Origin of the sequence: Thalassoglobus sp. JC818 (assembly GCF_040717535.1) — a bacterium.
GTDB lineage: Bacteria > Planctomycetota > Planctomycetia > Planctomycetales > Planctomycetaceae > Thalassoglobus.
Genome location: NZ_JBFEFI010000006.1, coordinates 173,015 through 403,700, shown reverse-complemented (window position 1 = coordinate 403,700; position 230,686 = coordinate 173,015). Strand labels below are relative to the sequence as shown.

The following is a 230,686-nucleotide window of genomic DNA, read 5'->3' as shown; positions in this document are numbered from 1 at the left end:
AGGTTCAGGTCCAGTCGACACGGCGGAGACCACGACTTCTGAAGCTCTTTCCCAGTCCAGAATGTGGATGAACGGAATCGAGACTGCTCCGCGATCTCAATCGCCGCACGGTCTGTGCATTCAAAGTGCTGAGCATCGCAGGACGACGATGTCACGAACAACAACAGCACGCCGATGATGATCTCGATGGTGGATTGCTTCATGTTCTTACTCCAGCCAGAAAGCATCTTCGTCCTCAGTTTGCTGCGACTCACACCAGCAAACTCAACCCGGATAGACAGAACCGAATGCAGGAAAGACGAAAGAGAGAAGACGCTTTCAGGAAATCGCAGTCCGCGAGCCATTAACGGTGAGATTCGTGATCAAATCGCGTGTGCCATTCGTATTTCCCGAGTCGGACGAGAGTGCGAAGCAGTCGTCCAGGGTTGTATCGCGCGGGAATCGCGTGATTCATTCGATTCAACCGCATCGTCACGGCAGAAACGAGTTCCGAGCAGAACAACTCGTTGAGTCCTGTTTTCGGAAAGATGCCCGTCAGCTGAAGAAATCGGGTTCCGGAAAGAAGTGCTCCGGAGAGATCGTACTCGATCGACTTTTTGAGAAACTGTTCGACCAGGATCTCCGACATCAATCGACTCTCATCGGGAGTCAATCGATTCATCGCGGTCAGACGGTACACATCGACGTGCCCACCTTCTTCGATGTAATTTCGGATGCGATCAGCCGGGCGATGAGCTTGAGTGCCATTGAGTTGTCGTCCCTGAATCAAACAGGGAGTCGGGCACATCGTCGTACTTTCAACCCAGATGTTGGTGCCGTGATGGTGGCACATCACAGCGACGTGAGAAGGACCGAGCCGAAGTCGTTGCGGCGCGACGAGAGAAGCGGTCCCGTAAGTGATGATCTTGCTCGTCCAATCGCCTCCGTAGCAGGCAGCGATGTCTCCGGGTAGCCAGTCAAAGTCATCCATGTCAGTCTCTGATCGGTTGAAGGCGAAGTCTCTCCACCTCTACTGACCAGGTCGCGCAATGACGATGCATTCACTGACGCCAAAAGCACTAAAATACCGCAGGTGCTCTCGGTTGCGCAATCAACTCCTAAACTGCAGCGAACCTACTGAAACAGCCCGTATCGAACGATGCAATACAAAGCTTTGAATCCGTCACGAACACCGATTTTCTTGCCCTGTTCGTAAGTTCGACCGCTATAGCTGACGGACATTTCGTAGATCCGACAATTCATGCGGGCGACTTTGGCGGTGATCTCCGGCTCTATTCCAAAGCGTTGTTGCTGCAACGTCGGCCACAATTTCTCCATGACATCTTTGGAGAACAGCTTGTAGCAAGTCTCCATATCTGTCAGGTTCAAATTGGTGAATGCGTTGGAGAGTGTTGTGAGAAACTTATTCCCCAGATAGTGCCAGTAGTAAAGCACTCGGTGTGGCTGATCTCCCAGAAACCGGCTTCCGAAAACAACATCCGCTCGACCATCGACGATCGGTTGCAGCAGTCGCGGAATTTCGGCGGGGTCGTATTCCAGATCGGCGTCCTGAATGATGATCACATCGCCCGTGGCTTTCGAGAATCCCGTCGTGACAGCAGCTCCTTTTCCACGATTCTTCTCATGGAAATGAACCTGAATCTGGTTCATCTCATCGCTCAGGTCTCGATCCCGGTACGACTCGAGCAGGTCTCGCGTTCCGTCCTGGCTGTAGTCATCGACCAGAACGATCTCTTTCGGAATCGGGACAGCCCGGACTCTTTCGAGAAGAACGGGAAGCGTTTCGCGTTCGTTGTAGACCGGGATGACGACAGACAATCGAAAGTCATCAGGAATCGCATACAACCCGAGTTGTCGACAGGCTGCTTCACCGAGGACAGACTTGCGCCCCTGGTACCATTCCTGAGAATAAGGGGGAGCTTCGGACGAAGTCGGGGCATCTTGATCGGTATTCGGCATGCCAGATACTTGGATTCTCAGGATGTGACGAGTGCGATGGGTGATTTTCGAAAGAACGGAACGCTTGTTGAACCTGACCCACCGAGATAATTGAGAGTATGCTCGTGACGAATTGTAGCCTGTTTCGCTCTGGAGTGAATGCTTGAGTGACCCTCCGCAGGGCTTTGTCAAGATTGCAGAAGTCCAGTTCGGTTTTTGTCGTTTCCGGAAGAGATCTCGGAGGCGTGCAGCCCGCATATTCGTTAACTTCAGTGAATCCAAACTGCGAGCCGTTTTCTCCATCGCTCAGGCGGGACATCACTCCCCGGTGTCGATAGATTGAAATCTCCTTGCCTGAGAAATGTTGGTCCAGAGAGTTTAAGGAATTTGTCGATGTCCGCTGATTTGAGATCTGACTCTGTCTGCCTCGGTGGAAGTGCCCCCGGAGCTGACTTACCGTGGGAAGTTCTGCAGACTCGGATGACTGATGGGCTCTCTGCGGGTGTCGAAGTAATCGAAGTTCGCAATGGAGTCTTCAGCTTCAATGTCCTCCCGACACGGGGAATGGGGATTTGGACCGCACACTTCGGTGAAACCCGATTCGGCTGGGACTCGCCTGTCAAAGCACCAGTCAATCCAGCTTTTGTTAACCTGAAGAGCCGCCATGGATTGGGATGGCTCGATGGTTTTAACGAGTTGCTGTGCCGATGTGGGCTGTCGTTCAATGGACCACCCGGAATCGATGAGGGGAATCCAAGTCCGATCGAGTCCGATCTGACTCTCCACGGAAAGATTGCCAACCTCCCAGCCCACTCTGTCGAACTGATTTCGAACGAGAATGAGATTGGAGTCCGCGGGATCGTTGATGAATCCACACTGTTCGGTCCGCAACTTAGACTGGAGTCGTCAATCACTTCTCCGCTGGGGTCGACGGAGATTCGAGTCCGCGATGTCGTGACCAACCTGGGCTCCGCGCCGACAGAATTGCAATTGTTGTATCACGTCAATCTGGGCTCCCCGATCCTTGAAGAAGGAGCACGGTTCGCGTGTCCCGCTCGAAAAGTCATCCCTCGCGATGCAAGAGCAGCCGAAGATACCACCGGATATCGTGAATACCTGGCTCCGACTTCTGGCTACAGCGAGCAGGTTTACTTCCACGAGACATTAACGAATTCTTCCGGAGAGTCGCTCGCGATGATTCAGAATGCTTCTGGCGATTGCGGGTTAAGCTTGCGGTTTAAGAAGGAGCAACTTCCATGTTTCTCTCAATGGAAGTGCACGCAAGCGATGAGCGATGGCTATGTCACCGGAATTGAACCCGCCACGAATTATCCAAACTTCAAATCATTCGAAAGAGAGCAAGGTCGCGTTGTCCAACTTAACGCCGGTGAAAGTTACACGGTCGACTTGATTCTGAAAGCGCTGGTTGATCAGAAGCATGTGGCCGAGGCACGTAGTGAAATTGAAGCAATTCAGGGCGAAGAGAGCTGCGAAGTCATCTCCTCGCCGCAAAAGCCATATTGCTCAACTGAATAAACGGTCACGTTTCCACATGATTGATGCGAATACTTCCCAGTTGATTCTTGATTCGGACATTGAACTCTCCGAACAGCTCATTGAGCAAATTGAGCCGGTTGGGTTCGAACGGATCGATGTCGCAATCGACCGCTTGCGATCCGTTCCCGAATCCGACGTTCAACGGAATTTGCTCGCTGAGATTCTGCCCGGGCTTCTTTTCTCACTTTCTGAGACCCCCGATCCCGATCGGTCGGTCTTGAACTTCCAAAGATTTCTGAAGTCGGTCGATGATCGTGAGGCTCTTCTGAATACGCTGTCTCGAGAGCCGCGGGCAGTCGAGATTTTGCTCAGACTCTTTGTCGGCAGTCAATTTCTGACGGAGATTCTGGTCCGGCAACCCGATGCTCTTCAACGATTGACTGAGCACAAGCGGATGGCCGAATTTAAGAGTCGTGAAGAGTTCATCGAGCAGGGCCGAACGGCTTGTTTAAGTGCTCGCGATGTAAATGAACTTAAGTTATGGCTTAGAAGCTTTCAGCAATGGGAACTTCTCCGAATCGCTGCTTGCGACACGTTCGGGCTGATGGATCTCAGAACCGTCACGCGGCAGCTTTCTCTTCTCGCCGATGCGATCGTCCAGGTTTCTCTGGAAGGGCTCTCACAACTCGAAGGATACGATGTTGAACATATCGCGGTGATCGCATTCGGGAAGCTTGGAGGTGCCGAACTGAATTACAGTTCGGACATCGATCTAGTCTTCGTTTGTGATCGTCAGGCGGAGAAGTATTGGACACTCGGACAAAAGCTCATCAATGTTCTTTCAGAGTTCACCGATTTAGGGTTTCTCTACCGTGTCGATATGAGGCTTCGACCATGGGGAAGCTCCGGGCCGCTGGTCACGACGATTGACTCATACGTCGATTATTTTGAGCGGCACAGCCAGCTTTGGGAGCGCCAGGCTCTCCTTAAAGCTCGGACAATTGCTGGTCGCTATGCGCTTGGCGATGAACTTCTTGAGCGGCTGCAATTCACGTCTTTCGATGTCGACGCAGAAGCTGTCCGCCATTCCATTACCTCGGCGAAATCGAAAATCGAAAGCAAGATCAGCCAGCACGGCCGAAAGTTTGGTGAAGTAAAAAGTGGCCCGGGCGGAATACGCGATATCGAATTTCTCGTTCAGTCGCTGCAGCTCATTCATGGCAAATCAAAGCCGTTCATCCGCACTGGAGGAACGATTGAAGGTCTAATTCGGTTGTCTGAAGCGGATCTCATTCACGCTCAAGAGTATCGCACTTTGAGCACTGCTTACATGATGTTGCGCACCATCGAGCATTCGCTGCAGCTCATGCACAATCAGGCGGAACGATTTTTACCTGAATCCGGACGTGAGCTTTCCTACCTCGCCAGACGGCTCGATTTTCCGAACGAAGAGCTATTCCTGGAACAGTTTCGGCAACACACACAAGCAGTCTCACGCATCTTCCGCAAACATCTTTCCAACGGCCAGACTGAAGGAGATGTTGCCGGGATCACTGAAGATGTACATACAAAATCCGAAGCTGTCAGTTCAGGCAGCGATCGTTTCGATAATGTTCCTCCGTTGTCGACAATTCGCAGCTTGATACACGAGTTTCAGGACAGCGGAACAGTCGCGATTGAAATTCAACAGCAAGACTCAACGGGCTACGACATCTATCTATTGGCGAGCGACTTGCAGGTCAATCTGCCGACAATCTGTGGAATGCTCTTCTCCGAAGAATTCGATATCACTTCGGCCGATGTTGTCCCGCTCAACGAAGCACTTTCGAAGTCCGAGTTAAAAGACTTAAAGCTGAAGTCGGATGTGCAGTCAGGTTTGTTTGTTGCATCGTTCCGAATTGCCAGCACGCAGCTGCAAAGAACCGATGACGCGCAGCGTTTAAAAAACTTTCCCTCGCAGCTGAAGGAGTTAATTGAAGAAGGCCGCAACGATGACGGTCGGTCTGTTCAGAGTCTCCTCATTCGCAGGCTCGCGAAAACCATTCGCCAGCGACAAAGAGCGATGGATCCGATCCTCCCGGTTGAAGTGATCTTCGATCAGGATGAGAAGTCTAAGTCGACGATCCTCCAGATTCGCGCAGAGGATGTTCCTGGCTTCCTCTACGAATTAACGAGTGCAATTCACGCGAGTGGACTTCACATCGAAAGGATGGAAGTTCGCACACGAGGTCATCGAGTCTTTGATACGTTTTATGTCAGAGACGGGGCTGGTGGAAACCTGCTCGACGAAGAACGTCGCATGCAGCTTCGAGCGGCGGTTGTTCTCATCAAACATTTCACGCATCTGTTGCCACAAGCTCCACACCCGGCAGCTGCGCTGACTCACTTTCGGCAGTTGCTCGACAATCTCTTTCAGCAGCAAGATTGGTTGAATCAACTAAAGACACTCGAGAATCCGGAAGTCCTGTCGGCGATTACGCAACTTCTTGGAGTCAGTGATTTTCTTTGGGAGGACTTTCTCCGGATTCAACATGAAAATTTATTCCCGGTTGTGACTGACATTTCCGGATTGCAAGTTTCTTATCAGAAGAAAGATCTCGTCAACGAGTTAAATTATTTTCTATTGGCCGGTGACGATTCGCGGCGAATTGACATTCTGAATGAGTTCAAAGACCGGGCGATGATGCGCGTTGATATGCGGCACATTCTTGGGCTGCAAGATCGTTTCGGAATGTTTTCGCTCGAGCTGACAGCTGTCGCGGAGACTGTTGTCGCGTCGGCACTGGCCATGTGTGAAGAGGACTTGCAGCAAAGCTACGGATATCCTGTCGACGAAGCAGGAGTTCCGACTCGTCTCACCGTCTGTGCTTTGGGCAAGTGTGGCGGTCAGGAGTTAGGGTATGCTTCTGATATTGAATTAATGTTCATCTACGATTCGGAAGGACTCACGAACGGTCCCGATCAGATTTCGGCGATCGACTATTATCAACGCCTGATCCAAAAGTTTCAGAAGTCGATCTACTCACGCCAGAAGCGGATTTTTGAGATCGATCTGCGATTACGCCCTTACGGAAACGCTGGCAGCCTCGCTGTCTCTCGTGAAGCATTTGAAAAGTATTTCGGCCAGCATGGCCCCGCGTGGCCCTACGAACGTCAGGCGTTGGTCAAGCTGCGACCGATTGCCGGTAACGATGCTTTTGGAGAAGAGGTTGTTCATCTTCGTGACGAGCTCATTTATGACGGCGAACCTTTTGACATCGCCTCGATGCGGGCCATGCGCGAGAAGCAGATTCGACAACTCGTCCAGCCGGGAACGTTTCATGCAAAGCTGAGTCCCGGCGGTCTTGTCGATTGTGAATACTTCGTCCAGGGAATGCAGATGACATTCGGTCATCGACATCCAGCGATTCGACTTCCCAACACGCGTGAAGCGATGAAGGGCCTCGAACAAGTTGGCATTCTGACGTTCGAAGAACGGGTCAGCCTGCGGGATGCGTACCGATTTCTCAGACGACTCATTGATGCCATGAGAATCGTGCGTGGCGACGCCAGCGATCTCGCGATTCCGGCATTCGGAACCGATCAGTTCGAATTCCTGGCCCGTCGTTTAAATATGGAGAATCTGCAGCTTCACGAAGAGATTGAACGGCATACCTGTCAAGTTGTTGACATGGTGATCTCATTTGAAGACTTCATCGCCCGGTGACGGAAGTTACCTGTCGCGGGTTGTAGAGAGCAGTTTCGCGGCGGTCTGATCACTGCTGAACTCAGTGGGATTTCGTGAACTATCAGAAAACGCCGGCCAGGGAGTGACTCTGTCTGTCGATTCAACACTATTCGCGTTTTTTGCGTTAGCGAGCAATTCGTCCGGATACTGAGCCTGGAGGAAATCACGTCGTCCCCAGATTTCAGCGAGTTCGTCCTGATAAATCCGTACCCAGTCTTCTGAGTGTTTTTTCATCGTCGAAATTGTTGGGTGCTGGAGCCGACTGATGACGAACAATTCAGGATCGTGAAATGAGAGCGCGCGATCCGGAGAAATCGGTTCTGAATTCTTACTGCGATGACGTTTCCCTGGATAGTTCTCACCAAAAAAGAAGTCGAAGTAAACGTCGATCACTTCTTGTGGATAACACGTGCGGAATCGGCCATCAATTCCAACAGTCGAATTCAACTTTTCATGTGCAAAGAAGCCAATGGCGTATTGAGCCCAGTTGAAGGTCACAACTGTCCGACCTTCGAGGCGATGTTCAGAGAGAAATTGAAACGCCTGCACTGGGTATCGTGAATGGGGCACATTCAGAGTCCGAATTTTCGGCCAGAGCAAGCAACTCACCGCGATCAGCCACGTTGTTAAAACGACACTTGTGAGAGCGTTGGGGAATTTTGGATTCCAGCTCTCTTTCGGTCCACTCGGTTGGTTTTTAGCTGCTGCCAGTCGCTGTCGAATATCATTACGAAAGCTTTCCCCAATGGTATTCAGATCCGTTGAAAACCAGCTTGCCCAAGTGATCGCCAGAAGCGGTAAGTGGCGAATGTGTGTTGCCGATTGCCAGATGACCAGTGCGAGAACGATCCGCTTCGCCCAGTCCTTCAATGACGTTTTCGAAACGACAAACAGCATCGAAACGATCACCACCCAAAAGCCGACGACTTCAGGAGCGGCACTGAAAAGAGGTGTCGCTTCCCAGTCTTCGATCTCGGGGCGGGGGACTTCGAGGGCGTTCAACAACCAGAGGTGCAGATTCATTCCGTACGGGTTGAAGAGTGTTGCCATCCACACTGAAGACGCGACTCCAAGCAGACCTCCGACTGTTTTCCAGGGAAGATCTCGAAAGTTCGCCGCTGAACGCCAATTGGAAGCGAGTACGACGATCGCTTCGATTCCGAGAAATGCTGCGGAAACGCAAATGCCAGCGACAAAGCTGCCATGTGTATTCGCCCAAATTGCAGCGAGTGGAATTAATGCCAGCAGCCACCCGAATTGGATCGGTTGTCCCTCCTTTGGACGCATTGATTGATTCAGGCAGACAGCCATGACGGCGTACATGAGGTAGCCGAAAATCTGCGGTCGATAATGCCAATGAAATTTCAGCATGCACGCGACGGTAAGGCAGATCAATGCTGTGACGAATGGATGAACTCCCTGTGATCGCGCGTTCCACCAAAGTGTGCCGATTAGAGCCCAGCCGATGAGCAGTTTGCCGAATGTCAGTCCCAGGATTCCGATGCTGTCGTAAGCACCAGCCATTGCGAGTTCAGCGAGGTTTTCGTGGTTGATCCACCTTGTTCCGACTGAAGTGAAAGTCCAAGTCGCGGTTCGCGGAATTGTTCCAGTCGCGAGAATCTCCCGGCCGTATTGGACGTGTCCCCACAAATCCGGGTCAGCGAAGTCCATCGCCATGATCAGGCTGCACGAACCGAGAATCGCAAGCCCAAACAGCCAGCTCACAAGTGCATGCGGAGCGTCACTTGTTCGTACTTCGGGTGCTGATGAAGACGGCTGCATCGATTGAAGGGATGAGTTGGTTCGTTTTTGAGAGAGTCATGACTGGTCGTGTCAAAGTTAGCTCATGATTCTCAACGATGTTTCGACGTGTTGAAAAAAAACAACAGGCACACTCGCCAAAGCCATTCCGATCTGTCTCGCGCGGTCAGCGTCAGAACACGGCAAGAACTCCGGAGTGAAGCATGCAGCCCAGTTGACTTGCCCGTCGACTTGTATGGCATGCTCGCTTGAATGATGCTCGAAGGTGTCATCGACAGAGACGATCGATATACTTTCGTCCATTGGCATGGTGTCGCACTTCCGTATTGGCACGAAAAGATTTGAAGATTCAGGAGAGAATTCGAGATGGCAGTTGCTTCTATTGTACCGGGCGAAACACGGATTGGCTGGATTGGCACTGGAGTCATGGGCTCAAGCATGTGCGGCCATTTGATGGCCAAAGGGTTCTCAGCAACGGTCTACACTCGCTCGCGAGAGAAGGCGAAAGACCTGTTGGATCAAGGAGCGACCTGGGCTGATTCTCCGAAAGCTGTGGCTGAGAATTCCGACGTCATTTTTGCCATCGTGGGCTTCCCGTCAGATGTCCGCGAAGTCTTTCTCGGCGAAGACGGAGCACTCGCGGGTTCCAAGTCAGGCAATATTCTCGTCGATATGACAACCAGCGAGCCGTCGCTCGCTGTTGAAATCGCAGAACAGGCCAAAGAAAAAGGTGTTCACTCCGTCGATGCTCCAGTTTCTGGAGGAGATGTCGGAGCGAAGGAAGCGCGACTCTCGATCATGATCGGCGGAGAAGAAGACGTGGTGAACGCACTTCAGCCCGCTTGGGAAGCGATGGGGAAAACGATCGTCCATCAAGGACCAGCGGGAGCTGGTCAGCATACGAAGATGGTCAACCAGACACTCATCTCTTCGATGATGATTGGAGTTTGCGAGGCGCTACTCTATGGATACAAAGCCGGCCTCGATCTGGAAACCGTGATGAAATCAGTCTCGACCGGGGCTGCGGGAAGCTGGTCTCTTTCGAATCTTGGCCCACGCATTATGGCCAACAACTTCGATCCCGGATTCTTCGTTGAGCACTTCATCAAAGACATGGGGATCGCCCTGGCCGAAAGCCGTCGCATGGGGCTGTCGATGCCAGGTTTGGCGTTGGCGGAACAACTCTATCAATCGGTCAAAGCGAATGGCTGGGGCAAGAATGGAACTCACGCCCTGATGCTTGCTCTGGCGGATATGTCAGGCGTTGACTGGATCAATCGCAAGTAAGAGTTGGCAATCGGTTCTTCCCGGCGAAATCGATGTGACTTCGCCGGGAGCGACGCCCTGGCGTTCTGAAACAGGCAGAGACAATGGCTGGAAGACTTGCTTTTGCGCGAGTGATGAATTGGTTTGGACTCGTTTTTCTATTCGGGCCAACGCTCGCCTGGGGGCAAATCGGAGAGGTTTCGAACAAGGACGATGTGCATTTGTTTCTGCTGATTGGGCAGTCGAACATGGCTGGCCGCGGCAGAGTGATGCCATCCGATCAAGTCCCGCATCCTCGAGTCTTCATGTTCAACCAAGACAAGAAGTGGGTTCCAGCCATCGATCCCCTTCACTTCGACAAACCCAAGATTGCCGGAGTGGGGCTTGGGAAAACATTCGGGATCGAAATCGCCAAAGACAATCCGGAAATCACTGTCGGACTGATCCCGTGTGCTGTCGGCGGTTCTTCGATTACGACTTGGCAGCCTGGTGAACTCCACGAGTCAACAAACACTCATCCCTGGGATGATGCAATCGCCCGCGCGAAAGCTGCGCTCCAGTCCGGAACGTTGAAGGGCATCCTGTGGCATCAGGGGGAATCCGATTCCAACGAAGCTCGCAGCGATGCTTACCAGTCGGATCTTCAAGATCTGATTAAACGCGTTCGAAGTGAATTGGATGCTGAAGACGTTCCGTTTCTGATCGGTCAACTGGGCCAGTTTGAAGAGCGACCGTGGAACGAGTATCGACAACAGGTCGACGCCGCACATCGTTCCCAAGTTGAACTGCATGAGAAGATTGCGTTCGTTTCGTCGAATGGGTTAGAGCACAAGGGCGATGAAACGCACTTCGACACCGATTCGTATCGAGAGTTTGGTCGTCGATATGCGGATGCGTATCGGAAATTGACTGATCCCGATCGGCCGAACGTTTCGCAAATGCCGTTTCAGATTGAGCGGATCATTGCGCATGAGGGGTTCGACAAGCAGACCTGTTGGGTTCATGCCCGGGCTGGGACGATTCCTGCCGCAGACGAAGGTGGTTCTCCGTCAACGACTGAAGTTGTTCTGACGACGCAGCCTCTGGAGTTGACCGGGTCTGATGTCTTCCACGCAATCCACACAATGCGCTCGACGGACGGCGGAGTCACATGGACACCGCTCGTTCCAGATTCAGATTTCGAACGTGAACAATTGAGTGAAGGGATTGAGCAAACCGTTTGTGATTTCACTCCAGCGTGGCATGCAGCGACGAACACCTTGCTCGGAATTGGGCAAACGGTGGTCTATGAAGATAACCGCGTTAAGAAAGTTCGTACCCGCTTCACAGCTTACTCGGTCTTTGATCCGGAAACTGGAGATTGGTCCGCGTATCAGACTCTGAAACTACCCGATGAAGCCCGATTTCAGAATGCAGGATCGGGGTCAGCACAACGACTCGATTTGCCGAACGGAGACATTCTCGTTCCGATCTACTTCAAGGAGCCATCGCAAACACAATTGAGCTCAACGGTCTGTCGTTGTCGTTTTGATGGAACCGACCTGACTTACCTCGAACATGGCAGCGAGATGACGATCCCGATCAAGCGGGGGTTGTATGAGCCTTCGATCACTTCTTTCGATGGCGAGTTCTATCTGACGATGCGAAACGACGACGGGGCCTATGTCGCTGTTAGCAGTGACGGGCTGAATTACTCAGAGCCGGTGCCATGGCGTTTCGACGATGGAGAAGAACTCGGCAGCTACAACACTCAGGCTCACTGGGTTTCCCGTATGCAGGGGCTTTTCTTGGTTTACACTCGACGTGGCTTGAACAACGACCATGTATTTCGGCATCGGGCTCCGCTGGTCATCGCTCGTGTCGACCCGGAGACGCTCCGAGTCGTTCGAGACACGGAGCGGATTCTTATCCCGGAATATGGGGCGCGGCTCGGCAATTTTGGGGTCACAGAGGTGAGCGATGATGAAACGTGGGTGATTGTTGCGGAATGGATGCAGCCGGTTGGAGTCGAAAAGTATGGCAGCAACAACCGGATCTGGATTGCAAAACTCCTTTGGGATGCTGATTGATAACTCACGAACACGTTCCGCTTCACTTACAGTCCCTCACCACTTCCGTCGTGAAAGTGAATTCATCGATGACCACTGTATCGCTTCCACGGCGTGAAGAATGGCCCGATTTCCGTCATCACTGGTCTCTCGATCCGAATTGCGTCTACCTGAATCACGGTTCATTTGGTCCTTCGCCGATTTGCGTCCAAGAGCGGCGACGGTCGCTGATTGACGAACTCGAGTCACAGCCGATGTCGTTTCTGGTCCGAAAACTTCCGGACTACTTTCAGGAGTCAGCAACAGCACTCGCAGGATTTCTGCGATGCGAAGTCGACAGCATCGCGTTCGTTCCAAATGCGACGTCGGCGATGAATGTCGTCGCCCAGAATCTCGAGTTATCTCCCGATGACGAAGTTCTGCTGACGGATCATGAATACGGGGCAGTGGTCCGAATCTGGGGCCAGCGATGTGCTCGTAGCGGAGCGAAGACGACTCGCGTTCGACTTCCCGATTCGTTCGAAAACGATGACGAAATCGTCGAAGCGATCACCGCAGCGGTGACTCCCAAAACGAAAGTGCTCGTTGTCAGCCACGTTACCTCCGCGACTGGATTGATCCTTCCGATTGAAGAGATCTGCCGAGCAGCCAAGGAGCGTGGCCTCATTGTTGTCGTTGATGGTCCACACGCGCCAGCGATGGTGAAAGTGAATTTGAGAGAACTCGACTGCGATTTTTACTGTGCCAGCTGTCACAAGTGGATGAGTGCCGCATTCGGATCGGGGTTCCTGTACGTTCGTCGAAGGTACAAGCAGGGGCTGATGCCGAGTGTGACGAGTTGGGGGCGGAGCCTTGATGGAAGAGATTTCAATTGGCGAGACGAGTTTCACTGGCCAGGGACCGTCGATCCGACGACGTACTTGACGGTAGGGACAGCCATCTCTTTTCTTGAAGAAATTGGACTTCCGAGATTTCGTGAACTGACGCATTCCCTCGCTCAGTATGCCCGTTCCCGTCTCCTCGAACTGACCGATCGCAGCCCGCTGTCGACAGATACCAATCAATACTACGGATCCATGGTAGCTGTCCCGCTCGATGTTCCGATTCCTGACAATCTGAAGCCCGGCGAACCGCATCCGCTGCAGCTGTGGCTCGCGAGTCAGGGTGTCGAAACGCTCTTCGTGGATTGGAAAGGAGAGTGTCATCTGCGGGTCTCCTGCCATTTGTATAACTCTCCGGAGCAGATCGACCGGCTGATCGAATTGCTTCTCGAATCGAAGATGCTGCAATCACGTGGCGATTGAGGGACCTTTCCCGCAATTTCGCTGAGAGGAAACCTGCGTCGCTCTTTCCAACCTCAAGTGTTGGACATACGATTGTGGATTCGTTTTCTCACGTACCTATCAATGTTTGCTGAAATGTCTATTCCTAAAGTCGCGATCGTTGGACGTCCGAACGTCGGTAAAAGTTCGATTATGAACTGGCAGGCCGGTAAGCTTGTTTCCGTGGTCGACGCGACCGCTGGAGTGACGCGCGATCGTGTCGAATACCTGATGCATCACAAGGATCGGTATTTCGAGCTTGTCGACACCGGTGGAATTGGGATCGTCGATTCCGACGACCTCAGCGATGACATCGAAAAACAGATCGATTTTGCGCTTCAGGAAGCAGATTTGATTCTGTTCGTTGTCGATGGCCAGACCGGTTTGACAGCACTCGACAAACTCGTTTCGGAGCGTCTGCGCAAGATCGATGTTCCCAAGCTGGTGGTGGTGAATAAGTGCGATTCCATCAAGACCGACTTAGAGATGTTCGAGTTTGAAGGAATCGCCGATGGGCCGATGATTCAGACAAGTGTGAAAGGAAGCCGGCATCGTAAGGAGTTGATGGACAAAGTTGTCGAACTCCTGCCGGAAGCGGACGACAACGAAGTCGAGCAGGGAACGCGCTCCTCGGAAGTTCCCGAGCTGAAACTTGCGATCGTCGGAAGACGGAATGTCGGCAAGAGCACGTTCATCAATGCGCTTGCGGAAACCGACCGGATGATCGTCAGTGAAATCGCCGGGACGACACGCGACAGCGTGGACATTCGCTTCGAACTCGACGAAAAGGCATTCGTTGCCATCGATACTCCGGGGGTTCGCAAGAAGAAAAGTCTGGCCAACGATATTGAGTTCTATGGTCTCGTTCGTGCTCAAAAGAGTATTCGACGAGCCAATGTCGTGATGATGTTTTTCGACGCCAGTCAGCGGATTTCCCGTGTCGACAAACAACTCGTCGACGAGATTCTTGAGCGCACAAAACCATGCATCTTCGTCGTGAACAAATGGGATCTCGGGCTGGATGAAGACATGACCAGCGAGAAGTGGGCTGAGTACCTCTTCGCAACATTTTCCAGCTTGAGGCATGTTCCGGTCGCGTTTATCACCGCCCGCGACGGGAAGAACATCAAACAACTCGTCAACCTCGCCCAGACAATCTACAAGCAGTCGCGAATGCGCGTCTCCACCGGGCAGTTGAATCGAGTCGTCGATGAAGCTTACAAGAGCAACCCGCCCAAGTATCAGGCGAATCGCCGAGGTAAGATTTTCTTTGCCACACAGGTTGCGACCGAGCCTCCAACGATCGTTCTGAAAGTGAACGATCCCAAACTCTTTGACAAGAGCTGGAAGCGGTTCCTGATGGGGTACATGCGGGAGTCATTGCCGTTTAAGGAAGTCCCGATTCGGCTTTATTTCCGCGGTAAAACCGGCAAAGACGAAGAGTAATTCGTTGGTGCTTTGAAACTCTCCGAACCTCACTTGAAGTGAGAAGCAAAGTCCAGATCGTCTCACCAGAGAAGCTTACATATTCAGCTGAACCAAGAGCGTTTTTCTTCGATCGGCTGATCATCAGTCTTGTGTCACAATCTGAATCGCATATTTGGTGCTCCGTCGAATGACGCAATTGACTTTGCGGCTGCGACGAGATTGTTGATCACTCTTTCGAATGACTTGCTCTTGGTCAGACCTTTCACGAGAATTGGGGTCGTGCGTGGCATCGAAGAGCATGCCTGCGAAGCCATTTTGATTTCATGCTGAAATCAAGGATCTTCGGAAGGGTGCAATGAACTCTATTACCGTCCGATCAGGTGGGTCTGATCGACAGCGATCGAAGTACGTCCATCGGCATCTTGTCTCAGGGCCGGGATGCGTTGGTGCTTCGGGAGCGGTCTTGCGCGGGCAGTTCGAGTTCTCAGGGATGCGGGTCCAATCTTCAGCGTTTCGATTTTCTTCTCCGAAAATTCTGCTGCACAGTATTCAGCCGATTTTCGCCAAAACTCTTGTCGTCCCACTTCGGGATGAATCGTTGGCAACTCCGTCACGACAGGTTGCCAAACGAACCAACAGCAAGTGTTTTGGAGGTCTGTCCCGTGACGAAATTATCGAGCGCAACACTGGCTCCACCCAAATCGATCAAAGCGACGAAAAAGTCTCCGTGGTCGTCCATCGACAAGAAACTGCCAGCTGGTGATTGGAATTCCCGAGGAAGAAACATCATGAGTGGAAGCTCGATCAAGTGTCCCCGTTGTCTCGCGGTCTTGAAGCTGAAAGCAGAGGTCTCGCCAGACCGCGAGGTCACTTGTCCGAAGTGTCGACAAAAGTTCCGGATGGGGGCTGTCGCTGCGGGGATTTCAGCGGCAGGGAAAAGTCCAGACGAGAAAGTTTCAGCATCAGCGACAGATCCGACGACTAAAGATCAACAACAACTCGAGAACCAGACAGCTGAGAATTCCACCGCGGAAGCCGGCAACCCCCAAGAAGGTGAAAACTCTCCGCAACCTGTCGGAGGAGCAGGCCCTGTCAAACTCGTTGGTGCTGTCGTCGTGACAGCCATTCTCGCTCTGGGGGCTGGATATTTTCTCTTCGGTCCCAAGTCAGATGTTGTCAACAACAATAAAGTACCGTCACGAGTCCCAGGAGGAGATGACACTCCAGGCGGCGGTGACGATGGTGGAGTCAGTAGCGGTAGTGGTTCCGGCAGCGGAGGAACGACTGATCCGGTGGAGCAACCTGGTTCAGAATCTGGAGACTCCGATCGAACCGTGAATCAACTCGTTGAAGTCGAGCAGGAATCGATTCCGACTCCTGCGTCGAGAAATCAGTTCGTTGGACACAGTGAAGATGTCTGGGCCATTGCCATCTCTCCCAATGAAACACGTCTGGCGACTGCGAGTCCTAACGAACTCATCGTCTGGAACGTGAATTCGCGGAAACCATTGATGAAGTGGGAGGCCCCTGAAAAATCTGAAAACGATCTCAGGTGGATCTCGCTGCTTTTTTCTCCTGATGAAAAAGTTCTGGCTGAACTCATCAAGGATGAATATCGAACGGGGTGGTCGTATCCCGCGCAGCTGCGTCTGTGGAATCTCCACACAGGGGAACAACTTGCCACCTTTCCGGTGCAATCGTTTGAAAGCACCAATATCACTTCATCGAGTGTTCAGGGGCGAAAGGCTCCACTTCCTGTTGTTTTCGATTCTTCGTCGAAAAGAATCTTTGCTGTTTCGAGTGATCGAAAGATTCTGCTGATTGATTGTCAGTCCGGAAAAGTGACCCGCACCATTGATGCAGCCTCACAGTTTTCGAATGTCGAGGAAAACTCCCCGCTGCAAATTGCAGTCGCTCCAGATGGATCAAAGATTGCTGCGGTGCATGGAACCGATCAAGTGGTCGTCTGGGATTTACGAAATGCGGACGATCGAGCTGAGGTTGTCACAGGTTCTGCACGCGAATTGGCGAATGTAATCTTTTCCCCGAATGGGGCAAAGTTAATGGTCGGAGGAGACCGGCTTGAGTTCTGGAACATCCTCCCCAATGGAGACCTCTCTCGCGGGGCGACTCAACCTCACACTGTGGAAGGAGAAATCTGCAATCATCCAGAGCGGAATTCGATTGTTGGACACTTCAAGTTCAATTCTAAAAGGCAGGTGAACGAGCTGTCCTGGGACGGTCAGAGTCCGGCGTTCTCTCCTTCCGGACCAGATGGAGACGGCTACCACTTTGAGTCACTCGAAGGTGGTCGATTCACTCAGTTGACCGAGACAGCCATTGGATTGATTGATGATCAGCACCTGAACGTTGTCGACTGGCGACCAGTTTCTGGACTTCAATTTTCTGCAGTCGCTCCCTCCGGACGCTTTGTGGTCTATTCCAAGTATGCCGAGAATAATTCTGCGGAATCATCGACACCGCAGCCCATTGAAATTGTTGAATGGCAGCCCGAAACCGAGTTGGTCACAGAGCCAATTCGCAAGATTCCAGCTTGGCCGGGAGAGGAAGAGAATCGCAATGGAGACGAAAAGAAACTGCTGGGGTTTAACCACTCCAATGTGTGGAGCGTTTTTGAAGAAGATGCACCCGCTGAGAAAGGGGAGATGAATCGAGTCGTGATCTGGCATCCAGCGTCACCGACACCATTCGCCATTCCTGCGCAGGACATACGTCCGGAAAGTGTTTACGGCTCAAGAGACGGACAGAAACTGCTTGCTTATAAGATCGAGAAGTCTGGGAAAAATGAGAGATTTCTCATTGATTGGTTCGATGTCGGAGCCCCGAAAGCATCAGCCAGACGATTGGCAATTCCCCGGCTGTCGTACAACAACCAAATCGGCTGGCAAGAATTGCGGTGCCTCGACATTTCTGATGATGGAAAATTTGCAGCATTCTATCGTCATAGGGATCAGGCTCTTGGAGCTGGGCAAAAGCAGTCCAACCAAATTTCTGAACAACAAATCGTTGTCATCAATCTCGATGATCCGAATTCGACCAAGACTGTCTGGAAAGATGACATCAAGAATGTTCAAGTTGGAAAACGATTTGCACGCTTCTCACCTGATGGGAGTCGCATCGCACTCATGATTGAAGGGATCGTTCGCTCAGACTCCGGATATGAACACCAAGGTGAGTATCAACTCCATATTGCGAATCTCAAAGACGATCAGAGTCAGGTGACCGACCTGTTTCCGTTTGCCGAGAGGCAGTCACTGACGTGGTCATCAGATGGGCAATATCTGCTGGCTAAAGAAACCGGGCGACCGACGGTGAATCTCGCTGCACGGCTCTGGGAGGTGAAATCGATCGGAGAACCTAATGTCAGCGGTCGTTCGTATCCGCATGTTGTGAACGCGATCATCCATCCCGACTGTCAACATCTTCTAACGATTGATCAAGGCACCAATGATGGTAGTCGACCGGGAGAGGTTGTCGCTTGGGATCTTTCGAATGGCCAGAAAAGTTGGAGCTATTCATTGAAAGATGCGGGAGTTGTTCCCGTTCCGACATTCAATGGCCGACATGAGTGGGTAGTCTCGCACATGGAACTTTCTCCGGATGGGACTTCGCTGGCATTGGCGATTGGAGAACACCTGGTCTTGATTGATCCGAAGACGGGCGATCGTCAACGACTGATCGAAGTCCATGCTCATCGGCAGGGAGGTTACAACTATAAAGTCAATAACGAGATCGTCGATTTTAAGTTCTCAGCGGGTGGAGATCAGATTGTCTCGATCGCTGAGAATGGAGCGATGTTCGTTAGTGCGACCGGAATCGAGCCGATCGAAGCTCCAGCGGCCGCAGTCGAAGAAGCTGTCGAATAGTGGCCGTTCACTCATTCGAGGAACTGAACCCTGTGTGAATAGGTCGTTGTTCGAAATGAGCGGAAGTCGGTTGACCAGCCAATTGCCCGGTCCTAGCGAGTCCAAGTTTGATTGGTTAGGATCAGGTTGTTTGGCTGGTCTCTTCTTCTGTAGCAGCGTGAATCGCTGTTGCTGTATCGAAGTCGTAGAAAACCTCTCTAGAGCAAGTTGCTCTTTCCTGTGCACTCGCTTGGACTCTTTCATCAGATCAATGGCTGAGTTTGCTCGTGCGAGTGAGTGCACACCAAATCAGAAAATTCTCTAATGCCGACTCCTCGCGAATCTTTTCAGCAACTCTCCAAAGCGATGAATGCAGCTGTGATCGGTCAGGAAGCAGTCGTCGAGCGGCTGTTGATCGCACTCCTGGCGAATGGAAACGTCCTCATGGAAGGGCTTCCAGGAACGGCCAAGACTCGCTCCATTAAGACACTGGCGACGTTGATCAACGGTCAGTTTCAGCGCGTTCAGTTCACTCCCGATTTGTTGCCGTCAGACGTCACCGGCTCGGAGATTTACATTGAACAGACGGGTGAGTTCGAGTTTCAGGAAGGACCGATTTTCGGGAACCTGATTCTGACCGACGAGATCAATCGCGCACCTGCGAAGGTTCAGGCAGCTCTGCTCGAAGCAATGGAGGAGCGACAAGTCACCGTCGCGGGGAAGACACATAAGCTTCCCGATCTATTTCTCGTGCTGGCAACACAGAATCCAATCGAACAGGAAGGGACTTATCCGCTTCCCGAAGCACAGATGGACCGCTTTCTGCTTTATGTTCAAGTCCCGTATCCGGCAGGCGAGAATGAACTTTCGATTCTGCGACTTGTCCGCAAAGAGAACGCCGGAAAAGCAGACAGTCCTCCCGATCCGATATCCGAAGAGGTCATCTTTCAAGCCCGTCAGGAAGTTCACGATGTGCGAGTGGCGGAGTCGGTCGAGGAATATATCGTCAATCTCATCGTCGCGACACGAAATCCAGAACTCTATGGCGATGAACTGAAGACGTGGATCGAGATCGGGGCCAGCCCGCGTGGAACGATCGCTCTTGATGCTGCGTCGCGTGCGCGAGCGTGGCTGCAAGGCAAGGACTTTGTCACTCCGGAAGATGTTCAAGCGGTCGCCCCAGCATGTCTGGCCCATCGAGTTCACTTGTCCTATGAAGCGGAAGCACTCGGGAAAACGCGAGAGGATGTGATTCAGGCAATTCTTGATCAAGTCGCTGTCAGTTAGGGATTGAGATGCCGGAATCGAAGCGGACGTCAACTGTTCACGCGACGCTGGAGCAACTCGTGCGTTTGCAGCACGAAGCGAAAGGATTTTCGCTGTTACCTCGTCAACCGGTGACAAGTCTTCTCAGTGGGCGACATGGTTCGCGTCTTCGAGGTCGCGGGTTGTCCTTCGAGGAACTTCGAGAATATCGCCCGGGAGATGACATTCGCTCAATGGATTGGAAAGCGACCGCGAGGCTGCGAAAGCCACACGTTCGCGTGTTCACCGAAGATCGCGAACGTCCGGTCTTAATGCTCGTCGACCAGCGTTCGAACATGTTCTTCGGAAGTGCTCGTGCCACGAAAGCAACAACGGCAGCCGAACTCGCAGCGTTGTGTGCGTGGCGAACGCTCGATGTTGGTGATCGCGTGGGGGCAATCCTTTTTAACGACCATGATTTCGTCGAGATTGCTCCCCGTCGAAGTCGTAAGAGCGTGTTGCGAATCTGTCACGAGATGGTTGCCATGAACCAGCAACTCGACGCTTCGCAGCAAAGCTCGCATGCCAATGGACTGAATCTTGCCTTGCGGCGAGCGGTCAACGTTGCGACTCACGATTTTCTGATCGTGATCATCACAGACTACGACGGCGATGATGACACAACGCGTCAACTGGTCATGAAGCTCGCTCGACACAACGATGTTCTGGCAGCTTTGATTTATGATCCGCTCGGAATTCGTCTCCCGGTCAGCGGTCAGATGGACGCCACAGATGGAGAAACCTGGCTGAACGTTCCGACCGGAGCGAAATTTCAGGATCGGTATCAGCAATTGTTTCAGGAGCGATGCGATCAATTACGGAAACGGTTGGGGGCGCTTCGAATCCCGATTCTGCCGATCTGCACGCATGACCCGGTTTCGGAACAAGTTCTCACTGCTTTGGGTCAACGATGATGAAGACTGATCCAGCTAGCCTTTCCAACCTCCGCGACATCGTCGCGCAAGAGCCTGTTTCGTGGTGGCCGCTCGCTCCCGGTTGGTGGGTTGTGTTGGGGCTCTGTGTGTTCGGGCTGGCTGTCTGGGCTTATCGAGTTTTCAGACAGTGGAGGGCGAACGCTTATCGAAGAGAAGCCATTGCGCTCATTGAAGATGCTCGCTCTGCTGCGGAAGTGGCATCAGTCCTGAAACGCACCTCCTTGAGTGCCTTCCCACGTCAAAACGTCGCCAAACTGTCTGGAACTGAATGGTGTGACTGGTTGATTCGAACCGGTCAACTTGAGATGAACGCAACCGTCAGAGAATCACTCACCGAAGCTTTGTATTCAGGGAACGAAAAAGATGGACTGTTAGAGCTAAAAAGCTTCGCGACGAATTGGACAAATCGCCACACTTCAATTGAAGAGGAAGTGTGATGTTAGCGTTCGATTATCCGTGGATGTTTGCCGCTTCGGTTCTTCCGATTCTGGTGCATTACTTCCTTCCGGGAAGAGTCGAAGTTCGACCTGCAGTGCGTATTCCGTTTCTGTCTCGCATTCAAGGGGCAGGGGGCGGAGGCGAAGTTGTCCGAACTTCCGGGAAGGGTCTTTCCCTGATTGTGCGAAGCCTGATCTGGATATTGGTTGTCGTTGCGCTGGCCCGACCACAGTGGTATGAGAAGCCGATCGAACGCACTCTCCCGACTCGAGATTTACTGCTGTTGATCGATCTTTCCGCATCGATGGATCAGAAAGACTTCACCAACGAATCGGGGCAGACAGTCGATCGATTGACAGCTGTGAAGGGGGTTCTGGACGAGTTTCTGGAAGACCGCCAAGGAGATCGTGTTGGTTTGGTGGTCTTCGGAGACGCTCCGTTCTTGCAGGTTCCATTCACCACGGATCTGGAGTTGTGTCGACAACTCACGGACGAGACCGCTGTCGGAATGGCTGGTCCGAAAACTGCTTTCGGAGACGCGATCGGATTGGGAATTCAACTCTTTTCAGAAAGCGATGCACCCGCCAAAACCATCATTGCTCTGACCGATGGCAACGACACTGGCAGTCAAGTTCCTCCTCCCGAAGCAGCCAGAGTCGCCCGTGATCGCGGGATCACTATTTATACAGTCGCTATGGGAAATCCTGAGACCGTCGGCGAAGAACGACTCGATCAGGAAACGCTTCGCGAAGTTTCAAAGGTTGCTGGTGGAGAGTACTTTCTCGCTTTAAATCGGGATGAACTCTCAAAAATCTATCAACGGCTCGATGAGATTGAAACGACGGAAGTGAAGACCGTCAGTTATCGTCCAAGACGTGACCTTTATTACGTTCCGTTAGCTATTGCAGTGCTGCTCGGAGTCGCTTCGGTTCTGTGGTCTTTCCGATCTCAGCGTAGCTCTGCGGAGGCCACCAAAATCAAACAGAGGCTCCGCGTGAATGCCCGGACCTTCGAACTGGAGGCCGTCGACTCGTGATTTTTCATTTCTTAAGACCTTGGTGGCTGCTGTTGCTTCCGATTGTTGTGGCCCTTTGGTGGCGGCGGCAGCATTGGCTCAATCCGACCGGTGGTTGGAGAGCGTTGATGGAGCCACAATTTGTCGATGCACTCACGATAGGCCATCAACAGCAACGTAATTGGTCACACCTCGCACTTTTATTATGTGGGGTCCTGGCCGTGATTTCTGTGGCTGGCCCAACCTGGAGTTTGGAGCCGAGCCCATTTTCTGACGATGTCGTGCCAGTAATGTTGGTTCTCAAAGCGAGTGAATCAATGTCGCTGACTGATCTGATGCCAAGTCGAATGGAACGGGCACAACTGAAAATCGTGGACTTCTCGAAGCAGCGAAGCGGGCAACCACTCGGGCTCATCGCCTATGCCGGTTCGGCGCATCTCGTCTTACCTCCGACGAAAGACACGAGTGTTTTGTCGACGATGGCTTCTGAAATCTCGCCCGAAATTCTCCCGAAGCCGGGAGAGGATGTGATCCAAGCAATCAAGCTGGCCGATCGGACCCTGGAGAACGTCGGAGGAACGATCGTGATCGTCGCAGACGCGATTTCGAAGTACGCCCCGGAGGACGTTTCCGAGTTTCGAAAGTCTTCAGCGAACCGGGTGATCGTGTGGGCAATCGCTCGAGAACAAACTCCCGAGCTCGATTCCATTCGAACGTTCGCCCGCGAGATTGACGCTAGCGTTGTTGTCATGTCGTCTGATCAGACTGATGCGGAGTCTCTCGTGCGAATGACAGCCAGAAAACCAGTTGCGGTCGCAGAAAAGCAAGATGGAGCACGGTGGCAGGAAGCGGGCTGGTGGCTCGTTCCGTTTGTTGCTTTATCGCTGCTCACAACCTTTCGCCGTGAGGAGTTCATTCATCCGAAAGGGGAGACATTGTGAAAGCGCTGGCCATCACTCTCTTCGTTTTCGCCTTTTCATGGATCGGATTCTGGTTGACTCCCGATCAGCAGGGGCAACGGCTCTTCAATCACGAGAAATTCGCGGACGCAGCTGTGACGTTTCGAGACCCGATGCGTCGAGGCGAGGCATGGTTTCGAGCGGGTGAGTTTGAGAAAGCCGAACAGGAGTTTGCTCGCGTGGCGACATCCGATGCAGAGTACAATCGCGGAAACTGTCTTGTCATGAGAGGCAAGTACGAAGCAGCGATCAAGCGATATGATCGTGCTTTGGAGTTGAGTCCTGACCGTGAAGATGCGAAGACCAATCGAGCGATTGCGGTTGCCCGCGCGAAACGTGTCGAGCAGGAGGGAGGAGACTTAGGAGATCAGCAACTCGGGGCGGATAAAATCGTCTTCGATAAGAAGAAGTCCGGTGGACAGGAAACGACTGTCGACGATCAAAAGCCGATTTCTAACTCAGAGATGCAGGCCCTTTGGCTTCGAAGAGTTCAGACTCAACCTTCTCAATTCCTTCAAGCGAAATTCTCCTATCAATTGGCTCGTGAATCAGCCGGGGAGGCGGACGAGTGACTCGCATCGCTGTGCTCGTGTATTCGGTCTTGCTGTGTCCTCTCTCGTTGTGGAGTGCGGAAACCATTCAAGTTGAGATGGGAAAAGAATCAGCTTGGATGGGGCAGGGCGTTCCACTGATTGTCACATTGTATTCTCCAGGCCCCTTCAGCTCCGCCGCAGCTTTCGATCTTCCGGAATTGCCATCCACGGTCATTCTGAAGATGGGAAACCCTGTTGTTGGAAGTGAAGATGTTGACGGCGAATCGTTGCTGACCCAGCGACACGAATTCGCAATATTCACTCAACAAGCCGGAAAGATCACCGTTCCCTCGTTTCGAGTCCGCTACTCGAGTAAGCCGTCGTTCACAGGGAAGTCTGAAGATCATTCTGTTCAGACGTCGCCGGTTTCTTTTGAATCAAAACGCCCACCCGGTGCTGAACCGGGTGAAATTGTGATCTCAGTTCCGAAACTGGAATTCACTCAGTCCTGGTCACTCGACGAGCAACAGGAGTTGGCCCCGGGAGACGTCCTTCAGCGAACAATGGTCCGACGTGCAGAAGGAGTGACGGCAATGCTGATGCCTCCTATTTCTATGGACCTGCCCGATGGAGTGCGGACGTATCCGAGTGCTCCAAAAGTCGTCGACACCGTCGAGCGTGGAGTCGCGAAGGCAGAGCGGACCGACAGTGTGAAGCTTCAGTTTGAGCAACCCGGCACATACACGATTCCCGATGTTGAGGTGCGATGGTGGAATCCAGACGACGAAGTCTTCGAAAGTAAAACGCTCCCCGGAAGAACTGCTTCTGTGAGCGGAACTATTTCTGCTGACACCTCATCCCCTGCTTCGACAAACACAGGGGGGGCGAGGCACTTCGCTTTGTACTTCGCTGCAGCTGCGACGGTCCTAATCACACTTTACTTTGTGTTCAGTAAGAATCTTCAACACGCATTCAATACATACTTCAATGACCCTCAGAAGCAAGTTCCGAGAAGACTCAAAGATGCGTGTCAAAACAATGATGCAAAGGCAGCTTATCAGGCTTGGATCGAGTGGATGCGAGTCCATCCGCACCTCGGCAGTGAGGAGAGTGATGGTTCAACGCAAAGAGAACGCCTTGCGGGTGAAGCTTCAAAGATGATCGGCGATCTCGAGTTTCGCTTATATGGAGGTGGCGATCCGAACACGTGGAACGGACAGCCACTCTGGAAAATTGTATCGCAGCTGTCGCGAGCTGATCATCAGCAAATGATTCACGCCAAGCACGCTTCCCATCGGGATCTGGCAGACTTGAATCCGGCACCGATCGCGAAGGCGTAGGGGAGTGACTCGTTCAGAGTTTATCGCTCGTCTTGCGAAACCGTGATGCGATTGAGTGCGGGGTTCCACTCAGGGACGATCGAGAATCGGTCGACGTCCATCGCTCGCTTGATATCTTCATCAAGGCCCAGCTTGCGCAGGTTTGTTCCGCCGAGGCTTCCGAACATCGCGGAATGAAACGCGTCTGTTCCGATTCGATGTGACCGGTAGAAGTCGACCGCCATCTGCGATTCGACAGAGCTCAGTTCAAACTGACCTTCACTCTCTGTCAAAAGGCGATCGGCGACTGCTCCCGCGAAGAGAATATCTTCAGCGGTAAGCTGGCGGTTAGTTCCGGCACAGACAAGATGGACCGGAAGCTGAAAGCTGATGAGTGATTCAACAATCGCGGACAAGTTTGTGAAAGAACCGATCAGAATCCGTTCGGCTTGAGAACATTTCTGAAGCGCGAAAGTTCCGTTCGTCGTCGTAAAGATGACCGTCTTTCCTGTCACACGTTCAGGTGTGTAGGAAAAAGGCGAGTTGTCCAGATCGAAGCCTTCGATCGTCACACTCTCGCGTTCACCGCCCAGAAGTCGATCCTCGACGGGCAGTTCTTTGGCCACCTCCCATGCTTGCTCCACTTGCTCGGTCGGAATGACTGCACTGGCTCCGTGAGCGAGGGCGTGAGTGATTGTCGTCGAAGCGCGAAGCACATCGATGACAACAGCACTGCGTCCGCGCAACGAGAGCGGGTCGAACAGCATGGGCAACATTGAAACGGAAACAGGGATCATTTCCGGAGTTTAACAGGCAGGCAATAGAAACGAAGCGAGTGAAGAAGTTTTGGTTGCGGTTAGGGCAGGGAATGAGTCATAGGGGACAAGTGCGGAAAGTCATTTCTTCCCAGCGAGGGTTTGAGCAATCGATGATGGATTCTTTGCTCGTAGGAATTCGGTGCTGATGAGCACTTCGGTCCAAGATCGTACCAACAGACTTTAAGGCAGGTTTGTGGAGTCTGTGTTTCAACGAGTCCGCAAAGTCTTCGTTCAACAAGCGTCGTGGAAACCGAGTTGATTCGAAGCCATCGGAATCACTCTAAATCACTTCGATGTTGTTGAGCAAAGCGACATCGCGGAACTGTTCGCGACAAACTTGCGTTGCGAGCTGTTTGGCAAAGTAAGTGTTCGTCTCGCCAAGAAGCACAATCGAATCGCCGAGAGACTCGATCGTCAGGTTTCGAATGCGGCCAGCGGCTCGCGAGCTGACTCGTCTCTCCAGATCGAAGAGTCTTCCGACAGCGATCATGATCGCTGTGTCTTTTTGCGCAGATGGGTTCATGACCGAATCCTCCATGTCTTGTTCTCCTTCCTCCGTTTGGGAGTCAGAGAACTGGTTCAACAAACCAGGAATATGACTTTGATTCTCGAGCCCGTTTTACTCTCACAAACCATTCATTGGACGGACTCAGAAAACTCACATTCCTCAACGCCCATTAAAGTATCAAAACCGGTTGATGAATGCGACGGGTTTTCGGGGAATCCGTTTTTTGAGACCTGTTTGCGAGCGCCGATTCTCAATTTCAAATCGACTCATCTCAATTTACTTGCAATTGTTTGGCGATGATGTAAGATGAAAGACAATATCAGTGAATTCTGATATGCGGATCGACCTTCCGCTGCCACGGAACTCAGGGTAAGCAACACTCAACCTATTTCGGTTGCCCACCTCTTTCGTTGTCACCGTCTGACACCTGAGTTTTCTCACCTGGCAGCACGAACGAACTAGGTTCCCTCCAGAGTGTTAGACGCCATGCTCCAACGAACCCTTTTCTCCGTTGCGTTCAGTCTCTTCATCGCAACTTCTGTTTCCACCCTCAGTGCAGATCCGGTGAGCTTTCACAAGCAAATCCGACCGATCTTTCAACTGCATTGCCAAGGATGCCATCAGCCTGCCAAAAAAGGTGGGGATTTTGTGATGACTTCGTTCTCCAATCTGCTTGAAGCGGGGGAGAGTGGAGAAGCTGCCATTGTTCCAGGAGATCCTGAAGCGAGTTATTTGCTTGATCAAATCACTCCTGAGGATGGAGAAGCTATGATGCCGAAAGGCAAGCCTCCTCTTTCGGAAGTGGAAGTTGAACTCATTCGACTATGGATTGAACAAGGAGCGAATGACGATTCGCCAGTTCAGCAGAGTCGGATCTATGATGCCGAACATCCGCCTGTTTATCGTCGTGCACCAGTTGTTACTTCGCTTGACTTTTCTCCAAATGGAGAGCTGCTTGCGGTCGCTGGATTTCATGAAGTCCTGCTTCGATCCGGTGATGGAAGTGAGCTGGTTGGCCGCTTGATCGGGATGGCAGAACGCATTGAATCGATTGCGTTTTCACCCGACGGGTCTCAACTGGCGGTCGCTGGTGGTCAGCCTGGTCGATCCGGGGAAGTTCAGATTTGGAACATCGAAGATCGAAGCCTCTCGCTATCGATTCCGATTACATCGGACACGCTTTACGGCATCAGTTGGTCACCGCAAGGCGACATTGTCGTCGTTGGCTGTCACGACAACATTGTTCGAGGCTTTGATTCCGTTTCCGGAAAGCAGGTCTTCTTCAACGGGGCTCACGATGATTGGCCGCTGGGAACGGTCTTTTCCAAGAACGGAACTCACATCGTTTCCGTCGGTCGCGATATGTCGACAAAGCTCTATGAGTTTGACACAGCACGCTTCGTCGACAATGTCACCTCAATTACTCCCGGTGCTCTTAAAGGGGGGTTGGCATCTGTCGCCCGACGTCCCGACCGGGATGAAATCGCCGTCGCTGGTGCGGATGGGATTCCTCGTGTTTACCGCATGGATCGCGTCACAAAACGTGTGATTGGTGATGATGCAAATCTGTTGCGGCGATTCTCGGAGATGGAAGGTCGTCTCTACGCAATCGAGTATTCCCCGGACGGAAGACGAATCGCCTGTGGATCGAGTTTGAATGGCATAGGTCAGGTCTATACGTTCTCGACAGACTTTGATTTTGAAATGCCGGAAGAGATCAAGCCGATCGTTGAAACGGTCGTGACGAACCAAAACCCTGAGCAGAAAAAGACTCTCGAGGATTACGTCACGCAGGACACTGCTCCGCTCACGGAAACTGATTTGCCGACGGGCATTTACGCACTGGATTATCATCCGAACGGAACTGTCATCGTCGCGGCTGGAGGAGATGGAATTCTCTGGTTCATCGACCCGCAGTCAGGTGATGTGGTTCGAGAAGTCTTGCCAGTCGAAATCGCAAGTGATGAGATTGTTGAAGCCCGAGATGTCGAAGCCCAGCGTGCAATCGATGACTCGCTTGTTGGCGAAGAGTCGCTGCCTGCTGGTGAGTCCGTTGTCGAACTGAGTGTCAGCCCTGAAGCTGTCTCGCTTGCTGAGGGAGATGATTACGTTCAGTTACTCGTGACTGGCCGTTTGAAATCTGGAGGAGCGATCGATCTCACACGCATGGCGAACGTTCAATCCGACTCGGACAAAATTCTCGTGTCGCCTCTCAAGAGGGTGAAAAGTCTCGCAGCAGAATCCGGGGAGTTGCGAGTTACGTTTGGAGACCTGCAAGCAACCGTCCCTGTGAGCGTGACACCTCATGATCCATCGCAAAAAGTGAGCTTCATCAAAGATGTTAATCCCGTCCTGTCTCGACTCGGATGTAATCAGGGAACTTGCCACGGAGCGAAAGATGGTAAGAACGGATTCAAACTCTCTCTTCGCGGATACGATCCGATCTTCGATGTTCGATCGTTCACCGACGACATCAAATCCCGACGGACGAACGTCGCCTCTCCAGACGACAGCCTCATGCTGCTCAAAGCGTCCGGAGCTGTCCCTCATATGGGCGGTCGATTGACCGTTCCGGGGGAACCTTACTACGAAACCATTCGAGCATGGATTGCCGAAGGCTGCCAGCTCGATATGGATGTTCCGCGTGTGACTGGAATCGAACTGATTCCTGAGCAACCGGTCATTCCTCAAATTGGAGGCCGCCAGCAAATTCGGGTCGTCGCAACCTATTCCAATGGTGAGACTCAGGATGTCACCGGAGAAGCGTTCCTCGAGAGTGGAAACACCGAAGTCGCTGCCGTCAATCGAGCAGCCGTCGTGACCGCTGTTCGACGCGGTGAAGCTCCCGTTTTAGCACGGTTTGAAGGCAGCTACGCCGCCGCAACGGTCACCGTGATGGGAGATCGAAGCGAATTCCAATGGAGTGAGCCAGAGAGCTGGTCGCCGATTGACGACCTCGTGGCTGAAAAATGGCAGCGAATGAAAATCCTTCCTTCGGGATTGTGTACCGACGAAGAATTCATTCGTCGGGTTTATCTCGATTTGACCGGTCTGCCTCCGAAGGCGGATGACGTTGTCAAATTCGTCAATGACTCACGTGACGTCCGCGAAAAGCGGAACGCACTTGTCGAACAACTTGTCGGTTCAGAAGCGTACGTCGAGCATTGGTCCAACAAGTGGGCTGACATGCTTCAGGTCAATGGAAAGTTCATCGGCGGGGAAGGTGCCAAGCTCTTCCGCGACTGGATTCGATCGCACGTCCAACAGAACACGCCTTACGACGAATTTGCTCGCCTCGTTTTGACAGCCTCTGGCTCGAACAAATCAAACCCGGCAGCCTCGTATTACAAGATTCTTCGCGAACCCGACGCGATGATGGAAAACACGACGCACCTGTTTCTCGGTGTGCGGTTCAATTGCAACAAGTGTCACGATCACCCATTCGAACGATGGACGCAGGATCAGTATTACGAAACCGCAGCCTTCTTCGCTCAGGTCGGGTTGAAACGCGATCCGGAAAACAAAGACGGTAACCTTGGCGGAACAGCCGTTGAGGGAGCCAAGCCACTTTGGGAAGTCGTCTTCGATCAAGAAGAAGGTGAAGTCGTTCACGATCGAACCGGAGATGTAGTCAACCCACTGGTTCCGTTCGATCGGGATCTCCAGAACGCCGAAGACAGTACTCGACGTAAAACCTTGGCGGAGTGGATTACGTCCGCAGAGAACGATTACTTCGCATCAAGCTATGTCAATCGCGTGTGGGGATACCTCATGGGCGTCGGACTGATTGAGCCGCTCGATGACATTCGGGCTGGGAATCCTCCTTCAAATCCGGAGTTGATGGCCTATCTCACCGACCGATTTATCGAGTCCGGTTTCGATGTCCAGAAGTTGATGATCGACATTTGTCAGTCGCGAACGTATCAGCTGAGCATCGCCACAAACGAGTGGAATGCAGACGATCAACTCAACTATTCACACGCTTATCCCAAACGATTGCCCGCCGAAGTCCTCTACGATTCTGTTTACGCTGTGACAGGCTCGAAGATGGAAATCCCCGGCGTGCCAGAAGGGACCCGCGCAGCTGCCATTCCGGATTCTGCAATTGAACTCGGCGACGGATTTCTGGCGAATCTCGGACGACCGGTTCGCGAATCGTCCTGCGAGTGTGAACGATCGTCAGAGCTGCAACTCGGACCAGTTATGGCGCTTATGAACGGGCAAACCGTCAGTACTGCAATTTCGCAGCCCGGCAATGCAATCGAAGGGCTGGTCTCGTCTATTGAAGACGACCGGCAACTCGTCAATGAAGTCTTTCTGCGAGTACTCAACCGTTCCGCTTCTGATCGGGAGATTGATGTCACTCTCGATGTTATGGGAACATTGAATGCAGAACATGAGGAACTTGTTCAAGAACTCAAAGCCTACGAGGACAAAGTCGGTCCGATCATCGCTGAGAAGGAACGAGAACGTCAGGAAAAGATTGATCTGGCAGAGAAAGAACTGGCAGAGTATCTCGAAAAAATCCGGGCTTACGAAGAGATGCAGGAACAAAAGCGTCAGGAACGGATCAAGGAAGCTCAGGCCAAACTCGACGCTCACGTGGCTTCGGTCGATGAGCGACTCTCGCTCTGGGAACAGTCCGTCTTTACTTCCGGAACGCCCTGGAGTCTGGTCGAGTTTTCCAATCTCAAGACGACGAATGGAGCCAAGCTTGAGAGTGAAGAAGACGGAGCGATTTTCGCCTCTGGAAAGAACAATCGAACTGGCGCTTACGTTCTGAAATCGACCCCGATCAAAACAGAAATCAAAGCCTTCAAATTCGAAGCATTGACTGACGAGCGGTTGCCCCAGAAAGGACCTGGTCGCGCACCAAACGGAAACTTCGTGGTGTCAGAATTCACCGTCCATGCCTGGCCGGTTGGAAAACCGGATGAGAAAGTTGCCGTCAAATTGAAGAACGCCACCGCCGATTTCTCTCAAGATGGTTATTCCATCGAGACGGCAATTGATGGGAAGAAACCAAACAGTGGCAACGGCTGGGCAACTTCTCCCAAAACAGGGGAAGATCGCTTTGCCACCTTCGAACTCGAACAGCCACTCAATTTCGAAGAGGGAGTCATTCTCGAAGTCACCATCGATCAGAACTATCAGGACAAAAAACATTCGCTTGGAAAATTCAAACTCTCCACAACAAGCGATGATCCTCCTTACACGCCCGGAAATCCGAAAGCGATTACAGACATCCTCGCGAAGTCTGTCGACGAACGATCGGATGAAGAGCGAGCAGAACTTGTTGACTTCTTCAACAAGCAGGATGATCAACTCAAATCGCTCACGGAAGCTCTCGAGCGGGAACAAATGCCACTGCGAGAAGATCCAAGAGTTACTGTTCTGAAGAAGACGCTGGAAGAGCGAAAGCAGCCACTTGTTGAAGATCCACAATTGGTTCGGTTAACACGGGCTGTCAAACTCAGTGAAGTACAACTTCGCCAGCAGCGACTGACAATTGTTCAGGACTTGACCTGGGCACTGATTAACAGCCCAGCGTTTTTGTTCAACCGCTAAAATAAACGCACTATCGTCAACTGAATTGATACAATTTCATTGCCCCGCACTGATACTCACCGCCGAAGTATTAATCAGCCACTGAGATGCTTCGGCAGTTGATCCTTCCTTTTTAGAGGTCTCTCATCATGATGATTCGAATTCCTGGTCAGCCTGGAAAAGATCTGTGTGACTCGCATCTGGGAGTCTCTCGAAGAGACATTTTGAAAGTCGGTGGTAGTAGTCTGCTCGGCCTCTCACTGGGGTCGATGTTGCAGCTGCGCTCTGCACAGGCGAACAGCGAACTTTCCGCAGGACACGGTCGCGCCAAGAGTATCATTCTGTGTTACCTCCAGGGCGGTCCAAGTCACATCGATTTGTGGGATCCAAAGGAAAACGTTCCCGACAATGTGAAGTCCGTCTTCTCGAACATCTCGACAAAGATTCCCGGAATTCAATTCACCGAGAACCTTCCGAAACTCGCGCAGGTGATCGACAAAACGACCTTGATTCGATCGATGAGCTATACCCCCAACGGGTTGTTCAACCACACCGCAGCGATCTATCAGATGATGACCGGATACACCACCGACAAGGTGAGCCCCTCCGGCCAACTCGAACCACCAAGTCCCAAAGACTTTCCGAACTTCGGGTCCAACTTGATTCGTCTCAAACCCGTTAAAGAAGCAATGTTGCCGTTTGTCATGCTTCCTCGCCCGCTGCAGGAAAGCAATGTTGTTGGCAAAGGCGGAACGGCTGGATTCCTCGGGAAGGCATTCGATCCATACACTCTCTATCCACCGGGAGATGATATGGACATGACCAAGATGGACAAAATCAACGTCACCGATTTGGAAATGCGGGCCGATGTTTACGGTGGCCGTATGGAACGTCGAGCACGCTTGTTGGATGTCATCAACGAAGGCATGCCCGAAATCGACCGAGCGGTGAAAGACTACAAGCTCAACGAGTACTACGATCAGGCTCTCTCACTTATCTCCTCAGGTCGAGCCAGAGATGCCTTCGCCATCGAGCAGGAACTTCCTGAGACTCGCGACCGATACGGACGAAACACTTTCGGACAAAGTTGCCTTCTCGCACGTCGCCTTGTTGAAGCAGGCACTCGAGTTGTCGAAGTGGTCTGGCCAAAAGTTGCGAACAGCAATGAGCATTCCTGGGACGTCCACACCGGTCTGACAGACCGAATGAAACGACAGTCGGGTCCAATGTTGGACTCCGGTTTGTCCGCCCTCATCAATGATCTCGATGAACGTGGCATGTTGGACGAAACACTCGTTGTCGCTGTCGGAGAGTTTGGACGAAGTCCACAGCGCGGAGTGAGCACTAGTGGAAACGGGAACAGCGACGACGGCCGCGATCACTGGCCATACTGCTACACAGCAGTGGTCGCCGGTGCCGGAATCAAGCGAGGCTATGTGCACGGAAAGAGCGACCAGACAGCCTCTGCTCCGCTGGAAGATCCTGTTCATCCGGGAGAACTGCTGGCGACGATTTACGAATCATTCGGCATCGCCCCCGATACCATTGTGTACAATCACTTGAATCAGCCACGCGAACTCGTCAAAGCCGAATCTGTCTCGGCGTTGTACGCGTAAGATTCAACCGGACAATTCCATCAGCGCTCTGAATGGATGCCGTAAAACGATTGATCTTCGAACCGAATTCCGTTCAATGATGAATGGAATTCGGCTCCTTGATGACAAAGCGAGTAGCATCACATGCACCCTGCTGAACAGCACTTTCAGTATCTGACACGACGCCATTTCTTCGGACAGGCTGGCCTTGGCCTCGGATCAGCTGCGCTCGCTACGTTAATGGGAAATTCCGCACAAGCTGCCGCACCATCGGCAGCAGCGTCGCCCGGTCTGCCTGATTTGCCGCACTTTGCTCCGAAGGCGAAGCGGGCGATCTATCTGTTTGCGGCGGGTGCACCAAGTCAACTTGATACGTTCGACTACAAACCCAAACTCGATGAACTTTTCGACACCGATCTTCCGGAGTCGATCCGTCAGGGCCAGCGACTCACCACGATGACTTCGGGCCAATCCCGGTTTCCGATTGCTCCATCCAAATTCAAGTTTGAGCAGTATGGACAAAGTGGAGCTTGGGTCAGTGAACTGCTCCCGCACACAGCGAAGATGGTCGATGATCTCGCGATTGTCCGCACCGTGCACACCGAAGCCATCAATCATGATCCCGCCATTACATACATCTGCACCGGCAATCAACTCCCCGGTCGAGCGAGTTTGGGGGCATGGCTGAGCTACGGTCTCGGTTCGACCAATGCAGATCTGCCGTCGTTTGTTGTGATGACTCCCTCGTGGACAGGACGGCAGCAGGCACAGGCTTTGTACAATCGTTTGTGGGGCTCCGGTTTTCTTCCGAGTCGCTATCAAGGCGTCTCGCTCCGATCAAATGGAGATCCCGTTCTGTTTCTCTCCAACCCGCCGGGAGTCAGCACCGAGCTCCGCAGGCGCATGCTTGATCGACTGGAAGCGTTCAATCAGAAAACGTACGAAGACATCGGCGATCCTGAAACACGCACTCGCATCGAACAAGCTGAGATGGCATTCCGAATGCAATCGTCCGTCCCGGAACTGACCGATCTCTCCGGAGAATCAAAGTCGACTCTCGAGATGTACGGAGACGAAGTCACCAAGCCAGGGACCTTCGCAGCCAGTTGCCTGCTTGCTAGACGTATGGCGGAAAGAGACGTCCGCTTCGTTCAAATTTTCCATCGAGGATGGGATCAACACGGAAACCTCGCCGGCGATCTCCCCAAGCAGTGTCACGACATTGACCAGCCAGCCTGGGCGCTCGTTCAAGATCTAAAAGATCGAGGCCTTCTCGACGATACGCTCGTTGTCTTCGGAGGAGAATTCGGACGGACCGTTTACTGTCAGGGAAAACTGACCAGAGAAAACTACGGGCGAGACCATCATCCTCGGTGCTTCACAATCTGGATGACCGGTGGGGGAATTAAGCGTGGAGTCGTCCACGGCGAAACAGACGACTTCAGCTACAACATCGTCAAAGATCCGGTTCATATCCACGATCTCAATGCGACCATTCTGCACACTCTCGGGATCGACCACCGAAGACTCGTCTACAAACATCAGGGACTCGATGTCCGCCTGACAGGGGTTGAAGAACAGCATCCCGTTGAGGCAATTCTCGCCTGATCATTTGTGGTTATGCTTGCCGGTTGTAGATGTTGAACCATTTCCCGCAGTGATCGCATTTCACATCGCCATGAGGGGAAACCTCCGCTTTGGGCGAGAGTGAAGCTCCACAGCTCGAACAGCTGTATCCGAGTTCTGTATTGTCCTGCGGGCCTTGGTCATCAGAAGCTGATTGCTTGGGAAAATCGGGATGAATCCGGTGGAGCATCTCCTTGATTTTCTTCGGGTCAGTCAATTGACCGCTCAACAGGGCGGCTCCCTGAAGGATAAAACCTATCGCCACGAAACTCGCAAACACGCGGAAGAACAGTGGGATGTCGCCAAAGCCATTGAAGGGTTGAGTCCAAACGAACACCAGCACTGAGAGGCCGATTCCCAGCGGCACTATTCCCATCAATTTGAAGAACGGCATTCCAGGCGATCCTTTCTTTCGAGAGTAAGTTGCTCTTTTCTGTGCACTCGCTTGCGCGGACTCACTCACGAAAAGCAGGAGTTTGCTCGTGCGAGTCAGTGCAAACCAAATTTGAAAACGTTCTTGATTGGATTGACGTGCTGCTGCGGACTCATTTTCGCAGACTGGCATTGGCTGTGTCGAACAGTCGGAGCGAGGCGCGTTGCGGGGAGACTTCCATTACTAACGTATCAGAGCGCCGAATGGATCACCAAACAAGACCAACTTTCCATCGTGGGCAATGAATCCCACGAGTCGTCGGGAAAGTGCAAAGAAATTGAGAATGTAGTTGTCGCTCTCAATCGCTCGCTTGCAGCTTGTGCCATGCGGTGAGAGCGTCCTTCACGGCAGCGACATCGTGAACACGAATCAATTCCACAGACTGCTGAGCCAGTGCGATTGAAACACCGATTGTTCCGGCCAGTCGCTCTTCCAGCTTACGGCCGATCAGCTTCCCGAGGAAGCGCTTTCGTGAATGCCCGATCAAAACTGGTCGCCCCGTATTGTGCAGCCGACGAATGTTGGTGAGCAGTTCGAGATTGTGCTCCGCGGTCTTCCCGAAGCCAATTCCGGGATCGATGACGATTCTCTCCGGATCAATTCCATGGTGCGAAATCGCGTCGATGCGTGAACTCAGGTACTCGGAGACCTCGCGAACCACATCATCGTAAACGGGATCATCCTGCATCGTCTGCGGAGTGCCCAGCATGTGCATCAGGATAATGCCGCACTCAGACTGACTCGCGACGTTCACCATCTGAGGATCGAATTCGAATCCGGAGACGTCGTTGATGATCTTCGCACCGGCATCGAGCGCCACCTGCGCGACGGACGCCTTCATCGTGTCGATCGAGATTGGTGTTTTGGTTTGTTTGACAAGTCCCTCAATGACGGGGCGAATCCTTTGAATCTCTTCGTCCTCGGAGACAGGACTGGCTCCTGGTCGAGTTGATTCGCCGCCGATGTCGAGAATGTCGGCCCCTTGTTCGACAAGCATCAGACCGTGCTGAACGGCCAGTTCCGGGACAATCCAACTCCCTCCGTCAGAGAAGCTGTCGGGGGTCACATTGACGATTCCCATAATTCCGGGAATCGGCCCGTTCTTCCAGGTGGTCTGATCAAATCGCCACGTGCGCTCGATGGTTGGGTCAGATGGGCTCACAGCAAGGTTTCATCGAAATGGAGTTACTGAATCTGAAGGTTTAGACTGTGGCTGTTCCGATCGTGAGTCCAATCCGACAGGCATTGAGAAACTGGTCGACAAAAAGCTGTTCTTTGACCGTGTGAATTTCACTCTGTCCGCATCCCAAAGTGATCGTGGGTAGTCCGTGAGCGTTCATCCAGTTGGCGTCGAGGCCTCCGTTGCTGATCCGAGTCTCAGGAGTCAATCCAATTGATTCGACAGCTCGCTGAGCAATTTTGACGACCTCGTTTTCCGGATCGAGTTGAAACGATTCGTACTTGTGTCGGGTCGTGAATTTGACTCGGCCTGATTTGCCGTCAGTGTTCATGGTTTCTTTCGCGGACTGCTCAAACGCACGTTGGATGGTTTTGACAATCTTTGAACGAAATTCCGGATTATGGCTTCGAGCTTCTGCACTGATTTTCAGGTGATCCATCACGACGTTCGTCGCTGCTCCGCCCTGAATGATTCCGATGTTGCTGGTGCCTGACTGCTTGCCCTTTTCGATGAGACCAAGCCATCCATCAGCAGCCAAGGATTGAATCGCCCGGGCAGCGATGATGGCTGCACTCACTCCGTGTTCGGGATGAGCACCAGCATGGCTGGCAATTCCGTGGACTTCGATTTCGATGTGATCATCACCAGTGGCCCCGATGACAGCGATTTCCGGACGGCCGCCATCCCAGTTGAATCCAAGAGTCGGAGTCTGCAACTTGCCTTGGTCGACGTACCTGGCCCCGATCAAGCCGACTTCTTCCTGAATGGCAAACAGGATTGTCAAAGGCGGGTGCGGAAGATTGTGTTGCTGGATGAGTCGTATCGTGTTGAGCACGACTGCAGCACCAGCCCGATTGTCGCCTCCCAGTGCTGTCGTCGAATCCGCCGATCGAATGATGTTGTTTTCACGAACCGGCTGGGCACCAACGCACAGCGGAACCGTGTCGATATGGGCCATCAACAAGCGACGAGGCTGGTCCAGATTTCCTGGAAGATCGACAATCAGATTTCCGTTTTGTCCGGTGAGATGACTCTGAGTGTGAGCCTCGTCAAATGAAATCTGCGCCTCATCGACTCCCGCTTCGTGGAGTTTGTCCACGATCAACTTGGCGATCGCAGCTTCCTCTCCACTCTTGCCAGGCACCGCAATCATCTCCAAAACGAGATCAACTGCCGCATCGTCAACAAGTGAAGTCAGTTTGTTGGAGTCACCAAGAGACATTTTCGTTTCGCTAACGGTCAGACTGGAAATGGATTCTACGTGTCACAATAAAAAGACCCGACACGAAATGCACGCGTCGGGTCCATGGTCAAACGTTGATTGATTTGAATGGTGGCTTTACATATCCGCCGGACCTTCAACTCCACCAGTAAACTCTTCATCCTTGGCAGCATGTCCTGTCAGGACTTCTGCCTGATATCCACCCTTCGATTTGAAGTAAGCACCAAGGATCAAGTAGCAGACAAGCATGAACGCCGGAAAGACAGCCATCTTGGCGAGTGCATCGAACTGTCCAGCCTTATCAGCAGCTGCCAGAGCAGCAACTTCTTCCTCTCCGGTGATTTCCTTTTTCTTATCCGGATCAATCGCTTCGTAGTCGAAGCCCATGTAAGACTTCGCAACCAGAACTTCTTCTGCTGTCTCCGGTGAAGTTACAGCGAGTTCAGCACTCGCAGTCTTCTCCTGGAGGGCTCCAATCAGAGGGAATCCGAGAACACCCACTGCAATCATTCCAATTCCGGAAATTGCATTCAGTGTCAAAGCACCGCCCTTGGGACACTGTTCTGCGGTGACACCAAGCATTGTTGGCCAGAAGAACGTCTTGCCGATTCCGTAAAGTGTCGCTGCAACGAAGATGACCGCGATTCCGGAACTCCCCGTTTGTGACAATGCAAGGAGACCAGCAATTGCAAGTACGGAACTGACAATCAGAAGGCCGATTGGTGAGAGTTTGTGGACAATTGGTCCTGCAAAGAATCGAAGAACCATCATGATCGCAGATGTGTAAACGAGAACCCAACCTGGATTGTATCCGGCAGCTTCCATTGGCTTTTCCATCAGTCCACTGATCCAGCCATCTGTTCCAATTTCAGTGGTTGCCAAAGGCATCATAATGACGATCAGGAACGCAAGAATCCCTCGGCCGAAGCTTTGTGTATAGGCACCGAAAGCAACAGCGACGATTGCAGCGAGGACGCCTGACACACTTAGGTGCCATCCAAAGACTTCACCGAGTTGCATGAAGATCAAGCCGAAGCCAACAAACGCTCCGAATGCTCCGAATTCAGCAAGCATTTCGCGATAGCTGACCCCAGCCTGTTCACGCTCGCTGACAGGAAACTTCGCATTGAAAAGCATGATGAAGTAGATGACAGCCGGGATTGCGATCGTTCCGAGGACGAGTCGCCAGTCACCGGTTTTTGCTGTGTCAGCCATTGCGATGGTAATGATACCTGCGACGACGAGTCCACCCGGCCATCCAGCATGGAGGATGTTCAACCACTTTGTTTTTTCTTTGCTGAACATCGTCGCAACGATCGGATTAATGAACGCTTCAACTGTTCCGTTGCCGAGTGCGAGAATGATACTTCCGAGGTACAGAAGATTGTGTCCCCGGTCCTGGGCTGCGGCGAGTTCTTCGCCGGATACACCCTGAATCGCTCCATAGGCCATGCATGCGAGAACGAGATAAATTGCATAGCAAATGAACGAGAAAATCATTGCAACGCGATAGCCGATTCGGTCAATCACAAGACTGAACAGGATGATCGAAATTGCGAATGGCCAAACACCAGCTCCCTTGAGGGCACCGATCGCCACTTTCTCAAGTCCAAAATCACTCTCGAATCGAACATCGCAGAGGTACATTCGACTGAAGAATGCGAATGCGGTCGTAATCAGCGCGATGAAACAGCCCCAGAACATGATCATATCGCTTGTGGAATGCGATGACTGAGGCGCGCTTGGCGCTTCTTGCGCGGTGTTCATCAATATGCTCTCCGGTGGAATTTCTTATGTGAAAATGCCGTGACGGCTGGATGCCGAAATCGGAGGTGATCCTAGCTAGTCCTGAATCCGAAATCCAGAAACATTGATGTATCTGTCGCAAGTTCGGATCGAGAAATCTGCGACTGCGCAACAAAAAAACGCCGCTGAAAAGCGGCGTTTGGAAAAAGAGAAGCGAGGCTTCGTGATCAGTTTGCGCAGTAACTCATCAAATTCGTCGTTAGCTCAATTTGAGTTAAACTTGATCGGGAACCGGGACGTCGTCTCCGGAGTTGGACTCGTTCAGCTTCATCAGAGCTTCGTAGACTTCGCTGCGATGAATCGGGACTTCGCGCGGCGCCTGTATCCCAAGTCGAACTTTATCACCACGGATTTCAACCACGGTGATTACGATGTTCTCGTCAATGACGATACTCTCGTTCTTCTTCCGAGAGAGAACCAACATAGTAAGACGCCTCACTGAGTCGTTTCGGTGAGAAGAGAACCTTGACGAACGATTGTCTTGAAACTGTCCCACGTTGAACAATCTCACTTTTCTCGCTTGACATGGTAGAGGGGAATCTCTAGTTGGTCAATAAGTCGATCTGCAAAATCTGCCGATTTCATTCCAACTGTTGGAGTTACGTCAAGTGACCCGCGGCTGAACTTGCGACCTTCTCGGAAAATTATTCCTCTCCCTTAGTTGTATCTTCTTTGTTGGCAACAGTTTCCGGGCGAAGAAGTGGGAAGAAAATGATGTCACGGATGCTGTGGCTGTTGGTGAGCAACATCACAAGCCGATCGATCCCGATTCCCAATCCGCCTGCTGGTGGCATCCCCACTTTGAGTGCAGAGATGAAATCGTGGTCCATCTTCGCCATCGAGTCTTCTTCCGAAAGTCCCTCGAGTTGGGTCAGAAACAGCTGTTCCTGAAGCTTCGGGTCGTTCAGTTCTGTGTACGCATTCGCGAGTTCCATTCCGTGAACGAACAGTTCAAAACGCTCGGCGATTTGCGGGTCGCTTTGCTTGCGTTTCGTCAGCGGACAGATTGATGCAGGGTAGTCGATCACGAAGACCGGTCCCTCGAGTGCATCTTCGACGCACGCTTCGAAGACTTCGCTGACGATGACATCCGGATGAATGTGTCCGGACTCCATTTGAGCGAGGAATTCGGGTTTGATTTGTCCTTGCGCTCCGAGTTCCTGCGCCTTCTTTTGCACAGCTTCCGCGTCGCTCATTGAACATCCTGCGTGCTGTTCGAAGAGTTCGGCGTACGTCTTACGCTGGAAGGGCGGAGTGAAGTCGATCGACTTGTCTCCCCATGGAAGGACCAATCGTTCGTTCTCAACGTCCGTGCCTGAAGCTTTCAGGACGACTCGCGCAGCATCGGCGATGATGGCTTCGGTGAGGTCCATCATCGATTCGTAGTTTCCATACGCTTGATAGATTTCGATCATCGTGAATTCGGGATTGTGCGTTGCGTCAATTCCTTCATTTCGAAAGACGCGTCCAATCTCATAAACACGTTCAATGCCGCCAACCATCAGTCGCTTTAAGTGAAGCTCTAACGCGATCCGGAGATACAGATCGATGTCGAGGGCATTGTGATGAGTCGTAAACGGTCGAGCTGCCGCTCCGCCAGCGATAGCGTGCAGTACCGGAGTTTCGACTTCGGTGAACTGCTGCTGACCAAGAGTGGATCGCACGGAGTTGATGATCTGGCTTCTCAGCACCAGTTTGTCTCGAACTCCTTCTGTGTAGATGAGGTCGAGTTCACGATGCCGGAGCAGAGTTTCAACGTCTGTTACTCCGTGGTGCTTTTCTGGAGGTTGGGTGAGCGACTTGCAAAGCACGGTTAACTCTTCGACCCAGATCGAAACCTCCCCGGAGTCGGTTCGACGCATTGATCCGTCAATGCCGATGAGATCTCCGAGGTCGAGTTGCCCCATCAGCTCCCATTGCTCTGGAGACAAATCTCCTCGTGAGAAGAGGAGTTGAATTTTCCCCGATGAGTCTTTGATGTCGAAGAATCGCAGCTTGCCCGCTTTTCGTCTCAGCACGATGCGGCCAGCGACGCGAACCTTCTCGCCATTCACGCCGCTTTCTTCCGGGCATTCCTGTCGAGCAGCGCTGATCGAAATGTGCCCGTCAAAACGCTGGCCGAAAGGGTCGTGACCGAGTTCGACGATCTTGTTGAGCTTTTCGAGCCGGGCTTTTTCGAATCGATCGATCTTTTGTGGTGTCGCCATGAGTTTGACTTTTGTTTCATTGAGTTAGGAACGCAAGACCCGATCGACTGTGATTCGGTTCGCCCTGAGCAGGAGATCGCGTTCCTGATGATGCTTGTGGTTGGATAAAGAATTGTCTTTGAAGTTGGCGAAGCAAATTGTTCGATGCATTCGCCATAAAACTCAGCCGGACTGAAGTTTTAGCTCTTGAGTTCCAGCGGTTTGGCTCCGATTGTGAGGAGCGTTGGGTTCTCCAGTGGATGCCGTTTCAAGAAGTCCTGGATCTGCTCGACGGTGATCGCTTCCACTTCGGAGTGAATTTCTTCCAGCGTCTTCACTCGATGGAGATGGAACCAGTCTCTCGCAATCGACGATGCACGAGCCCCTGTCGATTCCTGTTGCATGATGAGGGCGCTCTTCGCTCGTGCTTTACATCGTCGAAGTTCAGCGTCTTCGATGCCGTCGCCGAGTTTGCGGATTTCCGTCATCATGACGTCCAGAGTCTCCTGTGCTCGTTCGGTCGTGGTTCCTGCGTAAGCCAGAACACGGCCTTCGGTGAGCAGGCTGTTCAGAGTGGCGTACACGGAATAACAGAGTCCGCGCTTCTCGCGAACTTCGGTGAAGAGTCGGGAACTGCTGCCTCCACTGAGAATGCTGACCGCAGCCCAGGCAGTCAGATAGTCGGGGCTTCCGTACTGAACTCCGGGAAATGCCAGCCCGATATGAGTCTGTGTCGACTCGTGGTCGATGTGGTGAATTCCGTTCGCTGCGGGAGTTACTTCGAACTGTGGTTCGGGGAGAGCTTCCCAGTCGGCGAAACAAGCTTCGATGGTTTCTTGAATTCGAACAGGGTCAACGTTGCCTGCGACGCCGATCAGGGCACCATTCGGGCGGACTTTTTGTTGGACATGCGAAACGAGATCGTCGTAGGTCAACGATCGGATGTCATCAAGTGTTCCGTCGCTGGGACGTCCCCATGGGGCGTCGTAGCACAGTTTGCGGAGTTCGACGAAGACTTTCCGTTGCGGGTCATCTTCAATAGCGAGCAGACTCTGCAACGTCCCATTGATGACCGCCAGAAACTGATCCTCTGGCAGCAGCGGTTCCCGAAGGATTTTCGCATAGATCGGAATCGCCTCCGCGACATTCTCAGCCAAGGCTGCGCCTGAGAACGAGAGGAAATTCCAGCCGGCACTGTCGTTCCCCTGCACGCCGAGAGAATCGAGAGCTGCGGTGATCTCACGACTGGAACGTCCGCCAGCCCCGCGGGTCATCAAATCGAGAGCAGCGGCAGCGGTTCCGTTTTTGCCATTCGGTTCGTAAGCCACTCCAGCTGGCGTCATCAGTGTAAAGGCTGCCGATTGCACGTGTTTCATCTGTTCGATGAGAAGCGTGAGACCGTTGTCCAGCTGATGAACCTGAATTGATTGTTTATGCATTGATCTTGAAAAGTGTTGAGGGCTCACGTGCTCGCATCGGATGCAGTTGTGCCTGACACGCTGCAATTCAGAGCGAATCGCTCTTCTCTGTTCATTCGCTGATTCGCTGACGGGAATCTCGTCTGCCGGCGCGACAGTCGGGCAATTCAGCGAGCGAATGGGGAAGTGTAGGCGACAGATCGCAGAAATTCGAATGGTCCAGCGAGTTGCTCATGAACGAATTGAAATTCTGTTCGGAAGAGTTCAGGAGTTGAGATCTCGGTCGGCGGCTGTCAACGAAAGTTGATGGTTTTCACCTCGCTCAGGATCACACTGGACCGCACCTTGACTCCGTCCCTACACTTCGCGTTGATCCTCAAAACTACACGTGCCCTTATTTATGTTCAGGAAGTTCGCGGATGATGTCGCAGTCAGATCGGTCTGAGTTGATGGACAAGGTTGTTTCGCTTTGTAAGCGACGCGGTTTCATCTTTCAGGATTCGGAAATCTACGGAGGCCAGAACGGGTTTTGGGACTACGGGCCGCTCGGGACGGAACTCAAGAGAAACGTCCGCGAATCCTGGTGGCACGATATGGTCTCCGGGCACGATCCCATCGATGCTCCGGAAGGGGCTCCGCAGGCGTTTCAAATGGTCGGTGTAGAAACGACGATCATCATGAATCCGCAAGTCTGGAAATGTAGCGGCCATTATGACCTGTTCGTGGACAAGATGGTCGACTGCAAGGAAGCCAAGAAGCGATATCGACACGATCACGTCAACGGGCGATGGGTGACATCCAAGAGAAAAGCTGACGGCGAAGCTGCTGAACCGAAGCGGGTTTTTGTCACCGCAGTCGGTGAAGAAGCGGAAATTCAGGATCGCGCCCTCAGCTTTTTCGGCCTGAAAAAGAAGTATGTCGATCGGCTCGAATGGGAAGGGGACGTCCAAAGCCTGACCAAAATCTCCGTCGATGAATATTCAAGCGTTGTTGGACCTGACGCGTCGGAGGCAGGCACGCTGACCGCTCCGCGCGATTTCAATCTGATGTTCCGAACGATCATCGGAGCACTCGGAACCGAAGACGATGCAGCTTTTCTCCGACCGGAAACCGCTCAGGGGATTTTCGTCAACTTCAAGAACGTGGTCGATTCCAGTCGAGTGAAGTTGCCACTGGGAATTTGTCAGATCGGAAAGAGTTTTCGAAACGAAATTACTCCTCGGAACTTCACGTTTCGATCGCGAGAATTCGAACAAATGGAGATCGAGTTCTTCTGCCATCCCGACCAGTCGCAAGAGTGGTACACGTATTGGCGGAATCGTCGTTTCGCGTGGTACACAAGCCTCGGAATTCAAAGCGACAATCTCATCCTTCGAGAACATCACAAGGATGAACTCGCGCACTATTCCGTCGGAACGGCGGATATCGAATACGCGTTTCCATTTCTTCCGGAAGGAGAATATGGCGAACTCGAAGGTGTCGCCCATCGTGGTGACTTTGACCTTCGCTCACACATGGAAGGCAAACTCAAAGCGACCGACGAGGGAACGCTTGAGGTCGAACTGAACGAACATGGTCAGCCAAAGTATCGTGGATCTGGAAAAGACCTGACGTACTTCGATGATCAAATTCGCGAGCGGTTCATTCCTCACGTCATCGAACCGTCAGCCGGTGCAGATCGCGCGACGTTGGCGTTTCTCTGCGAAGCGTATTTCGAAGACCAGCAGCCCGACGAAAAAGGGAAGATGCAAAGCCGGGTTGTCATGCGGTTTCATCCACGACTGGCACCGATCAAGGCAGCGGTCTTTCCGCTCGTCAAAAAGGACGGCCAACCGGAAAAGGCCAAGGAAATTTACCGGGCTCTGAAAGCAGCCGGGATCGCAGCCACTTACGACGAACAGGCAGCGATCGGACGTCGATACCGACGTCAGGACGAAATCGGAACTCCCTGGTGCCTGACAGTCGACGGAGAAACTCTTGAGAACGGAACAGTGACAATCCGTGACCGTGATTCGCTGGAGCAAACCCGAATTTCAGTCGACGACGTCGTCGATGAGATCGCGAAGCGGCTTCGAGCTTGAGAAATCTCTTGCGAGGCTCCGCTCTGAACCGTGCAATTTGCAACCCGAAGCAAATTGGATTGGAAGAGTTTGAGGTGAGAAAAACCATTCGCCCCGTGTTGAATCCATTCTTCACACTCGGGGCGAATGGGGTTGTGGCCGGAGGAAGGATAGACCCAGCCACAATTCTTAAACAGCCGATCCTGGCTGTATATCCGCGAGCCCAGTAGCAAGCGGAAAGTCAGTTGTCACTCCAGTCGGTGGAGCAACTGCGTATGAATGATCCGATCGACCATTGCTCGATGAGTGCGTTGAAGTTTCGATGAATCAACGGATCGATGAATCCGCAATCGAGACGACAATACACAGTCGAGTCGCGATGGTTGCGCATGGCCTGAAGACCACAACGATGAATCGGAAGCTTGAGAAGGAGGAGGGCTCTGTTTCAGGAGGCTGAGACAGAGGCAATGCGGATGTGCTCCATGACCTTGGCTCATCAACTTCGGCAATGGAAAAATGAGCTTCCGTGCCGTGTCAATCGCCAATGTCAGAAGTGTCAAGGTATGTGGAAACATTCCGATCGCCAAGGCTGAATTTGCATTCATCACCTTCAACGAGTCCCCACAACGACCAAGATTATTCAGGCTGAGAATTTCGTCAAGCACAGTCGGACCCAAAATCGATCGATCGCGCTCCGCGAACGACGCAGGTTCCACGGACTGTAGGGATTGAGTCTTTCGCCTTTTTTGAGAATCACATTGACGGCGCGAGCCGTTAGCGCGCGTTGTTGTACATTTGATCAGAGATCAGACATTCGTAGAGATGCTCGTACATCGAAGCCGTCTTTGCCCACGTAAAGTGTTCTCGCACATGGTTTTGTGCGTTTCTGCCGAGCTGTTCCGCCAGTTTCGGATCGCTCAGAATCTCCGTGCATGCAGCAGCGAGTTCGGGGACAGCTCCGATCGGGACAACGACGCCGTGGAGGTTCGATTCGATTACGTCCGGGACACCTTCCACTTCAGTTGTGACCACTGGAAGACCGCACTCCATGGCCTGCAGGACGACGTTCGGCATTCCCTCCCACAGCGACGAGAGAACGAAGAGATCAACCTGCTGCATGAGCGTCGACAGGTCAGATCGATACCCGATCAGAGTGACGCAGTCCTCCAGTTTCAGGTCGCGAATTTGTGTCTCGAGTTCCTGTTTTTGCGGACCTTCCCCAGCGATCAGAAGATGAAAGCCAGAGTGATTGTCTCGAACGATTCGAAACGCATTAAGGAGATCTGAAAACCCCTTCTGCGGATGAAGTCGACCTGCAGCGAGCACAATCAGCGTCTCCGGGGCAAGCTGGAACTCAGCGCGAATCGAGTGCGTCTGATCGGAAAGAGTCGTTGAAGATGACGTTGTTTCCGTGACTCCGTTGGGAATCACACTGACGTGCTGGGGATCAAGGGAGAGTTGCTGAGTGATGAAATCGGCAACGCCTTGACTGACGCAGACATGATGATCGACCCAGCGACTCGTCAAGCGGTCGATCTTTAAGTGCCAGCGTCGACCCCGCTCAGCCACTCGGTGCCCCGCAATTTTGATAGGGATCTTGGCTCGTGCCCCAGCGAGTCGACTGGCGATGTTTCCATGAAAGAGAAAGCCTTGGATGATGTCCGGTTCGAACTCTCTCAAGTCTTTCGTCAACCACGAAATAATAGTTGGATCGAATCGTCGTGATCGTGTCCGGCACTTCACTTCGATGCCGTGCTGTTCAAATTCTGCGACCAGTTCTCCTGGTTTGCTGAGGCAATAAACTCGTGGAGTCCATCGAGTCCGGTCCAGTCGCGTCACAAGCTGCAGCAGTGCTCTCTCTGCGCCTCCGTTGTCCAGATCGGTGATACAGAATGCAATTTTCCGAGGCGACTTCGGTTTAGGCGGAACGGAAGAAGGTTCTTGCATCGAGATCAAAATGCCTGGTGGAACGGCGAACTGCTTTAACTGTGAACGAGTCGTTCGGTCGCATCGAACAAGATGTCGACTCGCAGAATCGACGTTTCCTTCTAGAATTGACCGACTCGCCAATTGAGTGTGAACCCGAACCGTGCTTCGGGCTTAAGTGTTCAATGATTGCTGCGGAGTGTTCAGCGTGACTATTGAGATCGGGAAACAATGATTCTGTCAGGCAGAAATGCAATTGTCACGGGCGGAGCGGTTCGAATCGGCAGAGAAATCGGACGTTCACTGGCCAAAGCTGGCGTGAATGTCTGCGTGCACTACGGATCTTCCGAAGGTGAAGCTCAGGCAGCGGTCGACGAGTTCACTGCTCTCGGCGTTCAGGCGATGAAAGTTTCCGCAGACCTGCAACATCCTGTGGAAGCTTCCCGGGCAATTGTCTCAGCAGCTCGATCAGCACTCGGAGAAATCACGCTTCTCGTAAACTGTGCCGCGATTTTCGAGTCGGGGACTCTTGCTTCAACCACTGTCGAGTCTTGGGATCGGCACTCGAACATTAACTTGCGTTCTCCGTTTTTCTTGACTCAGGAATTGGTGAACAATTTAGAAAACGGGACAGCTGCCGTTGTGAATCTCATCGATTGGCGAGGAACAACACCCGTTGCTGGTCATTGTGCGTACACGATGTCCAAGGCAGCCTTGGTGGCACAAACCAAGATCCTGGCTCAAGAACTCGGGCCATCTGTCAGGGTGAATGGAGTGGCGCCCGGGGCAATCTTGCCAGCTCCGGGGGAATCGGAAAGCGACTTCCAGGCGAAAGCCAGGCTTAATCCGCTGAATCAGACTGGCGATCCACGGATGATCGCGGAATCGGTTCTATTTCTGCTTCAGTCAGACTTTATTACGGGAGAGATTTTGCATGTCACCGGCGGGCAACAACTCACTGTTTTGAATTGAGTCACCGAAATCGAGAATCTGGCGATTTGGGGATGTCGTTGATTGAGGTGTGGTCAAAATACTGGCGTAGTGAAGGTTAGGGGGAAGTTTCCTCCCATTGCGTTCGAGAGAGGCGGAAGATGGCGGATTATATTGAGATCAAAGACTTGCTCGTACGCACAATTATTGGTGTGAATGCGGAAGAGCGTGAGAAACGTCAGGACGTTCTCATCAACTTGAAGTTCGAAGTCGATTTACGGGCTGCCGGCGAATCGGACAGCATGAATGATGCTGTCAATTACAAGACCATATGTAAACAGGTGTTGCATTTCACCGAGAAGTCGAGTTTTCTGCTCGTCGAAAAACTGGCCGCTGAAATTGCCTGGATCAGCTTGTCGGACTCCCGCGTCCAACGCGTTTGGGTGACTGTAGAAAAGCCGGGAGCATTACGCTTCTCTCGCTCCGTTGGGGTCACAATCGAGCGTTGTCAAAAAGATCGACCAAGCTGATGAACGACCTCCCGGACGTTAATCCAATTTATCGGGTCTTCGTGACTCTCGGTTCCAACATCTCACCCGAGGAAAACTTGCCAGCTGCGGTTCGGCAGCTGAGGCATTTCGCCAAGGTGGTCAGGGTCTCTTCAGTCTGGATTTCCTCACCGGTCGGTTTTCTTGACCAGGCAGCATTCGCGAATGCGGCCGTTCTCGTTGAAACGAACCTGTCTGCCCGCGATCTCAAATTTCAAGTACTGCGGACAATCGAATCAAACCTTGGAAGAGTTCGAGATCCGTCGAACAAGAATGGGCCACGAACGATCGATCTCGACATCGCGTTCTTCGGGGACGCTGTGATCACTGAAGATGGCTTAACGATTCCGGATCCAGATATCCCCGGGCGACCGTTTCTCTCGCGCCCGCTCTGCGAACTTGACCCTGAATTTGTGCATCCTCAACTCAATATCACGCTTCGCGAGTTGGATGCACAAGTGCCGGGCCGGGGCGATCTCAAACGGAGCGACGACATCGTGCTGTGAATTGCAGGAAACGCTTCTCTCGACAAAAGAAACGAGAAGTCAATTGAAAACTGAATGTTGGATGCACAGAATTGGATCGAAGTGAGAAGACATTCCATGTTTTGAATCTCCTGTCGAGAAAACCAATGAGAGCTCTCCATATTTGTCTCGGACTCCTGTGTGTGCCGGTCTTTCAGTTGTCAAACTCCATCGTCTCTGCCGACGAACCTGCCGCAGGTGAAAAAACTGTTGAGGTACAGGCTCAGGATCTGAAGTTGAACGTTCCAGCTTCGTGGAAAAATCAACAACCCTCCAACAATCTGCGTCTCTTGCAATTCGAAATTCCGTCTGCTGAGGACGGGCAAGATGCGATCGAGTTTGTCGTTTTCCCTCCATTCGGAGGATCGGTGAGCGACAACGTGCGAAGATGGATTGACCAGTTTGAAGCTGGCGATCGCAAGGTCACCACGGTTCAGGGAGATTCGACTCAGGGCAAATACGTCCTCGTCGATCTGGCTGGAACGTACAAGAAACCAGATGGTCCACCGATTTTGCGTCGCACGACTCCAACTCCGGACTACCGAATGGTCGCTGTCATGCTGACCTCGAAATCGGGTGGAAACTACTTCCTGAAGATGGTGGGACCGTCAGAATCGGTCGCCCAGCAGATCGAAGCGTTCCGCAAGTCCTACGGAGCCGATAAGGAATCCGAGCAACCGTACGCTTTATAATTTCTCGAAAGGATTCGTGAAGCTTCCTGTAAGTCGCTTCATCACATGGAGTTACGGTTGAATTCTTAGGTCGCAGGCACGATTGCCGAGCGACACAGAATGCGGTATCATTCGCGATTCGTAATTCATTCGGCAAATTTGTCGGGTGAAGAACGAGCTTTCCGCGGTCATCCTGTCATTGATTCTATGGCACTGTAAACCGTATCGCGGGAAACGGCCGAATTTATCACGTTCGCTGTGAATCATCACTTTTCTCCACGCGCATCAAAATGAAATGGCTTCTGAGTAGAGATGCATCAGCGTGGGGTCGGGGATTCCAGTCGTTCGTACGAGATCAAAAACGTTAGTGCAGTGACAGGTTCGGAAGACCGGTTGAGTGCAACCTTCAAGGTGGTTGATCGGTCGAGACTGAATTCGATCACTTGTAACATTCAACTCAAGAAGTGATGACAAGGCAATGAAAGACGGCATTCACCCAGACTATCATCCCGTCGTGTTCCATGATGTCGGGGCGGACTTCAAGTTTCTGACTCGATCGACCATGTCGTCCAAAGAGACGATCAAGTGGGAAGACGGCAATGAGTATCCACTCGTGACAGTGGATATCAGTGCTGCATCGCACCCGTTCTACACTGGAAAAATGAAGTACGTCGACTCCGCTGGTCGCGTCGAGAAGTTCCAGAAGAAATATGGCTGGGGCAAAAAGTCGGCCGAGTAACAATTGAGTTCGATGATCTCTCAGGACGCAGCCGGATTCCGGAAGCGTCCTCTTTTGTTCTCCGACGATTCTTTTTCCCGTTGCTGATTGCATGACATCATGACCTAGACTGATCTCCCCTTTCTCTAGAGCATCCGAACTCTGATTTGCAGCGAAGCCTATGAGCAAGCGCTGCATGTTTCGAATGAGACAGATTGACGCCATTCTTTCCGTTCAAAGATCAGTAAGAGATGCTCACTTGGTGGTGCGAAATTCGGAGGATCAAAACTTCCTTAGGATCGACCTCAACCGCCGCTTGGGAACGAAAAATTCGGTGCCGCAACGACGTTGGTAGACAACAGCAGGATTCAAGGAGAACGTCATGTTTCCAAGTCTGGAAACGAAGCTTGAAAGATTCCAGGAGCTTGAAAAGCAACTGATGGATCCGGAGGTGCTTGGAAAACCTTCGTTAATGGTCGAGATTCAGCGAGAATACGGCGGATTGAAGAAAGTGGCCGAGGCAGTGCTTGAACATCGCCGCTTGAAGGCCGATATCCTCGCGGCTGAAGAAATGCTCGAAGTTGAGACGGATCGCGAGTCTCGCGAATACGCTCAGGCAGAACTCGATGAGCTTCAAGGAAGCTTGGAAGAGCTTGAAGAACGCCTCGAAGAAATCGTCGTTGCTGGTGACGCTATCACCCGCGGCGGATTGATTATGGAAATCAGGGCAGGCACAGGTGGGGAAGAGGCAGCCCTGTTCGCCAACGACCTGTTCCAGATGTACTCGCGGTATGTTGAAGTTCAGGGATGGAAGCTTGAACTCATCGAAGCGAGTCATTCAGACATGGGCGGCTTCAAGGAAATTGTCTTTTCGATCACCGGGGAAGGTGCGTTTCATCAGCTGCAGTTTGAGAGTGGTGGCCATCGTGTTCAGAGAGTTCCCGAAACGGAAACTCAAGGGCGGATTCACACGAGTGCTGCAACGGTCGCTGTGTTGCCGGAAGTTTCCGAGGTCGAGTTAGAGATCAAAGACGACGAACTCCAGATCGACACCATGCGAGCTGGCGGTCCCGGCGGTCAAAAGGTCAACAAGACGGAAAGCGCCGTCCGAATCACGCACCTTCCGACCGGGATTGTCGTGAAGTGCCAGGACGAAAAGAGTCAGCACAAAAACAAAGCCAAGGCGATGCGCGTCTTGCGTGGTCGTATTCTTGAAGAGAAGGAGCGACAGGCGAACGCGGAACGCGCCGAAGAGCGTCGAACTTTGATCGGGACCGGCGATCGAAGCTCCCGCATTCGAACGTACAATTTTCCCGACGGACGATGCACTGATCACCGGATCGGCCTCACTCTTTATAAACTCGATCAGATTATGCAGGGGAACCTGACTGAGTTGATCGAAGCGATGCTGGAATTTGATCGACAGGAAAAGCTGAAGAAGAAGTGACAGTTCTTCTGTCAGACGTGCGAAATGGGGTTCGCGAGAATGGCATCAGAGAGTTCGTGATACGGGTCATGGAGGAGGAGGGTTGTGGCGGAGACTGAAACGACGGCTGGTTCGGATGGAAATGCCTGGACCGTCAGACGTATCCTCGAATGGACCATCCCGTACCTCCGCGAACGGGGAAGCACTCATCCGCGACTGGATGCGGAAATCCTGCTTGCTCATGCGAAAAACTGTCCCCGCATTCAGCTTTATACTCAATACGATGAACCGCTGACTGAGGCGGAGCGAACGCTCATGCGGTCACTGGTGAAACGTCGCGCATCGGCGGAACCGGTTGCTTATCTCGTCAATCATCGAGAGTTTTTCAGCCTCGATTTCGAGGTCGATCGTCATGTTTTCATCCCGCGACCGGACACAGAAACACTAGTTGTCGCGTCTCTTGAGACTCTCAAACCGCTGCCGACGGCCAATGTGCTTGAACTATGCACAGGCAGCGCGTGTATTTCCGTCGCGATTGCCAAGAATCATCCTGGGTCGAAAGTGACGACCGTTGAGTTGAATGCGGACACGGCGAAGGTAGCAGCCCGAAACATTGCAAAGCATCAACTTGAAGACCGAGTCGAACTTCTTCAGGGAGATCTCTTCGTGCCGATCCCGGATGATGCACGGTTTGACTTGATCGTCAGTAATCCCCCGTACATCCCGTCAGCGGAAATCGAGACGCTCGATCCCGACGTGCGCGATCATGAGCCGCGAATGGCTCTCGATGGGGGAGCGGATGGGCTCGATTTGATCCGTCGGATCATTGATCGGGCTCCCGATTTCCTAGGGCCAAAAGGCTGGCTGATGATGGAACTCGATTCGAGCCAGGCGGATGAAACATGCGAGTTGCTCCGGCAGAGAGGTTTCTATCAGGTTGAAGCCGTGGCTGATCTGTCACAGAATCTGCGAATCGTGGTAGGATGCCGATCCGATTCGACAGGAGCGTAAACGACATGGATGTTCTCAGAATTCGCGGCGGAGTTCCCTTGTCTGGAGTGGTCTCCGCAAGTGGTTCCAAGAATGCGGCACTGCCAATGATGGCAAGCTGTCTGCTGGCCGAAGGCCCCACAATTCTCGAGCGTGTTCCAAACCTCGTGGATGTTCAGACACTCGGGCAGCTTCTCACCGATCTGGGCTGTGCTGTCCGGACTTCGCAAGACGGCACGCTGTCGATTGAAGTGGTCGAGGAGTCGTCATCCGAAGCGGAGTACGAACTGGTTCGGAAGATGCGAGCGAGTGTTTGCGTTCTCGGACCTCTGCTTGCCAAGCGTGGGTTCGCTCGCGTCTCACTTCCCGGCGGATGTCAGATTGGACACCGACCGATCGATCTTCACCTTCAGGGACTGTCAGCTCTTGGCGCTGATATTGAGATTCGCAATGGAAGTGTCGTAGCTTCAGCGCAAAAGCTCCGAGGGGCGCGTGTCACAATGAGTGGCCCGTTCGGGAGTTCCGTGACTGGAACTTGCAACGTAATGAGTGCAGCCACTCTTGCTCATGGAAAAACATCTATCGAAGGCGCTGCCCAGGAACCGGAAGTCGTTGCGCTGGCTGAGTTCCTGAACGCGATGGGAGCGAAGATTGAAGGGGCTGGCACAGAGACGATTGAGATTGAAGGTGTGGAAGGTCTACGTGGGACGGAGTTCACCATCATCCCGGATCGAATCGAAGCAGCCACTCTACTGATTGCCGGGGCGATCACGCGGGGGAGTTTGGCTGTCGATGACCTGTGTGTTTCTCATCTGGAAGCAGTCCTCGAAGTGCTGAGTGATATCGGAGTCGCTGTTGAAGCGACAAGCAGCAGTTCCGTTCGAGTGGATGCGACAGGTAACTCATTTCGACCGCTGCGAGTGTCTGCCGTTCCATATCCTGGAGTGCCGACCGATGTTCAAGCGCAGCTGATGGCCTTCCTGTCTACGATTCGCGGTCAGAGTTCGATTCGCGATCAGGTGTTTCCCGATCGTTTCATTCATTGCGCGGAATTGAACCGCATGGGTGCCAGCATTCAACAATTCGGAAACCGGGCTGTGATTCGCGGAGTGGATCGGTTGCAGGGCACACACGTGATGGCGAGCGATCTTCGCGCGAGTGCGGCACTGGTTCTCGCGGGATTGGTTGCTCAGGGTGAAACAGTCGTCCGACGAATTTATCATCTCGATCGCGGATATGAGGTGCTTGAAAGTAAGCTGCGTTGTGTCGGAGCTGACATCGAGCGAATGGATGCTGCGGACTGCATGAAACCCGTCCAGACAGAGATGCGGCACTCTGCCTGATGCTCGCTGGTTGCGGATTCATTATCATCATGGTGAATTGAATGATGTTCGCGAGTTGTCGGACAGCCCGTTAGAACAGTTTCTGATTTTGTGTGCACAGGAAAGAGCAACTTGCTCGAGCAGCACCCTCTCCAGTTTGGAGTTCACCATGACTTCTGTGAGTCGCAGAGATTTTCTGATCGCAGCTGGGGCAGCTTCTCTGTTCTGTGGGCATCCGCCTGCGGTAATAGGAGTTGAAGACAAGTCTGGTTTGAAAACACCAACGGTGGGCGACGGAGAATTTGTCTTCGAATGCGAACATGACTGGGGGGAAGTTCCGAATCACATTACGTGGCGGAATACTCACGGAGTCGCTCTCGATCGTTCCGGGTTTGTCTATATCGTTCATCAGGGAGATGCGAAGCGTCCCTGCGATACGGTCGTTGTGTTCGATTCTGAAGGACGATATGTCCGTTCCTTTGGCCAGGAGTTTGCCGGAGGAGGGCATGGCATTTCGATTCGCGAAGAAGGAGGAGAGGAGTTTCTCTACTTGTGTGATATCCTTCATCGTCAGGTCGTGAAGTGCGATTTGTTCGGGGAGTGGATCTGGAAGAAGCGTTACCCTCGCGAGTCAAATCTCTATCAAAGCTTAGACTCTTTCTGTCCAACGAATGTTGCGTTCGGCACAGATGAACAGTGGTATCTCGGAGACGGATACGGCTCGGACTATGTCCATCGATTCGATGCTCAGGGACAGTGGATGTCAGCGGTCGGCGGGCACGGATCGCAGCCGGGGCAGTTTCAGATTCCGCATGGGCTGGTCTTTGTTCCGAATCGAGGAGAGGACGGGCAGTTGATCGTGGCTGACCGCGGAAACGCTCGACTTCAGTACTTCAGTCCTGACGGAACTCTCGTGAAGACTCTTCAAGGTGATTCCAATCAACTCGCACAGAGCGAGGACTCGCAAGAACGGACGAGCTCTGAGCGGGAGCTTGAAGATAGATCTGATGGATCGATCGTCACTTTGTGCCCTGGTTTGAGTTCTCCCTCGAACATGAACGTCTGGGAAGATCTTATGGTCGTGGCTGACCTGCATTGCCGGTTGATTGTTCTCGACTCTATGGACCAAGTCGTCGCACAGCTTGGAGGAGAACCAGAATGGACACAACTCGTCTTGGGACAACAAGGTATTCGCGAAAGTCGTGACTCGTGGGAGCCCGGAAAGTTTGTCCATCCACACGATGTTGCATTCGATGTGGATGGAAACTGCTATGTCGTGGAATGGGTTGAACCGGGGCGCGTTTCGAAGTTGGTCTGGGCCTGAGTCTCGTTTTTCTGAATCTGACCGACGATGGTTTGGTCAGTCTTTTTGCAGTGTTCGCTCAAGCGAGACGGTGCGAACCAACTCGAAAAATGTTGAGGCTGGACATATACTCACGTTTGCAGAACGATTGATTCAAAGGAGATGCTTACGTGCTCATTCAAATGGAACTCGCAAGAATTATCATCAGTGAGCTGACAGATCAGCAAATGGTGTATTTGCGAGAGGTAGATTCCGAAAACAGTGAGCATCGGTATTTTCCGATTGTCATTGGGATTTTCGAGGCGACCAGCATCGATCGCAGCGTCCAGGGGCACGTTCCGCAGCGGCCGTTGACTCACGATCTGTTGAAGAGCGTCATCGAAGAGATGGGCGGAGAGCTGGAAGACATCGTCATCACGAATCTTGTCGAGCACACGTACTACGCTGTGCTGAGAATTCGGCATCAGGGAGAAATCGTCGAGATTGACAGTCGTCCCAGCGATGCAATCGCCTTAGCTGCACACTATGACCCGCCGAAGCCAATATTTGTCGACGAAGCGGTCCTGGATGCCGCTCTGGGTTAGAGAATGCTCTTTCAGCCAACACGTGCGGGAACGTCCGTACGTGTGGCTCAAAGATGCTTAGCGTGAGCCGTCTTGAAGCTTATTGATTACGACTCGAAATCTTCGAGTGGATGATCTCCCGTCACCTTCTTCTTGCCGGGAGTTTCTGTTTCCTGACGAGAGTTGACCTCCGTCGTGCGGTGGCTTTGACCTGATCGTGCTCGCGATTCGGAGATGTACTTCCGACGGAGTTCGCGGCGTTGCTGCAGAACCTGATTGAACTCGAAGCTCCAGTTACGTCGCTTACGATACGGTTCCAACAAGGCAATGACTTCGGTCATCGTCGCGGGTCGGCCATCAGGATCGATCGCCATCATGCGTTGAACGAGATCGGACAATTCTTTCGGAATCTTTTGATTGTATTTTTCGATTCGCGGTCGCGGTTGATTCCGGTGAGCTTTGACCGTGTCAACACGGCTGAGTCCGGGGAATGGACGCTTGGCAGTCAGTGCTGTGTATAAGGTGCATCCCAGTGAATAGACGTCGGCCCGTGGATCGACTTTCAGCGAATCCAACGACTGTTCAGGTGGGATAAAGTCCGCTGTGCCGAGGCAGTCGTGACCAAAGATCATCGCGAGCGAGAATTCTTCGTCGAAGGCTGCTTCGTCGGCGAGTGTCAAACCGAAGTCCAACAGCTTCGCGTTTCCGTCGACTTCAATCAGGATGTTGTCCGGCTTGACGTCTCGGTGCACCATTCCCTGATCGTGCAGGTACTGAAGACCTTCGGCAGCCTGACAAATCACATCGCAGGCGGCATCGTGTTTGAGTGGTCCAGAGCTGAAACTGATCCCTTCCAGAAGGGTCACTCCCTGAACCAGTTCCATGACCATATACTCTGTCTCTCCGTAGAGAGCTTCGAGTGTTCCAAGCTGAAACGTCTTGACCAGTTTCGGGTGGTCAAGCTTCATGCCAGCTCGTGCTTCGAGCTGGAATCGTGTTCGAATTCCAATGTCGTGCTTGGTCAACTCACCGAGCAGTTTGACAGCCACGAACTGGCCCGTCTGCTGGTGTCTGGCGATGTAGACGGTACCCATCCCGCCGTAGCCGAGTATGTCGACGAGAGAGTAATTATCGACAGTCAAGTGTCGACCTCGTCCATTGAGAATCTCTTCCGCCTGGTATCTCGAAATCAGCTTCGATTTCACAGCTCCCATCGCGACATCGACGGAGCTTGTCTCCGAATCGATTTCCATAGAATCTGCGAACTGCTGGATTCGAGCTGGAGAGAGAATCCGACTCTTGAGAAGTTGATTCAGAAATGGGTGTTGTGCGACCGTCATGCTTGATTTGCAATTCCTGGACAAGCCATGCGAGTGTGCAAAGGAGTCTCTAAAAGTCATCCAAAAACCTGTGCTTCGATTTGATTGTTCAAGCACTCAATGAATGAGATCAGGTTTCAAGATGAGTTCCAGAGCAAATGGCGCACCCAGAGTTGGGAACACCAATCAAAATTGTAGCATGTTTGGGGTGTCGTTAAACAGAATTCCGCAAACAAATCACAAGTCAAACCACGGAATTTGACTCAGTTGGAAGATGCTGAAAGATCGTCTTTTGGACAGGAGCAGGAGAGAAACTTGGCTGACGATCTATTAGATTATCGCTTGGTGAGTGCTCAAAGCTTTGAAAATCAGGTCGTGTCATGTCGGAATATGTAGAAATTGACGGAATTCGGCTCCATTTGGGGCATCCTGACAAGTCGTCAGGGGAGTGGATTGGGCAAACTGAGATACTGAAGCAAATTCTGGCATGCTGGTTGGTCGTCGATAAAGCAGATTTGCCGCTGACCCCTCGACTCGTCGGAACACCGGGAATCGGGAAGACGACGCTGGCCATCGCTGGTGCGCACGCACGAAAGCAGGAATTGTACATTTACCAATGTACGGCAGATACGCGTCCTGAGGACCTGCTCGTCACTCCTGTGCTCGCTGAAAACGGCAAGATTCAGTATCAGGCATCGCCGCTGGTAACAGCCATGATTCGGGGCGGAGTCTGTGTGCTCGACGAAGGAAATCGGATGAATGAGAAGTCCTGGGCTTCTCTCGCTCCGCTTCTCGATCATCGTCGGTATGTCGAGTCCGTCGTGGCTGGGATCACAATTCCGGCGCACAAAGATTTTCGATGCGCCGTCACGATGAACGACGACGATTCAACGTTTGAGATTCCCGACTACATTCTCAGTCGCCTGCAGCCCACACTGGCTCTGGGATACCCTTCTCGCGAAGACGAGTTGGCGATTCTCAAGTATCACCTTCCGTTCTCGGACGAAGAGATGCTGAATCTGACAGCTGAGTTCCTGCAGCAGTCTCACGAACTCAAGCTCGATTTCTCAACACGCGACGGAATCAACGTTCTGCGGTTCGCTCTCAAGCGGCTTGCTGCCGAACCTGATCATCCTCTCGCCAAAGATGCGGTTTGGCGAGACTCGCTCGAAAAGTGTCTCGGGGAAGATGCGACCGACCTGCAATCTTTGGCAGATAAGAAACGGCAGTCACTCGGGGGAAATGTTCTGCCGATGGGGTTGGGCGACTTCTTCTTCGATCCGGATCATCCTCTCCATCCGGATAATGATTTCGATGACGACGACGATGACGAGTGAACCGTTCAACGGTTTCTCTGCGCTCGTTTGAGGCCGCAGCTTTTGTCGAAAGCTGCTCTTGCTTGGTGAATTTGAAGCAGTGGATTCCCGCGTGGTTGTGGATTGAAACGTCTGTTGCGAAAAGTTGGTTGGTCGATTTTTTGCAACGGGCTGTTGGCAGCCTACGCTGATTTTGTTCTCAGTCGTTCATTCTTTCGCGACATTTGCTGGCAGTTCTCCCATGCGGAGTTTTGGCATCGTTCTGGCGCGAGTTTCGATGGAATGTTGTGCGAAATCACCATTTTAAGATTTTTCCGACGAATTCGTCTCATCGAAAAAATTCGTAACGCCTGTCGAGAATTAGAGACTTACGTTTCAGCATTCGAAAACGTGAAGCTTTGCGGAGCGAGCACAGATTCAGATTCTGAATCAGTTCCTTCGAAACAGACCGGATCAAGCTGTAAATGACAGCTAGAGTCAGGGACAGCTTTACACGGTGCGAGGCTTCGGGTTTTCGAACGTCATTTAATGACGAGCGGAAAGTAGCCTATTGAATCTTGCAGGTCAGATCGATGTTGGAACGTCAAGCACAACTGATTCTAAAGCCAGGGATCCAGGAAAGCGGACGGAGGTTTCGGCACACTCAAATCGTGGCTGATGTCCTTGCACAGATCGATCTGGACAGCCACCGGTTCCTGCTGATTGAAGACGATCGAGGAGAGTTGCTGGGAATTGTTGAAGTCGAAGAATTGCTTCAACGAGTTGCTTCACCGAACTTCATCGAACGTCGTCGCTGGTGTGATATGGCTCTCGGTTCTGCAATCGGAGCGAGGTTGGACTGCTATCAGAAAAATCAGTCAGAAGACTGGAAGAAGCTGGGAGCCGAAAGTGAAGTGAAGATTGACGGCTACACTGTTTCGACAGCCAAAGATGACATGGCAGCACTGCTGATTGAAGATGAACTCTACTTGCGATGGAGTTCAATCAAGCGGATTTTGGACGATGCGTTGGTCGATCCCGTTACGCGATTGCCGAATCGACTGGTGTTCGAACGACGAATCGAAGAAGAGTGGCAGCGACTGACGCGCAATTCGACTTCACTCTGTGTGGTCCTGATCGATCTCGACTTCTTCAAGCAGATCAATGACGAGTTCGGTCATTCCGTTGGCGATCAGGTGCTGCTCGAAGTCGGCAATGTGATTCGTAGTCAACTGCGGTCGTACGATCTTCTCGTCCGTTACGGAGGAGACGAGTTCGCCGCCGTTCTTTCCGGATGTACAGCCTCACAACTGAATATTCCGATTCGGAGAATTCAGGAAGGTGTTCGAAAGATCGCCATTCAGTCTCTCCCGGAACTCCCGACTTTGTCGTTGTCCATCGGCGCAGCGATGATTCGGTCACAACTTGATTCACCGACGACCGAAGATCTCGTCAATCAAGCAGACAATTGTCTCTACGCAGCCAAGCAGAATGGTCGAGACTGTGCCTACGTGCTCGATATGACTCGCAACGGGGCTGTTCCGACAGAAGTGTTCGGGTCGAACGTCATGGGCTTGGACGACTCGCAGCCACTCCTCTAAAGAACTTGGAGTGAAAGAAGCGAGTGTCCCTCCCGGTTGAGTGCTCGAGATTTTTCAGGCTCACGCTGGACTTCGAGAGTGCACAGGATAGAGCAACCTGCTCTATGGCTGGTCAAAGTGAAACTCGAAGGAAGCAGTCTCATCTTCGGGGATGACAACATTGACTTCGTCTTGCTTCGCTCCTGACGAGACAGTCGCAGCGTCTTCAATGCTTGGTTGACGTGCGAAGGTTCCCATGTCGACAACGGACACGCTGTAGCTTCCGGGGACCGGGCCATCGACTTCGGGGATCTCGAACTTTCCGCCGCTCACCAGCGTGGCTGACGATGGTGATGCTTCTCGATCAATTGATTGAAAGGCGATCATGCCCCATCGCAACGGTTGGCCATCCACTTCAACAGCTCCACTCACAGAGACCCTCTTGTCAGCTGTCAGAAAGTTATTGACTCTCATCCAATCCAGCAGACGCTGTGGCCATGACGAGAGAACAGGATCGTTGGGTGCCAGCCCGACTCCGTGCCGTCCTTTCTGATAGATGTGCAGCTCAGCAGCTACTCCGTTTTCCATCAAAGCCGAGTAGTAGAGCAGGGCATTCTGAACCGGGACGACAGGGTCTTCAGCAGTATGAAACACGAACGTCGGCGGCGTCTCGGCTGTGACTTGAAGATGATTGGAAAGACTGTCAATCAATTCCGGGTCAGGATTCTCTCCAAGCAGATTCCTGCGCGATCCTCGATGGGCAGGGGCATCTTTCATAGAAATGACCGGGTAACAGAGCACTGCAAAATCAGGCCGTGAACCCTGTTTCGCCACGGGATCGTCGCTGTTCGAATCTCCCGCGTCAAAGTGTGTTGAGACTGTTGAAGCGAGATGACCTCCGGCTGAGAACCCCATGACACCTACGCGATTGGGATCAATCTTCAGTTCGTCGGCGTGAGCACGAGCGTATCGAATCGCTCGCTGGGCATCCTGAAGCGGGGCGGGATGCTGATAACGAGCTCCGTGTCGATAGGTCACCACCAGCCCGGTGACACCGTGTCGATTCCACCACTTTGCGATTTGATGACCTTCGTGGTCCATCGCCAGCCCGCCGTAGCCTCCACCTGGCAGAATCACCACCGCCGTCCCTGTGTTCGCTTCTTCGGGCTGATAGATTCGCACCAGCGGGATATCGAGATCTTCCTCTCCTTTTGCTCCCGGCGCTCCGTCGGGCCACAGCCGAATCGGTTCGGGACCAGCCGCAATCACGCCATTGCTAAAAGCTGCGATCGTCATCAGAAAAGAGAAAGAGAAGAACAGTCGTCGAGCGAGCATCGGGATTCCTCATCAGGGGATAGTCGAGGCCTCGATGGTAGTGGAAAGCGAGCCCGATCTGAAATGAGCACGAATCGCAGCTCAGCCACGAGACGGAAAGGATTAACCAAATTTTGGAGAACTTCCTGGTTCGCTTAAAACTCTCCCGGATCATCATTACCGGAACGGGTCAGCATCGCCTTCAAGACTGCCGGTTCGATGTTCTCGCTGAGAAACCGTGTTGCTCCATCTGCGAACAGGACGTTCGCTCGGCTTCGGTGATAGCTGGAGATGATTCCCGGTGACGAGTGTGGCTCCGGTCCGGGCAGATTGATTCCAAGTGCCTCGTCTGTAAGCTCGACATCGCGCGGTTCACACCATGGAATCTCTTCAATCCCGCAGGCTTCGACGATCATGACGGTGTTTGCTGACACATCAAAAAAATCAGACAGCCGAGTTGCTCTGGAATCCGGCCACGCAGTCTCCTCACCGGTGACTGCGAAATAATCCGTCCGCGGATAAACGTCCCCCTGCGCGGCTTTCGGAACGGAAGGGCATTGGTAGAAAGACAGTTTCGTTTTCGCCACTGTTTTGTTCGCCCCTTCGTTCCACTCTTCGTCAAAGTCGTATGTTTCATAGAGAGGCCCCTGATCCAGATACGGCAAGAGATTGACTCGCCAACTGTGCAGAGGCGACCCTGATTGATGAGGCGGAAACATCGCGTTCGCATCATGGTAATTGTGAAGTGCGAGCCCAATTTGTTTCAGGTTATTCTTGCACTGTGCACGTCTTGCAGCTTCTCCGGCGCGTGAGACCGGGATGAGCATGAACAGAATCAGAATTGTTGAAAGCAAGAAAAAACACCACGACAATCCAGCCCAGCCATGAACCTTACCAATCCCTAACCCGTTGGAAATGATGCAACTCAATCCCACGAGCCAGGTGATGATGAAGACCAGAGGATGAGCGCCGCGAAACGGTTCCCAAGGTGCTGCAGTGGGGAGCGTTAAGAGGTAACTCGTGCCGATGGCAATGAGCAGAATCAGCCACGGGTCGACGACACATACTTTGTGTTTCTTCCTGACGAAGAGCGACATCAGCCCCAGCCCGACGACCAGCACTCCACAATGCCAAAGTGTTGGCCACCAGCCCTGCATGTACCACGTCTGCGGCGGGAATTCGTACATGATCGCTCAGTTCTTGTTCACGACAATCGATAGTAGTTGGTCATTCTCAGGGTCCTCTAAGTGCTGACATTCCGACATGTTGACTCGTTCTTACGAGTGCACCCAAAGGGGCCGCTCTGGCTAAAACTCTCCTGAATCATCGTTGCTGGAACGGGTCAGCATCGCCTCTAAAATGGCAGGTTCAGTCCTCTCGCTGAGACTTCGAACCGCTCCGTCTGCGAATAGAACGTTGGCTCCTTCTCCGTGGTAGCTGGAGATAATTCCCGGTGACGAGTGTGACTCCGGTCCGGGCAGATTGATTCCAAGCGTCTCGTCTGTCAGCTCCAGATCGCGCGGTTCACACCACGGAATCTCTTTCTTTCTGCAAGCTTCAACGACCTGCAACGTGTTGGACGACCCATCAGAAAAGTCTGACAGTCGAGAAGCTTCGGAATCCGGCCATGCAGTCTCCTCTCCGGTAATTGCGAAATAATCCGTCGGCGGATAGGTGATTTCCTGATAGTTTCTTGGGATGGAATAGCATTGGTAGAAAAGTAGATCCGTTTCCGCGACTAACTTGTTCGACCCTTCGTTCCATTCTTCGCCAAAGTCGTATGTTGCATAGAGAGCCCCTTCGTCCAGATACGGCAAGAGATCGACTCGCCAACTGTGCGAAGGTGACCCTGATTGATGAAGCGGAAACATCGAGTACACGTCATGATAAGTGTGAAGTGCCAGACCAATTCGTTTCAGTTGATTCTTGCATTGTACGCGCCTTGCTGCTTCGCGACCCATGGCGTCGAAAGGCAGTGGAATTAAACACGTAAACAAAAAAAGAGGTGCGATCACAACAGTTCCGAGGCTGATCCAGACCTGGAAATCACTATCTTTCTGCGTCAGCAAATACCAATTTCGAATCGTTGCGACTGCAGCTGCTCCCCAAATCATCAAGAAGAAGATGGCAGGTGCCGGTCGGTGAGTCTCCCATGGCTCTCTTCCCCGCGGTACCAGAAAGAGACATGTTGCCAGTGCCGCGATGACTGCAATCTTGCCTGCGTCATACGGATCAGGAGTTCGCTTCTTTCTCGCGTACAGCGACATCAGCCCCAACCCAACGGCCAGAACTCCACAATGCCAGAGCGTTGGCCACCAGCCCTGCATGTACCACGTTTGCGGCGGGAATTCGTACACGAAAGCTTCTCCCGGTTCAGCCCAATTCGTCTTGGCCCGTCATCATCAGCGGTCTCACCACTTGGATTCTACGAACTTGTCGCTGGGATTGATTGAAACTTTTTGATTGGTTCACGACAGTATCTGTGAGAATCGCTTTCAGTTTGATTCAACCTCCAACACATTCCCACCTGTTTTCAATTCGGGAAGACATTATGCGTCACCTTGTTGCAGCTTGTGTGCTGCTTGTTTCCCTTTCAACATTTTCGTTTGCCCAACGTCTCGAAATTCCTCGCCGACACGAAAAACCACCCGGCCCAGCTCTCTCAGCAGAGGAAGCTGTCGCAAAGATGGTCGTTCCGGAAGGCTTTTCGGTGCAAGTTGTGGCTCACGAACCGGACGTCGTGAACCCGGTCGGAATGTGCATCGACGAAAAAGGGCGATTCTGGATTACCGAGAGTTTCGAGTACCCGCGCCGAGAACCGGGGCCAGGCCGTGACCGTATTAAAGTCCTCGAAGATACCGATGGAGACGGACGAGTCGATAAGACCACCGTCTTTGCCGAGGGATTGAATATTCCCTCGGGAATTGCCGTCGGCTATGGAGGAGTCTGGGTTGCGAACGCTCCCGATTTGCTCTTCATGCAGGATACTGACGGAGACCTGAAGGCAGACAAAGTCGAAACAGTGGTCACCGGGTTTGGAAGAACGGACACTCACGAACTGCCAAACTCTCTGACGTGGGGACCCGACGGATGGCTCTATGGTCTCAATGGCGTCTTCAATTACTGCGATGTGAAGTACACCGAAGAGAACCCGAACTTCGACCCCAATCACCCGGGCTGGAAGTTCACCTGTGTGATGTTTCGTGTGCATCCCAGAACACGCGAGTTTCAGATCTTCTCGGAAGGAACGAGCAATCCGTGGGGAATTGCAATTAACGGAGAAGGGGACTTCTTCATCTCCGCCTGCGTGATCGACCATCTCTGGCACATTGTTGAGGATGCTTATTACATCCGTCAGGGTGGACCTTACCCACCGCACACCTGGCCGCATCGTTCAATCGTCGACCACAAACATCAGAAGGCTGCCTATTGCGGAATTACGTGGTTCGAATCGCCAGCCTATCCTGCTGAATATCAAAATGTGCTGTACATGGGAAACATTCACGGCGCCTGCATCAATGCGGACATCGCCGATCCCAACGGTGCTTCCTACAAGGGGCGACCACACCCCGGTTTTCCTGCTCCTGAAGGGGCTTTCGAGCACGATACCGTCCGCAAGATTGGAGAAGGCGAAGACGCTCGGCTGGCTGATTTTCTGAGTGCCAACGATGCCTGGTTCATGCCCGTTGTTCAGAAAGTCGGCCCGGATGGATGCCTTTACATTCTCGACTGGTACGACAGATATCACTGCTATCAGGATGCCAATGCCGATCCGGAAGGTGTCGATCGCGGCAAGGGCCGGCTGTATCGCGTCGTCTACAAGGGACACGAGAATTCCAAGGCGGCGGATCTGGGAGCGAAGACCGACGACGAACTCGTGGCACTGCTCGATGATGCCAACGTCTATAACCGAGAGACCGCTCAGCGACTTCTTTCAGAACGCATCGCGGGTGATTCCGAAGCGTATGCCACACTCGATTCGCAGGCACTCGATACTCAACGTGAAACGGATTCACGATTGCGATCGATCTGGACGCTGTCGGGAACGTCGGCGGGGATCTCAGAAGAAACCCTTGAACAACTCGTAGCTGGTTCCGATCCGCTCATCCGATCCTGGGGAATTCGTCTCGCGAGAAACCTCGAACCAGAAGCTCCTGGGCTCGGAGAAATGGTCGTCAGCGAATTCCTGAATCCTGAAGCAGAAGATCCGTATAAAGGCGATCGATTTCAGAATCTCGATCCGAAGGTCCTTTTGCAACTCGCTGTCTTGATCCCGAAGTACGACGGAACCGATTTTCTGGTCCCGCTGAAATTTCGCCAAACCGTCGAGTTGATGCATGTTCAAAAGGCAGCTGCAAACGATCCCTTGATCACTCACGTCGTCTGGCAGAATCTTCTGGACATGTCGAATACTGAAGGTGCCATGTCCGATGTTCTCCGTGGATTTCTGACGGTGCAATCTCAGGAAGATCGTCAGCCTCCTGTCTGGATGGGACGACTGGTCAACGTGGCCATGTCTCGATATGCACTCACAGGAGAACAGGCAGCTGCGATGATCGCCGTCGCCAGCCGCGATTCGCGAGTCGCTCGTAATGTGATCGGAGAGCTGACCCGCGGCATTCAGCAATATCCTCCGAAGGAAGAGTTTCTGGCGGAATTTCGAGCATCTGCGGAACCGATCATCCGCAAGGTACTGATCTCCGGACGGGAGAACGAACTCTTTGAAGACTACCTGTTCCTCGGGGCTGCGTTGGGAATGAGCGAAGCTCAAGTCGCGATGCGGCAAGAGTTTCATAACTCCCGCGATGAACAGTTTCGTCTGAAAGTCGTGCAGACACTCATCACTGCCAAAGACCAACAGATCCTGACCCTGGTCCGTGACTCGCTCACTTCGAAAACGGCGAGTGACTCGTTCCGATCCGGATTGATTTCCTCATTAGGGGATCTCAATGATCCTGCGATTGCAGAGATGCTGATCGAAATCTACGACGACTTGCAGCCGAATGTTCAACCGAGAGTCATCGAAGTGCTGACGCAACGGTCATCATGGTCGCTGGCTCTTCTCAAGCAAATCGAAGCGGAACAACTGGCGAAGGAACTTCTCAACCTCAATCAGCTGAAACGAGTTGCTTCGTTCAACGACGACGAATTGAAGGCAGCGATCGCCAGAGTCTACGGGCAAATTCGCGAAGACAGACGTTCCGATCGTCAACACGTGATCAACTTCCATCGAGACTTTCTGAACGGCACGCCCGGCGATCCGCATCAGGGTGTTGCAGTCTTCAAGAAGGTCTGCGCACAGTGTCATAAGATCTACGGCGAAGGAGCAGAGGTTGGTCCCGACATCACGCGGAACGGCCGCAACAACTGGGAGCAACTTCTGCAGAACGTTTTCGATCCGAGTGCCGTCATCGGTCCTGGGTATCAAGCCCGACTGCTGGCTACTGAAGATGGACGCGTTTTGACAGGCCTGCCCATCGAAGAGAGTGACACGCGAGTCGTCCTGAAAATTCAGGGTGGCAAAATCGAAAACATTCCACGTGAGGAGATTGAAGCTTACAAAGTCAGCGAAGTTTCCATGATGCCGGAGGACCTCGAGAAGCAACTCACTCCGCAGGAACTCGCTGACCTGTTTGCCTTCCTCGCTCTCGACAAACCACCAACTGACCCGGGAGCCACAATTCTCAGCGGCGCACCGAAACAGAAGATTCGAGACCAGAAATCTGAAGGCTCAGAGTAAACGAGTTACGCAGTTTAAAGCTGCTTGAGCCTTCTCAACGCAATGAAATCCTCGAGGCGATTTGCATCGCCTCGAGGATTTTCTTTTTTCACTCGCGTCGGTTGGTGGATGCCGCTTCGGTGACTCATGTAAGGATCGAGTCAGAGAAAACACGATCGTGGTTGAGAGCATTTTCTGATTTGGTGTGCACCGGAAAGAGCAACATGTTCTAGTGAATGACGACGTCATCGAGACCATCCTCTGGTTCCGGGTATTGCGGGTCCATTTCTTCGAGAGTGTGGCAAATCGTCTTTGCAATGACCCAGTTGCGGTACCAGTTTTGATTGGCTGGGATGATGTACCACGGAGCATGTTTGGTTGAGCACTTCGAGAGAACGTCTTCGTAAGCGTTCCGATAGTGGTCCCAGTTTCCGCGTTTGACGAGATCTTGTTTTGAGAACTTCCAGTTCTTCTCTGGAATGTCGATTCGTTCTTCGAACCGTTCCTTCTGCTCATCCTTCGTGATGTGCAAATAGAATTTGAGAATCCTCGTGCCGGTGTCTGAGAGGTATTTTTCGAACTGATTGATCTGCTCAAAGCGTGGCTCCCAGATTTCTTTCGGGGCCAGTTCTCTCACGCGGACAACAAGCACATCTTCGTACTGTGACCGATTGAAGACGTGGATCATCCCCTTTGGTGGGACAGCAAAATGGATGCGCCACAAAAAGTCGTGGGCCAGTTCACGGTGAGAAGGTTGCTTGAAAGAGACGACTCGCACACCCTGCGGATTGACCCCCTCAAAGACAGCCCGAGTCGTTCCGTCTTTGCCGCCAGCATCCATTGCTTGAAAGACGATCAGCAGTTTCTGCCGTTCTTCGGCGTAAAGTCGCGCCTGAAGTTCGGCAATCTTCTTTCGATACTTCTTGAATTCCTTCTCAGCTGCGTCACGGTCGTCGTGCAGCTTCTTGCCATCTGCTTCGATTTCCTTCAGCTGAACATCTGTTCCTGGATCAACTCGGTGCGGCATCGCCATAGTGCTGCTTTTCTGTGCTGAGGAATGAGAGTTGTTCTGTCGATTGGACCAACTCTTTGCATCAGTCGCAACGAAAAGGGAATCGATGCTGTCCAATCACGCGGAGTACGCTTAACGATTCGACACTAGATTCGACGAATTCAGCCCAGACCGCGCGACTTCGACAAAATACGCTCCCTAATGCGATCCGGAAGAACTCATACAACTGCCCTACCGATAAGGATTTCTAGAAGTTACGGAGTTGACATTGCTCCCATGCGTCACAGAATGTCATGATAGCGGGTACCGTTTTCCCTTCCTCTTGGCCCGATCAATGATTGCGCAGCTGATACCGATTGATGGCTCAACACCGATTACACTCAATCGGAGTCTGACCATTGTTGGGCGCAAAGCTGATCTCTGCGATCTGATTCTGGAGCACGCCAGCGTCTCAAAGCTGCATTGTGCTGTCGCTAAAACTGACGGATTGCTTTTCATCCGGGACTTGGGCAGCACCAACGGAACAAAAGTCAACGGCCAGAAAGTCACTCGCGGAGCTCTCTTGCCCGGTGACGAACTCTCGTTTGCGAATGTTCGATTTCGCGTTCACTTAGGGCCAAGCCCGGAAACCGGTGCTGAGAACACGGGCGAAATTCTGGAGTCGCTGGAGATTCCTGCCAGTGATGATGACGGCAGTGGAGAGCTGGTTGGGGTCGATAGCGAAACCGGTCTCCCATTTCTTTCAGATGATCTCGAATAATTCGAGAAGCCAGTCATCGCGGTTTTCTTTTCACAGCCAAAGATGCTTCGGGCTGTAAATACGCTTGCGAAACGTGTTTCCCGCGATCACTCGACGACGAAACTGGCTCTCTCCCATCCTACCTTCCTTACCACCTCTGCAATCTGATTCCCCATCTGATTCCGCAAAACCCGAATATTTTCACAAGTTTGCGCGATTGCCGGAACGATATAGGTGATGACGGACATGACGTTGTTCGTCCCTAACAGTTGTAGTTGGACTGACTTCCTGTGAGATCAGACTCATCATTTCACTCACAGACGTCTTCGCAGCACCTGGAGACAATCAGATGAAGTTGTTGAAGAAACGAACCAAGCAGTTGTGGCTTTTGGCTGCACTCGCAATGGTCACGTTACCCACAAGCGGATGTAATCTTCTCGGTTGGACCTGGCAGACAGCCTGGACCGGGGCATTGTTTTTCGGAACGACCCCGTTGATCCCCGTCACGCCGTATTTCAGCCAGGAAATTGAAGACACCTATTGGGAAGAAGAGCGTTACAAGAAGGTTCCGATTCTGGATCCCGTCGAAGGTGAAAATGCTCCTCTGTTCTGTCTCGATCCACCTCAGCCCGATGAAGTGATGCGAGCACTCCCGGACGACACCGCTGGCGGTTTCCCGTTCCTTGCTGAGACCTCACGAAACAACGTTCGAATCGTTGTCGAACCGATGGTCGACCGAATTGACGAGTGTCGGTTCTTCCCACAGGTTGGACCTGCACGACTCCACCACTGCCATTACAAGTGCACCGTTTACTTCGATGAATTCAAGCGATCAAGCTGGCCTGTCCCATTCACCGCCAAAGATCAGGTTGAAGAAGTGGTCTACATCGACCACGACCACCTGATTCGGTGTGCCGGACCTGTCGTCGACTAGTTGTGAACGGAGTCTCGGAATGCCGAGATCTCCAGGTGCTCGAAAGCCCGGCCGCCAACTCGGCCGGGCTTTCGCATGCGCGGATTCTCAGTCGTCGTGACATCGACTTCATGGGCGAAAGTGAATCGAAAGCGATCACCGGGCGAAGACGTTCGAGCCTATTCTGATTTGCGACGTGCGAGGTGTTCCAGGATGGGAGCAATCAGGGCTGTCCAGCCGGTCTGGTGATTGGCACCCAAGCCGCGTCCGGAATCTCCGTGGAAGTACTCATAAAACAGAATGAGGTCTTTCCAATTCTCATCGCTGAGCAATCGCTCATTCCGGGAATAGCTCGGGCGAAATCCTTCTTCGTCTTCCACAAACAAACGGACGAGTCGACGACGAAGTTCATCGGCGACTTCCTGCATCGTCATCATGACACCGGAGCCGGTCGGGCATTCCACTTTCAGAGTATCACCGTAAAACTGGTGATACCGCTCCAGCGACTCGATCAGAAGATAGTTCATCGGAAACCAGATCGGCCCACGCCAGTTTGAGTTTCCGCCGAACATGTAGCTGTCAGACTCTCCCGCGATGTAAGTGACGCACGTTTCCTGGTTCCCGACGTTAAAGCAGAACGGGTTCTTCTCGTGAAATTTCGAGAGTGATCGAATCCCGAATTTCGACAGGAACTCGTCTTCGTCGAGCAGGTACTTGAGAATTCTTTCGAGTCGTTCACGAGTCGGAATCGCGAGCAGCCAGAGACCGTTCGTTCCGTCATCGTCTGCTGTTCCGTGCTCGAGGAACGTCATGAACTCATTCAAATCACGCCGATGTTTGAGCATCCAGTTCATTCGCTTCTGAAATTCAGGAAGCTGATTGATGATGCGCTCGAACAGAATGTCGACGGTGAAGAGTGGAATGATTCCCACAATCGACCGGATCTTCAGTGGGATGCTTTGACCGCCGGTGTAAAGGTGGTCGTAATAGAATCCATCTTCCTCATCCCAGAGACCACTCCCGTCGAGTTGATTCATCGACTCGGCGATTGAGATGTAGTGCGAGAAGAACTTGTAGGCGATCTGCGAGTACGACGGATTTCCGTCCGCCAGTTCGAACGCGATGGACATCATGCTCGCACAGTAGAAAGCCATCCAGCCGGTAGCATCCGCCTGTTCCAGATGACCTCCCGTGGGAAGTGGTTTGGATCGATCGAAGACTCCGATGTTATCCAGCCCAAGGAAACCACCGGTGAAGATGTGACGTCCGCGAATATCTTTTCGATTCACCCACCACGTGAAATTCAGCAACAGCTTCTGAAAGACCTTGGAGAGGAATTCGCGGTCACGATGTCCCGGCGGACCGGATCGCTGATAGACACGCCAGCAAGCCCACGCATGCACCGGCGGATTCACGTCGCTGAAGTTCCACTCGTAAGCTGGAATCTGACCGTTGGGATGCATGTACCATTCACGGAGGAACATCGACAGCTGATCCTTCGCGTAATCGATGTCAAGATTCGCGAACGGAAGCATGTGGAATGCGGAGTCCCAAGCTGCGTACCAGGGGTACTCCCACTTGTCGGGCATCGAGATGACATCACGATTGAACAGGTGCTGCCAGTCTGCATTTCGAACGAGGTTGGTCGAGTGGTCGTAAATGGGGCGTTGTGGGCCGTCGTCCAGCCAGTCTTTGACCGAGTAGCAGTAGAACTGTTTCGTCCAGAGCAGTCCGGCATTGGCCTGTCTGAGAACGCGCCGCTCGTCTTCGTTTAATCCCGCTCCGACTTTCAGTCGATTGAAAGCGTCAGCTTCTTCGATTCGCCGATCGAAGACTCGGTCGAAGTACTCGCTGAAGGGCATCTGCGGAACTTCTTTGACCGGCACGAGCCTGAGGCGAATCTGCATCTGTCCCCCGGGAGGGATTTCCATTTTGTAATAGGCAGCTGCTTTCGTTCCGTACTGATGCGGATTAACCGCGTTCGTTTCACCATTGACGACATACAGATGAAATGCATCTTTGCAGCCTCCGCGAATGACTTCGACAGCTTGTTCGCGTGAGGGGTTGGTTTCGTTCTCTGTGAAAAGCCACTGTGGTTTGGAACCATCGGGAGCAACGTCGGCGAAGATCTGAAACTCTCCGAGTGAAGCGTGCTCGGCTCGTATCGAGTCTTTGGAGGCGGCCGACAGTTTCGGTTTTGGGAGGCCGGCTTCGTAAACGTTCGGAGTCGACCAGGTGTTGCGAAAGCAGAATTGCGGAAGCAGATGCAACTCGGCAGTTTCGTCTCCGCGATTGACTGCAGTCACACGAATGCAGGTATCTTCTGGGGAAGCCTTGGCGTACTCCACGAACACGTCGAAGTAGCGGCTCTCGTCGAAGATCCCGGTGTCGGTCAGTTCATACTCGAGTTGTTGCCGATTGCGATTACGGTTTTCTTCGACGAGTTGAGAGTAGGGGAATTCGGTCTGCGGATACTTATACAGTCCTTTGCAATAAGAGTGAGTCGGAGTGGCATCCAGATAGTAATAGCACTCTTTGACATCTTCCCCGTGGTTCCCCTCGGGGCCACTCAGTCCGAAGAGCCGCTCTTTGAGAATGGGGTCTTTTCCATTCCACATCGCGAGTGAAAAACTCAAGCGACCTTTTCGATCACACCAGCCGAGGATTCCATCGTCGCCCCAGCGATAAGCCCGCCAGATGGCATCGTCGTGAGTGAAGTAGTTCCAGGGTTCGCCGTGACTCGAATAGTCTTCCCGAACCGTTCCCCATTGACGTTCAGCGAGGTATGTGCCCCATCGCTTCCAGTTTCCGTCGACGTCTCCGCGAGACTCTTGAGCAAGTCGTTTGACTTCCGCACCGGTAATCGAAAAATCGGCCATCTTGTCCCTTCGTCTCAAATTTCCGCTCAATACATTTGACCGGCTCCATTGAGAACTGTATTTGAACAACTTCCCAGTCAAGAAAGAACTGGTTTCTACACTTGTCTCGTCGATATGTGTCGACTTCAATGCGTTCGCATCAATGCTCGACTCACTTTTCCCGAGGTCGTTGAAACAATTATGTCCGAGTGGAAACGCAAGATCCCTTTTCAGGTCGATATCGCTGGTGTCATCGATATCATGGGGTCATCTCTTTACAGCCGCTACGATACTCCGATTCGAGAACTGCTTCAAAACGCACATGATGCCATCATGCGCCGACGACGTGGCGATTTGCAATTTCAGGGGAAGATCGTCGTCCGGCAAGATTCAGACGCTGGTACTCTTTCATTCACTGACGACGGAGTCGGCCTCACTCCCGAAGACGCCGAAAACTATCTCGGAACAGTCGGCCTCGGAATTACTGGTCTGATCAAGCGAGGAACTCCTCCTCTCTCGCAACAATCTGGAACTGCCGACAATGGAGACCTGATTGGTCAGTTCGGAGTTGGGCTGTTCAGTGCGTTCATGCTCGCGGACCGACTCGTCGTGGAAAGCCGAAACGAGAACGCAGAGTCCGGAGTCCGCTGGGAGGCAGGGCCCGGAACTGAAATCGACCTGTCGAACATCGAGCGAAGTCAGTTTGGGACCACCGTCACTTTGATCCTGAAACCGGAATACAAGTTTCTGTCAGAGAATCCAGAATCTGTCGAAACTGCGATTCGCGATCATGCTGACTTTTTGCCGATCCCGATTTTCCTCAACGATTCAGACGTGCGGGTCAACGTCATTCACGCAGCCTGGTTTGATGCCCAACAGGATCAGGAATCGACCGAGCTGGCCATCGAAGAATACTTCGACGAGACTCCTCTCGATGTGATTCCCATTCGCATTGAAAAACCAGTTTCGATTTCCGGAGCGCTCTACGTCAGCCCACAGCGAGTTCCTGGATTCAGCGATCTTCCGACAGTCATGGTGACTGTTCGCAGGATGGTGATCTCTCGCAAGCTTCAGGGCATCCTTCCGGTCTGGGCGACTTTCTTACGCGGCTGCATCGAGCTGCATGACTGCTCCCCGACTGCCAGTCGAGAAGATCTGGTGCGTAACCGGGCATTCGAAAACGTGTGTGAGGTTCTCGAGCAGATCCTCTTCGAGCACTTCGAAAAGCTGGCGGATGCGGACCCGCAGCGGATGGAGTCGATTGTCAACTGGCATCGCTATTCCCTGGCTGGGGCGGCGATCGAGAACGAACGACTTCGTCAGGTCCTGAAACAATCCTATCGGTTCCCGACTTCTCACGGTCTGCTCACGATTCAAGAGATCCTCGACAAGTCTGAAGCGGACCCGCTCTTTGAAGACGATGTCGATCGAGTTGTCTGGTACAACCCGGATCGACGACAGGAACGCTGGATCAATTCGCTCTTCGCTTCTCATTCGGCACCTTGCGTCAGTACGTTCCGCAGCTTTGAAGAGTCACTTCTTGCGCAGTGCCTTGCCGATGATTTCGATGCCGGGATTGAAAGTGATCTGCGTCTTGCGACACCGACCGCACCGAATTTCTCGGCGATGATTCTGGGCGTTCAGGATCTCGAAGATGCAGCTCCTGAGTGGATTCAGTTTCTTGAGAGTTCACAAGCGAGGGTTTTGCTCGGATCGTTTCGTGCCGATCAACCTGTGATGGCGTTCTTGAACGAGCGACACGAGCTTGCGAAGTCTTTCGAAGAACTCAAGCAGCGAGGCGAGATTCCTACCGGGTTTCAGCGACTGATCGACACGCATTTCGCTGATGCTCCAACTTCCCAAAATGAGATCATTCTCAATCGAAATCACCCCATGATCTCCCGAGCGCTTTCGCAGAAGCCGGGGACTCCGCTTTCGTGCGTTGTTCGTCTCATCGTGGCGAATGCACTGAACAGTGCTGGGGGAACGACAACCAAAGAAGCTCGCCAGCAACAACAGGACGATCTCGACTGGATCGCCGAATGTCTTTGGGGACGCGACTCTTAGAGCTAGTTCAATTCCGGCTCAGTGTGATTCGAATCGGTGAGCGGACCCTTCATCGTACGGATCTCCGTCAGGTGAGTGCATGCGGCCCATGAAAATGGTCTAATACGCCTCCGCCTGCGCGGGAAACAGCGAGACGATTCAAACTTCAGCTTCGAAACGACAACTGCCATGAGTGCAACGCTCGAATCATCAAACGGACACCTCCCACCGGGCACTTCGGCTTTCGAACCCGCTGATGGGGAATGGCTTCAGTCGATATCGTTTCGCGGAGGTGCAACTCGCGGCCTAGGGAATGCTGCGAAAAAAGGTGACCTCGAAGAGTTTTCACGGATCATGAAAGAGGATTTGCTTTCTCTTGCTATGAAGAAGCGGGAACGCAAAGAGCTACAAAAGGATCTCAGAACACTCTGGCCAAATGCCTCCACTTCTGATGAACCCGAAGGTGCGTGGGAACGAATTCTGTTCGGGAAACTCAAACGCAAGTCGGAAGTCGCTGCGGAGATTCATGCCCGAATTGCTGAGAACCTCGACTCTGACACGAACTTTCAGTCATTGTGTTCGGCAATCTGGATTCTCTCACTCAAAGTCGATGTGCTGTCGACCGAAGCGTTAATCGACTTATGGCGATGGGTCGTTCAACAGGGCCAATCGTGGCTTGAGAACAAACCGGAAGTCGACCCCGATCAGGCGCTCAGTCAGCTTCCATTTCTTGAAACTGTCTTCATGCTGGCGGTTTCGCTTCGAGATCTTAAAGGCGCCAAGAAGCTTCAAAAGGAAGTCGTCGGTCTCATTCGGATGTGTATCGACGAAACGAGCGACAACGACGGAACTCCACAGCCTCAGTGGATTCCGGGGATCGTTGATTCGTTGTGCTGCTTGGCTCGTATGTCTTTGTTTGCACGTGTGCACGGAGAACGACTCTGGAATGAATCGATTCTGACTCGACTGCATTCTCTTCTGGAACGTGTGATTTCGTTGTGTACTCCGAATCGGATCGCGTTTTCGGGAGCAGAGCGGGAAGGGGATGTTCGCGAAGACTTCATCCGCCTGAGAACTGTCTTGGCTGCAGTAGACTATCAAGATGGTGAAGGTCTTGATCGCTACTTGAAAGGGCTGGCAATCGGAAAGAGTCTGTCAGCAATTCGAAGTGAGTGGGAACTTCCCGAAGAAACGTTCCAGTCCGACTGGGCGATGGTGGCCAATTTGCGGTCGTCCTGGAAGTCACCGATCGACCAATGCGTCGTAATTCATGACAGCAAGACTTTGTCGCTCGACGTTGTTGCAGCTGACATCCCGATCTTTCGAGGCAAGTGGGAAGCGGATCTTCAAGTCGACGGAAAATCCGTTGAGAGTGACGAGCAGTGGACCTGCACCTGCTGGTTTGAAGATGCTGAAGTCGATTTCATGGAACTCGTTCAGGACGGACCGGACGGGACGAAACTCATGCGGCAGGTGATTCTGCTGAGGCAGGATCATCAGTTGATCCTCAATCAGTCGGTTCGGGCCAACGAGGCGAAATCGCTTGCCTTCCGCTCAACAATTCCGATTGCTGCGAGTTACGAAGTTGAAGCTGACTCCGCGACACGGGAAGTGGCCCTGCTAGCGCAAGGTCAGCGAATCCGTGTGCTGCCGATCTCAGTTCCTCAAGAGCGAACGCAAAAGGCTCTGGGGTTCGCGTCCGTAGAAGAAGGAAAACTGGTTGTCGAACAGTCGAGCGAAGCATCTCGCTTGTTTGTTTCTACAGTTTTCGACTGGGCTCCGAAGCGACACTTTCGACCCGTTGAGTGGAATCAACTGACCGTCGTGCAAGATGGGAAGATCGAGTCGCAGCAAGATGCGTTTGGGGCTCGTTTTCGAATCGGCCGAAATCAGTGGCTGATGTATCACTCGCTGGAAGAGCCAAACATTCCTCGCACCGTTCTCGGGATGCACACGAACTACGAAACGTCGTTTTCGCGATTCACTTCGAAGGGTGAGATCGATCCGATCGTCGAAGTCGAGATTGATTGATCAGTATCTCTGAGGGGCTTCGTGCTGAAATTGCTCCCTTGTAGTTCGCTGCCGGTGCTGTTTTGCGTTTCATTGGGCCGGTCTTCGGGGCTGATTCTCGGGGCGCGAGTTGCAATTCTTTCAATCGTGCTCAGGAAATCGGGGATTTCCTCAATTCCCGTTGTTTCGATTGAGTTGGAATCGTATCGTTCCGCTCACACAGGCACCGCACATTTGAGCGGCCTGTCCCTTTCAAGATTCCTCAATCAAGGTCTTCTCTGACGGCGAATGGATTTCGCAACGCTCGGTCGAAGACAACTTCACATGGGTCGACCGACCCACACGATGACTCCTCTCTCACTCCCACGAAAAGGATTGGAACTATGAAGCGGTGCGCATTGATGCTGACCCTCGCATTGACGATTGCTGCAACGGGATGTTGTTGCCCATTCGCACAACGAGGTTGTGCGCCTTGTGGATATGGTGCTGGATACGCTCCATACAACACCTACAGCGCTCCTTCTCCGTGCCCGAATGGTGCATGCGGAACTTACCCTGGTGCATACACCGGTGGAGCTCCAACTGCCATGGCTCCATATGCATACCCAGTGACCGCGACCATCGATCCACTTCCAGCATATTAGAGCATTTTCTGATTTTGTGTGCACGATCTCGCACGAGCAAGCACAGCGTTTTAGGTTGTGAAACAGCGCAAGCGAGTGCACAGAAAAGAGCAACTTGCTCTGATCGTCAGCCGGTGTTCATGCCGGTTTGAGATTCACTGATGTGAAGAAGTGAGAGCGATTCGTGGAATCCAGCAGGATGGCTCACGTCGCTCGTGTACAAGCGGTGCCTTGTATCGATTGGCTCAGCGTTCGCCTGATTGATCTTGTGAAACAATTTGATCGTTCCAGAAGAATGGTGCGTTTGTTGACGCAGGTCGAGCGACGGAGAACCCAGACTTCAATTCCGCATCACCTCTGAGATTTTCTCTGTCGAGCAGGAATTCTCTCCTGAACTCTGTGTCTTGCTCAGAGGTGGCGTTGGATCGTCGAATGCTGGAAAAGCCGCGGGAAAGACTTAGTTTTCCGCGAGCCAGGCAAGCACGACGAGCCCGACCTTATACAACGATTTCGGAGAGCACGCAGCTGGCAGATCGTTGCGTGTGTGCCAGTATGGATAGTCGAAATCGATAATGACGCAGGTTGGGATTTTGGCAATCTGATTTAACGGCAGGTGATCGTCACGGATTTCGTGCTTCGCGCGTGCATGAAATTCTGTCGCTCCGACTCGCTTCGCTGTCGCCCAAATGCTCCGTGTGACTTGAGGGGCATATCGAAGGCTGTTGCGTTCGTAGTAAACATTGAGATCACGCTGGGCGATCATGTCGACGAGCACTCCCTTCACGTATCGATGATTGCGGGGTGGCTTGTCGTGATACTCTTGAGCGAAGTGTTCTGATCCGAGGAAATACTTGTCTCCCTCTTTGTAGACGAGTTCTTCACCGTCGAAAAAGACGAAGTCGATTCCGAGCTTGTTCGGGAGGACTGCCATGTGATTTCCCAGTTCCATGAGCAGGGCGACTCCGCTTCCTCCGTCGTTGGCGCCAATGAACGGTTTTGTGCGATTGATCTCCAGAGGTTCTCGATCTGGAAATGGGCGGGTGTCGTAGTGGCAGCAGACAACAATTCGGTCGCGTCGTTCAGGGTGCCAGGAGACGATCAGGTTTCGCATCCGCACCGGTTCGCCGGACTGAGGGTGCGGTGCATCGAAGTCCTGAAAACCGACGAGGCCACCAAGTTTCGTAAAGTGCTCCTGAAGAAGCTCCTGCTGCTTGACCATTCCCTCCGAGCCTGAGTATCTCGGTCCGAGATCGCAGATCTGTTTGAGATACCCAAACGCGCGGTCCCCGTTGATGATTAAGTCTTCTGCCTCTGTCTTCACAGTGGATGCGAGCCAAATCAACATCGCAAGCACTGGGACAAAGCAAGCACGAACTCTTCTTTCGCATCGACGTTCCCGACTTGGGGAAGAAACACGCGTGGGGTGTGCGAGGCAACTGAGCCGAGAAGGCTTGAGCATAGGTACTGTCTCAACGGTCGGGTGGTGGGGAAACGTCTTTTGTCGCAACCATGCCACAAGAACGGGTGCCTCGCAAGCCATCAAGTCTGCTGGAAGCCATTTTATGTATTTGGATTGGTTGATGGGAATTTGCGAAATTCTCACTCGGGAGAATCGAGAACAGCCTCAAGACCGCTATAATCTGCCTTTGTGGTGAAGATTCCGATCGACTCAAAACAGGACGTTTTCCCGATCATTCCACAATTGAGACTGATGAGTCGCAACGTGATCCATCTTAGGACATGCGCTTTCTCATCAATTCAATTCTGATCTCTGTGTGATCTCACAGATCAACAATGTGATTTGCGAGCGTTGTCCAAGAGAGAAGAGCGGGAGTTCATGGAGGTGAGAGAGATTGAACTTCTCAGAGCAGTCATGAGTTATTGAGTAAGGAAGAGCGGCAATGCTGCGAGGAAAGATTAAGAAGCTGGTCGCTGACAAGGGATTCGGGTTTATTACGTCGGAAGATCGAGGAGGAGATTTGTTCTTTCACGTCTCCGCGATCCAGGATGCGGAATTTGAATCGCTTCAAGAAGGTCAAGATGTGGAGTATGAGTCAGAGGACGGTCCTAAGGGACCTCGCGCCTCGGTCGTTCGTCCAGTGAACGACTAATTGTGGTGAACACTGCCTTCAGTGTTCTTTGCTACTGATTGATGAAAGCAGTCTTTGACGAGGCTGCATTTCATCGCATGTCACGACTCGGGGAATTCTCGACCAGCGGAGAATGTGCCTCTCGTTAGGGGTTCGCAAGGACCTCAAAGCAAGAGCCAACCGCATTCATTAACGTCGGGACGTTCATCCTCACGAAAGAGATGCCGGGTGAAGCTTTCATTTCCGTCGTCGACGCTGGCTGGTTTGTAACACTTGCAACCAGTTCAACCGGTCGGAAGTGTTGTCAGGCATTATCGGTCTTGTGGCATTAGAAGGGATGTTTTCCATTCTCAGACTGTGCACTGACCGTATGTTCGGAGTGTGCAGGTGTGTCAATCATTGACGATTGTGTCGAAAATTCTCAAGACGCAGACTTTTCGTGACGATCAAGTTGTTGGCGGACAGTTTCTTTCTGTCCGAAAAACAACCTTTGCTCGTTGATTCTCTTTTCGTATCGCCCGGGGTGGTGATTGGAGTCGGAGAATCATTATCGAGAGTCTTACTTCACCCTGAGAATGAGCTTCGGCATGATCCACAACACTCTTTTCTCGAAGACTGTCGTTCTGTCAATTGTCGGAATGTCTGTGTCGGCAGGTCTTTGCGGTTGCCAAACTCAGATGGGTGGCCAGACATTGCCTTCAGCGTATTACCTGCGGGATGACGTTCAGTTCTTCCCCGCCGGTCCTGAAATGCAACTGCCGAATCAGCGACAAGCTTTGGAAGAGTATCGAGCTTCCAGTGAGAACCTCGATGCTGATCTGAACGAGATCCGGTAGTTTCCGCTAGCCCGGGATTCCTGGGATGCTCTGCACGCTTCGTGTTTGAGTGTTCAGGGAAACTGTGCTGCGAAAGCAAACGTACAAACGAAAATCGACCAGGCCGCGGGTGCGACTTGGTCGATTCATGCTTTGGACTTCCGTATGGTCCTGACACCGGTGAGCTGAGCCGTGCTTCGAAGATGCTCAGCTTGATATCGAGCTCTCGACTCTCTGTGCCGTCTTCTTCTTCAATCGAATCTTGCGATTCCCATGGGCCAGTTGCATCGTTCATCCGGAGCGGAGAGCTCCAGCGAGTGCAGAGATTCGATCAAAACTGTTTCAGAACGAGAACGGGAAGAGTGGCAGCGGGCTTGGACGCAGAGCGTAAAGTCCTGATCGCCAGTAATACTTCCGGTAGTCTCCGATGTACGGGAACATGTCCGGACGGAAAATCTGTGGACGTGGATTGACGACTCGTTGTGGTTGATCTTGTCGGTGAATCACTGTTGGTCGCATTTCACCAAAGAGAATTTCGACAGCTGTATCGTGTCGATAGTTTGGATTGGCGAGGTAATCTGCACGTCGATAGGGGATGGCATCGTAAATCTGCTTGTACGTGTCCACTTTCGCCAGTTTCTCGGCACTCGCATCGTCTGTTTGTGGACGTGGGGCAGGGGTGATTCGAATTGACCAGTTGCCGTTCAGAAGAGTCGTCTGTCCGTTCTTGCTCGGAATCACGACAGGTGCTTTCTCTTCAACCTTCTCTGGCTCTGGTGGAAGTGGTGGCAACTCTTCGGCGGCAGGTTCTGGTTCGGCAGCTGGAGCAGGGTCCGCAACAGGCGCAGTCTCTGCAGCTGGAGCCGGATCGGTGGCTGGTTCAGGAGCTGCGGCCGGTGCTACGTCGGATGCAGGAGCGGAGTCCGCAGCTGGAGCGGGATCGACAGCGGGGGCAGGGGCAACTGCTGGGGCTTCCTCTGCTGCGGGAGCTTGGGGTGTCTCTGGGGTTTCCGGTGTCTGGGCTGCGTTGACGCTGGCAGTCATCAAAACCGCTGCAGCTGCGCCAAATGCGACCAATCTGAGTGCGCGCCGAACGATCGGAGTGGTTGGGGCGGTGAGGTCCTTCATGTCGATATCCTTGAATTGAAGAGTCAGGTAAATCTTGCAGGATTCGACGCTATGAAGTTCTCGGGACCATTGTCAAAAAAAGAATTTGACAATTGAGATTTACAATGTTGTTCGCTTCCGGCATCAGCGAAAAATTGGATTTGTTGCGTTTTGGAAACGCTGGTATACTTTTCTCACCCTCCTGAATTTGTGCCTCCCATTCCCCCTCCTCACTGCTTTCTCTCACTCTCGTTATGTCCTCACTGCGTCAAATTCCGGTTTTCGTCGCTGTTTGTTTCTCGCTTCTCATTTGCCTGAGCGGATGCGGAACGACGAAACATTCAACAGCTACGGAACAGCTGGTGATGTCGGATGCGGTGGATGGAGCTGTGTCAAAGCTGGATTTCACGCCGCTGGCCCATCAGAAAGTCTTCTTCGACACGCAATTCATCAAGGACTACAAGGGGATCGGGTTCGTCAATTCGGACTACATGATTGGCTCTCTCCGACAGCAGATGGTTGCAGCAGGGATTCTGCTTCAGGAAAACGCGTCCACCGCTGACTTCATTATCGAAGGTCGAGTCGGGGCTCTGGGGGCCGATTCGCATGAAGTTGTGTATGGAATTCCGTCGACACGACCGCTCAACGACGCTGCTGATGCTCTGGCAGCTGTGTCGCATTTGCCATCCCTGCCTGGGATCCCCGAGCTGGCTCTGGCGAAAAGAAGTGATCAGGTGGCCGCTGCGAAGCTGGCGATGTTTGCTTACGACAAAGAGAGCCGCGAACGAATCTGGCAGTCTGGGATGCTGACCTCTCGATCGTCGGCCAAGGATTTGTGGGTGCTGGGAGCTGGACCGTTTCAGCGAGGGGCGATTCACGAAGGGAAAGTCCGATTTGCCGGAACCAAGCTGGATGTGCCCGCCTGGGCGACAGACCGATCCGGAAGCAATGGGCCGATTGCCTCTTATAAAGGGCAGAAGACATTCAACCTTCCAGAGCAGCCGCAGCCACCTCCTCCGCCCGGACCCGAACCGGTCGAGATTCAACAGGTTTCGGCCGAAGAAGAAGCTGAAAAGTCCAAGAAGGACGAATAAGCCGGTTCGACGGACAAATCACGCTTGACTCAGAAATCGATGATAACCGATACTTAGTTGAAGCGGTGAATTGACATCACTAGATTGCAAGCTACGATACTGGTGAGATTTATCGCTGCTGCGTCGTTCGCAACGTAAATCGATAGTCATAGAACGACGTGACCGAGTGGCGTTGGCTTTCAGGGTGAGCTCTCTCAATGATGAGTCTTCACCATAACTGTCAAACTCAATCTCCTTCTTAGCAGCTGGGTCGTCCACACAGAGGTCGTGGGACGTCTCAACAACGGTCAATGACATTTTCAGAATCATTGGTCCATAATGTGCTCTTTTCGAATCCAAGCGGAATGAATGGCGAGAGAATTGTTCTCTTTGCTGTTTCGCGATTCGAGAAAATTAAGAAGGTGGGTTGTCGAGCAATACCACGAATTGTGGACGGGTTGAGTCGTGCACAATCGAATCTAAATGAATCTTACATGCGTTGACCTCGCAATAAATCAGCCGGAATTGTCTTCTGGGGTCAGATAAGACTGCAGTGAAGTTTCGGAGCGTTGCCGGGCGGCGTAAAATTGTTTTCAAATGCGATGTGAACTGAAGAACGCACTGCGATCAAAAGATGCAAGTGGGCTGGCCAGTTTCGCAAATTTGAAGGACAGGGAAGACAGTCTTAAATCGAAATCACTGGCAATCAAACGTGAGACGTGATTGCACACGATTTCAGCAGTAATTGGCGCTGAATGGTCGTGGCGCTGATAGTGAAATCTCTGTGTTTTTATTGCTGAGAGCGATGTGATCTGTGGGTTGGTCCATTCAGGATCTTTACAGAAGATTCCAGATGGTGCCGTCTCTTGAGCAGGCATGTCACAAGCAAACACTCGATTTCTCAGCAATGACACCGTGTTTCAGTAGCGACAATGTTGATCAGGTCTGCGAACCAACAGACCGAACAGAGTCGTCATTCGTTGACACGTCGAGATACGCAGCATTTGCAGTTTCTTCGTCAATCGCATGTTTGGATGAAACTCTGCAAGCGATTACAAGGCACAGCAGAATCAGGGAGTTTCAAACTGAAGCGTGGCGGTGAAGCCAGCAGTTTGATGTTTCTCGATTCAAAGCGATGGAACGAAATGTTTCAACGAAATGTTTCACTGAGACTTACTGGATTAGGAAGGCTGATGAAGCAGCCGGCACTGGTTTGTCGAGCTTCGGTCAATCTTCTCACTGGCTGCTTTTTGCAGTCGATCAGCTTCTGCTGAACGCATCCAGGTCTTCATCATCCGTCTTTGGGGTGCATGGGGGCGAAAAGGGTGCGAACTGGGGTTCGGATGATGCTGAACTCCAAACGACTTGTTGGTGACAATCGTGATGAGTCCAACTGCGGCGATGGAGCTTCGGTTGGGCAATCCGAAGAGTCTCGTCTGAGGGACGGGATCGCAACATTGTCACCCCAACAGAGTTTTTTGTTTCGACAGGGTGGGTATGGAACCCGCAGTTGAATTGATAGAACTTCCGCTCATTCAGAGTCGCAAATTTTCGACTCATGCAATGTTGGGCATCGCAGTCGCAGAGACAGCGGCAAGCTCAACGTGTGGCGTGAGATTGCTTGAGAATTTATCTCTGAGCGGGATCGTTGATCCTGTCGTCTCCAAGGTTTTCTCTTGCTTCGGACTCCCTGAGGGCTCCGAGCAACGAATGCAATTTTTTTAGCGAATCGGGTTTTTTTATGCCTTCGAAAAGTTCTTCCTCGACTGAGACTTCAAGCAAACCAAAGCGGAAGACAACGCGCAAGAAGTCCGCCAGTAAGGACAGCAAGACGACGACCAGTCGAACTCGTAAAAAAGCCGCAAAGAAAAAGGAAGTCGACGTGGACGATGATCTCGATTTCGGTGCAGGCATCGTCGATGACGATCAATCCACCGAAGCTCCTGCCAAGCCGAAGGCAACACGCAAAAAGACCAAGCGAGCCGCTGCGAAAACAGCGGACGATTCGGGAGAAGGGGCCGAGACAACGAGTCGTCGAAGTACAAAGAGCAAAGCGTCCAAGTCTTCCGCTGACAAAGATGACGCGAACGAGAGTACCTCAGCCAGCGATGACCGAGGCGAAGAGACTGTCGTGAAAGAGTCGTCAGCCAAAGCTTCCAGTGATTCAGATTCGAATTCCGGCGAGCAACAGTCCTCAGATCAATCCGATGATAAGCCACGTCGTCGTCGACGTCGCCGTCGTCGCGGAGGCAGCGGCGGGGGTGAAGGCAGCAACAGCGGCGGCGGTTCCAATAGCTCTCAGCAGAACTCCGGCGGTCGTCGCAAAAGCAACTCTTCACACGGTGGCAAAGGACGACGCAATTCCGGAAATCAACGTTCACGTTCAGCGAAGACGACGCGATTCGAAAAGAATGCAGCTCCTCCTGAACCAGTGCAAACATCGGGAGAGATCGAAGGAATTCTCGAGCTGCATCCTAAGGGATACGGATTCCTCAGAGCTGGGGCGAACGACTACGGAGCACGTGAGTCAGATCCATTCGTTTCGAGTTCATTCGTCGAGAAGCATCATCTCCGCGAAGGAATCAAGATCATCGGTGAGATCGGCCCTGGAACACGCGGACAGGGACCACGGTTGCTCGAGATCAAGTCGATTGATGGTGGGACCACCGACGAATACGAAGCGCGTCAGCACTTCGACAACCTGACTCCGATTAATCCCTTCGAACAGCTTCGACTGGAAACAGGCCCAAGTCCAATCACAATGCGAGTGATGGACTTGTTGACCCCGATCGGCAAAGGGCAGAGAGCACTTCTCGTCGCACCGCCTCGCTCTGGTAAAACGATGCTGATGCACGAGATCGCGAATTCCGTCAGCCAGAACCATCCGGAAGTCCATCTGATTGTCTTGCTGATCGATGAGCGACCAGAAGAAGTCACAGAAATGCGACGCATGGTCAACGGTGAGGTGATCGCTTCTTCGATGGATGAAGACGTCGAAAGCCACGTCCGCATCAGTCAGCTGATCTTCGAACGCGGAAAACGTCTGGCCGAGTCCGGCAAAGACTGTCTCATTCTGATGGACAGTGTGACCCGAACCGCCCGTGCCTTTAACAAATGGATGAGCGGAGGACGCGAGTCAAAAATCGGAACCGGTGGTCTCGATGTGCGTGCTCTCGACATCCCTCGAAAGATGTTCGGAACAGCTCGGCGATTTGACGAAGGTGGATCATTGACGGTTGTTGCAACCGCATTGATCGAAACCGGAAGTCGAATGGACGAAGCGATCTTCCAGGAGTTCAAAGGAACAGGAAACATGGAACTGGTCCTCAGCCGCGATCTCGCCGATCGTCGGATCTGGCCAGCCATTGATATCTCCCGATCAGGAACTCGAAGAGAAGAAAAAATTCTCGATCCAGAAGTTCTGGAAGGTGTCACAATGCTTCGCCGAAGTCTCGTTTCGATGAGCCCGGTGGAAGCAATGGATCAACTGATTCGAACTCTCGGAAAATTCGAAACGAACAAAGAATTCCTGCAGCGAATCAAAGCTGTGATTTAGCAACCGCAATCGAGGCGGCGTTGAGTCTTTGACCTTTTCGAGATCAGGTTTCAGTCGTCGCTGACGTTGCTGGAGAACATGACCTCCGGGAGTCCTTCGTGGATCCCGGAGGTTTTTTTGTTGATGGAGAACCAGCTGACGCACGAGTGCTGCGGAAAACCCACGGTAGCTGAGCGATTAGCGTCCGGTATTCTCTGTTCGGCCGAAGGGACGAGAGTAGGGCTTGAGGGCAGTTTGCAGGAACGATTTCGACCGGGAGTAGATTCCGGGAGAAGTGCTCTCCCGTGGGCCTGCCACGTTCAGCGTTGAGATTGAGTTCACTTCAATCCATTCGTTCAGTTGTTCTTGTCGGTCAGTGATAAGAAGTTGGCGAAAGTCTAAAACCAGAAGTGGCTTATCGAGTCGCTGAGCCGTTCGAATTGTGAGCAGAGTTCCGGAAGACCGATCGCAGTCCGTCAGGATCAAAGTTCCATCAGAGTCCGCAACGTTTTCTCGGGTTCGAACGTCGTATCGCGGCGAAGTCATCTCTTTCAGCGGGTAGATTTCAGGGATCGGGCCGTCTTCTGCGCGACGTCCCGACGGGCACCAGCCTCCGCATGGGATTCTCAGAAGCAGGGCAGCATCGAGGGCTGCGCGATCGACTCCCGTCTGGCCTCCTGAAACGATTTTCAGTGGGTTTTTGGGCATGCTGGGAGCGGTTGAGGTCATTTCGTGCGGGGAATGGTTCTGTTCTGGTGGCGGTGAGGTCTCTTGGAATCTCAATTGGTGTCACGTTCGAGGACCGAACGGCCGATGAAAGAGGAAGAATATAACGATTCTAGCGATCATACCGGTTATTCCGGCAGATTCTGCTGTTGCACGACAGGCTTGTCGACACGACATGACCAAAACGAATCGACAATCTGATCACTTTCGGCCTTGGGCTGTCCTTCGAAAGGTGGGACGGTCAAGGGTGATTTTTCTGTGCGCGGTGCTCGCAATTGTATCCGGTTGTCAGCACTTCACTCGAAAGAATGCGGACGTACCGTATCTTCAGGCTGCAACAGCGATCAAGTATCCCGAACTCGATCAGGTTATTGATCCAGTTGCTCACTTCACCCCGCGACCTGTCTCGCTGAGCTCAGAAGTGCCGACCTCGTTTCGGGAAATCTCTCTCGAGGAAGCCGTCAAGCTGGCGTTAGCCAAGTCGACAGTCTTTCGAGATCTCGGCGGAGTCGTGCTGACAACTCCGGGGGCAGTTCGAACGCCCATGGATCCAGCGATTCAGGAGACCGATCCCCGATTCGGACCGCAAGCAGCACTGTCGGCATTCGATGCGACATTTGCAGCGAATCTGTTCTTCGAGAAAAACGACCGCGCGTTGAACAACGAATTCTTCGGCGGAGGAACTCGAATCCTGCGACAGGAGGCGATGGTCTATCAGGCTGAGATCGCCAAGCGGACGCCGTTCGGAAGTGAATTTACGCTTCGCAATTTCATCGACTACGACGACAACAACGCACCGGGGAATGCCTTCGAAAGTGCTTGGAACTTCAACGTCGAAGCAGAGTACCGACAGTCGCTTCTCCGTGGGGCAGGTATCGACTTCGGCCGGATCGCTGGGACGAGTAACATTCCTGGGGTTTATAATGGGGTCCTTGTGGCTCGAACCAACACCGATGTTTCGATTGCTGACTTTGAACTGTCGGTTCGCGATCTTGTTGATGAGGTCGAGGACGCTTACTGGAATCTGTATTTCGCCTACCGCAACCTCGCTTCACGCATCGCAGCCCGAGATGCTGCTCTGGCCACCTGGCGTCGCGTGGAAGCTCTTCGAGATCGAGGGCGAATCGGAGGAGAGGCCGACAAGGAAGCGGAAGCTCGAGAGCAATACTACCGGTTCCAGGAAGAAGTCGAGAATGCTCTCAGCGGGCAACTGTTTGACGGGACAACGCGTTCTGAGACGGGCGTTTATCTGGCTGAAAGGCGGCTTCGGTATCTCGTGGGCCTGCCTGCTACTGGCGACGAAGTTCTTCGTCCGAGTGATGAACCAACTCGCGCCGAGATTTTCTTCGACTGGGAAATCTGCCTCGAAGAGTGTCTTGCCAATCGTGCCGAATTGCGTCGGCAGAAGTGGATGATCAAGCGACGGGAGATGGAGCTTCTCGCCAGCCGCAACTTCCTTCTTCCAGAGCTGGATGTCGTTGCTCTCTCACGTTGGCGAGGGTTCGGTGAAAACTTCGCCCGCTATCACGATTCGGCTCCATTCGCGAGTGCCCTCGGAAACTTTGCTGACGGCAATTTTCAGGAGACACAAGTTGGTGTTGAGTTAGCCTTCCCATTTGGGAATCGGCAGGCTCATGCAGGAGTTCGAAATGCAGAATTCCTGCTGGCTCGCGAGAGAGCTTTACTGTTCGAACAGGAACAGAGAGTTGTTCACGACCTCAGTAATGCTCTGGCGGAAGTTGAACGTTCTTATCGTGTTCTGCAAACCGTTTTCAATCGTCGGCAGGCTGCGAAGGAACGAACCGAGGCGCTGCAAGCTGCCTTCGATGCTGACAAGGTGCCGTTGAACATTCTGCTCGATGCCCAGCGACGACTGGCCAATGCTGAGACGGATTACGATCGAACATTGATCTCTTACAGCGACGCAATTCGCCGCATGCATCTCACCAAAGGGACGTTGCTTGAATACTCCGGAGTTCATCTCTCAGAGGGACCATGGCCGGAGAAAGCATACGAGCAGGGCATCGATCGCTTGAGTCGACAGAAGATCATCGACAACAAACTGGTTCCGACGCATCGAGTGATTTCCACCGGAACTGCTGAGTTGTAAGCGGCTGCGTTAGAGCAAGTTGCTCTTTTCGGTCCACTTACTTGTGCTGTTTCATCTGTTAAAAACTGTGTTTGTTCGTGCGAGAGAGTGCAAACCTAACCTGAAGATGACTTGCCCGCGGGTCTTGCTACTTGGTCGATGAAAGAGCGTTCAAAATCGCCTCTTTCAGTTCTGAGGCAGAAGTGTTCTTGATCGCGAAAACCTTCTTCGAGGAAGTCTCTCCTGAAACGAGTGAGAGATTGCTTTGACTGATTTTCAACGATTTGGAAAGCAGCTTGCGGATGGCCTGATTGGCTTTTCCTTTCTCCGCGACTTGAGTCACTGCGACTTTGAGTGATCCGTCGTGAACGTCGACAATGCCGCTGCGACGAGCTCCGGGGATGGCTTTGACTCGCAGTAGAATTTGGTCCTGTTGCTGCGCGATATCCAATGTCTCAATCAGTTGTTCCAAGTGATCGGTTTGAGGCATTGGCTGGGCTCCTCAGGCTTTCCTCGTATCGTTATGAGATGCTTTCAGGTGTCTGTTGAGAGTTCGCTCGTGCCCTCAAAAAGGGTGCTTCCGAGGCGGATCATCGTCGCACCTTCTTCGATCGCAATTTGATAGTCGCTGCTCATGCCCATCGAGAGTTCAGTCATGGAAGGGAGCTGGCCGGTAGCGTTGAGGTCGGCGAGAATTCTCCGCAGTTCGGAGAAGGTCTTGCGGACTCTTGTCGTCTCTTCGGTGAAGGGGGCCATCGTCATTAAGCCCCTCAGCCGAACGTTGTCGAATGCGGTGATTTGCTCCCAATCTTCCAACAGCTTCTCAGGCGTGAATCCACTTTTGGACTCTTCACCAGAAGTGTTGACCTGCAGTAGGACGGCGGGAGAGGCGCCGTTTTCTTCTGCAACTCGGTCAACATGAGACAGGAGTTTGACTGAGTCGATCGAGTGAATGAGTCCAACGTGAGGAAGAACAGCCCGCACCTTGTTTCGCTGCAGTTGGCCAATCAGATGCCATTCCGACGGAGACCAGCCCGAGTCTTTGACGAGTGTTTCAGCCCGCTCGACCAGTTGTTGGGGGCGGTTTTCTCCGTAGACACGCAGTCCGATCCGGTTGAGTTCGCGGACAGCCTCTAGTGGAGCGTATTTCGTGACGGCGATCAGCTTGATTTCACTTGGATCGCGGTCGCATCGAAGACACGTCGACTCGATCGTGTCGACGACGTTCTTGAGATTGTCGGTGAGAATCCGATTCAAGAGGGTTTGATGCGGTGAACTCATAATTTCAGGCACAAAAAAAGGGAAGCAATTGCTTCCCATGTCTTGCGAACCGTCTCGACGATTGGTGATCGATACAGAAGTTCAGCGGTGGCTGACTCTATCGAAGCCTTACTCGTCTGAAACGTACGGCAGCAGTCCGATGTACCGTGCTCGCAGGACGGCTTTTCGCACTGCACGCTGGTAGATTGCCGACGTTCCGGTACGACGTCGCGGCAGGATGCGACCTTCGCGGTCGATCAATTGTTTCAGTGTTTTTACGTCTTTATAGTCGACGTAGACCGGACGCGGAATCACACCATCCGGGCAGAAACGACACGTCATTTTGCGTTTCAGGCGTGCCCGTTTTTTGCGGATTTTGCGGATGTCGGCTTTTGTCAACGATGCCATCAGTCAAGTTCCAATCGACGATACTTCGAATTTGAAGCGGAGTATTATGTCAGAGCATCGCCATCTTGGCAACTGACTCGGGCATCTTCTGTTCGAAAATTCCCGGGAGCGAAAATCGGGTCAGGGTTTGTTCAATCGGGCTATTCCTTACCGAGTGAGTAAAAACGATGAACTGAATGCGTCATGCTCTTGTATCGGCCGGTTTTGATGGGATAAATTGGGATGAGGACCGACTCGTATGCATTTGCTTTCGAGTCAGTCTGCCTGCCTGTTTCGCCCCAACTTCCTTCCGGTGAGTTTCCGCATGACGTGTTCCAACAGTTCTGGGAGCGTGCGCCGCCTGTTTGTGTTCCCCGCGTTCATTATATCGCTCTGTTGGGGGGCTCTTTCTGTCAATGCAGAGGAGTTTACGCAGCGGCAGTTGGAGTTTTTCGAAAAGAAGATTCGCCCTGTTCTCGTTGAACGTTGCTACGAGTGCCATTCAGCGGAGGCGGAGTTGTCTGAGGGTGGACTGCGAGTTGACCTGCGAGACGCTCTCTTGCAAGGCGGGGATTCGGGGGCAGCTGTCGTTCCGAGTCAGCCAGGGGAAAGTTTAATCGTCAAGGCGCTCGAATATCGCGACGGCCTCGAAATGCCACCAGATGGACGGCTCGATGACAAGGTTGTGAATGATTTTCGCCGTTGGATCGAGATGGGAGCACCCGATTCACGGCAAGGGCAGTTGAAAGATGAGAAAAAGGCTTCCCCCTCAATTCAGGAGCTTGCTGACTCACTTTGGTCGCTGCAACCGGTGGTCAATCCTTCAGTCCCGGAAGTTTCCGACGAAGACTGGCCGCAGTCGCCGATTGATCATTTTCTTCTGCACAAGATGGAAGAACGACAGATTACCCCAGCCCCGGATGCCTCTCCTGAGAAACTCTTGAGGCGCGTTTCGCTCGATCTGGTCGGTTTTCCTCCGAGTTCGGATCAGGTGCGGGAGTTTCTTTCTGATCCCAGTTTTGCCGCTTACGAGCGTTACGTTGACGCACTTCTCGCTTCGCCTCAGTTCGGCGAGCGGTGGGCTCGGCACTGGTTTGATGTGGCCAGATATGCGGAATCCGCCGGCAACAGTCGCGACGTTTTGATGCCGTATGCGTGGCGGTATCGAGACTATGTGATCGACGCAATCAACGATGATGTCCCCTACGATCGCTTCGTGCAGGAGCAGGTTGCTGGCGATCTTCTCGACGCGGAGACTCACGCCCAACGCGAGCGGCTCCAGGTGGCGACCGGGTTTCTGGCAGTTGGTTCAAAGAGCTTAAACGGCGGAAATCTGACGCTCGATCTGGCAGATGACCAGATCGATGTGATTGGAAAGGCGGTTTTGGGGCTGACTGTCAGTTGCGCTCGGTGTCATGATCATAAGTTCGATCCTATTCCCACGGCCGACTACTACGCTCTGGCTGGTATTTTTCAGAGCACGGAAACGCTTTACGGCGGGTCGACCAATCGTCCGAAGGATTTGAAGTCTCAACTGGATGTTTACCTCCCGCTCGGAGCAGAGTCGGAACTGGCTCAGGTGGATGGATACCTTAAAACAGCTGATGAATTGGCCGACTTGAAGAAGAAGCGGACCAAGGCCACCACCAAGGTTCGAGAGCTGGAAAAAGAACTGCCTGAGAACTGGAAAGAGCTCGAAAAATCATTGAAGGGATCGGGTGATAAAGTCCCAGCTGAAGTTGTTGCAGCCACGGAAGACGAAGCCGACGAAAAAGTGGACGAGGAAGAAGTAGGAGAAGACAAGGAGGAGGAATCGGCAGAGCTCGGAATCGAGGAGCAAATTGCCGCGTTCCGGCAGGCTCAGCAGGAAAACCAGACGCTCATTCGGAAGATTGCCGAGCTCGAGGAACAGAAGTCACCGGAAGTTTCGTTTGCAGTCGGCGTGCGGGATAAGGAGAAGGTCAAAGACTACCCAATTCAGATTCGCGGCGAGAAAAATCAGGCTGGGGAAGTGGTCGATCGCGGTTTCCTGTCCGTCGTTTCATTGGACGGACAGCATGAAATTTCGGCCGATGAAAGTGGTCGGCGCGAGCTGGCTCAGTGGTTGACTGATTCGAGTCAGCCACTCACGCCGCGCGTTGCTGTCAATCGGACCTGGATGCATCTCTTCGGCAAAGGGCTCGTCGAATCGATCGATAACTTCGGAGTCAATAGCACACCGCCGAGCCACCCGGATCTGCTCGACCATCTGGCATATCGTTTCGTCCATGAGTTTGCGTGGTCTCAGAAAGCCCTGATTCGTGAAATCGTGTTGTCGAGGGCGTATCGACTCGCAACCTCTTCGAACAATCAAAACGAACGACTCGATTCTCAGAATGAAACCTATTGGCGTGGGACTCGCCGCAGAGTGGATGCAGAAGTATTGCGGGATTCCATGCTGGGAGTGAGCGGAGAACTGCGGCTTGACCGCCCGGAAGCGTCAATCGTGACTCAAATTGGTGAAGGGGAAGTCGGCCGGGGGATCAAGGTGGAACTGTTGGAGCAGGACTACCCGTATCGAAGCGTGTATCTCCCGATTATTCGCGGAATTATTCCGGAGTTCTTGAAGGTCTTTGATTTCCCGGAGCCATCCAATCCGCAAGGTGTGCGTTTCGCGACCAACGTTCCGTCACAGTCCTTGTTTCTCATGAACAGCCCGTTTGTACTGGACTGCAGCGAAAAGGCAGCACAGTCGTTGTTGGATGAAGAGATCTCGGATCGCGAAATGATTGAAGAGCTTTACTTGCGGGCATTTTCGAGACGCCCTCTGCCGGGAGAAGAGTCGCGATTGCTGGCTTACGTCGATTCGTGGAAGTCAGGTTCAGAGGATGCTGGAAAGACTGGCGAGAGTGACTCGGATTCCGAGTTGAAGCTTTGGTCAACTATTTGTCAGGCGGTCTTTGCTTCGGCAGAGTTTCGTTTCGTCGATTGAACAACGTCTCATCGAAACCAGGTGGGAATGGAAGGAAAACTAAGATGGTGACACCGCTTCAAGCGATGAGTTCGCGAAGGCAAATTTTGCAATCTGCGACGTGTGGCATCGGCTACCTGGCATTGATGGGGCTGTGCAAGGACGCTCTGGCTGTCGACGAAGTGAAGCCTCCGCTTCACCCCAAGATTCCGCATCATCCCGCCCGTGCGAAGCAGCTGATTTTCCTGCACATGCGTGGCGGTCCATCTGCCATGGAGACGTTCGAACGTAAGCCGGAGCTCGATGCTCAGGCGGGAAAGGCTGCGAAATCGAAGTCACGAAAGCTGACTCCGTCGCATTGGAAGTGGCGACAGCGAGGCGAGTCGGGTTTGTGGGTCTCGGATCTGTTCCATCATCAGGCACAGCACGCGGATGACCTTTGCGTTCTTTCCGGGATGCACACAGATATTTCCAATCACACGCCTGCGATGTTGCAGCTGCATACCGGCAGTTTCGCATTTACCCGCCCGTCGATGGGGGCCTGGATTCTTTATGGGCTGGGAACAGAGAATCAGGACTTGCCAGGTTTTGTGAGCCTTTGTCCTCCGTTGATCAACGGGGGAGCGAAAAATTACGGATCGGCGTTTTTGCCAGCGATTTATCAGGGAACGGCGATCGGGGATATCAAAACGCCGATTCAAGATGCGGAGATTGGGAATATCAAGAACGGCCGTTTGTCGCATCAGCAGCAACGTCGCCAGCTCGATTTGATTCAGGCGATGAACCGGTCGACTTCTACAGCTCACCCGGCTGATTCCCAAATTGACGGAGTGATCGAGTCGTTTGAACTCGCGTTCCGGATGCAAGCTGAGGTACCCACTGTGTTCGATATCTCTGGGGAAACGCAATCGATGCTTGATCGCTACGGAATTGGAGAGAAGAAACCAAGTGACAACTTCGGTCGACAGTGCCTTCTCGCCCGACGGATGATTGAATCGGGAGTTCGGGTGGTGGAGGTTTGCGATGAGTTTTGGGATCAGCACAATAATCTCGTCAAAGGCCACGAGGCGCGTGCCGCAGCTACGGATCAGCCCATTGGTGCTCTATTGGCGGACCTCAAGGAGCGAGGGATGCTCGATGACACTCTAGTTGTCTGGGGTGGAGAATTCGGAAGAACTCCCGACACTGCACAGAAAACTTTGGACGGTCGCGACCACAATGCCAAAGGATACACGATGTGGTTGGCGGGAGGAGGGGTTCGAGGAGGTTTTCAGCACGGCAAGACCGACGAACTCGGGTATGAAGCTGTCGAGGGACGCGTTCATTTACACGATCTTCATGCCACCATCCTGCATTTGCTGGGGCTGGACCATAAAGAACTGACGTATCGCTACGCAGGCCGTGATTTCCGCCTGACCGATGTTCACGGAGTGGTTGTTGATGAAGTGTTGAGTTAACATGAGAATTCACGCAAAATTCTCGCGGGAACAGTTGGGACTCATCGTTGACAAACGCATTGAGCACCAGTAACATCCCTCGTTTCCCACCGCGGGAACGGCACGGTCTACGTCTCTAAGTGCCACAGCTAAACAAATTTAAGACGTTTTGAGTAAATCTTTTGAGGAAGTGAACGGTGGCTTCGAACGAGCGGATCCGAATTCGGATGGAAGCATTTGATCATTCCGTCCTTGACCAGTCGGCGTCAGAAATCGTCGATACGGCGAAACGGACCGGCGCGATCGTTCATGGACCAATTCCGTTGCCGACTCGTATTGAGCGGTACACGGTTTTGCGGAGTCCTCACGTGAATAAAAAATCTCGCGAGCAGTTCGAAGTTCGAACTCACAAGCGAGTCATTGATATTGTTCAGCCAACAGGTAAGACGATTGATGCTTTGAACAAGCTCTCGTTGCCTGCCGGTGTTGATATCAAGATTAAGGCCTCCACCTAGTATTCGGGGTGAGGCGTCTGGTCGGGTGAGTCTCGGCTGGTGATCGTCTGTGGCGCTACGGACTGGCGTGGGTGAGTCGGAGTCTCTTTTCGAGGCATTGCCTGCTAAGGCGCGATTCGGCCGTTCCGTTTGTCGTGTGGATAAATCTGGGGCCGCTAGTGTTCCCTGTGAAGTAGATAAAAGAGGTTGAGCCATGCCAGTTGGGCTCCTCGGAAAAAAAGTTGGAATGACTCAGGTGTACGACGCTAATGGTGTCGTTGTGCCTGTGACTGTGATTGAATTGGGGCCATGTACTGTCCTGCAGGTTAAGACTGTAGACAGCGATGGCTACGAGGCGGTTCAGGTTGGATTTGAAGATAAGTTGAGTCAGAAAGATCTGGCTCGCCCTGAAGGTCAGCGAAAGCGGACTCGAGCAAATCGAGCCGAGCGAGGCCACGTTGTCGCGTTGAAGAGTAAGCGGCAGCAAGCGATGGCTGAGCGTGGAGTCGAAGCTCCTCCAAAAGCTGGCTGTGAAGCGAAGCGATTCGTTCGCGAGTTTCGCGTCGACGGCGAGCAGCACGGTCTGGATGTCGGTCAAGAGTTGAAGGCGGATGTCTTCGCTGATGTGAAAGCGGTTGACGTTGTCGCGACGAGCAAAGGTCGCGGAACGACAGGTGTCATGAAGCGACACAACTTTCAGGGGCAGCGAGCAACGCACGGTGTGAAGAAGGTTCACCGTATGCCAGGGGGTATCGGGCAGGCGACAGATCCTGCTCGTGTCTGGAAAGGCAAGCGGATGGCCGGTCGGTACGGCGGAACGCAGGTGACTGTTCGGAACCTGGATGTCGTGAGTGTCGATGCTGAAAACAACATGTTGTTGATTAACGGTGCTGTTCCTGGGCCGAACGGCGGGTATGTCGTGGTACGGGTCGCGAAGTAGGTGGAGCGCAATGTCAGAGCAAGTTCAAGTTTCCGCGCCAGTTCGCGACATGTCCGGTGGTGATCAAGGTGTTTACGAGTTCGACGGTGCTGATTTGGCCGATCGGATTAGTAAGCAACTGCTGCACGACGTTGTCGTGATGTACGAAGCGAATCGCCGTCAAGGAACGTTTCGCACAAAGACACGTGGAGAGGTTGCCGGAAACAAAAAGAAGATGTTTCGGCAAAAGGGGACCGGTAACGCCCGTATGGGTACCAAGCGGTCACCGATTCGAGTTGGTGGTGGTCACGCGTTCGCAAAGCGACCTCGAGACTTCAGCTATCGACTCCCAAAGAAAGCTGTTCGATTAGCAACACGAATGGCTTTGCTGAGTAAGTTTCAAGATAGCGAAGCAACAGTTGTCTCCGGCTTTCAGGTGGATAGTCCTCGGACGAAGCCGATTGCGGACATGTTGAAGAATCTGGGGGTTGGTGACTCTTCGGTTCTGCTCGTTATCCCTGAGTACGATATCGACGTTTGGAAGTCAGCTCGAAACATCCCAAATCTTTGGGTTGCTCCGCTGAAAGAAATGAACGCGTACTCGTTGCTGCATCAGAAGAATCTGGTCATTACTCAAGAAGCGATTGACCTCGCGAGAGAAGGGCGGTTGACTCCAGCTGAGTCAGAAGCTGTTTCTGCAGGGTAGTCATTCGAGTTGTTGGATCGGTCAAAAGAGGTGAGTTGTGGCTGGAATTGAATTGGAATCACATCAGGTGGTGCTTCGCCCGCTCGTGACAGAGAAGGGTGTTCACCAGTCGGAAAAATACAATGCGTACGCCTTCGAAGTGAATCGCATGGCGAACAAAGAAGATGTTCGCAAAGCAGTCGAAGAACTTTGGGGTGTTCGTGTCGTCGCTGTTCGAACTCAGAATCGCCGAGGAAAGCCTCGTCGGAGCCGTTTGAATCAGGGGCAGACAAGCGATTGGAAGAAAGCGATCGTGCAGTTGCACGAGGACGATCGAATCAACTTCTTCTAAGAAGTGGTTGGCAGTCGCAATAACGGTATGAATCAAGCGTGAAGGAACGGGTGCAGATCTAATCTGCAGCGAAGTTATTAGGTGGAATCATGGGAATTCGATTTTATAAGCCAGTCACACCAGGGCGCCGCGGCGCGTCTGTGAGTGATTTCGCTGAGATCACCGATCCAAAAAAACGCCCAGAGAAATCGTTGACTGTTCGTCTCATTCGCAGCGGCGGTCGTAATCATCACGGCAAGATCACCGTTCGACACCGTGGTGGCGGACATCGGAAGCTTTATCGAATCATCGATTTCAAGCGTCGAGTCGATGGTGTTCCGATGAACGTGACACACATCGAGTACGATCCTAATCGCTCAGCGCGAATTGCATTGATTGAGTATCAATGTCCGGAGTCCGGAAAGCTCGTCAAGAGTTACATTCTTGCTCCTGAAGGACTCAAGGCTGGCGATACCATTACTAATGGTGAAAACGCCGAGCCAACTGTTGGCAACTGTTTGCCAATGTCAAAGATCCCGCAGGGGACACAGATTCACAACATCGAAATGCAGCCTGGCCGCGGCGGACAGTTGGTCCGAAGTGCCGGTAACTATGCGGTGTTGAACGCAAGTGAAAAAGGCTGGGCCCAGGTGACTTTGCCTTCCGGTGAAGTTCGACGTTTGCCGGCCAATTGCCGGGCAACCATCGGAGTGATCAGCAACTCAGAGCACTCGAAGATTGTGCTGGGTAAAGCTGGTCGCGTGCGATGGAAAGGTCGTCGACCTCACGTTCGCGGAACAGTGATGAACCCTGTCGCTCACCCAATGGGTGGGGGAGAAGGTCGAAACTCTGGTGGTCGTCATCCGTGTAGCCCAACCGGAAAACTTGCCAAAGGTGGAAACACACGCAAGCGACGTAAACCATCGACAAAAGCGATTATTCGCCGTCGTCGATCACGCCGCTACGGTCAGAAGAAGGCTTAATACGCAAGGTTTTGCAATCAAGAGTTGAAGCGAACGCTTCTATCGAAGAGGTTTTGGAATGAGTCGATCACTGAAGAAGGGGCCTTATGTTGATGAAAAGCTCCTGAAGAAGATCGCGAAACTCGAAGAGAGTGGTCGCAAGGACTCCATTAAGACATGGGCTCGTCGATCGACGATCTCACCTGAGTTCATTGGCCACACGTTCCTCGTGCACAACGGACGTCAACACATCCAGGTGTACGTGACAGAAGATATGGTTGGGCACAAGCTGGGAGAGTTTTCTCCCACACGGACGTTCCGTGGCCACGGAGCAAAAGGAAATCGATAAACATCGATCTGATGGACAGGCGAATTGTGGGTAGCAATACCCGCGGGAGTGGATCATGGCACTGGTAAAAGCAGTTCACAAGCATGCAAGAATCTCAGCGACGAAGGTTCGTCCGTTCGCTGAATTGATTCGCGGGATGTCTGTGGAAGAAGGCCTGGAAGCGTTGAAGTATCAACCGAATCGAGGCGCTCGGTTTCTGGAAAAAGTTCTGCGAAGTGCAGCTGCGAATGCAGAAGATCGCGGCGCTCGAAACGTAGATCACCTTCCAATCGTCGACTGTCGAGTTGATGGTGGGCCGATGTTTAAGAGACTTCAACCACGTGCCCGTGGGATGGCATTTCTCATTCGACGTCGTTTCGCGCATATCCATGTCGCGATCGATGCTCCTGAAGTGGAATAGAACAAAGGTCGGCAAGATGGGACAAAAAGTTCACCCACGCGGATTTCGTGTTGGAATCGTTGAGCCATGGCGAAGTCGCTGGTACGCGACGAAGAAAGAGTTTGGCGACCTTTTGGTGGAAGACCGAAAGATTCGTCAGTTCATTCACACCGAATACAAATCGGCTGCGATTGAAAAAGTCGAGATTGATCGAACTCGTGATCAGGTGATTGTGCACCTGTTCTCGGCTCGTCCGGGGATCATCATCGGCCGAAAAGGTCAAGAGATCGATCGACTGAAAGCTCGTCTGGAAGACCAGTTTGGTCGAAGGATGGAAGTCAAGATTGTTGAAATCAACAATCCTTACCGACGGGCCCAATTGGTTGCTGAGGACATCGCTCAACAACTGAACAAACGAGGAAGTTTCCGTCGTGCGATCAAGCGAACTCTTGATCAGGTGATGGAAGCAGGAGTGAACGGTGTAAAGATCGAGTTGTCCGGTCGTCTTGGTGGGGCAGAAATGTCACGCTGCGAAAAGGCAAGCCGGGGTTCGATTCCTCTGTCGACGCTCCAGCGACATGTTGATTACGGATTTACAGAAGCAAAAACCGCACAAGGTGTGATTGGCGTTAAAGTCTGGGTTGACCTGGGCGACTACGCTGACGGGGAGATTTCCGATGGCGCTTATGCCGAAGCGAGTAAAGTATCGAAAAAGGCAAAGAGGTCGCATAAAAGGTAATGCGACCCGTGGCAACACGGTCGTTTTCGGTGAGTTTGGCCTTCAGTCAACACAAGCTGGGCATGTTACAGCCACAACCATCGAAGCCTGTCGTATTGCGGCTGCCCAATATATTCGAGGAACGGGTGCCAAGCTGTATATCCGAATTTTCCCGGATAAGTCAGTGACAGCTCGTCCGTTGGAAACTCGAATGGGAAAAGGTAAAGGGGAACCGGACCACTGGGTTGCAGTAGTGAAGCCCGGAACGGTACTCTTCGAGATCGCGGGTGGAACCCACGACGCGGCTCGCGATTGTTTCAATCGTGTTGCTCACAAACTGCCTGTCCGTGTTCGCCTGGTTGAGCGACCGGCTGGCTAATCGTCCCTCGAATTTAGGGACTGGTGGCGTGAAACAAACGTCGTGGAAGTTGCCAGTTGAGAAGTCGTCGAATGTGACGGCTTTTCTAATCTGAGCCCAAGGTTGTTCGTAGTTACAGGATCTTCTGTAATTCCACTAAAGCGACCTCAAGTTTCCCAACAACGAATTCGCAGCATTTCAGGCTGAGGTGTTCTGTCACCGAAGCGAGTTCGAATGCCGAGTCGGGGCGGGGTTTGAAGCTTCAGAGTTAGTAGTTGTCAGAAGAAGATGGTTGACTGATGTCGCAAGCAAATCCATTGCGTGAAATGAACGAAGAGCAGCTCCAGGCTGAGTTGGAACAGACTCAACAAGAGTTGTTTCAGCTTCGGTTTCAAGCATCGACTGAAAAACTTGACGCTCCCAGCAACTTGAAAAAGTTGAGACGGACAATCGCGCGGATCAAAACGATCCAGCACGAACGCCTGCTGCAAGCAGCTGGTGCTGAATCGTAATTGGACAGAGCAATATCATCGTATCCACTTTGAGTAGTTGAGAACCGAACAGACATGCGTACGAAGTTGATTGGCGTTGTGAAAAGCGATGGAAACCCCAAGACACGCCGGGTTGATGTCGAGCGTTTGGTTCAGCACACAAAATATCGAAAGATTGTTCGTGGGCGAACGGTCTGTTACGTCCACGACGAAGACAACACTTCGAAGATTGGCGACACTGTCGAAATCGTCGAATGTCGACCACGTTCCAAGACGAAGCGATGGGAACTCGTTCGCGTTGTCAAAAGCGTGTCGGATGTTGCCAGCCAGATCAAACGGGACGAGAAGGACTCTGGAATCGCAACTGACGCGGAAATCGCTTCGGGCGGAACATCAGCGAGTGAAGCGAGCTCAGCTGAAGCAGAACAAGAGAGCTAAAAAGAGTTGCGGATGAGCGAACGTCTTTGTGACGGCGTTGAGTAGAAGTGAGAAGGTCACAAAACGTTGCTTCGCTTGTTTGGGAATGGATTATTCAGTCATGCGTGACGGCCAGGTAAAGGCTGTCTGAAGAGAGTAAGGTCAGCGTCGCTATGATTCAGATGCAGACAATGTTGGACGTTGCAGATAACACCGGAGCGAAGAGCGTCCGTTGTATCCGAGTGCTGGGCGGAACGCGTCGTCGTACGGCCGGTCTCGGCGATGTCATTATCGTTGCAATTCAGAAGTCGATCGCTGGTGCTCCAGACGCTTTCCGTAAGGGAAAAGTCACGCGAGGAGTGATTGTACGAGCTCGCAAAGGGACTCGTCGAGACGACGGAAGTTACGTCCGATTTGACAGTAACGCAGTAGTGTTGGTCGACCCGGATGGAAATCCGCGAGGAACACGTATTTTCGGTGCAGTGGCCCGAGAACTTCGTGATCGTCGATTCATGAAGATTATTAGCCTCGCGAACGAAGTGGTGTGACTATGAAAATCAAACGTGGTGATTTGGTTGTGGTTGTCGCTGGCGATGATAAGGATCGTGCGGAGCCACGGCCTCGCGTTGTCCAGGAAGTGCTGGACGAAGGCAAAAAAGTTGTCATCGAGGGCGTGAACCTCGTTTACAAGCACGTTCGTCGTGGCCATCCACGGAGCCCGCAGGGTGGAAGACTGCGAATGGAAAAACCCATTCAAAGCTCGAATGTGATGTACTACTGCAGCGAGTGTGGCAAGGGTGTGAAACTCGGCTACCGGTACAACGATGCAGGTGAAAAAGAACGCTTCTGTCGTAGCTGTTCAAACGGAGTGGGTGTAGTTAGCCCTGCTCGTGAGAAATACGCGAAGAAGTAGTAGCAACGGAGTTCCGAGGGTTTCTCGGATACAAATGAGTTCGAAGAAGATTGAATCAGACAGAGTGCAAAGAATTCAGTGGCTTGAAAGCACACACTGACGTCGGCAAGCACAATTGATAATGAGTTCAAAGGTGGGTGCGATGGCCCGAATGAAGGAAAAGTACGCGACAGAGATCGTCCCAAAGCTCGCCAGCGAGTTGGGACGGTCCAATCCCCACAGTCTGCCACGAATCGAAAAGATCGTGGTCAGCATGGGGGTGACTGCTGCAGTTCAGGATCAGAAGGTCTTGGATGAAGCACTCGGGTACCTTGAGCAGATCACTGGCCAGAAGCCATCTGTGCGAAGAGCTCGCAAGTCGATTGCTCAGTTCAAGCTCCGAGAAGGTATGCGGATCGGTGGAGCTGTGACACTTCGCAAACAGCGAATGTACGAGTTCCTCGACCGACTGATTACGCTGGTTCTGCCTCGAGTTCGAGATTTTCGCGGAGTGAGTGCGAAAGCTTTCGACGGTCGCGGAAACTACAGTCTCGGAATTAGTGAGCAACTGGTTTTCCCTGAAGTTGATGCAGATAACGTCAAGCACGTTCAGGGAATGAACATCGCCATTGTGACCAGTGCTGAGACTGACGATGAGGCTCGGTTGCTTCTTCGCGAATTCGGAATGCCCTTTAAGGACGGAAGCAGCCGCTAAGTCGTGGTTGGTGAGATCTAACAAGTGTTGGAATTGAGTTATGGCCAGTAAGTCGAAAATCGCGAAAGCAAGTAAGAAGCCAAAGTTCAGCACACGCATTGAACGTCGTTGTGCTCTCTGCGGTCGGCCTCGTGCGGTTTATCGTAAATTCAAAGTGTGTCGAATCTGCTTTCGAGACCTGTGTCTCGATGGTGTTGTGCCAGGCGTGAAGAAGGCCAGCTGGTAGCAGTCGCGGGACGGGTACGATCCTCGTTCCTTGTTTTTCTTGTTCAAGTTGCGAAGAGATCGTTGATTGGCGGTCAGGGCCGCCAAATTTAGCGCTGAAAAGTGTTTGAGGTTGTATCAACAATGATGACTGATCCGATTGCCGACATGCTTACTCGAATTCGCAATGCGATTCAGATCGAGCGTCCATTCGTCGATATTCCGACATCCAAAGTGAAGGTCGGAATTGCCGAGGTGTTGCAGCGTGAGGGTTATATTTGGGACTACGAAGTCGTTGAAGAGCATCCGCAGTCGGTTCTTCGTATCAACCTCAAGTACAGCCCAACTGGCGAACGTGTGATTCAGCGAATCGCTCGAATCAGCAAGCCAGGGCGACGAATCTACTCAGATCGTCACAGCATCCCAGAAGTCTTGAACGGCATGGGGATTTGCGTGCTGTCGACGAACCAAGGGGTTCTGAGTAGCCGGGAAGCTCGAAAAAAGAACGTCGGTGGCGAAGTTTTGTGTGAAGTGTGGTAGTGATCAGATGAAACAGTTCGCATTCTTCGCGGAATGTTGATCTGAACTGCAGGTGGAAGACATGTCAAGAATTGGTAAAAAGCCTATCCCTGTTGCTGACGGTGTCGATGTTGCAATCGACGGTGGCACTGTTCGCGTTAAGGGAAAACACGGCGAGTTGTCGTTTGACCATCATCCGTTGATGAACGTCGTTTGGGATGGAGATTCACGTGAAATTCGTGTTGAACGCCCCAATGAGCAGCGACAAAGCCGCGCTCTGCACGGACTGACTCGGGCACTCGTCGCGAACATGGTGGCTGGTGTTCAAGAGCCATTCGTTCGCAAGTTGGAAATTCAAGGTGTCGGTTATCAAGCGACACTGAACGGTAAAGAACTCGCTTTACAAGTGGGATTTGCGAATACAATTCGCCTCCCAGTGCCGGAGAACGTCTCGTGCGAGTTGCCGTCCACGACTCAAATTGTCGTGAAGAGTTGTGACAAACACGCTGTGGGTCAATTCGCAGCGAACATTCGCCGAGTCCGACCTCCTGAACCATACAAAGGCAAAGGGATTCGTTACGAGGGAGAACATGTTCGTCGTAAAGCTGGTAAGGCATTCGGTAGCTAACAGCGATTTGTCGACGACATTTGTTCGATTCACATTGATGAGTTAAATTGCCGGTTCGGAAATTATTGGAAGTCAATCATGAAGGTACAAAGGCGAATTGCCGGCCAACGAGTTCGTCGGCGTTATCATGTTCGAAATCGCGTCCGAGCGACGGGGCAACTCCGGTTGTCTGTGTTTCGGAGCAATCGGAACGTCTCCGCTCAGATCATCGATGATGAATCGGGCCGGACTCTCGTTTCTGCGAGTTCATTGGAAGGTGACCTCGGCGGGGCAGGCAAGCCACACGGAACGGTTGAAGTAGCGAAGCTCGTCGGGAAAACTCTGGGCGAACGTGCCGTAGCAGCCGGTATCAAGAAAGTTGCATTCGATCGTGGATCGTACAAGTATCATGGCCGTGTTGCGGCGATCGCGGACGGTGTCCGTGAAGCAGGCGTTGAAGTTTAGAACATCGGGGATGTCGGCAGAATTCAAAGGCCGACTTCTTCACGATTTCAATTTATTGATCAGGAGTTGCCACAGTGGCGCAACAAGATAGCGGACAAGGTCATTCTACGAAGAATCCTGAACGAGTCGTGCAGATTCGTCGGTGTGCCTGTGTGGTTAAAGGTGGTCGACGATTCAGCTTTGCCGCGCTGGTTGTTGTCGGTGACGAGAGCAGTCGTGTCGGGTACGGTTACGGCAAAGGAACGGAAGTTCCAATCGCCGTTGAAAAGGCGACCAAACAAGCGAATCGACGTCTGCAAGACGTCGCACTCGATGGAACGACCATCCCTCACCAGGTTGAAGGTCGTTTCGGTGCTTCACGAGTCGTGCTTGTGCCTGCTGCTCCTGGTACAGGAATTATCGCAGGTGAGACTGTTCGCGCCGTTGTCGAACTCGCTGGTGTAACAGACATTCTCACCAAGAGTCGTGGGTCGAGTAACCCGGTCAATCTGGTGAAAGCGACATTTGACGCTTTGTCGAAACTGCGAACACGGGATCACGTTGCTCGCTTGCGTGGAGTAGAAGTCTAATGATTATCAATGACGTACACGACGGAATTCATAAGCACAAGAAACGCAAGCGCGTTGGTCGCGGACCTGGTTCCGGACACGGGAAGACTTCCGGTCGCGGACATAAGGGTGAAGGCAGCCGTAGTGGTCATTCACGCCGACTGGGTTTCGCGGGTGGACAGATGCCTCTGTTCCGACTCGTCGCGAAACGCGGCTTCAACAACAATGCTTTCGCCAAGAAAGTCATCGCTGTCAACGTCTCAACATTGAACGAACAGTTCGAAGACGGTGCAGAAGTGACTCCTGAATCGTTGAAGAAATTCGGTCTCGCAAAGGGATCTTATGACTTCATCAAGATTCTGGGTGACGGAGAACTGTCACGGAAGTTGACCGTTCACGCACACCGGTTCTCAAAGTCCGCAAAAGAGAAAATCGAAGCTGCCGGTGGAAAAACAATTGAAATCTCCAAAGCTTCACAGAGCGCAAGCGAATAGTGTTTTGGATGAAGTCAGTGAGTTTGGTGGATTTACGCACAATTGGACTTGCACGGATCGTTGTGAATGCGTTAACCCCTGTGCAGTTCGGCTCGTATGGACAGTTGTGCTCTAGAAAATAACAACGAGCACTGAGTCCGTTCGGCCTGGGATTGACCGAGCGGTTGACGATAAGGACGTTGTTTAATGCTCTCTCGCTTGCGAACCGTTTTTACAATTCCCGAGCTTCGCCAGAAGATTTACATCACGCTGATCTTGCTGGCAGTGTATCGGATGGGCTTTTCGATTCCGCTGCCATTCATCGACCAGGCGCAGTTCGCGGAAACATTCAAGAAGATGGCAAGCCAGCAGGGAATGGGGCAAATGCTCCAAGCTGTTGCTTTGCTTTCAGCTTCTCAACTTGGAAACGCGACGATCTTCGGGCTTGGAATCATGCCGTATATCTCGGCATCGATCATCTTCCAGTTGCTGGGACAGGTCTATCCACCGCTTGAAGCTCTTCAGAAAGAAGGCGAAACCGGTCGGAAGAAGATCAACGAATATACTCGGTACGCAACAGTCGCTATCTGTCTTGCTCAGAGTTACTTCTGGATTCGCGTGTTGAGCGGCGGTGGGATTGGAAACGGTTTGGTGCTCGAAGAGTACAATACTTTCTTCTTCCACATAGTGGCCACGATCACGATGACGACCGGAACGCTTCTGCTGATGTGGATCGGTGAGCAGATCGACGAATATGGGATCGGCAACGGAATCAGCCTGTTGATCATGGCAGGTATTCTGGCTCAGATGCCGTCGGCGGGAATGGAACTGCTGCGACCTGCGATGAGAAGCGGGATCGGGCTCGGAACCGACGCCGGAATTGATAAGTTGTTGCCGCTGGGAGTGATCTTTGTCGCGGTTGTTCTGGGCGTCATTGCGATCACTCAGGCAACGCGAAGGATTCCAATTCAAAGTGCTAAACACGTTCGCGGTCGGCGTGTTTTGGGCGGGCAACGACAGTTTCTTCCATTGCGAGTGAATCAGGCTGGCGTGATGCCAATCATTTTTGCATCCAGCTTGCTTATGTTCCCAATGTTTATCTTCAGCTGGTTGAGTCAGCAGTTCCCAGAAAACTGGTTCCTGGCTCAGGCAGAAGGGACGTTCTCCGGTGGACGTGGACTCGTTTACAACTTGTTGAATGTCGCTTTGATCTTCTTCTTCTGTTACTTCTGGACGAGCATCACCTTCAACCCGAAGGACATGGCTGAGAACTTGAAGGACTATGGAAGCTTCGTTCCGGGTTATCGTCCTGGGACGCACACAGAACGATATCTCGATCAGGTGATGACTCGCATTACCTATGTCGGAGCAGGGTTCCTCGCATTGATTGCAATCATCCCGACACTCGTCGCCATGGGAATGGATATTTCATTCCTAGTAGCCAGTTTCTACGGGGGAACCGGCCTTCTGATTGTCGTCTCTGTGGCTCTGGACCTTGTTCAGAAAATTGACAGCCATCTTGTGATGCGAAACAAGCCAGGAATGCTGGAGTCAGAAGAAGTTTAATTGGAAGTATCGAGCTTCAATTTTAGTTTGAGAATCAACACCCGGCGTGAGCCGGGTGTTTTCGTTTGATTCAGCAGAACTGTGAGACAGCGAGTCTGGGAGCTTGTCATGATTACGCTGAAAAGTAAGCGTGAAATCGGATTGATGCGAGATGCTGGTGAGCTCGTCGCTCGTGCTCATCGGATTGTTCGAGAGATGATCGAACCCGGTGTGACGACTCTGGAAATCGATCAAGCGGTCGAGGAATTCTTCGCAGCTCAGGACGCAGAACCGCTCTTCAAAGGGTATCCCGGTGAAGGCACAACCCCGTTCCCGTCCGTGACGTGCATGAGTCCGAACGAACAGGTTGTCCATGGAATTCCTTCGACGGAACCCCTGAAGAGTGGGGATATCTTGAGTGTTGACACCGGCTGCCGAATTCACGGTTGGTGCGGTGATGCTGCCTGGACCTATCCGGTAGGCGATGTTGATGCGGAGTCGCAACACCTGCTCGATGTCGGTGAAGAAATGTTGAACGTTGCCATCGAGCAGATGGGCAGGCAGAAGAAGTGGTCGACAGTGGCCAAGAAGATGATGAAGCTCGCCAAAACAAAACGGCTGTCTCTGGTGGAACAGTTCGTGGGACACGGGATTGGCCGAGAAATGCACGAAGGGCCTCAGGTTCCCAACTACACAACGGAATCTCTGCAACGGGATGACTTCGAACTTCAGCCCGGATTGGTGTTGGCGGTCGAGCCAATGTTGAACGGCGGAACTTCGGACATTCGAGTCCTGAAAGATCAGTGGACAGTGGTGACTGCCGATGGCAAACGAAGCGTCCACTTCGAACACACAGTCGCGTTGACCGAAGATGGTCCGATTCGTCTGACTGAAGGCGTGGGCGAAAAGTAAGTGTTCGCCACGATGGCAATTTGGCGAACAGGTCGAACAGCAAGTCATTGAATGGCTTGAGTGCCTTTGGGGGTGGTGTTTCATTAGAATCGCCAGCTGACGAGCGATGGAAGCCACTTGCTTGGTAAGTGGGTGATGTTCTGAAGACCAACAGGCAGAGAGACTATGGTTTCACTTCTCTCGATAGTGCGTGGCTGTTCTCAGTATTGTCGTTGTCCTCAACGGCGATTCAGACTCGCGACCCGGGTACTGCTTCTCAGCCTCTCGTTTCTATTGATGGGGCTGTCTGACAACAAACTCTGTGCCGAGCAGACACAACGCCCCAACATCCTTCTCATTCTGGCGGACGATTTGGGTTACGGTGACGTCGGCTGTTACAACCCTGAATCGAAGGTTCCGACGCCGCATGTGGATGGGCTCGCGGCTGAAGGCATGAAATTCACCGATGCGCATAGTCCTTCCACGGTTTGTACGCCAACGCGGTACAGCTTGTTGACCGGGCAGATGGCGTTTCGATTGGATTATCGCGGAGTCTTCAGCGGTGCGGGTGGACCCTGTCTGATTACTGATGATCGTTTGACGTTGCCGGAGATGCTGAGAGATGAAGGTTATGCCACTGCTATGTTCGGGAAGTGGCATGTCGGGATGACTTTTTTCGACGAGCAAGGAGAGTCGATTACCGAGAATGGGCTCGAATGCGTCGAGCGGATTGATTACTCGCGAGCCATTCCGGACGGACCGGTCGATCGCGGATTCGATCAGTTTTTTGGGACAGCTTGTTGCCCGACAACTGACTGGCTGTACGCGTACATTGAGAACGACCTCATTCCATTTCCTCCGGTGAGTGTGCTTGATCGATCGCGGTTGCCCAAGCACGAGTGGTCGTTTGACTGTCGCAAGGGGCTCGTCGCTCCCGGGTTTGATCACGAAGAAGTTGACCTCGTTTTCCTTGAGAAGAGTCTGCAGTTTCTTGATGACCATGTGGAGCGAAATCCAGAGAAGCCTTTCTTCCTGTTCCACTCCATGCAGGCTGTCCACCTGCCGTCGTTTCCGGGCAAGGTCTATCAGGGAAAGACTGAGGCAGGCCCTCATGGCGACTTCATCTTCGAGTTTGATGACATTGTTGGTCAGCTTACGAAGAAGCTGGGCGAACTCGGAATCGCTGAGAAAACCATCGTTGTCGTGACCAGCGACAATGGTCCGGAAGTGGGAACTGTTGTCAATATGCGTGAGCGATATCAGCACGACGGAGCGAATCCCTGGCGCGGGATGAAACGTGACAACTGGGAAGGGGGGCATCGAGTTCCGTTGATTGTTCGATGGCCCGGAGTTGTGAAGGCCGGAGCTGTCTCTGATCAGCTCGTTTGTCTAACGGATATCATGGCGACATGTGCTGACCTGATGGGAGTTCCTCTACCTGACGAGGCTGCTGAGGACAGCGTTTCGTTTCTCGCTGCTTTGAAAGGAGAAGACTCAGGCGCAGCGCGTGATTTCGTTCTTCATCAAACGATCAGCCTAGCACTGGCGATTCGCAAAGGGCCGTGGAAGTTTCTCGACCACAAAGGGTCGGGAGGGAATCGATACGACTCGAAACAACTACAGCAGTACGCCTTACCCGAGTCTGCACCTGCTGCGCCGGGGCAACTCTATCATCTCGAAGATGATCCGGGTGAGACTCAGAATCTCTACTACGAGCAACCGGAAATCGTGGCGGAGCTGCAGGCGCTTCTGGAAGAGTGCAAGGCTCGCGGCAATTCGAGGTTTGAACGTCACTGAGGAGTGAGCGGCGGTTGAACCGCAATGTTTGTCGTCACGGCTTGAGATGGGATTCCAGCCAATTCGACATGTGGTCGAACCATTCCAAAACTGGCTCTCATTCTGGAGGCGGATCGACAGCCCACTCAAGTCGCAAGCTTGCTTGCGGCTGGGCGATGTCGAAGACTTCCATTCCGACTTTTCCGACATCTTCAGTCAAGCTGTCGCGGTCGTTCGACCATGGCCAGATGAACGGCAGTCTGATTTCATTTGCTCGGGCGAGGATCGATTCGAATTCATCCATTTCGATCGTGGCGTCTTGAACGGTAATGGTTGGAATCGGAATGAACGCCGCGCATGAGTGTTGATCCTCGCTGAATTCGAAGACTCTCTTCATGTCTGAGGAACGGTTCCAGATCGCTTTGCGAAGGAGTAGAGATTGGTCCTTAAACGGATGAAAGACCGTCAGTGTTTCTGGTTCGTAATCGTGAAATCCATCAGCGGTGCGCCAGAACATGAGCCTTGGTCTCCCAAACCGTAGTCCTCGCTCATTGTCGAGTTTTGGGTTTAGATACTCGCTGTTTCTCAAGCTGTCCCATGCACGACAGGTTAGTGTTCGGATGTGGTTTCGGAGTTCAGAATGATCTAACACTTCGCTATCACGAGCACTCTGCTCATTCCTTTCTGATTGGGGTTCAAGATTGTCGGATTCTCAGTTCAGAATTGCTCCCAGCAAGTAAGTTAGCATGCATTTTCTGTCAGCAGATGCTTTGAAAACTAAGCTGCGAGTACTGTAATGGAAGCTTGAACGCGTTGATTGATATTCGACACTCTTCCGTTCCTGTCGGTCAAGCGAGCAGGTGGTGAATCAAAAGTCCTCTTGCTGATTGCTCATTGCAATCGCAAACAGCAACAACCAGTTTGTTTGGAAGCTGCTCAAGATGCTTGGTGACGTCGCTTCTTCTTCACATCTTCATCTGGTTGAAAAGGTGCCGGCATTTGTCGGAGACTGGTGCTGCGAGGCTTGGATTCGAAATTTTCTTATGGCATGATGCCGGGAACGAGTTTGCTGCCCGGGGAAGAGAATTGCGGTGGTGTAATTCTCTATGCGGGGCTACCGGGTGGTTCCATACAAGTTCTGGATTCAGAGCTAAGAAAGTGAAACCATGTTGAGAAGCACGCTGTTTCTTGCGATTGCGATGACGCTGTTCGGTGTCGATCAGCAATCGACTTTTGCTCAAGACAAACCCAATATTCTTGTGATCTGGGGAGACGATATCGGCATTCCGCAGATCAGTGCATATTCACGCGGGATGATGGGATACAAAACGCCGAACATTGATCGTATCGCCAATGAGGGGATGCTTTTCACAGACGCTTACGGTCAGCAAAGTTGTACAGCTGGTCGAGCGAGCTTCATTCTCGGTCAGGAACCATTCCGAACGGGGCTTCTCACGATCGGGATGCCCGGTGATGATCACGGGATTACAGAGTGGATGCCGACCATTGCCAACGTCTTGAAAGATCAAGGCTATGCAACCGGTCAGTTCGGAAAGAATCACCTCGGCGATCAGGACAAGCATTTGCCGACCAACCACGGTTTCGATGAGTTCTTCGGCAACTTGTATCACTTGAACGCGGAAGAAGAGCCAGAAGGCTATTTCTATCCGAAGGACCCGGAGTTCAAAAAGCGATTCGGACCACGTGGAGTGATTCGCTCTTCTGCGGATGGGAAAATCGAGGATACCGGAGCGCTGACAAGTAAGCGGATGGAAACGATCGATGAAGAATTCCTGGACGCGGGGAAAGACTTCATTGAACGACAGGTGAAAGCGGAGAAACCGTTCTTCATGTGGTTCAATTCCACTCGCATGCATGTCTTCACCCATCTCAAAAAGGAATCGTACGGCAAGACCGGCATGGGAATTCATGCAGACGGAATGGTTGAGCACGACGGACATGTCGGACAGCTCTTAGATCTGCTGGACGAACTTAAGATCGCGGAAAACACCATTGTCATCTACAGCACTGACAATGGGGCGGAAATCGCACTGTGGCCGGATGGAGCGATGACACAGTTCCGAAGCGAGAAGGGAACGACTTGGGAAGGTGGATTCCGCGTTCCGATGATGATTCGCTGGCCTGGTGTTATCGATCCGGGAAGTGTCTCGAACGAAATTATTTCGAACCTCGACTGGTTCCCGACGTTGTGTGCTGCTGCCGGTGCAACAGATGTGAAAGAAGAACTGGCTAAAGGAACCAAGCTCGATGGAACAGATTTCCGTGTTCACCTCGACGGGTTCAATTTTGTTCCCTACTTCAAAGGGGAGCAAGATAAGGGGCCACGCGAGCAGATCTTCTACTTCGATCAGGGCGGGAACCTGAATGCCATCCGATGGCAAGACTGGAAAGTTGCCTTTGCACAGAACGAGGGGAACATTGCTGCCGGAACTCGGAAAGTGACGTCGTGGGCGATGATCACGAATCTGCGTATGGACCCGTATGAAAAAGCGATGGACGAAGGGGGAAGTTATCTCGACTGGTACGCTCGACAGATTTGGTTGCTCGTCCCGATTCAGCAGCAGATCAAGGCTTTCTTTGCAGACTTCAATGATTACCCGTTCCAGACGGGAACTTCGCTCAATGCAGCTGGAATCAACTATGGATTGTTGAAGCAGCAAGATGCACTGAAGCGGCTCAAGGAACTTGAGAGCATGAAGCCTCGTTAAGATTCGTTACGTGAATTTGCTGCGATTCTTGAGAGTGAGTTGATTGAGAATTGTGCGTTTAGCCCCGGGTGACTCACCCGGGGCTAAATTGTTGTTATTGAGTTCGCTACATGCGCCAGTCGGTGATGAAATCCCATGGGCGTGGTGGACGATCGAGTTCGGTATTGTGTCGCTCAATGTACCGGACGCGATTGAAAACCGTTTGTTCGTCGAAGCAATATCTTTTGTCGTAGCCAGTCGTCCAGATCGGTCGCCCCGGCCGCAAATGGTATCTCACCGCATCTTTCGCGCACTTAGCGATGACTCCGGGCTCATGGCACGACGCGCTGACCAGAAAGTGGACGTGCCAGCTTCGAATGGCCATCGCGAGAATCTTGACGTCTGAGCGTTGGGTCAGTTGTGTTCCGATCTTGTCCCCGATTTCGAACCACTGATCTTCGTCGAAGTAGAATGGGGCATGTTTCATCCGTGCGCGATCGGATGCTTCAAGTTGTGGGTTTTCAGAGTAGACTTGGCCGTGCTGAACCCAACCGCGTTGATCACCACGGAGCCATGTTCCGTACGTCGTGAACGTAAACATGGTTGCGAGGATGTTCGAACTCATGGCCCGTGTGTTTCAGTTTCTTGAACGGCGTGCGGATTTGAATTCTAGATTCAAATTGAGTTTTGCACTTTAGCAACGTGTGATTCAAAAATTAGCCCCGGGTGAGTCACAATTTAGCCCCGGGTGAGTCACCCGGGGCTAAGTGCGTAATCATGTTGAGCGTCGCAACTTTGGTTATGAGCAGCCCATGCTGTTGCCGCAGTTGTGACAGAGATAACAGTTGCCGTTGCGGCAAGTGATGGCTCCGCAGTTGTCGCATGCGGGGGCATCCGACTGGAATTCTGCGAACTGGCTGGATCGGTCGTTCACTTCGAGATGAAGGACCTCCAGATTCTGCGAAGTCATCTGCTCGGCGGGTTGCTGACCATTGGTCTCTGTAGAGCGATGGCCGTTGCCATTGGTACTGTGGCCGTTGGAATGTTGGCCTTGTGGCTCTTGAGTCTTTTTCGGAGCGTTGGCTCGTTCGAAAACTCGAGCAGCGACCTTTGAAGCGGCGTCCTGTGCTTCTCCCTCTGCGTCGTCATGATGCGAGGGTTTAGTGGGGTTTGCCGACTTGTCTCCGTCGTCCCGCTTCGGCGTGTTCGCTTCGCGGTAGCCGTCGATGAACGTAATGCCGAGCCATCGGAAGATGTAATCGACAACACTCTTGGCGACGGGGATGTCCGGGTTGGTGGTCCAACCGGAAGGCTCAAATCGGGCGTGACTGAACTTGTTCACAAGGGCATCAAGCGGCACTCCGAATTGAAGTGCGAGCGACGTTTCCGTGCCGATCACATCCATGAGACCACCGATCGTCGATCCTTCTTTCGCCATGACGATGAAGAGTTCGCCGGGGGCTCCGTCTTCGAAGAGACCAACAGTGATGTAGCCTTCGTGACCACCAACATTGAATTTGTGGGTGAGCGATTGTCGGGTGTCCGGGAGCCGTCTGCGTTTTGGCCGGTCGGACGAGCCAGCTTTGCGGTCGCCTTCTTTCTTGGTGGCGAGAGGCTGGCTCTGCTTGGAACCATCGCGGTAAATCGCGAGGGCTTTGAGGCCGAGTTTCCAACCTTCGATGTAGGCGTTCTCGATGTCTTCCACGGTCGAAGTGGAAGGCATGTTGACTGTCTTGGAAATGGCTCCCGACAGGAACGGCTGAGCTGCCGCCATCATGCCGACGTGTCCACGCCAGTGAATCGAGCGGCTGCCGTTGGCAGGCTTGAAAGCACAGTCAAAGACGGGCAGGTGATCATCCTTGAGGCCAGGAGCTCCCTCGATCGTCTCGTTTTCCTCGAGGTACTCCAGAATCCCTTTGATTTCCGGTTCATCGTATCCGAGAACCTGCAGCGAGTGTGGGACCGTCTGGTTGACGATTTTCATCATTCCGCCGCCAGCGAGTTGCTTGTATTTGATGAGTGCGATGTCCGGTTCGATGCCGGTGGTGTCGCAGTCCATCATGAAGGCGATTGTTCCCGTCGGTGCGAGGACTGTTGCCTGAGCATTGCGGTAACCGTTTTGTCGGCCCAGCTGCAGGCACTCGTTCCAGACTTGTCGGGCTGCATCTTGCAGGTAGGCAGGGCAGGAAGAGTCGATATTCTCGACGGCGTTTCGATGCATCTGCATGACGTTGAGCATCGGTTGTTCGTTGTCACGGTAACCCGCGAACGGTCCGATGTTGCCAGCGATTTCGGCGGAGGTTCGATATCCTTCGCCGTTGAGAATCGCGGTCAAAGCACCGCAAATTCCACGTCCAGCATCGCTGTCGTAAGGAATACCCATCGTCATCAGCAAGCTGCCAAGGTTGGCGTATCCAAGACCGAGCGGTCGATAGAGATGGGAGTTCTCAGCGATCGCTGGAGTTGGGTAACTCGCGTGATCGACGAGGATTTCCTGGGCTGTGATGAAGATCGAACAAGCTCTTCGGAAACGTTCGACATCGAAGGAACCGTCTGGTCGCATCATCTTCTTAAGGTTGATGCTCGACAGGTTGCAGGCGGTGTCGTCGAGGAACATGTATTCCGAACATGGGTTCGATGCATTGATCGGTCCGGAGTTCTTACAGGTGTGCCAGCTGTTGATGGTGGTGTCGTACTGGACGCCCGGATCTCCACACTGCCACGTGCCTTCGGCCATGGCTCGCAGGATTTCTCGGGCTTTGTAGGTGGGGCCGTCTTTGCTGGGATCAGTGACCCAGCGTGTGGTCCAGTCCGAGTCGTTTTCGACAGACTGCATGAACTCGTCGCTGAGGCGAACTGAAAGGTTCGCGTTCTGGAACATGATCGACGAGTACGCTTCGCCGTTGAAGTTCGAGTCGTATTCGCCGCTGGCGATGAGCGTGTGGGCTTTCTTTTCTTCCTTGGTTTTACATTGAATGAAATCCATCACGTCAGGATGCCAGTCTTTGATCGACTGCATCTTGGCTGCACGGCGAGTCTTTCCTCCGGACTTCACGACAGCTGCGATCTGGTCGTACACTCGCATGAACGAGAGTGGGCCCGAAGGTGTTCCGCCCCCGGAGAGTTTTTCGCGAGAGCTGCGGATGGTGGACAGATCTGTGCCGGTTCCTGATCCGAATTTGAAGAGCATTGCTTCGGACGTGGCGAGTCGCATGATGCCGTCCATCGAGTCTTCGACGGACTGAATGAAACATGCGGACGCCTGCGGGAATTCGTAAGGAGTTTCCGGACGCTCGATCCGTTTTGTGTTTGGATCGAAGTGGTAGTTGCCTTGCGAGCCTTTCACTCCGTATTCATGAAACAGGCCGACGTTGAACCAGACCGGCGAGTTGAATGAGCCGTGCTGATGTGTGCACAGCCAGGCGAGTTCGCGGTAGAAGGTTTCTCCATCTTCAGGAGTGGCGAAGTACCCGTCCTGAATTCCCCAGTTCGCGATGGTTCGGGCAACACGGTAGATGACTTGCCGAACGCTTGTTTCGCGTTGCGGAGTTCCTGGTTCTCCAAAGAAATATTTTGAGACGACAACATTCGTCGCCAACGCAGACCAGCTGGACGGGACGAGGCATTCATTCTGTTCGAACAGAACACCACCGTTTTCGTCTTTAATCTGGGCTGATCGTGGAACCCAATTGACTGTTTCAAACGGGTCGGCGCCGGCGGGACAGAAATAAGGATCGACACGCAACCCTTGTACTCCAGCACCCTGAAAGTTCGTCTGCGACACCGTCATTCCTTCTGAATTGTGCATCGTGCACCTCTCCACTCTGCATCGTTTCTCGTCTCATTCGATCAGCAACGCGCTCAATCGAAACGCTCACTACGCACTCACGCCCCCAAATGTCAGCTCACGAGCTCCGTCCGCGCAGCATGAACGCTACTGAATTCTTGTGCAGTGTACGTGCGTGACGTACCTATAGTATCGGATGCAGAAAGAACCGGCAGTGGCCAAACTGGACAGAAACAGGAGATTGACACAATTTATTGTGTGAAGCTCGTCGATTGACGCAAGATATTGTGAAGCGAGCGATGGGGGTCAACTATAAATTCTCTGTTCAGATTGTCAATTTCGATTGCTCCGCAGCTTCACCTGTGAGAGGCACCGATTGACCAAACTTCAATACTGTGTTGGACTAACGATTTCCCAAATCTTTGGAGAATAGATCCAAGTCCGTCAATTCCTCCAAATACCCGATCTTGTTGTTTGCTCGTTTGAGAAACACAAGTCAATGTGTTCGAAAGAGTTGTGACAAGCCGGTAGCGATACATGATTCGTAAGTTGTGTCCGCGATGTCAGCTTCCAAAACTGGTTTCAGAAGCGACTTCATCTGGTGGTTGGCGAAAGCAGATCGATGGATGGGAGCAATTGCGTCAGCGTCGCCCGATGACCGACGACACGATGCTTTTCAGCAAGGCTTTCGCTGCGTGCGATTTCGTGATGACTGGTCGTTGACGCCAGACGTTGTAGTCGAGTCGGGTAATTTCATCGAGAACCATCTGTCCGCCGCGAGAAAAGAGGTCCACGACGATTCGCCATCGCCCAGAGAGTGATCGAACCAGCGGTTCGCCCTCGCGAAACAGCTCACGAGTCCGGTCGACTTCAAATTCGAGCAGCTGTCGGAACTCCGGTGTGAACCGTTTGTCTTCAAGATCTTCGTCAGAATACCCGAATCGCTCACGATCCTCTCGTGGAAGATAAACGCGTCCGATGTCGTGATCGCGAGAGACGTCTTGCCAGAAGTTGGCGAGTTGCAGGCCGGTGCAGATTGAGTCGGAGCAGCGAAGATTTTCCGGGTGAGGAGAACCGATCAGGTGCAAAACGATGCGACCGACCGGATTGGCGCTGCGGCGACAGTAGTCGGTGAGTTGAGAAAACGTGTCGTAGTTTTGAACGGACTGGTCCTGTTCAAACGCAGAAATCAGATCTTCAAACGGGTCGATCGGGATGGAGAATTTCTCGATCGTTGGTTTGAGCGCGACGTAAATCGGATGGCTGACCTGGCCCTCGTAGCAGCGATGCAGTTCGCTCTTCCACCAACTGAGAAGTCTGAGTGATTCCTCCGGTGACCCGGTCTCGTCCCCTAAATCATCCGCCCACCGACAGAATCCATAGACATTTGCGAAGTGCTGACGCAGGTCACGCGGGACGACTTTCGTCACAACTGGAAAATTCTCGTAGTGAGTGGTCGCTAGTTGCCGGGTGTACTGCTCAGCTTCGGACAGATTGAGCGGTGCTCCGGTGCCATCCGGGCCCCATTTCTTCAGATCCTCAATCACAGATGACATACGCCTGACCATAAAAAAAGGACGCACTGATTCGTGCGTCCCTGTTTTCTGAATATCCGTTCAGATGCAGCTGATCGTTCTCAGGTTTTGTCCTAAGTTTTGATCATCTTACGCTTTGCGCGGCGAGCTTGTGCACTGGCCGGGCGTTTTCCGTGATTCGCTTTCTTCAGTTTTCGCTGTGTCTTTGCCATCGGTTTCTCACTCAGCTAATGATACTTCACCCTCAGAGGGGTGGGTTTTGTCAAATTCGAGCAGAGGATTATAGACGCTTTTCACCAATTTGAAAAGGAACCCTCTGCGAAGTTGACGCGCGGCGGATTGCCTGATTCTCAGTTATCGACCGGAAATCCATCACAGATCATCGACGAGATTCGAAGTCGTTCGCAAATCTGATCGATGAGAAGCCACAACGCAAGATGACCTGTCACCCCGAGTACGATTTCAGAGTGGCAGGTCATCGAGTTCCGTTGTATCTCGTTCCAGGAAATCAGGCAGTCTGGGCAGCGTGTTTGCCTTCGGCAAATTCTTCGATTGCTTTCTTGCAGAATGCAGGGAGGTCGTCGGGATTGCGGCTGGTGACCAGCCCTTCATCGCAGACACACTCTTCGTCGACCCAGTGAGCACCCGCGTTTTTGAGGTCTGTTTTCAGGCTCGGCCAGGAAGTGACTTTTCTGTCGAGGACGACATCCGCTTCGATCAGCGTCCACAGACCGTGGCAAATGGCAGCGACGGGCTTCCCTTGTTCGAAGAATTCGCGAACAAATTGAACGGAGTTTTCGTCCATGCGGAGCGAGTCGGGATTGGCAACGCCGCCGGGAAGAACGAGACCATCGAAGTTTTCAGCTGCGACCGATCGAACGTTCTCGTCGACCGAGAAGAGATCTCCTTTTTCGTCGTGGTTCATTCCCTGAATTTTTCCGTCTTTGGGTGAGACGAGAACGACGTTCGCTCCTGCTTCCTGAATGGCTTCCCATGGCTGAGTGAGTTCGACCTGTTCAAAGCCATCGGTGGCCAGGAAAGCGATTCTCTTGTTGTGAAGCGGCTGATCAGCCATTTGCGGTCCTCCTGAGGGGTAACAGTGAATCTCTTCCAAAATTTCTGGACGAATCGATCAATAAATCAGAGTCCCGTCCGAATCCTCAAGATTCGGGGTTATTTGGAAGAAGCAATCGGGATATTTCTGAATACAATCGATAAGCAATTCGAATGCCGGAGTTCCCTATCCTCGGAAGTTCACGTTGAGTGGACCTCAGGTTTCAAACTGGACTGTTTCGCGGGTGTCTCCGCACTTGTTTGAAATCATTTCTCTTTGATGGATGCAGCGATCGCTGCGACAAAAGGCTGCAAACTCGAGTTGAAGATGCATCGTCTCGAGTGATTCGACTCTCACTTGTTTTTAGAATGTGCGGAGATTGGATTTATCGTTCGCCGAGAACGATTGACGTGATTTCCAAGAGATAAGAGACTCGTTCGAAGAGAGCAGAATTTCATTGCCTCTTTCAAAACGATCAAAAGGTCACCCTGAATGAAAGCGGAGCAAACGAACGCAAATGCGTCTCGTCCGTTAGTTGTAGGCATCGGAGCCTCGGCTGAGGGAGTCGATGCTATTTGTGAATTGCTTTCGGCTCTGGGGGAAGCCTCTGAGATGGCTGTGCTGATCGCAGGTCACTTCGGCTCGGATGGCAGTGCTGGGGTGGTTGGGAAGATTGCGGACGCGACGTCGATGGAAGTCGTCGAAGTCACTCAATCCGCAAAGCTGTTAGGCAATACAGTTTACCTGTCCGGAAATGATGACGGGCTGCGAGCCTCGACCGACGAAGTTCGGTCCGGTCCCGTTGAGGATATGGAGGCTTCGGGCCCCATTGATCAATTGTTCCATTCGATTGCGCTCAGTTATGGCGATCATGGAGTTGGAGTTGTGCTTGCCGGCTCGGGGAGTGATGGTTCACTCGGGCTGAAAGAAATCAGTGACTATGGCGGCGTGACATTTGCTCAATCACTCGCAACTGCAGAGTCCGAAGCGATGCCGCGCAGTGCGGCGGACATCGGGATTGCGGATCACGTGCTGTCTCCTGATGAGATTGCAGCTGAGCTGCTGAAATATCGACGACACTTCATCGACCTCGAACGAGGTGGACGGGCGATGCACTTCCATGAAGAGGTGCGGGATTTGCTGCCTGATCTCTGTGAAACGCTGGAACAAGCGACCGGTCACGACTTTCAGCATTACAAGTCGAGTACATTGGTCCGACGCATCCAGCGGCGGATTCATGTTCTTAAATTGAATAGCGCAGACGAGTATCTCGGATACCTTCAGCATCATTCCGAAGAGGCACAGGTCCTGTTTCGAGAACTTCTGATAGGAGTGACGAGTTTCTTCCGCGATCCGGACGCGTTCGAATCGCTGCGCAGGGACGTTCTACCTTCACTCTTTGTAGGGAGGGACCCGGAAGATCCCGTCAGGATTTGGGTTGCTGGATGTGCGAATGGGGCCGAAGCGTACTCAATGTCGATCCTGTGTGAGGAAGTTTTGCGGGAGACCAATTCCAGTTGTCGTGTACAGATCTTTGCGACAGACATCGATTCACGGGCATTGAACATCGCACGGAACGGTGTTTATCCGGTCGGAATCGCCGAGCATGTTTCTTCTGAACGACTGAAACGGTTCTTCGTCCGGCGCGGCAATCAATTCCATGTTTGCAAAGAAGTCCGCGACCACGTTCTGTTTTCGTCTCACAATCTGATCAGCGATCCTCCGTTTTCGCGAATGGATCTCATTTCCTGTCGCAACCTGCTGATCTATCTTGGCTCGCATTTGCAGGACAAGCTGTTCTCCGTCTTCCACTACTCTTTAAGACCGGGAGGCTATTTGTTCCTCGGTCCGAGCGAGTCGATGACGTCGCATGGGGATCTGTTTCGTTGCGTGAATGTCAAACATCGCATCTCACAACGAAAAGGAGCATCGACACGACCCACACCGACAGCACGTGCAGCCTCTGTAGAAAGTCCGCGAAGTTCTTCTTCGCGCGGCGGATCGGAACATCTGGTCGACCTGACCGAAGTGGCCCAGCGAATGGTGCTGGACGAGTTCGCACCCAAGTACGCGGTGATTGATGAATTCGGTCAGATTCTGAACCACTCCTCTGATTTAGAGAAGTACGTCAAGTTCCAGTTTGGAGACTTCCACAACAACCTGGTGAAGATCGTCGACTCCAGTCTCCGCATTGGACTTCGTTCGTTGCTCAAAGAGGCTGTTGAGACGAGTCGCAAGGTTCAACGCGACGATTTGTCGATTCGCAGTGGAGATCAAATCCAGCGAATGATGTTGACGGTTCAGCCGATGCCCCGCCTCGGAGAGAGTGAATCGATTTACCTTGTTGTCTTCCATGAAATCGGTTTGCCAGCGACGATCAATGAGGAAGACAATTCGCACCCGCATTCAGAGACGGATGCGGACTCGTTGATTTTCCATCTCGAACGCGAATTGGAATCGACTCGCTACGATCTCGACAAGTCGCTGCAGGACATGGAAGCAGCGAATGAAGAGTTGAAGTCATCGAATGAAGAACTCCTCTCGATGAACGAGGAGCTTCAATCCGCAAACGAAGAACTTGAAGCATCGAAGGAAGAGATTCGAGAAGGAAGCCTCGCTCTGCAGCGAGCAAATACTGACCTCGAGAATCTTCTGCGCAGCACTCAGATCGCGGCCGTGTTTCTGGATGGAGAGTTGAATGTCCGCAGTTTCACGCCCGCCATTCAGGAGATCTACAGCTTATTAAACTCTGATATTGGACGTCCTCTGGAGAGATTTGTGCCTCTCGTGGACGACATGCCCAAGCTTCCCAGCTTCGAGCAAATCGTCGATGAGGGTGTCGTCGAACACACTGTCATCGCGCAGTCAGGCAAAGCTTACTTGCGGCGTGTCCTTCCTTATCGAGCTTATTCCGGAGAGTGCGAAGGGATTGTTGTCACTTTCATTGACGTGACTCAGCTGCGCGAAAGTCAGGAACTCTTCCAACTGCTGGTGGATGCTTCCGCACAGATTGTGTGGGTGACAGATGCCGATGGAACAGTCACGGAGGACTCACCAAGTTGGCGGGCATTTACAGGGCAGACATTCGAAGAATGGATCGGTGAGGGCTGGCAGGACGCACTTCATCCAGCTGACCTTCCCGGGCTGGTGGAACACTGGCAGGCGGCTGTTGCCAGCGGCGAACAGATGCATCACGAGTACCGACTCCAGCATCATGAGGGAGGATACCGCTGGACACAGGTGAGGGCAGTCGCTCAACGAACAGTCGACGGTTCAATTCACCGCTGGGTGGGAATGAACATCGATATCGATGATCGCAAGCGTGCAGAAAGGGAGTTGGAAAAGGCCAAGATTCGACTCGACCTGTCGTTCGAAGCCAGCGAGATGGCTCCCTGGAGTTGGGACATTCCGACGGGCGAAGTCGTCTCGAATGAAAACCTCAACCGGTTGTTTGGGTTTCCTCCCAATCAAGACATCACGACCAAAGAGTTCATCGAACGTATCGACGAAGCGGACCGAGAACGCGTTCTGGCATCAGTCGAACGCTCCGTCGAGGGCGGAGATATTTTCGAAGAAGAGTACGCCGTGCATCGAGTCGATGGTCAGCGGCGATGGCTGCGTGCTCGTGGGCGGACCCAAAAGAACGCTGAAGGAAAGGTCGAAGGGTTCTTCGGGGTGGTTTCGGACATCACCGAACGAAGGCAACGTGAGCAGGACCTCGTCGATCGAGAGGCACATCTTCGCCGAGTCATCAACAACCAACTGGGCTTGGTAGGAGTGATCGACTGCAACGGGAACCTCGTCGAAGTCGATGACAGATCGCTCGAAATCGCCCACACAACTCGGGCAGATGTGATCGGGAAGCATTTTGCGGATGCTCCGTGGTGGAGCTACGATCCGAACGTCGCTCGACAGATGCGAGAAGCGATGCAAAGAGCGTTCGATGGTGAGATCGTTCGATTCGATGTCTCTCTGTTCGCTCCTGGCGATGACGGTGTGATGATCGATTTCATGATCGCCCCAATCATGAATTCAGATGGAGAGGTTGAGTACCTCATTCCATCCGGTGTCGACATTCGCGACAGATACCGGGCGGAACAGCGACTTGTCGAAAACGAACGCAGGGTCTCTATGGCGCTGCAAGCTGGGGAAATGGCCGCCTGGGAATGGACTCCGGAGAAGAGTTTCTGGGAGCCAAAGTTATTCGAGCTGCTCGGTCTTCCTTTCGAACAATCTCCTTCGCCGGAGTTGTTCTTCTCAGTCGTTCATCCAGAAGATCTGCCCGTGCTTCAACAGCACTGGTTGGAAGCGATCGACGGCAGCAGCGACTACGAAATTCAGTTCCGTATCGTTCGGCCAAACGGGCTGGTTCGATGGATTTCTGCTGTGGGAATCGTCACTCGAGATGACGACGGGAAAGTGACTTCGATTCACGGACTCAATTGGGATATTACCGACCAGAAAGAGTACGAAATTCGACTCGAAGCGAGTGAAGAGCGTTTGCGGCTTGCTCTCAGTGCAGCCGAACTCAGCCTCTGGCAATGGGATGTCAACACAGACCTGTGGTTCTGGCTGGATGATCGATCCGAAGAAGATGAGTTTGCCTCATCGGTTCCGCTGGGATCTCTGGCTGACTTTCTGGAACGCATTCACATCGACGATCGAGCGGAGGTGGAACTCTCAATCCGCAGCGCTCTTGAAAACACAGAACCGTTTCGGTCTGAGTATCGCGTTTACAGCGACGGAGAATTTCGCTGGGTGCTCTCGCTTGCTCATCTGAGCCTGGAAGACGAGTTGTCGTCGCTTCAAATGGTCGGCGTGGAAGTTGATATCACTGAGCGAAAAAACTCCGAGTTGAATCTGAAGCTGAACGAAGAGCGATTACGCCTTGCAGGAGAAGCTTCGGGATTCGGGTCGTTCCACATCGATGTACTTAAGCGAGAACTTCATTGGTCATTCGAAGTTCGACGCATCCTCGGGTACGGCGATACCGACATCCTGACCGAATCGTTTGACGATGTTCCGCAGTTCATTCATCCAGAAGATCGAGATTCCTACGCAGCTGCGATTCGGCAGGCGCTGACCGATCCTTGGCATCCTCGCGGAGATCTGGAGCATCGAGTCATTCGTCCGGATGGTGAGGTTCGATACGTCAGGACGAACTGGCTGAGTATGTGGAACGATTCCGTCGATGGGCCGAAGGTGGAACAAGTCATTGGCACCATGCTCGACATCACTCGACAGCGAGATAACGAACGCAAGCTCGAACTCGCGCGGCAACAGGCAGAAGTCGCCAACGAGTCGAAGAGTGCATTCGTTGCCAATATGAGCCACGAAATTCGTACACCGATGACTTCAATTCTCGGTTACGCCGAATTGATTCAAGGTCGTATCACAGATCCGGAAGCCCTCGAGTATCTCCACACAATTCGTCGCAATGGTGACTATCTGCTGGAGATCATCAACGACATCCTCGACCTCTCGAAGATCGAAGCTGGCAAACTCGAAGTGGATTCAGAGAAGTTCGACCCCTCTCGGATCGTGGAAGACGTCCGCAGCATCATGGAAGTGCGTGCCACCGAAAAAGATCTGATTCTGGATGTCATCTACGCGAATCCGATTCCTGCAAAGATTCATAGCGATCCGAAACGGCTTAAGCAGATCCTTGTGAATCTCGTCGGTAATGCGATTAAGTTTACGCATCAGGGAAAAGTCACACTGACCGTCCGGACTGTGGAGAGGACTTCGCTTGAATTCAAAATTGCCGACACTGGCATTGGAATTGGGCCGGAGCAACAACAGCGTCTTTTCAAACCGTTTTCTCAGGGCGATGCTTCCGTCTCGCGACACTTTGGAGGCACGGGACTCGGGTTGGCGATCAGTCGACGGCTGACCGAAATGCTCTCTGGAACGGTGAGCGTCGAGAGTGAACTCGGAAAAGGAAGTGTGTTCACGCTTCGAATTCCCGTCGGAGACATTGGGGACGTCGAGTTCGTGGAACCGGGAAGTCCGTCGGAGTTCGAAGAGAAAACACCGGTCGCAACTCCGGTCGAGCAGATTCAACTCGATGGACGCGTTCTCGTCGTTGATGATCGAAGAGACGTTCGTTTCCTGACAAAACACATCCTGACAAAAGCCCAAGCGACCGTGCATGAATTGGAAGATGGCCAGCAGGCTGTCGAATACATCACGGAGCGTGTGAACGTCGGTGAAGTTCCGGATCTGATTCTCCTCGATATGCAGATGCCGAATCTGGACGGCTACGAGACAGCTCGGCAGCTCCGAAAAATTGGATATCAGGGACCCATTATCGCACTCACTGCTGATGCGATGCAGGGAGATATGAATCGATGCATCGAATCCGGGTGTAATGCTTATCTCAGCAAGCCGATTCACTCTCGGGCACTTGTCGAGATGGTCGACCGGTTCATGTCCAATGGAAGTTCACTCGGGAGTTGATGAATCTCCCGCCGAAGGTGACTGGAAAACGCACTTGAGCCCGTCTGGCAGGGGTTGAGATTGATCTTGTTCGAAAGCCGGTCTTCTTGATATAGCTTCTCGCGTCCAGTTGGGTTGAATTGCCCTCATCAACTCGACTCGGGTCCCATCTTGTAATTCTCAAATTCTGCGATCGGATTTCAACGGTCCATGAGTCAGTGGATGCATTCGTACAGGGAAACTGTTGAATGATTCCAGAAACCGTTCGAATTGCCAGTTTTGGGGTTACGTCGAAATCAGATCTCGTGCATCTTCAACCGCGGTGAAGAGCGATTCGTCTCGGTGAATGCAGAATTCCTCCGATGAATTCAGCTGAAGCGATTGCAGAGAAACCATGAAAATTGTCGATGAATAGAGCATTTTCTGATTTTGTGTGCACGATCTCGCACGAGCAAGCACAGCCTTTCAACTAATGAAACAGTGCAAGCGAGTGCACACTAAAGAGCAACTTGCTCTCAGATTTCAGAACCTGAGTTTTGTTGGACTTCAACGGATTTGACAATCTGACTCGATTGTATAGCGATGGGTGAACTGAAATATCGACCGGATATCGATGGGCTGCGTGCACTTGCGGTGGGGCTTGTCGTTCTCTTCCACTGTGGGTTCGGGTTCACCGGCGGGTTTGTCGGCGTTGATGTCTTCTTTGTCATCTCCGGATTTCTGATCACTGGCATCATCCGCAAACAGCAGGCTGCTCAAAAGTTCAGCCTCGCGGACTTCTGGATGCGGCGGATTCGACGAATCGCCCCAGCTGCAACAGTAATGGTTGTCGTCACTCTGGTGCTCGGCACCGTTCTGTTGCTACCCAACGATCTGAAGTACCTCGCTGACTCGGCCATCTGCCAGCAGTTGATGGTTTCGAACTTTTACTTCTGGACGAAAACAGGCTATTTCGACGGCCCCTCAGATTTGATGCCGTTGCTTCATACTTGGTCGCTGGCAGTTGAAGAACAGTTCTACTTGTTCTTCCCGTTCATCTTGTTCATGACGCGGAACTGGCCAGCGAAACGAGTGGTCAAAGTTTTGACTGCGATGACGTTCGTTTCTCTGGCGATCAGCATCTGGTCTGTGAAAGTGTATCCCACTTCCGCTTTCTTCCTGTTGCCGTCCCGTGCCTGGGAGATGTTGCTCGGCGGGTTGTTGACCTATGCGCCGGCACCGTCGGCTTTAAAGCGCTGGCAGCTGTCCGGAATGAGCTGGATGGGAATACTGGCAATTTTTGCCGCTGGGGTTCTCTTCGACAATTCCACTCTGTTTCCCGGAGTTGCTGCTCTGATTCCGTGCATCGGGTCATGTCTGGTGATTTATGCCAACAGCTCGGAACAGACTACAGTCGGACGAATTCTGTCGCACCGATTTCTGACGACCATTGGACTGATGTCGTATTCGTTGTACTTATGGCACTGGCCGCTGATCGTATTTCCGAAGTACTGGCTCGGAGAGGATCTCTCCGTCATGATTCGGCTGGCCATTCTCGCGGCGAGTTTCCTGCTGGCCTTCGTTTCATGGAAGTACATTGAGACGCCTTTCCGATCTGGTCGAGGCACCACGTTTTCCTGGCGACCACTTCAAGCAGGTGTGGCGGTCTGTGTCTGTTTGTCTGTCTTCTCAGCCTGGATCATTTCAACCGAAGGCATGAGATTCCGATTCACTGAGGAAGCACTGAAGTTCTGTCAAACGCGAAAGCGGGCAGGGCTGAAGTATTCTCGAAGCGTCGATGCGGTCCTGAGTGAATCGCTTCCGACCGTGGGCGTGATGGATGGGCCGAATGACAAAATTGACTGTGTCCTTTGGGGCGACAGCCACGCCGGTGCGATTGTTGAACTCTGTGACCGCCTCGCCAAGAAGCATCATCTCAATTGCGTTGTTGCCACGCACGGAGGCTGGAAGCCTCTATTGGGAACCTGGCGACCGTACAAGGGAATCGAGTCTCGAGAGTGGAACGATCGCGTCCTCGAGTTCATCGATGAGCACGATGTTGAGCATGTGATTCTGGCAGCACGCTGGGCAGACTCATCGAGTGACCCGACTGACGAATTTGAGTCGATGATTTACGATGATCTTTGCGATTACGAAACTCCGGACAAGTACTCCGAAGTTGTCGAGCGAGGTCTGCGGAGAACGATCACGAAGCTGGAAGAAGCCGGAGCCCGAATCTGGATCGTCGCTCAGGCGCCCGATCAGGAAGGACTCGACCCGGAGAAGAAAGTCTTTTCCTCAGTTCTCTTTGACGAGCCGTTTCCAACCGGAGTCTCTAAGCAGAGGCATTATCTGAGGCAGTCTGAAATCAATCAGATCTTTGATGAAGTGGATAATGACTTCGTCACGATTCTAGACCCCACGCCATATGCATTTGACGAAGATGGGCATAGCTTGATCTGCGATGAAGATGGTTTGTTCTACCGCGACAGCCATCACATTACTCCTCTGGGGGCAGAGAAGTTGTTCTCCAAAGTGCTCGAACCAGTCTTCGAAGAGATCACAAAATCATCGAGCTCGATTTCAGAATCGAATTCCCCCATTCAAACGGCATTGCAACCGTTCAATTCGAAGACGAATTGAACAGAAGTTGACTGCAAGTTCGTCCGTCGAAACCTCTTACTCAACTGGAATGAGTTGGACCGCGTCGACGATCACGTGACCGTCTGTCTCTTTCGTGCTGATTTGAATCTTGGCTGTCGGGGTGTCGAACTCATACGTTCCGACTTTGTGAAAGATCGAATCGTGTGCTGGTTGTTTTCGTTGATTGACGAGAACAGTTTTCTGTCCATCGGACGTCGTGATCGTAACCGGGACATTCGTTGCCCGATTGGGATGAGCGGTGTAGCTGACGGCGACGGTGTACTTGCCTGATTCGGTAATCGGGACTTGAAAAGTGATCTCTCGATCGCGGTCTTTATCATTTCCGTCATGCAGATAACTGTTCCCGAGAAAGCCTGACGTTGACATGCTGATAACCCATCCGTTGGGAATGCCAGCTTCTTCGATATCGACAATGGTCCCCGGAAAATCCTTCTTGTTGAACCGTTTGATGTTGGTCGTTTGTGGGCTGTCGTACTCTAGAACCTGTCCGTCGTCGAGCAGTTGGCGAGAGAGGGTTTGATAAGAGACATCTTGAACAGCCAGGTCATCTTGAATGGCCAGCATTCCCGCCGTCGCAGCGGATTGACCGAGGATCATGAAGACAGGTTCCATTCGAATTGATCCGAATGCAATGTGCGAACAGCTCAAGCAAACCGGGACGAGCAGATTCGTACACTGGTTTTTTTTCGGAACCAGTGCTCGATAGGAGATCTGATACGGAGGAGTTCGAACTCCGAGATCGCCTTCGTTCTGAACGAATCCTTCCTCGGTGACATAGCGTTGCACGTTGTGAGAATCGAGCGTGTACGAACCCATTCCGACTGGATCGGTCGTCTCTTTCGTTCCCAAACAGTTGTGTTCGGTGATTACGTAGTCGCCGATCAATCGACGCGCTTCGCGAACGTAAATCTGATGCGGCCAGTTTCCGTTGTCAGTGAATTCATCACCTGCCAGCCCCCAGTTGGACATCTTCGTTCGCACATCTTCCGGAACGCGGGGATCGTTGCAGACGAAGTACATCAGACCTTTCTGGTACTGTTCGTGCTCGCGAAGAATTTCCTTGCGGCGTTCGTAAGTCGCTTCGGGGTAATCGTAGTTGTATCCAATGTTGTCGGTGCTGAATGGCCCGTGGTTGTTTGTGTCGGTTTTGTAATTCGGAATTGGATCGAACTTGTTGAAACCCTCTCTCCAACCAGTCGCGAAGACGCGCAACAGCAACTCATACTGCGCTGGGTCGTATCCTTCTGGTTTTGGAAACGGGACGCGATTCTCCTCGTGGTTCGTGAGACACATTCGGTAGCAGTATGCTTGCACGCGATGATCGCCGTCTCCCTTCTTCCCGGGAGGTTCGGAACTGATTCGCGGTAGCAGTCCGCTGCTGGGATCTCCGGGGACAACGTACGGATCGACCGGGTCACGGAACCAGTGGCCATGATGAAAGACGCCGACTTGAATTCCGTTCCACTGTTCTCCGTAGGTCTCATTCGACTCACGACCGACGTGATAATCAACGCCAGCTGCGGCCAGTAGATCGCCTTCGTAAGTCGCATCAATGAACATGCGGCCCGTATAGGTCTTTCCGCTCAGCGTGCGGATTGACTGAATCTTACCTTCAACGACCGTCACGCCATTTTCACGATCAAGCCATTCATCACGGATGACTGGGATGTCGTAATCTTTGACAAAATCATCGAAGACTTCTTCCGCGATATGTGGTTCGAAAATCCACATCGTGCGCTGGGCACCGTCAATGGCTGGTGTTCCCTGGCCTTGGTTCCCATAGGAATCGCGAGGCTGCCATTTCCAGTTGTCTGGCTCTTGGTACTTTTTCCAGACTCGGTGGTAAAACTCACGAGCCAGTCCACCGATCACCGCTTTGTTTCCGGTGTCTGTCCAGCCAAGGCCTCCCGAACTCAATCCACCGAGGTGAATGTCAGGCGAAACCACAACGACCGATCCCCCCATTTTCTTGACTTGCACTGCCGAAGTAATCGCAGCGGACGTTCCACCGTACACCACGACGTCGTAGTCGTCCGAGTAAACACGTTCGGCCGGCAGGTGATTCGCCACGAAAATGCAGGCGATCAACATCAGGAAACGGGAAGCAATCCGGTCAGTCATTCCATGGTCTCTCTATGGATTCATCGAATCGATCAGCACAATCAGTAAAGTTGATGCGAAACGGGATGGAGGTGGTACGATTTGCGGAGTTATGTGAGTGTCGTTGATTTGTGTGGCGACAATATCCTAAATGTTCCTTGGTTGAGTCGAAAGGGTCACAGAGATCGCTTCCGATCATGTGACATCCGACCCGAATCCAGATTTCGAATCATTCCAGTCTCTGAACGTCTGCGTACATGGCGATGGTAGAATCCTCAAAACAACATTCGATGCAGCGATCAGCATTCTCCGGTCTCTTCAAGAAGCTGAGCCGAGTGCCCGGCCTCCGTCGCTGGAGTGTCGAGAAAGCCTTGAAGTTCGAAGGCGGTCCCTATTTTTCGCTCACAGCGAGAGAAATCATGCGGGACGTTTACGGTGTTGAGATTGGGGACTATTCTTACGGAGACTGTTTCGTCACGAATCAATTTCCGCCGGGAACAGTCATTGGGCGATACGTTTCCATCGCGGCAGGCGTCAAGGTCTTCAAGCGAAATCACCCTGTCGATCGGGTGCCGATGCATCCGTTTTATTACAACTCCAAGTTGGGGTTCGTCCAGGAAGATACAATCCCTTCCGGGCAACTGTGGATTGGTCACGACTCGTGGATTGGCTCGGGAGTGACGATCGTCGGGAACTGTAATCGAGTGGGGATTGGAGCCATTTTGGCTGCCGGAGCGGTCGTTACGAAAGATGTTCCGGACTTTGCGATCGTCGGCGGGAATCCCGCGAAGGTCATCCGCTATCGATTTTCCGAAGAGACTATTCAAGCCTTGCTGGCTGGAAAATGGTGGGAAATGAACTGCGATGAAGTCGCCAACCAAATGCCTCGCATTCTTCAACCCGTCGAATCGGAAGAACTAGCTCATCATCCGTTCCTCGAAGATTCGCAAGTTGAACAGATGAGTCGGGAATCTTCCTCAGTTGAACCTTCGAACAGCTGAGTTCTTCATTCGAGAAATCGATCAGAGTTCGGCCAGCAACTTGCGAGTCAATTCGGCTGTGCGAGTCGGAAAGTTCTCGATTGTGTTCGAAGCTTCCATTGCAGTCAGGTGTCCGCTCAAAGTCTGAAGATCGTCGAGCGAATCCACGTCGTACCACGGATTGAGCAGGCTGAGCGATCGCGGAGTGTTTCGAATTCTCTCGACTGTCTGAGAGAGAACTACCGGTTCGCTCCAGGAAATATTGCTGAACATCTCCGAACAGTGAATCCGCTGTCCGACGAGGTAGTATCCGCCATCGCAAGCTGGGCCGAGGACAACGTCCGAAGTTTCGAGTTGTCGAAACGCTTGCTCGATCAAGCCATTGGGTAGCGACGGGCTGTCCGAACCAATCACGACGACGCGATTGGCCTCATTGAGAAATTCGTCGAAGACTTGGATCAGCCGCTCTCCGAGTGTTGCATCGGGTTGTTCCCAGAGCAGGTCGTTTTCGTCCGCGTGTTCGGTGAAGAATTTCCGGGATTCCGGAGTGACAGGTGAGAAGGCGATCACTCGTTGATCACTGATCTGATGCGTCGAATCGAGAAAGTCGAGTTGAAAGGCTCGATAGAGTTCTGCAGCTTCTTCGAATCCGATTTCCTGACCGAGTCGCGTTTTGACTTTGCCGGGCTCCGGGTGCTTCATGAAGATGGCCAGGATGTTCATGTCATTCACTCGTAGAAGAAACTCATCGACGAAAATGAATCGATTGTGTTTTCAGAAACAGTGCGTCCTCCGAGTCTGTTTCGATCGAAGAGGGGCGCTGAGACAGTTTCGTATGGAGGGATGATCCAGTAACTTGCGTGACCATTTTGAGCACACTCTTTGAATACACTTTGACTACTGTTAGCCCAATACGACGTGTGGAGTATTGATGTCCTCAGAGGAGCCTGCAACCGAGCCTCGCCTCCCGTCGTCTCATTCGGATTCAGGAGTTGTCCGCAATCTGCGAATGATCAGCTTGTGTACATTGCTCAGCCGTGTGCTCGGATTGGCTCGCGACATTGTGATGGCCTCCCTGTTCGGGGCGGGAACCATTCTCGATTTGTTTGTCGTTGCCTTCCGATTGCCGAACCTCACTCGCCAGTTATTTGGGGAAGGAGCACTAACCGCAGCCTTTCTTCCGGTCTTTTTGCGAGATCGAACTGAGCATGGTGACCTTGTCGCTCGCGACACCATGACGGCGGTCGCGATTGCACTCTCTTCATTTCTTTCGCTCTTCGTGCTTCTCGCGGAAGGAGTGTTGATCTGGTTTCTTGTGACGGCTGATCTTTCGGAATCAACAACATTACTGCTTCAGCTTCTGGCGATTTTGCTTCCTTATCTCGTGCTCATTTGCACTGCTGCACTCCTCTCTGCCGGGCTGCATGCGCTTCAGGTCTTTCTCTGGCCGGCTCTGGTGCCTGTGGTTCTGAACGTCTTCTGGCTCACTGGAGCTTTCATCGCGGTCCAAACGACGAGTGTTCCGGAAATTCGTGTGAAAATTGTTTCTCTCGCGATTTTGATTGCAGGCACGGTGCAGCTCGCACTTCCGATGAGCGCGTTGCTGTGGATCGGAATGGGACCGACTCGAAGCTGGCGACGTCAGTGGCATCGCGTCCGAGAGGTGATGTGGACGATGTTGCCCGTCGTGGCTGGCACGACTGTCATTCAATGCAATGCAGTTCTAGACAGCTTGATGGCCTGGGGATTGTCTCGACCTGATGGAGGCGGACCGGCTCCGCTTGAATCGTTTGGGCTTCCGGCACTATTGCCTGCCGGAACAGCGAGCGAGTTGTATATCGGTCAGCGAATGTATCAGTTTCCGCTAGGGGTCTTTGGCGTGGCTCTCGGAACGGTTTTATATCCGCTGATGGCGCAGCATGCGCAATCTGGAGATTTGACGGCGCTTCGGAAAACTCTCGGAAGAGGGTTGCGTCTGACTGCCACGATCGCGGTGCCTGCCAGCGCCGGGTTGTTTCTCCTCGCGACTCCTCTGACAAACTTGATGTTTCGACACGGAGAGTTCACCGAAGAAGACGTTCAGATGACTGCCCGGATGATTTCAATCTACGGAGCAGGGGTGTGGGCGTACATTAGTTTGACGATTCTCAATCGCGCGTTTTACGCCTTGGGAGATCGGATTTCGCCGATGTGGTTTGGAATTGTAACGCTCGTTCTGAATTTCCTCCTGAATGTCGTGTTCGTTGTTTTGTTTCGAGGTGCAGGGCTGGCTTTGGGAAGTGTCGTCGCGACAGCGATTCAAGTCTTAATGACGGTCTGGCTCCTCAATCGAAGAACGAGCGGGCTGCCTTGGGGAGAAATCGGGAAGACGACTTCGCGGACGATTCTCGCAACCACGTTGATGGTGTTGGTCTGTCTGCTCTCTTCGAGTCTTCTGCCAGCAGGAGTCGGGATGGCGACTTACGCTGTCCGGCTGATCGTGCCGCTGCTGGCTGGCATTTTGACGTATGTGGTCGCTGGGCGTATCGTGGGTCTCAGTGAAATTGATGAGTTCCTTAAAGCAGCGGAGCGCGACAGTGAACCCGTCTGAACGACCGCGAAACAGATTTCAGATTGACCAGTCTTACGACTGGAACTTTGCTCATGTCCCACAAGCTGTGGAGGCTTCCCCGATCGAGAAGCTTCCCGGCGACTGGAAGTTCTGCGGAAAGACTGTGAATTCTCCATTGGGAATTGCGGCTGGTCCGCTGCTGAATGGAGATTGGGTGCGGTACTACGCATCGCTCGGGTTTGATTTACTGACATACAAGACTGTTCGGAGCGGAGTGAGAGAGTGCTATCCGTTGCCGAACCTTGTTCCCGTCTCATCTGAAATGATGGATGGAACTGAAGAGGTCACTCCGGCAGCTTCGGAGATGAATGGAACGTGGGCAGTTTCCTTCGGGATGCCCTCGAAAGAACCCGAGTTTTGGAAGAACGATATTCGTAAGACGAAACAGTCACTCAACTCAGGCCAACTGCTTTCAGTCTCTGTCGTGGGATCAATGCAGGACGGGTGGGGGATTGAAGAGTTGGGAGCGGACTACGCGCAGTGTGCAGCTTGGGCAGTCGAAAGCGGGGCCGACTGCGTCGAGATGAATTTTTCCTGTCCAAATGTCTGCAGTGAAGACGGGCAACTGTTTCAAAATCCAACTGAGGCAGCGACGGTCGCTGAGTCGGTTCGAAAACGGATCGGCTCTGACGTTCCGTTGCTGGTGAAGATTGGCTTTCTCCCGGACAACGAAGAGCTCGCAGAACTTCTTCTGAAGGTTGGAGAGTTCGTTAATGCGTTCGTTTCTACGAACAGTCTTCCGACTCAAGTCAGCCAGGCAGATGGCGAACTCTTGTTCTCTGGTGCATCACGCGGGATTTGTGGTCGAGCGATTCGCGAGGCATCGGTGGATCAGATTCGAAGATGCCGCACGATTGTTGAAAAACACGGATTGCCGGTCGAACTGATCGGTGTTGGAGGAATTGAAACTGCTGCCGACGTCCGCCAGTATCTCGACGCAGGGGCGAGCTCTGTTCAACTTGCGACTGCACCCATGGTGAATCCTCAAGTCGGTCTGCTAATCCGCGCCGAGTGGAGTGAAGGAACGGATTGAGAGCAGAGAGTGGCTCAGTAACTTAGGCTTTCAGTCCAGCGATGAGTTCTTCAATCGTGCGTTCGAAGAGAGTTGTTCCGCCGAAGTTCATACCGAGTTCGCGCAGGCGATTCGTTTCGATCTGATTCTTCGGACTGGTTTGGCCGCCAGTGATCTCACTGGTGCTTCCGGTCAACGACTTGGCGAGTGTGGCGACGTCGAACTGTGAGATATATCGGTCATAGCAATTGAACGCGCGGCCTTTGATCTCTTCTTCGTCGGCCTTCAAACAGACGTTGATTGCCTTCGCGACATCGGCAGCGTGGACTTCCTTTCCTCCGCGAGAGCAGTGAACCGGTTCGCCATTCATGATCGCTTGAACCAACGCGGCCCATTTGCTGTTCTCAACTGGTCGATTGACGCCATAAACACCTGTCGGTCGGACGGCACAGATGGGCATTCCCTGGCCGAGTCCGTAGCTGTGAACGAACATCTCGATCGCTGCTTTATGTGCGCCGTAGTGGCTCTTCATCCAGAGTGGATGAGTTTCGTCGAGAGGTCGGTCGTCGAGAATGACATCGTGAACTGCGCAGGTCGACACGAACACGAATCGTTTAATGGATGCCTGAAAGGCTGCTTCGATCAGCTTGAGGGTTCCCATCAGATTAATGTCGCAGAACTGTATTAAGTCTCCTTCGCCACCCATGAAGGTTCCGCTCGGGTGAAACAGAGCGGCATGTGCGATCGCATCGCATTCAGAGACAAACGCTCGTTCCTGTCCATCTCCCAGCGAACCGTCCATCCAGGTGATTGAGTCGGCAATCTCTTCGAATCCTCCGCGATCGCTCGACGGCCGAGACCAGCAGAGACAGGTGTGCCCAGCCTCAACCAACTCATGAACCAGATACCGCCCGATAAATCCTGTTGCTCCGGTGACTCCGACTTGCATTGATTTCTCCGATTTCAATTCGCCCGACTCGTTTGTGATCGGTCTTTAAGCTGTCAGTGTGTTCTTTGATCGAGAACCGCCAACTCAAGTTCATGGTCTCTGTTGTTCAGGTTACAGCAGAGAAGACTCAACTTCACACCATGGAATTGGATGCTTGCAAGTTCTTGTAAAAGAGGTGTTCAGAAAGCCAAAATAGCGAGGCTCGAAGTTGATTTGACAAGTTTTTTTGCGTGATCGATGTTGTGGGAAAATCGCAGGCTTCTTGCTTCTCGCTGTCAATTTTCCTGCATGTTTCTTGAGCATCAAGATTGGATTAAATTTGACGCCATTGCTACAGTTCTGGTCGAAAGATGCCCGGCCAAAAGCATGAAATCCGGGAGTTGCCGGATCTTGTTCAAACGCTGAGTGTCGTTGATTCGTTCCAAGCTGTCGTCGATGCACTCCGACGCGGCTCGAGCGGGACAATCGACGGTGCGTGGGGATCATCGTGCGCACTGGTGGCTGCTGCGATTGCTCAATCTGCCCCGGGACCGCTCGTTATTGTGCTTCCGCGAATCAGCGAAGTCGAAGACCACGCACTCGATGTGGCTTCCTTTCTCGAAGATTCGCCGGTGATCTTTCCAGCATGGGAAGCACTTCCAAAGGAACACTCGGTCTCGGATTCGGTGTTTGGAGCGAGGCTGCGAGTTCTTCAATCGATGGAATCCGGAGCCTGTCCGAAGATCATCGTTACGACGCTTCCGGCGCTGTTGCAACCTGTCCCAGCACGTTCTGAGCGGGAGTCATCGACCCGGTTGTTGAAAATCGGGGAGACAATTGACTCAGACGAGCTTCTGAAATGGCTTGTCGATCGAGGTTTCGAGCGCGTCCCCGCCATCGAAAAGCCGGGGGAATTCGCGGTCCACGGGGGGATTATTGATCTTTTTCCCCCGGATGCCATCGACCCGATTCGCATGGAGTTGTTCGGCGACGAGATTGACTCCTTGCGACTCTTCGACGTTGAAACCCAGCGCAAGGTTCAAGACCTGAAAGAATCGAGGCTCGTCGCGGTTGCCCCAGCTGATGAGACCGCTTCCGAGCCGTTGGGCACAGCGAGTTTTCTGGATTCGTTGCCAGACAACAGCTGGATCATGATCTCGGAACTTACCGATCTGGTCGACGAAGGTAAGAAGTACCTTCAGCGGCTTGAGAATCCGCGTGGGCTCTACAGCGTCGATGCCACTTTGGCGAAGTGTACGGAAAAGCCGACGGTGTCTGTCGCGGCACTCTCCGAAGCCAGTTTTGAGATTACCAGTCACTTACAGATTGAGTCGACGGAGCGATTTTCCGGGCCGAAGAATGAGGTCATTCAAGAGCTCGCCACAGTTGTCGGGGCTGAAGAACAGGTTCTCATTGCATGCCACAACGAAGGTGAGCGGCAACGTCTTTCTGAGTTGATTCAAGAAGAGGATGCGGAACTCTTCAAGCGTGTACGGCTTTGCATCGGAGCGGTCACTCAAGGGTACCGACTCGTCTTCGCGAATACGGTCGTCCTCAGTGACAACGAACTCTTTAACCGTGTGCATGTGCGGGCACCGGCGAAGTCGAAAAACAAACGGATTGCCAGTCGTGCGATCGACAGTTTTCTCGATCTCAACGAGGGTGATCTGGTTGTCCATCTGACACATGGCATCGGTCGCTATCTTGGGATGAAACTTCTCGATCAGGAAGGCGAACAGGAAGAGCATCTGATTATTGAATTCCGGGATGGAGTGCGGATTTTCGTGCCCGTCACGTTGATTCATCTCGTACAGAAATACATCGGTGCGTCGAAAGGTGCGCCAAGGCTTTCGAAGATTGGAGGTTCGACCTGGGCGAAGAACAAAAAGAAGGTCGCCGATGCCGTGTCCGACATGGCTTCGGACATGTTGAAGCTGCAAGCTCAGCGAGCGATGTTGACAGGAATGGCGTGCCCTCCTGATTCCCGCTGGCAGCAGGAGTTTGATACGTCATTTCCGTTCGTTGAAACCAACGATCAATCGCTGGCAATTGACGACATCAAACGCGACTTGATGGACTTGAAACCGATGGATCGCCTCATCTGCGGTGACGTTGGTTTCGGCAAGACTGAAGTCGCGATGCGGGCGGCCTTCAAGATGGTCGATGCTGGTCGGCAGGTGGCGGTGCTTGTCCCGACGACCGTTTTGGCGCAGCAACACTATCGGTCATTCGTCTCTCGAATGGCTGATTTTCCGATTCAGATCGATGTTCTATCTCGATTCAAGACCAAAGGCGAGCAGCGAAAACTTCTGAAGAAACTTCAGGAAGGCTGCGTAGATATCGTCATTGGAACGCATCGCATTGTTCAGCAGGATGTCCAGTTCCGAAACCTCGGGCTGTTGATTGTCGATGAAGAGCAGCGTTTTGGTGTGGCTGCCAAGGAGATGTTGAAGCAACTGCGCTTGAACGTGGACGTGCTGACGTTGAGTGCGACACCCATTCCGCGAACGCTGCATCTATCGCTGTTGGGGATTCGAGACATCTCGAATTTGACGACTCCTCCGCAAGAACGTCTGCCGATCGAAACTCGAATCTGTCGTTGGGATGGCGATCTGATTCGTTCAGCAGTGATGCGAGAATTCAATCGCGGCGGGCAAGTCTATTTCGTCCACAATCGCGTGTACGACATCCGCAAGATCGCGGACCGATTGCAGCAGATTATTCCCGAAGCGGAAATTGTGATTGCTCACGGTCAGATGGGTCCGGAAGAGCTTGAAGAGAACATGGTCAAGTTCGTCAACGGCAAAGCAGATATCCTCGTTGCGACGACAATCATCGAAAGCGGGCTCGATATTCCGACGGCCAATACGATGTTCATTCATCAGGCGGAGAACTACGGGCTGGCGGACTTACATCAGTTGCGGGGACGCGTCGGACGAGACAAACATCGGGCTTATTGCTACCTACTCGTAGGCGAAGGCAAAACGCTTTCGACCGTCGCAGCCCGGCGACTCAAGGCGATCGAAGAATTCAGCGAGTTGGGAGCGGGCTTCAAGATCTCGATGCGGGATCTCGAAATTCGCGGGGCAGGCAACATTCTGGGGACTGAGCAGAGCGGGCACATCTCGACGGTCGGTTACGAGTTGTATTGTCAGTTGCTCGAGAACTCAGTGCGTCGACTGAAAGATCTTCCGGAGCGAGAGAGTCCGCATGTCAATCTCGACATTCCAGTGACTGCGTACTTGCCCAGTTCCTATATTCCCCCCGGACGACACAAGATCGACGTGTATCGGAAACTTTCGTCAGTGGCGACGCTCAAAGAACTGCAGGAAGTGACCGACGAAATTCGCGACAGATTCGGGCCAATTCCCGACGAAGGCACGCAATTCATTAGTATGAAAGAACTTGAGTTGTACGCCTATCAATGGGGCGTCGATCAGATTCGCCTTGAAGAGGACCGGTTCGCAGTCTTGAGCTACTCTGATACGCAGCGAATTCACACTCTGGCAGGACGGTTGAAAAAGAAGCTGAGGATCGTCGACCGGCAGAATGCGTACCTTGTCTTGCCGAAAAAGGGCCTTCAGGGGGTAGATTTAGTCGAGTTTCTAAAATCCGTGTTGCGTTAATTCTCAAAGCCGGGATATAAGCCAGTCCCTCTCCTCCGCCAACCGGGTTTTTCCCCAGTGAATTCACGGTTTCGGATTTTTCTGGCTCCCCCTACACAGCCCGCAAAACTCCGAAGCCAAGCAGAGTCTGGTTTCACCGTTCGTTGTGACCTCACGCTCAGTCACATGCGATTCAGTGAATCAGATGTACGACAAGTTTGGCCCATGTCCCGAATCCTCATCATCCTGGCGGTTGTTTCAGTCTTTGGTTGCTCCGGCAATCGTAGCTACGACGTGGCGAATCCCGTCGTTGGCCCGCCTCCTCCACGATATGACAACGCTGAGCAAATTGCTCGAGCTGCCGATGCGCAGGGAGTGATCCAGCAGGCGAGCTTCGATACCGAAGCTCCATTGTCGATGACCACCGTCATCGCTCGCGTGAATGGAACTCCTATCCTCGCCGGTCAGGTTCTCGAACCTTACGCAGCGAAACTCGCTCAGGCCAGCAAGCAACTGCCTGCGAAAGAAATTCGCAAAGCTCAAGAAGGAATCATCAAGCGGGAACTTCCTCCTCAGATTGAGCAGACCATTATGGTCAATGAGGTGAAGTCCAAATTGACCGAAGACCAGCTGACCGCAATCGATGATCAGCTCGACAAGTTTTTCGATATTGAAATCGAAAAAATGAAAGCCAAAGCACAGGTCAGCAATCTTGCAGAACTCGAAGGTGCTCTCCAGCAACAAGGTATGTCGCTCGTGACTCTGCGAGAAATGTTCGGCGACCGGCAGTTGGCAGGTGAATACATCAAAGGACGTGTGACTCAGGATGCTCCCGTCACACGAGCGGAACTGCTCGAAGAATACAATCGACGACGTGAAGAATTTGCTCAACCGGAACAGGTCAAGTGGCAGCAGCTGCAAGTGACATTCACCACGCATGGCTCCCGCAGTCGGGCCGGTGAGGTTTACAACAAAGCGATTGCTGAATTGAAAGCCGGTTCGGAATTCACGGACCTGGTCAAGAAGTATTCCGACGGTCCACTAAAAGATGCCGGGGGACACTGGGATTGGACCCAGCCTCAGAGCATCGCCAGTGTTGACGTCCGAAAATCTCTGGCGGAACTTCCTGTGGGAAGTCTGAGCCAGACCATTGAAACAGACAAAGCGTTCCTGGTGGTCAAGCTGACCGGCCATCGTCCTGCAACTTACACCCCGTTTGAAGAAGTGCAGGAAAAGATCCGGAAGTCGCTCGTCGACCGACGCCAGGAAGAACAAGTGGAAAAGATCATTGCCGAACTCAAAGAGCAGGCGGTGATCGAAACGATGTTCGATGAGGGATTTTTCGGTGGCGGAGCCATTCTTCAGTAAGCACATCCCGACAAGATGTCTGGTTGTAATTTCTGATGAACTCCAGATTCGGCGAGTGTTGCCGAAGCAAGTCATCGAAAAGGCGGAATTCTGAATTCCACCAACTCCCGTATTGACCCATCAAAACGGACTGAGTTATTAGCCTTTTCAACTCACTTAACTACTTACTTCACTTCTCAACGACATTTCGTCTCAACGTCCGAGAGTCAGGGATCGACTCGTCAACGTCATGGAGAAATCTGTGGTGCGATGACTCGCCTGGCTTGAGGTCAGCTTCCAATCCTCATAGCAGCGGCAAAACGAGTCATGGTGCGACATCGCAAGAGACAGTACGAACCCCGTCAGGGCTCCAAGGAGGGACCGACATTGTACAAGTTTATGGGACTACTAATTTGTGGCGGTGTGTTAACCGCCGGTGCATGGCTTGGCTCGAGTAGCCACGCTCAGGATCCCGCGACTGCGGTTGATAATCCGTTCGAACGGTATCAACGACAGACCGCGTCAACACCAGCGGCGACTTCGCCCGGTTCTACGACCGGTCTCGAAGCCAACCGTCGCCGGGTGAATGACTATCTGCGGCAGGCTCAGGCCAAGCTGCAGGCCGGAGAAAAGCAGGAAGCATTGCGTCTTGCTGCCGTTGCGACCCGCTTGTCGCAGGAATCGCATCTCACATTCGCTCCCGGAACGCTGTCACCACAGTCGGTGATCGCTCAGATCCAGGGAACACCAGCCCCACAACTTCCGCCACTGACGATTCCTGAATCGCCACAAGAGCGGTTGCAGTTGTCCCAAACGTTGCTGAGCTCAGCTCGTGAAGACATTGCCAATCGACGTTTTGACATCGCCCGTCAAAAGGTCGAACAGGTCAAACAGATCGAAGTGCAGTACGGTGTCTTCGATCTCAAACCGGAACAGGTTCTTTACGAGATCGCTCGTTTCCAACCTGCCAGCCCAGAAGGTCCTTCCGCCACGATGGCGTCGCTGACCACTGAGCAAACCACTTCCGGAAGTGGAATTCAACAGGTCAATGCTGAAGTTGTTGCACCAGCGACAGCTTCGCAGAACCCAAAAGCTGAAGCGGTTGCACTGCTTCAGGTGGCCAAAGAGAAAATCGCTCAAGGCTACTACGAAGAAGCTCAGCTTCTCGTGCTTGATGCCAAGAAACTCAACGTCTCCTGGGACGTCACTGAAGAGTCACCAGATTATCTGTTGACGAAGATTGCACAGCAGTCTGGAAAGGAGATCTTTGCCGCGACTCCTAACCGTGCTGAACAATCAACTGGTTCAGATGAGGATCGGACCCGTGCGCTGAGTTTGCTACAGGAAGCTCGAACCGCGCTCAGCGCAGGCGATCTTGAAACTGCAAAAAGCAAAGCCAGCGAAGCTGACCAATTGCAGGTGTCTTATCAACTCTTCGACGATCGTCCAGCACTCGTGTTGCAGGATGTTCGATCCCACGAAGCTCAATCAGCTGGTTCCTCAGCTCCACAAGGTGCTGCTGCAGCATTCCCTGTGGCAAGTGGTGATCAGACTGACAAGAAAGAACAGGCGACAGCTCACCTCGTAGAAGCTCGCGAAGCAATGCGTCAGGGACAGCTGGAAGCCGCACAGGAACACATCGCGAAAGCAGAGCAGATAGACGTTGCGTTTGGATTGTTCGATGACACTCCAGATGTCGCTCGTGAAGATCTCGACCGTTTGGTCGCTGCTCGTGCTCAAGGTTCAGCAGCTGGTCTGGCCAGCAACGCACAGGTTCCTGCTCCGATGGGACGGGAAACTATGAAGAGCCAGGCAACTGAGCTCTTGCAGGCAGCCCGAACTGATCTCGAAGCAGGTCGTTTCGACGATGCACGTGCGAAAGTTGCTCAAGCCAGCGATCTCGAAGTGACTTATGATCTCTTCGAAGACAGCCCAGAACGATTGTTGACTGAGATCGATCAGGCAGCAGCCAGCGGTGCCAGCCCATTCAGCGGAGCTCCAGCACTGGCAGCCAGCGGATTGAACATGACTTCACCCGCTCCAGAAACTCGATCAGCGACCTCAGGTCAGCGAGTTGTGACAGCAGGTGGATCAGCAACTGAACTCTACGATCATGGTGTCCAGGCGTTGAAGCAGGGTGACCGCAACACCGCTTACGAAATGTTCCTGCAAGCTTACAACTCTGGCGAACAGCTCGACGCTTATCGTCAACAACAGCTTCAGGACAAACTTCGTGAACTGGCACCTCGCCGCAATTCACCAATCGTTCAAGCCAGCAACGAGCAGTACAACCCAGCTGCCGGTCAACTCGACCGAGTTGTCGGAGAACAACAGATCGTCTTCGATCAGTTGCGAACTGACAGCCTGAACGCGATTTACCGAGCTGAGAAACTTCGCGACTCACAGCCAGCCAAGGCGTTGGAAGTTCTCGATCAGACTCTGGCAACCATCAAGACTTCAAGCTTGAGCGAACAACAGTCTGCCGCACTGGTTTCTTCAGTCAGCAGTGCTCGCGAAAGCATCGTCTCTTACATGGACCAAAAAGCTCCAATCCTGGAACTTGAGCGTAAGAACGCAGAAACCAAAGACCTCATTCGTCGTGAAATTGAAGAACGAGTTCGCGTCGAGCAGGAAATCGCAGAACTGATCGACGAGTACAACAAGCTCTACGATCAACGACGCTATGCAGAAGCACTCGCGAAAGCAAAGCAGGCTGAAGAACTTGATCCTGAAAACCCAGCTGTCATTGCAGCCAAACTGCAGACAACCTTTGCATGGCGTGATCAGCGAAATCAGGAACTGCGAAGCAACAAGGAAGAAAGCTTCTTCAACACTCTGATGGACGTTGAACAGTCCGCTGTCAGCCCAGTTGGAGATGATCGTCCTCTGGCGTACGCCAAGAACTTCGCAGACATCAAAGCTCGACGTCAACCAGGACGTGCAGATGCTCGCGAGCACACTGAAAGCGAAATGCAGGTCTACAACAGCCTGCGAAAACCTGTCTCGCTGCACTTTGACGGTGCACCGTTGGTCGAAGTCCTTCGATTCATCGGAGACACACAGGGAATCAACATCTCTGCTGATGAAGCAGGACTGAGTGAAGAAGGTTTGACTGGCAGCACACCTGTCAGCATCAACGTGGACGGAATTCAACTGCGAAGTGCCTTGAACCTCCTGTTGCGTCCGCTTGGCCTCGACTATGTGATCGACAACGAAATCCTGATGGTGACCAGCCAGCTGCGTCAGCAAGGTGAGATGAAGACACTGGTCTACCAGGTGGCAGACCTTGTCGTTCCAATCTCTTCCGGTCCAACGACTGTGAAGGCACAACCAGGTTCGAACTTCAACCAGTTCAACAACGGCGGACTCCAAAGCCATCCAACAGTTCCTTCCATGGGGAACGGATTCTCACAGGTTCCTGCCAACCCATTCGGTGCTCCAAACGGAGTGAACGGAATCGGCGGAGTTCCTGGTGGAAATCAGGGATTGAACGGACCAGAAGCATCTGAGTTCGACTTCGATGTGCTGTCTGATCTGATCACCACCACAATTTCTCCTGAATCATGGGACGAAGTTGGTGGAGACGGTGCCATCACCAATCACGAAAGTACATTGAGCCTCGTGATTCGTCAGACTCAGAAAGCTCACCAGGAAATCGAAGATCTTCTGGAGCAGTTGCGACGACTCCAGGACTTGCAGGTGACCATTGAAGTTCGCTTCATCACCGTGAGCGATCAGTTCTTCGAACAGATCGGAATCGACTTCGACTTCAACATTCAGGACACAGTTGGTGGCCCTGTTGTGAACGACGACTTCACTCCAATTCGCCGCTTCGGTGGAACAGATCCAACCTTCGGTGGAACTGCGACTGGTGGGAACAACGCAGGTGGTGGAAACGCTGGTGGCGGAAACGCAGGTGGCGGCGGAAACGCAGGTGCGAACGGCGGAGGTGGACTGGCTCCATTCGGTGCTGGCCCAACTCTCAACCTGATCGGTCGCGACAACTGGCCTTCAAACACAGTCGTGGGTCTGGTCAACGGAACCGAGCAGTTCTCCCCAGAACTGGACATTCCGTTCCGACAAGGATCGTTCGAACTCTCTGCTCCTCAGTTTGGTGGTTTTGAACCAACAGCAGGTATCGAGTTCGGAATGGCGATTCTGAGTGACATCGAAGCCTTCATGTTTGTCCGTGCTGCTCAAGGTGACCGACGTTCGAACATCATGTTCGCTCCGAAGATTACACTCTTCAACGGTCGTGGCGGTAACATCGTCAGTGGTCTGCAGGTGCCATTCGTGACATCCGTGCAGCCAGTGGTCAGTAACTTCCAGATCGGATTCCAGCCAACGGTTCAAACCTTCCTGGACGGAATCAGCCTGAGCGTGAACGCTGTGGTTTCCGCAGATCGTCGATACGTTCGACTGACAGTCTCACCATTCTTCTCAACGATCACCGACGTCTTCACCTTCACGACCGGAACTGGTCAGGGTGGTAACATCAACATCGGCGGTGGTGCTGGTGGTGTCGGCGGTGGAGCTGGTGGCGGACTGGGCGGCGGCGGCGGAGTCGGCGGCGGTGGTGGAGTCGGCGGCGGTGGTGTCGGCGGCGGCGGAGTTGGCGGTGGCGGTGGACTCGGCGGAGCTGGTGGTAACAACAACCAGCAAGGTGCAGCCGGAACCGTGACCATCCAACAGCCAGTTCAGGACCTTGTCCTTCTGACCACGACAGTGAGTGTTCCGGACGGTGGAACGATTCTCCTCGGGGGTGTGAAAACTCTCCGCGAAGGTCGAAACATGGCCGGTGTTCCAATCCTTAACAAAGTCCCTTACATCAGCCGGTTGTTCAAGAACACTGGTGTGGGACGTGAAACTGAAAGTCTGATGCTGATGGTGACTCCTCGAATCATCATCCAGGAAGAAGAGGAAGAACTCCTCGGAATTCCTAACTAGGCTTTCTCAAAAGTATATGATTTCTGTCCGCAGTCGCTCGTCAGATCTGATCTGGCGAGCGAAACAGAAACCGCGGACAACTGACTCAAGAAGTGCTTGACCTCTTGATTTGTCCTCGATCCGCCCCCCCCTAGGTGAGAGGATAGACGTCTCAGGCTGTGGCTGCTCGATCCCTTGGTCGAGCAGCCCTTCTTTTTGCGCTGAGCACTCTTGCTTCGTCGATGAAATTCACAATCGACGCGCTCTCGACTCACTCTGATCCATGGGCTTGCTGCAACGGATCACTCACTCGGTCTTTGAGGTTCCGATTCAACGGTTCATCGTTACCGAAGTCGACGTCTCAGAATGATTGGCGTACGCGTCCCAGTTGGCACCATCATCACAGCCAAGACTCTTGAATTGTTGGATTTCGCGCAGTCGTTCAGTTGTCCGTCACGATGACTTCGCTGACAATGTGTTGTCATTGACGCGGTAAGGGCAACAATCCCTTGTAGTTAGCCCAACAATGAAACTGATCCCGCTGAGACGGAGTCCATCTGTTCCATTGTCATCAGTCATTTTCACACAATAAAACGTACGAGAAGTGGACTGATTGAAGCTGCATCACTTCCCCGGACGTTTGTTCCGTTCATCAGTACTTAGAGTTCCAACGGTTTGTTTTTCCTGTCACTCGATTGAGACGAATGCGATTTGTAATCCAACCAGTTTGGAACTGGCCCTTGGTCGTCGTGACGATCATCGTGATGCTCACGGTGCTGCTATGGACGTATCCGCGACGGGTCCGGCATCTCTCGCCCGGCTGGCGGCGCGTCTTGATTGGTCTTCGCCTGATCTCAGCGCTGATTCTCATCGTGGCAATGCTCAGACCGTCGATCCAGATCAGCGAGACGGATCATCAATCGTCGAGGTTGACCGTGCTTCTCGATCAATCCCGAAGCATGTCGACTCCCGATGGAACCGGCGATCTCACTCGACGTGAAGTTCTCGTTCAACTCGTTGAAGAAAACGGGGAGACCCTCGAAGCGTTTCGCGATGAGGTCGAAGTCCAGTTCCTAGATTTCGCGACAGAATTGCTCTCGTCGAGCAGCCTCAAGTCGACAGCTGACGGGGAATACACCGCCATCGGTCAGACCATCGACGGGCTCCGGGAAGATTCGTCTCAGGATCGACTGATCGGTGCAATTCTGATGAGTGACGGTGCTCAGCGTGCCGGCGGAGAAGCGGATGTCGATCCTCTGGCAGCTGCGCGTCGATTCGCCGAACAGCTTGGCGTTCCCATTCACACGGTGACTGTGGGAACTTCGGATGTCTCGGGAAGTGGCATCGATCTCGCCATTGAAGACATGCAGCTCGATCAAAGTGTCACCTTCGAACGCAAGACCGTGCCGGTGCACTTGCAGGTCAAGTTGAATGGTGCCTCAGGCAAAGAGGTTCGAGTCCGTCTCCTGATTGAAGATCGAACCGGAGTTGTTGATGGCGAGTCTGGCGAATTTCGCGAGATTCCGCTGTCTGTCGATGCGACACCTTTTCGCGATCTCAGAACAGACAAAAACTCGATGACGATTCCAGTGGAGCTCTCATTCGTGGCGGAGCGTGCTGGCGAATACAAAATCGCTGCCGAAGTGGTTCCCGATCCGGGCGAAGTCAAAGTCAACAATAATCGACGCGAGACGTTGATTACCGTTCGGAAAGGTGGCCTCAAGGTTGCTTATTTTGACGTCCCTCGTCCCGAACAGAAGTTTCTGCGAAGACTGAATGACACCGCGAAAATTCAGGTCGATACGCAAGTCGTTCTCTCGGGGCGATTCGCTCAGGAAACCAACATCGACCCCGATCTGTTCGCTCCCGCAAAGTATGACGTTTTCATCATCGGTGATGTCCCAGCTTCGGTCTTTCAGAAGGATGGCAACAATCTCTTGAGAGAACTCGCATTGCGAGTGAATGAAGGGGCGGGGCTCATCATGATCGGCGGACTCCACAACTTTGGAGCTGGCGGATATGCCGATACTCCGTTGGCCACGCTGCTGCCCGTGAAGATGTCGCCGGAAGAAAAAATTCGCGTCGATCAGGAAAATCCGGACGGTCATTTGCAGAGAGAAGTCAAATTCCTTCCGACTGTAGCGGGGGAAGATCACTATCTGATGCGTCTCTCCGGTTCTCAAAACGATGCTGCCTGGCGTCGGCTGCCTCTCTTGGGAGGAGCGAATCGGCTCGAACGCAAGTCGGGCGCTGTCGAAGTGTTGGCTGAGACTGAAACCGGTGATCCACTTCTTCTCGCCACCGATACCGGTCGCGCTCGTGTACTCGCTTTGGGAGTTGACGAAACCTGGAAATGGCATCTTCGAGGCTTTCAGGCGGAGCATCAACGATTCTGGCAGCAGCTCATTCTCTGGTTGGCCCACAAGGAATTCGATTCCGATCAACCTGTTTGGGTGCGCGTTGAGCCGCGAAGCTACGCGCCACACATGCCTGTCGTGATTGAATTCGGAGCGCAGGATGAATCGGGAGAAGCGATTCCCGACGCAGACTACGAAGTTGAGGTATTGTTGCCATCGGGAGAGACTCTCAAAGTGACACCCCAACGGTTCGGCGATCACGGAATCGGAGAGTTTCTGGAGACTGAAGCCCCCGGTGATTACTGGGTGCGCGTCTCGGCAAAGCACAATGGGTCTGCCTTGGGGTTGCTGGCGTCGACCCGTTTTGTCGTCGATTCCCGTGACATTGAAATGGACAACCCGGCGGCCGATCCTGGATTGATGTCAGAGATTGCCAGTGTGAGCGGTGGGAGTGTTGTACCTCCCGAGAATTTTGGAGAGTTTTTGATGCGGCTGCTGGACGAAGGAATTCCCCCGGAACTCAAACGCTATCGCACGATCAATCTCTGGGATGGCTGGCCTCCACTGATCCTCTTTGTGACGCTGATGTCCGCAGAATGGGTGCTTCGCAAGAAGCAGGGTCTGGTTTGAAATTGCTCTTTCGTTTCAATCTTCACAGCTTGCCGAAGTGTGCTGAGGATCGTCTGCGCATCGGTCGACAAATCTCTGGAAATCCGCCATGCTGTGAACGATTCAATCAATAGATTTTCATGTGTTGGATTGAGTGAAACAGATTGTTCGATTCCGCACACTCGCGTGAACAGTTTGACGCGGCGCGAGGCCGTGTTCACTGATGCGAGTCTTCATATCACAATTCATTGACTTCTCGAGGAGAGTTTCATGGCCCATTCGCTTCCCAAACTTCACAACGCCATGTGGCCGGGACTGGTTGGAAAAGAAGAAGGCACGGATAATCCTCCGATTTCACTCGACCGCATGCTGGAGTTGACAGCACAGGCGAATGTGAACGGAACTCGTTTTGACGGCATCGATTACTTTCTGTTTCTGCCACATACCGATCCGGACGCGAGTGATGATGAGCTGCGGCAAATTGCCGACAAGATCGCCAGCCACGGATTCTCAGTCGGCTCGCTCGTGGCCCCAGTCTGGCCGGGCACTGTCGGTGATTCCGCGATGGGAGATGAGGAATCCCGCAAGAAATTTCTGACAGCCGTCGAAAAAGCCTGTCGCATTGCCCGTATTTTCAATGAGCATGGAGTTCGCAAGTACGGAGTGATCCGCATCGATTCCGCGGAATTCGGCGTGGAAAAATGGCGCGAAGACGCTTCGGCAAACACCAAGAAAATTGCTGCAACGTTTCGCGAAGCTGCGAAGATCGCCGAAGACAACGGAGAACGTCTCGCAGCAGAGGGAGAAATCTGCTGGGCTGGAATGCATTCCTGGAGAGATATGCTCAACCTGCTGGAAGAAGTGGGAATGCCGCAATCGCTCGGTTTTCAAGCCGATTTGGCCCACACCTACCTGTATCTCATGGGCTACAACGCTCCGGAACATGCTCTGCTGAAAGAAGGCGATTCCGACGAGGCCTTCTGGGAGGCATACAAGACCATGACCGATGCACTTCGTCCCTGGACGATTGATTTCCACGTCGCTCAGAACGATGGAACCGTGCATGGCACCGGAAGCCACGATAAGACCGGAAAACACTGCCCAGCTGATGATCCGAACGGAAAACTCGACATCGTGAAATGCGCCGGCTACTGGCTCGAGGGAGCAACGGATCGCGGCATTGAGCATATTTGCTGGGATGGATGTATGTTCCCCAACTCGATGCTCGAAACCGCATCGACCTGGAACACGATCCTCGGCAAGATGATCGAGGTTCGAGACGCACACGGTTGGGATTCTTAAAAAAGGCCCCAAACTCTGCGAATTGAGTCGCTCCCGATCCGTGATTTCGGAATCTAAGCGAACAACTCGATAGACGAAATGATCAGCAGGCCTCGCCCGAATTTCGGGTGAGGTCTGTTCGTTTTTCCGCGGTGTTCATCTGAGGAGGAGGAACGAAATTCGCGCTTCCGGCAGGCTGTTTTTTTGATACGATTCCGGCCATTCGGACTGATGAACGCAAGGATGCACTCATGCACGTCTTTCTCTCTGTCGGTGAACCAAGCGGTGATGAACACGCCGCTGCCCTCATGCGCCATTTTCGATCGCGCGAACCGGGAGTTCGTTTTAGTGGCTTTGGTGGGCCGGAAATGCAGTCACAGGGGCTGGACTGCCTGTTTCAACTCACCGATCTGGCGGTCATGGGAATCGACCAGATTCTGCCGCTCATTCAAAAATTTCGGTCGCTCGTTCAGAAGGCCGAAGAGTTCTTTCACCGGGAACGTCCAGATGCAGTCGTACTCGTCGATTTCCCCGGGTTCAACTGGTGGGTTGCGCGAGCTGCGAAGCGAGCGAATGTACCGGTCTATTACTACTGTCCGCCACAATTGTGGGCGTGGGCTCCGTGGCGGATTCGCAAAGCTCGCCGTCTGATTGACTGCGTGTTGTCCGTTCTCCCGTTCGAAGCTGAGTGGTATCAGTCGCGCGGAGTCGACGTCGAGTACGTGGGGCATCCCTTCTTCGATGAGGTTGCTGAGCATCCGATTTCCCCGGACGAAATTCAAAGCCTTCGCCGGGATGGGAAGATTCATCTTGGGATTCTCCCTGGCTCACGAAAGCAGGAAGTCCTTCGCAATTTTCCAGTGATGTTGAATGTCATCGAGGAACTCTCAGGCAAGCACCCCAATCTGCGGTGCATGGTGGCGTGTTACAAGGAGTGGCATTTCGAGAAGTGTCAGGAGCTGCTCGACAAGTACGAAACGTCGCTGCCAGTCGACCTCTACCTCGACCGGACGTCGGCCGTCATTGAATCAAGTGACTGCTGCCTGATGGTCTCGGGATCGGTGAGTCTGGAACTTCTGGCTCGAAAGACTCCGGCGGTGGTGATGTACCGCGGGTCGTTGATGACTTACATCCTCGCGACTGCATTGCTGACCGTTGAATTCATGTCGCTTCCAAACCTGATTGCAGGTCGTGAACTGATGCCGGAATATCCGGTCGTGCGGAGTCGGAGTCGATACATCCGTGAGATGACCAAAGATCTCGATCAGTTAATTTCAAACCCGGAAGATTTGAACGCGATGAAGTCAGAGATTTCGAACCTGGCTGATCAAATCGTGGAAGTTGGCGGTCTCGCTCGGGCGGCAGAAGTGCTGCACAACCGCTTGCGGAAAGCAGAGTCCTCAGGCGAACGAAAACGAGCAGCGTAGTTCGTCTCGCGAGAGGTTACACACCTATTCGAAGTGACTATTCGCCAGTGTCTGCATTTGACTGTGGAGCGATTGGCGGAGGAAATTGCCCGGACTTCAGTGCATCGATCTTCGGAAGAATGAGATCGGCAGGCAGCAGATAGCTTGCTGTCCGTCCAGCGCGGGCAATATTGATTCCAATCGCTTTTCCGTCGATGTTGACCGCTGGTCCGCCGCATTGTTCCGGACTGAGGACAGTGTCATGTTGAAGGACCGCCTCGAAGTCGTCTCTGCGGAAACTGAGTGGTCCACCGAGTTGCTGTTGGAAAGCGATACGCGACAGAAAATCTCCGAACGGATGCGTCAGTGTCACGCTGAATGATTTCTTTTCGCCATCTCGATCGACTTCGACGATCACAGTATCTCCCGGGCGATATTGATGGATCGTGCGAATCAAGTCCCGTCGACCGGCGATCTGGCTGGAGTTGATTGAGAGAACTTCATCGTTGGCTTCGAGTCCTGCGCGCGAGGCCCCGCTGTTTGGAAAGACAGATTCGATGATCGCTGCTACGTCGGGCGACACATCGACGAGAGCGATGCCCAAGACACCGTAAGAGCTGGACTTCTCGATCGAACGTCGGGGGACGCTGACCACTCCGATTCCCAGAGGATCAGGTTTGTGTCCAGTCGTCACGACCCATGCTCCCAGCTTCGGTTCTTCGGTCTCCCATTCAACAGGCGTCAGGCGGGAAGCGTCGATACGAACGAGGGCGAGATCGAGTTTGACATCGTGACCGACATACTCAAACGGGACCCGTCTGCCGTCTTGAAGAGAAACCAAGTCAGCGTCTCCGATCTGACTCGCCTTCGTCAGAATCCAACCATCACGATCAACAATTGCTCCTAGTGCGACCGGCTCCGCTTCTTTCAGAAATTTGACGGTTCCGCGTCGAGCATTGCGAATCACCGGGACAAAAGCTGTGCGGACTTGGTCTCCTTGTGTCCAGAACTGCTCTCTCAAGCGTTCCGGAAGTCGTTCTTCTGCGGGAACAGACAGCGTCAAGCTTCTGACAATGAGAAGTGCGGCAAGGATTCGTCGTGTCACGGGTGCCTCGCTGGAGGGCTGAACGAAGAGTTGGAAGTGTCTGTTGCTACACAGCCACGAGTCGATTTCCTATTCTGGATCGTTGATGAAATTCTACTCTCGACGTTTTAGCGGGTTCAATCGACTTCGCTGATTCACATCAAAAAGGGAACGCTGGTAATGGGTGTGTATTTAGGAATCGACATCGGCACAAGTGGCACCAAAACACTTGCCATTAAAGAAGATGGAACGATTCTCGCGTCAGCGACAGCTGAGTATCCGCTCTCAAGTCCGCACCCGGGCTGGTCCGAACAGGATCCTGAAGACTGGTGGACTGCTTCTGCAGAAACTGTTCGAAAAGTGCTGGCAGCAGCAAAAATCTCACCGGCGGATGTGAAAGGCATTGGCCTCAGTGGACAGATGCATGGTTCCGTGTTTCTGGATGCTGATGGGAAGGTGATTCGACCAGCTTTGCTCTGGAACGATCAACGGACGGTGAAAGAGTGCGAAGAAATCGAATCACGAGCTGGGGGCCGAACCGCTCTCATTGAGATGGTTGCCAACCCGGCACTGACAGGGTTCACCGCTCCCAAGATACTCTGGCTTCGCAATCACGAACCGCATCACTACGAAAAACTCAGCAAGGTTCTCCTGCCGAAAGATTACGTGCGATACCGGCTCACGGGGGAGTTCGCTTCCGAAGTGAGCGATGCATCGGGAACACTGTTGCTCGATGTGAGACGTCGGCAGTGGAGTCAGGAGTTGTTGACCCGACTCGAAATTGACCCCGCGTTGCTGCCGGAAGTTTACGAGTCCGAAGAAGTGAGCGGAAAGCTGCATGCAGCAGCCGCAGCGGCGTTGGGATTGCCGGAGGGTGTTCCCGTCGTCGGTGGAGGTGGAGATCAGGCAGCCAGCGCGATCGGAAACGGAATCGTCAGCCGAGGAGTCATTTCGGCCACGATGGGAACGAGTGGTGTTGTCTTCGCCCACAGCGACGAAGTGCAAATCGACGCTGGCGGGAGAATTCATACGTTCTGTCATGCGGTGCGTGACAAATGGCATGTCATGGGGTGCGTGCTTTCCGCCGGAGGAAGCTTGCAGTGGTACCGAAATCAGTTCGCACTGGCAGAGGTCGCGGCGGCTAAGGGGATGGGCGTTGACCCTTACGAATTGCTGACCGCCGAAGCTAACCGTGCACCTGCTGGTTCGGAAGGTCTGTTCTTTCTGCCGTATTTGACGGGCGAACGAACTCCACATGCCGATCCACATGCTCGCGGCACGTGGGTGGGAATGAGCTTGCGGCATCAGAAAGCTCACTTCGTTCGCTCGGTCATGGAAGGAGCGACTTTTGCGATGCGAGACTGTTTGGAACTGATTCGGGAAATGAACATCCCGATCGAACAGATTCGAGTCTCAGGCGGTGGTGCACGCAGCAAGTTCTGGCGACAATTGCAGGCCGATGTCTACGGTCAGAATGTCGTGACGATCAACGCGGAAGAAGGACCGGCATTTGGTGTCGCTTTGTTGGCAGCTGCCGGGACCGGAGCATATTCCAGCGTCGTGGAAGCCTGCGAAGCAACGATTCGAGTCGAAACCGAAACCGAGACGAACACATCGGCCAAGGCCAGCTACAATCGGGCTTATCCCATTTTCCAAAAGCTCTATCAGTCATTGAAGTCCGATTACAAGTCGATCGCCGAGTTTGTGGAAGCGGAATCGAACGATGGCAAAACAGTGTAACCATTACGACGTTGCTTTCGAAAAGCTGTTGCGATTGGTGAGACGTCCCTACGTTTCGGTCAACGAAACTCGCCGTGCGCTGCATGGCGATGAGTCGTTGAAGTCCATGGATTTCGTGGTCTACTCACAAACCGCCAGCAATTTGCTGATCGATGTGAAAGGGCGACGTTCGTTTGGAGGTCGCCCAAGCTGGCAGAATTGGGCCATGCAAGACGACATCGACAGTCTCCTCAAATGGGAGGAAGTTTTCGGGGACGGATTTCGGAGCGTATTGGTTTTTGCCTACGAAGTTCTCGAAGCGAGTGAAATGGACTACCATCCCGTCACGTGGGAATTCCAGCGGCGGAGATATGCCTTTTATGGTGTCTGGACGCGGGAATATGCTCAGAAGATGAGACTTCGGTCCCGCTCGTGGAAAACGGTGTTTCTGGGAGCGAACCATTTTCAGGAGTTACGCCAACCGATTCTCTCGATGCTTTAGGAGCGATTGCAGGTTTTGCGAATCGAAGAGGGAGTTGTGACGGCTGCTCGTTTACATCCCTTGCGTGGACAGACGAGAGATAAATTGAAGAGCGAGGGAAAACTCGATCGATGCAGCAGCGAAGGGAATGAGTAAGAACGTTGTGAAGTCACAGATGGAACAGGTGTATTGTGAGAATTGGCAAGCGAATATTGAGCGTCTGCGGTGCTCTCCTGATGTGGGGAACACTCTGTTTGGGCCAGGGGCCAGCTCCGGCTCCAGTTCCTGCTGCTCCGACTGGTGCCGACGGGGTGCTGATCCGTCCGTTGTGGACAGAAATCCTGATCACGGCCATCATGGTTGGTTTTGTCCTGTTCGCAGTCTGTCGGAAGAGCAATCGGCAGTGAATCGCAGCGTTTCTTTGATGTCGGCACTCCACTCTCAATTGGGGTGCCTGTTGTGAAGGATGTCCGTGTTGCTGTCACTGGTATTGGTCTGGTGACTCCGCTCGGGGCCAATCGAGAGTCAACCTGGCAGGCGATTTTGGAAGGCGAACGTGCTGGCCGGTGGTTGGGGCAGGGCTTTCTGGATCGAGTTGGTCTGGGACAAACCCCTGCTTCGAAATCACTCGCGATTGAGCGAACAGGTCGAAAGCAAGCTCCAGTTGTCGAGGCCATCGAACTAGAGAAGACAACATCATTGCAGAGCTGGCCTGTAGCTTACGGAGCACCGGTTGCGGATGACCAGTTGACCGCTTTTTCACCGGTGCGCGCAACTCGATTCGCGTTGCAGGCGGCGGAAGAAGCTTTACAACACGCCGGCTTGACTAAGGATGTTTTGACGGACAGCGGTTGCGTCATCGGGACCAGCAAGCCCGACTTGCAGGCGTTCGATCAATTCCAAATCGATCAGCGATCAATTGACTCAGGCAGTTCCGCAATCTCGATTGCAGATCTGTTTCCCAGCTCACCAGCGATGAAGGTGGCTCAAGAGTTTGGAATTCAAGGTGGTGTCGCCTGTCCCGTCGCAGCCTGTGCAACTGGGCTATTGTCGATTATTCAGGCAGCTCAATGGATCCAGCGTGGAGAGTTTTCGTGCGTCCTCGCGGGGAGCACGGATGCTTCGCTGCACCCCGGTCTGTTGGGATCGTATCGACGGCTGGGAGTGATGGCTCGAGCGGAAGATGACCCAGCAGGAGCGTGTCGACCTTTCGACGCTCAGCGTTCAGGCTTCATGGTTGGAGAAGGGGCGGCTGTTGTCGTTCTTGAAGAATGGGAAGCTGCCGAAAAGCGGCGAGCGAAGCCTCTCGCTGAATGGATTGGCGGACAAACGGGATCAGATCCGTCGGGCATCACGAATGTCGACACATCAGGCGAAGAACTCGGCAGAGTGATCCGCAGGCTCATCGACAGGCACTCCGTTCACGCCCCGGAAATTGGTTCGATTTGCTATCACGGCACCGCCACAGAATTGAATGATCTCTGTGAGTCGCGTGCGATTCGCAGAATTTTCGGCGACCAAGCTCAGTTACCGACTGGGTTTGGAGTCAAAGGGAGTATTGGGCATCTGATGGGAGCGGCGGGAGCGGTTGAGACAGCGCTCGGCATTCTGTCACTGCGAGACGGACGCTTGCCACCCACAGCGAATCTCCAATCGATCGATCCTGAATGTGGTGTTCCGTTGACGATGTCGACATCAATGCCGCTGCCCCTCGGACTACTCCTGAAAACTTCTCTAGGATTTGGCGGACATTTGGGCGCAGGGTTGCTAAAACGCATTTAGACCGTATTCAAATTTGTTTGCACTTGCTCGCACGAGCAAACTCAGCTTTTCAATGAGTGGGACCGCGCAAGTGAGTGCACTGGAAAGAGCAAATTGCTCTCGACACCTTCGTCGCAGATTTGCGGCGATCCGTGCGCGAAACGGGCTGATGGACTGAATCACACAACTTTTGAAGACAAACTTGTGAAGTACGACACGCTCATCATTGGTGCCGGAATGTCCGGTTTGGCTGCCGGAATCCGGCTTGCTTATTACGACAAGTCCGTCTGTATCCTCGAGAGGCATACGACGATCGGCGGCCTGAATTCCTTCTACCGGCTCAGGGGGCGGAATTACGATGTTGGGCTGCATGCTGTCACAAACTATGCTGCTCCAGGAACGCGGACTGGTCCATTGGCAAAGTTGTTGAAGCAACTTCGACTGCGATGGGATGACTTCGACCTGTCACCTCAGAACGGATCATCTGTCGTCTTCCCAGGGCGGAAGCTGTTCTTCGACAATAACTACGAACAGTTTCTGGATACGGTTTGCGAAGAGTTTCCCGATCAGGCGAATCGTTTTCGGGAACTCGTCCAACGAATCGAAGAATTCGACGAGTTGAATCTCAGCCAGAAACCGATCTCTGCCCGAACGGTTTTGAATGAGCATCTGACTGATCCGATGCTGATCGATATGCTGTTCTGTCCGCTCATGTTCTATGGGTCAGCGTTGCCGCATGATATGGACTTCAACCAGTTCGTGATCATGTTCAAAAGCATCTTTCGAGAAGGATTCGGGCGCCCGTTTGATGGGGTTCGCAAAATCCTGAAGACGCTCACACGTCAATTCAAATCGCTGGGCGGCGAACTCAAGCTTCGCCAGGGAGTGCAGGAAGTGGTCGTTGATGGCGATCGCGCTGTCGGAGTCATTACGGACGACGGAACGCAATACGAAGCAGAAACGATTCTCTCTTCTGCAGGTGTGGCGGAGACCTACGAACTGTGCGGGAAATCGCATCCCCAACTGAACGCGGATGCGGGAGAAGTCTCATTCAACGAAGCGATTTACGTGCTCGACTGTCAGCCTCGCGACTTGGGACACGATGAGACCATCGTGTTCTACAACAACGAGGAAAAGTTTCACTACGAACCGCCGGTAGAACCGTGCGATGTTCGCAGCGGAATCATCTGTTCACCCAACAACTTCGCTTACGAGGACGGACAGCAACTCGAAGACGGCTTCATTCGCATGACAGCACTCGCGAATCCGGATTACTGGTGTTCTGTCGGCGATGAAGAATATGTCACCGCGAAGAAGGAGTGGGCTGATCGAATGGTCGATTCAGCGATGGCACACATTCCGGATTTTCGTGATCACGTAGTCGATGTCGATATCTTCACGCCTCGCACGATCAAGCGATTTACGGGACATGTTCGAGGAGCGGTCTACGGAGCACCGGTCAAAGTTCTCGACGGAGTCACACCTGTCGAAAACCTTTATCTCTGCGGAACAGATCAGGGATTCCTGGGGATCATCGGGTCGATGCTGTCGGGAATTACGATGGCGAACAATCATCTCTTGATGCGGTGAAGAGACTCCCTCCTTTGAGCGACGGAATTGATTCGATACACTCGAAGCCCAACTATCTCTGACGATCCCACCTCAATTGAGTTCGCGAATGAATTCGACTCCTCCCAATTCCTCCTCGATTGAACAACCGCAGTCAACCGAGACGACAGCGATGGAAGAACGGGCCATCCGCGGGTTGGCGTCTGCGTATTCACGGCTCCGCGAGGAGATTGGAAAAGTCATCATCGGTCAAGACGATGTGATCGACCAGCTTCTCATCGCACTCTTCAGTCGGGGGCACTGCCTGCTGGTTGGAGTACCGGGGCTGGCGAAAACTCTTCTGGTCAGCACGGTCGCTCAGATTCTTCAGCTTTCCTTTCGAAGAATTCAGTTCACGCCGGACCTTATGCCGTCGGACATCACAGGCACTGATGTCTTGCAGGATGACCCCGAAACCGGTCAACGTGCTTTTCACTTCATGCAAGGGCCGATCTTTACACACGTGCTTCTCGCGGACGAAATCAACCGGACTCCGCCCAAAACTCAGGCGGCACTTCTGGAAGCGATGCAGGAACGGCACGTCACCGTCGGTTCGAACACTTACCGGCTTCCGTCTCCGTTCTTCGTATTAGCAACACAAAACCCGATTGAGCAGGAAGGAACGTACCCGCTTCCAGAAGCCCAACTCGATCGATTCATGTTCAACGTGAGAGTCGAATATCCGACCGCTGCAGAGGAATTGCGAATCCTCAAGCAGACGACCGGAGGCCACGAACCGGAACTTAAGCCAGCATTGACGGGTGCTCAGATTCTGGCGCTGCAAGAAGTCGTTCGAAAAGTGCCGGTTGCCGAGCATGTTTTCATCTATGCCCGTGATCTTGTCCGGGCTTCGCGACCGAATGAAGACACCGCCCCGGATTTTGTGAAGAAGTTCCTGTCGTGGGGGGCTGGTCCAAGAGCAGGGCAGTACCTGATTTTGGGAGCCAAAGCCCGCGCCATCCTTGAAGGTCGTTTTCACGTGACAACGGAAGATGTGAAGGCTGTGGCGATTCCGGTGTTGCGACACCGAATTTTGACGACGTTTCAGGCGGATAGTGAGGGAATTTCTCCAGATGATGTGATCCAGAAGCTTTTGCAATCCGTTCCCGTTGCAATCCAAGAGCGAGCCAGTCAGATCAAAAAGTGAACCGTTCCCAGCTTGTCGTCGATTATCGACTCTGCTTGAGAACAATTTGATGCTGTCTGTTTAGCGTTCGCTCGCGTGGAACTCTCACGACTTCTTCAAAACGAGCTCAAATCCAATTGATTGGATTGTCGATGTCAGTCACCTCGAAAGAACGAGCACTCATTCAGCGAATTCGAACGGGAGACGAGTCCGCCTGGCAAGAATGCATCTCGCTTTATGAAGGTCGACTGCTGGCTTTCGTGAACAGCCGCATCGGTGACCGAGCTCTGTCTGAAGACGTTGTGCAGGAAACGTTTCTCGGGTTTTTGACAGCTCTTCCAAACTTCGACGAGTCAAAACGCGTGGAGTCGTTTCTCTTTGCGATCGCAGCCCACAAGTTGACAGATGTGCTTCGTAAGAAAGGCCGGCGGCCAACGCTTCCGCTTCACTCCGGGAACAGTTCGGGAGGAGACTACGAAGTTCAGGGCAATGCCCGCGTTGCTTCGAGTATCGCACGAAGTGTCGAACGGAAATCGGGAGAGGAGATCGCGATCGCGGAATGCCTGGGAGAATGGATCGACAAATGGCAGTCAACCGGCGAGTTCGAACGACTCAAATGCATTGAGCTTCTGTTTGTGCGAGGTCTGTCCAACAAAGATGTTGCTGCTCACCTAAATATCACAGAGCAGGCCGTTGCGAACCACAAGTACTTCATCCTCTCGAAATTGAAAGATGCTGGGCTTCAGCACAGCCGCGATGGATTCAACCTCGAAGAGCTGAATTCTCCGTCAGACTCGCAATGAGCATTTGGGTTGTTGTTGTCAGACGACGAAGGCCACGTAATAGAACCAGAGGCCGGTGACCGAGGTCATGACGATGTCGATGACCGAAGCCCATCCGAGAGCTTTGTGCAATCGACTGTGAGCGCCCGGCTTGGGGTCTCCGCGAAACCTTTTCATCGCCAGGAACAGTGTGATCGCCCAGAGAAACGGGGTGCTGATGGCGAAGATCAAGTGAAAGTGGAGAACACTTCGTGCGTATTGGTAGTCCTCTCCTGACAGTCGCGGAGAGTCAGGGTTCTTGTTGACTATGTTTTCCCATCCGCCATGGATGATTTGAGTGTCAACTTCAAAAGCTGTGACTGCGACCAGAAGAGTCAGTCCCAAGGCGATCTGCAAGTTTCGATGAAGCCGATACTTTTTCTGAAACTTGACGACGTAAAGACTGTACAGCAGGACAGGTACGATTGCGACCAGAGCGGTCACAACGAAGTCCAGCATGAACGAAGCATCGTATCCAAGGAAACCGTTTTTCATGATGCACGCAGTATAGAGTCGATTCATGAAAACGCCTGGAACATGAACCTGTTTTGTGGAATGTGGGAATTCCATCCATCAACTTGTTGAAACTGTAACGATTGCGCCTGCTCAATGCCTGAATGTCGAGTTGATCCGGTTCAAATCCGATATCGGAAACATGCAACTCAATACCCATCACCTCTTGGCAGAGCGCCCCGACTGGCAAGCAGTCTTAAAGCTCTATCTCGATCTTCTTGATGAAGTCAAAATTGAACGCGATTCTGAAGAATCCGGACCGCGATGGGCTCGGCGGATTCCGCAAATCGAGAATATCGACCCCGAGGTTCTCACTGAAATCCATGGTCAATTGATCGCCATGGACCTGCTGACGTTCCAGCTTGAAGACAAAAACGACGGGCTGATGTACCGGATTACCGGCGAAGGCCGACGCGCTCTGCTGGCGGTCGAAAAGCAGAGCATCGAGTCCGAGAGCGAAATGGCTGCCTAATTCGATCGGCGGTCGCTGATGGAACAGCGCCTCTCGCGAAACGGATCAATGTTCGTTGAAGCCTAGGCGTTCAGTTTCAACTCTGCTCGAATCTGTGCTACTTCTGTCGAACCCGTTCGAGCAGCGGCTGAATGACGGGAACCGGGACGAATTTCCGCAATTGTTCTGAACTCGTGTTCTGGCCCATCGTCGCGATCTGCTTGATGAGTGTGCTGGAAATATGCGAGTACGCTTCGGCCGCCATGAGAAACACCGTCTCCAGATCGGGAGCAATCGTGTGGTTGGCGAGGGCCATCGTGAATTCGAGTTCGGTGTCTGAGACAGTTCGCACACCCCGGACCATGACCGATGCTCCGCGTTCGTGAGCGAAATCAACCGTCAGACCGGTGAAACACTCCACTCGGACATTCGGAACATGCGAAAAAATCTCTTCCATGAACTGCTTGCGTTCCTCCGCTGAGAAGAGTGGGTGCTTGTCGGGATTGATCCCGATGCCGACGATGACTTCGTCGAAGAGCTTTGAGCTCCGGAGGACAATGTCTTCATGTCCCAGCGTCACGGGATCGAATGTTCCAGCATAAATCGCTGTCCGTCGTTGATCTGCGGACATGGTTCACCTCAGCGGACGAAGGTCATCGACAGCACGATATGAAAGTATTCCCCGGAACGAGACCACGAAACGGGACTATTTCTGCTTCCGAAACTGCCCCGCTTCGAAGTCGCTCTTGGCTTTGGCTTCCTGTGCCTGAGACAACTCCGGATTGGGAGTGGCATCCACCTCGAGATCACCCTTGATCCAGCGGATGGCTGACAGGATCGAATCGAGATATTCCTGACGTGTCCAGGTGTCTTCTCGGTGACCGAGATTGTTGACGTAGACTTTTCCATCTCCGTAATTCTTGATCCAGCAAACTGGAACGTGATAGCCGTATTGCGTGTTGACCGGAGAGTTTGTCGGGCTCTTCGAGTAGTCGAGGCTCATCAGGACTCGAACTTTCTCGGGTTGCCAGTTCCTGTACATGTAGATCTCTTCCTGCTGGCTATGTTCCGGACCGAAGGAAGCCATGATCGGGTTATCTGGTTCGTGGTTTGTCAGCGTGACCTCTGTTCCAGAACCCCACGGGTGATGAATGAACGTCCCACCGATCATGTCCCAATACCGCTTGTCGTTGTGAAAGGTGTCCGTCGCGGAGTGAAAACCGAGGACACCATGACCTTCTTCGCGAAGCCATTCGCTGAAGAAATAGTCCATCGCTTCTTCGCTGATCGGTAGATCGCCGGATGTGTAGAACGCGACGATGTCGTAGTTCTTCAGGTTCTCAGGAGTGAAGTCTGCTTCGCAGTCCTGAGTGCAGTCGATGCTGAACTCTTTGGACTGCTGGGCGAGTTGAGTCAGCGCAATTTCCGCAGGGGCGAGCTCTTCGACCCGGCGCACCGATCCGTGAACGAATCCTTTGCTTTGAGTGACGAAGAGAATTCGAACCGGTGGGGAATTCTGCTCGGCCATCAACGAACCTGGGATTGCAGCCAGCAACAGAAACAGGATGAAGCAGACGATTCGGGATGGCATTTCGCAGGAACCTTTCGCTGAGAACTGAGATGCTGTGAGTCGAGCCACGGAACGCTGACCAGATGATGATCTGCGTTCGAGCATTGTTTCTGTTTAGAGTTGGGACAGATAGGCTGTCAACAATCGAGGGTAAGAATCGAGGTCGGTCTTGTGTGACATTTCAGTGACCGTGTGGATGTACTTTACGGGGCACGCGAAGACGGCTGTTCGAACACCTGATCGCGACTTCTGGATCATGGCTCCATCTTGTCCACCGCGAGGGAGGATTCCTCGCTGGCAGGGGATGTCGTTCGCTTTTGCAATCGCTTCGAGTTCCTCGAGCAGTTTCAAATCGGCAATTGTGGACGAGTCCATAATCTTGAGGCAAACACCATTGCCGGGAATCGTAATGTGCTGCTCTTCAGGAACTCCGGGAAGCTTGCAGCTCAAGGTGGTGTCGCATGACAGTCCGATATCAGGCTGAATGTCATAAGCGGCTGGCATTGCTCCGCGAAGCCCAACTTCTTCTTGAACGGTCCAGGCAGCGTGGATTTCGCAGTCGTGATGCTCAAGGGCTTCAATCGCCCGTATCACTGCCCAGCATCCGACGCGATTGTCCAGACACTGCGAGACAACGCTGTCACCGACGTCCGAGAACGGTCCGTCGAGCACAACCATGTCTCCGATTTTGACTTGCTTGTTCACTTGCTCTCCATCAAGCGACAAGTCGATGAAGAATTCCGTGATCTCAGGAACGTTCTTCTTCTCCTCGGCACTGGCGATGTGAACTGGTTTTCCTGCGGGATTCATTACCCCGGGCAAGTCACCATCCGACGTACAAACACGAACCCGGCGTGCGAAGAGATTTCGTGTGTCGAACCCTCCGACTGGATTGACTCGCAGATAACCTTCGGAACTGACGTGTGAAACGAGAAACCCGATTTGATCCATGTGCGCCGCAAGCATGACTTTCACGGGCTTTTCAGCAGGAGATCCACTTTTCGGACGAGGGCGACGGACAGCGATGAGAGAACCCATCGCGTCGGTGCGAATCTCATCGAACAGATTCTTTTCCGTAATGACTTCTTGAATGACCTCACGGATACGATCTTCCCGGCCGGGGACAGAAGGAGTTTGAGTCAGTTTTTGCAACAGTTCCATTGCGAAGTCTTTCCAGTGAGTTTTCGAAGTCAGTCGAGTTTCAGTGCTGTCTGGGAATCGTCATCGAGCGGTCAGCATGAATCCATTTTCGAAATGTACTGTACCGTCGACTCATTGTGTACCAGACCACCGACAGAGCTGTCGTCTCCACAAGACTTTTGGTGAGCCGAACAGCGTCTGTAAAAAAAGAGCGAGGCTGCGGACAGGCAACCTCGCTCTCGTTTCGTCGTTCAATGTCTGAAAAGGGCGAGTGAGCGATGCGACTTCTATTGAAGCCTTAACAACGACTCGAACAGCCTCTTCAATCTCCGAATGGGTTCTTCTGAATGTTTAGATTTCCACTCCGAAGGCTTCTTCCGGGCAGGCGTCGCTATCTGGATCGAACCAGTCAGCGTTGAATTCGATTCGCTGCTGTTTGTCCATCGCGATGTTGGCAGTCAGTGCCATAATCGCGTCGGCCATCGCCACGATTCCGTTACAGCGAAGTCCGCCTTCTTTCGGGCTGATCGGCTGTCCGCCTGGCCAGTAATCTGGTCCCTGGTTGCGGATCGCGTAGCAGAAGTGCTCCATCTCTTCGGTGTACCCGCGACTGACGTTAGACGCCCAGTCCGTTCCACCGGTTTCGACTTTCGGTCCGGAAGTCGTTTCGTAAGCTTCCATGACAGGACCACCACCAGCTGCTGAACCACTGATGACCCAGAGTCGCTGATCAGGACCGCCACCAACGCTTCCGCGACCGTCTTCTTTCCAGAGCATCGCTTCTTTTTCGGTCTTCATGAAGAGAGTTCCACGAGTACCGTAAACGATTTCACCGTAAGGTTCGAACTTGTTCGTGTTGATTGAGGAGTACGTCACGATGCACTTGTCGCGATCGTTTTCTGCGTACTGGGCTCCCGGGAACTCGAACGTGACGAAGATCTGATCGTCGATCTCGCGGTCATCGTCCCATTTGTCTTTCGGGCCGACTCCAGGAATTCCGTAGAAGTTCTTTCCGCCGAAACCAGAAACTGCCACCGGATGCACTTTTCCGAGGAAGATGCTGCAGGCATCCATTTGATGCGACCCAAGTTCCGCCATCAGACCGCCACCGGTTTTGTTATAGAGTCGCCAGTTGACGAGCTGGTTGACGTCTTCGAATCCAAAGCCTTTCAGGTTGTCTGCCTTGAGTCCGCGGTCGGCTCCCGGAGTTCCTTTTCGCCACGAGTCACCAGCTGGGAAGCTGTTGTTTCGGTGCCATTGAGCGCGAATGTGCTTCAAATCGCCGAGGAGTCCGTTCTGGACGAGGTTGTTGGCGTTGTCGTACAGAACGCTGTAGTGTCGCTGGTGTCCGACTGCGAGGAGCAGATTGTTATCGCGGGCTGTGCGAATCATTTCCTTGCACTGCGGAATGGTGCGGGCCATCAACTTTTCGGTCAGAACATGCAGGCCAGCACTCATACAGTCGAGAGCAATCGGAGCATGAGTCATCAGTGGAGTCGCAATGACGACTGCTTCGAGTTTGAGATCTTTGGCTTTGTCCAACATTGCCTTGTGGCTGTCGAACACCTGAATCTTGCCAGCTTTGTCCGCTCCGAGTTTGTTGATCAAGCCGACACGATGCTCGTTGCCGTCGCCAATCATCGCTCGTTCGCGGTTCGACGGACGCAAATCCGCAATCGCGACGACATCCATGTATTCCGGCGGGTGTTCGGACAGCAGAATGTTGCCTTCATCGCCTGTTCCGATGAAGCCGACACGAACCGGTTCGCCCTTCAGTTCACGATAGCCGGCAAAGGCAGCTCCCAAGCCAAGCCCACCAGCTGCGGCTGCTTTGATCATTTCACGACGATTCACGTTCGCCGAGTTCATCGCATGGACAGCTCCGGAAAAATTATCCTTACCGATCTGTTCCTGTTCGGGGGTCAGCACTGGCATCGATTTGTCCTCTTGGGGGCTGAACGAAACATCAGCCGCTTGTTCAGGTTGATGTGGAAGGTTTTGTTATGTGATCTGAATTTCAACGTTGCTGGGGCAAGCAGGATCGAATTCAGAAGCAATCTGGGTCAGTTTCTGTGAGGGTCAGTGGAGGCGTGCAGTCAGGCGGGATTGACATCGTTTGAACCGAAGTGTCACAGCTCAGTGCCAATAGTTCTTTCATTGTTCTCTGCGAACGTCAAACAAGAACCGTAAACCACAGTTGCCGCTCACACGCTACATCCAGGAAATTTCGTGGATGACTTTGGATCTTTTCCGTGATCCGCTCACTTCCTCACCCATCTATTGTTACACAGATCAGGGAAATTTGAAGAGTTGAACGCCAAGTTCCTGCTTCAAAACCGACCTCTGAGCGGAAATTAGCGGCAGTTGTGAGCAAGTTGCTGTTTCCGTAGGACTTTATTGGACCATTCCATCGGAAAATTGGCCAGTTTGCCTGCGAAAACCCACAAGAACGCTTTTGCGATCTGCTTCTACGATCGTTCGGTACTTTCGAATGCGTGAACGATGTGTTTAATTTCGGGTTCCTGACCCGGTGTGTGCAGAATCGCGATGACATCAAATCGACAACGGTGATTGAGCAGGTTGTTTTTCTTTAACCATGCCAGGGCTGCTCGCGAAATCTGACGCTGTTTCTGGTCCGTGACTGCTTCGCTGGGATGGCCGCGATTCGTCGATTTGCGTGTTTTCACTTCGACAAAGACGATCGTGTCCTGGTGCTTGGCGATCAGGTCGATTTCCCCGAACGGCCCGCGTGCCTGTCGTCGCAGAATGCGGTAGCCATTTCGCTTCAAAAATCGTGCAGCGATTCTTTCTCCGTGATCTCCGAACAAACGATTGAGCCAACCTCTCTTCATGATGTTGCTCCAGTCTGACGAAGAGTCTGGTCAGCGAGTTTCGGATTTCGAGTCAGTCGATCGGCGAGGTGAGTCGGCACGGGAAGTCGTGTTTTCCCCATCAGTCGACGCGTCCAGGCAATGGCGTCGTCACAGCTGATTCCATAGCCCGGCGAGACGAAGATCGGACTGCTGCGATCGGTTGACTGGAACGCGAACCCGCGAGTCTCATCTGCCACGTGTACTGGCCGAGTTTCTCCGCGTTGCATCTCTCCACGTTGAAAGCTGCCGCAAAGCAAACTCTTCGCGACACCAATCGTTGGAAGACCCGTCATTGCACCAAGAGCCGTGGCGATGCCTGCAGAGAGGGGATGCAGAATTCCGTTGCCGTCAACGAAGATGATTTTCGGGAGCGGACGACTCTTGCTCACCTCATCCAGGAGCGGCAACAGAACTGGCAACTCTCGGAATGTGAGGTAGCCCGGCAGATACGGAAATGAAACCGGGACTCGGATTGTCAATTGAAATCGAACAGACTGATCCAGCGGATCGACTTCCACGTAAGCACCGACTCCCACATTCGGTTCGGGGTAAGCAACATCAACGCCAGCGACAATCGCGTCCGCAGGAATCGTCGTCGACCGTTCTGCTGACATCGATCGCCGCGCTGACTCTGCAAATCCGTGTTGGAGTTTCTGGAGTTCTCGCAGCGGTGATTCCGACTCAAACTCCCGGTAGCGAGAGTCTGTCTCAACCACTCCCGCGTCCGAAACTTCGACTCCTTCTCTTTGAAGGCGATGCCTCTTTTCGTCAGTCTTTCCGGTCACATAGTGGCCGATTTCTCCATTCGCGCGAACGACTCGATGGCAAGAACATTCGTCGTTGTGCGTATGATCCTTCAAGAACTCGCCTATCCAACGAGCACTTCGCGCTTGCTGGTCACCCAATGCCCGTGAGAGATCACCATAGGTCGTCGTTTGACCAAGCGGGACTTGTTGGACGAGTTGCAAAACGGCTTTCCGCAAGTCCGGAAGAGGAGGAAGTCGCTGAGTGAACGTCACGAGAGCAGTCTTCCCGGTAATCTTCACAAACTTACAGTCTTGCACACCGTTTCAATCAAACGCTTCAGGCTGTGAACTTCAGGACGAGGTCTTGATCCGCACTCCCAATTTCTTCAGCCTCTCAACTTGCTTCTTTGCTTGATCGGGAAGGGGATCGACGTCGAGGTAAAGGTTCCAGTACGGAGCGAATCGACGTTCGCCGTTGACGTCCTTGCGTGCCATCCTCACAAAAACGGATAGATTCTCGATCGGATTGCCTTCGATCATCGTTAGATGCAGGTTCTTCCAATCGGAAATCGGCGAGAAGTCTGAAACCTGATTGTTGGTCAATCCGAGTGTTGAAATTCGGTTCAAACCCTTGATAGGGCTGAGGTCCTGAACTTTATTGTCATTCAGATTCAGAGAGACAAGTTTCTCAGCAGAGGCCAGTGGTGACAGATCTGAGATTTGATTTCCCTCGGCATAAAACGCCCGCAGGTTTGTCAGCGGTTCGAGACCTTCAAGCGATTCGACCTGATTGTCTTCGATTTCGATGTACTGCAACTTGATGAGTGTAGCGAGGGGTTTGACGCTTTTGATCTGATTTCCGGTGAGCGAAAGTGACTGAAGATTGATCAGGTCAGCGAGCGGAGCCAGGTCAGAGATTCGATTGTTGGAAAGCTTCAGTTCGGACAGGTTGGTGCAGAATTCGAGGCCTTGAAGCGACTCGATTTCTTCGCCGCGAGCATCCAAAATGTAGATCGACTTCAGATCGGCGCTGTCGATTTTTTCCTTTTCAATCTGCTTCTTCTTAAGCAATTCACGAACAACCCGTTCCAGGTTGGGATCGCTGATTGAAACTTCTTCGGCGAGGGCAGCCTGGGGAAAGTTGGTGAGAAAACCGAGGAGGAGCGCAGTCAGGAGGTAAGTCTTCATTGTTGTTGAATCTTTTCGGATGGAAATTGGACTCGAGGCTGCGATGGGGCAGTGACGATGGTGATGCCACTGAATCGCACAACAATCACGATGAGGATATTCTGCCGAGCGTTGATCTCTCAAGACTTAGAGCGTCAGTTTGAGAGCTTCGATGAAACTCGTTTTTGAGGGAGAGAACTCGCTTGATCAACGGGTGGCAACTCGACATTCTGTTCGCACAATGACCGACCTCAATTCCATCCATGCTTACGACTATCATCTGCCTGAAGAGTTGATTGCGAGCGTTCCTGCGGATCGCCGCGATGCGTCACGTCTGCTGGTTGTTGATCGCGCGACGCAATCGATTTCCCATCGAGAATTTGTCGATCTCCCTCAGCTTCTCGATCCCGGCGATTTATTGGTGCTCAACAACACACGCGTCGTCCCCGCTCGCATCGCAGGTGTGAGGACGTCGACCGGTGGGAAGTGGGAAGGGTTGTTTCTCCGTGAAACGGAGGATCGTCACTGGAGGTTGATCGGGCACACGCGCGGGCATCTTCAACCGGGAGAATCGCTGACGCTGACCCCGCTCAATGAGTCCGAATCTGGAGAACTTGTTCTTCAGCTTGTGAGTAAATGCGACGGTGGAGAATGGATCGCAGCTCCGCAAAGCGACGAATCGACGATTGATCTCCTTTCTCGGTTCGGAACGATTCCGCTTCCGCACTACATGCAGCGAGAGGCGGAAAAAACCGACTACGAACGCTATCAGACTCTTTATGCCGAGATCCCCGGAGCAGTGGCTGCACCGACCGCCGGGCTGCATTTCACAGAAGAGGTCATGGAGTCGCTTGCGAAGCTGGGAGTTTCGAAAGCAAACGTGACGCTGCATGTCGGTCTGGGGACCTTTCGCCCAGTCAAAGTGGATCAGCTTTCCGACCATGATATGCACGCGGAGTGGTGCGAAATCGGAGCGGAGACCATCGACCGCATCGAGCAGACAAAGGCCGCAACCAAACGTGTTGTGGCGATCGGAACAACCAGCGTGAGAACACTCGAATCGGCTGCGAAAGAGCAGGGGCTGCAGCCATTTGCAGGGGAAACGAACCTCTTCATTCGTCCCCCGTACGAGTTCCAGGTCGTCGACGCTCTCCTGACGAACTTCCACCTGCCGAAGTCGACGCTGCTTGTGCTCGTCTCGACATTCGCCGGTCGAGAACTCATTCAACGCGCTTACGAAGAAGCGATCCGAGAACGCTACCGCTTCTTCAGCTACGGCGACGCGATGCTCATTCTGTGACGCAAATCGCTTGTCGAAGAGCGACTACACATCGTTTGTCAGCCGGACGACGATTCGGTTTCCATGGACTTCGACAACCGAAATGCTTGAGCCATCTTCGATGAACGGGCCGTCGCTGACGACGTCGTACAGCCGTCCGGCAATCTGAGCTTTGCCTGCGGGGCGAAGGACCGAAACTGCTTTACCAACTTCTCCGACCAGTTCGGCATGGGGTCGTGAATACTCTGGTCGCAGGCGAGGTTCATGCGGGTCGAACACTTCTGCGGCAGGAGGGGCAAGGACCATTTCTTTGAGGAACGGAATCGATGGTAAATACCGACTGATCAGCATCGCAAAGATGATCACCCCGACTAAAGATGCTGCGAATGGGGCGAATGAAATCATGGCACGTTCGACGTCGTATTCGATCCCCATTCCGGTCAGGGTGTTGCTCGCCATCACCAGCGAACCGACGACCATGAGAATCCCGGAAACACCAAACACACCAAACCCCGGGATGACGAAGATCTCGAGCGCGAGGCAACTCAAGCCGAGAACAAACATTCCGATTTCGAGTCCCGTTGCTGTGCCTCCCAGCATGCGACTCCAGAAGAAGACGCCGAACGCGGCGGCTGCAATGATCCCGAAGAATCCGGTCATCGTCGCCATTTCGATGTAGATACAGACGATCGCCAGAAAGAAGAGCATTCCGGTGACCCAGGAACTGTTCAGATAGAACACGAGTGTGTCGACCCACGAACGTTCGACCACCCGGAATTTGGTATCCAACGGAATTCCCAGTCGTTCCTTAAGTTCATCCGGGCCAGATACTGGAGTCTCAGCGATCTTCAGTTCGTGAGCACGATTTCCGTTGACGATGACAGCGATTCCCGGGCGAGACTCTGTAATCCGAGGGCCTTTAATCCATTCGCCATTGGCTTTGTGGATTTCATCATCGGACATGTACCACTTGCGACCGGTTTCCTTATGCGTGACTTCAAAGACTTCGAGGTTCTGATCCGCGAAGGCTTCGATGACAGCTGCGGGACGATTTTTCATTTCCGCGAGTTCGCGCAAGTGTTTGACTTCGCCGCTGAGCAGTTTTGCCTCTGCTTCAACGAGAACTCCCGGCATCATCAACACGGGGATTGCATTCCCGATTGTTGCTTCGGGCTTCATGTAAATTTCGTCACAACCGACCGCCAACATCGCTCCCCCGCTGAAGGCTTCTTCCGGGATGTAAGCCACGGTTCGGATGTCTCGTTTTGACAGGTCGGCTATGGCTTTCGAGAGATCTTGCGAAGCCCACAGGTAGCCGCCGGGCGAATCGATCTCGAAGATGATGAGTTTCGCACCGCTGCTGACAGCCTGGTTGATCTGCCGCATTGCGAACGCGAAAAAGACATCATCGATCATGTCATGCAGTTCGATGTATGCGACGTTTTCGATGTCCTCAGCCGGAGCCAGTTCACGAATGGATTCGATGGGAAGACCATAGGTGTCGATGAGTTCCCGTCGGTCTTCTGCGGTTCGCGACGCGAGAATCTTTTGTCGCTGGGCATCGCGGCCGGAGATCGAGTAAGGGACACCCGGTTCTTTGAGTGTTTTGCGTTCGGTGATAATGACACCGTCATCGAGCAGTTGCGATGCGGTCGCTTCACTGACGAGTCGCGTTTCTCGCTCCCCGTTGCCGGTGTCGATGGTTAATTGGACGAGCGATTCCGCCGGGTCCATCAGGGCCAGCGCTAGTGGCTCGTTGACGTTGATATTTCGGCGTTTGGCCACGATCGTTTTGACGATTGTCTGTTGATCGTCTGGGAGTGCCTTTCCGCGTCCCATATCCCCGATCGAAGCTTGGGGATGCAGAACGATGTCATTACAAGAGAGTGCGACGAGCACGTTGTTTCCGGAGATCGTTTCCGGAACCCACGCAATTGTCGACACCGCAGAGATAGCTGGGCTCGTCAGAAATTCCGCTAGGGCATAAGCGTGATGGAACTGAGAGATTCCCGGCTTGATTTCCAGAATGAGCGAGGCAGGACGTTGTTCCTCATTGGCCAGATCCTGTAGCTCAAGACCCGTTCGGCGGACCAGCCCCAATGTTTCATCGGTGAGCGGACTCTCAATGGTCACGAGTCGACCGATCGGTTTTGCCTCACGATCCTGTGCTTCGGCAAACGAACAGCTGACCAAAACGACGCCCATCAAAACGATCGCAGCGGTCCAGCCTCGGCAGCATGTCAGAGAAAATGGCATCGATTGAGACATGATCTGTCACTCGGTCTTTCTGGTCAGCCTCTTTGATTTTTCTCGTTCAAGGAGTGGATAAAGGTTGGGATCTGCAGAAACCGGGGTGAAATCTCTGAAATTATGAACGTTCGCTGAAGCGATGCTCGCATGGTTTGACTTCATGAAAACCCTGCATCAGTTCAGATTGTGGTCCCGATCGCGAATCGTCGATTGGAGTTCAGTGAGATGCTTAAGCTTCGAGAAAAGTTCGGCGAAGCCACTCTATTCAGTGTGCGACAATTATACTCCGTTCCGAAAACGAGGGTCAAACTTTAACGGAAACGCGTGGATCAGGCCCGTGGATCAGAAGAGTTGCGAAAGTTATCAATCTCGCGAATTTCATCATCACAATCGGAATCCGGGCGAGTTCTGATCGATCATCTGAATCAATCAGCTTGCGTGATCGGGCTGATTCCCGACGGAGACAAGCGTCGATCTCTTGACGATCAGTGCGTCTGTGGAAGAATAGGGGGAGTTGTACTTCTGCCAGATCCGATATGATTTCGAGGATCAAATGCGGTGGATTGAGTGCATCGTGTCAAATGTTTGTGGCAGATGATTTCCGGGAGAGTGCGGGGTATGCCGACTTATGTCTACGAAGTTGTGAATCCGGACGGTTCGGGAGGCGAAACTTTCGAACTGATTCAGCCGATTAGCGCTGCTCCGTTGGAAACACACCCCGAGTCAGGTCTTCCCGTGCGTCGAGTGATTCAGCCTCCGTTCATCGGGGGCCAGTGGTCGGAATCTGCGATGCACAAGAGCACGAACGACAACAAGAAGCTCGAAAAACTTGGATTCACAAAGTACGTGAAAGCAGGTGACGGAGTCTACGAAAAGACCGCCGGCAAAGGTCCTCGAACGATCTCCGGAGATGCTCCCGCCAAGTCCTCAGACTTCAAACATCTCGAATAGCATTCTCTCGCTCATTCAAAGTTGATTTGCCCGACCGTTCTGAGCGAGAGATTCGTCTTAGCCTCCGCCAACGAGTGTGACGATTTCCAGTTCGTCCCCATCTTCCAGTGCGCAGTCTGAATGCTTCGCACGGGGAATCAGCTCGCGATTTCTTTCGACCGCGAGGAACTTTGGATTCTTCCCAAGCTCTGAGAGAAGTTGTGCGATCGTCGTCTGTTCTTCGACGTCGCGAGGTTCACCGTTTACTGAAATCCGCACTTCAGGGCCTTATTGTTCCATGCTGACAAACGGACTTTCTGGCAACGAGTGAGACTCCTGACGATCAATTGAGAGTCTGAACAGGATGCCGAGAAAGTTGTCGTGTGGTTTGTTTCTCTGAGAAAAGATTGATTATAGTCACCCTGCAACGGATCAAACACCTCCACTCTTAAGGAGAATGCGACAAATGAACGGTGATCGTTTGGATGGCATCCGCGTTCTCTGTTTTATTGGAGAGATTTACGAAGATCTGGAACTGTGGTATCCGAAACTCCGCCTTCAGGAAGAAGGAGCTCACGTGACTGTCGCCGGGCCTGAGGCGGGGGTGGTCTACGATGGGAAGCATGGATACCCCGGAAAGTCAGATGCTGCCATCGCAGATATGGAAGCTGAAGACTTTCACGGTGTGATTTGTCCGGGAGGGTTTATGCCCGACAAGCTCAGGCGAGACCCGAAAGTTCTCGAATTACTCCAGCAGTTTGATGCTCAGGAGAAACTGGTGGCTGCGATCTGTCATGGCGGCTGGATGCCGATTTCCGCCGGGATTTACGATGGTGTGCGAGTCACTGGATCTCCTGGAATTAAAGATGATCTCGTGAATGCGGGGGCAGTTTGGGAAGATGCTGCCGTTGTCGTTGACGAACACTTCATCAGCAGCCGCAGGCCCGATGATCTTCCTGAATTTTGTCGCGCGATGATCCAGTTTCTTGAGTCAACAGCCAAAACACTTTGATTGAGTTTGAGATCAATTTGTCGTTGTCCAAGTGGCTGCCTGAATCAAAAGCCTTCATGCAGCGGTGAGACCGGTGAATGCCGGAGTCGTTGGTATTCGCAAGTTTCATGTTGAGTTTGACAAACGTTGGTTTTGACAAGGCCAGTGAGGATCGAGCGTAGAAACCTGTTCATGAATTCGGCAGCGGTTGATGCCCAAGATGGGAACGGACGATGGATTTTTTCAAATGGCTCATCGGTGGGCTGATTGGCGCGGCAATCGGGGCAGCAGTCTGGATCGCTGTCGTTCACTTCACGAACTATGAAGTTGGCTACATCGCTCTGCTGGTGGGCTTCCTGGCTGGGATTGGTGTCCGCGTCGTCGCGGGTGAAGAAGTCGGTATCGGGCCGGGGATTGCAGCTGTTGGAGCAGCAGGTTTTGCGATGCTGATCGCGAAGTATGTCCTTGTCTCGATCGTGATTGCTCAGGCTTTCGGGGGTGAAGATCTTGATCTTTCCGTGGCTGCTGGACCGGATCAGGGGATCTCCTACATGGCGGACGAAGTTGTCAGCGAAGCGATGGAACGAGAAGAGGAAGTCGCGTGGCCGGAAGATGACGCGGTGTACGAAGACGACATCGCTTCCAATGATTACCCGGAAGAAATCTGGGCAACAGCTACTGAGCGATGGGAAGCACTCGACGAGGCAGCACAAGCGGAGTTCATCGAAACGAAGCAGGCAGAAGAGAAGCTGTTTCTCGCTGAGTTTCAAGATCAACTGAAGCAGGAAATCTTCAAGCAGAGCTTCACTCCGTATGACCTGCTCTGGTTTGGATTGGCGGGTTTGACCGCTTACTCGACCGGAAACGGACTCAACAACGACGAGGAAAAAGTCGCTGCTACCGAACCGGAAGAGAGTGATGCCGAAGGCGACGGACCGGAACCGACTCAGCAGTCGTAAGCACTGAGTCCAAGGTCAGCAACAACGTCAAAAGGACGACGAATCACATCCGTTGATTCGTCGTCCTTTTTGTCATGTTGATCGATCCTGAAACGTTCGCATTGCCGTGTCGAGGAGGCAGGGCAGCGACTCGCCAACAGTTTCAGGACCGGTCCAGGGGCGTTTGACTTACTCGATCAAATAAACTTTGCCTCGCAGGCGAATCAGTAACCGTTCGTCATCTTTCTGGAGGGCGAGGAGTTCATTCTCGTCAACGGTGTTCTGCTGCGACAATTTGAAGTACTCGTCTGAGAACCTTTCGATCTTGACGATCTCCGTCTCGGTATTGTCGGGATCAATGTTCGCAGTTTCCGGTGTCACCAGAAGATTTCCTCGCTGGTAGAGCGTTTGCGATCCGGTTCTGCGAATCAGAGACTTGATCTTCTGGACGGCCGCTTCTTTGGACTCGACAACCTGACTCGCTGGGGTAGCAAGTTCGTCGCCGAATCCAAAACCTCCTGCGGCTGCAGGACGAGCGTTGTCTGCTGGAGCATTTGATGCTCCATAACCGCCATAACCAGAACTGCGGCTCAGGCGTGAACGGAAAGAACTCGAGCTGAGATTCGTACGTTGACCAGATGGCTGAGTAGACAGCGAATCAGTCGAGGCACCCAATCCGAAACTGTCAGTTCCGGATTCAGCGAGCAGTTCGAAATAGCCCTCGTCAGCATCTTGTGCTCCGTCTGCGCTCTTAAACAGCTGTTTGAAACCTCGCTGTGAGAATCCAAGGCGACCCTCAGCTTCCTCGAGAGTCAACAGACTGAACGACGACAGTCGGCGATTGCTGTCCGAGGCAAGTTCGGGACGCACGGTTTCGTCCGCGAGGAATGATGTGTAAGGAGTCAGAATTCCGTGTTTCGTCGACAGCATGACGAGTTCGTTGATGAGTTCGTCGTTCCTGCCGTTGAGATCCAGCTCATCGATCAGTTCTCCAATTCGTCGCGTTGCCCACAGCTTTGCGATGAATGGATTCGAATCGTTGTTAACCTTCTTTCGAAATTTTCCAGAGAACGTGAATTCCTGCTCCTCACCGCGGATGAATCCTGTGAGGCGGATCTTCGCAGCCCCGAATTTTCTGAACCGTCCGACGACGACAAGTTGCTCTCCCGAAAAGAGGTCGAGTGAGCCAGATGGGCTGACGCGGTTGATTCCTTGCCCAGGAGAACTGTCATCGAAGTCGAAGGTGAGTTCCGCATTGGTGAGAACCGGAGAGCTGATCCGTTGGAAGACTTTCGATACATACTCTTCAATATCTTCATCAGGGCGGACGTATTCGCCTAAGCCATGATTATCGCGGGAGAGTCGGTCGAGAAGCCGGCTGTTGACGTCGTAACCAACCCCGAATGTCAGCAGGCGAGCATTCACTGCGTTGGCCGCTTTGACGGCAGCGGCAATTTTGCTTTCGTTCTGTTCCCCAGTTGTCGGGCGACCATCCGTCATGAACAAGATGTAGTTCGGCAACTTCGATTCACTGAGCCCACTGAGTGCGGATGTCAGCGAGTCGTGGATGTTAGTCCCTCCACCAGCAAACAGACCGTCGACATATGCGAGGGCTGCTTCGCGTGTCTTCGAACTGAATTCCTGAAGTTGGCTGGAAAACGACTCGACTTTGCTGTCATAGCTGATGATGTTGAATTGGTCTCCGTCTCGCAAATTGTTGAGAATGAATTTCGCAGCTTCGCGAGCCTGTTCCATCTTTTGGCCAGACATACTGCCGGACTTGTCGACGACGAACACGACCGTTTTAGCTTGATATTTCTCGCTCTCTTTGGGGATCTTCGGCGAGGCGAGAAGCAGGAAGTATCCGTCCTCATCACCACTTGGGCGATGCGTTAAGAGAGTGGCACTGATGGAATCGTCGCTGGAATTGAAGAAGAGTCGGAAGTCTTCACTCGGAACGACATTGTTCTTCTCAATACTGACAGTCGCCCGTTTCTCGGAAGGCCGTTCAATCTTCACTGAGTGCGTCGGGCTGTAAATGTTTTGCAGAGGGGAATCGCTGTTCACGGTCAGTCGAAGTTGCAATTGATCGACAGGCTGGGAGGTGAACTGGGCAGTGCTGAGCGGAAAGAGAAACTCAGTAAGCTGATCCTGATTCCGCAGAAGCTGCTGATAAGTGATCGTTACCGTTCGCGTTTCACCAGCTGGAATGGGAAAGACGCTGGTCTGAAACATCCCTGTTCCAACCCATTCCAGAAGAGCGGGATCTTTCTTGGAGCGAACGATGTCCTGATAGCGGGTTCGTGCTTCGTCGGCAGGCAAGAGCTTGGCAGTCAGTTCCTCCCCATTCACCATGAGAGTCATCGAGTCGATGGCCCCGTCGTACGGGAGTGGGAAGATGAACTGGGCTTCGATCGTGCCGGACCCTGAGTTGTGAAACTTCTGCGACACCTGAATGTCTGCCAGCTGGTTATCGATTTTTCCTTCGACCAGAATCTGCTGGATCTCGTAACTCATCGCCGACGGCGGGACAGTGACACGCGGGAGTCGGATACCATCATTGTTGATGACAAGAATGCCTTGGGCGAAGGCAGAGACTGGAGCAATGACCGAAACAGCCACGAAGAAAGCGAGCGTTCTCATAGGGTGGACTCCCTGACAGGCCTGTGAACGGAAGAGAGTGGCCGACGTTTCTGACGACTGGAATTTATTGACGGTCGCCACGGTCAATCGTTCCAACAACTTTGCGATTTTATAATCGTACAGTTGTAAGCGAATGTCAAGGTGATGTCGTTAGCGGGGCCAATTGACCGCTCCGAGACCATTCGATAGAACGGAATTGCAGCCTGTTTTTATCGAGAAAGCTCTCATGGCCTGGTTTCAAACAGAGATTCAATTGCCTCGTGCGTCGCGTGGATTTCACTTAATTACGGGACATGTTCTTGAGGCTGTTCCTGCAATTCGCGAGACGAAAATCGGTCTGCTCAATCTGTTTTTGAAACACACGTCCGCTTCACTGACTATCAACGAGAACGCTGACCCTGATGTTCCGATCGACATGGAGTCATCGTTGAATGCGATTGCTCCGGAAGACTTTCCGTATCGGCATACTTGCGAGGGACCGGACGACATGCCCGCGCACGTCAAAGCGTCACTGATGGGGAGCAGTCTGACGATCCCGATTTCATCCGGACGACTCGCACTCGGAACGTGGCAGGGAATTTACCTGTGTGAACATCGCGATCGTGCATCATCGCGGCGGTTGGTGATCACGCTGCAAGGCGAACAGGAATAGCGTTCGAATGTGCAGCAGGTTCGAAAGCAGTCTTCCTCAGAGCATTTTCTGATTTGGTGTGCACAGGGAAGAGCAACTTGTTCTAGAGCGACGCGTGACGGTGTTCGGCCGGGGTCGTCGACTTCGAATTCGCTCCAGTGGGGAATTCGAGTGTGGCTGGTGTCTCGGTCGATTCTTTGTCGGACGGCTTGGTGTGCTTCTCGATGATCTTGCCCATCATTCCTCCAAGCAGTGCTGGGAGTAGAATGACATCGGCGATCAAAGCCATGCCGACAAGTCCCGCCATGAGCAGACCGAAACGGGAAATCAGTAGCAGCTCTGCTCCCGAGAGCATCACGATTCCCAATGCAATCGACGCGCTGGTTTGCCACATCGCCGGGCCAGAATGCTGAAGCGCGAGAACAATCGAATCCTCACGCGAACATCCTTGGCGAATTCCATCCTGAAACCACGTCAGAAGGTGGAGTGTTCCGTCGATGGCGATTCCCAAAGCGACGGAAGCTGTGATCATCGTTCCAATATCGACAGGAATTCCCATCCACGCCACGAGTCCGAAAACGACTCCCACTGGAAACAGGTTCGGCAACATGGCGAGTACGCCGGAAATCGGGTTCCGCAAGACTCCAATCATAACAATGGCGATCACGCCGAATGCTAACGCGAAGCTGTTGATCAAGCTTTCGAGAACAGCTTGCTGTGTGCGAAGAAACAGCGGCACCATTCCCGTCACGAGATAGTCAGCACCTTCTTCACCTTGGAGCTGTTCCGCGACGAGTGTGTTCAGTTCAGATGTGAGGACAGAGTAATCGACATCTCCAGTGACGACTGTTTGAACGCGAATTCTCCAGATCTCTTCATCAGCATGAATGTCAACGGGACGACCGCCGAGAGAGGGCAGTTCCAGCTTGACGGTGGCTTTTCTGGCGAACTCCTGAATGGATGGTTCTTCGCCTTCGAAGATGACCTCTTCCTTCCGCTGTAGACTCCGTTTGTATCTGATGCGAACTGCGGAACTGGCATTTTCGCTTGGTTTCTTAAATGGGTCTCGAAAGTCAGCCAGCGACAGAGTGCCACTCACTCCGGGATGCTTCGCGACCTCTTCTTCAACTCTGCGAACGACTTCAATTCTCTCGTCAATGTCTAGACGATCGACCACTTCAGGACGAAAACTGATGACGATGTCGAGCGGAACAATTCCGGTGAGTCCCTCTTCCAGGTAGTGATAGTCCTGAGAGATCCGGGTCTCGGGTGGGAAGTAGCGAATGACTTTCGTTTCCGTCTGAAACCAGCGAAGGCCGTAGACAGAAAAGACAAAGAGGACAAGACAGGCTGTGTAAACGGAAAGGCGGTGGTGCACGATGTAGCGTGCGAAATGCCCCCAGACAGTCGCTTCTTTGTCAGCATGTTCAGAGAACTTCTGCTTGCGGCCCGGCCAGACACTCATCAGTGATGGAAAGCCGATCAGAATCATGAACAGCGAAGCAAAACAGCCCACAGCTGCGTAAAGCCCGAATTCCCGGACCGGTTCGAGTACGGCAGTCAACAGTGAGGCCATTCCAATTGCCGTCGTTGCACTGGCGAGAACGCACGGCTTCCACGCCATCTTTACTGCGGTGGCAATTGGATGCGGTTCATCGTGCATCACCGCATTTTTCCAATAGTTCGCAACATGGATCGCTCCTGAAGTGGTGAGGACCAGCAGCAGGTCAGGCAGCACAATCAGGACCATATTAAGTGACTTGCCTGTCATCGGAATCAGCGCGACGACGACCATACATGTGAACATCGATGACGCTGTTACCAGCAAAGACAGTCGCAAACTTTTGAGCAACAGGAACGAGACCACCACGCCCACCACAGCGGAGAGAAGAATCGGCGTGCGTTTGTAGAGGTTCCAGATTGGATAGTCGGTATTCCAGATCGCCCGGCGAGCTTCCTGATTAAGGCGGGCACGACTGATCGGGCTTCCAGCGAGTCGAATTTCGTCCGAAGGCACTCCCGCCTTGACGGCACGTTCAATGATGGAAGTTAACGCATCGTTGAGATCACCATCGTCGATCGGATTCAGCGAGATGGCGACCGCAGCTGGAGATCCTGGAGCAAAGAACGCGCGCTCGACGAGACTTTGTCCGTCGTGGCTGAGTTCAGAAAGCTGTTCGATGACAGACTCAGCGATGGGATTCGTCGCAGAAATTCCGGACCAGCGAAGCTGAAAGTCGTGAGCTGGCATTTCGAACGGAAGCGGCTCTTCGTCTTCTGACTCAAGTTCCAGATCTTCATCAGGCACGGTTACGGCAGAAAGAAGTTCGACACGTTTTCCCACGACTTCGCGAGTTGCCGCTCGAATGGCCTTCTGTGTCTCTTCAAGCCGGGAGCGGCCTGCTTCCGTCAATTGGACTTTAAGAAATCCGTGGCCAATGAAAATGCCGGTGATTCGCTCGATCGCATCTTCCGGAGCCACGTTGTTGTCATCGATCATCCGATCAAGGACTTCTCGCGGGGTGACGACATCTCGGATGGCGGGGATTTGATTGATCCCGTTTTCGCGAAGCGATTCAGCAAACCGCTGCATCCGTCGATCAACGAGCGTACTACTATCCCACGAGACGAGAACTCGGTCATCGCGTTCGAACTGGCTGGTGAACCAGGTTAGCGCAACGGCTTCCGGATCGTCGCTCGGCAGCCAGTTCGTGACGTCGTTTTCGAGATCGACGTCTTTAATCACGACCGCTAAAACCGGGATCGACAACATGAGAAGGACAACGACCCACAGTGCAAGTCCATTGCCCCACCAGTCTCTGATATAAAAGAAGCGCTCCATGCGGGAACGATCCAATTGGATGAAAGTGGGAAAAAAGTCATTGAAAGATGGATGTCACTCCGTTTCTTATGGTGACAGATTCCAACCTTCATCCCAAGCGACTGTAATGCCACAAACAGTATGAAGTTGAGGATTTTTGGGTGGAGGCCTATAAAAAAACTGTTCGCTTGAATCCTCAAGGTTTCCTTAGTTTCCCTGTTTGACAACCTGACTGCCGAAAGAGCATTTGGCCTTCAGTCTGAAAGATTAGGAGATCTGACGAAGGATTTTGCTCCTGCGAACACAGGAGCGAGGATCGGATCAGTTCCTTCCGTCTCCTGATTTTCAGGAGAACAGGAGCTGTTTGTTACGAATCGACAGGACAGTCGCCGGAGGATCGTTGTTTGATTGCGCAGAGTGTTCCGAACACCCGAATTCGTCTCAAAAACCTTGGTGCACTGGCTGAAGCTCTTCTGTGGGCTGGATCCTACTCATTTGCACAACTCCTTTCGTTTGTTGTCTTTGTGTCGCTGTTGTTTACGGCAGCTTTCGGTTTTCAATGGCCCGACCACGAACGTCTCATGCAGTTTGCGCTTGAGCTGGGACTCGATCAGTCGTTTGTGCTGATCGGCGTGACGAGTTTGGGGGCTCTCATTCTGCTGGTCCCGCTCGTCGCTTGGCGACTTGGATCGAGCTACCGCGAGCAGGTTGGATTTCGTTCGCCCCGGCATGAAGAGGTGATCTTCGCGATCGCGATGGTTTTGCCCATCGCGATGCTTGGTGACTGGCTTTATTCTCTCGCCAGATCGTTGATGCTCGCCGTGTTCTCGACCGGGGAAGGTGCGGATTCGCTGGGAATTCTTTTCTCCGAAATTCACTCTGTACCGCTTCCGATGCTGATCGTCGCTTTGGCTTTGGGGCCTGCCATTGGAGAAGAATTGATTTTTCGCGGCGTGATCGGCCGTCAACTCGTGAGTCAATTCGGGACGCTGCCGGGCTCGATCATGACGGTGTTGCTCTTCTCGATTGCCCATACATCCCCCGCTCATGCCATCGCCACGCTTCCAATGGCTTGCTTGCTTCAATTTCTGTATCTGAAAACCGGGACGCTTTGGGTTCCGATCGTCGTTCACTTTCTCAACAATCTGCTAGCGGTTGTGATGGTGAAGTACGAAATCGCGACGAATCAGGCCCCGTCTCTGTTTCTCCTCGCTTGGGGATTCAGCTATCTCGGCGTTTTGCTGATCGCATTTGAGTACCGTCGACGCGCCTGGTCGTTACTCTAAGGTGTTTTATATTAATTGTTTATGTCGGATTGATTCGTTCTGGTCGAAAGCGGTTTGACGCGTTTTCGATTGAGGAAATCTCACTCTGCTCCTCACTGGAATCAAAACTCCGAACCAGCTACACTCCCGAATTCGCATATTCCGAACTCAATTTTCAGACGATGAAGGTCCGTCTCACCATGGACAGCACAAAGACTCTTGTCGACGTAAAGACAGCGTTGGCCCTCAAATACGAACGAAAAGCAGCACAGACTTCGAGCACACCTAAGCGTAAGCAATATGCTTTCAAAGCTCGAAAGTACCGTCGACAGCTTGCTCAAATGGCACACAACACCGAAAACTAAAGCACTCAAAGAGCCGAAACGCTCAAATCTGAGTGCTGAGTTTGCTGGAATGTGCGTTGATTCTGTCAGGCTGAAGTTTGGATCGTCCTCGACGTTAGGTCGTGAGACCTTTCAGGGCTGCTGCAGGATTTCTGACAGCGTCAACAGGAAAGCTATCCCGATCGAGTGAACTCGTTTTGTGAGCTGCTCGAAGCTAAATTCTCGGTGTGTTGATGAGTGAAGTCTGAAGCGTTCGTGCTTTCGTACTCACAAATGTCGTCTCGCTTCGCTTGCTTGTTTCAGTTGTATTTGGATTGGGCCTTCCAGTTTCTTGATGAGTTCTGACAGATAATTGCCGTTCAGGTTTTTCTGTGGTTGGGGATGAAGAGATGAGTGCAGAGCAGCGACTTCAGGAACTTGACATCACTCTTCCAACTCCGCCAGCGCCTGTCGCGGCATATGTTCCCTGCGTGCGTACTGGCGACCTCGTCGTTCTAAGCGGGCAACTTCCGTTTGCAGGCAAGAGTTTGCTGGCCACTGGGCGAGTGCCATCGCAAGTTCCTGTTGATCAGGCTCATTCAGCTGCTGAGCAGTGCGTTCTCAACGGACTCGCCATTCTTCGCCACGAATTGGGCGGCGATTTGAACCGTGTACGGCGGGTTGTGCGGATTGGCGTGTTTGTTCAGTCTGATGACAGCTTTCACGATCAGTCACTCGTAGCGAATGGTGCGAGTGAACTGCTGCAGAAAGTTTTTGGGGACGCAGGTAAGCACGCACGCGTCGCTGTCGGAATGAACGCACTTCCTCTCAATGCAGCAGTCGAAGTCGAAATGCTCTTCGAAGTCGCTGATTAGTTTCTGAGCGACCATCTCGTTCGATCATCTTCCAGTCCCGAAGAGTTCTGTTTCTCTTCTTCGGGGTGCAGATTGATGCACAGTTCCCACCATTTTCGTGATGAGCGGGAGCGCGAGCAAAGTTGTGATTCGCATTCGGAGCCATGTTCTCCGGGCATCTTTGTATTCCGTTTGCTTTGAATCGGCCCGATCACTGCGCATTCTTTCCAACAGAGAAGGATCAGCTGCAATCAGCGAAACTGGAAGTGTGGGTGAGAAGTCGGCTCGCGGGGCGCGAATGGCGTTCTGATTCTGCGCGAGGCAATTGCTTTCTTCGAGAATCGTTCTGTTTGCTCGAACTTATGATCAGATAACCGGATCGACCGTCGCATTTCGTGCAATCGGGCAAAGTAGCACAATCCGGCAATGCAGGCGAAATCCGCGTATTCATCCCTGAATCACAACAACAAATTGGTCGGGAGAGCATCCATTCCGAAGTAGCGTTAAACGCGAACGTAAGCTTCCAGTCGTTTAAGCGTATCGAAACAAAGTCACGCAGTAAGGAATGGTCAGTGATGAGTGTGCAAGCCATCACACCTAAGAAACAGCAGTCTGCCCCCACGAGTGGGTTCGCGGGCTGGTCGTTGATTGGCTGCGTGCCGCCGTCCACATCTCTCACGGAAACGCCGATCGAAACCGCATCGTTCGTGATCGGCCGCCGAGCAGAGAGTCAGCTGCGCCTGAAGTCGCAATGTGTTTCAGGACGTCACGCAGAGATTTTGCAGATCGGAGAGTCGCTGTTCATCCGCGACCTCGACAGCACGAACGGCACATTTCTCAATCGCCGCATGGTGAGTGGACCGATTCCAATCAAGCCGGGCGATCACATCCAAATTGCCGATGTGGAATTTCGCGTCGACTTCAAAAAGCCCGAGCCAGATTCAGCTGAGAAGAACCTGCTTGAGCAGAAGAAGACACTGCCAGCAGTGCACGCTCTGCAGTCTGATTGGGTGATGAGTCAGCTTGAAGATCTCATCGTTCAGAAAGCAATCATTCCGCACTATCAACCGATCGTCGCGCTGGGCGATGTCAAAATCGTCGGCTACGAAGCATTGGCACGCAGTGAAGTCGTCGGGCTTGAGAGCCCCGCTCGAATGTTTCAGACGGCGGAAATCGTCAATCGCGAGGTGGCGTTAAGCATTGTCTGTCGCGATCAGGCCATTCGTCACGCTCCCCATGCTGAGCCGTGTCCGCCGATTTTTGTGAACACTCATCCCAATGAAAACATTGAAGTCGACGTCCTTCCGACGATTTCACGGCTTCAGAAAATTCGGTCTGACGTTCCGATCGTTGTCGAGTTCCACGAGAAAACCATTCAGAGTCCCAGCATCATGCGAGAGAATCGCGCCATGCTCGCGGACATCGGAGTGAAAGTGGCGTACGACGACTTTGGAGCAGGTCAGTCTCGCTTGATTGAACTCGTTCAGTCTCCGCCGGACTATCTGAAGTTCGATGCATCGTTGATTCGTGACCTGCACGAAGCGAACGACTACCAGAAGAAGATGCTTCGAATTCTCATCGAAACAGCCCGCGACTTCGGAATCGTGACGCTGGCTGAAGGCATTGAGAACGAACAGGAAGCCGAGGCTGTCTTCGAGATCGGTTTCGATCTGGCCCAGGGTTACTTCTACGGTCGGCCTGCTCCCGTTCAGCTTTAGATCAATTGGACAGTCTCTTTTCGCACACTCAAGCGAGCCTCTTTCGATGTCGCTATTTGCGACGAACCCCCTATCATCTTCTGCCACTAACCAAACGCTTGTTTTTTCCCAACGGGCGTCTTCAGACTGGGCTGCTGAATCGCTCGCTGTTGCAGAATGGAGCGAGAAAGTCGAAGTGGCTATTCTTCTCGACAGATGCGTGCTCGGCAATGTCTCTCGAATGAGGCTGGCCTCGCAGAGACTTCCCACGGAGAACATCTGAGAGAGACCGCAACGTTGCTGTGTCGATGTAATGGATGACCATGAAGATTTTCGTTTACGAATCCCTGTGTGCGGGAGAGTTTTCCAGCAGCGAGAATTGTGATGAGCTGTCGGAGTCGCTGACGGTCGAGGGCAGAGCAATGCTTGCGGGGGTGGTGAGCGATCTTCTCGCAGTGGTAGCCGATGCTCAACGTACGAAGATTGAAGTGACTTGTCTCTGGAACGCGAACGTCGTCCCTCCGAAAGTTTTGAGTGATGAGCGAGTCCGTCTGAAAAGAGTTGATTCAGAGAGTGAGCTGGCTGCTCACTTCAAAGCATTCTGCGAAGAAGCGGATATCACACTCGTGATCGCTCCTGAAATCAATCAGCGACTGTTAGAGCTTTGCGAGACTGCGGGAGCACTGTCTGATCGTGTCTGGAATTGCAACCCGTCTGCAATCGAACTCTGTTCGGACAAGTACACACTCAACGTTGAACTGGAGCGATGGGGGATCCGCTGTGTTCCCGAGATCTCTGAATCCGAACGGCATTCGTTCTCAGGCATGTGCGTTTTCAAACCTCGCTTCGGGGCTGGGAGTGATGGAATCGAAGTTTGTTCGGCAAGCGATTTGCAAGTTCGTGAGATTGATCGATCGCAGTTTGTTGTGCAGCCGTTCTTGAAGGGAAGGCCGGTTTCCGTCGCGGCCCTGTTTGGTTCTGACGGGCAGGTTTTGATGGCTCTGCCGGTGGCGGAACAGCATCTTTCGAAGGATGGGACGTTGTCTTATTTGGGGGGACGAATTCCGGCTGATGGCATCTCTGCAGTTCATTTTGAGAGGCTTCTTCATCAAATTGCTGAACGGATCAGCGGGCTGAGGGGATATGTCGGCATCGACTGTCTTCTCCTCGAAAACGATCCCGAGCCGGTTGTCGTCGAGATCAATCCTCGCTTGACAACAAGCTATGTTGGCTACCGTGCATTGCTCACGAACAATCTGATGCGCGTTTTGTTGGAGGATGAATTAGAGCGACCCGAGTTCACTGCGGACTCTGTAGAGTTTTTGTCGTCTGGCGATTGTGAAGTGATGCAGGCAGCACAGGGTTCAAGAGCATGAGCGACAGCCTGGGATTGGATATCGGTGGAGCGCATTTGAAAGCCTCCGACGGAACGACTTCGGTATCGGTGCCGTTTCCGTTGTGGAAGTCTCCAGAGAAGCTGGCAGATGAATTGAGAACGCTCATCGGGCAGTTTCCACAAACTCGCCAGATCGCCGCGACGATGACGGGGGAACTGGCTGATTGTTATCGATCGCGAGCTGAGGGAGTTCGAGAGATCCTCTCGTCGCTGGAAGAGGCGGCTGGCGGCCGGGTGATTCGTGTTTGGCAGACTGGCGGAGAGTTTCTGAATGTCGCGGAGGCGGAGGAATATTTTGAGCTGGTCGCTTCTGCGAATTGGCACGCCTTGGCAACATGGGCTGGCCGAGCTGATCCGGGGGGCAATGTGCTTCTCGTCGACTTCGGATCGACGACGACGGACATCATTCCGATTGAAAGTGGACTTGCTCTACCTGACGGCAGAACAGACCTCGAACGGTTGGCCTCTCGTGAATTAGTTTACACAGGCTGCAAGAGAACGTCGCTTTGCTCGTTGTGTCATGAAGTCGAAATCCATGGCACGCGATACGGAGTCTCTGCTGAGCACTTTGCAACAACTCATGATGTCGGCTTAATTCTCGGCTATGTTGCTGAGTCTCCAGATTGCCTGGATACCGCGGACGGACGGCCTGCCGATCGTGAACATGCCTTCGCGCGTCTCGCTCGGATGTTGTGCACTGATGAAGCAGCATTTGAGAGAACAGAATGGGTTCACGTCGCGGAGCAGTTTCTATTCGCTCAGGAAGAGCGAATAGGGATGGCGGTCGAGACCGTGCTCGATCGATGGCAGTGCCATCCAGCTGTTTGGGTCCTCGCTGGTGAGGGGGAAGCGATTCTGAGAAAGATGATTGACAATCGCCAGCTGGCACAGAATTCTAGAGAGTTGGTGTCTTTGAATGGGATGCTTGGTGCATCTCATTCTCAGGCTGCCTGTGCGTTTGCATTGTCCCGATTGTCTGACGAAAGAAAGCATTGAGCGCCTAACGCTGGCACTGACTTGATCTTCTGGCACCCCGGAAAAGGGAGTCGAGTTGACGTTGTCTTTCATTCCTGCGAGAATTTGCCGTGAAGAAACGGGTCGTGTGATGGGTTTTCTGCGACAGTCCCAGTGTCGCCATTCGTCGCACTATCTCCACACAAGCTCACATTCAACGTTGAATTTTCCCTAATGGATGACCACTTCATTATAGAGATGTTGCAGTTTGCAACGGCATCGCCGATGCCTCTGCGTCTATTAGTGAAACGGCCGAACAGTCCTCTCGAAGAAGTGGATGTCGCGAAACCGTTCGTCATCATTGGTCGACATGCTGAATGTGACATTGTCATCCCTCATGAATCTGTCTCAGCGCGGCATGTCTATCTGCAGGCGATCGGAAATCGCATTGCTGCCGTTGATCTGTTCAGTCGAAGTGGAGTCGATTGGGGAACGGAGAAGTTCCACGGGTGGCTCTCCAAAGATCATCTCGTGGGGATTCTTGAGAACAAGATTCGACTCAAAGATGACATCTGGGAAACTGGCAACGATCTGAAACCCCCTTTGTCGTTTCGACCTCGCGATGAGTTTCGTGAGGAATATGGAGTGCTTCCAAAAGTTGACCTCGAGCTATTGAACACTTCAGCGAAAGGGCAGAAGTGGCCGATCAATCGAGTCATGACACTGGTCGGTCAGGACGAACGGTGTCGGATCACGATCGTCGACAAGAACGTCTCACGGGTTCACTGTTCGTTGGTCTTGCTACCGTCCGGGTTGTGGGTCATCGATCTCAGCTTTAAGCGCGGATTTCTTGTCAACGGACAGCAGTGTCGTTGTTCGCTTCTGGCTGACGGAAGCGAGTTGCAGATTGGTCCGTACTTGCTCACTCCTCGCTATTCGATTCCGCCTCAAGAACATCAGGGAGCGGTGCAGGGAACGAATGAATCCGATGCTGACTTCCTGACGCGTCAGAACAAAATCTTCAAAACAGAACGGGTCGGCGACACCATGATCGTCGTTCCGATCGGCGATTCGCAGACCTACTTCTATCAGGACATCCACACCGAGGCGAGTCGTGTCAAAGATGCGATTAACCGCCAGGGGACGAAGAATGTCGTCATCGACTTTTCGCAAGTTGAGGCGATCGGCCATATCATGGTTGAATCGCTCGTGCAGTTTTGCCGCATGGGCGCAGCCAGTGGAAAGTCTGCTTTGTGCGGATGCAACGTTTCGACTTATGAGATGTTGAAGACGACGCGCATGCTGCAAATCTGGGATCATTACCAGACTCGAAGCGACGCTCTGCAAGTTGTGTCGATGCCCTGATCACAACTGCTGGCTCACTCTGGAAAGTGTCCCAAGTGAAAGTTATTCACGTCATCACACGGTTGATCTTGGGCGGCGCGCAAGAAAATACGCTGCATACCGTTGAAGATCAGCACACGCTGCATGGGGATGACGTCACTCTTGTCATTGGCCCATCGGAAGGACCGGAAGGGACGCTCGTTCCACGTGCGATGCAGGGAGGGTTTCCAGTCGAAGTCGTTCCGAGTCTTAAACGCAGCATCCTGCCATTCGATGACTTAAAAGCCTATCGCCACCTGGTTCGACTCTTCAAAGAACTCAAACCCGATCTGGTCCATACCCACAGTTCAAAGGCTGGGATACTGGGTCGACTCGCTGCTCGAAAAGCTCGCGTTCCGGTCGTTCATTCGATCCACGGAGCGGCTTTCCATTATGGGCAGTCGCGAGTCGCCTACAATTCTTATGTCGCTGCGGAGAAGTATGTCTCCAAGTGGACGGAAAAGTTCATCTGCGTGGCGGATGCCATGAGAGATGCCTATCTCGCAGAGGGCATCTCGACACCTGATCGTTACGTGACCATTTACAGCGGGTTTGATGTCGATCCGTTTCTCAGCACGCAGCATGACCGGAATGCGATTCGAGAAAACCTCGGCTTCAGTTCAGAAGATATTGTCGTCGGGAAGATTGGTCGCTTGTTCCATTTGAAGGGACACGAGTTTCTGATCGAGTCCGCACGTCAAATCGTTCAGCAAGATCCGCGCGTTAAGTTTCTCTTCGTCGGTGATGGAATTCTTCGGCAGCAGTTTGAAGATCAGATTTCACAATACGGAATGAGCGATTCCTTTCGTTTCACGGGTCTCGTTCCGACGACACAGATTCCCGAATTGATGAGCGCGATGGACATTGTCGCTCACACCAGTCAGTGGGAAGGTCTCGCGAGGGTTCTCCCGCAAGGGTTGATCTCTGGAAAACCGGTGGTCTCCTACGACGTGGGAGGGGCAGGAGAAGTCGTCATTCCCGGAGAGACGGGATACCTTCTCAAGCGAGACTCAATTGATGCACTGACAGCTGCGATTCTGGAACTCGCTACCGATCCAAAACTGCGCCAGCAATATGGTGAAGAAGGAAGGCGAAGGTTTGCAGACCAGTTTCGCCATCAAACCATGACAGAGAAAATTCGCGAAGTCTATCAGGACGTCTTGCGTCAACGGGCCGACCGTCACGCGTAAACTTCGGCGTGTTCTTCTGTGCTCGATGACGTCAGAAAACGACGAACGTTTACGGTTGGGCATCACTGGGTGAAGAAGATGATGCCTGCACAGGCGAGGGCGAAGTCGCTTTGAGAAACTGGAGTCGGACTTCGTTTTCTCGTATCGAGAAGAGCTCTAGCTGCAGCTGGGAACTTCCGAATTGCAGCGTTGGGAGCGGTCGGGTGCTGTCGAGTTTTCGTGACGTCCAGTCTGTCCAGACGTCTGCCAGCATGTTGCGAAACTGCACTTCATCAACAGGTCCACTCCAGGCGGAGTCGAGGACTTCAATGGCTGGATTGGCGATCCATTCGACCTGAAGAGATTCCAGTCGATTGTCGCTGCGAATCGTTGATAGCCTGAGCTGCTGCTGCATTGAGAATTCAATGGTGCCTGTCGTTTTGTTGTCGCGGAGAACGACCTCAAAAGATGCTCGAGGAATCGACAGCGTGATGATTGTCGAATCGCTCTGATTAGCTTGTTCGGGCGAGTGAACTGAGAACGGCTCAATCAATCTCAACCCGACATCCCATTCGGGGAATGTGTCTTCGTCCTGTCTGCTTGTTCGCGGTCGACTAAGTTCGTCGAATCCGGTGAAAATCATTTCAAGGCTCTGATGCTCGGCGAGTTCAGCGAACTTGGCATCCTGAATGTCGAGAACGTTGATGTAAGCTAAACCGTCTGCGATGGCGAGTTGCGCGAGTGCCTGCAGTGCGTCGAGGGTGATCAGGAAATCGAGATGAGATTTCTGGCCGACATCCTTCAGTGTGAATTGATCGCCCTGAGTCGAGAGATCAGACGGTATTGAGCTCGACCGGTGAGTCAGGACTTCCATGTTGAAGACAATGGAAACGCCTCGCGTGTCTGTTCGAACCTGACTCGGGGAAACACTGAGGATGGGGACCAACGCCGGGAGCGGCCACAGCAATCGTGCCAGACGCGGAGCGTTGCGAGTTTGAAGTTCTTCCTGAACGACTTCCAACATGGTCGGCACGACGCCAAGGACAGCTTCTTCGATCTCATGCTTGCGGAGATAGAGTCCTCCAACTAACCCTGTGATAATGTTTGCTTTGGAGAAAGTTTTGCTGTCGAGGTGTGTCACGTCAGGCTTTGAGATGTGCCAGTTGTTGTCTTCGATCTGAAACTCCTGACGAAGCGGAACGAGTTTCAGTCCTGATGGTGTGACTGCGGGTTGAAATTCAACAGACAATCGAACCGGATGTTGGTGTCCCAGGTTGACCTGAAATTCGCTGGTCGTTGCGGATTCGTTGCCGAAACGGAGATGTGCTTTTTCGATCGTCAGAAGCAATGGAGAAAGGTCGAAGTCCGCGCGAAATCGACCTCCTGAAATCGCATGCAATTGGCACTTTTCGAGATGACCATCGAAGCGGATGTTCGAAAACAAGACATGGACGGTTCCTGAGGACGATGTGAATTCTCGTTCAATGTCAGGCAGGTCGCCTTGAAGTGCCGAACGTGGAAGGAACTCAGAAATCCCGTCAGAGATGCTGGCCAGTGCTTCATTCCCGAGGCGCAAGGCAAGCTTGTCCGCGAGGGTCACCTGAGTCATCAGCGACTGTCGGTAGAAGTTCGCCATGATCGGCAACTTGGCCGTTTCCGCCGTGCTCTCCAGCTTGACGACCTTGTCAGCTGAAGGATTCGTCAACCAGTTCAAGACGTCGGGATTTGCGAATGCAATTCTCCAGACATCGTGTCCAGCATTTTCGACGACGCTCAGTTCTGCATTTCCGCCTGCTTCGGAAAGTTTGCGAACGAGTTCAGCTGAGCGGTCTGACGGGATGAGCTCGTCATTCGATCCGTGAATCGCCCAGACTGGGATTTTTGAATTCGCGAGTGATTCCAGTTTGAGCCCCTTTTCAATCTCGCCGCCAGAGAGTGCCATGACTCCCTGCCAAAGTTCAGGCGAGGCTGCTGCGAGGCTCCATGCTCCATAGCCTCCCATTGACCAGCCACAGAGAGTTCGTCGAGACGGATCGATCGAGTACTCGGACTCGACCTGCATCAAGATCTTCAACGCTCTGTCTGTATCAGGCGAATTGGCCAGCCAAGCTGTCAGATGCCGTGAGCGTTCGCTTTCACACTGAGGGAACACTGCAATGAACGGAAGGTTAGGCTGTTGCTCTAAAGCGACTCCCAACCCGACTGAAAGGGGTTGGTAACCATCCGTTCCTTTTTCGCCTGCTCCGTGCAGAAAGAGCACCACTGGCCAGTTTTTGTCCGGCGAGTAGTCTGCTGGGAGATAGATTCCGTAGCGATGGTCGCCGGATTCGTCGTGAAATTCTTTGACCAAGAATCCACTCGGGAGTTCGACCGTTGACGAAGGAGGTGATACAGAGCACCGAGCAGAGCTGAGGAAAGCCAAGACAAGACCGACTGCAACTGCGCTCAGCAGTTGCAGATCACAGATTTCCCGCAGCTTGCCCATGAGTGAATCACTCCGCAGCGAGATTCTGTTCGTACAATCGTGCGATGTCTTCTTCAGTGACGGTGATGATCCGCGTGAATCCGGTGTGGGCTCGCTCGTAGGAGATTTTCGACGCGAGCTGCGGCTGCGATTGAATGGCTTCGGCGATCACATTTCTTTCTTCCGGAGTCAGCCCGCTGATCGCATCGTCCCAGAGAGTCTGAGTTTCGATGACAAGAGATTCCAGTCGAGGATCGAATTTGTTGTAACCAGCCATGTTTCTTTCGCGATGTGGATTTTTGAGAGCACAACACTGAGTTCTTACTGTAGCGGTCGAAGAATGGTGTGTCGATTGACGAGGCTGTTGTTGGACCGAATCGAGTCGCATTTTCGAGAGTGGTAACGGTTCCGAGAAGAAGTGCGTGGCAGGAGTGCGAAATCCTCGATGATTCGATACTTTGACGAGCTCAGAGACCTCCTCATTCTGTTCTTGTTTCACAGTCGATCGTCCTGAGGCGATTCCAGTTGCTCGGCTTTCGCGGTTTCGAAATTCGGTCGATTGCTGGGATGCGCGTTTAGTAGATGAGACGGCACAAGGTGTTGTGAAGATTAGAGTTGAGTGAGGTTGTCTCGGTGCGGAAGAGCTGGTTAACGAATTGACATCGCTACGGAAGACCAATCGCTGATGGCGGATCTGCAAGTCACGTTGAATCGATTAAAACTCCGAAATCCCATCCTCGTGGCATCGGGAACCTTCGGGTATGCGCGCGAGATGGCGGCGTTCGTTAATTTTTCAGAACTCGGAGGCATCGTTCCCAAAACGGTGACTGGAGAGCCTCGCATCGGGAATCCCCCGCCACGGACAGTCGAAACGTCTTCTGGAATGCTTAATTCGATCGGTCTCGATAACGACGGGATCGACGTATTCGTCAACAAGCACGTCCCTTATTTGACTGAGCTTGATACTGCTTTGATCGCGAACGTGGCTGGGCGAACGGTCGACGATTTTGCGATGCTGGCTGAGCGGCTGGCTGGTGTCGCGGGGATTGCAGCTGTCGAACTGAACATTTCGTGTCCGAATGTGTCTGGAGGAGTGGATTTCGGAACGAATCCGGACTCTGCGAAGCAGGTGGTTGAAGCAGTCCGCAACGCGTGTTCGTTTCCTGTCATTGCCAAGTTAACTCCGAACGTTACCGACATCACTGCGGTCGCTGCGGGAGTTGCAGAAGGAGGCGCGGACGCGGTTTCCTGTGTGAACACCTTCCAGGGCATGGCAATCGACTGGCGGAGACGGAAAGCGGTTCTTGGCAACGTGCTGGGTGGTTTGAGCGGACCGGCGATCAAGCCACTGGCCTTGCGTTGCGTTTATCAGATTGCCAAATCGGTCGATATTCCGATCATCGGGATCGGGGGAATTTCGACCATTGATGATGTTTTGGAATTCCTCGTTGCCGGGGCGACCGCCGTTCAAATCGGAACAGCGAACTTTTACAATCCTGCGGTCTCTGGATCGATGGCGACGCTGCTCAACCAGCAACTCGATGCTGACGGGATTCGGTCAGTCGCCGAGATCGTCGGTTCCATTCATCAGAAAACCCAGCAGTCTTGCTGATTGAGACGCGTTCGAGTTCCTTAACCAGATATTGTTGTGACTATGCGAGTTCTATCCGGTATCCAGCCCACTGGTCGATTTCATCTAGGAAACTACTTCGGCGCCATTCGGCAATACATCGCATTGCAGAACAATGAGCAGGCTTTCTATTTCATCGCGGATCTTCACGCGCTGACGACCGTGCGAAACCCGGAAGACTTTCGGGCGAACGTTCGTGATGCTGCCCTCGATTTGCTGGCTCTTGGGCTTCAGCCAGATCAAGCGACGCTCTTTCGACAGTCAGACGTTCCTGAGGTGACCGAACTGACCTGGCTGTTGATGACGGTGACTCAGATGAGCCTTCTCGAGAAGTGCCATGCGTACAAAGACAAAATCGCGAAGGGGCTGCCAGCGGATGCAGGTTTGTTCACATATCCCGTGTTGATGGCTGCGGACATTCTGGCTTACGACAGTGATCTCGTACCGGTCGGGCAGGATCAAATTCAGCATGTCGAAGTGACACGGGATCTCGCTCAGCGCTTCAATCACATTTACGACACTGAAGTCTTCGTGCTGCCGAAGTCTCACGTTCTTGAAAGCACTGCCAAGGTTCCAGGAACCGACGGCGAGAAGATGTCCAAGAGTTACAACAATACGATTGGTCTCTTCGAGCCACCAAAGAAGCTTCGTAAGAAGTTCATGTCAGTGAAAACTGACTCCACTCCAGTCGAGGAACCGAAAAATCCTGACACCTGTGCTGTCTTCGGCCTCTACAAACTCTTTGCGGATGAGTCTGAACAGAAGGCGCTCGCCGATCGCTACCGGGCCGGCGGAATGGGATACGGAGAAGCGAAGCAGGCTCTCTATGAAAAGACCATGGAGCACTTTGCCGAAGCTCGTTCTCGACGTGAAGAACTGGAAGCCAACCCGGACGAAGTTGAAGACATTCTTCGCGCAGGTGCAGCGAAAGCTCGAGCTAAAGCACAGGAAGTCCTCTCGCGAGCACGGGAAGCCTGTGGAATATCAGCACGCCATGCCAACTATTGAGCGGTCTTATTGAGTTCGTCTTCTGCAATGGCACGAAGGCCAATGCATCTCAGGAGAATAGATTTCAGTCAGCATCGCAGAACGGTCAGAATGATCTAGCTGCCGATTGGAACTGCGTTGACGATGTTTTCCGGCTGCTCGCCGCGAACCATGGCAACGATCTGATGGGCGACACGTTCGCGAAGTTCGATCAACGCTTCTTCGGAAACAAAGGCTGCGTGCGGTGTCGCGACGACATCCTCTCGTTGATACAGCTCGTCAGTAATGTCTGGAGGTTCCGGCGAGAAGACATCGAGCCCCGCTCCCGACAACTTGCCTGACTTCAGTCCCTGCAACAAAGCTTCAGGATCAACAAGCCCGCCGCGCGACGTATTGATGAGGACAGCTCCGGGCTTCATTGCTGAGATGGCCTGACTGTCGATGATGTTCTGCGTGTCGTCTTTGAGTGGCACGTGGAGGCTGATGTACTCCGACGTCGCCAGTACCTCTTCGAGGCTGACCATCGTGCAACCGGTGCCGTAGTCGTTCCCGGATGGAGTGTACGCGACGACTTCGAGCCCGAAGCTCTCCGCTCGAGCTCGAACCGCTTGACCGATCCGGCCGAATCCAATCAATCCGAGACGTCGGCCAGCAAGCCGTTTCATCGGAGGTCCGGATGCGAGATCGTACTCACCTCGTTTTGTTCGCAGATGAAAGAACGCCGCGTTTCTTTCAATCGCGAGCAGTAGTGCCAGCGTGTGGTCCGCGACTTCAGGGATGCAATAGTCGGGAATGTTCGTGACCGTAATCCCTTGAGACGTTGCAAAGTCGACATCGATGTTGTCGAGACCGATTCCCATCCGGCAAATGAGACGACAATCCGATGCGGATTCAATCACGGTTTTCGTCACTTGTCCCCAGCAGGTTGCGATGGCGATGACGTCTTCAGCAAGGTTTGCGAGGGTTTCTTCAGAGTCATCCGGAGCGTCGACGATTTCGAGTGACTCTTCCGACAGGATCTTGGACTCGATGTCGAGCTCAGTCCACGGGTGATCTGTGATCAGAACTTTTCTGGAGGCCATCGCGTTCGTTGTCCTTTTCCTGAGCCACCTGAACCGGGCAATCTCAAACTCGGTTGGCCGTCTCTTCAATCAACCGGCACGGCGACGTTTGATCAGGCGGAGTGCGGCGGAATAACTCAATCGTGATGTTTTCTCGTTCGGGAACTGGCGAAACCATCGAAACAGGATGCGAGCGGTTTCAAAGTCTCCCGGACGCAATTGTTCGTTCGATCTTGTCGGTTTTGAATGGCGGGCTTTCAAAGAATTCAGTGGGTTCAAGATTCCCAATGCCTGATCGACCGTATTCGGCTCGTCAATCAACTGGTGAATCACACCTCGTGAGACGACCAACCACTGCGGGTGTTGATTAACCTGAGAATTGAATCGGTAGACAAAATTGGCTCGATTGGTCCAGTCGTGGAATCTTCGCAATCGATCATTCAAGTATAGAAACGCTTTCAGGCGGTCTCGAAGTCGAGCAGCGGTCTCGAAGTTTTTACCACCGGCAGCTTCGCGCATTTGAGTTTCGACCTCAGCCACCACGTCTTGAGCGGACCCGTTTAGAAACGACCGTGCCCGGGAAAAGGCGCGTCCGTATGCAGTCTTCGAACATTGACCGAGGCAAGGGCTGAGGCACGTTCCCAGATCGGCTCGCAAGCACGGAGTGGATGGAGATTCGGGAGTTGGCTGTCCCGAGAAGTACAAAACGGTCGACTTGGGACAATCGCGAAGTCGGAAGTGGAGGTTCAGTTCTTCCGTCGCTTCCCGGGACCACTGGTTGAACGGGATCGGCCCCCAGATCCCTTGATGACGGCCGCGGAGTTCCTCAACGAACTCAAATCCGCCGACCGGATGATCAATCGCGACGACATATCCCGTTCTGAGCTGAGTAGGATGGCCGATGACATTCATCGGAGGGCGGAACTTGCGAATCAACTCCCGCTCCCGAATTCGGGCGATGAGCCCATGATCGAGAGGTTGCCAGATCAGGCCCACGGCAGCCCGTCGGATTCGAGATTCTCTCCGGCGGGCTCGTTTTTGCGTGAAGTAGGTCTGCAACCGGTTTGCCAGCGAAACAGACATCCCAACGTAAACGATCTGATTCTCAGAATTGATCAATCCGTAGACGCCCGGAGCCTGCGGGCAATTTTCTCTCACTCTCGAACGAATCGTTTTGAGTGTTCCCGTCAGGTCAATTGTCCGAATAGATTCGGTGCTCGGGCAGCGCTCCGAACTCGCAAAAGTTGTCGCAAGCTTCGCGGGGATCGTTACTTGCGATCGTTTGCGGGGCATTGTCCGTCCTTGTGATTCATGCTGTCCTTCCTGACTCAGGCAGTGCGAAAGATCATATCTTGCGAAACGTCAGTGAGTGAAGATGGAATTAGAACAGCCTTGCCGCACCGCAGAATTTCTGCACTCAGGGGACTCCCTGTCGAATGCAGAAGTCGATAGGATGCGTCGCTTGAAACACACTTACAGATTGAGGTTTGGGAAACAATGGCGGAGACGATTCGTATCGGACTGATTGGTGCCGGAAAAAACACGCAGGAACGTCATATTCCGGGGCTGAAAAACATCGACGGCGTCGTCATTGCAGGCGTCGTCAACCGTTCGATGGAGTCGTCTCAGGCAGTCGCCGAGAAGTTCGGAATTGAGAAGTGTTTTGCGTCACCTCAAGAGTTGATCGAATCGCCTGACATCGATGCTGTCTTGATCGGGACCTGGCCCGATCAACATTGTGCTCTGACATGTGCAGCTCTGAAAGCGGGTAAGCATGTTTTGACCGAAGCTCGCATGGCTCGAGACCTTGCCGAAGCTCGTCAAATGCTTGAGGCAGCCAAGACTCATTCGGAACTGGTGGCTCAGGTTGTTCCCAGCCCGTTCGGTCTCGTATGCGGTCCGTCCGTCAGTTCGATGGTCAAGAGCCACTTCCTTGGTGATCTGCGAGAAGTCGTTGTCCTCGGAGCGAACGATCAGTTCTGGGATTACAGCAAGCCGCTGAGTCCTCGTCAGGATTCAAATTTGAGCGGGAAGAACTTTCTGGCGCTGGGGATTCTCCACGAAACACTCATGCGGTGGGTTCCCGAGCCAGTTCAGGTCTTTGCCCAAACTGAACTCTTTGAGCCAACGCGACCGTCAACCGATTCTGGAGAGTTTGTCACCGCGACCGTTCCTGACAGTGCCCAGATTCTGGCTGAACTCAAGGGGGGCGCCCGGTGCATGTATCACTTGAGTGGTGTCATTCTCTTTGGTCCGGGGCTTCAAATTCATCTCTATGGAAGCCGTGGCACGATGAAAATTGAGTTCGTGAACGGAGAGGAAGTCGTCTGGCACGGACGGGCTGGTGATGAAGAACTGCAACGGCTCGAAATTCCAGAAGAAGAACTGGGACGGTGGCAGGTCGAAGAAGATTTCGTGGCAGCAATTCGAGGAAAACGGAAGGTCGATCTCACCGACTTTGAGACTGGCGTTAAGTACATGGAGTTCGTCGAAGCTGTCTCGATGAGTGCAGAGTCGAATCAGCCTGTCGAACTGCCACTCGACTAGAGCATCTTATTCGTCACACGCTTCGTCTTTGAATCGACGAAAGGGTGCGATTGCGTCGTCTTGCTCCAACAACTGACGGGTTGACTATGGACCGTGGAGATTCTTCGTTCGCGGGACAACGTGTCACGGTCATGGGGCTTGGGCGTTTCGGCGGTGGGATTGCGGTCGTCAATTTTCTTCTCGACTCCGGTGCGCGCGTCACTCTAACAGACTTGCAGCCTGCTTCTGGCTTAGAGCGGTCACTCAGCCAGATAGATGTTTCACGTCTTGAATCGCTTGTTCTTGGTCAGCATCAGATGGAAGACTTTCTGAGTGCCGACTTGGTCGTCGTCAGTCCAGCACTGAATCCGACTCGGAATCGATACACGCTTGCAGCCATCGAACACGGTATTCCACTCACCAGCGAGATCGAGATCTTCTGGAGAAACTGCCGCGGATCGAAAATCGTCGTGACAGGAACTGTTGGCAAGTCGACCACGTCGACACTCATTCATGCGATCCTCAATGCAGCTGGCAAGAGAGTTTTCCTGGGGGGCAACATCGGTGTGAGCTTGCTCCCAATCGTCGAAAACATTCGAGAAGAAGACTGGGTCGTGTTGGAACTGAGCAGCTTCCAACTCAGCCAACTCGCAGCGATCAAGCCAGCTCCGGAAATCGCTTTGGTCACAAACTTCCGACCAAATCACCTCGACTGGCATCCTTCGATCGATGACTATCGTCGCTGTAAAGAAAATGCCTCGCGCTGGCAGTCTTGCGATCAGGTGACGATTCTCAATCGAGATGATGAAGCTCTTCGGAACTGGCCCGGCGGTGGACGGCGAATCGGCTTCGGTCGCTCGCTTCAAGATGGTGAGTATGGAGCACGCGTGACTCCCGATGGCGTCCTTCTTCAGGCGGATTCAGGTCAAAGGATGATTCCGTTCAGCCAGCTTCCTGATCCGTTTCAGTATCGCCATCTGCAGGAGAATCTCGCAGCCGCGCTGGCGGTGACGGGCGTTTGTCTTGAACTCTCAACGCAACAACTCATCGACGGAATTCACAAGTTCGAACCGCTCGCTCATCGCTTAGAAGTACTTCCGGAAACAGGGCCGATCACATTTGTGAATGACTCGAAAGCGACAACACCTGAAGCAACGATTGCGGCTGTCGAGAGCTTGCCCGATTCGATCTATTTGATTCTCGGCGGGAAAGATAAACAGGTCGATCTCCGGCCAATGTGCGAAGCTGTTTCGCGGCGGGTTCGAGGAGTCGCCTGCATCGGTGATGTTGGTGCGACACTGGCGGATTACTTTCGCGAGTTGACTCCCGATCTGCCGGTCGAAATTTCTGCGAATCTCGACCAAGCAGTTGAGTGGGCCGTTGAACGTGCTCGGCCCGGCGATTTCGTTCTGTTGTCGCCTGGGTGTGCGAGCCACTCGGAATTCTATAACTTTGAACATCGAGGTGACGAGTTCTGTCGAATTGTGCGAGAACGTGTCACTCGATAACGAACTCAATGGAGTTCTTGAACGACCCTGTGTGAGAGAGATTGGCCCATGGCATCGATCGAGTTTGGCGATTTGCTCAACACAGTTCCTCAAGTGGGACGACTGGATTGGATCGGTGTTTCGCCGGGGAAGAAACAGCCGATCGAGCAGTTGGAATCCGCGACCGTGAAGGTCGGGTCCGGAATTGATGGCGACCATCACTGCAAGAATCGACCGGGAGGACGTCGGCAAGTGACTCTCATTCAAGCGGAGCACTTGCCGGCTGTTGCAAAGATGTGCGGTCGAGATGATGTCTCTCCGGATTTGCTTCGACGGAATCTCGTCGTCTCCGGAATCAATCTCTTCTCACTGAAGAAGTCGACGTTCGCCATCGGCGAAGTCGTTCTGGAAGGAACCGGTCCGTGTGATCCGTGTCGCCGGATGGAAGAGAATCTGGGGGAGGGAGGATTTCAGGCGATGCGCGGACATGGAGGGATTACCGCGAAAGTCTTAAACGGGGGTACGATCCGGCTCGGAGATTCTGTCACCGTCGTCAACGCCGAGTGAGTCGTCGTTTACAGACACGCGAGTTCTCGGTTGGACGACGGGCAGCATCAGCAGAGGTGCACTGACTCGCCCTAACCAGGAAACGCCAAAGATCGTCAAGTAGACCCATCCCGGCGAAATGTCACTTTGGCTTAGACCCCAGTCGAGGTAGTACCCGCCCAGGAGTCCAGCGAGACCAGCGATGAGCCCGCTCCACTGACGGGAGAGGCTGATGTGAAGTGTGTTGTCGCTGACTGGTGCGAGCTTAAGCGTGAGGTTTTGAAGCCCGACGTTGACCATTCCGAACGCTCCCCAGGCAAGATTCGACCCCACGATCAACCACCAAAACTCTGGTGTGGCTGCGATCCAGAAGGGCATCGCGCAACTGACAATCAGCAGTCCGAAAATGGTCACTTTTCTATCATGGTCTCGATCACACATCGTCCCCGCCCAGCGAGCGGAAATGATTTGCAGCAGCAGCGTCACTGCAGTCAGCACGTAGTAAGTTTCCAGTGAGACGTGTAAGACTCCCACGCTGAACTTGAATAGAGCGACCTGAGTGAGACCTTGGAAGAAAGCGAGCCACCATCTCGAACACAACAGCCAGCGAAATGAGAGGCTGAGGTCTTTCCACCGCGTGCGTGAGTTTCTGGGAGTTACTTTGGGCTCAAGCTTAGTGTGGGACTCAGGCAGCGAAAGCATTGGAAGAATGGAACTCAGTGCAAGAGCAGCCCCCATTCCGAAGATGATGAGGTAGCTCCAAAGTTCCCAGTCGCCGGACCATTTCGAGATGAGTCGACTCCTCAACAAGCCGAAGCTGATTGGGACAATCATCGAAACGATCAGGCCAGCGATTCGTCGTCGAGAAAAAAACGTTCCCCAATTCTGCTCGGGGACCAGATCACTCAGCCAGGAAATGTAGGAACAATATGCGATTCCCTGTGCCAGATACCAAACGATGATTGCACACAGAGTGATTGGCAAAGACAGAGTGTTGAAGCGATCGGGAAGAAACAGAAAGACTGCCGGAATCACTAGTGCCGTCAGTCGTGCGACAACCAGTCCACAGATCCACAAGCGTTTTCGTCCGCGGAACCAATTGAGAATTCGACGGGTGAAGACTCCCAGCGACTCCGCACATTCTGGAGCAACTTGTATCGCAGCCAGATAGAGAGCCGACTGCTCGAACTCGTAAATGAAATAGTTCAGGAACCCACCGGTCGTCAGAGAGTTTCCGGCAGTGAATAGAGCCTGACTCCACATGACCAGTCGAGTCACCGTTTCGGTGCTGAACTTCCTTGTCCCGTCGGGCAATGTAACTCCTACATCTAACGGATTTCATAGCGTGTCGAAGACAAACAACGTGCTCTTCCAGAACACTTGATGCTTCGGCAAGATAGAAACTTCCGATGTGGAGTTCATCTCTCTGAGAGTAGAGATTCTATGATTTCGCTTTCACTTCCCAGGTGTCGCCTGAGTTGAAGAGCTTATCGAGATCGCCGGAACCTTGAGACGCGATGCAATCCTTGAACTGACGGTCCACTTCTCCATCGTACGTTGGCCGCTCGATGGCTCGAAAGACACCCATCGGTTCCGGTGAGTCAGGCCATCTCATTTGGGCGAGTCGAAAGGCGTGAGTTGGGTCGTCCGTCGTTTCATCATGGAAGAGCAAGTCGTCTTCTTTGACGTCGCTCAGATTGACGATATCCGGATTGCCTGCTCCGTCGATTCGAACGCCTTTGTCACGAGCTTTCCCGTAGATGAGTGGCTTACCGTGTTCGAGGTAAATGCAGTTTTCTTCTTTCTGGTCCTTCTTGGTCGCGAACTCAAACGCACCTGAGTTGAAGACATTGCAGTCCTGATAAACTTCGACAAAGGCAGATCCCTTGTGGGCGGCTGCCCGCTCCAACACAGACGTCAGATGTTTAATGTCAACGTCAGCACTTCGAGCAACAAACGTTGCCCCAGCACCAATCGCGATGGAAAGTGGGTTCAGTGGTCGATCCACCGATCCGAACGGAGTACTCTTGGTTTTCTTGCCAAGGGGACTGGTTGGGGAATACTGTCCTTTCGTCAGTCCGTAGATCTGATTGTTGAACATGATGATTTTCAGATCGACGTTTCTTCGCAGCGCATGCATCAGATGATTGCCGCCGATCGACAGAGCATCTCCGTCGCCCGTGATCACAAACACCGTCAGTTCAGGCCGGGCGACTTTCAGGCCGGTCGCGATGGCTGGAGCTCGGCCGTGGATGCTGTGCATGCCGTAGGTAGACATGTAATACGGAAAGCGGCTGGAGCAACCGATTCCGGAAACGAAAACAATGTTCTCTCGCGGAATTCCGAGAGTCGGTAAAACCTTCTTCATCTGAGCGAGAATCGAGTAATCCCCGCAGCGCGGACACCAGCGAATTTCCTGATCGCTGGCGAAGTCTTTTTGAGTCAGTACAGGAAGACTTGTATCAGCCGACATTGGGTGTTCCGATAAATCAAAAGTAAAAGTGAATTGAAAGCTTCGAACTCAATAATCAGGGCTTTCAGCGAGTTGGAATGTTCAGGGTTAACTTTCGAGGACTTCGTCGATCTTGTCGCACAATTCTCCGATGAGGAACGGTTTGCCTTTCACCTTGCTCATACTGACGGCATCAACCAGGAAGTGAGCGCGGATGATGATCCATAGCTGTCCCGAGTTTAATTCGGGAATCAAGACCTTCTTGTAACGACTTAACACCTCGCCGAGGTTTCGAGGAAACGGATGAATGTATTGTAGATGGCAGTGGGCGACCGACTTCCCTTGTCGTCTGGAAGCAGCACAAGCTGACTTAACGGCCCCGTATGTTCCTCCCCAGCTGATGACCAGCAGATCACCACTCTCTGAGCCATCGACTTCCTGATCGGGAATCGATTCGGCAATCTTGTCCAACTTCTGGCTGCGAATCTTGGTCATCTGCTGGTGATTGTCAGGATCGTACGAGACATTTCCCGAACCGTCGGATTTTTCGAGCCCGCCCAATCGGTGTTCAAGTCCGGGAGTGCCGGGAATCGCCCACGGACGAACGAGGTTTTCATCACGCATATAGGGTTGGAAACCGTGGCCGTTGCCGTTGGATTCCGTTGGATGTCGAACTTTGACGCGATACATGCCATCGACTTCTGGAATCTTCCACGGCTCTGCTCCATTGGCGATATACCCATCGGTGAGCAGGAAGACAGGAGTCATAAATTCGACCGCAATTCGAACTGCCTCCTGAGCCATGGCGAAACAGTCGGCAGGAGAACGGGCTGCGATCACTGGCATGGGGCAATCCCCGTTGCGACCGAAGTAAGTCAGGAACAAGTCGGACTGTTCAGTTTTCGTCGGAAGCCCTGTGCTGGGACCTCCGCGTTGCACATCGACGATGACCATCGGGAGTTCCATAATGACTCCCAACCCGATCCCTTCTCCTTTCAATGCGATCCCTGGACCACTACTGGCTGTGACAGCCAAAGCCCCTCCGAAGGCAGCTCCGACTACGGATGTGATCGCGGCAATTTCATCTTCAGCTTGAAATGTTCGGACTCCAAATCGTTTCAGCTTTGAAAGCTCATGGAGAATGTCGCTGGCGGGAGTAATCGGATAACCGCCGTAGAAGAGTTCCGTCTCTGCGAGCTTTGCGGCGGTAACCAGTCCCATCGCCACAGCTTCGTTGCCGGTCACTTTGCGATATCGTCCCGGCTCCAGCTGAGCAGCGGGAACTTCGTAATGAACCGTGAACTGTTCCGTTGAGAAACCGAAGTTGAAGCCTGCTTTGAGGGCTCGGAGGTTGGCTTCGAGGACGCTTGGATACTTTCCAAACTTGGATTTGACCCATTCTTCCGTTGGCTTGGAATCTCGTTCGTACAGCCAGTAGACCAAGCCCAGCGCAAAGAAGTTTTTGCAGCGATCAGCTTCGCGAACGCTCAATCCAAGTCCGTCGACCGCATCGCGGGTGAGTCGAGTCATCGGGACTTTGTGGACGCGGTACGAAGCGAGTTCGGATTCGTCATCGAGAGGGTTGGAATCGTAGTGAGCTTTACCGAGGTTACTCTTGTCGAACGCATCTTCGTTGACGATGAGTGTTCCGCCCCGTTTAAGGTCGGCAAGATTTGTCTTCAACGCCGCCGGATTCATTGCGACGAGAGTGTCGACTTCGTCACCGGGGGTGTAGATGTCACCACTCGAAAAGCAGAGTTGAAAGCCCGAAACCCCGAAGAGTGAGCCGGCAGGGGCTCGGATCTCGGCGGGGAAGTCCGGAAGCGTACTCACGTCATTCCCGAAGACCGCTGAGACGTTGGTAAACTGCGTCCCCGCAAGTTGCATCCCGTCGCCGCTGTCACCGCAGAATCGGATGACGACCGATTCTACAGTTTGAAGTTCCTTCGTCGCAGTCTGACTTTCAACTGGTGTTTCGTTCTCCGCAGTCTCTTGCTCACTCGACTCTCGACTCTCGGATGACATCGCTCCGTAACTCCTCGGTGACTCTGATGAGTCTGCTATGTCAGAAAGTTCTGAGAATGCATCCAGTTCCAACTCGCCCCGTCAAGGATTGATCGTGTGAATGAATGTCAACAACTCCTTGATGCTGTCTTTCGAACACGACGAATCTGGAGGATGGATAACACTCGGGATCCAGTTCCTGACCAAATTTTGAGACGGAAAAAACGCTTCCATCTCTCCCATGACCTCTGGGTTCATTCTTGCAATTCACTGCAGGCTTGCAAAGACCTTACATCGGGAAATCAGCATGAGTTGATGCGTTTTTCACGAAATGCAGTTTTTGCCAAAATCGAATCTTGACGAGAAAGGAATCTAGTGTTCCTGTCGAGGGATTCGGGACCTTCGGTAGCGGGGTTGTCCGTCCCATCCGAGTTTGCGATGAAGCGTGCCGTAAAAGTCGTAGCCTTCGACCCGGAGCAGCTGGAAAGAGATCTCCGCTTCACGAACAATGACCTCATCACCTGATGAGAATGGAACCCGAATCTGTCCATCAACGACGAGCATGACTCCGTCAGGCACAAAATCAGCAGTCAGTCGGTATTCCGCATCAGCCCGGTCGACAATCGGACGCACAGTCAGAGTGTGTGGACAAATTGGCGTGACCACAAAGGCTCTCAGATCCTGCCGAAGGATCGGACCGCCGGCGGACAAGTTATGCGCAGTCGAACCAACGGGCGTGCTGACAATCAAACCGTCGCCGCTGAAAGTTGTGACTTCCGTTCCATTGATCGAAAGTTCGATATCGATCAGCGAGAGCGAAGCCCCTGCTAAGATCGCTGCTTCGTTGAGGCCGTGATAACACGATTCCTTCCCGTCTGCCTGACGATGAATACACTCAAACATCAGATGTGAAACGACGGAGTATCGACGCTCAACGAGGTCGTCGAGGATCACTTCGACATCGTCTTCTGCAATTTCTGCGAGGAATCCCAGTCGGCCCAGATTGACCCCGAGGATGGGAATCTGTTCATTCTCGAACCAGCGGCAAGCGCGCAGAATCGCTCCGTCTCCGCCGACGACCAGGGCGACGTCAACGTCCTGATCACCAATCGTCTCGTCTGAGGTCGTCAGTGTGGCGACGAGTTCGATTCCGTCTTTCTCGGCGAGGATCTTGCTGAGCCTTCGTTGTGCCTTTTGCACATGTGAAGACTGGTCGCGAGCCACGATGACGATTTTTAGAGCAGGCTCGGACATGCCACGCTTTCTTCTCATTCGGAGTCAGCCTTCGTCCCTGAGCAAGTTGCTCTGTCCTGTGCACTCGCTTGCGCGTTCTAACTCATCCTAAAGCTGAGTTTGCTCGTGCGAGTCAGTGCAAATCAAAATTGAAAATGTACCAGGTCAGGCCGAGGTGATATAATCAGGGACCGTTCTTTCCGCATGAAGATAACAAATGCCCTCACACGTGTCGCATCTCAATACTCGTTTCCTGATCGGTCATGTTGCGCGTGGCCTGAGGCTGATCACGTTGACGATACTGTGCAGCGGTACGCTGGCAACTTTGGGATTCACGGAGGAACGTTCGCCTTCATCCAGTGACTCCGCAATGCAGAAGCAACGTCGAGAAGTCATTCAGAGCATTGCAGATTCTGCGAATCGATTGGGACAGAAAGTTCAGAACGGCCAGTTCGGGGTGCAAGTTCTTGACGAGCAGAAACGCGTCCTCGAAATGATTCGACAGTTGCTTCCAAGCGATGATCAAAATGAGTCGTCCGCGGATTCTCCAGGCAGTGCGAGCGATTCATCCAACACTGATGGAACTGAGCAATCATCAGGAGAGCATGCAGGTGACGGGGCGGGTGGGCGTCCAGAGAACGCGGACAACGCTTCCAATGCCTCTTCAGATCCCTCACAGGGAAGCAACTCGAAAGAGCCAACTGACGGCGCGACGGGTGACGGAGCAGGGCAGGGACCAGACGAAAGCCCAGCGCCTGCGAATTGGTCAGCCTGGCAACGTGCGACACTCGAAGACGCTGTGTGGGGACACCTTCCTCCTCAAGAGCGAAGGCAACTTTCTCGAACTTACAGCGAGACATTCCTGCCGGGCTATGAAGATCAGGTCAAAGCGTACTTTGAACGATTGGCTAGACTCGGAACTCGAGCGGCTGACTCGAGAGGCAAATCTGAAGAGCCAGCTCCGCACGAGGAATAAGAGACGCTCTCAAAAGCTTTCAGCTAAGCGAGTCTGCCCGCCGCCAATTGATCAACGTTTCTTCCGAGTGTCATAGATTTTTCGGTAGACGGTCCAATGGTTGTCGTCTCTCTTTGCAACGAGCAAAAGCCATTGATGCGGATCGGAGGAGTCGATCAGAGGAAGGTCTTCAAGAAAGTCATCACACTTGGGAGAAAGCTGACTCACAACCGAATACATGCCTGCTTCTGTTCGAAATGCGGTGGCATACAGGAAATTGGTCTCGCTGCGGTTGCGGTATTGATCAATGACTGGGACTGACATCGGACGGATTTGGTTAGCGTTTTCGGATTCTGAATACTGGAAGAATCCAGGATCGCCGCACAAAGCGATTCGATCGACAGGATACCAGGACATATCCGAACGTTGTTGAGGCGGAATCTGACGAATCAGTTGCGCGTAGATGTCTTCTCCGAATGCAGCAGTGAGTCGTTGTTGAAGAGCGAGATGCTGATTGCTGTCCGTGGGGTCAATCGGGAGCGACCAGTCAAAGTTTCCCGGTGGTACTGTGTTTTCTGTCGGAATCTTCATCCGACGAAAGACCTGCGGAGACCATTTGTGAACCGCCTGAATGAGATGGGCTCCATTCGGGAAGCTTCCGCGATAGAAAGGAAGTTCGTTTGGCGTGTCTTCAGGGCGACGATACTGAACGTTGTTCCCGCCGGAGAGTGATTGCAGATCGATGGGCGCCAGAAGTTCGCGGTCAGCTTCAAGGTCGAGTTGTCTTGATGTCGACAGCAACATCGTCTGAAGTTCGTTGACGCGTGCGATTTCTCCTTCATCAGTCACATCGTAAATCGTCAGACTGCCGCCTTCGTTGCTGCCTTGCATGGCATAATTCGAAGTCGTGATCGCACCGAGCGCGAAAAGAACCGTGACTACTGGAAATGTGACCCAGGTCAGTTTGCGAAGTCCGAGCGATCCCAAACAAAGATAGTCCAGCGGACCGATCGCCAGCACATACAAGAACAGCGACAAAGAGATGAACCACAGCGGCAAAACATTCATTCCCGTCGGTTGAGTTCGCTGAAGAAAACTGACTCCACCGGACGCGGGTGTCTGCCGAAATCGATTGATGAACGCATCGATTCCCGGATCGTTGACGTTGTTGAAATTCCAGTTGTTCAGAACGGTGTATCGTCGACCGGGGTCCCACGACCACTTGCCTGTCTCGAGAATCGGAGCGACCTGTTCTTTGCGCACTTTCCACAGATGGACGAACAACTCCCGAAGCTGCTGGTCGGTGAGCGTTTCGGCGAACTTCTCCTGAGAATCAATGTTCGCAAATGCGACACGACCGAATCCCGGACGACAGGTGAAAATTTTCTCGTCGTTTTCGAAAGAGAATCCTCCGCCCGGAGCTTGGAAGATCTGCGGTTCTGATTCCGGAAAACCAGCGAGGTCATTCAGGTCCGTGAGCACATCTGAGTCGACTCTTTGATCGGAGTTCAGCAAAACGAGCGTGCTTCCCCCAGCTCGAACCCACGCTTTGAGCGCCAACCGTTGCTGTTCGCTGAGCTTCTCAAACAAGTCGCTCGCGATGATGACCAAATCACTGACGCAATGCTCGAGCGGGCTGTTGGGAAAATCAATGGGCTCACAAAGCCGGGACAGGGAGACAACCGGACGATCGGCCTGCACCTGATCATCGTAGCCGGGCAAACACTTTTCGAGGAAGAACTCTTGGCAGATTTCCTTATCTTCGCTTGTGATCCGGTCTGCATCCTGAGACGCCAGGGTGATCACGCAAGCTCGCCGACTTGCACCCGGGACTCGAATCACCTGAGGGTTCAGTGTATGTCGAGCACCATCGCTTGATTGGAAGGTCACGAACACATCGTATTGCGGTTGCCACAGCCTTGCCGTTGGAGGTTGAATCAGAAACTCATAGTCCTGACTTCCTGATGTGAAAAACAGGTTGTCCAACTCATAAAGACCGACTCGACCGCCCGCATCGTTGACGAGTTCCAGCATCAAATTCCCAGCAACGCCGGGAGCCGGCAATCCGCATTGGACTTTCATTCGCAGCAGGATCGGTCCGCCGGATCGATTCGAATAGGTTTCGGCATCAAACTCCACGAGTAATGGATAAGCTCTGGCTGTCTGTGCCTGCAGAGACCGGGCGCACACGAGCAGAGCCAATACGCTGAGCACGATCAGCGTTCGCATCCAAAATGTGGTCTGTTGACTTCCGGATTGCATTGGTTGACTCATCGGAAACAAATCGTCAGCACGTGTGAAGTTACGATGTACATGATCTAGTCAGGAACTCCGACCGGTCGACGCTGAAAGTACCACCATTCAAACAACAGGACGACGAAACCAGTCGCTGCAAACCAGGTCCAGAGGGGAGCATCCTGTTGAACGGTTTGTTGTTCAGCTTCGACCGATAACTCATTGAACACAATTGTGTCGACGGTTTCCAATCGTGATTCAGTTGGGTCAAGCAGGCTGACTCCGACTCGTGCAACGAGGTCACCTGACTTGCGGATCTGGTATTCTCCGACTTCTGGAGCTGAGATCCCTTTCAGGACGCCGTCGCCGTCAGTCGATCGTTCTTCGTGTCGACCGTCCGGCGAGGTCACGCGATAGGTTCCAACTTCGCTCATCACCTGAGCTGGGAGAACTCCCGTGGAAGGAGCCCGGATATCAGCGAGCGAGGCAAGCTGCATCGCTTCATTGATGGCATTCGCGATGAAGACCGGAAAACCGACTCTGTAGGGAAGTGTCGATCGGTCGGTATGAAACAACAGGAAGTACCGCTTCCCGATCCCGACTCGCTGACTGACGATCAGTGGTCCCTGAGTCCCGTGAGCGAGAATGCTGTAACCAAGGTCTTCAATCGAAACATCGCTGATCCCTTCATTCTTCACAGGCATCTCGGAAATAATGACTTCCTTGAGCTGCACGTGCTGAAGAATTTGGGCGTCCCGTTCCCAGTCAACGACTTCGGCAGGTTCGTCCTGAATGCTGATCAGGCTTGTGAGATCGTCGGGAAGAACTCCGATGAAAATACCCAGAGAAGTTTCACGAGTGATGTCATCCTTGTTGTTGGAAATCACTAGGTCATAATCGTTGGTCGGCTCAACTCCATCTGCCCGTGGATATACGAGGACGCCGGGCAGCGACTCCAAAGCATGCCGAAATGCCGTCATGTCGGTCGGACAGTAAACGTCGACTTCCCGACCCTTAGGAAGGTTCAGCCAGGCGTCATTGTCGGCAGCGAGGGCATCGAAACCGACGGGCTGCAATTTCGCCTGCAATGCCTGGTCAGTTCGGGCATCGACAGAAAATACCAGCCGCTGGGATTCGCCAGCATTCAGGATGACTCGTTCATCTCCCACCGGTTCGCCATTCGATGTCAGAACAAGCTCTGCTTCGGTACTGGCTGAAGTTGTCCCTTCGATGCGGATGAAGATGTCCCAACGTTCCGGGGACGAACGGCGAGCGTTGAGTGCGGTGATGCCGATATTGTTTCCGGGTGGATCGATCTGAAAGAAGTCCACTGTGAAGGGGAGATCGAAGTCGACTTCAGCCATCAATTCTCCGGTCGCCGGGTTCGGCCGCGTCGGGAGATTTCCGTCTGAGTACAAGCGGACGGTTTCGATTGACTGAGTTCGCGACAATGCCTGCGCCAGTCGAAGCCCGTCGGTCAACTTGCTCGGCACCTGTTCGACTTCCAGGCGTTTCAGAGCATCGGCAAGCAATGTTTTGTTGTCGGTGAATTCCGTCAACCGTCGGGCTGTCGAGCCCATTGCGATCAGTGTCAGTTTTTGATCCGGCAACAGGCCATCGATGATCGATTGAATTTCGCCCTTCGCGACGTCCAGCCGACTTGTCCCTTCAGCGTCCACAGCCCCCATGCTGGCAGAGCAGTCGATCAAAATTGGAAGGTAAGTCAGGCGTTCAGAGTCACCGCCCCAGAACGGTTGCATGGCTGCCAGTGCCAACAGTGAGAGGAGCAACAACTGCAGAAACAACAGCATGTTGCGTTTGAATTTTTGAAACGGAGCGTTCACTCGCTGGTCGTTGATCACCTGTTGCCAGAGTGCCAGCGAAGAGATGGCGATCCGTGTTCGTCGAAGCTTCAGGAAGTAAAAGATGATCACAGGAATGGCGAGCAGAAACAGCCACGCGTATCTCGGCGCGAAGAAGGTCGGAATCCATTGTGTCAGCCAGCTCATGCTCAATACCGTGATCGATTCAGGGAGTTCAGGTTGTTTTCATTGTGATCGATTATCTGATCCAACCTTGTCGCAACATTTGATCGAATAACAGAGTCTTCAATGGATCTTCACTGGAAACGGAGAGGAACCGTCCGTTCCGCTTGCGGCACTGCGACGCCAGGTAATTCTCGAGTCCAAGCCGATGCTGGTGGTACATCCCCAGCAATTCTCCGACTGAAGAAACGTCCAGCGTGGCGTTCGTCTCCGAGTCGACAAAACGTAAATCGCCGGTCAACTCCGGGGAAATCTCGGTCGGGCCGAGGATCTGTAGTGCGTAAACTTCCAGCCCCGCACCAAACAGCAAATTGAAGCTGCGCGCGACATCGCCAAGTGTCAGAAAGTCGGAAAGAACGATAGCGATGCCTTTTCCTGAATGGACTTTCAAGACCTGATCGACTGCGTCGTCGATGGAGACCGAACCACCCGGAGTTGTCTGCTCGAGAAACCGAAAGAACTTTTTCAAACTCGCTCGACCGGTGCAGGGACGCAAGTAGGGAAGTTCGCCCGCTGTGGTTCCGCATTTGAACACGCTCACGCGCTCCACGTTCATCAGTCCCATCACACCCAAAGCAGCTGCGACTTGGCGAGCCAGGTCGAACTTTCCTTCGAACTCCATGGAACTCGAACTATCGAGAAGAATGGCAACGTGCATTTCTTCTTCGTGAGCGTAAAGCTTCAAGTACGGATGATTCAGTCGGGAGAAGATGTTCCAGTCGACGTATCGCATATCGTCGCCGGGAACGTACTCGCGATAGTCCGAAAACTCGATACTCGTGCCACCTTTGCCGGAGAGGTGTTCCCCGCGCATACGGTTCGTTCGACGGCGCAGCGGGTTCAGTCGCATCTTCTCCGCTCGTGCGAGAACATCATTGGGCAACAAAGATGTGAACTGAGTGGAGGCAGTGGACATTCAGTAAAACTCCGGTCAGGGCAGTGAATCGGGCTGTCAGCGAATTGCTTAGTCTTAAGGACGCGACTGCGCGAACAACCAGTCCCATGTCAGTCGATTCTGTGCTGTCTGTGTCCAGCTGTCGTGACCGACTCCTGGATACTCGGTGTAAACCACGTTTCCATTCAGTTCCTGCAGTTTCGAAACCATCTCGCGTGAACGTTTGACAGGCACTGCCCGGTCAGCATCTCCATGAAAGACCCAGATGGGGACATTCGTGAAACGTTCCGCGTACGCAGGGTCGCCTCCGCCACAAATGGGAATGCCGGCTGCGAATCGATCCGGCCATCGCTGAACGCAGTCCCATGTTCCATATCCGCCCATGGAGAGACCGCAAACGTAGACTCGATCGGGATCAACTGGCAAGTTCTCAAGCAGTGAGTCGATGACTTCGCTCGTCGCGCCGAGTGGTTTGGAAGGTTCTTCCGGCATGGTGCTGCTGGGCTTGCTCCAGTCGATTTCGACCCATTTCTGGCCTTCAGGACATTGAGGAGCGAGAACGAAGCAGGGGTTTCGCTTTCGCATTTCCGGTGAAGCCAGTTCTTCCACGACATGAACCAACTGAGCAGCGTTGTCGTTTCCTCGTTCACCTGCTCCGTGCAGAAACAGAACCAGTGGGTATTTCTGACCGTCTTCGACTTTTTCGGGAGACATGAGGCGATAGTTCAATTCATGTCCGTTCTCAGCTTGATGCTTACGCGATTCGAAGAGAGCTTCGAATTCTTCTTCTGCGAATGTGAGTCCGGTCAATCCGAACGCAAAGACAACAGCTAAAGCGATCACAGGTTTGAGAGTTTTCACAAAAGCGCCTTATGAATTGAGTATGAATCTTTGTTGAGTGAGTGAGCGTTGGTCAATGAATTCAAGCTGCTTGTTCAGGGAGTGTTGTCAGACACTCATCAATCAGATCACCGACTTCGACGTTCTCCGCTTGTCCGTCGTAGTTGAGGAGTGTTCGATGTTTCAGAACTTCGTCGGCAAAATAGCGGACGTCGTCGAATGATAGATGGCTTCTTCCCTGACTCAGTGCTCGCAAACGGCCTGCTTTAATTAACGCCTGAGCTGCACGCGGGGAGGCTCCCCAGCGGATGAATTTCTTAACACCTTCCGGTGAGAACTCTGTTTCAGGATGTGTGGACAAAACCAGTCTGCATGCGAAGTCGCGAATCGGTTCGGCGACGACAACTTTGTTCAGGACGGTTCGCAGGTGCAGGATCCGAGGGCCATCCAAAAGCTTTTGCAGTTCGACTCGCTGGCGAAGAATTGTCCGGTTCACAATCTCGTTGAGTTCAGTTCGCGACACAAACGGGACATCAATTTTAAAGAGGAATCGGTCCAGTTGAGCTTCGGGCAGTGGGTAGGTTCCTTCCTGCTCAAGTGGGTTCTGAGTCGCCATCACGAAGAACGGTTGTTCCAATCGGTGAATCGTTCCTCCGGTTGTGACTGTCCCTTCCTGCATTGTTTCCAGCAGGGCTGACTGTGTTTTTGGAGTGGCTCGGTTGATTTCATCGGCGAGCAGCAGCTGAGTGAAAATTGGTCCAGGGCGGAATTCGAATTGATACCGGCCATGTTCATCAGCCTGCATCATGTTCGTACCAATGATGTCCGCCGGCATGAGGTCGGGAGTGAACTGAATTCGTCGAAATTCCAGATCCAGAACTTCAGACATCGCTTTGATCAGTTCCGTTTTTCCTAAACCCGGAACACCTTCCAGCAGCACGTTTCCGCCGCAGATAATTGCCGTCAGGGCTGCTTCGATGACGCGTTCCTGACCGACGATCACCTTGCTGATCTCGGCGCAGACCGACTCATAAGTCTGTTTGAAGTCATTGGCCTCCGCCTGGAGTGCGTCAAGTTCCTGATCGTTCATCGGTCTTCCTCAATCGTGACGAATTGTCTTGAGATGATTTATGTATGTAAGAGTGGCTCGTCGTTGACGGTGTGAATTGCCTGTCAGCTATTTCTGGTCAGGGCTGTCGTCGTCCTCGGATCGTTTTCGTTTCATCTGGAGCAGTCGACTGGTCGTCGATTCATCCTGTTTTGGAGGTGCGTTTTTCGGTTTCTCGGTCTTCGGTTTCGAAGGGGCAGCGGTCCGCTGTGCATCAGTTGTCAAGTATGGGCTCTTTTGTCCCGTGGGCTGGAATGGTTTTGAAGGACGTTCCGACTTCAGGTGTTCACCCACTTGTTTCTTACGTTGCAGGAGTGCTCCCATCGTTTGAGTCGTTTCCTTTTTCGATCCGAATCCAAGCATCGATTTCACAACCGACCAGTCGAGTTGAACGCGTCGGACAGCGACGTCGAGCGGTAACAGACAAGCCAGCGCGATGAGAAACCAGTCGAAAATTGGCTTGGAGCTTTGTTTCGGAGTTCGTCGGTTATAGATGTCTTCAGCAGTCGAATCGGCAGACAATTCGGTCCCGGCTGTTTCGTCTTTAATTTGCTGAAGAGTGCTCATGTTCGAAGTGAACTTGAGAAACTCTGGCGAGTAAGAAACGATGAACCCGCCATGGACCCGGTCTTCGCGGTCTCCGGATTTTCCGATTGTGGTGACCTGAAATTGCCCCTTGTCATTCACCGGGAATGTTCCCTGATAACGACGTGGCCCGACCTGCTTCAAAGGAATCGACAATTCCGTTCCGCCTGGTCCGGAGACTTTCGCAGCGACATCGAGAAAGTCTTCTTCGGGATGAAAATCTTCGACAACAATGACCCCTTCGCCGCCGGAGTTGTAAGTCCACATCCGCAGACTTCCCGTCTTTTCGACACGGGAAATGCGAATCAGCAGCTGTTTGACGAACGCGGTGTAATCATTCCAGTCTACCCAATCGCGAGCCCATTGATTGGAGAGAGACGAAGTGAATGCGGCAGTTGTTCCCAACCCGTATCTCCAAATGGCGAGCACTGGGTCTGTCTCTTCTTCAGCAGCATCTTCCGGGATCGTGAAGAGAATGTTTTCCGTGAGCGCGTTTTCTTTGAGAGACGTCAGAACAAAACCATGCAGCGGAGGGAGGCCGTCGATTCCTTCGAGAACCGGCGAAGGGAAGCCGACGTCAGGAGTGAAGTCTTTCTCCTGAATCATGCTTCGCTTCAGAGTTTTTGCTTCCTTGATGAAAATCGACGGAAGTTCATTGGGGTCGGCCGGGAAGTAGTAGCGACCATCGGTTGCGTTAGCGATGTTTCGCAGCGTTTCGATTTCGATTCCGCCATGCGGGAAGATGGCGATTGTTGAGACGCTGATTTTCTCCGAGATGAATTTGTTTAACAGGTTTGGAGCCGGAATCTGCGGGTCTCCGTCGGAAATGATAATCATGTGCTTCGTGGCAGCATCGCTTTTGCTCAGTCCATCTAAACCAATTTGCATTGTCGGGCCGAAAGCAGGCATATCGCCAATGACCGCGCTGTTGATCGCGGGTACCATATCCTCGTATTGAGAAGCAGGAGCCAGGTCGACAATCCATTGTTCCCCACCGGGACCGTAAGCGATGACGCCGACATCGTCCTGGTTTCCGAGAACTTTGATAGCCTGCTTCGTAATTCGCTTGGCCCAGGTATTTCCTTCGGCGAATTCGCACGTGTGCAGGATGATCGCCAGCGCACCTTTCGGGAGGACTTTCTTCTTGGTGATGTCCATCGAGACCGGGAGGACTTCTTCGACGATTGTCCGATGATAACCACCGGGGCCGAAGCTGTTATCTCCACCCGTCATCAGAAACCCGGTTCCCTGATTGAAAACGGCATCACGCAGCGCCTGTAGCTGTACTTCATCGAAGGCGTCATGGGCGACATTCGCGAAGACGACGCAGTCATACGGCAGCAGTGACAGGGAATCGCGAGGGAATCGGTACGAGTCGACGACCTCGATCGCGCGTTCTCCTTCTCGTATCGCTCTGGCGAGATGTTCGTAATCCCGATCATCGTCGCGAATGGGATCTCGCACGATGAGCACTTTGCCTTCACCCTCAACGTAGATGTAGCCGACCGCCCGATTGTTTTCGTCTCGCCCGTCCGCTCCTTCTTCTGGAATCAGAGTCGCTTCGTATTCGTAGTATCCGGGACTTCTCAGATAGATCGGGATGTCGATTCGATTCTTGCCTTCTTCGAAGGTGATTTCGATCGGATCTTCGGTGATCGGTTCGCCGTTTTCCTCGATGATCAACTTCCCTTTCCCTGCTTGGAGAGAAGAGATCACGACCGATGCTTCATAGGGTTCGCCGATCTTCACAGACTGCGGAAGATCAAGCCGTTCAACCCATGTTTCGTTGTCGTACTGGTACTTCACCGGCAGAACGTCGACGGAAATCTCGCGAGAGTTCAACTGGTCGAGAACGGTTTTGAGGTCGCCGGTCGTTTCTGATCCATCGCTGATGAGGACAATACGTCCGCGTCGGTCTTCTGGAAGAATGGCAGCAGCGAGAGAGAGTGCGTTTTCAATGTTCGTGGCATCGCGATCGACACGACTGTTGAATCGGATTTCCTCCGGATTCGACATCGTGCTCCCATAATTCGTTTGAATGGGAGGGACTTCGACCGCGGCTGAGCTTCCGAAAGCGATCCAGCCAGCGACATCCTGAAGCGGTTTTTGAGAAGTTGTTTTGGCCACAAAAGTGAGTGCATCGGTCACTCGGTCAGGATGAATCGACTCAGAGATGTCAACAGCGTAAACGACTGAAAGTTCATCGGTAGTGCGAACACTTCGCGGCTCGGCAAGCATGGCGACGAAAACGCCGACGAGAATCAGACGCACGATGAGTGCTTGCGTCGACCTCCAGCGATTCAGTCCGCTCCAGCCACACGTTGCCATCCACCACACCCAGACGGAGACAACGATCAGCCCGAACATCAACGGTTTGGTGAACGTGAAAACGTCGAAGGAGATCACCGTGAGAATCGTCGCTGCGTACAGGATCAGAAAAATGATCAGAGGCAGCGCGTCACGCCAGCCAACCCGGCTGCGTGGTTTCGGAAAGATTCGGCGGAGCAGGTTTGGGACTTTCAATACTGTAGTTCCACAACTCGACGGTTTCCGGTATCAGCAACGGCGATCTTGCCGTCATGGTTTACTGCAATTCCCCATGGGGTCCAGAATTGTCCTTCCCCCCGTCCTTCGTGTCCATAACGACCCAAAACTTTTCCGTCGGTCGAAATCCGGGAAATACGACCAGCTCCGTACTCAGCCACGAACAATGACCCGTCTGGTCCTTTTGCCAAGTCATACGGATAGTAGAGCCCAGCTGTTTGCGCATCTGCAACGACACGCAGAAATTTTCCGTCCGGGTCGAATGCCTGAATCCGATTGTTGATGGCATCGGCGACGTAAAGCGTCCCTTCGTGCCAAACGAGGCCGCTCGGTCGCTGAAACTGTCCGTTTTCGGTGCCGACTTCTCCGAACTCAGTGACAAACTCTCCGGAGTGCGTGAACTTCTGGACGCGATCGTTGCCGCCATACTCTGCGACATACAGAAAACCATCCGGATTCTGTGTGACGGCAACCGTGTAAATGAACTGGCCCGGACCTCGCCCGAACTCTCCAAGCGTGCCGAGCAGTTCTCCCTCGACATTGAAGAACGTAATACGATTGTAGTGTGTGTCCGCGACCGCGATGCGTCCATCCAGCAGCACCCAGGCCCCTTCTGGTTTTCCGACGTCGTATTCCGGCATCCACCATTTACGGACGAGGTCTCCGACTTGGTCGAACATGAGAACTCGACCTGCATCATCGAGAATGAACAAATCTCCACGAGGGCTGAAGGTCATTCCTCGCGGAGCTGGGAGCATCGGCCCTTCATTCGGAAGCGGTGACATCTTCGCAGAGCGGATGGCGAGCTCTGGTTCTTGTGCGTCCGATTGGCCGCATCCTGATAAAAGTGGAATCAGAAGCGACAGGAAAGCGAAGAGCATCAGACTGAGACGAACACGTGTTCCCGACGCGAATGTGCCAGACGACGGCTGATGATAAATCGTACGGACTTCGTTGGTCTCTCGATGTTGAATCTCAGATTGATGATGCTGGCCGACGTTCCAGGTTTTCTCGACCGACAGCGGAGACGAGTCGTCTGCCTGGAGAGCAACCTGTTCCGGACGCAGACACTGGTTTCCGTTCTCAGCTGACAACCAAGTCGATTGTTCATCGCTGGTGAACCAGTTGACTGGTCCGAGCAGATTCGCAAGCGATTTGTTCTCGGGACGATAATACAACTCGTGAGGCGGTCCCGACCATGCGACCTGGCCATCTTGAATACAGATGACGAAGTCCGCTTCTCGCAGAACCACCGACGGAGAATGCGTGGAGAAAATCAGTGAACTGCCGGAGCGTTTGAGTGCTTCACGCAGCACCCTCCAATAGAGATCAACGCGTTCTGGATCAACATGCGTGAACGGTTCGTCCATCACATGCACAAATGGCTGCATCGCCAGACTTCTTGCAACAGCCAGTCGCGCCCGCTCTCCCATCGACAACGAGTCAGGTGTGCGTTCGCCCAAATGTGACAGATCAAACGTCTGCAGAAGTTCATCGACGGTTTGAGCAGATGACTTCTGATTAGTCGACGTTAGTTGAGAGTCTTGTGAAACAAGTTGTAGATGATCACGGACACTCATCAGTGGCCAGAGACCGAAGTCAGCCGGAACCCATCCAACACCCAGACGACGTTTGGACTCTCGTTGCACGGAATCGGAAGCACGCACCTCTCCGCGGTCGGGAGATTCAAACTCAACCAGCAGGTTCAACAGAGACGTTTTTCCTGCCCCGGAAGGGCCGATCACCGCAGTTACTCCACTCGGAATGGAAAGCTCATGAATTGCCAGACGAGGGCTACGAGAGTGCCCCAATTGAACGTTCTCCAGATTCCAGAGTTCGATTCCCATGATGGCAATTTGCCCTTTGCAGTGGGGCGGTCCAGTATTCGTCTTATGTCTGATGAAACTCTTCAACGCCGATTTGGATCACAACCATGTGCAACATTCTCGGTCTTTGTCGGGAATTCGTTCACACGATTCAGTGGTGAAGATGAGTTAGAGAAACTTTGTGAACAGTCGTCGAAGTGAAACCAGAACGGTGATCAACACAAACGGAATGACAATCCCCACAGCGAGTTTGACTCCCAGTGCGGCGATCCTCCCATAGTGTAAACTATTGTAAAGAACATAATTGATGGGAGCCAATCCAGGCATGGCCAGGATCGACGGAAGCATGACTTCGAAGTAACTCCAGTACGATAACAACAACGCGACAACAAACACCTTTCGGCCGTGAAATTTCCAATGCAGTTCTCGGCCGATCTGCTTTTGCGTAGCGTTTCCTGAATCACTGAGCAGCTGAGTCATCTTCTTTGCTGGAGAATGATCACTCAAATCGAAACAGTGAAAGAGGATGATTCCTCGCGGCAATAGGTACAGCACCTCCGCCAAAACCAAAGGGGCTGGTGTATCGTACGCGAATCGAAAACTCTCTGTTTGAAAGATTTCCGCGACGGTCAAACCCCACGGAAGACTCCCCATCGAGGCTGGGAGAAAAAGCAGGAACAGCAACAACTTCGGAATTCCTGCTTGAAACGTTGACCTCAACAACAGAGCAAGTCCCAGGCAAACGCAACCGGACGTAGCACCGATCAGAATTCCATCGCTGACTTCGCGAATGAGTGTCGGCTGAGATCCGACCATGTACAGACCGAATCGAAAACCTCGCACAAGATGCCATGTCGGAGTGAAAACCACGACGAGCCAGCTCATCGTGATCCACAAGCAGATCAACAAAGTACGCCCTGTGTGAGCTTGGGAAAGTCGTCGGATGTGGTGGTGATCATGCTGTCGCGAGGTGTTGATCCACAGAACGATAGGAATAAGAAACGGAAGGTGCACAACCATCGGGAAAGCAGCCAGCCGCAATGTTTCGCCAAGTTCCAGTCCGCGTGAGTGCTTTGTGAAAATCCATTCGGTCCAACCGTTCGCTTGCATGAGTGAAGCAAGGTCCGCTTCCTGAAACGAGAGCAAGAACAACAGACAAAACGCAGTCAGATGGATTTGAAGCCGCGACTGCAATGCCAGCCGAAACCGAAAACTCCACGAGGTGCGACCTAAACGTCCCAGATGAATCGCACTCTCCGTCACAGCAGATGGAGGAGAGAGCCAGAGGACGATCACAGCGACTGGAAACAGCTGCATGAGCACAATCGAGCCGTACAGGCATTCGCGCAGCCACGGATGATGAACGAGCGACATCGACGTGTCGCGAAAGCAGTATCCCGTCATCACTGAAGGAATTAGAAACGGGACAGCCATCGCAAACATCATCCACTTCCGCCGGGCAGGGGGAAGGGATTCGAGAACTCGACAGCCCCATTCAGCCAGACAGGTTCCCAATGCGGAAATGATCAGGCTTCGAATCAGCGACCAGATGAGCGCACCCAACCAGGTCACTGGCGATCACCCATTTCCGAATGTAAGTCGATGAAAATCATTGAGCAGGAGATGTATACAGTTCGGACAGCCACTTCAAACATTCGCTTCTGGCACTCGCGGAGTCTGTAACATTCAGTGACTCAGCTGCGAGAGGAATCAGTTCACGGACATCTTCGGGAAGAGCTTCCTCATCGATTGGGCCGAGCGGGACCTGTCGGGAACCTGATTTCGCCAGTGCGAGTTCGACACGTTCACTGAGCAGATAGTCGACCAGTTGCTGGGCTTGTTCTGTCTTGGAAGTCCCCTTGATCATGGCCACGCTGTTCGGGATGCAGATCGTCTTTCCTTCAATTCGGATCGGTAGCATCGCGACCGGGGAGCCTTCATCCAGTCCGACGAAATAGTCATCTGTGTCGGTCCAGCCGAATTTGCAAACACCCTCAGCAACCAGATTCTTTACAGTCGCATTTCCTGGGGAAATCTGACAGCCGCGTTTCAACAGGTCGGCATACCAATCTCTTGTTTCCTCGCCGCCCCACTGGTCCCAGAGAATTGTGAAGTGGGTTAGCGTCGTTCCGTAAAGCGGCATTGCAATTGTCATCTGCGACAGGTCGTCCGACTCAAAGGCTTCCAGCACTTTCGATTCATCCGCAGTGAAGGAGTCTGTATTGACGATCCAGACTCGCAAACGACCTCCAAAACCGACCCACAGCCCGTCCGGATCTTTGAACTGTTCCGGAATTCTCTCGAAGCCGCTTCCACGATAAGGTTGAAGTACTCCCGCATCGGCAAGCTCAACGGTTCCGAGTACCTGATTGTTCCAGAAAACGTCGCACACCGGGTTGTCTTTTTCTCGAAGCAACCGCTGGACGAGTCCCAGAGATTTCGTGGCTTCTGTGTCACCGACAACGACAACCGGAATGCCAGTCTCACGTTCGAAGTCATCCAGAATCTGGCTCGCGAAGATCAGGTCGTGCGCACAATAGACGACAAGTGCTTCATCAGTTCTGCGAGCGACTGACATCCAGCCGATCGCAAGCGTGAGGACGAGAAACCCGATGAGGACATACTGCAGCGGTCTTGCCACGGAAAGACTTTCCAGGATTGATCAAGTTGCGAGCGTCTGAGTTGCAGTCGGAAGTTCTAAATCGCAGGTGAAGCCACTATCTGTCGAGCGTATCGAAGTATTTCTTGATCGACTCAACGTACCCGGGAGGAATTTGCTCCTGGTCGATCACGTCATCGAGCGATTGCTGAATGTCTCCGAGGATCTGCTTGTATTCTTCATCCTTGATTTCTCCAGATTCGGAGAGCCCTTTTGTCTTCATTGAGAGCAGAATTTTGCCCTTCTGAATTGCCGACTTAGAAGTCTCGTTGACGAAACCTGTCTCGACCGAATCGTCTTCCGGAGCTTCTCCTCCTTCGCCGAAACCTTGTCCTCCCAGCCCGTCGCCGTCACCCTCACCTTCTCCGTCGCCATCACCTTCTCCCATTCCCTGACGACCGGTCATTTGAGCATAAAGTTCGGCGTAGTCTTCGAGTGTCATATCGCTCTCGAAGTCTTCTCCGTCCAAGCCACCTTCGGCGTTCATCTGCTTAGCCTGCGCGATGGCTTCAAGAGCTTTCTCCAGCTTTTGGAGATCTCGCGCTGATTGAGCGACGAGTTCCATTTCCATTTGAGCGACTTCCATCGATTGCTGAATTGACTCCATCGCTTCTTGAGAGAGTGGTTCACCCTTGGAAGCATCAAGTTGCTGCTTCACTCGCTGAAGAGCAGCGGTCAGAGCTTTTGATCCGACCTGTTTTTCTGAGAAGTCTTCCAACGCATCCAGCTTCTTCTGGATCTGACGTTCGATTTCAGTTCGTTCAATTGGATCGTCGGTTTTCGCAAGTTCTTTCAGAGCATCCGAGAGTTCGTCGAGTTCCTGTTGCAGCGGTTCAGAGTTGCCTTGCTGGAGACTCTTCTGCCACTCCCGGAACATTTCCTGGTTTTCGAGTGAGCCGAATTTCTGCTCGCTGTTCCATTTGTCAAACAGCGACTTCAACTCACCCGAGTTCAGCTTCCGGAAAATCTCCCCGATCTCTTTTTGGTGTTTGTTCAAACGCTCGAGATTGGCTTTCGGGTCAGCTTTTTCCATACGCTGAAAACCAATTTTGAGTCCTTCGACAGCTTTCTCGACTTCTTCTGAGTTCTCAGCGTCGACGTTCTTCTGGGCGAGGACATCTTTTCGCTTCTGCGTTTGCTTGGCGGACTCTTCGAGGAGTTTCTTTTGATCTTCCTCTTGTTTGGCTTCGGCGACTTTCCCAAACGGGTCGAGCGTCGGAACAAACATTGAACCAACCATCAACAGGACCAACGCCGCAACAGGCCACATGGAAAACCGTTCCCATTGAAATGGAGCGACGATTTCCGGATTCACGTTGGGAGCCAGTTTCTCCGCGTTGCGAATGACGAGCGGTCGGTATTCCGAAGAAGACTTTTCGATCGAAAGAAGTGTCAGGAACAAATCGTTGGAGGATTGTGACTGATCGATGGCAGACGCTGCTGTCCGTTCATCCGGTTTCCACGGCATCAACGCTGCTATGACTCCGCCTAAAATTGGAAGGAGGATCACCGAGCGGGGAGTGAACCAGTCGGGGAACAGACCCGTCAGCCGTCCGGTCAACAGCACAATTCCGCAAATAGCGGTCAGGACGAGTGTGACGGTGAGCATCCGGCGAAACCATTGCTGAATAGTCAACCGCGACCGAACTCGTTCCAACAGGCGGGTTGCATTTGGAAACTGTGACATAGTGACACGCACCCGGGAATTGAATGTTCGAGTGAAATTTCGAGTTGCAATCCCAAGACCTGCAGTGCGAGTGCTTTTCGAAAACACTCAACTGTCGGCAGACAGACTCGGGGCGCATTCCGGCATCATGGAAAAACTACGTACCAAGGATACGTGCTGTTGGACCGATCAACAAGAATTGTCTCAAAAAACCGCTCGACGCGAACTTCGTGAATTCCCAGAGGAACTCAAAAGGGCTGACGAAGTCTCATTTCGCCGAAGAGAGGCTGTTCGATAGAATTGTCATTGGGGTGAACCAAAGCAGCATTTCGGACCCCAAATAAGCTTTTACACTTTACGAATGACGAATGATGGTCGAAACTTGGTTTCCCACCTGAGTCCCGCCTCCATCCTCAGAATCGATGTCCCACAATGAATGGTCTTCCCTATCTTTCCCGACGTGACATGTTGCAGCGTTCCGGTCAAGGACTCGGAATGCTCGGGCTCGCTTCGCTTCTCGGAGAATCAGGCACAGCCCGCGGGGCGTCAGAGAGCCGTTCGCCCATGGCCCCTAAAGCGTCGCACTTCCCGGGGAAAGCGAAGCACGTCATTCACATCTTCTGTAATGGCGGACCGTCTCACGTCGATACGTTCGACCCCAAACCGAAGCTGACGGAATGGGCCGGCAAAGAATTGCCGATGGAGAATCTGAAGACCGAGCGGAAAACCGGAGCTGCTCTGGCGTCGCCGTATGAGTTTCGGCAGTACGGCGAAAGTGGAATTCCTGTCAGCGAACTCTTCAAAAACGTAGCGGAATCGATCGACGACATCTGCGTCGTCCGCTCGATGCATGCAGACGTTCCCAATCACGAGCCTTCTCTGATGCTCATGAATTGTGGTGACGGGCGTTTGATTCGACCAAGCTTCGGAAGCTGGTTAACTTACGGACTCGGCACCGAAAACCAAAATCTGCCGGGATTCATCGCGATGTGCCCGGGCGGTTATCCGATCACGGAAACAGCCAACTGGCGTTCCGCGTTCTTGCCCGGTGTCTATCAGGGAACCTACCTCGACACGAATCGCAAAGGGGTTGATGAGCTGATCTCAAACATTCGGAACGAGCAGCTCTCACTCGAACAGCAGCGACACCAACTCAATTTCGTGCAAGAACTGAATCGACAACATCTTTCCGAGCGTGGGCACGATCCGAAACTCGAATCGCGCATTCACTCTTTAGAGCTTGCTTACCGCATGCAGATCGAAGCTTCCGACGCGTTCGATCTCTCTCGTGAACCGGAACACATTCATCAAATGTACGGAGAAGGGGTTCACGCCCGACAGTGCTTGATGGCTCGACGACTCGTCGAACGAGGTGTCCGTTTCGTTCAACTCTGGCACGGGGCAGGGCAACCCTGGGACAATCACGATGACCTCGAACAGAATCATCGCCGCTTGGCAGGTCAACTCGACCAGCCGCTCGGAGCGCTTTTGAAAGACCTGAAGCAGCGCGGACTGCTCGATGAAACGCTCGTTCTGTGGGGAGGAGAATTTGGACGGACTCCTGTCGTCGAACTTCCCACACCTGGCGCAAATCAAGGAAAGCAAAACGGACGAGACCACAACCACCACGGCTTCACGGTCTGGATGGCAGGCGGGGGTGTCAAAGGTGGCACCGTCTACGGAGCGACCGACGAATTTGGGTTCCGCGCCGTCGAAAATCGCGTCCATGTCCATGATTTGCACGCGACGATGCTGCACCTGCTCGGTTTTGATCACGAACGTTTGACGTACCGCTATTCCGGTCGCGATTTCCGGCTGACCGACGTGCACGGGCACGTTGTCGAGGACATTATCGCGTAGAGAAAACGTGAAATGCGGCGAACATCAATAGGCGTGTGCATCTCTTGGAGAAAAAATCGAACGGCAACCCATTCGTCTTTTCGGATGGGATGAAGCTCCTCAACGTCAATGAATAAGCGTTATCGACGAAAACTCGAAAAACTGTCATGATGCGGCCGTTCGAACCCCAAGTCCATCGCCGCTGCTATGAATCGTCCTCAAAACTCGACGCCTCTTGAATCGACCCCCGTTCAAAATGAACGTGAACAGCAGGTCTCCCAGGAACTCAGCCTCCGAACTGGACGAGTTCCTACCTCTGTTGCGGGGTATGAAATTATTCGATGTCTCGGCGAAGGATCATTTGGAATGGTCTGGCTGGCCCGAGAGCGAAAAACGGGCCGACAGGTTGCGATCAAGTTCTTCACAAACCGTCGCGGTCTCGACTGGTCACTCCTGACACGCGAAGTCGAGAAACTCGCTGTCCTCGATGCCTCCCGCGATGTCGTTCGACTTCTCGACGTGGGGTGGGATCACGATCCGCCCTACTTCGTAATGGAATATCTTCCGCATGAATCGGTCGCTTCGTTGCTCGAAGATGGTCCACTGCCGATCAAACGCTCGATAGAGATCTGCGCAGCAGTGGCGCGGGCACTCGTTCATTCGCACGGTGCGGGAATTCTGCACTGCGACATCAAACCGGCCAACATTCTTCTCGATCATGCCGACGATGCCCGGCTCAGCGATTTTGGTCAGTCACGCTTATCCTCCGATCAAAGCCCAGCTTTGGGAACCTTTTATTACATGGCCCCCGAGCAAGCAGCAGTCGATGCTGTGCCGGATGTCCGCTGGGATGTTTATGCTCTCGGAGCTGTTCTCTATCACATGGTGACCGGCAATCCGCCGTACCACAGCGAGCAAACGAAGAAGCGACTATCCGCTTCGCAGAACCTTGAAGAGCGACTTCACGAGTACCGCAGAACAATCAAAAACTCTCCTCCCCCCAATGAACACCGCAGCACATCCGGTGTGGACGGAGAACTGGCTCGTTTAATCGATGATTGCCTGAACCCCGATCCTGCACAGAGAATTCCCAATGCACAGGTGGTGCTGGACCGATTAAGACAACGAGAACTCAATCGCTCGCGGCGCCCGTTGGTGTGGCTCGGCTTCCTCGGTCCGGTCTTGTTTCTATTAATGATGCTCTGGATTGCCGTCACGGCTGTTCCGGAAGCGGTTCAACAGGCAGAACAAAATCTCTACGAACGCGCATTGACCAGCGACGCCGCGACCGTGAGATTGCTAGCAGCCAGTGTCGATCAGGAACTCGCTGAACGCACCGACGAACTCGAACGACTTGCGCAACAACTCATTGCGAAAAACGGCGAACGCTCAGCAGATGGCTTCCGTCCCGATTTAGGGGAGTTCCTGACGAAGTGGAGACAGGAGAACGACGAACGCCTCAAACGCCAGCGACGAACTCTGGATATCAGCTTCTTTGTCAATGACCGCAACGGAATTCAGATTTACAGAAACCCGCACCCGGTCGATGAGAAAGAGAGTTCCGTCGGACAACGCTTCGACTGGCGAGACTACTTCCATGGTCTGGGGCGAGGTGTCGAACGAGGTCATATTGCCGGGACCGATTATACACCGCGAAAAACTCCCGGAATCTCCGGAGCTTTCCGCAGCAGCAACACGCATCAATACATGGTGGCTGTGGCAGTTCCGATCTGGAATCACGACCATACGGAAGTGATCGGCGTGCTCGCCCGGACGATTCACCTGACCGACCTGCTCAGTCAGTGGGAACGACGGATTCGGAGCGGCAATGAATCCGAAACGGGGCAGGCAAGATTCCTGTCTCTCGTCGACATGCGCGAGGGATCTCCAGTCATGCTGGATCACTCGTGGATGTCGGCCGCCAATCTCAAAGAGATTCAATCGGACGTCGAGCTTGAGAAAATTCTGGCTCTCTCCTCAGGTGAAGAGAATCAACTTGAGAGGGCAGTCAACGGAAACGGAGTGATCTCAGAGTATCACGACCCGCTTGCCGACATCGACGAGAGCTTTGAGGGAGAATGGCTGGCTGCCGTGGCGAATCTTAAGAACGTCAACTGGATTGCAGTCGTACAAGAGCGCCGGGCTGAAGCAGTCGCCCCCATGGATGAACTTCGAGACATCTTCATCCGCTACGGTCAATTAATGTTCGTCGTGTTTACAGCCATGCTGGCAGTCCTAGGCTGGCTGATCCGCCGCGTCAGCAGCTAACCCGCTAACAACTAAACGTCCGCATCAGACTCTGATATGCCATCCGGAAGTTGGTGTCGTTGTGATCGTCATCGTCTGTAATTGGCCACTCTATGTCGTAATATGAATTCTCTTAAGAGTAATCGAGTGGATCCTTCCCAAAAGGCGCTGTTCAGATCCGCGATCAAGAAGTGGCCTTAGTCGGCCGCTCGATGCCATTCGAGGAGATTCATCTCCCTAATGTCACTCACAAGATTTGTCCGACTAGTTCGCGCATCCGATTCAACGCATCTCTATTCCTCGCTTGAGATTGACTGCCGTCACTGCCCGGAATACTCTCAAGACAGATTATTGAGAGATATACCAGCTAGGACTTGGTTCTTGGGACGGAGTTTTACGCCATGCGGCCCGAATCTCGTACTCATAGGTTCGATCGATACGGGCAACCGGATCCCACCCAAGTTGCTTCGATCAAAAAAGCACTTTCCGGCTTCGGGGATGCATCTGGAGTCGCGTTTCAACTAGATACAGGTGAACGTGAAATACAACTCGACGGAGAGCTATCGACAGTGAAAACGGATGTTCATGTCGAGGGCCGCCATGATGCCCAGTATTTGAGAGGATATCCGATTCTCTCAAATACAGTTATCCCCGATGCAATATCTCGCGATGTGTTTTCGAGGCTCCAACAAAGCGAAACATATGCTCGGCACGGGCCACGCAGCTTCTTTCCAAGTTTTGGTGTTACGTTCACAAGCGGCCCTCGAATTGTTGATCTACTCTTCGGCGCCTATCTGTATGTGTACCTGTCTTCCAATCCTGTTGTCATTCGCCTAAGTAGTCATGGCGTGTCATACTTCGAGCACACTTGCCTACGGATTTTCTCGGACGACCACCGTCAGGCGGAGGCATAACAAAACGATCGAGCGGAGTCGTGGTCCGCCTGCAAACTGCAACCAACGTCTTTCGTTCATGTCCGGTTACGGCGGACGTTCTCCAATACAGGAATTGACAATGAGTTGGGATGTTTCCATCTTAAAATTCTCTCAACCTTGCGCAGCGGTTGAAGATATTCCAGATGATGAAGCTCCGCTGCCGTTGGGCACGCATCAACACGTCCATGGCGCAGTTACCAAACATTTTCCGGGAACGGACTGGAGTGATCCTGCGTGGGGCATCTTTGATTCTCGATTTGGGTCGGTTGAATTCAATCTAGGTAAAGACGATCCGGCCACCAGCTTGATGCTTCACGTTCGTGCTTCTAATGAAATCGTTACCCCAATAGTTGCCTTGTGTCTCGAGGAAGGCTGGAATGCACTCGACTGCAGCACCGGGGAGTTACTCGAGTCAGCTGAAGAACCGACGGCTGGACTTGAAGGATGGCGAACGTACCGCGATCGTGTCATCGACGACTTGCGATCGAATGAATAGAAATGCAGAGCCATCGCATGCACGGGAGCGGCGGTGGCCGGTGAAATTTGAAATCAACGTCAACTCCTGTTGCCCGCTGAACCCGGCTGTTATCGAACTGAAGAATGCCGAACACAATCGATTTATTTGACTCAACGCTCCGGGAGTCGAAACCTGAAGTCCACGCAGATATGCAGCCCGGCGTGAAGATACGGTTTGGTACGCCGGATGACTTGCGACAATGGTTTTCGTGGCGAAACGGTCAGCCTTTTCGCTCCGAGCGCGAGCTATTCGGGACATACACGTTTGTGAATTACGAAACCGCGATTGCCGAACTGTCGCACATGCGGTCTACACTCTGGAAGTCGCCACTCAATTTCCTGATTCTACTTCTCCTGAACCGTCGCGTCTTTTACACGATACCGCTTCTCACAGACATCGCAGGAGACGGTTACTGCTATGACCTTATTCGCCGCCGACCGTATTACCGATTCAAGGGGGAACGCGATGTGCCGATTCCGACGTTCGAAGACTTCCTGAGATTCTTGATCGACTACGTGCAACAAGAGTCCACTAATGGCGCCCAATCTGTCGAGGAACGCTTCCTTCAACCTCTGTATTGATCAAATGGCCCGGATAACCATGCCGTACACCGGAGCGGCGTCAACATGTTTTCCGATGGCTAACTTTACTCTCGCCGCCCGGTGAGAAAACCTTTGCTTTACGTTGCCGAAGGAGGCAACCCTGGTTTAGACTCCGAACGGGCCTTCTGCCGGTGCGCGGGCGGTTCAAAGTAATGTAGGCAGTTCACCTGTTCCAGATTGTTGATTCATTCGTTTGAAGGAATGACATGTATCGGTTCTCGCTCTTGTTTATCTGTATCTTCAGCCTGTGTTTTGCTTTGCCTGAAGCTTCGGCTGAAGACGAATTGATTGGCGCCGTATGGCATTTGAAAGTTAAGCCGCCGGGCAAGACGAAATACGAGGATCGGGGTTTGATTCGCTGTACAACAGACGGCAAAGTCTTCATCGATGGTGTCGCAGTTGGAACTCATCGAAATACAACCAACACGACTGTTGAGTTCAAAATCGACAAAGGCGGCCCCAACTGGAACGGCGTGGGCAAAGCATCAATGGTCGCGAAAGACAATTCGGTCTGGGAAGGGAAACATGTAAGAGCAAGCACGGGGGAAAAGTTTCCCTTTCGGCTCTTTTTGAAGA

Annotated in this window: 179 protein-coding genes (2 of these 179 cut by a window edge); 113 read left to right on the top strand and 66 right to left on the bottom strand. The window is 52.8% G+C overall.

Features of this window, described 5'->3' with window-relative positions; genetic code table 11:
- The 3 genes from AB1L42_RS17600 to AB1L42_RS17590 form a co-directional block, all read right to left on the bottom strand.
- Positions 1-203: the start of a thioredoxin family protein gene (locus tag AB1L42_RS17600; RefSeq protein WP_367058883.1), read on the bottom strand. Its footprint begins 1,420 nt before the window's first position; only the first 203 of its 1,623 coding nucleotides appear in the window; the start codon lies at positions 201-203; its stop codon lies beyond the left edge, outside the window.
- A gap of 140 nt (positions 204-343) precedes the next feature.
- Positions 344-970: a hypothetical protein gene (locus AB1L42_RS17595; RefSeq protein ID WP_367058880.1), complete on the bottom strand. Its 627-nt coding sequence runs from the start codon at positions 968-970 to the stop codon at positions 344-346.
- A gap of 143 nt (positions 971-1,113) precedes the next feature.
- Positions 1,114-1,959 carry a glycosyltransferase family 2 protein gene (locus tag AB1L42_RS17590; RefSeq protein WP_367058877.1) on the bottom strand — a complete coding sequence of 282 codons (846 nt, stop codon included), beginning with the start codon at positions 1,957-1,959 and terminating at the stop codon, positions 1,114-1,116.
- 372 nt (positions 1,960-2,331) lie between these two features.
- Between AB1L42_RS17590 and AB1L42_RS17585 the strand changes: the two genes are divergently transcribed.
- On the top strand, positions 2,332-3,474 hold the full coding sequence (locus AB1L42_RS17585) for an aldose 1-epimerase family protein (RefSeq protein WP_367058874.1): 1,143 nt from the start codon (positions 2,332-2,334) through the stop codon (positions 3,472-3,474).
- A 16-nt stretch (positions 3,475-3,490) separates the two neighbouring features.
- Positions 3,491-7,141, top strand: a complete 3,651-nt coding sequence (locus tag AB1L42_RS17580) for a glutamine synthetase adenylyltransferase (RefSeq protein ID WP_367058871.1) — start codon at positions 3,491-3,493, stop codon at positions 7,139-7,141.
- 6 nt (positions 7,142-7,147) lie between these two features.
- Here AB1L42_RS17580 and AB1L42_RS17575 read toward each other — a convergent pair whose 3' ends face one another.
- Together AB1L42_RS17575 and AB1L42_RS17570 are read right to left on the bottom strand one after the other, a co-directional pair.
- Positions 7,148-8,944, bottom strand: coding sequence for a hypothetical protein (locus tag AB1L42_RS17575; RefSeq protein ID WP_367058868.1), 1,797 nt, complete (start codon positions 8,942-8,944; stop codon positions 7,148-7,150).
- Between the two features lie 57 nt (positions 8,945-9,001).
- Positions 9,002-9,232, bottom strand: coding sequence for a hypothetical protein (locus AB1L42_RS17570; RefSeq protein WP_367058865.1), 231 nt, complete (start codon positions 9,230-9,232; stop codon positions 9,002-9,004).
- Between the two features lie 57 nt (positions 9,233-9,289).
- Between AB1L42_RS17570 and AB1L42_RS17565 the strand changes: the two genes are divergently transcribed.
- The 13 genes from AB1L42_RS17565 to AB1L42_RS17505 all read left to right on the top strand — a co-directional run bounded on the left by AB1L42_RS17565 (position 9,290) and on the right by AB1L42_RS17505 (position 25,378).
- Positions 9,290-10,210 carry an NAD(P)-dependent oxidoreductase gene (locus AB1L42_RS17565; RefSeq protein ID WP_367058862.1) on the top strand — a complete coding sequence of 307 codons (921 nt, stop codon included), beginning with the start codon at positions 9,290-9,292 and terminating at the stop codon, positions 10,208-10,210.
- 83 nt (positions 10,211-10,293) lie between these two features.
- Positions 10,294-12,258, top strand: coding sequence for a sialate O-acetylesterase (locus AB1L42_RS17560; RefSeq protein ID WP_367058859.1), 1,965 nt, complete (start codon positions 10,294-10,296; stop codon positions 12,256-12,258).
- 68 nt (positions 12,259-12,326) lie between these two features.
- Positions 12,327-13,541: an aminotransferase class V-fold PLP-dependent enzyme gene (locus AB1L42_RS17555; RefSeq protein ID WP_367058856.1), complete on the top strand. Its 1,215-nt coding sequence runs from the start codon at positions 12,327-12,329 to the stop codon at positions 13,539-13,541.
- Between the two features lie 114 nt (positions 13,542-13,655).
- Positions 13,656-15,005, top strand: coding sequence for a ribosome biogenesis GTPase Der (der, locus tag AB1L42_RS17550; RefSeq protein ID WP_367058853.1), 1,350 nt, complete (start codon positions 13,656-13,658; stop codon positions 15,003-15,005).
- A gap of 337 nt (positions 15,006-15,342) precedes the next feature.
- On the top strand, positions 15,343-15,750 hold the full coding sequence (locus AB1L42_RS17545; protein WP_367058850.1) for a hypothetical protein: 408 nt from the start codon (positions 15,343-15,345) through the stop codon (positions 15,748-15,750).
- 25 nt (positions 15,751-15,775) lie between these two features.
- Positions 15,776-18,874 (top strand): hypothetical protein, encoded by a 3,099-nt coding sequence (locus AB1L42_RS17540; RefSeq protein WP_367058847.1) that lies wholly within the window; start codon positions 15,776-15,778, stop codon positions 18,872-18,874.
- 303 nt (positions 18,875-19,177) lie between these two features.
- The gene (locus AB1L42_RS17535; protein WP_367058844.1) at positions 19,178-20,140 is read left to right on the top strand and encodes a MoxR family ATPase; all 963 of its coding nucleotides are present in this window, start codon (positions 19,178-19,180) and stop codon (positions 20,138-20,140) included.
- 8 nt (positions 20,141-20,148) lie between these two features.
- On the top strand, positions 20,149-21,072 hold the full coding sequence (locus tag AB1L42_RS17530; RefSeq protein WP_367058841.1) for a DUF58 domain-containing protein: 924 nt from the start codon (positions 20,149-20,151) through the stop codon (positions 21,070-21,072).
- Positions 21,069-21,530, top strand: coding sequence for a DUF4381 domain-containing protein (locus AB1L42_RS17525; RefSeq protein ID WP_367058838.1), 462 nt, complete (start codon positions 21,069-21,071; stop codon positions 21,528-21,530). Before AB1L42_RS17530 ends, AB1L42_RS17525 begins: the two co-directional genes overlap by 4 nt.
- A complete protein-coding gene (locus AB1L42_RS17520) occupies positions 21,530-22,567 on the top strand; it encodes a VWA domain-containing protein (protein WP_367058835.1) in 1,038 nt (345 codons plus the stop codon). Before AB1L42_RS17525 ends, AB1L42_RS17520 begins: the two co-directional genes overlap by 1 nt.
- Positions 22,564-23,487 carry a VWA domain-containing protein gene (locus AB1L42_RS17515; RefSeq protein ID WP_367058832.1) on the top strand — a complete coding sequence of 308 codons (924 nt, stop codon included), beginning with the start codon at positions 22,564-22,566 and terminating at the stop codon, positions 23,485-23,487. The genes AB1L42_RS17520 and AB1L42_RS17515 overlap by 4 nt, the downstream gene beginning before the upstream one ends.
- On the top strand, positions 23,484-24,077 hold the full coding sequence (locus tag AB1L42_RS17510) for a tetratricopeptide repeat protein (protein WP_367058829.1): 594 nt from the start codon (positions 23,484-23,486) through the stop codon (positions 24,075-24,077). The genes AB1L42_RS17515 and AB1L42_RS17510 overlap by 4 nt, the downstream gene beginning before the upstream one ends.
- Entirely contained in the window at positions 24,074-25,378 is a 1,305-nt protein-coding gene (locus AB1L42_RS17505; protein WP_367058826.1) for a hypothetical protein, read from the top strand. Before AB1L42_RS17510 ends, AB1L42_RS17505 begins: the two co-directional genes overlap by 4 nt.
- Before the next feature lie 20 nt (positions 25,379-25,398).
- Here AB1L42_RS17505 and AB1L42_RS17500 read toward each other — a convergent pair whose 3' ends face one another.
- Complete coding sequence (locus AB1L42_RS17500) at positions 25,399-26,154, bottom strand: 2-phosphosulfolactate phosphatase (protein WP_367058823.1); 756 nt, start codon at positions 26,152-26,154, stop codon at positions 25,399-25,401.
- Between the two features lie 301 nt (positions 26,155-26,455).
- Positions 26,456-26,698, bottom strand: a complete 243-nt coding sequence (locus tag AB1L42_RS17495; RefSeq protein ID WP_367058820.1) for a hypothetical protein — start codon at positions 26,696-26,698, stop codon at positions 26,456-26,458.
- Positions 26,699-27,169: 471 nt separating this feature from the next.
- On the opposite strand from AB1L42_RS17495, the gene AB1L42_RS17490 reads away from it, so the two are divergent.
- From AB1L42_RS17490 to AB1L42_RS17480, 3 genes are all read left to right on the top strand, one after another.
- Positions 27,170-32,251, top strand: a complete 5,082-nt coding sequence (locus tag AB1L42_RS17490) for a DUF1549 domain-containing protein (protein WP_367058817.1) — start codon at positions 27,170-27,172, stop codon at positions 32,249-32,251.
- Positions 32,252-32,382: 131 nt separating this feature from the next.
- Complete coding sequence (locus tag AB1L42_RS17485) at positions 32,383-33,846, top strand: DUF1501 domain-containing protein (RefSeq protein ID WP_367059071.1); 1,464 nt, start codon at positions 32,383-32,385, stop codon at positions 33,844-33,846.
- A 123-nt stretch (positions 33,847-33,969) separates the two neighbouring features.
- Complete coding sequence (locus AB1L42_RS17480) at positions 33,970-35,433, top strand: DUF1501 domain-containing protein (RefSeq protein ID WP_367058814.1); 1,464 nt, start codon at positions 33,970-33,972, stop codon at positions 35,431-35,433.
- 10 nt (positions 35,434-35,443) lie between these two features.
- Here AB1L42_RS17480 and AB1L42_RS17475 read toward each other — a convergent pair whose 3' ends face one another.
- From AB1L42_RS17475 to AB1L42_RS17445, 7 genes are all read right to left on the bottom strand, one after another.
- A complete protein-coding gene (locus AB1L42_RS17475) occupies positions 35,444-35,845 on the bottom strand; it encodes a hypothetical protein (RefSeq protein WP_367058811.1) in 402 nt (133 codons plus the stop codon).
- 337 nt (positions 35,846-36,182) lie between these two features.
- The gene (gene folP / locus AB1L42_RS17470) at positions 36,183-37,046 is read right to left on the bottom strand and encodes a dihydropteroate synthase (RefSeq protein ID WP_367058808.1); all 864 of its coding nucleotides are present in this window, start codon (positions 37,044-37,046) and stop codon (positions 36,183-36,185) included.
- 40 nt (positions 37,047-37,086) lie between these two features.
- The gene (locus AB1L42_RS17465; protein ID WP_367058805.1) at positions 37,087-38,286 is read right to left on the bottom strand and encodes a M20/M25/M40 family metallo-hydrolase; all 1,200 of its coding nucleotides are present in this window, start codon (positions 38,284-38,286) and stop codon (positions 37,087-37,089) included.
- Between the two features lie 117 nt (positions 38,287-38,403).
- Positions 38,404-40,053 (bottom strand): MFS transporter, encoded by a 1,650-nt coding sequence (locus AB1L42_RS17460; RefSeq protein ID WP_367058801.1) that lies wholly within the window; start codon positions 40,051-40,053, stop codon positions 38,404-38,406.
- 253 nt (positions 40,054-40,306) lie between these two features.
- The gene (gene csrA, locus AB1L42_RS17455) at positions 40,307-40,516 is read right to left on the bottom strand and encodes a carbon storage regulator CsrA (RefSeq protein WP_146506941.1); all 210 of its coding nucleotides are present in this window, start codon (positions 40,514-40,516) and stop codon (positions 40,307-40,309) included.
- 220 nt (positions 40,517-40,736) lie between these two features.
- Positions 40,737-42,299: a lysine--tRNA ligase gene (lysS, locus tag AB1L42_RS17450; RefSeq protein WP_367058796.1), complete on the bottom strand. Its 1,563-nt coding sequence runs from the start codon at positions 42,297-42,299 to the stop codon at positions 40,737-40,739.
- Positions 42,300-42,478: 179 nt separating this feature from the next.
- Complete coding sequence (locus AB1L42_RS17445; protein WP_367058793.1) at positions 42,479-43,717, bottom strand: pitrilysin family protein; 1,239 nt, start codon at positions 43,715-43,717, stop codon at positions 42,479-42,481.
- 428 nt (positions 43,718-44,145) lie between these two features.
- Here AB1L42_RS17445 and AB1L42_RS17440 point away from each other — a divergent pair, with 428 nt between their 5' ends.
- Both AB1L42_RS17440 and AB1L42_RS17435 read left to right on the top strand, forming a co-directional pair.
- On the top strand, positions 44,146-45,777 hold the full coding sequence (locus AB1L42_RS17440) for a glycine--tRNA ligase (RefSeq protein ID WP_367059068.1): 1,632 nt from the start codon (positions 44,146-44,148) through the stop codon (positions 45,775-45,777).
- A 74-nt stretch (positions 45,778-45,851) separates the two neighbouring features.
- Positions 45,852-45,986 (top strand): hypothetical protein, encoded by a 135-nt coding sequence (locus tag AB1L42_RS17435; RefSeq protein ID WP_367058790.1) that lies wholly within the window; start codon positions 45,852-45,854, stop codon positions 45,984-45,986.
- A 544-nt stretch (positions 45,987-46,530) separates the two neighbouring features.
- Here AB1L42_RS17435 and AB1L42_RS17430 read toward each other — a convergent pair.
- Positions 46,531-47,703 carry a glycosyltransferase gene (locus AB1L42_RS17430; protein WP_367058787.1) on the bottom strand — a complete coding sequence of 391 codons (1,173 nt, stop codon included), beginning with the start codon at positions 47,701-47,703 and terminating at the stop codon, positions 46,531-46,533.
- A 210-nt stretch (positions 47,704-47,913) separates the two neighbouring features.
- On the opposite strand from AB1L42_RS17430, the gene AB1L42_RS17425 reads away from it, so the two are divergent.
- The 10 genes from AB1L42_RS17425 (at position 47,914) to AB1L42_RS17380 (ending at position 56,698) form a co-directional block, all read left to right on the top strand.
- Positions 47,914-48,654 (top strand): SDR family oxidoreductase, encoded by a 741-nt coding sequence (locus tag AB1L42_RS17425; RefSeq protein WP_367058784.1) that lies wholly within the window; start codon positions 47,914-47,916, stop codon positions 48,652-48,654.
- A gap of 119 nt (positions 48,655-48,773) precedes the next feature.
- Positions 48,774-49,142 (top strand): dihydroneopterin aldolase, encoded by a 369-nt coding sequence (folB, locus tag AB1L42_RS17420; protein ID WP_367058781.1) that lies wholly within the window; start codon positions 48,774-48,776, stop codon positions 49,140-49,142.
- Positions 49,142-49,666 carry a 2-amino-4-hydroxy-6-hydroxymethyldihydropteridine diphosphokinase gene (folK, locus tag AB1L42_RS17415; RefSeq protein ID WP_367058778.1) on the top strand — a complete coding sequence of 175 codons (525 nt, stop codon included), beginning with the start codon at positions 49,142-49,144 and terminating at the stop codon, positions 49,664-49,666. The genes folB and folK overlap by 1 nt, the downstream gene beginning before the upstream one ends.
- Positions 49,667-49,791: 125 nt before the next feature.
- Positions 49,792-50,376: a hypothetical protein gene (locus AB1L42_RS17410; RefSeq protein WP_367058775.1), complete on the top strand. Its 585-nt coding sequence runs from the start codon at positions 49,792-49,794 to the stop codon at positions 50,374-50,376.
- A 457-nt stretch (positions 50,377-50,833) separates the two neighbouring features.
- Complete coding sequence (locus AB1L42_RS17405; RefSeq protein WP_146506949.1) at positions 50,834-51,094, top strand: type B 50S ribosomal protein L31; 261 nt, start codon at positions 50,834-50,836, stop codon at positions 51,092-51,094.
- A gap of 361 nt (positions 51,095-51,455) precedes the next feature.
- Positions 51,456-52,520, top strand: coding sequence for a peptide chain release factor 1 (gene prfA, locus AB1L42_RS17400; RefSeq protein ID WP_367058771.1), 1,065 nt, complete (start codon positions 51,456-51,458; stop codon positions 52,518-52,520).
- A gap of 84 nt (positions 52,521-52,604) precedes the next feature.
- Positions 52,605-53,510 (top strand): peptide chain release factor N(5)-glutamine methyltransferase, encoded by a 906-nt coding sequence (gene prmC, locus AB1L42_RS17395; RefSeq protein ID WP_367058768.1) that lies wholly within the window; start codon positions 52,605-52,607, stop codon positions 53,508-53,510.
- A 5-nt stretch (positions 53,511-53,515) separates the two neighbouring features.
- Positions 53,516-54,832, top strand: coding sequence for a UDP-N-acetylglucosamine 1-carboxyvinyltransferase (gene murA, locus AB1L42_RS17390; RefSeq protein ID WP_367058765.1), 1,317 nt, complete (start codon positions 53,516-53,518; stop codon positions 54,830-54,832).
- Between the two features lie 148 nt (positions 54,833-54,980).
- The gene (locus AB1L42_RS17385; protein WP_367058762.1) at positions 54,981-56,135 is read left to right on the top strand and encodes a peptidase; all 1,155 of its coding nucleotides are present in this window, start codon (positions 54,981-54,983) and stop codon (positions 56,133-56,135) included.
- Positions 56,136-56,284: 149 nt separating this feature from the next.
- Positions 56,285-56,698, top strand: coding sequence for a bifunctional nuclease family protein (locus AB1L42_RS17380; protein ID WP_367058759.1), 414 nt, complete (start codon positions 56,285-56,287; stop codon positions 56,696-56,698).
- 86 nt (positions 56,699-56,784) lie between these two features.
- On the opposite strand, the gene AB1L42_RS17375 is transcribed toward AB1L42_RS17380, so the two are convergent.
- Complete coding sequence (locus AB1L42_RS17375) at positions 56,785-58,017, bottom strand: serine/threonine-protein kinase (RefSeq protein WP_367058756.1); 1,233 nt, start codon at positions 58,015-58,017, stop codon at positions 56,785-56,787.
- 359 nt (positions 58,018-58,376) lie between these two features.
- On the opposite strand from AB1L42_RS17375, the gene AB1L42_RS17370 reads away from it, so the two are divergent.
- Positions 58,377-59,333 carry an AAA family ATPase gene (locus tag AB1L42_RS17370; protein WP_367058753.1) on the top strand — a complete coding sequence of 319 codons (957 nt, stop codon included), beginning with the start codon at positions 58,377-58,379 and terminating at the stop codon, positions 59,331-59,333.
- Between the two features lie 551 nt (positions 59,334-59,884).
- Positions 59,885-60,892: a GGDEF domain-containing protein gene (locus AB1L42_RS17365; protein WP_367058750.1), complete on the top strand. Its 1,008-nt coding sequence runs from the start codon at positions 59,885-59,887 to the stop codon at positions 60,890-60,892.
- A 102-nt stretch (positions 60,893-60,994) separates the two neighbouring features.
- Here the strand turns inward: AB1L42_RS17365 and AB1L42_RS17360 are convergent, their stop codons facing one another.
- The 3 genes from AB1L42_RS17360 to AB1L42_RS17350 form a co-directional block, all read right to left on the bottom strand.
- Complete coding sequence (locus tag AB1L42_RS17360) at positions 60,995-62,206, bottom strand: alpha/beta hydrolase (RefSeq protein WP_367058747.1); 1,212 nt, start codon at positions 62,204-62,206, stop codon at positions 60,995-60,997.
- A gap of 134 nt (positions 62,207-62,340) precedes the next feature.
- A complete protein-coding gene (locus AB1L42_RS17355; protein WP_367058744.1) occupies positions 62,341-63,372 on the bottom strand; it encodes a DUF1559 domain-containing protein in 1,032 nt (343 codons plus the stop codon).
- Positions 63,373-63,492: 120 nt separating this feature from the next.
- Positions 63,493-64,542 carry a DUF1559 domain-containing protein gene (locus tag AB1L42_RS17350; RefSeq protein WP_367058741.1) on the bottom strand — a complete coding sequence of 350 codons (1,050 nt, stop codon included), beginning with the start codon at positions 64,540-64,542 and terminating at the stop codon, positions 63,493-63,495.
- Positions 64,543-64,736: 194 nt separating this feature from the next.
- On the opposite strand from AB1L42_RS17350, the gene AB1L42_RS17345 reads away from it, so the two are divergent.
- Entirely contained in the window at positions 64,737-67,925 is a 3,189-nt protein-coding gene (locus AB1L42_RS17345) for a PVC-type heme-binding CxxCH protein (RefSeq protein WP_367058738.1), read from the top strand.
- Positions 67,926-68,133: 208 nt separating this feature from the next.
- Here the strand turns inward: AB1L42_RS17345 and AB1L42_RS17340 are convergent, their stop codons facing one another.
- Positions 68,134-68,937, bottom strand: a complete 804-nt coding sequence (locus tag AB1L42_RS17340; protein ID WP_367058735.1) for a polyphosphate kinase 2 family protein — start codon at positions 68,935-68,937, stop codon at positions 68,134-68,136.
- Between the two features lie 313 nt (positions 68,938-69,250).
- On the opposite strand from AB1L42_RS17340, the gene AB1L42_RS17335 reads away from it, so the two are divergent.
- The gene (locus AB1L42_RS17335) at positions 69,251-69,676 is read left to right on the top strand and encodes an FHA domain-containing protein (RefSeq protein WP_367058730.1); all 426 of its coding nucleotides are present in this window, start codon (positions 69,251-69,253) and stop codon (positions 69,674-69,676) included.
- Between the two features lie 328 nt (positions 69,677-70,004).
- Complete coding sequence (locus AB1L42_RS17330; protein ID WP_146506964.1) at positions 70,005-70,589, top strand: hypothetical protein; 585 nt, start codon at positions 70,005-70,007, stop codon at positions 70,587-70,589.
- A gap of 158 nt (positions 70,590-70,747) precedes the next feature.
- Here AB1L42_RS17330 and AB1L42_RS17325 read toward each other — a convergent pair whose 3' ends face one another.
- The gene (locus tag AB1L42_RS17325; protein ID WP_367058722.1) at positions 70,748-73,447 is read right to left on the bottom strand and encodes a glucosidase; all 2,700 of its coding nucleotides are present in this window, start codon (positions 73,445-73,447) and stop codon (positions 70,748-70,750) included.
- A 180-nt stretch (positions 73,448-73,627) separates the two neighbouring features.
- On the opposite strand from AB1L42_RS17325, the gene AB1L42_RS17320 reads away from it, so the two are divergent.
- From AB1L42_RS17320 to AB1L42_RS17310, 3 genes are all read left to right on the top strand, one after another.
- Entirely contained in the window at positions 73,628-75,493 is a 1,866-nt protein-coding gene (locus AB1L42_RS17320) for a hypothetical protein (protein WP_367058718.1), read from the top strand.
- Between the two features lie 168 nt (positions 75,494-75,661).
- Positions 75,662-77,503, top strand: coding sequence for a hypothetical protein (locus tag AB1L42_RS17315; RefSeq protein ID WP_367058713.1), 1,842 nt, complete (start codon positions 75,662-75,664; stop codon positions 77,501-77,503).
- A gap of 362 nt (positions 77,504-77,865) precedes the next feature.
- Positions 77,866-78,126 (top strand): hypothetical protein, encoded by a 261-nt coding sequence (locus tag AB1L42_RS17310; protein WP_367058708.1) that lies wholly within the window; start codon positions 77,866-77,868, stop codon positions 78,124-78,126.
- Between the two features lie 436 nt (positions 78,127-78,562).
- Here the strand turns inward: AB1L42_RS17310 and AB1L42_RS17305 are convergent, their stop codons facing one another.
- Entirely contained in the window at positions 78,563-79,450 is an 888-nt protein-coding gene (locus AB1L42_RS17305; RefSeq protein ID WP_367058704.1) for a M28 family peptidase, read from the bottom strand.
- 556 nt (positions 79,451-80,006) lie between these two features.
- Here AB1L42_RS17305 and AB1L42_RS17300 point away from each other — a divergent pair.
- Together AB1L42_RS17300 and AB1L42_RS17295 are read left to right on the top strand one after the other, a co-directional pair.
- Entirely contained in the window at positions 80,007-80,216 is a 210-nt protein-coding gene (locus AB1L42_RS17300) for a cold shock domain-containing protein (protein WP_367058699.1), read from the top strand.
- Between the two features lie 566 nt (positions 80,217-80,782).
- Complete coding sequence (locus tag AB1L42_RS17295) at positions 80,783-81,031, top strand: hypothetical protein (protein WP_367058694.1); 249 nt, start codon at positions 80,783-80,785, stop codon at positions 81,029-81,031.
- Between the two features lie 321 nt (positions 81,032-81,352).
- Here AB1L42_RS17295 and AB1L42_RS17290 read toward each other — a convergent pair whose 3' ends face one another.
- Positions 81,353-82,138: a hypothetical protein gene (locus AB1L42_RS17290; protein ID WP_367058690.1), complete on the bottom strand. Its 786-nt coding sequence runs from the start codon at positions 82,136-82,138 to the stop codon at positions 81,353-81,355.
- A gap of 233 nt (positions 82,139-82,371) precedes the next feature.
- On the opposite strand from AB1L42_RS17290, the gene AB1L42_RS17285 reads away from it, so the two are divergent.
- A complete protein-coding gene (locus AB1L42_RS17285; RefSeq protein WP_367058684.1) occupies positions 82,372-83,211 on the top strand; it encodes a DUF6655 family protein in 840 nt (279 codons plus the stop codon).
- 1,861 nt (positions 83,212-85,072) lie between these two features.
- Positions 85,073-86,746: a transcription termination factor Rho gene (gene rho, locus AB1L42_RS17280; RefSeq protein ID WP_367058679.1), complete on the top strand. Its 1,674-nt coding sequence runs from the start codon at positions 85,073-85,075 to the stop codon at positions 86,744-86,746.
- 177 nt (positions 86,747-86,923) lie between these two features.
- Here rho and AB1L42_RS17275 read toward each other — a convergent pair whose 3' ends face one another.
- On the bottom strand, positions 86,924-87,454 hold the full coding sequence (locus tag AB1L42_RS17275) for a putative molybdenum carrier protein (protein WP_367058674.1): 531 nt from the start codon (positions 87,452-87,454) through the stop codon (positions 86,924-86,926).
- 244 nt (positions 87,455-87,698) lie between these two features.
- Between AB1L42_RS17275 and AB1L42_RS17270 the strand changes: the two genes are divergently transcribed.
- Positions 87,699-89,561: a TolC family protein gene (locus AB1L42_RS17270; RefSeq protein ID WP_367058667.1), complete on the top strand. Its 1,863-nt coding sequence runs from the start codon at positions 87,699-87,701 to the stop codon at positions 89,559-89,561.
- Between the two features lie 127 nt (positions 89,562-89,688).
- Here the strand turns inward: AB1L42_RS17270 and AB1L42_RS17265 are convergent, their stop codons facing one another.
- The 3 genes from AB1L42_RS17265 to rpsR all read right to left on the bottom strand — a co-directional run bounded on the left by AB1L42_RS17265 (position 89,689) and on the right by rpsR (position 91,208).
- Complete coding sequence (locus AB1L42_RS17265) at positions 89,689-90,030, bottom strand: DUF167 domain-containing protein (RefSeq protein ID WP_367058664.1); 342 nt, start codon at positions 90,028-90,030, stop codon at positions 89,689-89,691.
- A 44-nt stretch (positions 90,031-90,074) separates the two neighbouring features.
- Positions 90,075-90,821, bottom strand: coding sequence for a YggS family pyridoxal phosphate-dependent enzyme (locus AB1L42_RS17260; RefSeq protein WP_367058661.1), 747 nt, complete (start codon positions 90,819-90,821; stop codon positions 90,075-90,077).
- A 108-nt stretch (positions 90,822-90,929) separates the two neighbouring features.
- A complete protein-coding gene (gene rpsR / locus AB1L42_RS17255; protein ID WP_146506977.1) occupies positions 90,930-91,208 on the bottom strand; it encodes a 30S ribosomal protein S18 in 279 nt (92 codons plus the stop codon).
- 238 nt (positions 91,209-91,446) lie between these two features.
- Here rpsR and AB1L42_RS17250 point away from each other — a divergent pair, with 238 nt between their 5' ends.
- The 25 genes from AB1L42_RS17250 to AB1L42_RS17130 all read left to right on the top strand — a co-directional run bounded on the left by AB1L42_RS17250 (position 91,447) and on the right by AB1L42_RS17130 (position 110,332).
- Positions 91,447-94,158 (top strand): PSD1 and planctomycete cytochrome C domain-containing protein, encoded by a 2,712-nt coding sequence (locus tag AB1L42_RS17250; protein WP_367058657.1) that lies wholly within the window; start codon positions 91,447-91,449, stop codon positions 94,156-94,158.
- Positions 94,159-94,202: 44 nt separating this feature from the next.
- Positions 94,203-95,594 (top strand): DUF1501 domain-containing protein, encoded by a 1,392-nt coding sequence (locus tag AB1L42_RS17245; protein WP_367058653.1) that lies wholly within the window; start codon positions 94,203-94,205, stop codon positions 95,592-95,594.
- 176 nt (positions 95,595-95,770) lie between these two features.
- A complete protein-coding gene (gene rpsJ, locus AB1L42_RS17240; RefSeq protein WP_146506980.1) occupies positions 95,771-96,088 on the top strand; it encodes a 30S ribosomal protein S10 in 318 nt (105 codons plus the stop codon).
- Positions 96,089-96,281: 193 nt separating this feature from the next.
- Entirely contained in the window at positions 96,282-97,007 is a 726-nt protein-coding gene (gene rplC / locus AB1L42_RS17235) for a 50S ribosomal protein L3 (RefSeq protein ID WP_367058649.1), read from the top strand.
- Between the two features lie 10 nt (positions 97,008-97,017).
- Positions 97,018-97,692 carry a 50S ribosomal protein L4 gene (gene rplD, locus AB1L42_RS17230; RefSeq protein ID WP_367058645.1) on the top strand — a complete coding sequence of 225 codons (675 nt, stop codon included), beginning with the start codon at positions 97,018-97,020 and terminating at the stop codon, positions 97,690-97,692.
- 37 nt (positions 97,693-97,729) lie between these two features.
- Complete coding sequence (gene rplW / locus AB1L42_RS17225; RefSeq protein ID WP_146506983.1) at positions 97,730-98,023, top strand: 50S ribosomal protein L23; 294 nt, start codon at positions 97,730-97,732, stop codon at positions 98,021-98,023.
- Between the two features lie 89 nt (positions 98,024-98,112).
- Positions 98,113-98,985 carry a 50S ribosomal protein L2 gene (gene rplB / locus AB1L42_RS17220; RefSeq protein ID WP_367058641.1) on the top strand — a complete coding sequence of 291 codons (873 nt, stop codon included), beginning with the start codon at positions 98,113-98,115 and terminating at the stop codon, positions 98,983-98,985.
- 58 nt (positions 98,986-99,043) lie between these two features.
- The gene (gene rpsS / locus AB1L42_RS17215) at positions 99,044-99,313 is read left to right on the top strand and encodes a 30S ribosomal protein S19 (RefSeq protein ID WP_367058638.1); all 270 of its coding nucleotides are present in this window, start codon (positions 99,044-99,046) and stop codon (positions 99,311-99,313) included.
- Positions 99,314-99,368: 55 nt separating this feature from the next.
- A complete protein-coding gene (gene rplV / locus AB1L42_RS17210) occupies positions 99,369-99,713 on the top strand; it encodes a 50S ribosomal protein L22 (protein ID WP_367058635.1) in 345 nt (114 codons plus the stop codon).
- 16 nt (positions 99,714-99,729) lie between these two features.
- Positions 99,730-100,431 carry a 30S ribosomal protein S3 gene (gene rpsC / locus AB1L42_RS17205; protein WP_367058632.1) on the top strand — a complete coding sequence of 234 codons (702 nt, stop codon included), beginning with the start codon at positions 99,730-99,732 and terminating at the stop codon, positions 100,429-100,431.
- The gene (gene rplP, locus AB1L42_RS17200; protein ID WP_367058629.1) at positions 100,370-100,789 is read left to right on the top strand and encodes a 50S ribosomal protein L16; all 420 of its coding nucleotides are present in this window, start codon (positions 100,370-100,372) and stop codon (positions 100,787-100,789) included. The genes rpsC and rplP overlap by 62 nt, the downstream gene beginning before the upstream one ends.
- 278 nt (positions 100,790-101,067) lie before the next feature.
- A complete protein-coding gene (rpmC, locus tag AB1L42_RS17195; protein WP_367058626.1) occupies positions 101,068-101,280 on the top strand; it encodes a 50S ribosomal protein L29 in 213 nt (70 codons plus the stop codon).
- A gap of 54 nt (positions 101,281-101,334) precedes the next feature.
- Positions 101,335-101,697: a 30S ribosomal protein S17 gene (gene rpsQ / locus AB1L42_RS17190; RefSeq protein WP_367058622.1), complete on the top strand. Its 363-nt coding sequence runs from the start codon at positions 101,335-101,337 to the stop codon at positions 101,695-101,697.
- Between the two features lie 152 nt (positions 101,698-101,849).
- Entirely contained in the window at positions 101,850-102,224 is a 375-nt protein-coding gene (rplN, locus tag AB1L42_RS17185; protein ID WP_146506991.1) for a 50S ribosomal protein L14, read from the top strand.
- 2 nt (positions 102,225-102,226) lie between these two features.
- Positions 102,227-102,589, top strand: coding sequence for a 50S ribosomal protein L24 (gene rplX, locus AB1L42_RS17180; protein ID WP_367058618.1), 363 nt, complete (start codon positions 102,227-102,229; stop codon positions 102,587-102,589).
- A 142-nt stretch (positions 102,590-102,731) separates the two neighbouring features.
- Positions 102,732-103,283, top strand: coding sequence for a 50S ribosomal protein L5 (rplE, locus tag AB1L42_RS17175; protein WP_367058615.1), 552 nt, complete (start codon positions 102,732-102,734; stop codon positions 103,281-103,283).
- Between the two features lie 40 nt (positions 103,284-103,323).
- The gene (locus AB1L42_RS17170; RefSeq protein ID WP_367058612.1) at positions 103,324-103,509 is read left to right on the top strand and encodes a type Z 30S ribosomal protein S14; all 186 of its coding nucleotides are present in this window, start codon (positions 103,324-103,326) and stop codon (positions 103,507-103,509) included.
- 122 nt (positions 103,510-103,631) lie between these two features.
- On the top strand, positions 103,632-104,027 hold the full coding sequence (gene rpsH / locus AB1L42_RS17165; protein ID WP_367058609.1) for a 30S ribosomal protein S8: 396 nt from the start codon (positions 103,632-103,634) through the stop codon (positions 104,025-104,027).
- 61 nt (positions 104,028-104,088) lie between these two features.
- Entirely contained in the window at positions 104,089-104,634 is a 546-nt protein-coding gene (gene rplF, locus AB1L42_RS17160) for a 50S ribosomal protein L6 (RefSeq protein ID WP_367058606.1), read from the top strand.
- Positions 104,635-104,712: 78 nt separating this feature from the next.
- Complete coding sequence (gene rplR / locus AB1L42_RS17155; RefSeq protein WP_367058603.1) at positions 104,713-105,078, top strand: 50S ribosomal protein L18; 366 nt, start codon at positions 104,713-104,715, stop codon at positions 105,076-105,078.
- A gap of 74 nt (positions 105,079-105,152) precedes the next feature.
- Positions 105,153-105,647, top strand: a complete 495-nt coding sequence (rpsE, locus tag AB1L42_RS17150; RefSeq protein ID WP_367058600.1) for a 30S ribosomal protein S5 — start codon at positions 105,153-105,155, stop codon at positions 105,645-105,647.
- Positions 105,647-106,120, top strand: a complete 474-nt coding sequence (gene rplO / locus AB1L42_RS17145; protein ID WP_367058597.1) for a 50S ribosomal protein L15 — start codon at positions 105,647-105,649, stop codon at positions 106,118-106,120. The genes rpsE and rplO overlap by 1 nt, the downstream gene beginning before the upstream one ends.
- A 186-nt stretch (positions 106,121-106,306) precedes the next feature.
- The gene (gene secY, locus AB1L42_RS17140) at positions 106,307-107,665 is read left to right on the top strand and encodes a preprotein translocase subunit SecY (RefSeq protein WP_367058594.1); all 1,359 of its coding nucleotides are present in this window, start codon (positions 106,307-106,309) and stop codon (positions 107,663-107,665) included.
- A 108-nt stretch (positions 107,666-107,773) separates the two neighbouring features.
- A complete protein-coding gene (map, locus tag AB1L42_RS17135; protein ID WP_367058591.1) occupies positions 107,774-108,556 on the top strand; it encodes a type I methionyl aminopeptidase in 783 nt (260 codons plus the stop codon).
- Between the two features lie 165 nt (positions 108,557-108,721).
- On the top strand, positions 108,722-110,332 hold the full coding sequence (locus tag AB1L42_RS17130) for an arylsulfatase (RefSeq protein ID WP_367058588.1): 1,611 nt from the start codon (positions 108,722-108,724) through the stop codon (positions 110,330-110,332).
- Positions 110,333-110,429: 97 nt separating this feature from the next.
- Here the strand turns inward: AB1L42_RS17130 and AB1L42_RS17125 are convergent, their stop codons facing one another.
- Positions 110,430-110,828 (bottom strand): hypothetical protein, encoded by a 399-nt coding sequence (locus AB1L42_RS17125; RefSeq protein WP_367058585.1) that lies wholly within the window; start codon positions 110,826-110,828, stop codon positions 110,430-110,432.
- A gap of 682 nt (positions 110,829-111,510) precedes the next feature.
- Here AB1L42_RS17125 and AB1L42_RS17120 point away from each other — a divergent pair.
- Complete coding sequence (locus AB1L42_RS17120) at positions 111,511-113,040, top strand: arylsulfatase (RefSeq protein WP_367059065.1); 1,530 nt, start codon at positions 111,511-111,513, stop codon at positions 113,038-113,040.
- 106 nt (positions 113,041-113,146) lie between these two features.
- Here AB1L42_RS17120 and AB1L42_RS17115 read toward each other — a convergent pair whose 3' ends face one another.
- The 4 genes from AB1L42_RS17115 to AB1L42_RS17100 all read right to left on the bottom strand — a co-directional run bounded on the left by AB1L42_RS17115 (position 113,147) and on the right by AB1L42_RS17100 (position 119,416).
- Positions 113,147-113,644, bottom strand: coding sequence for a hypothetical protein (locus AB1L42_RS17115; RefSeq protein ID WP_367058582.1), 498 nt, complete (start codon positions 113,642-113,644; stop codon positions 113,147-113,149).
- A gap of 174 nt (positions 113,645-113,818) precedes the next feature.
- Positions 113,819-116,827, bottom strand: a complete 3,009-nt coding sequence (locus tag AB1L42_RS17110; protein ID WP_367058579.1) for a vitamin B12-dependent ribonucleotide reductase — start codon at positions 116,825-116,827, stop codon at positions 113,819-113,821.
- A gap of 620 nt (positions 116,828-117,447) precedes the next feature.
- Complete coding sequence (hpnC, locus tag AB1L42_RS17105; protein ID WP_367058576.1) at positions 117,448-118,362, bottom strand: squalene synthase HpnC; 915 nt, start codon at positions 118,360-118,362, stop codon at positions 117,448-117,450.
- Between the two features lie 487 nt (positions 118,363-118,849).
- Positions 118,850-119,416, bottom strand: coding sequence for a type 1 glutamine amidotransferase domain-containing protein (locus AB1L42_RS17100; protein WP_367058573.1), 567 nt, complete (start codon positions 119,414-119,416; stop codon positions 118,850-118,852).
- Between the two features lie 471 nt (positions 119,417-119,887).
- On the opposite strand from AB1L42_RS17100, the gene AB1L42_RS17095 reads away from it, so the two are divergent.
- Both AB1L42_RS17095 and AB1L42_RS17090 read left to right on the top strand, forming a co-directional pair.
- Positions 119,888-125,854, top strand: coding sequence for a PAS domain-containing protein (locus AB1L42_RS17095; protein WP_367058570.1), 5,967 nt, complete (start codon positions 119,888-119,890; stop codon positions 125,852-125,854).
- A 561-nt stretch (positions 125,855-126,415) separates the two neighbouring features.
- Positions 126,416-128,455, top strand: coding sequence for an acyltransferase family protein (locus AB1L42_RS17090; protein ID WP_367058567.1), 2,040 nt, complete (start codon positions 126,416-126,418; stop codon positions 128,453-128,455).
- A 36-nt stretch (positions 128,456-128,491) separates the two neighbouring features.
- On the opposite strand, the gene AB1L42_RS17085 is transcribed toward AB1L42_RS17090, so the two are convergent.
- Entirely contained in the window at positions 128,492-130,597 is a 2,106-nt protein-coding gene (locus AB1L42_RS17085; RefSeq protein WP_367058564.1) for an FAD-dependent oxidoreductase, read from the bottom strand.
- Positions 130,598-130,866: 269 nt separating this feature from the next.
- Here AB1L42_RS17085 and AB1L42_RS17080 point away from each other — a divergent pair, with 269 nt between their 5' ends.
- Positions 130,867-131,577 carry a CatB-related O-acetyltransferase gene (locus AB1L42_RS17080; RefSeq protein WP_367058561.1) on the top strand — a complete coding sequence of 237 codons (711 nt, stop codon included), beginning with the start codon at positions 130,867-130,869 and terminating at the stop codon, positions 131,575-131,577.
- Positions 131,578-131,598: 21 nt separating this feature from the next.
- On the opposite strand, the gene AB1L42_RS17075 is transcribed toward AB1L42_RS17080, so the two are convergent.
- On the bottom strand, positions 131,599-132,279 hold the full coding sequence (locus AB1L42_RS17075; protein WP_367058558.1) for a TIGR04282 family arsenosugar biosynthesis glycosyltransferase: 681 nt from the start codon (positions 132,277-132,279) through the stop codon (positions 131,599-131,601).
- A 208-nt stretch (positions 132,280-132,487) separates the two neighbouring features.
- On the opposite strand from AB1L42_RS17075, the gene murJ reads away from it, so the two are divergent.
- Both murJ and AB1L42_RS17065 read left to right on the top strand, forming a co-directional pair.
- The gene (gene murJ, locus AB1L42_RS17070) at positions 132,488-134,146 is read left to right on the top strand and encodes a murein biosynthesis integral membrane protein MurJ (RefSeq protein ID WP_367058555.1); all 1,659 of its coding nucleotides are present in this window, start codon (positions 132,488-132,490) and stop codon (positions 134,144-134,146) included.
- The gene (locus tag AB1L42_RS17065) at positions 134,133-135,200 is read left to right on the top strand and encodes a hypothetical protein (RefSeq protein ID WP_367058552.1); all 1,068 of its coding nucleotides are present in this window, start codon (positions 134,133-134,135) and stop codon (positions 135,198-135,200) included. The genes murJ and AB1L42_RS17065 overlap by 14 nt, the downstream gene beginning before the upstream one ends.
- Positions 135,201-135,222: 22 nt before the next feature.
- On the opposite strand, the gene AB1L42_RS17060 is transcribed toward AB1L42_RS17065, so the two are convergent.
- Positions 135,223-136,128, bottom strand: a complete 906-nt coding sequence (locus AB1L42_RS17060) for an NAD(P)-dependent oxidoreductase (RefSeq protein ID WP_367058549.1) — start codon at positions 136,126-136,128, stop codon at positions 135,223-135,225.
- A 350-nt stretch (positions 136,129-136,478) separates the two neighbouring features.
- On the opposite strand from AB1L42_RS17060, the gene mfd reads away from it, so the two are divergent.
- The 6 genes from mfd to lpxB all read left to right on the top strand — a co-directional run bounded on the left by mfd (position 136,479) and on the right by lpxB (position 151,659).
- A complete protein-coding gene (mfd, locus tag AB1L42_RS17055; RefSeq protein WP_367058547.1) occupies positions 136,479-139,733 on the top strand; it encodes a transcription-repair coupling factor in 3,255 nt (1,084 codons plus the stop codon).
- A gap of 204 nt (positions 139,734-139,937) precedes the next feature.
- Positions 139,938-141,080 carry a peptidyl-prolyl cis-trans isomerase gene (locus AB1L42_RS17050; protein WP_367058544.1) on the top strand — a complete coding sequence of 381 codons (1,143 nt, stop codon included), beginning with the start codon at positions 139,938-139,940 and terminating at the stop codon, positions 141,078-141,080.
- Between the two features lie 366 nt (positions 141,081-141,446).
- Entirely contained in the window at positions 141,447-146,006 is a 4,560-nt protein-coding gene (locus tag AB1L42_RS17045; protein WP_367058541.1) for a hypothetical protein, read from the top strand.
- 683 nt (positions 146,007-146,689) lie between these two features.
- Entirely contained in the window at positions 146,690-148,972 is a 2,283-nt protein-coding gene (locus AB1L42_RS17040; protein ID WP_367058538.1) for a glutamine amidotransferase, read from the top strand.
- Positions 148,973-149,221: 249 nt separating this feature from the next.
- The gene (locus tag AB1L42_RS17035) at positions 149,222-150,253 is read left to right on the top strand and encodes a TIM barrel protein (RefSeq protein ID WP_367058535.1); all 1,032 of its coding nucleotides are present in this window, start codon (positions 149,222-149,224) and stop codon (positions 150,251-150,253) included.
- Positions 150,254-150,483: 230 nt separating this feature from the next.
- The gene (lpxB, locus tag AB1L42_RS17030; protein WP_367058532.1) at positions 150,484-151,659 is read left to right on the top strand and encodes a lipid-A-disaccharide synthase; all 1,176 of its coding nucleotides are present in this window, start codon (positions 150,484-150,486) and stop codon (positions 151,657-151,659) included.
- 37 nt (positions 151,660-151,696) lie between these two features.
- Here the strand turns inward: lpxB and AB1L42_RS17025 are convergent, their stop codons facing one another.
- Positions 151,697-152,743 (bottom strand): PDZ domain-containing protein, encoded by a 1,047-nt coding sequence (locus tag AB1L42_RS17025; protein WP_367058529.1) that lies wholly within the window; start codon positions 152,741-152,743, stop codon positions 151,697-151,699.
- Between the two features lie 159 nt (positions 152,744-152,902).
- Between AB1L42_RS17025 and xylB the strand changes: the two genes are divergently transcribed.
- From xylB to AB1L42_RS16990, 7 genes are all read left to right on the top strand, one after another.
- Positions 152,903-154,462 (top strand): xylulokinase, encoded by a 1,560-nt coding sequence (gene xylB / locus AB1L42_RS17020; protein WP_367058526.1) that lies wholly within the window; start codon positions 152,903-152,905, stop codon positions 154,460-154,462.
- Positions 154,446-154,943, top strand: a complete 498-nt coding sequence (locus tag AB1L42_RS17015) for an HYExAFE family protein (protein ID WP_367058523.1) — start codon at positions 154,446-154,448, stop codon at positions 154,941-154,943. The genes xylB and AB1L42_RS17015 overlap by 17 nt, the downstream gene beginning before the upstream one ends.
- Positions 154,944-155,113: 170 nt before the next feature.
- Positions 155,114-155,329: a hypothetical protein gene (locus tag AB1L42_RS17010; protein ID WP_367058520.1), complete on the top strand. Its 216-nt coding sequence runs from the start codon at positions 155,114-155,116 to the stop codon at positions 155,327-155,329.
- A gap of 52 nt (positions 155,330-155,381) precedes the next feature.
- Positions 155,382-156,704, top strand: coding sequence for a beta-ketoacyl-[acyl-carrier-protein] synthase family protein (locus AB1L42_RS17005; protein WP_367058517.1), 1,323 nt, complete (start codon positions 155,382-155,384; stop codon positions 156,702-156,704).
- 183 nt (positions 156,705-156,887) lie between these two features.
- Entirely contained in the window at positions 156,888-158,273 is a 1,386-nt protein-coding gene (locus AB1L42_RS17000) for an NAD(P)/FAD-dependent oxidoreductase (protein WP_367058514.1), read from the top strand.
- Positions 158,274-158,424: 151 nt separating this feature from the next.
- Positions 158,425-159,438, top strand: coding sequence for a MoxR family ATPase (locus AB1L42_RS16995; RefSeq protein ID WP_367059062.1), 1,014 nt, complete (start codon positions 158,425-158,427; stop codon positions 159,436-159,438).
- Positions 159,439-159,569: 131 nt separating this feature from the next.
- Positions 159,570-160,220, top strand: coding sequence for a sigma-70 family RNA polymerase sigma factor (locus AB1L42_RS16990; RefSeq protein ID WP_367058511.1), 651 nt, complete (start codon positions 159,570-159,572; stop codon positions 160,218-160,220).
- Between the two features lie 18 nt (positions 160,221-160,238).
- Here AB1L42_RS16990 and AB1L42_RS16985 read toward each other — a convergent pair whose 3' ends face one another.
- A complete protein-coding gene (locus AB1L42_RS16985) occupies positions 160,239-160,733 on the bottom strand; it encodes a DUF420 domain-containing protein (protein ID WP_367058508.1) in 495 nt (164 codons plus the stop codon).
- Positions 160,734-160,893: 160 nt separating this feature from the next.
- Between AB1L42_RS16985 and AB1L42_RS16980 the strand changes: the two genes are divergently transcribed.
- Complete coding sequence (locus AB1L42_RS16980; protein ID WP_367058505.1) at positions 160,894-161,223, top strand: hypothetical protein; 330 nt, start codon at positions 160,894-160,896, stop codon at positions 161,221-161,223.
- Positions 161,224-161,320: 97 nt separating this feature from the next.
- Here the strand turns inward: AB1L42_RS16980 and coaD are convergent, their stop codons facing one another.
- From coaD to AB1L42_RS16945, 7 genes are all read right to left on the bottom strand, one after another.
- Positions 161,321-161,833, bottom strand: a complete 513-nt coding sequence (gene coaD / locus AB1L42_RS16975) for a pantetheine-phosphate adenylyltransferase (protein WP_367058502.1) — start codon at positions 161,831-161,833, stop codon at positions 161,321-161,323.
- A gap of 75 nt (positions 161,834-161,908) precedes the next feature.
- The gene (locus AB1L42_RS16970; RefSeq protein WP_367058499.1) at positions 161,909-162,793 is read right to left on the bottom strand and encodes a ThuA domain-containing protein; all 885 of its coding nucleotides are present in this window, start codon (positions 162,791-162,793) and stop codon (positions 161,909-161,911) included.
- A 93-nt stretch (positions 162,794-162,886) separates the two neighbouring features.
- Positions 162,887-163,933: a M42 family peptidase gene (locus AB1L42_RS16965; RefSeq protein WP_367058496.1), complete on the bottom strand. Its 1,047-nt coding sequence runs from the start codon at positions 163,931-163,933 to the stop codon at positions 162,887-162,889.
- Positions 163,934-164,263: 330 nt separating this feature from the next.
- Positions 164,264-165,847, bottom strand: a complete 1,584-nt coding sequence (locus AB1L42_RS16960; protein ID WP_367058493.1) for a Gfo/Idh/MocA family oxidoreductase — start codon at positions 165,845-165,847, stop codon at positions 164,264-164,266.
- Between the two features lie 533 nt (positions 165,848-166,380).
- Positions 166,381-166,764: a YraN family protein gene (locus AB1L42_RS16955; RefSeq protein ID WP_367058490.1), complete on the bottom strand. Its 384-nt coding sequence runs from the start codon at positions 166,762-166,764 to the stop codon at positions 166,381-166,383.
- On the bottom strand, positions 166,761-167,849 hold the full coding sequence (locus AB1L42_RS16950) for an endonuclease V (protein ID WP_367058487.1): 1,089 nt from the start codon (positions 167,847-167,849) through the stop codon (positions 166,761-166,763). The genes AB1L42_RS16955 and AB1L42_RS16950 overlap by 4 nt, the downstream gene beginning before the upstream one ends.
- A gap of 33 nt (positions 167,850-167,882) precedes the next feature.
- Positions 167,883-168,719, bottom strand: a complete 837-nt coding sequence (locus tag AB1L42_RS16945) for a leucine-rich repeat domain-containing protein (protein WP_367058484.1) — start codon at positions 168,717-168,719, stop codon at positions 167,883-167,885.
- A 151-nt stretch (positions 168,720-168,870) separates the two neighbouring features.
- On the opposite strand from AB1L42_RS16945, the gene queA reads away from it, so the two are divergent.
- Complete coding sequence (gene queA, locus AB1L42_RS16940) at positions 168,871-169,998, top strand: tRNA preQ1(34) S-adenosylmethionine ribosyltransferase-isomerase QueA (RefSeq protein WP_367058481.1); 1,128 nt, start codon at positions 168,871-168,873, stop codon at positions 169,996-169,998.
- 24 nt (positions 169,999-170,022) lie between these two features.
- Here queA and AB1L42_RS16935 read toward each other — a convergent pair whose 3' ends face one another.
- Complete coding sequence (locus AB1L42_RS16935) at positions 170,023-172,245, bottom strand: NfeD family protein (protein ID WP_367058478.1); 2,223 nt, start codon at positions 172,243-172,245, stop codon at positions 170,023-170,025.
- A 600-nt stretch (positions 172,246-172,845) separates the two neighbouring features.
- On the opposite strand from AB1L42_RS16935, the gene AB1L42_RS16930 reads away from it, so the two are divergent.
- Positions 172,846-173,178 carry a zinc ribbon domain-containing protein gene (locus AB1L42_RS16930; protein WP_367058475.1) on the top strand — a complete coding sequence of 111 codons (333 nt, stop codon included), beginning with the start codon at positions 172,846-172,848 and terminating at the stop codon, positions 173,176-173,178.
- A 57-nt stretch (positions 173,179-173,235) separates the two neighbouring features.
- Here the strand turns inward: AB1L42_RS16930 and thiS are convergent, their stop codons facing one another.
- Positions 173,236-173,436: a sulfur carrier protein ThiS gene (gene thiS, locus AB1L42_RS16925; protein WP_367058472.1), complete on the bottom strand. Its 201-nt coding sequence runs from the start codon at positions 173,434-173,436 to the stop codon at positions 173,236-173,238.
- Positions 173,437-173,623: 187 nt separating this feature from the next.
- On the opposite strand from thiS, the gene AB1L42_RS16920 reads away from it, so the two are divergent.
- Entirely contained in the window at positions 173,624-174,169 is a 546-nt protein-coding gene (locus tag AB1L42_RS16920) for a type 1 glutamine amidotransferase domain-containing protein (RefSeq protein WP_367058469.1), read from the top strand.
- Positions 174,170-174,381: 212 nt separating this feature from the next.
- The gene (locus AB1L42_RS16915; protein WP_367058466.1) at positions 174,382-175,107 is read left to right on the top strand and encodes a hypothetical protein; all 726 of its coding nucleotides are present in this window, start codon (positions 174,382-174,384) and stop codon (positions 175,105-175,107) included.
- A gap of 168 nt (positions 175,108-175,275) precedes the next feature.
- On the opposite strand, the gene AB1L42_RS16910 is transcribed toward AB1L42_RS16915, so the two are convergent.
- Entirely contained in the window at positions 175,276-177,729 is a 2,454-nt protein-coding gene (locus tag AB1L42_RS16910; RefSeq protein ID WP_367058463.1) for a VIT domain-containing protein, read from the bottom strand.
- A 226-nt stretch (positions 177,730-177,955) separates the two neighbouring features.
- Between AB1L42_RS16910 and AB1L42_RS16905 the strand changes: the two genes are divergently transcribed.
- Complete coding sequence (locus AB1L42_RS16905) at positions 177,956-178,381, top strand: secondary thiamine-phosphate synthase enzyme YjbQ (RefSeq protein ID WP_367058460.1); 426 nt, start codon at positions 177,956-177,958, stop codon at positions 178,379-178,381.
- An 82-nt stretch (positions 178,382-178,463) separates the two neighbouring features.
- Here AB1L42_RS16905 and AB1L42_RS16900 read toward each other — a convergent pair whose 3' ends face one another.
- Complete coding sequence (locus AB1L42_RS16900; protein ID WP_367058457.1) at positions 178,464-181,202, bottom strand: MMPL family transporter; 2,739 nt, start codon at positions 181,200-181,202, stop codon at positions 178,464-178,466.
- 383 nt (positions 181,203-181,585) lie between these two features.
- Here AB1L42_RS16900 and AB1L42_RS16895 point away from each other — a divergent pair, with 383 nt between their 5' ends.
- The 8 genes from AB1L42_RS16895 (at position 181,586) to AB1L42_RS16860 (ending at position 190,243) form a co-directional block, all read left to right on the top strand.
- Complete coding sequence (locus AB1L42_RS16895; RefSeq protein WP_367058454.1) at positions 181,586-182,467, top strand: type II CAAX endopeptidase family protein; 882 nt, start codon at positions 181,586-181,588, stop codon at positions 182,465-182,467.
- 179 nt (positions 182,468-182,646) lie between these two features.
- Entirely contained in the window at positions 182,647-182,811 is a 165-nt protein-coding gene (locus tag AB1L42_RS16890) for a hypothetical protein (protein WP_367058451.1), read from the top strand.
- Positions 182,812-183,179: 368 nt separating this feature from the next.
- Positions 183,180-183,644 (top strand): RidA family protein, encoded by a 465-nt coding sequence (locus AB1L42_RS16885; RefSeq protein WP_367058448.1) that lies wholly within the window; start codon positions 183,180-183,182, stop codon positions 183,642-183,644.
- Between the two features lie 554 nt (positions 183,645-184,198).
- On the top strand, positions 184,199-185,341 hold the full coding sequence (locus AB1L42_RS16880; protein WP_367058445.1) for an EAL domain-containing protein: 1,143 nt from the start codon (positions 184,199-184,201) through the stop codon (positions 185,339-185,341).
- 302 nt (positions 185,342-185,643) lie between these two features.
- The gene (locus AB1L42_RS16875) at positions 185,644-186,696 is read left to right on the top strand and encodes an ATP-grasp domain-containing protein (RefSeq protein ID WP_367058442.1); all 1,053 of its coding nucleotides are present in this window, start codon (positions 185,644-185,646) and stop codon (positions 186,694-186,696) included.
- The gene (locus AB1L42_RS16870) at positions 186,693-187,712 is read left to right on the top strand and encodes a hydantoinase/oxoprolinase family protein (protein ID WP_367058439.1); all 1,020 of its coding nucleotides are present in this window, start codon (positions 186,693-186,695) and stop codon (positions 187,710-187,712) included. The genes AB1L42_RS16875 and AB1L42_RS16870 overlap by 4 nt, the downstream gene beginning before the upstream one ends.
- A gap of 216 nt (positions 187,713-187,928) precedes the next feature.
- The gene (locus AB1L42_RS16865; protein ID WP_367058436.1) at positions 187,929-189,035 is read left to right on the top strand and encodes an FHA domain-containing protein; all 1,107 of its coding nucleotides are present in this window, start codon (positions 187,929-187,931) and stop codon (positions 189,033-189,035) included.
- Positions 189,036-189,070: 35 nt separating this feature from the next.
- Positions 189,071-190,243, top strand: a complete 1,173-nt coding sequence (locus tag AB1L42_RS16860; protein WP_367058433.1) for a glycosyltransferase family 4 protein — start codon at positions 189,071-189,073, stop codon at positions 190,241-190,243.
- Between the two features lie 49 nt (positions 190,244-190,292).
- On the opposite strand, the gene AB1L42_RS16855 is transcribed toward AB1L42_RS16860, so the two are convergent.
- Positions 190,293-192,572, bottom strand: coding sequence for an alpha/beta hydrolase-fold protein (locus AB1L42_RS16855; protein ID WP_367058430.1), 2,280 nt, complete (start codon positions 192,570-192,572; stop codon positions 190,293-190,295).
- 142 nt (positions 192,573-192,714) lie between these two features.
- Positions 192,715-192,963, bottom strand: a complete 249-nt coding sequence (locus AB1L42_RS16850) for a hypothetical protein (RefSeq protein ID WP_367058427.1) — start codon at positions 192,961-192,963, stop codon at positions 192,715-192,717.
- A 408-nt stretch (positions 192,964-193,371) separates the two neighbouring features.
- Here AB1L42_RS16850 and AB1L42_RS16845 point away from each other — a divergent pair, with 408 nt between their 5' ends.
- Both AB1L42_RS16845 and trpS read left to right on the top strand, forming a co-directional pair.
- Positions 193,372-194,298: a dihydroorotate dehydrogenase gene (locus AB1L42_RS16845; protein WP_367058424.1), complete on the top strand. Its 927-nt coding sequence runs from the start codon at positions 193,372-193,374 to the stop codon at positions 194,296-194,298.
- A 42-nt stretch (positions 194,299-194,340) separates the two neighbouring features.
- Complete coding sequence (gene trpS / locus AB1L42_RS16840; RefSeq protein WP_367058421.1) at positions 194,341-195,324, top strand: tryptophan--tRNA ligase; 984 nt, start codon at positions 194,341-194,343, stop codon at positions 195,322-195,324.
- A gap of 95 nt (positions 195,325-195,419) precedes the next feature.
- On the opposite strand, the gene AB1L42_RS16835 is transcribed toward trpS, so the two are convergent.
- Positions 195,420-196,385, bottom strand: coding sequence for a C-terminal binding protein (locus AB1L42_RS16835; RefSeq protein WP_367058418.1), 966 nt, complete (start codon positions 196,383-196,385; stop codon positions 195,420-195,422).
- Positions 196,386-196,454: 69 nt separating this feature from the next.
- Positions 196,455-197,657 carry a GIY-YIG nuclease family protein gene (locus AB1L42_RS16830; protein WP_367058415.1) on the bottom strand — a complete coding sequence of 401 codons (1,203 nt, stop codon included), beginning with the start codon at positions 197,655-197,657 and terminating at the stop codon, positions 196,455-196,457.
- Positions 197,658-197,861: 204 nt separating this feature from the next.
- Here AB1L42_RS16830 and AB1L42_RS16825 point away from each other — a divergent pair, with 204 nt between their 5' ends.
- The 3 genes from AB1L42_RS16825 to AB1L42_RS16815 all read left to right on the top strand — a co-directional run bounded on the left by AB1L42_RS16825 (position 197,862) and on the right by AB1L42_RS16815 (position 200,944).
- Positions 197,862-198,911, top strand: coding sequence for a Gfo/Idh/MocA family oxidoreductase (locus AB1L42_RS16825; RefSeq protein WP_367058412.1), 1,050 nt, complete (start codon positions 197,862-197,864; stop codon positions 198,909-198,911).
- Between the two features lie 86 nt (positions 198,912-198,997).
- Positions 198,998-200,398 carry a UDP-N-acetylmuramoyl-L-alanine--D-glutamate ligase gene (gene murD, locus AB1L42_RS16820; RefSeq protein ID WP_367058409.1) on the top strand — a complete coding sequence of 467 codons (1,401 nt, stop codon included), beginning with the start codon at positions 198,998-199,000 and terminating at the stop codon, positions 200,396-200,398.
- Between the two features lie 48 nt (positions 200,399-200,446).
- On the top strand, positions 200,447-200,944 hold the full coding sequence (locus AB1L42_RS16815; RefSeq protein ID WP_367058406.1) for an MOSC domain-containing protein: 498 nt from the start codon (positions 200,447-200,449) through the stop codon (positions 200,942-200,944).
- Here AB1L42_RS16815 and AB1L42_RS16810 read toward each other — a convergent pair.
- The 4 genes from AB1L42_RS16810 to AB1L42_RS16795 form a co-directional block, all read right to left on the bottom strand.
- Positions 200,888-202,237 (bottom strand): MFS transporter, encoded by a 1,350-nt coding sequence (locus AB1L42_RS16810; RefSeq protein WP_367058403.1) that lies wholly within the window; start codon positions 202,235-202,237, stop codon positions 200,888-200,890. The genes AB1L42_RS16815 and AB1L42_RS16810 overlap by 57 nt on opposite strands.
- A gap of 127 nt (positions 202,238-202,364) precedes the next feature.
- On the bottom strand, positions 202,365-203,396 hold the full coding sequence (locus AB1L42_RS16805; RefSeq protein WP_367058400.1) for a 2-oxoacid:ferredoxin oxidoreductase subunit beta: 1,032 nt from the start codon (positions 203,394-203,396) through the stop codon (positions 202,365-202,367).
- An 87-nt stretch (positions 203,397-203,483) separates the two neighbouring features.
- A complete protein-coding gene (locus AB1L42_RS16800) occupies positions 203,484-205,400 on the bottom strand; it encodes a 2-oxoacid:acceptor oxidoreductase subunit alpha (protein WP_367058397.1) in 1,917 nt (638 codons plus the stop codon).
- 351 nt (positions 205,401-205,751) lie between these two features.
- A complete protein-coding gene (locus tag AB1L42_RS16795) occupies positions 205,752-206,651 on the bottom strand; it encodes an NAD(+)/NADH kinase (protein ID WP_367058394.1) in 900 nt (299 codons plus the stop codon).
- A gap of 178 nt (positions 206,652-206,829) precedes the next feature.
- Here AB1L42_RS16795 and AB1L42_RS16790 point away from each other — a divergent pair, with 178 nt between their 5' ends.
- Entirely contained in the window at positions 206,830-207,588 is a 759-nt protein-coding gene (locus AB1L42_RS16790) for a hypothetical protein (RefSeq protein ID WP_367058391.1), read from the top strand.
- 51 nt (positions 207,589-207,639) lie between these two features.
- Here AB1L42_RS16790 and AB1L42_RS16785 read toward each other — a convergent pair whose 3' ends face one another.
- The 10 genes from AB1L42_RS16785 to AB1L42_RS16740 all read right to left on the bottom strand — a co-directional run bounded on the left by AB1L42_RS16785 (position 207,640) and on the right by AB1L42_RS16740 (position 223,991).
- Positions 207,640-209,829, bottom strand: a complete 2,190-nt coding sequence (locus AB1L42_RS16785; RefSeq protein WP_367058388.1) for a hypothetical protein — start codon at positions 209,827-209,829, stop codon at positions 207,640-207,642.
- Between the two features lie 56 nt (positions 209,830-209,885).
- A complete protein-coding gene (locus tag AB1L42_RS16780) occupies positions 209,886-211,811 on the bottom strand; it encodes a BatA and WFA domain-containing protein (RefSeq protein ID WP_367058385.1) in 1,926 nt (641 codons plus the stop codon).
- Between the two features lie 52 nt (positions 211,812-211,863).
- A complete protein-coding gene (locus AB1L42_RS16775; protein WP_367058382.1) occupies positions 211,864-212,763 on the bottom strand; it encodes a DUF58 domain-containing protein in 900 nt (299 codons plus the stop codon).
- 54 nt (positions 212,764-212,817) lie between these two features.
- On the bottom strand, positions 212,818-213,603 hold the full coding sequence (locus AB1L42_RS16770) for a prolyl oligopeptidase family serine peptidase (protein WP_367058379.1): 786 nt from the start codon (positions 213,601-213,603) through the stop codon (positions 212,818-212,820).
- Between the two features lie 61 nt (positions 213,604-213,664).
- A complete protein-coding gene (locus tag AB1L42_RS16765; RefSeq protein WP_367058376.1) occupies positions 213,665-214,672 on the bottom strand; it encodes a MoxR family ATPase in 1,008 nt (335 codons plus the stop codon).
- Positions 214,673-214,759: 87 nt separating this feature from the next.
- On the bottom strand, positions 214,760-217,798 hold the full coding sequence (locus AB1L42_RS16760; RefSeq protein WP_367058373.1) for a VWA domain-containing protein: 3,039 nt from the start codon (positions 217,796-217,798) through the stop codon (positions 214,760-214,762).
- On the bottom strand, positions 217,795-219,666 hold the full coding sequence (locus AB1L42_RS16755) for an ATP-binding cassette domain-containing protein (protein WP_367058370.1): 1,872 nt from the start codon (positions 219,664-219,666) through the stop codon (positions 217,795-217,797). Before AB1L42_RS16755 ends, AB1L42_RS16760 begins: the two co-directional genes overlap by 4 nt.
- Positions 219,667-219,813: 147 nt before the next feature.
- Positions 219,814-221,217, bottom strand: coding sequence for a hypothetical protein (locus tag AB1L42_RS16750; RefSeq protein ID WP_367058367.1), 1,404 nt, complete (start codon positions 221,215-221,217; stop codon positions 219,814-219,816).
- Positions 221,218-221,254: 37 nt separating this feature from the next.
- Complete coding sequence (locus AB1L42_RS16745) at positions 221,255-222,286, bottom strand: extracellular solute-binding protein (protein WP_367058364.1); 1,032 nt, start codon at positions 222,284-222,286, stop codon at positions 221,255-221,257.
- A 76-nt stretch (positions 222,287-222,362) separates the two neighbouring features.
- Positions 222,363-223,991, bottom strand: coding sequence for a hypothetical protein (locus AB1L42_RS16740; protein ID WP_367058361.1), 1,629 nt, complete (start codon positions 223,989-223,991; stop codon positions 222,363-222,365).
- A gap of 411 nt (positions 223,992-224,402) precedes the next feature.
- On the opposite strand from AB1L42_RS16740, the gene AB1L42_RS16735 reads away from it, so the two are divergent.
- The 6 genes from AB1L42_RS16735 to AB1L42_RS16710 form a co-directional block, all read left to right on the top strand.
- The gene (locus AB1L42_RS16735; protein WP_367058358.1) at positions 224,403-225,830 is read left to right on the top strand and encodes a DUF1501 domain-containing protein; all 1,428 of its coding nucleotides are present in this window, start codon (positions 224,403-224,405) and stop codon (positions 225,828-225,830) included.
- 186 nt (positions 225,831-226,016) lie between these two features.
- Entirely contained in the window at positions 226,017-228,077 is a 2,061-nt protein-coding gene (locus AB1L42_RS16730) for a serine/threonine protein kinase (protein ID WP_367058355.1), read from the top strand.
- 380 nt (positions 228,078-228,457) lie between these two features.
- A complete protein-coding gene (locus AB1L42_RS16725; RefSeq protein WP_367058352.1) occupies positions 228,458-228,970 on the top strand; it encodes a hypothetical protein in 513 nt (170 codons plus the stop codon).
- A gap of 100 nt (positions 228,971-229,070) precedes the next feature.
- Positions 229,071-229,487 carry a hypothetical protein gene (locus AB1L42_RS16720; RefSeq protein ID WP_367058349.1) on the top strand — a complete coding sequence of 139 codons (417 nt, stop codon included), beginning with the start codon at positions 229,071-229,073 and terminating at the stop codon, positions 229,485-229,487.
- Between the two features lie 104 nt (positions 229,488-229,591).
- On the top strand, positions 229,592-230,089 hold the full coding sequence (locus tag AB1L42_RS16715) for a hypothetical protein (protein ID WP_367058346.1): 498 nt from the start codon (positions 229,592-229,594) through the stop codon (positions 230,087-230,089).
- Between the two features lie 227 nt (positions 230,090-230,316).
- Positions 230,317-230,686 carry the 5' portion of a hypothetical protein gene (locus tag AB1L42_RS16710; RefSeq protein WP_367058344.1) on the top strand. Its footprint extends 8 nt past the window's final position, so the window shows 370 of its 378 coding nt (coding positions 1-370); its start codon is at positions 230,317-230,319; its stop codon lies beyond the right edge, outside the window.

Bases quoted from the DNA above. Each gene is read 5' to 3' on its own strand.
- AB1L42_RS17595 (WP_367058880.1), bottom strand. From the start codon at position 970: ATGGATGACTTTGACTGGCTACCCGGAGACATCGCTGCCTGCTACGGA.
- AB1L42_RS17590 (WP_367058877.1), bottom strand. From the start codon at position 1,959: ATGCCGAATACCGATCAAGATGCCCCGACTTCGTCCGAAGCTCCCCCT.
- AB1L42_RS17585 (WP_367058874.1), top strand. From the start codon at position 2,332: ATGTCCGCTGATTTGAGATCTGACTCTGTCTGCCTCGGTGGAAGTGCC.
- AB1L42_RS17580 (WP_367058871.1), top strand. From the start codon at position 3,491: ATGATTGATGCGAATACTTCCCAGTTGATTCTTGATTCGGACATTGAA.
- AB1L42_RS17575 (WP_367058868.1), bottom strand. From the start codon at position 8,944: ATGCAGCCGTCTTCATCAGCACCCGAAGTACGAACAAGTGACGCTCCG.
- AB1L42_RS17570 (WP_367058865.1), bottom strand. From the start codon at position 9,232: ATGCCAATGGACGAAAGTATATCGATCGTCTCTGTCGATGACACCTTC.
- AB1L42_RS17565 (WP_367058862.1), top strand. From the start codon at position 9,290: ATGGCAGTTGCTTCTATTGTACCGGGCGAAACACGGATTGGCTGGATT.
- AB1L42_RS17560 (WP_367058859.1), top strand. From the start codon at position 10,294: ATGGCTGGAAGACTTGCTTTTGCGCGAGTGATGAATTGGTTTGGACTC.
- AB1L42_RS17555 (WP_367058856.1), top strand. From the start codon at position 12,327: ATGACCACTGTATCGCTTCCACGGCGTGAAGAATGGCCCGATTTCCGT.
- der (WP_367058853.1), top strand. From the start codon at position 13,656: ATGTCTATTCCTAAAGTCGCGATCGTTGGACGTCCGAACGTCGGTAAA.
- AB1L42_RS17545 (WP_367058850.1), top strand. From the start codon at position 15,343: ATGAACTCTATTACCGTCCGATCAGGTGGGTCTGATCGACAGCGATCG.
- AB1L42_RS17540 (WP_367058847.1), top strand. From the start codon at position 15,776: ATGAGTGGAAGCTCGATCAAGTGTCCCCGTTGTCTCGCGGTCTTGAAG.
- AB1L42_RS17535 (WP_367058844.1), top strand. From the start codon at position 19,178: ATGCCGACTCCTCGCGAATCTTTTCAGCAACTCTCCAAAGCGATGAAT.
- AB1L42_RS17530 (WP_367058841.1), top strand. From the start codon at position 20,149: ATGCCGGAATCGAAGCGGACGTCAACTGTTCACGCGACGCTGGAGCAA.
- AB1L42_RS17525 (WP_367058838.1), top strand. From the start codon at position 21,069: ATGATGAAGACTGATCCAGCTAGCCTTTCCAACCTCCGCGACATCGTC.
- AB1L42_RS17520 (WP_367058835.1), top strand. From the start codon at position 21,530: ATGTTAGCGTTCGATTATCCGTGGATGTTTGCCGCTTCGGTTCTTCCG.
- AB1L42_RS17500 (WP_367058823.1), bottom strand. From the start codon at position 26,154: ATGATCCCTGTTTCCGTTTCAATGTTGCCCATGCTGTTCGACCCGCTC.
- AB1L42_RS17495 (WP_367058820.1), bottom strand. From the start codon at position 26,698: ATGAACCCATCTGCGCAAAAAGACACAGCGATCATGATCGCTGTCGGA.
- AB1L42_RS17490 (WP_367058817.1), top strand. From the start codon at position 27,170: ATGCTCCAACGAACCCTTTTCTCCGTTGCGTTCAGTCTCTTCATCGCA.
- AB1L42_RS17485 (WP_367059071.1), top strand. From the start codon at position 32,383: ATGATTCGAATTCCTGGTCAGCCTGGAAAAGATCTGTGTGACTCGCAT.
- AB1L42_RS17480 (WP_367058814.1), top strand. From the start codon at position 33,970: ATGCACCCTGCTGAACAGCACTTTCAGTATCTGACACGACGCCATTTC.
- AB1L42_RS17475 (WP_367058811.1), bottom strand. From the start codon at position 35,845: ATGCCGTTCTTCAAATTGATGGGAATAGTGCCGCTGGGAATCGGCCTC.
- AB1L42_RS17465 (WP_367058805.1), bottom strand. From the start codon at position 38,286: ATGTCTCTTGGTGACTCCAACAAACTGACTTCACTTGTTGACGATGCG.
- AB1L42_RS17460 (WP_367058801.1), bottom strand. From the start codon at position 40,053: ATGAACACCGCGCAAGAAGCGCCAAGCGCGCCTCAGTCATCGCATTCC.
- csrA (WP_146506941.1), bottom strand. From the start codon at position 40,516: ATGTTGGTTCTCTCTCGGAAGAAGAACGAGAGTATCGTCATTGACGAG.
- lysS (WP_367058796.1), bottom strand. From the start codon at position 42,299: ATGGCGACACCACAAAAGATCGATCGATTCGAAAAAGCCCGGCTCGAA.
- AB1L42_RS17445 (WP_367058793.1), bottom strand. From the start codon at position 43,717: ATGCATAAACAATCAATTCAGGTTCATCAGCTGGACAACGGTCTCACG.
- AB1L42_RS17440 (WP_367059068.1), top strand. From the start codon at position 44,146: ATGGACAAGGTTGTTTCGCTTTGTAAGCGACGCGGTTTCATCTTTCAG.
- AB1L42_RS17430 (WP_367058787.1), bottom strand. From the start codon at position 47,703: ATGCAAGAACCTTCTTCCGTTCCGCCTAAACCGAAGTCGCCTCGGAAA.
- AB1L42_RS17425 (WP_367058784.1), top strand. From the start codon at position 47,914: ATGATTCTGTCAGGCAGAAATGCAATTGTCACGGGCGGAGCGGTTCGA.
- folB (WP_367058781.1), top strand. From the start codon at position 48,774: ATGGCGGATTATATTGAGATCAAAGACTTGCTCGTACGCACAATTATT.
- folK (WP_367058778.1), top strand. From the start codon at position 49,142: ATGAACGACCTCCCGGACGTTAATCCAATTTATCGGGTCTTCGTGACT.
- AB1L42_RS17410 (WP_367058775.1), top strand. From the start codon at position 49,792: ATGAGAGCTCTCCATATTTGTCTCGGACTCCTGTGTGTGCCGGTCTTT.
- AB1L42_RS17405 (WP_146506949.1), top strand. From the start codon at position 50,834: ATGAAAGACGGCATTCACCCAGACTATCATCCCGTCGTGTTCCATGAT.
- prfA (WP_367058771.1), top strand. From the start codon at position 51,456: ATGTTTCCAAGTCTGGAAACGAAGCTTGAAAGATTCCAGGAGCTTGAA.
- murA (WP_367058765.1), top strand. From the start codon at position 53,516: ATGGATGTTCTCAGAATTCGCGGCGGAGTTCCCTTGTCTGGAGTGGTC.
- AB1L42_RS17385 (WP_367058762.1), top strand. From the start codon at position 54,981: ATGACTTCTGTGAGTCGCAGAGATTTTCTGATCGCAGCTGGGGCAGCT.
- AB1L42_RS17375 (WP_367058756.1), bottom strand. From the start codon at position 58,017: ATGACGGTCGCACAACACCCATTTCTGAATCAACTTCTCAAGAGTCGG.
- AB1L42_RS17370 (WP_367058753.1), top strand. From the start codon at position 58,377: ATGTCGGAATATGTAGAAATTGACGGAATTCGGCTCCATTTGGGGCAT.
- AB1L42_RS17365 (WP_367058750.1), top strand. From the start codon at position 59,885: ATGTTGGAACGTCAAGCACAACTGATTCTAAAGCCAGGGATCCAGGAA.
- AB1L42_RS17360 (WP_367058747.1), bottom strand. From the start codon at position 62,206: ATGCTCGCTCGACGACTGTTCTTCTCTTTCTCTTTTCTGATGACGATC.
- AB1L42_RS17355 (WP_367058744.1), bottom strand. From the start codon at position 63,372: ATGTACGAATTCCCGCCGCAGACGTGGTACATGCAGGGCTGGTGGCCA.
- AB1L42_RS17345 (WP_367058738.1), top strand. From the start codon at position 64,737: ATGCGTCACCTTGTTGCAGCTTGTGTGCTGCTTGTTTCCCTTTCAACA.
- AB1L42_RS17340 (WP_367058735.1), bottom strand. From the start codon at position 68,937: ATGGCGATGCCGCACCGAGTTGATCCAGGAACAGATGTTCAGCTGAAG.
- AB1L42_RS17335 (WP_367058730.1), top strand. From the start codon at position 69,251: ATGATTGCGCAGCTGATACCGATTGATGGCTCAACACCGATTACACTC.
- AB1L42_RS17330 (WP_146506964.1), top strand. From the start codon at position 70,005: ATGAAGTTGTTGAAGAAACGAACCAAGCAGTTGTGGCTTTTGGCTGCA.
- AB1L42_RS17325 (WP_367058722.1), bottom strand. From the start codon at position 73,447: ATGGCCGATTTTTCGATTACCGGTGCGGAAGTCAAACGACTTGCTCAA.
- AB1L42_RS17320 (WP_367058718.1), top strand. From the start codon at position 73,628: ATGTCCGAGTGGAAACGCAAGATCCCTTTTCAGGTCGATATCGCTGGT.
- AB1L42_RS17315 (WP_367058713.1), top strand. From the start codon at position 75,662: ATGAGTGCAACGCTCGAATCATCAAACGGACACCTCCCACCGGGCACT.
- AB1L42_RS17310 (WP_367058708.1), top strand. From the start codon at position 77,866: ATGAAGCGGTGCGCATTGATGCTGACCCTCGCATTGACGATTGCTGCA.
- AB1L42_RS17305 (WP_367058704.1), bottom strand. From the start codon at position 79,450: ATGTTGATTTGGCTCGCATCCACTGTGAAGACAGAGGCAGAAGACTTA.
- AB1L42_RS17300 (WP_367058699.1), top strand. From the start codon at position 80,007: ATGCTGCGAGGAAAGATTAAGAAGCTGGTCGCTGACAAGGGATTCGGG.
- AB1L42_RS17295 (WP_367058694.1), top strand. From the start codon at position 80,783: ATGATCCACAACACTCTTTTCTCGAAGACTGTCGTTCTGTCAATTGTC.
- AB1L42_RS17290 (WP_367058690.1), bottom strand. From the start codon at position 82,138: ATGAAGGACCTCACCGCCCCAACCACTCCGATCGTTCGGCGCGCACTC.
- AB1L42_RS17285 (WP_367058684.1), top strand. From the start codon at position 82,372: ATGTCCTCACTGCGTCAAATTCCGGTTTTCGTCGCTGTTTGTTTCTCG.
- AB1L42_RS17275 (WP_367058674.1), bottom strand. From the start codon at position 87,454: ATGACCTCAACCGCTCCCAGCATGCCCAAAAACCCACTGAAAATCGTT.
- AB1L42_RS17265 (WP_367058664.1), bottom strand. From the start codon at position 90,030: ATGCCTCAAACCGATCACTTGGAACAACTGATTGAGACATTGGATATC.
- AB1L42_RS17260 (WP_367058661.1), bottom strand. From the start codon at position 90,821: ATGAGTTCACCGCATCAAACCCTCTTGAATCGGATTCTCACCGACAAT.
- rpsR (WP_146506977.1), bottom strand. From the start codon at position 91,208: ATGGCATCGTTGACAAAAGCCGACATCCGCAAAATCCGCAAAAAACGG.
- AB1L42_RS17250 (WP_367058657.1), top strand. From the start codon at position 91,447: ATGCATTTGCTTTCGAGTCAGTCTGCCTGCCTGTTTCGCCCCAACTTC.
- AB1L42_RS17245 (WP_367058653.1), top strand. From the start codon at position 94,203: ATGGTGACACCGCTTCAAGCGATGAGTTCGCGAAGGCAAATTTTGCAA.
- rplC (WP_367058649.1), top strand. From the start codon at position 96,282: ATGCCAGTTGGGCTCCTCGGAAAAAAAGTTGGAATGACTCAGGTGTAC.
- rplD (WP_367058645.1), top strand. From the start codon at position 97,018: ATGTCAGAGCAAGTTCAAGTTTCCGCGCCAGTTCGCGACATGTCCGGT.
- rplB (WP_367058641.1), top strand. From the start codon at position 98,113: ATGGGAATTCGATTTTATAAGCCAGTCACACCAGGGCGCCGCGGCGCG.
- rpsS (WP_367058638.1), top strand. From the start codon at position 99,044: ATGAGTCGATCACTGAAGAAGGGGCCTTATGTTGATGAAAAGCTCCTG.
- rplV (WP_367058635.1), top strand. From the start codon at position 99,369: ATGGCACTGGTAAAAGCAGTTCACAAGCATGCAAGAATCTCAGCGACG.
- rpsC (WP_367058632.1), top strand. From the start codon at position 99,730: ATGGGACAAAAAGTTCACCCACGCGGATTTCGTGTTGGAATCGTTGAG.
- rplP (WP_367058629.1), top strand. From the start codon at position 100,370: ATGGCGCTTATGCCGAAGCGAGTAAAGTATCGAAAAAGGCAAAGAGGT.
- rpmC (WP_367058626.1), top strand. From the start codon at position 101,068: ATGTCGCAAGCAAATCCATTGCGTGAAATGAACGAAGAGCAGCTCCAG.
- rpsQ (WP_367058622.1), top strand. From the start codon at position 101,335: ATGCGTACGAAGTTGATTGGCGTTGTGAAAAGCGATGGAAACCCCAAG.
- rplN (WP_146506991.1), top strand. From the start codon at position 101,850: ATGATTCAGATGCAGACAATGTTGGACGTTGCAGATAACACCGGAGCG.
- rplX (WP_367058618.1), top strand. From the start codon at position 102,227: ATGAAAATCAAACGTGGTGATTTGGTTGTGGTTGTCGCTGGCGATGAT.
- rplE (WP_367058615.1), top strand. From the start codon at position 102,732: ATGGCCCGAATGAAGGAAAAGTACGCGACAGAGATCGTCCCAAAGCTC.
- AB1L42_RS17170 (WP_367058612.1), top strand. From the start codon at position 103,324: ATGGCCAGTAAGTCGAAAATCGCGAAAGCAAGTAAGAAGCCAAAGTTC.
- rpsH (WP_367058609.1), top strand. From the start codon at position 103,632: ATGATGACTGATCCGATTGCCGACATGCTTACTCGAATTCGCAATGCG.
- rplF (WP_367058606.1), top strand. From the start codon at position 104,089: ATGTCAAGAATTGGTAAAAAGCCTATCCCTGTTGCTGACGGTGTCGAT.
- rplR (WP_367058603.1), top strand. From the start codon at position 104,713: ATGAAGGTACAAAGGCGAATTGCCGGCCAACGAGTTCGTCGGCGTTAT.
- rplO (WP_367058597.1), top strand. From the start codon at position 105,647: ATGATTATCAATGACGTACACGACGGAATTCATAAGCACAAGAAACGC.
- secY (WP_367058594.1), top strand. From the start codon at position 106,307: ATGCTCTCTCGCTTGCGAACCGTTTTTACAATTCCCGAGCTTCGCCAG.
- map (WP_367058591.1), top strand. From the start codon at position 107,774: ATGATTACGCTGAAAAGTAAGCGTGAAATCGGATTGATGCGAGATGCT.
- AB1L42_RS17130 (WP_367058588.1), top strand. From the start codon at position 108,722: ATGGTTTCACTTCTCTCGATAGTGCGTGGCTGTTCTCAGTATTGTCGT.
- AB1L42_RS17125 (WP_367058585.1), bottom strand. From the start codon at position 110,828: ATGTTCTGGCGCACCGCTGATGGATTTCACGATTACGAACCAGAAACA.
- AB1L42_RS17120 (WP_367059065.1), top strand. From the start codon at position 111,511: ATGACGCTGTTCGGTGTCGATCAGCAATCGACTTTTGCTCAAGACAAA.
- AB1L42_RS17115 (WP_367058582.1), bottom strand. From the start codon at position 113,644: ATGAGTTCGAACATCCTCGCAACCATGTTTACGTTCACGACGTACGGA.
- AB1L42_RS17110 (WP_367058579.1), bottom strand. From the start codon at position 116,827: ATGCACAATTCAGAAGGAATGACGGTGTCGCAGACGAACTTTCAGGGT.
- hpnC (WP_367058576.1), bottom strand. From the start codon at position 118,362: ATGTCATCTGTGATTGAGGATCTGAAGAAATGGGGCCCGGATGGCACC.
- AB1L42_RS17100 (WP_367058573.1), bottom strand. From the start codon at position 119,416: ATGGCTGATCAGCCGCTTCACAACAAGAGAATCGCTTTCCTGGCCACC.
- AB1L42_RS17095 (WP_367058570.1), top strand. From the start codon at position 119,888: ATGAAAGCGGAGCAAACGAACGCAAATGCGTCTCGTCCGTTAGTTGTA.
- AB1L42_RS17090 (WP_367058567.1), top strand. From the start codon at position 126,416: ATGGGTGAACTGAAATATCGACCGGATATCGATGGGCTGCGTGCACTT.
- AB1L42_RS17085 (WP_367058564.1), bottom strand. From the start codon at position 130,597: ATGACTGACCGGATTGCTTCCCGTTTCCTGATGTTGATCGCCTGCATT.
- AB1L42_RS17080 (WP_367058561.1), top strand. From the start codon at position 130,867: ATGCAGCGATCAGCATTCTCCGGTCTCTTCAAGAAGCTGAGCCGAGTG.
- AB1L42_RS17075 (WP_367058558.1), bottom strand. From the start codon at position 132,279: ATGAACATCCTGGCCATCTTCATGAAGCACCCGGAGCCCGGCAAAGTC.
- murJ (WP_367058555.1), top strand. From the start codon at position 132,488: ATGTCCTCAGAGGAGCCTGCAACCGAGCCTCGCCTCCCGTCGTCTCAT.
- AB1L42_RS17060 (WP_367058549.1), bottom strand. From the start codon at position 136,128: ATGCAAGTCGGAGTCACCGGAGCAACAGGATTTATCGGGCGGTATCTG.
- mfd (WP_367058547.1), top strand. From the start codon at position 136,479: ATGCCCGGCCAAAAGCATGAAATCCGGGAGTTGCCGGATCTTGTTCAA.
- AB1L42_RS17050 (WP_367058544.1), top strand. From the start codon at position 139,938: ATGTCCCGAATCCTCATCATCCTGGCGGTTGTTTCAGTCTTTGGTTGC.
- AB1L42_RS17040 (WP_367058538.1), top strand. From the start codon at position 146,690: ATGCGATTTGTAATCCAACCAGTTTGGAACTGGCCCTTGGTCGTCGTG.
- AB1L42_RS17035 (WP_367058535.1), top strand. From the start codon at position 149,222: ATGGCCCATTCGCTTCCCAAACTTCACAACGCCATGTGGCCGGGACTG.
- lpxB (WP_367058532.1), top strand. From the start codon at position 150,484: ATGCACGTCTTTCTCTCTGTCGGTGAACCAAGCGGTGATGAACACGCC.
- xylB (WP_367058526.1), top strand. From the start codon at position 152,903: ATGGGTGTGTATTTAGGAATCGACATCGGCACAAGTGGCACCAAAACA.
- AB1L42_RS17015 (WP_367058523.1), top strand. From the start codon at position 154,446: ATGGCAAAACAGTGTAACCATTACGACGTTGCTTTCGAAAAGCTGTTG.
- AB1L42_RS16995 (WP_367059062.1), top strand. From the start codon at position 158,425: ATGGAAGAACGGGCCATCCGCGGGTTGGCGTCTGCGTATTCACGGCTC.
- AB1L42_RS16990 (WP_367058511.1), top strand. From the start codon at position 159,570: ATGTCAGTCACCTCGAAAGAACGAGCACTCATTCAGCGAATTCGAACG.
- AB1L42_RS16985 (WP_367058508.1), bottom strand. From the start codon at position 160,733: ATGAAAAACGGTTTCCTTGGATACGATGCTTCGTTCATGCTGGACTTC.
- AB1L42_RS16980 (WP_367058505.1), top strand. From the start codon at position 160,894: ATGCAACTCAATACCCATCACCTCTTGGCAGAGCGCCCCGACTGGCAA.
- coaD (WP_367058502.1), bottom strand. From the start codon at position 161,833: ATGTCCGCAGATCAACGACGGACAGCGATTTATGCTGGAACATTCGAT.
- AB1L42_RS16970 (WP_367058499.1), bottom strand. From the start codon at position 162,793: ATGCCATCCCGAATCGTCTGCTTCATCCTGTTTCTGTTGCTGGCTGCA.
- AB1L42_RS16965 (WP_367058496.1), bottom strand. From the start codon at position 163,933: ATGGAACTGTTGCAAAAACTGACTCAAACTCCTTCTGTCCCCGGCCGG.
- AB1L42_RS16960 (WP_367058493.1), bottom strand. From the start codon at position 165,847: ATGCCAGTGCTGACCCCCGAACAGGAACAGATCGGTAAGGATAATTTT.
- AB1L42_RS16955 (WP_367058490.1), bottom strand. From the start codon at position 166,764: ATGAAGAGAGGTTGGCTCAATCGTTTGTTCGGAGATCACGGAGAAAGA.
- AB1L42_RS16945 (WP_367058484.1), bottom strand. From the start codon at position 168,719: ATGAAGACTTACCTCCTGACTGCGCTCCTCCTCGGTTTTCTCACCAAC.
- queA (WP_367058481.1), top strand. From the start codon at position 168,871: ATGAAACTCGTTTTTGAGGGAGAGAACTCGCTTGATCAACGGGTGGCA.
- AB1L42_RS16935 (WP_367058478.1), bottom strand. From the start codon at position 172,245: ATGTCTCAATCGATGCCATTTTCTCTGACATGCTGCCGAGGCTGGACC.
- AB1L42_RS16930 (WP_367058475.1), top strand. From the start codon at position 172,846: ATGCCGACTTATGTCTACGAAGTTGTGAATCCGGACGGTTCGGGAGGC.
- AB1L42_RS16920 (WP_367058469.1), top strand. From the start codon at position 173,624: ATGAACGGTGATCGTTTGGATGGCATCCGCGTTCTCTGTTTTATTGGA.
- AB1L42_RS16915 (WP_367058466.1), top strand. From the start codon at position 174,382: ATGGATTTTTTCAAATGGCTCATCGGTGGGCTGATTGGCGCGGCAATC.
- AB1L42_RS16910 (WP_367058463.1), bottom strand. From the start codon at position 177,729: ATGAGAACGCTCGCTTTCTTCGTGGCTGTTTCGGTCATTGCTCCAGTC.
- AB1L42_RS16905 (WP_367058460.1), top strand. From the start codon at position 177,956: ATGGCCTGGTTTCAAACAGAGATTCAATTGCCTCGTGCGTCGCGTGGA.
- AB1L42_RS16900 (WP_367058457.1), bottom strand. From the start codon at position 181,202: ATGGAGCGCTTCTTTTATATCAGAGACTGGTGGGGCAATGGACTTGCA.
- AB1L42_RS16890 (WP_367058451.1), top strand. From the start codon at position 182,647: ATGGACAGCACAAAGACTCTTGTCGACGTAAAGACAGCGTTGGCCCTC.
- AB1L42_RS16885 (WP_367058448.1), top strand. From the start codon at position 183,180: ATGAGTGCAGAGCAGCGACTTCAGGAACTTGACATCACTCTTCCAACT.
- AB1L42_RS16880 (WP_367058445.1), top strand. From the start codon at position 184,199: ATGAGTGTGCAAGCCATCACACCTAAGAAACAGCAGTCTGCCCCCACG.
- AB1L42_RS16875 (WP_367058442.1), top strand. From the start codon at position 185,644: ATGAAGATTTTCGTTTACGAATCCCTGTGTGCGGGAGAGTTTTCCAGC.
- AB1L42_RS16870 (WP_367058439.1), top strand. From the start codon at position 186,693: ATGAGCGACAGCCTGGGATTGGATATCGGTGGAGCGCATTTGAAAGCC.
- AB1L42_RS16865 (WP_367058436.1), top strand. From the start codon at position 187,929: ATGTTGCAGTTTGCAACGGCATCGCCGATGCCTCTGCGTCTATTAGTG.
- AB1L42_RS16850 (WP_367058427.1), bottom strand. From the start codon at position 192,963: ATGGCTGGTTACAACAAATTCGATCCTCGACTGGAATCTCTTGTCATC.
- AB1L42_RS16845 (WP_367058424.1), top strand. From the start codon at position 193,372: ATGGCGGATCTGCAAGTCACGTTGAATCGATTAAAACTCCGAAATCCC.
- trpS (WP_367058421.1), top strand. From the start codon at position 194,341: ATGCGAGTTCTATCCGGTATCCAGCCCACTGGTCGATTTCATCTAGGA.
- AB1L42_RS16835 (WP_367058418.1), bottom strand. From the start codon at position 196,385: ATGGCCTCCAGAAAAGTTCTGATCACAGATCACCCGTGGACTGAGCTC.
- AB1L42_RS16830 (WP_367058415.1), bottom strand. From the start codon at position 197,657: ATGCCCCGCAAACGATCGCAAGTAACGATCCCCGCGAAGCTTGCGACA.
- AB1L42_RS16825 (WP_367058412.1), top strand. From the start codon at position 197,862: ATGGCGGAGACGATTCGTATCGGACTGATTGGTGCCGGAAAAAACACG.
- murD (WP_367058409.1), top strand. From the start codon at position 198,998: ATGGACCGTGGAGATTCTTCGTTCGCGGGACAACGTGTCACGGTCATG.
- AB1L42_RS16815 (WP_367058406.1), top strand. From the start codon at position 200,447: ATGGCATCGATCGAGTTTGGCGATTTGCTCAACACAGTTCCTCAAGTG.
- AB1L42_RS16805 (WP_367058400.1), bottom strand. From the start codon at position 203,396: ATGTCGGCTGATACAAGTCTTCCTGTACTGACTCAAAAAGACTTCGCC.
- AB1L42_RS16800 (WP_367058397.1), bottom strand. From the start codon at position 205,400: ATGTCATCCGAGAGTCGAGAGTCGAGTGAGCAAGAGACTGCGGAGAAC.
- AB1L42_RS16795 (WP_367058394.1), bottom strand. From the start codon at position 206,651: ATGAGAAGAAAGCGTGGCATGTCCGAGCCTGCTCTAAAAATCGTCATC.
- AB1L42_RS16790 (WP_367058391.1), top strand. From the start codon at position 206,830: ATGCCCTCACACGTGTCGCATCTCAATACTCGTTTCCTGATCGGTCAT.
- AB1L42_RS16785 (WP_367058388.1), bottom strand. From the start codon at position 209,829: ATGCAATCCGGAAGTCAACAGACCACATTTTGGATGCGAACGCTGATC.
- AB1L42_RS16780 (WP_367058385.1), bottom strand. From the start codon at position 211,811: ATGAGCTGGCTGACACAATGGATTCCGACCTTCTTCGCGCCGAGATAC.
- AB1L42_RS16775 (WP_367058382.1), bottom strand. From the start codon at position 212,763: ATGTCCACTGCCTCCACTCAGTTCACATCTTTGTTGCCCAATGATGTT.
- AB1L42_RS16765 (WP_367058376.1), bottom strand. From the start codon at position 214,672: ATGAACGATCAGGAACTTGACGCACTCCAGGCGGAGGCCAATGACTTC.
- AB1L42_RS16755 (WP_367058370.1), bottom strand. From the start codon at position 219,666: ATGGGAATCGAACTCTGGAATCTGGAGAACGTTCAATTGGGGCACTCT.
- AB1L42_RS16740 (WP_367058361.1), bottom strand. From the start codon at position 223,991: ATGTCACAGTTTCCAAATGCAACCCGCCTGTTGGAACGAGTTCGGTCG.
- AB1L42_RS16735 (WP_367058358.1), top strand. From the start codon at position 224,403: ATGAATGGTCTTCCCTATCTTTCCCGACGTGACATGTTGCAGCGTTCC.
- AB1L42_RS16730 (WP_367058355.1), top strand. From the start codon at position 226,017: ATGAATCGTCCTCAAAACTCGACGCCTCTTGAATCGACCCCCGTTCAA.
- AB1L42_RS16725 (WP_367058352.1), top strand. From the start codon at position 228,458: ATGCGGCCCGAATCTCGTACTCATAGGTTCGATCGATACGGGCAACCG.
- AB1L42_RS16720 (WP_367058349.1), top strand. From the start codon at position 229,071: ATGAGTTGGGATGTTTCCATCTTAAAATTCTCTCAACCTTGCGCAGCG.
- AB1L42_RS16715 (WP_367058346.1), top strand. From the start codon at position 229,592: ATGCCGAACACAATCGATTTATTTGACTCAACGCTCCGGGAGTCGAAA.